Consider the following 171147-nt stretch of genomic DNA (forward strand, 5'->3'; position numbering starts at 1 on the left):
GGGAGAGGCCGGCGGCGCGTCGATACTGGCTGGGATACTGGCTGGAACGGCGGCGGCCAGGCTGGCCAGCCGCCAGGCGAGGCCCGGCAGCGTGACGCCGATGACCTCGCCCTCCGGCGGGAAAAAGGATTGCTGGCTGGAAAACCAGGGCCGCGCGCCGGTGCCCAGCCGCGTCCATTCAAAGGTGGGACCCAGGCGCCAGCAGGGCACCCCCAAAGCGCCCGCCAGTTCCGACACGGCGGTGCCGGCCGCCACCACCAGGTCCAGCCCGGACATGAGCGCGGCGACCGCGTCCAGGTCGTCACGCTGGTCGAGATCGGGCCAACGGTGGATGCGTATGCCCAGGCGCGCCTCCGCCGCCACGATCTCCGGCTCCGCCGCCGCCGAATCATATTGGAGGCTGATGAACTGGATGCCGGCCAGCCGCAGCAGGGGGTCCCATTCATCCAGCTGCGGATACAGCAGGCGTCCGCGTTCGGCGGTGCGCAGGCCGCTGCGCCAACATAGGCCCACCTTCAGCCCGGAGCCCAGCGCGGCAAGGCGCCCAGCCCAGACGCTCGCCAAGGCAGGGTCGGCGGTCAAGTAAGCGGGGCGCCCCTCGGCGAACCGCGACAGGGCGGGCCGCAGCAGGGCCGGCAGATCGCCCGCCGACAGGGCGGCATCCACCGGCGGCGCATCCTGGCCCCCCGGGGCGATGACGGCGCCGGGAAAGGCACGGCCGAACAACGCGGCCAGGCGCGGCTCGCAATCAATGACCAGGCGCCCCACCTGGCCCATGAGATCCGGATAGAGGCTGGCGAACAGCAGCTCATCCCCCAATCCCTGCTCGCGCCGCACCAGCAGGGTACGACCGTCCAGGGGCTGGCCGCGCCAGGGCGGGGCCGGCAGCGGGGCCGCCGCCTGCCCCCCCAGGGCACGGCGGGCATAGCCGGACCAGCCGGCGGTGAGGTCGCCTTGCGCCAGGCGGGCCAGGCCCAGGTTGAAGGCGATCAGGGCCTCCCCGGGATCCCGCGCCGCCGCGGCGGCCAGGCAGCGTGCGCCATCGGCCAGGCGGCCCTGGGCCACCAGCGCCGTGCCCAGGTTGCCCTGCGCGTGCGCCATGTCCGGCGCCAGCGTCAGCGCCTGCCGCGCCAGGGATTCCGCCTGCCACGGCGCGCCCAGGGCGGTCATGGTCCCCGCCAGGTTGACCAGCGCCTCCGCATTGTCCGGGGCCATGCGCAAGGCGTGCAGCAAGGCGGCCTCCGCCCCCGCCAAATCGTCGCGGTCGCGCAGCAGCGCCCCCAGGTTGGACGCGGCCGGCGCCAGGGCGGGGTCCGCCGCCAGGGCGCGACGGTAGGCGTCTTCCGCCTCCGCCGGGCGGCCCAGCTGGCGCAGGATGTTGCCCAGATTGTTCAAGGGCATGGCCGATTGGCCGGGTGGCAACAGGGTCAAGGCCTGCTCGATCGCCGGCACCGCCCCGGCGGCGTCGCCTGCCTGGAAACGGGCCAGGCCCAGCAGATGCAGGGCCTGGGCCCGGGCTGGCGGCGCCAGCGTGCCCCACTGGAGCAAGGTATCGAGTGCGGCCACCGCCTCGGCGGGGCGACCCGCCGAGAACAGGTCGTAGGCCTGGACGAGGGTGGGCAGCACCGGCGGGGGGGAGGCCGGCACCGACGCCATCGGTTTCATTTCGATATCGAAATCAGCCAGTGCCGCCAGGGTGATCCGCACCCTGTCCAGGGCGTCGGCCACGGTCTTGGCCGGAAAGATGCGCATGGACGGGTACCAGGGCCGCACACCCGTCCCCAGCATGGACCAATCGCCCTCAAGCTCCAGGCGCCAGATGGGCACGCCCAGGGCCCCGGCCAGTTCCCCGACGGAGGTGGGCGCGGTGATGATCAAATCCAGGGCGGAAACCAGGGCGGCCACGCCCTCGATGTCGTTGCGCTGGTCCAGGTCGGCGAAGCGGTGCGGCAGGGGCACGCCCTCCGCCGCGGCAGCCCGCCGCTCGGCCGTGACGTCGCTGTATTGCAGATCAACCCAGACGATGCCGGGCAGGGACAGCAAGGGTGCCCAGCGCGTGAGCCCCAGATAATTGGGATCCCGGTGCGGCGCCTTGACCCCGGAGGTCCAGGACATGCCGATCTTCAGGCCCGCCCCCAAGGCCGCCAGCCGCTGGCGCCACCGCGCCACGGCCGCGGCTTCGGCGGAGAGCCAGCCGCCGGCGCGTCCGGCGAACGCGCGCAGGCTGTCGCCGAACAGGGCCGGCAGGCTGCCGGCGGGCAGATGCACGTCGAAATCGTCGCCGGCCTGGGGTTCGGGTCGCAACTCCACCCGGTCGGCCAAATCAGGCAGGTCCCGCCGCAGATAGCGGCCCATCAGGCCCACCAGCCGGGGTTCGGTCAGGATGACGACACTGCCGCCGGATGCCAGGGCGGCGCGAATGGCCGGGACGTAAAAGGGGGAGAACATGAATTCATCCCCCAATCCCTGTTCGCGCCAGATCATGAGGCGCCGCCCCCGCAGAGCATCCCCCGCCCAGCGGGGCCGGTCAGGGTAGCGCCAAGGCTTGGTATTTCCGACAACGAAACGATAGGCGTAATCGTCCCAGCCGTCCCGCAGCCGGCCCAGGGCCAGCCGCACGGGGGCGCGATTGTGGTGGGCGACCGGATCTTCGGGATACAGCGCCAGCGCTTGCGTGAACGCCGCGTCCGCCCCCACCAGGTCACCCTGGACCTGAAGCGCGTTGGCCAGGGCGATCAGGGCCTGTTGGCTGGTCGGATCCTGCGCCAGCGCCCGGCGCGCCATGATCAGCGCGCCGTCGCCATCGTAAAGCTGGCGCATCAGGTCGCTGAGACTGGACAGCGCCCAGACGTCCGTGGGGGCGATGTCCAGCAGGCTGCCGTACGCCGCCTGGGCCGCCGGATAATCATTCAACGCGCGATGGGCCAGGGCCAGCGACCGCCAGGCGGAGAGGGATCGCGGATGCAGGCGCAGGGTGCGGGTCAGCAAGGCCACCGCCGCCGCCGCGTCCCCCTGCTCCAGCACCAAAAGACTCAGGTTTTCCAGGATCCCCTGGTCGTCCGGCCGCACGGCCAGCGCGCGTTCCACCAGGGCGCGCCCCTCCGCCGACCGCCCCTGCTGATGGCAGGCGACGCCGCCGAGGTTGAGCGCGTCGGGGTGCGCCGGGTCGATGGCCAGGATGCGACGGTACAGCGCCTCCGCCCCCGCCAGGTCGCCCGCGCGGTGCCGGTCCATGGCCTGGGCCAACAGGCCAGCGGTGTCGCCGCCACCCTTCGCACCGTTCCCGGCCCCGCCGTGGACCATTCTTCACCTGTCAGGGACATTGTTTGGAGATTGAACCGCCCACCGCCCGCCGGCCGTGGGGGTCATCCCCGTGTAACCACCCCTTCAGGATAGCAGTTGTGGGGTGACTACATAAACCACACAGATTGTTGATACTTGCAGCGGTGTTGGCGCTATACTCCCGCAATTCATCCGGCGACCGTCCTTTGCGGCGATCACCGCGACTTTCTGGCCGGGGGGACGGTCCCGTCGGCGGCGGGAGCAGACATGACGTCGAAATTCCTCAAATCCGCCATGGCCGATTTCAACGGCGCGTCCATCCTGATCACCGGCGGAACGGGGTCCTTTGGCCGCCAGTTCGTGCGCTATCTTCTGGAACACGCCAAGCCGCGCCGGATCATCATCTTCTCCCGCGATGAATTCAAACAGTACGAGATGCAGCAGCAGCTGGGTGCCGCGCATGAAGGCGTGCTGCGCTTTTTCATCGGCGATGTGCGGGACCGGTCGCGCCTGGAAATGGCGATGCGCGAGGTCGACTACTGCATCCACGCCGCCGCCCTGAAGCATGTGCCCACGGCGGAATACAACCCCATCGAATGCATCCGCACCAACGTCTATGGCGCGGAAAACGTGGTGCACGCGGCGCTCGCCGCCGGCGTGCGCAAGGTCATCGCCCTGTCCACCGACAAGGCGGCCAGCCCCATCAACCTGTATGGCGCCAGCAAGCTGGCGTCGGACAAGATTTTCGTGGCGTCCAACAACCTGTCGGGGTCGGTGGGCACCCGGTTCGCCGTCGTGCGCTATGGCAACGTGGTGGGGTCGCGCGGCAGCGTCATCCCCCTGTTCCGCCGCCTGATCGCCGAGGGCGCGGCGGAACTGCCCATCACCGACGACCGCATGACGCGCTTCTGGATCACCCTGCAGCATGGGGTGGAGTTCGTGGCCTCCTGCTTCGGCATGATGCAGGGGGGCGAGATCTACGTGCCCAAGATCCCCAGCATGCGGGTCAGCGACCTGGCCCGCTGCATGGCGCCGGATCTGCCGCACAAGGTGATTGGCATCCGCCCCGGCGAAAAGCTGCATGAGGTCATGATCACCGAGGATGACAGCCGCCAGACCTTCGAGATGGAGGACCGCTACGTCATCGAGCCGGCGTTCAACTGGTGGACGCGGCAGGCCTACGTCAAGCTGGGCGCCAAGCCCGTGGCCGACGGCTTCAGCTACCGCAGCGACAGCAACACCGACTGGCTGACGCCCGAACGCCTGGCCGTGCTGTTGCAGAGGCCGTGATGGCCACACCCCCGCCCTTCCTGCCCTATGGCCGGCAAAGCATAGACGAGGACGACATCGCCGCCGTCGCCGCCGTGCTGCGGGGCGACTGGCTGACCCAGGGGCCCACCGTCAGCCGCTTCGAACAGGCCTTCGCCGACGTGGTGGGCGCCCGGCACGCCATCGCCTGCGCCAACGGCACCGCCGCCCTGCACCTGGCGTGCATGGCCCTGGACCTGGGGCCGGGGGACGCGATGGTGGTGCCCAGCGTCACCTTCCTGGCCACGGCCAACGCCGCCCGCTATTGCGGGGCGGAGGTGGCGTTCGCCGACGTTGATCCCCTGACCGGCCTGATGGGCCGGGCGCAGGCGGAGGCGGCACTGGCGCGGGCGGAGGCCGCCGGCTGGCGGGTGCGGGCCCTGGCACCGGTCCACCTGGCCGGCCAGGCGGCGGACATGGACGCCCTGGCCGACCTGGCCGAAGCGCGCGGCCTGGCCCTGATCGAGGACGCCTGCCACGCCGTGGGCAGCCGGCGCGCCGGGCGCGGGGGGGACAGCATCGCCATCGGCGCCTGCGATCGGTCCGCCATGGCCTGCTTCTCCTTCCATCCCGTCAAGACCATCGCCGCCGGCGAAGGCGGCATGGTCACCACCAACGACGACGCCCTGGCGCGCGCCCTGCGCCGCGACGTCAGCCACGGCATGGTGCGCGACCCGGCAGCCTTCCAGGACCGCGAGGCGGCCTTCGCCGCCGATGGTGCCATCAACCCCTGGTATTACGAGATGCCGTCGCCGGGGTACAATTACCGCCTGACCGACATCCAGGCCGCGCTGGGCCTGAGCCAATTGGGCAAGCTGGACCGGTTCGTGGCCCGCCGGGCGGAGATGGCGGCCCGGTATGACGACCGGTTGGCGCCGTTGGCTCCCCTCATCCGGCCCGCCGGGCGCAGCGGCGGGACGCCCGCCTGGCACCTGTACGTGGCGTTGCTGGACTTCGCGGCGCTGGGCCGGGACCGCGCCGCCGTCATGGCGCAGTTGCGGGCGGCCGGTGTGGGCAGCCAGGTGCATTACATCCCGGTCCACCACCAGCCCTATTACCGGGCGCGCTATGGCCGCCTGGACCTGCCGGGCGCCGATGGCTGGTACGGCGCCTGCCTGTCCCTGCCGCTGTTCCCGGCCATGACGGACGGCGACGTTGACCGGGTGGCGGCGGCACTGGCACGGCTGGCCGGGGCGTGATCAGCCCGCCCGGGCGGCCAACCGGGCCAGTCGTTCCTGATAGCCGGCCGGATAGAGGGCCAACTGGCGCTGCATGAGCGGGCCGCCTTCCTGGTTGGCTTCTCGGTAGGTGGCGACGGCTTCCTGGGATTGGCCGGCGCCATCCAGGACCATGGCCAGCAGCAGCTTGGTCAGGGGCTGGTTGGGCGCCTGCGCGCTGGCCTGCCGCAGGCTGGCCACCGCCTGGGCCAGGGCCCCGGTTTCAAACTCCACCAGACCCCGGCACTGGTTGGCGAAATAGTTGCGCGGCTCCCGCTGGCAACCCGCCTGGGCATGGGCCATGGCCTGCGCGGCATCCCCCCGGCGCAGCGCTACCACGGCGCGATAGCTTTCCGGCACGGCCCAGCCGGTATCGATCGCGGCGCACCGCGCGAAATGTTCTTCCGCCGCCGCCAGGTCGCCGGCGCACAGGTCGCGCATGCCCCATTGGTGCAGCAGGTTCTTGTCTTCGCCGCCGGATCCTGAATCGGCGAGGTAGCGCTCAATCTCCGGCAGCGCCTCCTGCGGGCGCACCAGCCGGACCAGGCAGCGGATGACCTGAAAGCGCAGGTCCGGGCGGGTGGGCACCAGCCGGCTGGCGACCTGCGCAGCCGCCAGCGCCAGTTCCGTGCGCTGCACCTGGCCATCATCCCAATAGGCGAACAGCGTGTTGGATACATCGGCGAGGGCGGTCGCCACATCCTCGGCGGAGGCCGCCGGGATGTCCGTCCCCAAGGTCAGCGCGTGGGCCCAGGCGGCCAGCGCATCGCCGGCGCGGCCCTGGACCTGGGCGGCCAGGCCGGCCAGCGCCGGCACGCGGATATCGCTGGCGGGCGCCTGGTCCGCCACACGGCGGGCCCAGCCCCCCCCCTCCGCCTTGCCATCCTTCAGCAGCCGGGCGGCCAGGGCGGCGCAGCCGTCCAGCCAAAGGGCCGGCGCGCGGGCCTGCAGGTCAGCCTGGCGCTGGCGCGCCGCGTCGGCATGGCCCAGCCTTTCCTCGGCCAGCACCAGCAGGGGGTAGACGATGGCCAGATCGGGCTGGATCTCCATCGCGCGCTGCAGGGCGCCGAGGGCCGCCTGGGCGTCGCCGCCCATCAGCAGGGCGATGCCCATCTCGAAATGATAGTTGGCGAAGGTGGTCTGGCGTATGCGGTCCCGCCAGCGGCCGATCGCCGCCTCGTCCAGCGCGATTGCCGCCTGTGCCCCTGCCGTCACGCTCATCTCCTGCCTTGGTCGACGCCGAACCGTCGGCGCACTCTATCAGGGCGCCCGGTCCCCAATCCATCGCCTATCAACAGCTAGCTGTCCGCTGTCTCCATCGCCCTGCCAGCGAAGCGCCGGCCCAGCGCGGCCCAGGCGGCCGGACCGACGCGCGCCGCCCGGGCGGCCACCGCGCGCGCGCGAAGGGTGTCGCCGGCGGCGCAGGCGTCGATCAACTGGCGGCCCAGGGCTTGGAGGCCGCTGAGACCGGCGTTGCCGGTGGTGGCGACCAGATCTTGCGCCTCCGCCCGCAGGGAGGCCAGGTCGCCGGCCTGCGCCAGGGCCCCGACGCGGCGGACGCGGGCCTCGCCATGTTCCACGAAGTTACGTACCAGGATGGCGAAATCCGCCGGCGGCACCAGGGCCTGCAGCGCCGCCAGGGGGGCTGGATCCAGGCGGCAGAGACTGGCGTCGTCGTCCTCCATGGCCGTCGGTCGCGCGGCCGGGGCGGCCATGTCGCCCGGGGTGGTTTCGCCATGATCGGCACCGCTGGCCACCCAGCGGGCGACCGTATCCAGGAACTGCTGCTGGTCAAAGGGCTTGGAGACATAGTCGTCCATGCCGGCGGCCAGATAATCCTCGCGCATGCCCACCATGGCGTTGGCGGTCATGGCCAGGATGGGCAGGCGGCGCAGGCCCAAATCGCGGCGCAGCGCCCGGGTGGCGGTCACCCCGTCCATCACCGGCATCTGCACGTCCATCAGCACCAGGTCGTAGGCGGTGGCACGGCATGCGGCCACCGCCGCCTGCCCATCCTCCGCCATATCGACGGTATAGCCCTCACGTTCCAGCATGATGCGCGCGACGGAGCGGTTGACCATGTTGTCGTCGACCAGCAGCAGGTGCCGGCCCCGTCCCCGCGGCGGCGCCTGGCGACCGGCCCGTTGCTCCACGGGGGACGCGGCGTCGCCCCGACCACCGGCGGCGGCCCCGGCGACGGTATGGTCCCCGTGCGCGCCGGCGGACCTGAGCGGAACATCCACGATGAAGGTGGAGCCCGCGCCCGGCGCGCTATCCAGGGCGATGGTCCCGCCCATCAGCCGCACCAGCTCCCAGGAAATCGCCAAGCCCAGGCCCGTACCACCGAAGCGGCGGTTGATGGAGGTGTCGGCCTGGGTGAACTTCTGGAACAGACGGCCTTGCTGGTCCGCGTCCATGCCCACGCCGGTATCGGCGACGGTGAACCGAAGAGGGCGGCGCGCATCCGGCATCGCCTTCCCCGCGACCGCCTCCGCCGGAACCAGCGACACCGTCAGGCAGACGCGGCCCTCGGCCGTGAACTTGACGGCGTTGCCCATCAGGTTCAGCAGCACTTGCCGCAGGCGGGTGGGATCGCCGTTGTAGGCGCCGGCCGCCTCGGGCACCAGGGTGGCGGTCAGTTCCAGGCCCTTCTCCCGCGCCTGGGGCGAAACCAGGGCCATCACGCCGTCCACCACCTCTCCCAGGGCGAAGTCCACCGTCTCCAGCTCGACCTTGCCGGCCTCCAGCTTGGAGATGTCCAGGATGTTGTTGATGATGTTCAGCAGGCCCTGGGCGCTGTCGTGGATGGCCTCCGCATAGGCCCGTTGTTCCGCGACGAGGGGGGTGCCCAGCAGGATCTGGGTCATGCCCATGATGCCGTTCATGGGGGTGCGGATCTCGTGGCTCATGTTGGCCAGGAAATCCGATTTGGCGCGGCTGGCCGCCTCCGCCGCCTGCTTGGCGCCCGCCAGATCCTCGGCCAGGGCGGCCAGTTCGCCCTCGCGCTTCTTCTCCCGGGTCACTTCCGACAGCGTCACCACCAGGCCGCGTCCCCAGGGCACGGCGGTGACGCGGAACCAGCGATCGTCCAGATCGCGGTGGTATTCGAAACTGGCGGGGATGCCCGTGTCCACCACCTCTACCTGGCGGGTGAAAAGACCATCGCGGGCCAGTTCGGGGAACAGTTCCTTCAGGCCCTGGCCCACCAGGTCGGCGGCGGCGCGGCCCACCATTCTTTCTCCCGCGACGTTGACCAGGGCGAAACGAAAGTCGCTGACGGAGCCATCCTGGTCCCGCACGGTCTCATAGGCCAAGACGACGTCCAGGGAGGCGTTGAGCACGCTGTCCAGCAGGGTCCGCTGGGCCTGAAGGGTGGCACGCGCGGCCTCCAGTTCCGTCACCTGGGCGTTCAGCTGCAGCGTCGCCGCCACCTGGTCCGACACGTCGCGCAACAAGGCGACATAGTGGGTGATCCGCGTGTCCACCCGGGCGGGGAAGATCGCCAGGTCCGCCCAGAAGGCCTGCCCATCGCGCGTGTAGTTCTGCAGGCGTTGGCGCACCGGTTCCCCGGCTTTCAGCGCTTGGCCGATCCGCTCCAGCGCGGCCTTGTCGGTGAGCGGCCCTTGCAGGAAGCGGGGGGAACGTCCCACCGCTTCCTCACGCGGGTAGCCCGTCACGGCGGTGAAGGCCTCGTTCACGAAGATGATGCGGGGGCCCGGCTCCTCCAAGCTGCCCGCCTCGGTGATCATGATGCCGTCCGTGGCATGGACGGCGACGGACTGAAGCAGGCGCAACCGCTCCTCCGCCGCCACCTGGCTGGTGCGGTCGCGCCCCGATCCGCGATAGCCCAGGAAGGTGCCGGCCTCATCGAAGACGGGCTTGCCGCTGACGACCACATGCCGGGGGACCCCATCCTCGCCATGGAGGCTGTAGGCCAGGTTGCGGAAGGGGCGGCGCGCGGCCAGGCATTCCTCATAGGCCCGGAAGTCCCCGCTGTCGGGGTCGATGGCGAAATCGCGGCGGGTGCGTCCCAGGAAATGCGCCGCCGGCACGCCCAGGCTGGCCACCCCCTGGGACATCTGGATGAAACGGCCCTGGGGATCCGTTTCCCAGAACCAGTCGCTGGAAACCTCTGTCAGGTCGCGGAACTGGGCCTCGCGCTGGGCGATGTCGCGCTCGTGCCGGTCCAGCGCCACCGCCATGTCGTTGAAGGCGCGGGCCAGTTGCACAAACTCCGCGGCGCCAGGGGCGACATCGGCCCGCGCGCCACGGTCACCGGCCGCCAAGCGGGAAACGGCATGGCGCAGGGACACAACGCCCCGCAGCACCGTCGCCTCCACCCCCACCCAGCCCAGCAACAGGGCGCAGAGCGCGGCCACGCCGCCGAACGCCAGGGTGCGCCGCTGGTCCTCCAGGATAGGGGCGAGGACGGCGGCGCGGTCCACCGCCACCACGACATGAGCGCCGCTGCCAGGCAGCGTGGCCATGCCCACCAGCCGATCGACCCCGTCCAGCGTGACGAACTCACCCCGGTCGGTGGTTCCCGTCAACACCGCCTGGACGAAGGGATGGTCCTTGAAGTTCCGGCCCACCAGATCCCCCCGCTCCGGCAGGCGGGCCAGCACCGTGCCGGTGCGGTCCAGCACCAGGAACAGGGAATCCTCATGGGCGAAGCGGGCGCCGGTCTTTTCGATCCAGTCCATGCTGAGGCCCGCCATCACCACCAGCACGGGCTTGGCCGGCTCGGCGCCCGGATGGTCGTTGGTGCCCGTGGCCGCCGGGGTGGCCGCGAACACCGGCTGGGCGGTTCCCATGATCACCCGGTTGCTGGGCCGACCGAAAATATAGTCGCTGGTGCTGGGCCGGCCGGTGTCGAAGGCCTGGCGCACATAGTCCCGGTCGCTGTAGTTGGACCACGGCTGGTCGGCGGAAGAGCAGATGACCGAGCCGTCGGGCCGCACGACATGGATGTTGGAAACCCAGGGCTGGGACGCCTTCAGGATGCGGGCGTCGTCTACGCACTGTCCCAGGGGCAGTTGGGCCGAATGCTCGGCGAAGCCCCGGCTGAGACGGCGCACCTGATCCAACAGGCGCTCCTGATCGTCAGCCGCCATGCCGGCCAAATCCGCCGCCTGGGCCTGGGCGGCGGCAATCGCCTCGTCCCGCCGGGCCCGGCTTTCGCCCAGCAACAACAGGAAGAAGGGCACGGTCGTGCCGATCAGCAGCAGCAATAGACGCCGCCGCAAGCCCAAGGCCATCCGATTTTCCCCCTCAAGCCGGGACGTCCCGTCCCCGCCGATCATCACCGCCCCCTTTGTCGCATCCGCCGCCACCGGCGTCCACAACGCGGACGGGGAGGCGCCGCGACTTAGTCCGCGGCGCCCGCCACCACCTGGCCGCCGGCCGCGTGGTCCGTGCGTCGCCCCATGAGGCGGGAGGTGAAGTAGGCCAGCTCCAGGGCGGGACCCCGGGCACGGGCGGCATCGTCCAGGCCCCGGGTGCCGTGCCCGCCCTCGTCGCTCTCATAGAACAGCACCGGCTTGCCCAGCGCCTCCATGCGCGCGGCGAACTTGCGGGCGTGGCCGGGGCCCACGCGGTCGTCGTGGGTGGCCGTCATGATCAGCGTTTCCGGATAGGTCCGGGTCGGGTCCAGCCGCTGATAGGGGGAGATGCTGGCCAGGAAGGCGCGCTCCTCCGGCACGGAAACGCTGCCATACTCCGCCACCCAGGACGCGCCGGCGGCGATGGCCTCATACCGCAGCATGTCCAGCAGCGGCACCTTGATGGCGACGGCGCCCCACAGATCCGGGTGCTGGGTCAGGGCGACGCCCATGAGCAGCCCGCCATTGGACCCGCCGCTGATGCCCAGCCGGGCGGACCGGGTCACCTGGCGGCTGATGAGGTCGCGCGCCACGGCGGTGAAATCGTCGAAGGACTTTTGGCGGTGCGTCTTCAGCGCGGCCTCATGCCAGGCGGGCCCGAATTCCCCCCCGCCCCGGATGTTGGCGACGACATAGACGCCGCCCCGGTCCAGCCACAGCTTGCCGATGGTGGCGGAATAAGCGGGCAGGCGCGACAGGTTGAAGCCGCCATAGGCCGTCAGCAGGGTCGGGTTGTCACCGTAAAGAGCCATGTCCTTGCGGTGGACGATGAAGTAGGGGATGGCGGTGCCGTCGGTGGAAACGGCCTGCCACTGATCGACGGTATAAGGGCTGGCGTCGAAGCCGGGCGTGCCGGCCTTGACCAGCGTCGCGGCGGCGCTGTCCAGGTCCACGCTCCACAGCGCCTGCGGCGTCAGGAAGCCGGCCACGGACACGGTGAGCTTGTCCTTGTCCTCGCTGCTGGACTTGATGCTGATGGCCGACATGTCCGGCAGATCGACGCGCTGGGCCTTCCAGCCACCGTCGGCCCGGGTCAAAATGGTCAGGCGGCCGCGCACGTTCTCGTCACTGGTGACCACCAGGTGCGACCTGGCCTTCACCAGGTTGGTCACGGCCTCATGCGGGCCGGGCAGGTAGACGGGGGCCGCCCGCAGCTTGGCCGGCTCATGCCGGGCGGCGTCCAAATCCACCGAGACGTAAGAACCGCCGGGAAAGGTGCGGCCGGTGGCCGCCTGCCAGTCCTGGCCCAATTTCACCACCAGTTGCCCGTTGGCCAGGACCGCCAGTTCCGCCAGCGGCGGCAGGCCCAGCCGCAGGGTGCGGCGGCCCTCCACCAGATAATGCTCCGTCGTGAAATAGGTGGGCCGGCGCACCAGCACGATGGCGCGGTGGCCCTGGCGGTCGCGGAAGACGGCCGGACTGACGGAGGTGTCGGTGACCAAGCCCCGGAAGATCTCATGCGCCTCTTCCAGCCGCTGGCCGCGCTGCAGAACCTTGACCACATAGGGGTAACCGGCGCGGGTCATCGCCGTGCCGCTGGAATCCCAGCCCCGGGCCACCAGCAGGGTGTCGTGGTCCAGCCACACCACCGTCTGCTTCGCGTACGGCAGATGGAAGCCACCGGGCACATAGGCCTTGGCCGCCGGATCGTATTCCCGCACCTCCACCGCGTCCTCGCCGGTGCGCGACAGCGACACCAGGCAGGTCCGCCCCACCACCACCGGTTCGGCGCCCGGGGCCGGCGGGGGCGCGTCCGGATCGAGCGTGCCGAAGCAGTTGGAACCGGCGTACACGTGGCGCACGCCGTCGATGGTGGTGACGGCCGGGTCCTTGCCGTCCACCGCCCCGCCAGAGGGCAGGGCGCCGCTCCCCCCCTCTTCCGAGGCCTCCTGCGCCAGCAGGGTGGCGGTGGTCGTGAAATCGGCCAGCGGGGCGTCCCGCGTCAGTTCAGCTAGGGTGCGCGCGTTCTGCTGCGCGACCCAGGCCAGCGCGTCCGGCGCGTTGGCGTTCTCCAGCCAGGCGTAGGGATCGGTATAGGTGGACGACAGGCCCGACAGCGGCGGGGCAGCGTCCACAGGGGGATTGGTCGCGCACGCCGCCAGGGACAGCGCCAAGGCCAGGGCGGGAAGAACGCGCGCCAGGATGGGGAAACGGGTCGGGGACGGCATGGGGACGCGACAGCCTCGGCGGATCGGAACCCGCCCCCGGCGCACCGGCGCGGACGCCGGCGTCAGGGGAACGGTGAAACGGGGCCGGAAACATCCGGCCCCGTCCCATGGTTGATCCCTAATCCTTGAGTTTCCGTAAAAGGTAGGTGAATTCCAGCGCCTGCCGGCGGGCGGTCTCCTTCAGGTTGGCGCTGGCGGCGTGACCACCCTCGGTGTTCTCGTAATAGAGGAAGGGCAGACCCATCTCCTTCATCTTGGCCGCCATTTTGCGGGCATGGCCGGGATTCACGCGGTCATCCTTGGCCGAGGTGACGAACAAGGGTTCCGGATAGGTCACGCCTGCCTTGAGGTTATGGTAGGGCGAGATATGGGCCAGGAAGGCCCGCTCTTCCGGGATGGCCGGATCGCCGTACTCACCGATCCACGAGGCGCCGGCGCCGATGACGGGGAAGCGCAGCATGTCCAGCAGCGGCACCTGGATGACGACGGCGCGCCACAGTTCCGGATGCTGGGTGAACTGCACCCCCATCAGGAGGCCGCCGTTGGACCCGCCCTCGATGCCCAGCCGACGGGTGCTGGTCAGCTTGGTGGCGATCAGGTCACGGGCCACGGCCACGAAGTCATCATAGATGGTCTGGCGCTTGGTCTTCAGGCCGGCCTCATGCCAGGCGGGGCCGAACTCCCCACCGCCCCGGATGTTGGCCAGGACGTAGGCGCCGCCCCGTTCCAGCCACAGCTTGCCGGCGGTGCCCAGGTAGTGGGGCAGCATCGGCACCTCGAACCCGCCATAGGCGTACAGCAGGGTGGGGGTGGAGCCGTCGAAGGGCACGTCACGCGGCCGCACCACGAAGTAGGGAACGCGGGTACCATCGCTGGACACCGCCTCGCGCTGTTCCACCACCGCCTTGGACGCGTCGAAGCGCGGCGGGGAGGATTTCAGCTTTTCCACCTTGCCCGTGTTGGTATCCACCAGCGACAGGGTCAAGGGTTCCAGGAAGCTGGCGACGGTGACGAACGCGCGGTCATGGTCACGGTCGGCACCGGTGATGGTGACGTCGGCGTTGTCCGGCAGTTGCAGCAGGGCGCGGCGCCAGGTGCCGTCGGCGTTGCGGTCGGCCACGTAGAGCCGGCCCTTCACATTCTCGGTCAGGCTGAGCAGCAGATGGTGCTTGGTGAAGTCCACGCCGGTCAGGCCCTCCCGCGCGGTGGGGGCATAGACCACCACCGGGTGCAGATGGTCCGGATCGGCCGTGGCCGCCGCCAGATCCACCGCCACCACGGAGCCCTGGCTGACGGCGGTGCCGCCGGCGTCCCAATCCTGCTTGACCTCGACGATCAACTGGCCGTCATGCAGGCCCTGGACCTGGACCTTCAGCGGCAGGGCCAGGCGCTTGGGCTGGCCGTCCGCCAGCAGGTAGGTCTCCGCCTCGAAGAAGCTGAGGTTGCGGATGATGAGGGTGGCCTGGTGGCCCTGGGCATCGCGCAGGGTGGTCGCGCCGACCGACATGTCGGTCGGCTGGCCGTGGAACACCTCCTTCGCCTGCTCCAGCGGCTGGCCGCGCTTCAGCGACTTGATGACCAGGGGGTAGCCCGCGTTGCTCATGGTGCCGGGGCCCCACTCGCGGGCCACCAGCAGGGTTTCCGTGTCGGCCCAGGCCACCGTCTGCTTGCCGCGCGGCAGGCTGAAGCCGCCGGGCACGAAGGCCCGCGTCTTCATGTCGAATTCGCGCAGGGTGACCGCGTCCTCGCCGCCGTTCGACAGGTGGACGACGCAATGGCGGCGGGTTTCCTCGTCGCAGTCCGTGCCCTTGAACACCCACTTCACGCCCTCGGCCTTGGCCAGCGCATCCACGTCCAGCACAGTCTGCCAGTCGGGCTTTTCCTTGCGGAAGCTGTCCAGCGTGGTGGTGCGCCACAGCCCCTGCACGTGGTCGCCGTCCTGCCAGAAATTGTAGACGGCCTCACCCCGGAAGCTGACGACGGGCACCCGGTCCTTGCTCTCGGCGATGGCGGTCGCCTCGGCCAGCAGGGTCGGGTAGCGCGGATCGGCCTGCAGCACGGCGGTGGAACGATCCGTCTCCGCCTTGGCCCAGGCCAGGGCGTCGGCGTTGTTCATATCCTCCATCCAGGCGCGGCTGTCTTCCGGGATGCCATTCCCGGGGGCGCTTGTGGTCGGTGCGGAATCGGCGAAGGCGGCGGTCGCCCCCAGCAGCAAGCCGGGCGACAGCAGAAGTGCGCTGATCGTGTTTTTCATGAACCCCATCCGTGATGGCGGTCGTCCGCTGCCACGGACCGGCCGCCGCCCCACTGTCTATGCCCCTTGGTCGGGGACCGGATAGTAGTGGGTCAGGACGGGGACGGATGCAATATCCTGATTGGGGCAACTTGATTGGGGCAAATCCGCGCGGGCTCAGGCGTCCGCGTCACCGGCGTCGATCACCCCATCCGGCGCCTTGCGGAAGATGGAAGGCGTGCCGACATACAGCAGCACCGCGTCCCGGTCGGATGTGTTGCGGGCGCCATGCGGGTGCAGGGCGTCGAAATGCAGGCTGTCGCCGGGTCCCAGCCTGGCCTGGGTATTGCCCACCACGCCGGTCACGTCCCCCTCGATGACATAGAGGAAATCCTCCCCCTTGCGCTGGCCGGTGGGGAAGGCGTGCCCGGGCGGCACCCGCATCAGGACGATGTCCAGCTTGCGGTCCGCCAGGTCGCTGGCCAGGTCGATGTAGTCCACCGGACCATCGGCCTGGATATGCCGGGGCTTGGCCGCGCGGTGCACGATGGTGCCGCCGTCCGGCACTTCCATGAAATAACTGAGGTCCACGGTCAGCGCGTCGGCCAGCGCCAGCAGCGACACCAGCGACGGCACGCTCAAGTCGCGTTCCGCCTGGCTGATGAAGGGGGCGGACAGGCCGGACAGGTGGGCCAGCTGTTGCAAGGTCAGGCCCAGCGCCTTGCGCCGGGCGCGGATACGGTCGCCCATCGGCATCTGACGCCGCCGGTCGGCGGTGCTGGCGATCTGCATGGCAAAGCCCCCTCTTGCCCCGGGCCCCCCATGGCCGGGTCCGGCCGCGCTTCCCGGGTTTGCCCCAGGACGGCGATGCCGGCTGAACAGTTGTTCCCTCCTGTAAAGGGCGCGGCCCTTATGGTAAAGCCGGCAACCCCAGCCCCCGCCGCATAGCCGCGACGCCCCCGACGGGATGGTTCAAAATTATTCGTGAATCAAATATTTGACGATGACGCGTCTGAAGTGGCGCCTCAGGCGTCCTTGAACGCCACGCGGACATTGCCCCAGACGCGGCCGCGCACCCGGATGGGGGCGTCCACCTCCTTCAGGGTCACGATGACGCCGCCCCCCATGTCGCGGGAATACGACTGCACCAGGAAATCGCCGGTGTTGCGGCCGGCGGCCAGGCCGGCGCGGTCGTTGAACAGGCGGCGGTTGCGGCTGTTGGCCATGTTCCACACATACTCCCCCGGCCGCTGCGGCTGCGACACCCGTTTCATGTGGGTGGGCAGATAGCCGGAGGGGACGACGGCCGCGCAGAACTGGATGCGGGGATCGCCCGCCGCCACCGTTTCCTGGATGTCGGGGAACAGCCGGTCGGTCACGGCGGTGTAGGGCGCCATGTACTGCTGCGGGTCGGTCCCCGGTATGGGGTCCAGGTCGGGGGAGAACAGCGCGCCCTCGGCGAGGTCACCGGCCTGCAGGGCGCCTTCCAGCGCCTGTGCCATGCGGCCGGCGGCGGAGAGCGCCAGGTCGATGAAGCCGCGATGCCGTTCCATGGCGCGGTCCATCACCGACCTCAGCCGGTCGGTGGCGGCGGCGTCGACATGGACGAAGCACAGGTGCAGGCCCAGTTCGCTGGTTCCGGCCACGACGGCGGCGACGGTGCCCATGCCGTCGGCCGTCAGCGCCACCTCCTGCTGGTCGGCCAGGGCCGGCAAACCGTCCACCGCCACCAGGGCGCCCCGCACCGACAGATCGCGCAACTGGCCGGAATAGGCCCGCCCCTCCACCCGCACCGTGGCCGGCAGGTCGCAGGGCACCCGGTCGGCGGCGCGGCGATCCCCAGCCAGCGATTGGCGCAACGCGATGGTCATGCGGCGTTTCAGATCCACCATCGCCGTCTGCGTCTCGCCCACGCGCAGGTCCAGATCGGCGGCGATGGTGGCGATATCGTCGGACTGATCCCGAATGCTGCCCACACTTTGGGACACCTGGTGGGCGGCACCGGCGGAGTCGGAGGCGCTGCGGCCGATCTCGGCATTGGCGGCGGAGGTTTCATTGATCTCGCCGATCACGGCGATGACGGCCTGGATGGCGTCCACGCTGGCCGCCACGGCCGCGCGCAGGCCCGCCACCTGGCCTCCGATCTCATCGGTCGCCTTTTGCGTCTGGCCGGAGAGCGACTTCACCTCGTGCGCCACGACGGCGAAGCCCTTGCCGGCCTCCCCCGCCCGTGCCGCCTCGATGGTGGCGTTCAGGGCCAGCAGGTTGGTCTGCCCGGCGATGTCGGCGATCAGGGTGGTGACCGCGCCGATCTGGCGCGTCGCCTCCTCCATCCGGTCGATGGCGCCGGCGGCCAGCTCGGCACTGTCCACGGCGCGACGGGCCACGTCACTGGAGCGGGCGGCCTGACGGGCGATCTCCTCCCCGGCGGCGCTCAATTCCTCCGTCGCGGCGGCAACGTTGCCGGCGTTGCCGCTGGCCTGTTGCGCGGCGGCCGACACGGCCACCGTGTTTTCGCGCACCACGGCCACGGCCTGCTTCAGGTGGGCGACCCCGTCCACGGCCCGGTGGCTGCCCCGTTCCACCCCCATCCAGGTGGCGGTCAGGTCAGCCTCGATGGCCCGGCAGGTTTCCAGGAGGGCCTGGCGCGCCTCCTCCCGCGTGCGCTCCATCAGCTCGGCCTTTTCATCGGCGCTGAACGCCAGCCGCGCCCGCAGGGCGCGCAGACTGGCGGTCACGGTCTGGAACTCCGCCGCCGGGTCGGGCGGCATGGCCTGGTCGAAGCGCCCCGCCGCCAGGGCGGCGAAGTGCGCCTCCAGGCGACTCAGCGCCTGGCGCAGCGTGCGCAGGACCCAGGCGCCCCCCAGCAAGGCGATGGCCAGCGACAGCAGGGTCATGACGACGTTGGCGCCCAGCCACGAACCGCCGGCGGCCGCCCCGCCCGATCCGAGGAAGCGCACGCCCCCTGCCCCCAGGGTGCAGGCGATCATCGCCCCCATGGTCAAAACGATACGGCCCCGCACACCGCCCGCCAGGGACGCCAGGCGCGCGCCCGGACCGGCGGCCACGACGACGCCCTCCTTCAGGGCGCCCCGGCCGGCACGCAGCCCGGCATACAGCGCCTCGGCGGCGCGCACCTCATCCCGGGTGGGCTTGCTGCGGATGGAGATGAAGCCGGCGACCGTGCCGTCCTGCACGATGGGCGTGACGTTGGCGCGCACCCAGTAATGATCGCCGGTCTTGGTGCGGTTCTTGACCAGGCCATCCCAGGGACGGCCGGACCGGATGGTGGCCCACAAATCGGCGAAGGCCGCCTTGGGCATGTCGGGATGGCGCACCAAGTTGTGGGGGGCGCCGATCAGTTCCTCATGGCTGAAGCCGCTGACCCGGATGAAGGCGCGGTTCGCATAGGTGATGCGCCCCGACGGATCCGTGCGGGAAACCAGCAGCTCACCGTCGCGCAGCTCCACCTCGCGATTTGTCACGGGCCCCGTGTCGCGCATCGCCGTCGCCCTCCCCAGGCACCGCCAGGCTTTTCACCATGAAGCCCCCCCATGAAGTCGCATTGGCGGGGCCCCAGCCAGGCGTTGATCCTAACGTATAGGGTAAACTCCCTGAACGCCAAGGACTGACACCCTAAGAAGTGCGATGACACGCATGACGACAACGATGGGTGGGACACGCCGTCCGGGATTCTGGGCCGGGGATCTGGCCCCAGGGATCTGGCCTGGGATCTGCGGCCCGCCTCAGGCGATCTGGGCCGGATGCAGGTGCACGACCCGGCCCAGATCGCCCAGCAGGGTCAGCAGATCTTCCGTCAGCGTGACGCCGGCCGGGACCACCTCTTGCCCCTGCACGGTGGTCAGGGGCGCGCGCAGCACCATGCCCGGCCGCAGTTCGTCCAGGTGATAGCCGCTTTCCACCAGGCGGGGGGTCAGGGCCAGGGCGCCGGCGGCGGGGGCCATGATCTCGTTGGGCGGGCCGACGTCCACCCGTTCGTAACGCTCCGGCGGTTGCGGCGCTCGGCCGCGCCGGGACAACAGCCGCCCCAGCCGTTCCATCAGGGAGACGCGGTCGACAGGCTTGACCAGGAAGGCGTCGCAGTCGAGCGCGATGCTGAGCGACACGGTGGTCTCTTCATTGCTGCTGGTGAAAATGCCGACGGGAACGCCGGCCGGCAATTGCGTGGCCCCCATCCGGATCTGCTTCAGCACATAAAGCCCGTGCGCCCACGGCATCATGAAATCCAGCAGCACGATGTCGAAGTGGGGCGTGGCGGCGATGATGTCCAGCGCCTGGCGCCCGTCACCGCAGGCCGTCACCGCAGCCCCCATCTTGCGGAGCGTCGTTTCGACGACGGAGCGGGTGAAGGGTTCATCATCCGCGACAAGGATGCGTACGCCGGTCAATATCATGGGGATGCCGTGCCAGGCTGTGTCGTTCCGCAAATTCGTAACCGATCCCGGTTATGAAACCATGACAAGCACCGGCGCGCGAGACCGAATCCCGACTGGGGGCCAGAGAGAGGGGACGGCAGTGGCTTATGAAAACGACCTGATCGAGGTGCTGGAAGCCTCCCCCATCGGGGCCGCCATCCTGGATGACCAGGATCAGATCCTGTTCTGGAACAGCCCCTTGCTGGACATCCTGGGCGGGCTTCAGGAGGACGCGTTCGCCCACGCCGCCGCCCGCGCCTTCTTCGCCCACGACAGCGACTATCGCCAGGCGCGCCGCCTGCTGGCGGAGCGGGGCCATGTCTCGGGGCACGAGGTTCGCATCCTGAGGGCCGACGGGCTGGAGGCCTGGGCGTCGGTCACCATCCGGGCCATCCGGTTCGAGAACCGCCCGGCGACCCTGGTCTGGTACTACGACATCACCCAGACCCACCAGCGCAAGCAGGCGCTGGAGGCCTCGCAGCAAGCCTTGCTGGAGGTGCTGGACAACGCCCCGGTGGGGGCGGCCCTGTGCGACGGGCCCGGCCGGGTCAGCTATTGGAACAACGCCCTGCTCGACCTGCTGGGCTCCGACGACGGCGACCTGGACCAGCGCACCATGACCACCCTGATCGACCAGGCGGAGGCGGTGCTGGGTCTTTATGGGCCGGGCCACACCTTCCCGGTGCCGGTGGGGGAGGCCAACCGCTGGCTGGCCGCCTGGCGGGGGGCCATCACGTTTGAAGGCCGGCCCAGCACCATCATCTGGCTGCAGGACGTGACCGAGCTGCGCACCGCGCAGGAGGAGGCGGAGCGGGCCACCCGCATGAAATCCTCCTTCCTGGCCACGGTCAGCCATGAAATCCGCACGCCGATGAACGCCGTGCGCACGCTGGCCGAATTGCTCTCGGACACCAGCCTGTCGGCCGAGCAGGCCAAGATGGCCGCCACCATCCGGGACAGCGCCGACGGCCTGGTCGCCGTCATCAACGACATCCTGGACGTTTCCAAGATCGAGGCCGGGCGCCTGGAGGTGGCCCCCCGCCTGTTCAATCTCGACCGGCTGATCGATGGCGTCGTCTCCCTGCTGCGCCCCAAGGCGGAGGAGAAGGGCATCAAGTTCCGCGTCACCGTGCAGGCGGACTTGGCGCCCTGGCGGTACGGCGACGACATGCGCATCCGCCAGATCCTGGTCAACCTGCTGGGCAACGCCATCAAATTCACCGAGCAGGGCACCGTGCGCTTCCAGGTCCGCCAGGGCGAGGCGGCGGGCGCCCTGCTGTTCGAGGTGGCGGACACCGGCATCGGCATCCCGCCCGAAACCCTGCCCCTGCTGTTCCAGCCCTTTCGCCAGGCGGAATCCTCCACCGCCCGCCGGTTCGGCGGCACCGGGCTGGGGCTGTCGATCTGCAAGGGGCTGGTCGACCTCATGGGCGGCGCCATCGAGGCGCGGAGCGTCGTGGGGCGCGGCTCGCAATTCTTCCTCTCCCTGCCCCTGGCCGAGCGCGAAGCGCCGGCCGACGCGCAGGCGCGGACCCAGACCACCCGCGCCGGCCGCTGGTCCGGCCCCACCCTGGACCAGGCGGCGCAACGCGGGGCGGTGGTTCTCTGCGCGGAGGACAACGCCACCAACCGCGACGTGCTGGCCCATGTGCTGGACCGGCTGGGCGTCGCGCACGAGTTCGCGGAGGACGGCCTGGCCGCCCTCCGCCTGCTGGATCGCGGCCGGCACGGGCTGCTGCTGACCGATGGCCATATGCCGGGCCTGGATGGGTGGGAATTGGCCACGGCCATCCGCGACCAGGAACAGCGGGGGGGACTGCCGCGCCTGCCCATCATCGCGCTGACGGCCGATGCCGTGCGCGGCGTGGAGGAGCGGTGCCAGGCGGCCGGCATGGACGACCATCTGACCAAGCCCCTGTCGGTGGAGGCGCTGGAGGCAGCCCTGTTGCGGCTGCTGCCGACCCTGGCTGACCTGCGCAGCCCGACCGAGGCGCGGGCGAGCGACCTGGGCCCCGGCACCGTGTTCGATGTGGAGGCCCATGTGCTGGACCTGTCCGGCCTCATCGACATGGTGGGGTCGGAATTCGAGGTCATCGACGGCATGCTGGAATCGTTCCGGTCCAGCGCCGACAACCTGATCGCCGACCTGGTGGCCGCCGTCGACCTGGGCGATGCCAAAGCCATCCGCCTGGGCGCGCACGCGCTGAAGGGGGCGGCCCGCTATGTCGGCGCCCGCAAGCTGGCCGACGCGGCGGCGGCGGTGGAGGAGGCGGGGCAGCAGGAACGCCTGGGCGAGGCCCGCCGCTGGGCGCCGGCCTTCCGCCCCATCATGGACGAGCTGTCGCGCGCCATCGAGAAGATCCGGGTGGAGGAACAGCTGCGCCGCATCCGCCAGGAGATCGGCGAGCTGGCCACCTCGCGCCGGGGCGTCGGCGCGGGGTTGGAGTTGGAGGCGGTGGTGGACATCACCGAAGTGGCCGCCGACCGCATCCTGGCGGCGGCCGAAACCATCCTGCAACAGGTCGACCGCATCGCCAGCCCCAGCGACGCGGAGGCGGTGCAGGGCGCGGTGATGGCCATCTTCGAGGCCTGCAGCTTCCAGGACCTGACCTCCCAGCGGGTGCGCAAGGCCGTGGCCCGCCTGGCGGAAATCGAGGAGAAGCTGGACGCCGTCGTCCGCGGCGACGCCGGCATCGCCGCCCTGTCGGAGGAAGGGGAAGCGGAAACGGCGCAGGACGACATCGACAAGCTGTTCGCCTGATGGGCGGTGGGGCAGGGTGGGGAGGTGGGGCGCCAAACGGGCGACCCTTCGTGTCGTCACTCCTTAATCGACGGCCGCGCCCGAGCGGGATAGGGGGCCGACTGCGGATTTGATGATCGTCTAATAACAACAAGGCTGCTTGATGTAGGCAGAACGCTATTTCACGATCATCAAACGGTGTAACTTTCGGCAAACGAACGTCAAGGGCTGCCTGGGGCTCACGCCGTTCACCCATGATGGCCTGACGGAGACGCCATTGCCTGTCGCTTATCACGAAGGACAGTTTCCACCCGCGGAGCTTGATCTCCACACCCTATTCCCGCTGGTTGGACCCGCCAATGCCGCGATTGCGCGGTATGAGGGCGTGCTCTCCGGCATTCCCAATCCGGACGTCCTACTGTCCCCGCTAACGGCCCGCGAAGCTGTTCTCTCAAGCAAGATTGAGGGGACACAGGTGACACTGGGCGAAGTGCTGGAATTTGAGGCGCAGGGCCATCTGTTCGACGAGAGCACCCCTAAGAAGGCGGACGCGCGCGAAGTTCTGAACTATCGCGCCGCCTTGCGCGAAGCGGCGGCCCTGATGTCTCGGCTTCCACTGTCGCAGCGGCTCATCAAGGCCACGCATCGGGTATTGATGGATGGTGTCCGTGGTCGTCACAAGGATCCCGGCGAATACCGCCGCATTCCCAACTGGATCGGACCAGAGGGCTGCACCATCGAACAGGCGCGCTTCGTTCCGCCAAGTGCTGACAAGATCGAGGGGGCGATGTCGGCATGGGAGACCTATATTCATACCGACGCGCCAGATCGACTTGTACAATTGGCCATTGTCCATGCCGAGTTTGAGGCGATCCATCCATTTCTCGACGGCAACGGGCGCATCGGGCGACTCATCATCCCGCTGTTCCTCTATACTCATGGGCTGCTGTCACGGCCCAATTTCTATCTCTCAGAATATCTCGAAGCCAACCGCGATGAATATTACGGTCGAATGCTCGCCGTCTCGCGTGACGGCGACTGGAGTGGCTGGGTGGCTTTCTTCCTGCGGGGCATCATCGCCCAGGCCGAAGGCAACACCCGGAAAGCCCAAGCGATTCTGGCCCTGCATCAGGACAAACGCGATTGGGTGGTGGAGATTACCCACTCGCAATATGCGGTGCGGGCCCTCGACTGGATTTTCCAACGGCCCATATTCCAGACGCCGGATTTCATCGCCTCAGCCCAAATCCCACCGCCGACGGCCAGAAAGATCATTCGCGATCTGCGCGACAATGGCCTGTTGCGCGAACTGGTACCGGCGGCGGGCCGCGCGCCGGCCACGTTCGTGTTCTCCCAGCTGCTGAACATTGCCGAAGGGCGGGACGCCTTTTGACCCCTGACGCCTGAAGCCCCCCTTTTTACGCGGTAACTCACAGACACTGTGCGGTGCCCCATAAGATGAGAATGGCAAGCGACACGAACCGCCAAAGTTTGCGTGAACTTACCGCATATCCTGAACACAGCCTTACCCAACTGATGCGAAAGCCTGCCGACCGACGCTACCGCTTGAGAAACTGCCGTGCGTTACGTCGCACTCACGCGGCTGGCCGCTAAAAGATGTAGGAGAATGGGAATGGCCAAGCCCGGCCGCAGGACTTGCAGCGGAATGATTCCGCCAAGAGCAGCCTTGCCATATTGTGCTTGGTGAGCGTTAGCGGTTCATGGCACTTCGGGCAAGCGAGCACTGTCGATAAATCGCCCAAGATGGTCCTGACATTGCCTACACAGTCGGGATGATCGCTCAGAAGGTATAGCCCGAGCACCGATCGCGTTTGAAAGGCGGCCCTAGCTCCGGTGTCCTTGGCGTGCATGCGTTCGAACAGCCCCTCAATCACATGGCTCAGGAAAAGCATAACGGTAGGCAGCACTTCATAGAGGCCATGATAGGAATCGTTGTCGGTGTGATTCTTAAAAATAAAGTTGAAATTCTCTGGCTCGGTTCGGATTTCCTCCCGCTCGGCAGTGATTAAATGCACCGCATGCTGGAAGATTCTGTAGAGCCCCTGCGGGTAGGCCGGCTTGAACAACACTTCGTTGAGCCAGTCAGAATCAACGACGCCCTTCAGCATTGTCTTTCCGACTGCGGCATCGATGATGGATTGCCGCCGGTTCCCGACGATCTTGGGCCTTAGTCCGGCAGGCGACTGGTTGGCGAACGCGTCATAAAAGTCGTCCTCGTCGCTGAACATCCACGAGAGGTAGACGAGGCTGTCCGTCAAAGGCTTCCGTAGAAGATTAAAAGCAACCACGACCTTCCACCGCTCCATGCAGCGTAAAGCCTCATAAATGTGATGCAAACAGTCTGACACCATTCCGAGGGTGATGGTGTTAATAGCAACGCGCTTCGCCTCGTCGAGCCTGCCAACCATCTTAAGCGCGACTATCGAGTCGGTCTCGTTCGCGTATCGCTCGAACGCTTCCGCTTCATCCGCATCTCGGAACTCGAAGCGGACATAGTGCACGCGCTCTCGCTCATATTCGCCAAGCATATGGACGCAGGCGTCATGTAGGAAGAAGCAGTACTCGTGGGCAAGGCGTTCGGACTTCGGAATCCGTTGGAGCCGGTTCCTCGGAATTAGCGCACAGGACACGTGCCGCGATCCTCTGGGACCGTCAGGAGTGGCCATTATGCGTGCAATCGTTAAGGTTTCCGCAATAGGACGCGATAACAGGTCTGAGCTTCTTAAGCCGGTTATGGGTTTTGACCGTTAACCTTAGCCTTTCAGCAGTTCGAGCACAAACAGTTCGCACCTTACATATTTTGAGCCTGGCAATCACTTCACAGCCCATAGCGCTCACTCTCAAATTATTAGATCTAATATATACCCAATCAAAAACACGAGAAAGCATACCGATTCTCGCATTATGTGGAAGCGCGGACACTTATCCCCCCTCCCGTACCGCCCCCAACGCGCGCTTGATGTTAAGAGTGATTCTCATTATCGTGCCTGCCGACGGTCACAGCAGCAGGTTCGACATGCCCGACGATCTTATGATCAGCCCCCGCGACCATCGGCCCCCGCCCACCCCGCTGGAGGGGTTGAGCGCCGGGGAGCGGCTGCTGGTGTGGAGCCTGCGCCACATGGCCCAGCCCTATGCCGGGTCCAGCCCGGCCCGGCCCGGCTGTCCCTTGATCCGCCATGCCTTCCTGCAGGCCTGCGGCGAGGACGCGGATGAGGTGATGGCGACCTTTCGCGCCTTTCTGCTGCTGTATGGCCGGTCGGCGCGGGAACGGCCGCGGGTGGGGTGTCCTGGGTGCCCCGACCTGACCCCGGATGAACGCCAGTTGCTGCGCCTGCTGGCGCTGGCCCAGCCCTCGGCCGAACCCAACGCCCCGGCCCGGCTGTACGCGCTGGTGGAACATCTGATGCGGCCCGGCACCAGCGACGGCGTGCTGGTGGCGTCGCGGGCCATGGCCTGCGCGTTGGGCGCGCACGGCCTGTCGCTGCCGGTGCGCCCCCTGGCGCTGGAGCGCATGCCCCTACCCGGGCGTTACGACGCCTGAGACGGGGGCGAGCGCCCCCCGTCGGCATCGACCTGCACGCGGTCGCCGCCCGCCGCCTTGGCGGCGTCCAGGGCCTGGCCGGCGCGGCGCAGGGCGTCCGCCAGGTCCGCGCCGCCACCGCCGCCGCTACCCTCACCCGTGCCGTCCCCAGGAACCTCCGCGTCCGACGCCCCGGGGGCCGGCGCCCCGGGGGCCGGCGGCGCGGAGATCCGGGCGATGCCGATACTGACCGTCCAGGCCAGGGTGGCCTGACCGTTGATGGGGGCGGCGCCCACCGCGCGGCGCAGGCCCTCAGCGCGGGCGGTCGCGTCCATCAGGTCGGCATCCGGCAGCATCACGGCGAATGCGCGCCCGCCGATGCGGCCGGCCACCTCGCCCTGCCGCAGCCAGCCCTGCAACAGCCGGCCGAACTGGTCCAGGGCGCGGTCCCCGGCCTCAGGCCCCAGGGACTCGTTGAGGGCCCTGAAATGGTCGATGTCGATGAGCAGCAAGGCCGCCGGCTGGCCCGCGCCCTGCCGCCGCCGCACCTCGCGCCCCGCCACCTCCAGGAAGTGGCGGCGGTTGGGCAGGCCGGTCAAGGCGTCGCGGGTGGCCATGTCGTACAGCCGCGCGGCGGACAGCCTCAGCCCGCCGACCAGCGGCCGGAAAATGAACAGGGCCTCCGCCAGCAGGGTGGTCAACAGGATGGCCAGCACCCCCTGCTGCGCCCGGCGCAGCCCGTCGATGCGCTGCACCGCCTCCCCCTCGAACTGGCGCACCGCCTCATCCAGCAGGGGGATGATGACGTCGCGCGTCTGGGTGCGGATATCGGCGAAGGACCGGGCGCGCAGGTCCTCGGTGGAGTCCGACGGCCCCTCGCCCCGGGCCAGGATGCGCACGGAGAGTATGAGGTCACGGGTGCGCCGGTCCAGGTCGGTCGGCGGTGAGAAATAAAGGGCGCGGGCGGCATCGGACAGGCCATGGGTGATGCCCAGGTCGCCGTTGCCGGCCAGCAGGGCGCGGTGGGCCCGCTCCATGGCGGCGGCGGCCTGCAGCAGGGGTATCCGCGCCTGTTCGTCATGATCCTCGTAAAAGTCCCGCGCCAGCAGCCCGATGCGCTGCGACAGCATGCGCTGGCGGCCCGCGACGTTGATGATGGTGCCGCTGTCGCGCTGCTGGGCGATGACATGGTCCAGCAACAGGTGCACCGCCCCCGACAGCAGGGCGATCAGGGCCAGGGCGGCGACATAGGCCACCGTCAGGCGGCGCGTCGGAAGGCGGTGGTCGGCACGCGTCATGTCACCGGGGCGGTCCTGGGTGGAACGGACGGCCCAAACCGGGGCGCGGCCGCCGCCGGATCATCAACCGGACGCTGTCGCGTGACAAGGCCGGTGGGGCTGACCTGATGGCTAGTCCCGCTCTGGCGTTTCGGGCGCCGGGTCGCCGTGGCCGCCCCGCTGGGAGGCGGCCCGGCGGCCCAGTGCCTGGGACCGGGACAGCGCCACCAGGCGGCCCCGGATGTCGGCGGCGGTCAGGTCGCCATGGGCATCACCGGCCGCCACCGGGCCATTGGCCGGCGATCCATCGGGCCGACTGCCTGTGGACTGGATAGTCATGGCGATCCTCCCCGTTCAGTCAGGCCCGCTCGATCGCCTGGGCCGCCTGGTCCAGGGCCTGGGCGATGGCGCGCGCCTGCTCTTCCGTCAGGCTTTCGCCGCGCAGGCGGAGGCGCAGGGCCATTTTCAGGTTTTCCATGGCCCGGACGACGGTGGCGGGCGGCATCCAGCCGCGCTGGGCGCTGACCTTGTCCAGCCGTTCCTTGATGGCGGCCAGGACGGGACGGTTTTCCTCCAGGAAGGCGGCGCCGGCGGACGTCAGGGTGTACAGCTTCTTGCCGCCCTCCCCCACCGCCACCTCGGTATGGCCCATTTCCTCCAGCAGGGTCAGCGTCGGGTAGACGACGCCGGGGCTGGGGCTGTAGCCGCCGCCGACCTTTTCCTCGATGGCCTTGATGATCTCATAACCATAGCGGGGCTTTTCCCGGATCAGGTCCAGGAACAGGAAACGCAGGTCGCCGTTTTCGAAAACCCGCGCCGCGCCGCCGCGACCACCCCGGCCGCCGAAGCCCTCACGCTCCCCCCGGGCCCAGCGGTCGCCATGGCCGCCCCAGTGAGCGCCCCAGGCGCCCCAGAAACCGTCGCCGTCGCGGCCACGGGCATGGCGGCGGCCGCCGTCGCAGTGCCGGTCCTCATGATGTTTGAAAAAGCGCATGATGATATCTCGACCCTATCTAGTGTGTTATTCGATATATCGTGAGATAAGATATATCTCGACCCTTTCTTGAGTCAAGGGCGGCGGCGCGGATTTATCGCAGATCATTGACGGCCCGGGGCGGCACCCCGGATAGTCGGGGCGCAAAAGAAGGAAGCCCCGCCATGTCGCCCGACACCCTGCACAACCCCATGAGCCTGGTCGGCCGATCCATGCTGGTGACCGGGGCGTCGGCCGGAATCGGCCAGGCCACCGCCGTGCTGCTGTCCCGCCTGGGCGCGCGCGTCACCCTGAACGGCCGGGATGAGGGGCGGCTGGGCGATACCCTGTCGCGGCTGTCCCCTGTTTCAAATGGGCCGGACGGGGGGCATCGCGTGGCGCCCTTCGACATGGGGGAACTGGATGCCATCCCGGCGTGGATGAAGGAACAGGCGGCCCTGTCGGGCCCCTTCGACGGCGTGGCGCATTGCGCCGGCATCCAGACGCTGCGCCCCATCCGCATCTTCACCCAGGAGTTCTTCGACCAGGTGATGCGGGTCAACCTGGGGTCCTGCCTGGCGCTGGCCAAGGGGCTGCGGCAGAAGGGCGTGAAGGCGGAGCGCGCGGCCATGGTCTTCATCTCCTCCACCGCCGCCACCGCCGCCTCGCCGGCCAACATCGTCTATGCGGCGGCCAAGGGCGGCATCATCGCCGCGACCAAGGGCCTGTCGGCCGAACTGCTGCCGGACGGCATCCGCGTGAACTGCGTGGTGCCCAGCATCGTCATGACCGACCTGATCGAGCGCGGCTTCGAAAAGCTGAGTCAGGAGCAGATCGACCATCTGCAACGCCTGCAACCCCTGGGCTTCGGCCATGTCGACGACGTGGCGCACGCCATCGCCTATCTGCTGGCCGACACCGGCCGCTGGATCACCGGCACCGCCCTGACCGTCGACGGGGGGCGCACAGCGTGACCATCCCCTGGGTGACCACTCCCTGGGTCAAGCTGGGCGACACGGCGGCGCTCGCCAGCCACGGCGACTATCTGACGGGCCGGGCGCCGGATGCCGAGGGCGGCGCCGTTCCCGTGGTGGTGCAGAACTTCCAGGGGGTCCTGAAGGCCTTCCGCAACGTCTGCTCCCATCGCTTCGCCCTGATCCACGACCAGCCCTGCGGGCGCGGACTGCTGCGCTGTCCCTATCATGGCTGGGTGTATGACGCGGATGGCGTGCCCATCGGCATCCCCTTCGACGACAGCGATTTCCAGTTGGATACGGAGGCTCGCCGGCGCCTGGCGCTGACGCCCGTGGGCCTGGCCGTCAGCGGGGGGACTGTGTGGGTGAACGTGGATGCCGCCGCCGCCTTTGCGGGAGATGCCTGATGGGGGAGATGCTGCCCGCCCGCTGGTTCGATGACCCGCACTGCCATGCCCAGGAATTGGCGGCGCTGCGGCGCCAGTGGCTGTACCTCGGCACCCGGTTCGAGGCGCCCTTGACCCGGCCGGTGCTGGGCACGCCCGTGATCCTGGACGGTTCCCTCAAGGCGACCGACGACCAGGGCCGCCCCCTGGAAACGGACGCCTGCGGCGCCTTCGTGTTCGTGCGTCTGGAAGGGAATGGCCCCAGCCTGGCGGAACATCTGGCGCCGGTGGCGGAGCACCTGGCCCGGCTGTCGGGCCAGTGCGACCAGTCCATCGCCGACGACCATGTGGAATTCGCCGCCAACTGGAAGGCGCTGGTGGAAAACACTATGGACGACTTCCACGGTTCCACCGTCCATCCCACCACCATCCATCCCGCCGTGCATGCCGATTGGCAAACGCATCTGGAAACACGGCGCTTTGGCCGGCACAGCACGTCCAGCTGGCGGCTGAGCGAGGGGACCGAGGCGTGGTGGCGGCGCATCGACGGCAAGGCCGGCCTGCGCCGGGTGGTGGACCATGCGCGCTATGACCACTGCTTCGTCTTTCCCAACCTGTATGTCGCCAGCTTTTACGGGGCCATGGTCATCACCCACACGGTGACGCCCCTGGCCCCGGACCGCAGCCGCCTGGACTGGCGCCTGTTCCTGCCGGTGACGGCGCCGGACAAACCGGCCGTGGCGGCCTTTCGCCGGTCGCTGGCCACCCTGCTGGCGCAGTCCGCCCGCACCGTGATCCTGGAGGATCAGCCGCTGTGCGAACGGGTGCAGCAGGCGCGGGGGGCGGCAGAGGTCGCCGGCGTCCTGGGCCGGCGCGAACGGCGCATCGCCGATTTCCATCACGCCTGGGCCCGGACCTTGGGCCTGGACGCCCCACCCCGGCCGGCGGACGCGCCCTATGAGGAGGGGGACGCATGACCCTGAGTTATCGCATCCCGACAGAGGACGACGCCCGCCTGCTGCTGGACTGGCGGCTCCGCCCCGATATCGCCCGCCATCTGTTCACCCAGGTGGAGGACGACATGGACAAGCAGCGGGCTTGGCTGGCCCGCTGTGCCGCCCGCGACGATTACCATCATCGCATCATGATGGTGGACGGGGTGCCGGTGGGCTACGCCTCCATCACCGTCACCCATCCGGCCTGGGGGATCGCCACCCTGGGGGCCTACATGGCGGACCGGCGGGGGCGTACGGGGTCGGCGCCGCTGAACTTCACCCACGCCCTGAACCACGTCTTCTACGCCTTGGGCTTGCGCAAGGTGGTGAACCAGGTCATGGCCGACAACGACCGCGTCCTGCGCGGCCAGACCATGCTGGGCTATCGTCATGTCGGCGTGCTGAAGGACCATGCGGTGAAGGAAGGTCAGGCATACGACGTCCACCTGTTTGAGATGTCGGCGGCCGACTGGGCGGTGAAACGCCTGAAATTCCGGGAATATGCCGATTGGGATGGGGGCCTCTGGCCCCCCGCCTAAAGGCGGATTGGCGGCGCCAGCCCGGGGGGCTAATTGTCGTGCAAGGAACAGAAGGCAGCTCCGTTCCAGGGCAAAGGCCCCCACGATGACCATGACCGATCCCCTCCCCCAATCCACCCGTCGGGTGGTGCTGTTCGCCCATTTCGATCGCGACGGCCAGATCGACGACCATGTCCTCTACTACCTGCGCGGCCTGCGCGAGGTGGCCGAGCGTATCCTGTTCGTGTCCGACGGCGCCTTGATGGAAGGCCAGGCGGAGCGGCTGGGCACCTTGGCGGAACTGGTCCATGCCGGTCGCCACGGCGCCTATGATTTCGGCAGTTGGAAGCTGGGCTTCGAGGCGCTGGGCGGCGATGTCGCCCTCTATGACGAGGTCATCGTCGCCAACGACAGCTGCTATGGCCCCGTCTTCCCCTTCGCCCCGGTGTTCGAGGCCATGGCGGACCGGGAGTGCGATTTCTGGGGCCTGACCGATGGGCTGGTGGACGGCGACATCCGCTATCTCACCAGCAATTTCCTGGTCTTCCGCCCGGCCGTGACCCGCCATGCGGAGTTCACCCGCTTCTGGCAAGAGGTGACGCGGCAGCCCGACAAGACGGCCGTCTGCCGCGCCTACGAATTCGGCCTCAGCCAGCGGCTCATGGCCCTGGGCTTCCGGCCCGGCCGCTATCTTCCCCAGCCCTTCGTCGCCAAGGAACTCTATTCCGACGTCTATTTCGACGACTGCCTGGAGGAGCACCGCATGCCCCTGGTGAAGGTGGCGGTGTTCAGCCAAAACCAGCAGCGTGTCGCCCGCCTGCGCGAGCGTCTGGACCGCATGGCCCAGTTCTATCCCGTGGCCCTGATCGAGGCGCATGTGGCGCGCCTGTGCGGCACCGCCCACCCCCCGATCCACGACCTGCCCTGGCGCCAGGAACGTACGCGCCTGGCGTCCCTGCCCGGCACGTACAGGCGCAGCAAGTACAGCCGTGACCTGCGCTGGTGGTGGTGTTACATCCGCGTTCTGGGAGTGCCGGTCTTCGCCGCCGCCCGGCGGGTGCGGGCGGCGGCGTGACAGGTATCCTCAGGCCGCTCGTATTTCCGCCAGGAAACGCACCACCTCGGACCGCAGGGCGTTCGACTGGCTGCCCAGGGAGCGGGCGGCGGCCAGCACCTGCGAGGCGGCGGTGCCGGTCTCGCCCGCGGCCCCGGTCACCCGGGCGATGTTGGACGACACCTCCTCGGTGCCCTTGGCCGCTTGGGTGACATTGCGGGCGATTTCCAGCGTGGTGGCGTTCTGTTCCTCCACCGCCGCCGAAATGGTGGCCGAGATGCCGTTGACCTCCTCGATGGTGCCGCTGATGCCCTGGATGGCGGTCACGACGCCGCCGGTGGCCGCCTGCATCTCCTGAATCTGGCGGGCGATGTCCTCGGTGGCACGGGCGGTCTGGTTGGCCAGGCCCTTGACCTCGCTGGCCACGACGGCGAAGCCCTTGCCGGCGTCACCCGCGCGCGCCGCCTCAATGGTGGCGTTCAGGGCCAGCAGGTTGGTTTGGCCGGCGATGGCCTGGATCAACTCCACCACCGTGCCGATGCGCTGCGCCGCGTCCGCCAGCCCCTGGACCAGGGCGTCAGACTGGGCCGCCGCCTGCGCCGCCTCTGACGCCACGGTGCTGGACCGGGCCGCCTGGCGGCTGATCTCTTGAATGGAGCTGGTCATCTCCTCCGCCGCCGAGGCGACGGTCTGCACATTGGCGGAGGTCTGTTCGGCCGCCGCCGCGGTAGCGGTGGCCTGGGCCTTGGTGCGCTCGGCCACATCGGCCATACCCTGCGCCGTCGAGTCCAGCTGAGTGGCGGCGCCGCTGACCGCCTCCAGGATGCCGGCGACAGCGCCGTCGAAACCCTGGACCAGACGGTCCACCGCCTGGGCGCGGCGCAGCTTCGCCTCTTCCGCCTGCCGCTGTCCGGCCGCCAGCCGGTCGGCCTCGATGGCGTTCTGCTTGAACACCTCCAGGGCACGGGCCATGGCGCCAACCTCGTCCCGCCGCTCCAGTCCGTCAACCGTGATGCCCCGGTCGCCCTCCGCCAGGCGGCGCATGCGGTCGGTCAAGGCGGCGATGGGGGCTGCGATGGCCCCCGACAGCATCAGTGCCGCCAGGATGGCCACTACCACCGCAGCGATGCCGCCCAGGATGGTGGCCCAATAGGTGGTGTGGAACGCGGACTGCTGCTCATCGTGGCGCTGGTCCAACAGGCCCCGCTCGGCCGTGGCGATCTCGGCCACCTTGGCGCGGATGGCGTCCATCTGCGCCTTCCCGCCGTTCACCGATTCCACCGTACGCGCCTGATCCCGCTGATCCGTCTTCATCAGCGCCACGAGCTCTTCAGCGTACTGGTGGCGCCAGGCCCCAGCCAGACGGTCGATCTCATCCAGGCGCCGCTGCTGGGCCGGGTTATCCGCCGTCAGGGTGCGCGCTTCGGTCATCGCCCGACCGTAGGCGTCGGCCCCGGTCTTGTAGGGGGCCAGCACCGCCTCATCCGCCGACACAAGATACCCACGCAGGCCGGTTTCCTGGTCGACCAGGGCTGCAAGCGCCGCATCGACAGCGTCCAGCACCTTGTAACTGTGGGTCGTCCACCGGCTGCTGTCCTGGATGAAGGACACTCGGGCGTATGTCAGGCCGCTGACCGCGAAGGAAACGACCAGCACGAGGGAAAAGGCGACCGCCAGCTTCCCCAAGATGCGAAGATTGCTCAGGAATGTCATGACGCGCTCCACAGGGTGATTTGTACCCAAGGATTACGTCAATAAGTTACATTCGAAGCCACACGACCTTGGTTTTGTACGAATGTGGTATCCCCTCCGATAGATAGTGACGCTATGTCACTTCGGATTAGCCCGGCGGCCCTCGTTCCGCCGAACGGCTAATCCGGTTGATCGGTCACAGCGGGCTGAGGGCTCGTCACCAGCCGGCGCAGCCGCGCCAGGGTGCGGGTGAAGACGCCGTTGTCGTTCAATGCCCGCGACAGCACCAGGGCGCCCTGGATGCCGGCCACCACCTCCTCCGCGTCGGCTTGCGCCTGCATGGGTTCGCCGCCCGCCCGTACCAGGGCGCTCGCCAGGGCCTGGACCCAGGCGGCGAAATAGCCATGCACCTGCTCGGCGAACAGGTCGCGGGCATCGCCCAGGGCGAAGACGCCCACGACGCACACCCGCTGGCCCGACCGGAAATAGGCGTCCGTGGCCTGGAACATGGCCTCCACCGCCGCCAAGCCGCCGCCCTCCGTCTCCAGCGGATCGAAAACGTGGGTGCGGAACCAGCCGTCGATATGGGCCAGCACCGCCTCCGCCATCTCGGCCTTGCCGCCGGGGAAGAAGTTGTAAAGGCTGCCCTTCCCCAGGCCGGTGCGGGCCGTGATGGCGGAGAGGCTGGCGCCCTCGAAGCCATGGTCGCGGAAGACTTCCGCCAGGACGGGAATCACGTCCTGGCGGTCGGCAAGCGTACGCGCCATGCTGTCACAGCCCCAGGTCGCTGAGACCGGGATGGTCGTCGGGGCGACGGCCCAGCGGCCAATGGAACTTGCGTTCCGACTCCTTGATCGGATGCTCGTTGATGCAGGCGTGGCGCGCCCGCATCAGCCCGTCGGCGTCGAACTCCCAATTCTCGTTGCCATAGGCGCGGAACCAGTTGCCGCTGTCGTCACGGTACTCGTACGCGAAACGTACGGCGATGCGGTTTTCCGTGTACGCCCAAATTTCCTTGATCAGGCGATAGTCCAGTTCCTTGGCCCACTTGCGGGCCAGAAAGGCCTCGATGGCGGGGCGGCCGGTGACGAACTCCGCCCGGTTGCGCCAGCGGCTGTCCACCGTGTAGGCCTGCGCCACCTTGGCGGGGTCGCGGCTGTTCCAGCCATCCTCGGCGGCGCGGACCTTCTGAATGGCAGTATCCAATGTGTAGGGGGGGAAAGGCGGACGGGACATGGGAACCTCCAAAGATCAGGGTTTGCATCAACAACATTGTACCGATCGGTACGTTGTTGACCAATTGGTACAACGCCACCGATCCCGTGGCAAGAGGTCTTTTTCATCCCGTCCTATTTTGGCGGGCGCCGATCCTCAGGCGACGGCGCGCTGGGGAACCGCCACCGCGACCAGATCCTCGATGCTGACCAGGGGCATGCCGTGGGTTTCGGCATAGACCACCAGGTCCGGCAGGCGGGCCATGTCGCCGTTCGGCAACATCACTTCGCACAGCACGCCGGCAGGCGCGCGGCCGGCGCGGCGCATCAGGTCGATGGTGGCCTCGGTATGGCCCCGGCGGGCCGCCAGCCCACCCGGATGGGCGCGCAGGGGAAAGACGTGGCCGGGACGGGCCAGGTCATCGGGCTTGGCGCCGGCGGCGATGGCCGTGCGGATGGTGGTGACGCGGTCAGCGGCCGAAACGCCGGTGGTGACGCCGGTCTTGGCCTCGATGCTGACGGTGAAGGCGGTGCCGTAGCGCGAGGAGTTGGCCCCCACCATGGGCGGCAGGTCCAGCGCACGGGCGCGTTCGTCGGTCAGCACCAGGCAGACGATGCCGCTGCAGTCACGGATCAGCAGGGCCATCTGCTCCACCGTCAGGCTGTCAGCGGCGTAGATGACGTCGCCTTCGTTCTCACGGTCGGCGTCGTCGACGACAATGACGCCCTGGCCCGCCTGGATGGCGGCCACGGCGCGGGCCACCCGGGTTTCGGCATCGCCGAAGCGGGACAGCAGATCATCGTCATGGGCGGATATTTGGGAAATCTGACTCAAGGGTCTCACTCCGTTCAACAGTCGGGCGAGCCTGAATCAGGGCAAAAAGAGATCGTGGGCGGACGGCGTGTCCCCCCGGGGCAGGCCACCATGCGCGTGCGCCCGGCCGCCCCGGGCCCGGCAAGGCCCAAGGGGGTTTGCGCCCGCGTACCGCAGGCCGGCTCATCCTCTTCCATCCGGACTGTAACCGTCGGCCCCGGCGTTTCACCGGGTCTGCTGACCCCGTCGGCGTTACCGCCCCCGGGCGCTCGCGGGCTCCCCCTCCGTCAGGAGGGGATACCGCCGGTCGGGATTTTCACCCTGCCCTGAGAACAAGCGTATCGCCATCCGGCGGCGCCGGATGACAGGTTGATAGGACAACCATGCGCCCGCCCTGTCAACAGGGGGCATGGTTTGAATTTCCTCATGAGCCTTATGACGCGCCGGACGCCCACACCATGCGGTCCAGGAAACCAAGGGCGGGACCGGCGGTGCGCGGCAGGCCCTTATAGCGGGCCACCGGCTCCGGCACCGTGCGCAACACGTGGGCGAGCTGGGCCGCCTCTGCGCCGGTCAGGTCAGCCAAAGCGCGCTGATAGGTGCGGATGGTGAACAGGATGGCGCCGGTGGCGGGCAGGCGGCGCAGGGTCTGGCGCTCGATGCGCAGAAACAGACGGTGCCCCGCGTTGTCCGGCGTGAGGGCGGCATCGGCGGCGGTGTGCGCCACCTCTTCCGGCTGGAACAGGGCGGGGTCGTCGTTCAGGCCCCAGTTCATGCGCCATACCGGCCGCTCCGGCGCCAGGGTTTCCAGGAAGCGGTCCACCGGCCGCCCCAGTTTTTCGCCGTACAGGGCCACGGGCGCGTGGATGCCAGCCAGGGGGCGCCCCAGCTTCTCCCGCAGCCGCCAACGGTTGGGGAAGCACAGCACGGCGGCCGCCAGAATGGGCGCGCCGTCGTCACCGGGCAGCAGCAGGCACAGATCCTCCGCCACCAGCCGGCCGGCGACCTCCAATGGATTGGGGCCGGCCACGTCCAGGTCCCACACCTCTCCCGTCAGGTGGCAGGTGAGGCGGCGGCCGTCGCGGACATAGGCGCCGGGGATGTGCCGGGGCAGATGGTCCGCCATCAATGCCAGCACTTCCGCCTGGGCATCGTGGCTGCCCGGCAGGAAGCCGGTCACCGCCCCGTACCGCTGCGCCAGCAACGCCCGCCGCTCGGCCAGCAGCGCGGGACAGCTGTCATCCACCATCAGCCAACGGGCGGGGTCCAGGGCCATGAGGCCCATGGCCATGCGCCAGTCACCGCCGTCGAACGGCCAGCACGGTTGTTCCGGCGGCAGGGTCCAGGCGGCCACGCCTTACACTTCCAGGGGCGCGAAATCCTCGGGCAGTTCGGCCAGCGTCGGCTCGGCGATGGGGCCGACCTCCGCCACCAGGGTGCCCCAGGACCAGCCGACGCCGAAGCCGGCCATGAGCAGCTTTTTCGGACCTTCGGCCAGCATGGGCCCCAGCCGGTGGCAGATGGCCAGGGGCACCGAGGCGGAGCTGGTGTTGCCGAACTTTTCCATATCGATGAGAAAGCGTTCCGGCGACGCGCCGATCTTTTTGCGGATATGGTCCAGCATCATGCGGTTGGCCTGATGCGGGACAATCATGTCGATATCGTCCAGGGTCACGCCGGCATGCTCCATCGCCTCGCGCAGCAGCGGCGGCACGGCACGCAGGGTGAAGGTGAACACCTCCGCCCCGTTCAGGTGCAGGCGGGCGTCACGGTAGAGGCGCTTGTGCTCCTCCTCCGACCAGGGCTCCTCGCCGGGAATCAGGCAGTCGCGCTTGCCGCCGGCCTTCACGAAGATGTGCTTGGCCCCGCTGCCGTCCGTGCCCAGGATGGCGTGGATGGGCGGCGCGTCGGCATCCACCTCCAGCGCCGTGGCGCTGCCGGCGTCGCCGAACAGGGGCAGGGTGGCGCGGTCATCGGGCCGCAGCCAGCGGGCGGAGTTGTCGCCGGCCAACACCAGCGCGCGCCGCGCCGTGCTGCCGCCCAGCAACCGCGACGCCATCCAGGTGCCATAGGCGAAACCGGAACAGCCCAGCGGCACGTCGAAGGCGGCGGCGGTGGTCGGCAGGCCCAGGCGCCGCTGGATGACGGCGGCGGTGACGGGCAGGACGTAGTCCGCGTCCTGACTGACGAAGATCAGCAGGTCGACGGAGGCCGGGTCCCAGTCCAGCTGCCGCATCAGGCCCTCGGCCGCCGCCACGCACATGTCGGACGCCATGTAGGGCCGGGGCAGCAAGCGCCGTTCCGCCACGCCGATGGTGGCGTGCAGCTTGCGCGCCTCTTCCTCGGTGAACAGGGTGTGGTCTTCCAGATAGGAATGCCGTTCCTTCGGCACCATGGCCCGGAAGCCCTTGATCCGCACGCCTTCGACGATGGCCTTCACTGCAACCCGCCCTGAGAGAAGTGTCCTGAACTGCTATAGTATGGCCATTCCCGCCCCGATGCCAAAGGCCCTCTGTTGATCGCGCCTTCCCCACTCGCCGGCCCCACCGTCCTGATCCGCGCCGACGCCACCGCGTCGATGGGCACCGGCCATGTCATGCGCTGCCTGTCGGTGGCGGAGGCCCTGGCTGAGCGAGGGGCGACGCCCCTGTTCGCCGCCGTGGACCTGCCACCGGCCCTGGCGCGGCGGCTGGACACCGCCGGTTTCGCCGTGGCCCTGCTGCCGGGGCCGGCAAGCGGGCCCGGGGATCTCGCCGGCCTGGCGGCGGAAATGGTTCACCGGGGCGCCCGGGCCGTCATCCTGGATGGCTATCATTTCACCGACGCCTATCGGGCCGGGTTGGCGGCCCGCATGGCGACCCAGGGCGCGCCGGTCATGGCCTTCGATGACGGGCCAGGCACCCGGCCCCTGCACGCCGGCCTGATCGTCAATCCGGGGGCCGCGGTGGACCAGGCGGCCTATCGCGCCGCGAACCCGGATGCCGTGCTGGCGCTGGGCCCCGCCTACGCCCCCCTGCGGGCGGAGTTCCGCCGGGCGCGCGGCCAGGCCCTGCCGCTCTTGGAGCAGCGCCGCCGCCTGCTGCTGACCTTCGGCGGCACCGACCCGGCGGGGCTGACCTTGCCCTGCCTGAAGCGCCTGGCCCCGGCCCTGCCCGAGGGCGTAGGCATGGACGTGGTGGTGGGGGGCAGCAACCCCAACACCGATTGCATCCGCACGGCCGGGGAGAGCTTCCCCAACACGGTGGTGCATGTGGAAACGCCGCGCATGGCAGACTTGATGCGCGATGCCGGCCTGGCCCTGTCCGCCGCCGGCGGCACGCTGGGGGAGTTGGCCTGCCTGGCGGTGCCCATCCTGCTGGTGGTGGTGGCGGACAATCAGGCCAGCAGCGCCGGCGCGGTGGCGGCATCGGCCAAGGCCCGTGTCATCGACGCGCGCGGCATGGACAAGGCGGAGGCGGCTGAGCGCATCACGGCGGCCACCCTGGCGCTGTGGGCCGATAGCGACGCCCGTGCGGCCCTGAGCCACCGCATTGCCGATGGGCAAAGTGTGGATGGAATGGGCGCGGTGCGGATCGCCAGCGCCTTGCTGGACATGGCGCAGGCGTCAGCGGGACAGGCGTAGCGTCACCTCGACCGCCCGGCCGGGCAAGGCCCGGGCGGTGACCAGGCCGCCGTTGCGGCTGGCCACGATCTCGCCCGCGTTGGCATCGCCCTGCATGATGGCCAGGGCGTTGGTCAGATTGCTGCCGCGCACGATCACCTCGACACCCTCGCGGGGACGCAAGGTCAGCGTGGCGCCCAGCAGGTGGACGGCGGGCAGCGCCAGGGTGTTGGCGTCATCGCCATAGCGGCGGCCCAGGAAGCGCCAGTCCGCCTCAAGCGACACGGCGCCGTCGGCCAGGGTCAGCTGGGGCCGCAGGCTGGTCATCACCCGGGGGATGCGGCGGGGCAGGTTGCCATCGAAACTGCGGATGGCCTGCCCGCCATCGTCCAGGGTGTCATGGAAGACGTAATGGGCGAAGCGGGGGTCCTGCAAGGTCGCGGTGGCGGAGACGGAGAGCGGTTCCAGCGGCCGCCAGCTTCCCTCCAACTCCACGCCCACGGTGCGGGCCTGGGCGTTCAGCCTTCGGCGCACCAGGGCGCCGAAGGCGTCAGTGTACTGGTCACCGAAGGAGATGTTGTCGAAATCATTCCAGAACAGGGTGGCGTAGGCCGCCGTCGCCACCGTCTCATGGCTGACGCCCAGTTCGGCCTGGCTGACCCGTTGCACGACCAGGCCATCGGGCGTCACGGTGTTGCGGAAGCTGCCGATCCCGGGGTCGCGGAAGGTGCGGGTTCCGCGCAGGAACAGGCCGGTGTCCTCCGCCACCCGCCACGACAGGCCGGCGGAGGCGGCGGTGGCGTCATACCGCCGGCCGAATCCCTGATACTGTCCCGTGCCCTGGGCCACCGCGTTATCGGCCAGCGCCGCGGCACCGCCCACATCCACGGTCTGCACCCCCTCCACCACACCGGAAAAGGCCTGCCGCTCCTGGCGGACGCCCAGGTCCAGGCGCCAGTCCGGGGCCAGTTGCCATTCGTCGGCCAGGTACAGGGCCAGGGCCCCGGTGTCCCCGGCCGTATGCTCATAGGTGGCGTTCTCGTTCAGCACGCCGCCATCCGTGACCTGGCCCAGAACCCGCCCGGCGGCGTCCACCGCGATCACGTCCAGCAGGCGACCCTGGCTGCGCGCCTGGACCAGCGCGCTGGCGATGTGCCGGTGATAGTCCATCCGATCGCCGGCGGCATAAAGCCCGGCGGTCAGGTCATGCGCTTGGCCCCACAGCAGCCGGCGGCCGCTGAGCGACACGTCCAGGATGGCCTCGCTGATGCCAATGTCGGCCTCGGTCGGGGCCACCCGCGCCACCAGGCTGTCCAGCGCGATGGGGCCGTCGCCGGCCTGGGGCTTGGCATACCTGAGGGTGGTCCCGTCGGCCCCGGGGTAGGCGGCGGCCACCTGCGGCCACAGGGTGGCCAGCATGTCGCCGGCCGTCATGGCGGCACCGCTGGAGGCGATGGAATAGCGCCAGGTGTCGGACCGGCGCAGCCGCGCCTTCACCGCCAGGCGGGTGTCCTCATCCACATCCTGGTCCCACAGCATCGTGCCGGCCGTCAGCCGGTTGACGTTGTTATGGCCGAACGGCACCTGCCGGCTGCCGTTGCCATCCTTCAGGGTCAGGGTCCGCAGGTCGGACCCGAACCAGCTGCCGTAGAGCGGATCGAAACCGGGCACGCCGGTGACGCCGTCCGCCGTGGACAGCAGCGGCATGGAGGAGGTGTTGAAGGTGGCGTCGTCCTGGCGCCGGACGTTGAACCGCAGAGTGCCGGTGGGCAGGGCATGCGCCAGGCTGAGACGGACCTGCCCGCCGTCCAGGTCGCTGACATGGTCACGCACGCCGGCGTTGCGGGACCAATACCCGCCCAGGGCCGCGGACCAGCCGCCGCCCGCCGCACCGTCCCCCGCCCCGTCAGTCCCCAGCGGGCCGCCGACATACCCGTCGAACCGGCGCAGCCCCCGGTCCGACACGGTGAGGGCGGCCACCTGCGCCGGTTGGGCCGGCGCGCGGGTGATGAGGTTCAAGGTGCCGCCCACGGCGTTGCTGGCGAAGACGGAGGATGGGCCGCCACGCACATACTCCACACGGTCCACCGTCTCATCCAACCGGAAATACTGGTCCACGTCGGCCCAGGGCAGGCTGCTGTCCTGCTGCACCGGCAGCCCGTCCTCCAACACCGCGACACCGTTGTACCCATCCAGGGGCATGCCCCGGACCCGCATGGTGTTGGCGGCGACGCCGGCCGAGGTGTCGGCCCAAACCCCGGGTATGGCCGTCAGCAGGGCGGCGCCGCCGTCGGACAGGGGCACGCCCCGCAGGGTGGCGTTGGACTGGACACTGAGGGAATAGCTGAGGTCCAGCCGCGACAGCGGCAGAACCCCGCGCCGCCCCGTGACGATCACCTCCGGCGCATCCAGCGGCTCCACCGGCAGGACCGAGGGCGGCGGCGAAACGGCGGCGGGAGCGGCCAGGGCGACACGGCTGACCAGGATGCCGCCGCTGGCCACGCGGCAGTCCAGGGCCAGCGGCCCGCACAGACGGCGCAGCGCCTCTTCCAGCGTGACGGCGCCGGTGACCGCCGCCGCCGTGCGCCCGGCCACGTCATCCGGCCGCACCGCCAAGGGCAGGCCCGCCCCCTCGGCCAGGCGGCGCAGGGATGTTTCCACGGAACCGGCCGGGAGATCCCAGGCGGCACGGTCGGGCACGGACGCCCGCGCGGCGCCGGCCGGGACCAGCGGCACGAGGAAAAGGACGGCCCAGGCGGCGAGGGAGGGGTGACGAAATGCCATGGGGGGGGGGTGCGACGGGCCCGGCGCCCGTCGGGGCCAGGGGCGGAGGGCGGCCCACTATAGGGACCGCGCATGACAATGGCGTGGCATTGCCGCCCGGTGGCGGAAGGTCAGCCCAGCCGCAAACCGTCGCCGCTTTCGCCCAATCGCAAGCCGTAGAGCCCCGCGATCAGCCGCAAGCTGTCCGCCGGCTGATCCAGGCGGAAGCGGCCGCTGACCGCCAGCTTGCCCAGGTCCGGCCGCGCCAACGCCAGCGACCGGGGCGAATAGCGGGCCAGATGGGCCACCACCACATCCAGCCGCTGGTCGCGCACCACCAGCCAACCCTGGCGGAAGGCGTCGGCATCGCCCGGGTCCACCCGGTCGCGGACCACGCCGCCGCCGGCGGCCACCACCAGCCGGTCGCCCGCGGTCAGGTCATGGTGCCGGTCGTCGACGCGGGCCGACGCCCGGCCCGCCGTGACCGTCAGGTCGACCTGGCCAGCCGACCGATCCAGGATGAACGCGCCCTCGGCCGCCTCCACCGCCAAGGACCGGGCCTGGGCGCGCCAGGGCCGGCCCGCCGGCGCCACCCGCACCGCCACCTGGCCGGCGAGCAGATCCAGACGCCGGCCCGCCGTCCCCACCGTCACCCGACTGGCGGCATCCAGGACCAGGGCGCCGCCATCGGCCAGCGCCACCTCACGCCGCTGTCCGATGGCGGTCGCGTATTCATCATTCCGGTCCGGGGCCGCCCGATCCTGGGCCACTTGGCGCAGCCAGGCCCCGGCGCCGGCCAAGGCGGCCACGCCGGCGATGCCGGCGGCCAGCGCCCGGCGCCGGCTGGCGAGAAACGGCCGCGGGACGTCATCGTTGGCCGCGGCGGGCGCCACCTCCGCCAGCGCCTGGGCCAGGGCCGGATCCTTCCACAGGGCCCGGACCTGTTCCGTCGCCCGGGCGTGGGCCGGATCGGCGGCCAGCCAGGCCAGGAAGGCCGCCTGCCGCGCCGGCGTCCAGGGCTCATCGGCCAACACCCAGTCGGCCGCCGCCTCCAGCATGGCCTCGCTGGGAGGGGAGCCGCCGGGGGACAGAGGGGGGGAACCGCCGGTCATGCCGCGCCGTCCTCGCCCATCACGGCGGCCAGTTGGGCCAGGGCCCGGGTCAAATGCTTCTTCACCGTTTCCTCACTGATGCCCATGGCGCGGGCGATCTCCTGCCGGCTTTGCCCCTTGAGGCGGCGGCGCACCACCACCTCCCGACGCTGGGGCGGCAGGGCGCGCAGGGCCGATGTCAGGGCCGCCAACCGCTGGCGGCCCGACACCACCTGGTCCGGGGCCGGCGACGCGCACGGCAGGTCGTCCGCCAGCGGTTCCTGGACGGGGGTGTCGACCCGGTCCAGGATGACGCTGTGGGCGACGCGCAGGGCATAGGGGACGGGCTGGCGGACGTCGCCCTCCCGTACCCGTTCCAGCATGCGGAGCATGGTTTCCTGGTAAACATCGTCCGCCTCGGCCGGATTGCGGATCCGGTTGCGGATGAAGGCCAGCAGCCGGCGGTTGCCCGCCAGCAGGTCGGCCACGATATCGGGATACCCCAAACTCAGCATACGGGTCGGTCCCATTTCCGCCGCCATGATGGGCACCTCCGGCGCGCCCGCCGGATCAGTAGCTGTAGCGCGCGCCCAGCAGGTACTGCGCCCCGCTGCGCGTGTAGCTATAGACGCGGTCACCCTTGGAATCCACGTACTCGTTCTCAGCCTGGTTGGTCAGGTTCACCCCTTCCAGCGTCACCTTCAGCTTGTCGGTGACGTTGTAGAAAAAGCTGACATCCAGGTTGAGGGAGCCGTGATAGCCGGCCACGTCATTGCCATTGCCGCCCGGCACGGAGGCCAGGTAGCCGTCCCGGTAGTTCACCGAGACGCGGCCGCCGTACTTCTCGGTCTCGTAATACAGCGTGGCGTTGGCCGAATTGCGGGACAGGCCCGTCAGGTCGTACATGCCCGTGCCGCCCGACGCCAGCTTGTACTCCGCGCGCGAGTGGGCGTACGTGTAGTTCAGCAGGTATCCCAGGTTGTTGAAGGGCGCCGGCAGGAAGTCCAGCCCCTGCTGGTACATCAGCTCCACGCCATAAACGTTGGCGCCCTGGCCATTGACCGGCTGGTAGAAGGTGTAGCTGACATCGCCGTCACCGGCCGGGACCAGCGACGCGGGCAGACCGGACTGGCTGTACTTCATGGTGGTGACGCCATCGACGATGAAGCTGTCGATCTTCTTGTAGAAGGGCTGGGCGGCCACGATGCCCTGCTTGCCGAAGTACCATTCCGCCGACAGGTCGACCGACGTGGCGCGATACGGGTCCAGGTTGGGATTGCCGAAGGTGACGGTCTTGCCCGAGGTGTTGACGCTGGAGATGGCAGGGACCAGCGAGGACAGCGACGGCCGCGTGACGTTGCGGTTGGCGTCCAGACGCACGCGGGTGTCGGCGCTGGTTTCCAGCACCAGGTTCATGGCGGGCAGCACGTCGGTGTAGTCGCGATGGAAGGACACCGCCGGGAAGGATGGGTCGCGGTCATAGGAGTCGGTGTCGGTCCGCACGACGCGTACACCCACATTGCCGGTGAAGGGCAGGCCGAACAGCTGGCTGCGCCAGTCCGCCTGGACATAGCCGGCCTTGGTGGTTTCCTGCACCCCCTGGGGGAAGCCGGTCCCAACCGGAACGGCCACCGTGTCCAGGCCCAGGGCGCTAGAGACCTTGTTCAGGTCCGCCACGATCCAACGGCTGGGCAGGCCGGAGGTGCCGAGGCCGGTGCCGAAATTATAGGGCACCGTGGTAACGATGCCGGACAGGGCGCTGTCGGTCAGGGACACGCCGCGCAGGTTGCGGCCCAGCAGGTTGGTGATGCTGTCATAGGAGTTGCTGGTGCTGTCATAATTGAAGCGGCGCCAGTCCAGGCCGCTCTTCAGATCCACGTCGCCCAGGCTGTAGGTCGCGTCCACCTGGCCGGTGCCGAAGGTGTTCCCGACCATCTGCCGGCGCAAGCGGGCCTGGTAGAACTGCCAGTCGGCGGGGTTGGTCAGGCCCACGCCATAGGTTTGCTTGGCAACGCGGTCGTTGTCGCGCAGGTCAAAGCTGAAGCTGGTGTTGGGCGACCAGAAATAGGTGCCGGTCTGGCGATCATGGAAGTCGGCCTCCTGATAGCCGCCGAACAGATCCACCTTCAGGTCGTCCGTGGGGCGCAGGTGCGTCTTGAGGCTGGCGGCGTAGAAATCCGTGGTGTCCTGGTACAGTTGGTTGTCCGACCGGATGTCGACGTTGCGGAAGCTGCCCGCGACGATGTTGTTGCCGTCCACCGCCAGGCTGTCGACGATGGTTTGCGGCAGGCCGGTGCCGGCGCCATTGGTGTTGGACGTGGCGAAGGAGAAGGCGTCGAAGTTGTATTCCTCGCGGTCCGTCTTCAGCTTGCCGTACAGCAGGTCCAGGTCCATGTCGATCCAGTCCGCCGGCCGTGCCTGGAAGGCGGCGGTCAGGCCCAGGCGTTTCTGGTCCTGCACATATTCGTCGTAGCGGAAATAGCGCGGGTAATAGAGGGCGTTGGCTGCGGTGGAGTTCAGGCGCGCCTTGATGGCGGGGTCCACGCTGGACGAGACGTTGTTCAGGTTCCAGCCGCCACTGGCCCAGCGCACGGTGCTGTAGCCCTGTTCCACCACGCTGCGCCGGCTGAAAGCGGCGGAGAACAGGGCGCCGTACTTGCCATCGCCGAAGGTGTCGGAAATCAGCAGCGCCGCCCGGGGATCGACCTCGCCCGAGTTCTCGCCATAGGCCATCTTGGCGGCGGTGGAGAAGGTGAACTTGTTGTAATCGAAGGGCTTGGGCGTCCGCAGATCCACGGTGCCGGCGATGCCGCCCTCCTCATCCTGGGCGGAGGAGGATTTCAGCACATCCACGCGATTGAACAGTTCCGCGGCGAACAGGTTGAAATCGAAGGAGCGGGAACGGTTGGTGCCACCGCGGGCGTCGATGCTCTGGGTGGTGCCCAGGGCTTCCATGCCGTTGATCTTCACCAGGGTGAAGTCGGGCCCCAGCCCGCGCATGGAAACCTGCCGCCCCTCGCCGCCGTCGCGGGTGATGGTGATGCCCGGCACGCGCTGCAACGCCTCGGCCACGTTGAGGTCGGGGAAAGCGGCCACGTCGTCGGCCAGGATGCTTTCCCGGCTGCCAATGGCGTCGCGCTTCAGGTCCAGCGCGCGGGCGATGCTCTGCTTATAGCCCGTGACGACGATCTCATCCAGATCACCGCCGGCATCATCGGCCGCATATGCTGATCCCATGACGGCAAAGGCGCAGGACGCCAGTAATCCGCCGAGGAATTTGGTAATTTTCTTGGTATTATAGCGCATGATTTCCCCCAATCACGGTTAGATCGACTGAGGAAATTTTCCTTTGTGCCAGTTATTTATTACGTATATTTGGCACTGTTTATTATTTATTTGTTAAGGGACTTTCTGCCACCGCGCCTCCCGCCGCCCTCGTTAGGTAAGAGGGCGGCGGGAGGCAAAAGGGGACAGGGGGAATGAAAAAAAAATCCCGACGCGGGCGCGGCGCCGATACGCTGGTGATGCTGACGGCCTGACCGCTACCCGGGTCGACCCGATGCCGCTATGGTCAACCCCCTGCTCGCAACAGCGGACCATCCCAGCGTGACCCTCCCCGACCTCGACGCCCTGCCCCCGCTGGAACGCGCCGTTCTGCGGCTTGAGGCCCTGGCCGGCCCATCGACCGGCAAGAAGCGCCTGCTGGAATGCCTGAACCAGGCCCGAGTGGTGCGGCCGGCCTGCACCTGGGAGGCGTTCTCGACGGCGCGGCATGACCTGCACCGCCGGGGGCTGCTGGACGAAACACTGGCCTGCCCGCCGGCCCTGGCGCAGGCCGTGGCGGTCGCGGCGCTGGAGGAGGTGGAGGGCCGGGCCCTGGCGGCGGCCATCCGCGCCCGCATGCCGGCGGAATCCCAAGCCTATTGGGACTTCCGCCAGGTGGAGAACGACGTGTCCCGGGCGCTGCGCCTGGCCATCCTGATGAACGATGAGGCGGAGTTCGCACGCGTGGCGGGCCTGACCCGGCGGCCGATCGAGGATCTGGACCCGTTCAACGCCGCCTTCACCACCGTGCCTGTGGGCGCGGCCTGGCTGGCCACCCGGACGCCGGCCATCCAGCGCGTGCTGATGGTGCTGAAGGCCAACCACTGGGTGGCGACCGGCGAAATGTCCGCCGATTACCCCCACTTGGTCGATCAGTGCCGGCGCGACCCCACCCTGCGCGCCGCCTGCTTCGCCCAGATCGCCGATTTCACCCTGCTGAGCGGCAGGCTGGACGCGTTGGCTGAGTTGGTGGCGGGCCCCCTGGAACCGGCCGCGGGCATCCCCGCCGACGCCCCGGCCGCCTTCGCCGCCGCGCACGCCCTGCTGTCCGGGGATGCGCCCAAGGCGGTCACCCTGTTCACGGAGGCCCTGACCCTGCGCCGGCGGGCCACGCGGACACGCAAGGGCGGCCTGCCCGGCTATATGGGCCTGCTGCATCTATGCGCCCTGCTGGCCGCCGGCGGGGCCCAGAACCACGCCGCCATGGCGACGCTGCTGCAGGGCAAGGGCGTACCCGGCGGCGGCGCGCCGTTGGGCCAATTGGCGCTGGAGGCGCTGTACGACCTGGTGCGCAATAACGCGGAGGCGGCGGTGACGGGCCTGAAATGGGCGCTGGGCGCGGTGGAGCGCATGGCCACCCCCTCGCCTGTCAGCCTGGGCATGATGGCCGTGGCCGCGGCGATCATCGATCCGCCCGCCGCCCGCGCCCATGGCGACATCTGGGCGCTGCACTTCCACCGCCTGGTCCCCACCATGCCCCTGGCCGCCGACCTGGTGGCGGAGGCGTTGGAGCGTGTGGCCGACGACCCCGCCCCCTATCAGGCCCATCTGGCCCGCCCGGACCGGCAGGCGCGGCTGCGCTTCCTGTCCCTGGTGCCGGTCAAGGAGGCCTGGGAGCGGGCGCTGGAAAACCTGGAGGGACTGCTGGAGCCGCCGGCGGCGGCGGAGAAGAAGACCACGGGCAAGCGCCTGGCCTGGCTGGTCGATCCCGGCAGCGGCGCGGTGGAGCCGGTGGAACAGGTGCAGCAGCGGGGCACGACCAAAAGCCCCACCCAGGGCTGGAGCGTGGGACGCCCCGTCCAACTGAAGCGCCTTTACCAGGGCGATGCGCAGCTGCCCTATCTGGACGATTTCGACCGGCGGGTCATCGCCACCATCGCCCGGGATTACGACGGCTGGGGCCACGGCCGGTCCCGCTATGAGTACTACCTGCCCCCGCGCGACGCGCTGCCGGCCCTGGTGGGGCATCCGCGCGTGTTTTATCGGCGTGAGCCGGGCCCGCCGGTGGAGCTGGTGGCGGCGAAAGCGGAGCTGGTGCTGGCCAAGGCCCGGGGCGGCTATCGCCTGGCGTTGTCGCACCCGGCCACGGAGGCCGATGCCGTCATCGAGGTGGAAAGCGCCACGCGCTGGCGCGTGGTGGTGATTGATGAGAAGGCCGTGGCAGCGGCCCGCGTGCTGGGCAGCGAGGGCATCACCGTGCCGACGGCGGCCCGCGACCGCCTGTCCGCCATCGCGCGGCGGCAGTTACCCGACCTGCCGGTGCGGGTTGAAGCCACGGAGCTGGACGAAGGCCGGACGGAAGAAGGCGATCCGGCACCGGTGGTGCGGCTGCGCCTGCTGGATCCGGGGCTGAAGGTATCGCTGATCGTGCGGCCGCTGGGCCCCGATGGCCCGCATTTCGTGCCGGGGCGGGGTAGCCGCCGCGTGACGGGCCTGGGCCGTCGCGCCCTGCGCGACCTGGCCGCGGAGGAGCGGTTGGCCCAGGCCCTGGCCGATGCTTGCCCCAGCCTGGGCGGTGAGGGTTGGGAGTGGGAACTGGAAGGCCTGAGCGCGGCGCTGGAGTTCCTGAGCGAGTTGAAGACCCTGCCCCAGCCGCCAGCCCTGGAATGGCCGGAGGGGCAGAAGCTGACCCTGCGCGACGCGGAGGCCAGCGCCAGCCATTTCAGCACCACCGTCAAGAGCACCGAGAGCTGGTTCGCCGTGGCCGGGTCGCTGACCGTGGATGAGGGGCTGGTGCTGGACCTGAAGGACCTGCTGACCCGGCTGGAAGACGCGCCGGGGCGCTTCGTGCCCCTGGATGACGGCCAGTTCGTGGCCCTGGACCGCCATTTCCGCCAACAGCTGGACCGTCTGCTGCGCCTGGGCGGCAGCGGGTTGAAGGTGCCGCGCGCGGCGGGGGCCGCCCTGCGCGACCTGGTGGAGCAGGCGGCGTCGGCCAAGGTCGACACCGCCTGGCGCACCTTCATCCAAACCCTGGATGACGCGGCGGCCTGGCAGCCGCGCCTGCCCAACGGCCTGACCGCCGAACTGCGCGAGTACCAGGCGCAGGGCTATTTCTGGCTGAGCCGCCTGGCGCGCTGGGGGGCCGGCGCCCTGCTGGCCGACGACATGGGCCTGGGCAAGACGGTGCAGGCCATCGCCTTGATGGCGTCCAAGGCGGGCGACGGCCCCCTGCTGGTGGTGGCGCCCACCTCCGTCGCCGGCAACTGGCAAGGCGAACTGGGCCGCTTCGCCCCCGGTCTGACCGTCCACCGCCTGGCCGAGACGGGCGGACGGGGGGAGGTGCTCAAGACCCTGGGTCCCGGCGACGTGCTGGTCACCACCTACGGCCTGCTGGTGCGTGAGGAGGAAAAGCTGGCGGCCATTCCCTGGGCCGTGGCCGTGCTGGACGAGGCCCAGGCCATCAAGAACCCGGACACGCGCCGCGCCCAGGCCGCCCGCGCCCTGACCGCCCGCTTCCGCCTGGCGCTGACCGGCACGCCGGTGGAAAACGACCTGGATGAACTGTGGAGCCTGTTCCAGTTCACCAACCCCGGCCTGCTGGGCAGTCGCAAGGCCTTCGCCCAGCGCTTCGGCACGCCCATCCAGGCGGCGCGCAACCCGGGCGCCCGCGCCGCCCTGCGCGCCGTGGTGCAGCCCTTCCTGCTGCGCCGGACCAAGGCGTCGGTGCTGTCCGAACTGCCACCGCGCACGGAGCAGACGCTGCTGATCGAGCGCGGGGCCGAGGAGATCGCCTTTTACGAGGCCCTGCGCCGCCGGGCCCTGGAAAAGCTGGAGGAGATGTCGGGCGAGCGGTCCCGCATCCACATCCTGGCGGAGATCACCCGCCTGCGGCAGGCCTGCTGCCACCCCGACCTGGTGGCGGCCGACGCGGACCTGCCCTCGGCCAAGCTGGACGCCTTTCTGGAGCTGGTGGAGGAACTGCGGGAGGGCGGCCACCGCGCCTTGGTGTTCAGCCAGTTCGTCGGCCACCTGGCGCGGGTGCGCACCGCCCTGGACCGCGCCGGCGTCACCTATCAGCTGCTGGACGGCAGCCTGACGGACAAGGAGCGCCAGCGGCGGGTGGCCGCCTTCCAGGCGGGCGAGGGCGACCTGTTCCTCATCAGCCTGAAGGCGGGGGGCGTGGGTCTGAACCTGACGGCGGCCGATTACGTCATCCACCTGGACCCGTGGTGGAACCCCGCCGTGGAGGACCAGGCGTCGGACCGCGCCCACCGCATCGGCCAGCGCCGGCCCGTCACCATCTACCGCCTGATCCTGAAGGGCAGCATCGAGGAAGGCATCGTGGCCCTGCACGGCCGCAAGCGCGACCTGGCCGACGCCCTGCTGCAGGGCGCCGACGCCGCCGGCCATCTGTCGGACGAGGACCTGCTGGAACTGATCCGGGGTGTGGGCTGAGCTGAGCGGCGGGCCTGTGGTAGGCATGGCGTCATGCCCCAGCCCGCTTCCATCGTCGACATCGTGGACGAGGACGCCAAGCGCCGCGCCATTGAGGAGGCGCGGGCGTCAGTCGCCGCTGGCGATGTCGTGGATCACGATGTCGTCGTGCGATGGCTTGAGCAGTTGCTGGCGGGGGAAAAAGTCCCTCCAGTATCGGGGCTGATCCCGGCTACCAGTGCCGGTCCACCCAGATCCATCCGGCGATGAAGCCGCCCAGCACGGCCAGCAAGGCGATGGTCAGGCCCAGGCTGCGGACGAATTGGCCGAACTCACCCTGCTTGTGCGCGCTGCGGGCCGTCAGCAGCAGGTAGGCCGCCACCAGGGCGCCGATGATCGCCCACACGGAAACGCCCTGTATCCAGCCCCTGACGGCGTCGCTGAGGTCGTAATACCAATCGGGCATGACACAGGGTCCGGTCCAAAAAACACGGGGCGGGACGCCCGGTCAGGCGCCCCGCCCCCCTTAGACGATAAGGCTCAGTTGCGATAGGCCGGCGGCAGGGTTCCGTCCGGCGTCAGGTAGCGGCGGGCCAGATCCTGCGCCCGGCTGGTCAGCGGCGCCTCCACCCCGCGGACGAAGACATGCTCCGCCACCGACAGGATTTCCAGGGGATCGCCCGACCACACCACGAGGTCGGCATCGCGGCCCGGCTCGATGGAGCCCGCCCGGTCGTTGAAGCCGAAGACCTTGGCCGGGGTGGCGGTGATGGCTGCCAGAGCCGCCGGCCAGGGCATGCCGTGGGCCACCGCGTTGCCGGCGTTGTAGCGCACCTGGCGGGCATAATGGCCGACATAGGGCCCCTTGATCACCACGGTGGCGCCGGCGGCCTGCAGGATGGCCGCGTTCTCCAGCCGGGCATTCAGGCTTTCGAACTCGCGCGGCAGGTTGGCCAGGGGGTCGACCACCACCGGCACGCCGGAGGCGGCGATCTCCGGCGCCATCATCCAGCCTTCCTCCACCCCATCCAGGATGAGCTTCAGCTTCAGCCGCTTGCCCAGTTCCAGGGTGCGGCGGATATCGGCCACGCGATGCACGCCCACCAGCAGGGGCGTCTTGCCCTGGATGACGGGCAGCAGCGCCTCCAAATCCTCCTTGCTCTGGCGATAGGGGCGGTGCGCCCCATGCTCGTACCCGCCCTTGTTGGCGGCGTAGCTGGCCGCCTCCTCCAGGCTGGATTCCAACAGTTGCAGCACGCCGCCATGGCTGCCGCCCAGATGCTCCGTGGCGTCGGAGCCGACATCCACCACCAGCACGGCCCGGCGCTTGGTGATGCTGTCGGTGCCGCCGGACATGTCGACCACCGCCGCCTGGCCGGCGAACAACCGCTCGCCCTTCTTGTCGCCCCGTCCGGACAGTTCGGGCGTGACCAGCGCCCGGGTGACGCCGCCGACGCGGGCCACGGGCACCAGCATGGAGGCCGGGTTGATGCCCAGCGACACGTCGAAGGAGGCCGACATGTCGGCCGTCGCCCCGGCGAAGTCGTTGCTGGAGGCCTCGCCCTCCACCTCGCCGGCGCCCAGGCTGGTGTCGCTGGCCACCAGGCCGGGCGTCACGATGTGGCCCTTGGCGTCCACGCGGCGGGCGTCCGCCGGGATGGCGACCGAGGCGCCCACCGCCTGGATACGGCCGTCGCGGATGAGGATGGTGCCGGACGGAATCTCCCCCGCCGGGCCCATGGTTTCGATGCGGGCGTTGGTGATGGCCACCGTTTCGGCACGCGCGGCGCCGGCCAGCAGGCTGAGCGTGGAGGCCGCCGCCATCAGGATGTGACGGGCGCTCATCGCGGCTGCTCCGTGCTGGTGGTCAAGACGGGGCGGCCGGGACCGACACCCTGCGGCCCGGGATGGGCCGGGCCGGTCTGGCCCAGTTCGAAGTCGGACTTGGGCTGCACCGCCGGATCGTGGCGGTCATAGACCAGGGCGCCGTCGATGAAGACCTGGTCGGCCGTGGCATAGACGCTGAAGGGGTCGGCGCTCCACAGCACCACGTCGCCCATCTTGCCCGGCTCGAGCGTGCCGGTCTTGTCCAGCACGCCGATGGACTTCGCGGCGTTGGCCGTCACCCACTTGATGGCCTCGGCCTCATCGATCTGGATGCCCAGACGCCGGCCGGCGGAGAGGGCGATGGTGGCCTCCTGCACCAGATGCTGGGTCAGGATGTCGTCGTCGGAATGGATGACGGTGCAGACGCCGGCCTTTTGCAGCAGGGCGGCGTTCTCCTCGATGCCGTCATAGGCCTCCATCTTGAAGCCCCACCATTCGCCCCAGGTGGCGACGCAGATGTCCTCTTTCTTCAGGACGTCGGCGATCTTATAGGCCTCCGACCCATGGTGGAACATGGCGATGTGGAAGCCGAACTCGTGCGAGATGTCGATCATCTGCGCCATCTCATCGGCGCGGTAGCAGTGGTTCTGCACCAGGATGCTGCCGTCCAGCACGCCGGCCAGCGTGTCCATCTGCAGGTCGCGCTTGGGCGCGTCGGGGGCCTTGTCGCCCTTGCCGGCCTTGTAGTCAGCCAGCTTGCGGCGATAGTCGTCCCACTTGCGCCGGTATTCCTGGGCGTCGATCCAGGCCTTGCGATAGCCGAAGACGTTGCCCATGCGGGTGGCCGGGCTGCGGCCCTTGCTGCCGTAGACGCGCTTCGGGTTCTCACCGCAGGCCATCTTCAGGCCGTAGGGTGCGCCGGGAAACTTCTTGTCCTGTACGGTGCGGCCGGGAACGTTCTTCAGGATGACGGCGCGGCCGCCGAACAGGTTGGCGGAACCGGGCAGGATCTCCAGCGTGGTGATGCCGCCTTCCAGGGCGCGGATGAAGCCGGGGTCCTGCGGCCACACCGAATGCTCCGCCCACACCTGCGCGGTGTTGGGGTCCGTCATCTCGTTGCCGTCGGAATTGGCCCAGACGCCGGGTGAGGCATAGACGCCCAGATGGCTGTGGGCGTCTATGATGCCGGGGGTCACGTACTTGCCATGGGCGTCGATGACCTTGGCGCCGGCCGGCACGGCGATATCCTTGCCCACCGCCGCGATCTTCCCGTCCACCAGCACCACGGTGCCGCCGTCGATGCGGGCACCGGTGCCGGTGAAGATTGTGGCGCCCACCAGGGCCGTCGTCACCGATGGCAGGGGATGATAGGTGCTGGGGAAGGGGTTATTGTCCTCGACCGGGTCCAGGCCGGCATAGACCGGCTTGTCCTTGGCCTTGTCCCCGCCGGACGCGGCGGTGTCCTGGTGCGCGTTGGTGGCGCAGGCGCCAAGCAGCGCCAGCGCGGCCACCAGCGGGACCACGCGATGGTGTCGTTTCATGGAAGTGTCGTCTTCCTGTTCTGCCGGGTGCCCGAAAAGCGCCGCGCCCAGGAATGGGAACGGCCCCTGCGCCCCTGTTGATTGTTCTAATGCCCCAAGGGGTTAAGAGGGACCGCCTCAAAAAAGGACGGTGCCTCACCCTTGTTGACAAGGTTAACAGAGGGTGGGGCGCCTGCCTATGGCGCAGTGCTCGCCGGCATCATCCGGCCGCCGCCTCCAGATACAGGGTGGCCAGCTCACCCGCGGTGGTGAATTGGCGGAAGCCGGCCCGGAAGGGATCGGTGCCGGTCAGCTGCTCCAGCGCCACCAGCAGGGTGGCGAGATCCAGGCTGTCGAAGGGCAGGCCGCCGTCCAGGAAGCGCGTTTGCGGCCCGAAGGCACCAGCCCATGACTCGCCCTTGTCGGCCAGGATCTTCAGGACCTCGGTATGGATCAGCGCCAGCATGGCGCCGCTGTCCAGTCCGATCGCCGTGGGGCCATGGGTGCTCATTGGTGAAACTCCGTCAGCAGGGTGTTGACCTGGGTGGCCGCCTGGGCCTGGGGCATGTGGCCAACGCCCGGCAAGCGATGCAGGGGAACATGGGGGGGCAGGGCACCCGCGTCCGGCGGGGGAACGATGTCATCGGCCTCACCCCAGATCAGTTGCAGGGGCGGCAGCGGCTGGGTCCAGTCGAACTGGGGCGGGGCGGCGGCGATGTCGGCCACCAGCCGGTCCAGCAGGCGGATCAGGGGGGCTCGCGCCGCCGGGTTGGCCAGACGGGCCAGGAAGGCGCGCGCCAGCGCTTCGCGGTTGGGCGGCGCCCCCCCGAACAGCCGGTCGATGAGGCCACGCGCCTGGTCCAAGGTCTCCAGGGTACACAGCGCCTGCAGGAAGGCGGCGTCCACCCGGCTGCCCAGGCCGGCGCAGGCGATCAGGCTCATGCGCCGCACGCGATCGGGATGCCGCTCGGCCAGCAGCAGGCTGACCCGGCCGCCCATGGAATGGCCGACGATGTCGGCCCGTTCCACGCCCAGCGCATCCATCAGCCGCACCACCCAATCGGCAACCCCACCCAGGCCGGATGGGATGTCGAGGGTGGAGGCGCCATGGCCCGGCAGGTCCACCGCCAGCACGCGGCGCCCCGGCGACCCGGCCACCCCCTTCACCAGGGCCTGGACATTGAACTGCCAGGACAGGGCGTCACCGCCGAACCCATGGATCAGCAGCAGGGGGGCGGCGCCATCGTCCTTGGGACCTCGGTCAATGGCGCCGCCGGGGCCGCCGGCGAAGCGCAGCACCCGGCGGCCGGCCAGCAGCCGTTCAGGCTCGATCTCCACCGCCATCCTCAGGCCGTGACGTGATCCGACACCAGGGCCAGAAGGTCGTCCACGGTCTTGGCCTTGGCCAGATCCTCGCCCGCGACCACGGTGTTGAACTTCTCATCCACCAGGGCGATGAAGCTGATGACCGCCAGGCTGTCCCAGCTGTCGATGCCGTCCAGCTCCTCGCCCCCCTTCAGGGTGCCGGGGTCCAGCTCCAGCATCTCGTCCAGCGCGGCCAGGAATTCGTTCCGGTTCATGGGATCGTCCTCTTTCTTTTGGGTCGGGTCAGTCTTTTGGTCAGACCAGGGGCTTCTGCACCACATCGCGGTTCAGCAGCACCCAATCGGGATGCCGGCGCAGCACGTCCAGACAGTCGGTCCAGGTGAAGTGCGGATTCGCCGGCAGTAACTCTTCAAGCAAACGGCGGACCAGCTGGAAATCCTCCACCGTGTCCACGCACCAGCGTTGCATCCCCATCTCCACCGGCGCCGGTCCTTCGGGCGGCAGGGCGCCCAGGCGGAAGCGGTCGGGCCGGCGGTAGATGAAGGGCGTCACATGCTCGCGCTCAAAGGGTTCCCTTGCCTCTTGCCACGCCGCCTGCAAGGCCGTCATTGACATGGCTTCGGCATCCAGGCCGCGCGGATAATGGCCGATATCGACGGCGGCATGGTCCAGGGGCGGGTCGGCCGCCAGGAACAGGGCCAGCAGCCGGTCGATCAGGCCGGGGTCGATCAGGGGGCAGTCGCCCGTCACCCGCACCACCACGTCGGCCCGCTGGGCAAGGGCGGCCCGGCAAAAACGATCCAGGACGTCCTGCTCGCTGCCACGGAAGCAGGCCACGCCCAGGCCGCGGCACAATTCGGCGATGGGGTCGTCCGCCGCCCGGTCGCTGGTGGCCACCACCACCTCGTCCACCCGGGTGGCGCGGCGCAGGCGGTCGATCTGATGGGTCAACAGGGGCTTGCCCGCCACGGTCAGCAGCACCTTGCCCGGCAGGCGGGTCGATCCCATGCGCGCCTGGGTGATGCAAACGACGCGGGGCTTCTGGGCCGGGCCGGTCACGGCTGGACCATGCCCCAGTCGAGGGGTAGGCCGGCCTCCAGATCACGGGCGGCGCGGGCACCCAGCACCTGGTCCAGATGCTTGGGCGGCAGGCCGAGGCCCGGCCGGACGGAGCGGACGTTGGCGGGCGTGAACGCCTCCCCCGCCTTGACCGGGGCCGAGACGTAGAGGGAGCGGCGGAAGGACCGGCCACCAGCCTCCGACGGTTTCACCGCATAGCCGACCTGGCCCAGCGCCGCGTGGGCGACACGGCAAGCGTCGGCCATGGCCTTGAACTCCGCCGGTTCCAAAGAGAAGGAGGCGTCGACCCCCCCCTCGGCCCGCGACAGGGTCAGATGCTTTTCAATGACCACGGCGCCCAGCGCCACCGCCGCCACCGGCACGGCGATGCCATGGGTGTGGTCGGACAGGCCGGTGGGCACGCCGAAGGCCTGGGCCAGGTGGGGGATGGTGCGCAGGTCGCATTCCTCCGGCGGGGTGGGATAGCCGCTGGTGCAGTGAAGCAGCACGGGATCGGGCGTGCCCGCCGGCGCCGCGGCCCGCGCCGCCGACACCGCGTCGTCGATCTCACCCAGCGTGGCCATGCCGGTGGAGATGATCAGCGGCTTGCCCTTGGACGCGGCATAGCGGATCAGCGGCAAGTCCACGATCTCATAAGACGCGATCTTGAAGGCCGGCGCGCCCAAGCGGTCCAGAAGGTCCACCGCCGTGGGATCGAAGGGGGAGCTGAAGAGGGTGATGCCGATGTTGGCGGCATGGGCGAACAGCTGAGGGTGCCAGGCCCAGGGGGTGTGCGCCTCTTCATACAGCTCGTGCAGGCTGCGGCCATCCCACGGGCCGCCATGGATCTGGAATTCCGGCCGGTCGGACTTCAGGGTGATGGTGTCGGCGGTATAGGTCTGCAGCTTCACCGCGTCCGCCCCCGCCTCCTTGGCGGCGTCGATCAGGCGGAGCGCGCGCTCAATCTCCCCCTTATGATTGCCGGACATCTCGGCGATCAGGTAAGGCGCCTGGCCGGCGCGGAAGGTGAGACGGGCGGGATCGGACATGGCGGACCCTCGGGCAGAGGCGAATTGCTTACAAAGCTGTCACCCCTTGATAGCACCTTGCGGGGGGCGGCTGGAATGCGCTTCGATAAGGCCGCTTTCGCCCCGAGGGTCAGAAAGTGGCACTACGCACGGGCAATCCATGGACACCGACCTTCAGGGCTTCGAGAACGAGGGGATGATTGCCCGCAACCTCGTGCGCAACAAACCGCCGGCATGGAAATACCACCTGACGGTCGAGTTGCTCCGGGCCAGGACTCACACCCTGGGACGGACATGGATGGATGCCAAGCGCATGGTCCACATCGGCTCCCTCCACCCCATGCCCGCGGACGAAGCCACCCTGTTGCTCCGACAGGGGTGGACCGGGATCGGCCCAATAGCCACCGCCCTCGTCGACTTATTGAGGACGGCTCTCAATGACGCCATGGCGAGAGAGAGACCAGCCATAGACATCCTGCGGGCCTGCGACGCGCTGGCCGAAACCGCCGGCAGGATCGTCAGCCTGGGGATGGAAATCACCCGCGCAGCCCTGCCACGCCAGCACGAAGACCTGCGCTCGCTAATGATCGAGCTGGTCGATCACTTTCTGGACGAGTTCGAAGACATCTCCCGGCGCTTGTCAAAAGTGGTGATCAACGCGGAGCCGGGAAGTTCCGAAACGCTGACCTTCACCTTCACGGCGCCGCCCCACTGGCAAGAGCGTATCCAGGCCGCGGCTCGGCGTCTGGTCGATTGAGCGGGGCTCACCCCGCCGTGCGCGCCACGTCCAGGCCGGCCAGGTCATGCATGCGCAGCAGGCCCAGCACCTTGTTGTCCGCGTCCACCACCGGCAGGACATAGACCTGCGACGGGCTTTCCATCTGGGCCAGGGCGGCCATGGCCGTGGTGCCGGTGCGGCAGGTGCGGGGCTTGGGCGTCATCAGGGCGCGGGTGTCGCGGTCCAGCAGGTCCTTTCCCACGCGGGCCAGGCCGCGGCGGATGTCGCCGTCGGTGATGAGGCCCAGCAGCCGGTCGTCCGCGTCCACCACCAGGGCGGCGCCGGAGGGGTGGCGGGTCATTTCCAGCAAGGTTTCCAGGATGGGGCGGTCAGGCCCCACCAAGGCCACATGGTCCGGCGCCCTGGCCATCAGGTCATCGACATAGGCGCCCAGCACCACGCCCAGGGTACCGCCCGGATGGTTACGGCCAAAATCCTTGGCGGTAAAGCCCTTCTCCGTCGCCACCGCCACCACCAGGGCGTCGGCGAAGGCCAGCATGGCGGTGGTGCTGGCCGTCGGCAGCTTGGTGTCCGTCGCCTCGGACTCCACATGGACCTTCAGCGTCCAGTCGGCCATGCGCGACAGGGTGGACGGCACGCGCCCCACCATGGCCGCCACCTTCACGCCGCGCGGCTGCGCCGCCTTGGCCACGTCCACCAGTTCCTGGGTCTGGCCACTGTTGGACAGCAGGATCAGCAGGTCGCCCTCGCGCAGCAGGCCCAGTTCCCCGTGCAGGCTGTCGATGGCGCTGTAATAAAAGGCGCGGGCGCCGATGCTGGCCAGCTTGCTGGCGAACTGCCGGGCCACCAGGCCGGATTTGCCGATGCCGGCCACCAGGGTATTGCCATGTTCGCCGCAGATGTGGGCGACCACGTCCAGGAAGTCGCCGTCCAGCGCCTCCACCTGGTGCAGGACGGCGTTGGCCTCGATGCGCAACAGATCGGAAGCGGCGGCAAGGGCGGCGGCGCGGTCGATGGTCATGCGGGCGGTATCCATTACCTTGAGGTCGAGACGGGCCGGCGATGAGGCCCGGGAAATTTGCGCAACGGTGTAGCGCAAAGGGCAGGTGCCCACCACGCGCCAGATCACACCGGCAGCCGTGTGCCGCGCGTATGGTGGGGTTGCGGTCGCCCCTACACGTCCACGTCAAAGCCCGCCGGCGCCAGCCGAGCCCGGGCCCGGTGCGCCATGCGGGCGTACGCCCCTTCCAGCCGACGGCAGAAGGTGTCGGTGTCGAAGGGGCCGCCTGGCCGACCGCGCGCAACTTCCAACCGGGCACGTACGTCCCTGAGTCGCTCGGGATTCCTGGCCAAATCCAACGCCGTGGCCTCGTACGCCGCTAGGTCGTACGTCACCAGATCGGGCAGGTCCAAGGCCAGCAGAAGGCTGGCCGCGACCCGCGACGCGAAGGGACCGCCCGCGCGGGTCAGGACCGGCAGCCCGGCATAGAGCGCATCCGCCGCCGTGGTGTGGGCGTTGAACGGATGGGTGTCCAGGAACAGGTCGGCACAGGCGTGGCGGGCGAGATGATCGGCCATGCGCCCCTTGGGCAAGGTGGGCGCCACCACCAACCGGGCCGGATCGACGCCCTGCTTTGATAGCGTTGCCTGCAATGCAGGCAGCGCCGCCTTCGGATCCAGCAGCCAAAGAACGGACGCCGGCAGGGCGGCCAACAGACGCGCCCAGCAGGCGACCACCTCCGGCGTCAATTTCTGGGCGGCGTTGAAGCAGGCGAAGACGAAGGCGTCCGCCGGCAGGCCCCAGTCGGCGCGGGCGCTGGGCGGCCCGATGGGGCGCCCGGCATCGTTGGCTTGGTAGCAGCCGGGCAGGCGCACCACCGCCTCATCCCAATACACCGCGCGATCCGGGGGCAGCACGACGGCATCGGCCAGGACATAGTCGGCACCGGCGCCCCGGCCCAAGGTGCCGGGATAACCCAGATATTGCACCTGGACCGCCGCCGGCCGCAGCGCGACGATGCCGGGGCGCCCGCCCTCGGTATAGCCCTTGAGGTCCACCAGGATGTCCACCCCGGCGGCGCGGATGGCCTGGGCCGCCGCCCGGTCGTCCATCCCCCGCAGGTCGATGAAGCGGTCCGCCCCGGCCATGAGCCGGGCGCGCAAGGCGCTGCCGTCGTCGGGACCGTAGGAGAAGGCGGTGACGGTAACCGCCGCGCGGTCGTGCCGCTCCAGCACGCCGGCCATGAGATAGGCCGTGGGATGCTGGTGCCAATCGGCGGACAGGTAGCCGATGCGCAGCGGCTTTCCGGCCGGTCCCAGGCTGGCCGGCGGCAGGGGCGGCCCGGCGGCGCGGGCCACGGCGGCGGCGTGCAGGCGGGCCGCGCGCTGGTGCCAGGCCTCGTCCACATCCAGGCACAAAAGGCCGAACGGCGGTGCGCTGTCGTCGCCGGCCTTGATGGCCGCCAGCAGGTCCGGCGTCAGCGCCGCGACATCGTCCCACCGGCACAGGCGGGCGTCGAGGTGGACCAGATGGGCCAAGGCCCCCGCCCGCCGGCTGGTGCCGTGCCGCAATGCCGCCTGCAGGCAGGGCAACGCCGCCAGGTCCCGGTGCCGGCGTTGCAGCAGCGTCCCCAAATTCAGCCAGGCGTCGGCCATGTCGGGCCGCTGTGCCGTCAGGGTGCGGTACTCCGCCTCCGCCGCGTCCAGATCGCCCTGATCCTCCAGGACGGAGGCCAGGTTGAAGCGGGCGTTGGCCTGCGCCGGATCAGCGGCCAGCGCCCCGCGCAGGACGGATTCCGCCTCGGCCAAACGGCCCAGGCGGTGCAGCGCCACACCCAGGTTGGCGCGCGCGGGGCCATGGGCCGGGTCCAGCGCCACGGCCTGTTCCAAGGGCGCCAGCGCCTCCGCCGGGCGGTCCAGGGTCAGGAGCAAGGTACCCAGGGCGAAGGCGGCGTCGGCGTACGCGCGATCCCGGACCAAGGCGGCGCGGAACGCCGCCTCCGCCGCCGGCATGCGGCCCACCGCGGCGCGCAGGCGGCCCAGGTTGGTCAGGATTTCCGCATCGGGCCGCAGGGCGGCGGCACGGGCCACCAACCCTTCGCCCGCCGCCGGATCCCCCTGCTGGCCGCGCAACACCCCCAGCAGATGCAAGGCGTCCGGCTGGTGTGGCGCCGACGCCAGCACCTGGGCATAGAGGGCCGCCGCCTCATCCAGGGCGCCGGCCTGGTGCCGGGCCACGGCTCGGGCCAGGAGTTCACCCATCGCGTCCCCAGACGCGGCGCCTGCGCCGGTCATGGGGCCAGCCAGGCGCCCAGCCGGGCGGTGAGGCGCGACAGCGGCGCCCGCCAGTCGGCCATCTCCTCCTGCCGCAATTGCAGCAGGCTGGGATACCAGGGACTGTCCAGCCGGCCCTTTTGCCAGCGCCAGCACCCGTCATAGCGGTTCAGCAGCCAGACCGGCCGGCCCAGCGCACCGGCCAGATGGGCGACGGACGTGTCGACGGTGACCACCAGATCCAGGTTGGCCACCAGGGCCGCGGTGTCGGCGTAGTCCGACAGATCCGCCGTCCAATCGATCAGCCCCAGGCCGGCAGGGGCGGCGGACCCAGGCGCGGCTGGAGGGGCCTTCTGCAGGCTGATGAAGGCCGCCTGGCCGACGAAGCGCGCCAGCGGCGCCAGCAGCGCCGGATCCAGGCTGCGCCGGATGTCAACAGGATTGCCCGGCGCCCCCGCCCAGCACAGCCCCACTCGGCGCCGGCCGGCCGCGACCGCGTTCAGCCGGCTGCCGAAGGCGGCCACCTGGGCGGGATCCGGCGTGAGATAGGGCCGGTCCATGGCCAGGTCGGCGGCGGTGGCGAGGCCCAGCCGCGCCGGCAGGCTGAGCAGGGGGCAATAGGCGTCATAGGCCGGCAGGGGATCCGCCGTGGACACGACCTGCGCCATACCGGGCGCGGTCGCCAGCAGGCGCGCCAGTTCCGGCTGGCAGGCCAGGATGACCCGGGCGCCCTTGGCCGCCAGCGGGGCGATGAAGCGGGCGAACTGCAGGCTGTCGCCGCGCCCCTGTTCGCTGTGGACCAGGATGGTCCGGCCGGCCGGGTCGGCGCCATCCCATTCCACCCCCGGCGGACGGGCGAGAACGTGCCCCGGCCGATGGCGGCGCGCCTCGAACTGGGGCCAGCCGGCGGCATAATCGCCGGCCATCAGCAGGGCGACGGCCAGATCCCACCGCGCCTCCGCCCCCTGTTGATCCAAGGGCTGGCCCGGCGGGGGCGTGGTGATCTCCACCGCCCGGCGCAGAAGGGTCAGCGCGCGGGGCAACTGCCCCCGGTCGGTCAGGGCGACACCCAGGTTGATGAGGGTGGCGGCATGATCCGGCGCCAGGGGCACGGCCCGGTCCAGACAGGCGATGGCGGCAGCCAGGCGGCCGGTGGCGTGCAGCAGGCCGCCCAGGTTGGCCATGGCGTCCACATGACCAGGATCAATGGCAAGCGCCTGGCGATAGGCTTCTTCTGCCAGATCGAAACGGCCCTGGGCCTTCAGGGCCGTGCCCAGGTTGCTGCGATAACTGGGATTATCCGGGGCCACCGCCGCCGCCAGCGTCATGCTTTCGGTGGCGCCGTCCAGATCGCCCAGTTGCACGCGGGCCAAGCCCAGCAGGTGCAGGGCCGCGTGGTTGCGCGGCTCCGCGTCGAGGATGAGGCCATAGAGGGTCACCGCCGCGTCCAGCCGGCCGGCGACGTGATGCTCATAGGCAGCGGAGAGGGCTTCGGTCACACTGGCCATGGCGGCAGAATGAGGGTTCCGGGCCGGCGGGACAAGGCCGGGCTGATGAAGGGCCAGGCCAAAGGGGGGTCCGGCAATGAGGATGGACGCGGGAATGACGGACAGGTTGGCGACGATGCGGGCGGCGTTGGCACCGGGAAACTACGGCGCCGCCACGGCGGCGGGAGAGACGGCAAGGCTGTTCGCCCGTCTCTGGCACTTCGTGGGCTTCAGCGATGAGTTGGAGGCGCCCGATGGCTATCTGGTGCGGACCATCGCCGGCGTGCCGGTGGTGGTGCAGCGTTTCGACGAGGATATCCGGGCCTTCCGCGACATCTGTTCCCACCGCCATGCGCGGCTGCACCGCGGGGACTGCGGCCACGGCCCCCTGCGTTGCCCCTATCATGGCTGGACCTACAACCGCGACGGGGTGCCGGCGGGCATCCCGGGCAACGACCCGAGCTTCCAGTTGGACAAGGCGGACAAGGCGGCGTTGGCCCTGACGCGGTATGAGGTGGCATCGCGCGGCCGCTTCGTCTTTGTCCGCCTGGTTCCCGGCGGCCCGCCCCTGGACGACTGGCTGGGCCCGCTGGGCGCCTGGCTGGATGCCGTGTCCAACGGGTTCGCGCGCCCCTTCGACCAGGCGCCGCTGGACTGGCGGACCGACTGGAAAGTCGGGATGGAGAATGTGCTGGAGGTCTATCACGTCGATGCCGTGCATCCGGAAACCTTCCGCACGGTCACGGCCGGGACCTGGGTCTGCGCCGCGCATGGCCCCCACAGCACCGGCAGCATCGGCCTGACCGCCGAGACCCGCCGCTGGTGGGACGGGGTGGCCAAGCGGCTGAAACTGACGCCGCTGACCGAGTTCACCGATTACGACCACGCCATCATCTTTCCCAACCTGGCCATTGGCCTGACCGCCGGCCTGATGGCCAGCGTACAGACGTACGAGCCGGTGTATGCGCCGGATGGCGCGGTGCTGCCCGGCCGCTGCCATCTGCGCTATCGCCTGTCGCTGGCCAAGCCGCAGCCCGGAGCCAGCGCCGCTGCCCGCCAGGGTGTCGAAGGGCATCTGGCCGACTTCAACCGCCGCCTGCTGGCGGAGGACCAGTCCGTGGCCGAGGCCGCCTGGGCGGGCAGCCAGCAGGCCGACCAGCCAGCCCTGCTGGGTCATAACGAGGGACGCATCCGCGCCTTCCATACCGCCTGGCTGGGGGAGATGGGCCGGTAGGAGATGGCCGGTGGATGTGGGAGAGCGGGGCCCCTACCGGCGGCTGGATATCCAGGCGTCCACCTGCTCCGTCAACAGGTCGAGCGGCAGGGAGCCGGACAGCAGCACCGCATCGTGGAAGGCGCGCTCATCAAAGCGGTCGCCCAGCGTATCCTCCGCCCGGCGGCGCAGGTCCAGCAGCGTCAACTCGCCGATCTTGTAGGCCAGGGCCTGGCCTGGCCAACCGACGTAACGCCGGAGTTCCGTCTCGATGTTATGGGGCGCCAGGGCGGTGTTGTCGGTGAAACAGGCGCGGGCTTGGTCCAGGGTCCAATGCTTCCAGTGGATGCCCGTGTCGGCAACCAGGCGGCAGGCCCGCCACATATCGAAGGACAGACCACCGAACCGCTCATAATCATCGCGGTAGATGCCCATCTCATCCCCCAACTGCTCGGCATAGAGCCCCCAGCCCTCGCCATAGGCGTTGATGTAGGCGCGGCGGCGAAAGGCGGGCAGGTCGTCCAATTCGGCCGCCAGGGAGGTTTGCAGATGGTGCCCGGGCACCGCCTCATGCAGGGCCAGCGCCGGCAGCTCGTAAAGCGGGCGCTGATCCAGCTTGCTGGTGTTAACCATGAAGCCGCCGGCGATACCCCTGGCGGCATCGCCCGGGAAATAGCGGCCGGTGGTGTACGTGTCCTCGATGTCGCGCGGCACCTCGCGTACACCGTAGGTCAGGCGCGGCAGGCGGCCGAAATGGGCAGGCAGACGATCGTCGATACGCTTGGCGATCTCCGACGCCTTTTCCAGCAGGCCCTGACGGGTGGTGACATAGAAGCGCGGATCGCCGCGCAGGAACGCCTGGAAGTCCTTGAAGTCGCCGGCGAAGCCGGTACGGCGGATCAGCGCCTCCATCTCCGCCCGGATGCGCGCCACCTCCCTCAGGCTGATCTCATGCACGGCATCGGGCGTCAGCCGGGTGGTGGTGTGGTGGCGCACGGCCCAGGTGTAATAGGCATCGCATCCGGAAGATCCCGCGCCGCCAGGCTTTCCGGTGCCGCCGGCCGGTATTCCTGTTCCAGGAAGGCGACGAAGGCGCGCTGCGCCGGGCGTACCTTGTCGGCCAGGATGTGGCGCGCCCGCGCCCGCCAGGATGCAGCCTGATCGGCCGGAATGGACGACGGCAAGGCAGCCAGGGGCGACAGCAGACCATCCTCTTCCAGCGGCGTTTCCGCCTGCCGGCGCGCGGTTTCCAGCACCGCGTCCACGATCAGGCGCGGCTGCACGAACCGGGTGGCGATGCCGCGCCGGGCATTGGCGATATTGGCGGCGTAATAGTCCGGCACCGCCTCCAGGCAGGCCAGCCAGGACTCGGCCTCCGCCGTGTCATGCACCCGGGTGCGGTTGGCGGCATAGGTCAGGGTGACGTGAAAGCCGCTGTCGCTGTTGAAGGGCATGCGGTCGAGGTCGAACGCCATGCCGCCCAGGCGGTCCTCCGCATCCCAGCGCATGAAGCGATAGGTCAGGCGATCCGGGGGCGTCAGGCGCCGAGCATCGACCGTGTCCAGGCGCTGGACGAAGGCCGCCATCTCGCGCCGCCGTTCCGCCGCGGCCGCCGGACTGACGTCGGGCAGGCAGCGCCCCTCCTCCTTCCGGCCCTGCAACAGGGCGTCGTACTCCGCGACCAGGGGCCCGAGTCCGCTCGGCCGGGTCCAGCCCGCCGCCGGCGCCAGCGCCACCATCGTCACCAGGAGAATAGCTACCGTCCTGCCCATATGCCGTCCCATCCGCTTTCCTTCAGAAGACGGAATCGGCCGGCGTCGGGCAAGGGCGACGATGGATGATGCGCGGCGATGAACGGGATGGCGATCAGACGGCGACCGGCGCCTGGGCGCCCGCCAATTGCGCATAAAGCGCGCCCACCTTGGCCATCTGCACCTCGGGACGGAAGCGGGTGAGGTCCACGCGGGGGGCGCGGACACGCCCGTCAAGCGCGGCCAGCAGCGTTTCCGCCATCGCCGGCGCGTCCTCCGGCGGGCAGAGGAAGGGATAGCCGGCCCCCAGGATTTCCAGCGGTCCGCCCGTGCGGGTGGCCACCAGGGTCACGCCGGCATCGGCGTATTCCAGCAGGGTGAGGCCAAAGGGTTCATGGCGGGAGGAGACGACGCCAAGGTCCAGGGCGGAGAGATAGCGCCGCACGTCAGGACGGAAGCCCGCGAACACCACATGGTCGTCCAGGGCCAATTGCGCCACCTGATGGCGAAGGGCCTCCATTTCCGTACCCTGGCCGAACAGCACAAGGCGGGCATCGGGCCGGTGGGCCCGCAGCCGGGCATAGGCGGCCACCAGCACATCGAACCCCTTGCCCAGTTCAAGCCGTCCCATGCCGCCGATGACGGGCGCGTCCGCGGGCAAGCCCAGGACCGCGCGGGCCTCCGCCCGGGTCAACATCCCGGTTTGCGGCAGTACCCAGTTATGGACGGTGACGGACCGGTCCTGCGCCGCCGCCGGCATCATGCCCGCCTGGTAATCGGCGATGCGGATGATGCCGTCGAACCGGTCATGCAGCCCGGCGCGAAAGCCGTTGTGCAGGGTGACGACGCGCGGGCAGCCCGGCCGGCAGCGCAACACCCGCCGGGCGGCGGTGTTGAGGTGGGCGTGCACGATGTCAGGGCAGAGTGCCAGCAGCTTCCAGAACAGTGCGGCGGTGCGCATGCGCGATGGCAACCACACGACGGACACACGTGGATCCAGCGACTGCGCCAGATGGCGGGCGCCAGCCCCGCCATCCTCACCCGGCCCCAGGATGACCACCACCTGATGGTCATCGGCCTGGAACTCCGCCAGTTCCATCACATGCTTTTCCGCCCCGCCGAAGCCGTGGGGAATGATGACATGGGCAATGCTGGTCACCGCCCCCGAAGCGGGCGGGGACAGGCGTCGGATCCCGCCGCGGGCGGCGGGACTATCTGATAAGGCGATGGAGGACATGCCGACGCACTTCTCCCCTACGGATTGAATAGTTCCGCGGGCGACGGATACGGGTGCGCCGCGCGGCGGCGCCAGGCTGAACAGGCCGCCGCCACGGATGGCCAACTGCTTCGGCACGCCCCACCTGTCACCCACAGAATGGCAACTGTTCCGTTATACGCCGGGGATGGTGCTAACCTGTCGCAGGCTTGTAACATAGGGGTCCAAACGGACTATCCGATCAGGGCAGTTCTCCGATCAGAACACCAGACGGCATCTGCCCCCCGCCGATCAATCATTGTCCGCGACCACCCGCCAGGCGCCATCCGGCTGCTGGCAAGCGGTGCCGTAGGCCTGCTGCGTCTGACCACCGATGGTCACGTTCTGCTGGAACTCTCGACAATATTGCCCGTCGGTCGTGTGGCCATCGCGCAGCGCGATGACGCTGCCGCTGGCGTTGCCGTCGTTCCAGACGACCGGCTGGCCCACCGGCGCCATGGTGGCGCGGACCTGGGCGTCCTCAAGGGCGCGTTCTTGCTGCTCCGCCAGGCTGTCCAGCAAGGTAAGGGTGATGGCGGTCAGGCCCAGCCAGCGGTAGGCCTCCTCATCCCGATAATAATGACCGTAGCCGGTGTAATAGACACCGTAGGGCCGCAGCACCACCACGTCCCGATACAGGTGGCGGCGGTATTCCGGAACGAGGACCGGTCCCCGGCCATAGATGAAGACGTCACGCTCCCGGAAGTGGCCGTAATGCGGCGCCCAAGGGCCCGGGCCCCGGTGGTCGTCCCAGCCCCGATGCTCCTCCCAACGGCGGTCGTCACCCCGGTGGTGATCATCCCAGCGGTGGTCGTCTCCCCGATCCTGGGCCATGGCCGGCGCGATGGTGGTGGAGACGGCCACGATGGTGGCCAATGCCAGACTGGAAAGGGTGCGGAACGATAAGCGGCGCATACCGGAATTCCTGTTCATCAAAATCAGCATGGCCCGGTTCGGGACCATCACAGCCAACGGGTAGGTCGGCTTGATAAAAGCCAGCCATTGCGACCGATTTATGGCCGGTGGCGGGCAGGATCAAGGGCGACGCACCCGCCCAATGTTGTTCCAATTGTGGAACGCGGAATACCGATAAGCCCAACTACCGCCAGAATCGTCCCAGAAATATAGTTCAGACACCAACCAGATAGACCCGGCCCCCGAGCCCCCGCAGCCCCGCCGCTAGGACCCGACGCCAGGAAAGGAGACGACGATGACGACGCTTTGCCTCGCTTGCCCCAACCGCTCGGCTCCGGCCGACCGCGCCGCCATCCGCGCGGCGGTGATGAACACCATCGGCACCCGGGCTCGCACCCTGCTGCCCGCCCTGCTGGCCCTGACCGGGCTGTCCTTCGACCAGATGGTCGTCCTGCGCGCCGGCCTGGACATGGTGCTGCAGGGTACCCGCAGCGGCCGCTTCCACTGATCCATCGCGACCGGGCTCCCCCCGAGTCGCGCCCCGGCCGATCCAATGGCCGGCCCCCTTTTCCCTTTATCCAATATACTTCGCCCTCCCGAGGCGATCCGCGGGTTCCGGCCCGCCCCCAACCCCCCTCACCTGCCTAAAAATTCCTCTGACTGCCGTCCGCCTGGGCGCCAGGTGCCGGACGCACGGGTGAATTTGACCGTTTGGTCAGTTTTTTCTTTGGTCACCCCCCGCGCTGTCACACAGTGATCATCAACAATCCCTATGACTGCGGGAACGGTCGGTCGGCCTGATGGGGGCTGCGGGCGACGGTTGCGGATATGGGGACGGGACGGGTCGAAACCCGCCTGAATGGGGGAATCACGCGCCCAGGCCTCTGCCAACCGCATCGAAGGGGGACGGAGCGATGGCCGCTACAACGATAGGGTCCAGACAGGTATCAACCATAGACGGCACCGGACGGCGCGGACGGCGGCTGGGGCTGGCGGCACGCCTGGGACTGGCCTTTGGCGCCATCATCCTGGCCATGACGGTCATCATCGGCCAAAGCTGGCTGACCTACGCCCGCGTCGACAGCACGCTGAACGGCATCGTCGGCGTCACCCTGCCCCGGCTGGACACGCTGGATGCCCTGACCCGCGCGGCCGAGGGGCTGGCCGGCACCTCGATGGATGCCTCCATCGCCGCCACCCATGAGGAAGCGCAGGCCACGCGCAAGGCGCTGACCCAGGCGGAAAAGGCGTTCAACGACGCCCTGCGCCAGGCCAACGCCCAACTGGGCCAAACCGCGCAATTGGAAGAGTTGAGGGTACTGGGCGGCCGCTTCTCCGCCCTGCTGCAGGTATTGAATGGCGCGGAGGACGCCCGCTGGCGCCTGCGCCAGGCCGTGGCGACGCAGGAGCAAGCCGCGGCCGAGGCCGATGCACATGCCCAGGCGGCGGTGATGCGCGCGCTGGGCCACGCGCCCACCCCCGCCCTCCTGTCCACCCTAGCGGATCTGCGGGCCGTCGCGACCCTGATGGCCGCCCCCGCCGCCGCGGGGGAGGACCCGGCGGCGGCCAAGGCCGCGCTGGCGGACGCCCTGGCCCACCTGCGCGCCACTCAGGCCACATTGCCGGCCGAGACGCGGGCCGCCATCGGTAGCAGCCTGGATACCCTGACCCGCGTCGCATTGGGGAACGCGGCACCGGCGGCACCGGGCTTCGGCGATGTCACCGCCGGTGGTCTGGCCGTGATGAAGGGGCGCCTGGCCGACGCGCAGGACCAGAGCGCCCGGCTGTTGCATCAGAGCGCCGCCATCGCAGCCCGGGTGCAGAAGCTGGGCGCGGAACTGGGCGCCGAGACCCAGGCTGAGGTGCGAACCCAGGCAAGGGCGCTGGGGGATGTGGCGGCCTTCGCCCGGCGTCTCTTGGTGGCGTCCGGCCTGGCCGGCATCGCCATCGCCGTGAGCGTGGCCGTCTTCTATGTCGGTCGCAGCATCGCCGGGCGCGTCGCCAACCTGTCACGCGGCATGTTGAAGCTGGCGGGTGGCGACCTGGACGTGGAGATCGACACCCGGGGCAGCGATGAGATCGCGGAGATGGCGCGCACCGTCACCGTCTTCCGCGCCAACGCGGTGCAGGTGCGCCAGCATGAGGCCCAGTTGGCGGCCGAGCGTCGGGAAGCGGCGGAAAAACGCCAAGCCGCCATGGCGGCCATGGCCGATGGCTTCGAACAGTCGGTGGGCGGCATCATCGCGGCGCTGGTGGACGCGGCGGCGCAGATGACGGCCCTGTCGCAGAGCATGGGCCACTCGGCCGACGCGACCGCCGCGCAGGCCAACACCGTGGCCCAGTCCAGCCAGGCCGCCTCGCGCAACACCCAGACCGTGGCGGGTGCGACCGAGCAGCTGTCCCTGTCGGTGCGGGAAATCAGCGGGCAGTTGCAGCAGGCCATCAGCATTTCCCAGCGCGCCAATGAGGAGGCCGACGGCGCCGCCGGCATGGTGGAGCGGCTGACCGGCGCCGCCGAGCGCATCGGCAGCGTCACCCGGCTGATCGACGACATCGCCGGCCAGACCAACCTGCTGGCGCTGAACGCCACCATCGAGGCGGCCCGCGCCGCCGCCGCCGGCAAGGGCTTCGCCGTGGTGGCCAGCGAGGTGAAAAGCCTGGCGGGCCAGACCTCCAAGGCCACGGGCGACATCGCCGGCGAGGTCGCGGCCGTGCGTGGCGCCGTGGACGCGGTCGTCGATTCCATCCGCCAGATCGGCGGCACCATCGTGCAGCTGAGCCAGGTGTCCAGCACCATCGCCGCGGCCGTGGAGCAGCAGAACGCCGCCACCGCCGAAATCAGCCGCTCGATCAGCGAGGCGGCGTTGGGGGTGGAGGAGGTTAACAGCACCATCGGGCAGGTCCACACCGCCGCGCTGTCCACCGGGGAGGCAGCCAACCAGGTGCGCGAGGGTGCCCAGGGATTGGCCGACCAAGCGGCCCGCCTGAACGACGCGGTGCGCCGTTTCCTCGACCAGGTTCGTGCCACCGAAGCCGCCGCGTGAGGAGGGCCAAGTGAGGAAGAATGCCATGACCCGATTGGTTCTGATCGCCTTCGCGGGCGCTTTTTTCGCCAGCAGTGCTTGCGTTGCCAGCGCCGCGCCCTTCAAGCCCTGCGTCGTTTATACGGAGGCGGGCAAGTTCGATAAGAGCTTCAATGAAATGGCCTACGACGGCAGCCAAGCCTTCGCGCAAAAGACGGGCGTGGCCGTGGCGGAGTTCGAACCGTCTGGCGAGGATGCCTACCCAGGCGCCTTGCAGTCGGCGGTTTCCGCTGGATGCACCGACGTGGCGCTCATCGGTTTCCGATTCCAATCCGCGCTGGCCGCCTTCGCCCCCCAGCATGCGGACGTCCGCTTCACCCTGTTTGACGGTGTGGTCCCGGGAAACAACGTCGCCTCCGTCTTGTTCGCCGAGAACGAGGGCTCGTACCTGGTCGGGGTGGCGGCCGCACTGGCCAGCAAAAGCGGCACGGTGGGATTCATCGGCGGCATGCCGGCGGCGGTGATCGAGCGTTTCGAAAAGGGCTACGCCCAGGGCGTCAAGGACACCCGCGCCGACGCCACGGTGCTGACCGGCCTGGTGGCCGCTGACCCCAAGGGCTTCTCCGATCCTTTCGCGGCGTCGGAGATCGCGCGTGACATGATGCGGCATGGCGCCGACGTGCTGTTCCCGGCCGCCGGCGTATCCGGCCTCGGCGCCCTGGACATCGGCAACTCCACGGGCGCGCTGGGCGTGGGCGTGGATAGCAACCAGAACTATCTCTACCCAGGCCGCATGCTGACCTCGATGGTCAAGCGCTTGGACGTCGCCATAGACCGGGCCTTCGACGCGGGGCGCCAGCAGACCTTCAAGCCGGGCATCACCCGCCTGGGGTTGAAGGAGGGCGGGGTGGACGTCGTGGTGGACGCTGACAACCGCGCCGTCTGGACGCCCGCCATCGTCGCGGCCGTGGCCCGCGCCCGCCAGGCCATCATCAGCGGCCAGGTGAAGGTCGCCAGCCCCAGTTAGGACGCCCTAACCTGGGCGCCCTACAGGGCATCGTGGAAGATGATACCCAGCGTGTGGCGCTGACCGGAGCGGACGCGGCTGACCCCGTGGCGCGAGGTCACGCGATAGCTGCCCCGGCTGCCCGATACCGGACGGTGGTGAACCGCGAAGACGACGGCGTCACCTTGGCGCAAGGGCACCACTTCCGCCCGCGATTGCTGACGCGGGCGCTGTTCGGTGATCACGAACTCCCCACCCGTGAAGTCGCGTTCCGGTTCCGACAGCAGGACGGCGACCTGGAGGGGGAAAACGCGCTCCCCATACAGGTCCTGGTGCAGGCAGTTGTAATCGCCCGGACCATACCGCAGCAGCAGCGGGGTGGGCCGGGCCTGCCCCGCCTCGTGACACATCGCCAGGAAGTCCGCGTGTCTGTCTGGATAGCGCACCTCCTCCCCCAGCCGCCGGGCCCATTGGTTGGCCAGGGGCGCCAGCCGGGGGTAAAGCGCCGTGCGCAGGGCCTGTACCGCCGGCGGCAGGGGGTAGGCCCAATACTTGTACTCCCCCATGCCGAAGCCATGACGGGCCATAACGACACGGCTGCGGAAGCCCGCCTCCGCCGCGTACAGCGCGGCCAGGCTCCGGCATGTGTCCGCGCTCAACAACGCCGGGAGTACAGCGTTGCCGTACGTGTCCAAGGTCTTATGGATAGACGTCCAATCGTAAGTCACAGTGCTGGCAACGCCATCAATGATATCGGATTTTGCGCTCGATACGATCATTCCCCGCGCTCCCGCGCCAACAGGGCACGCTTGCGGTCCACGCCCCAGCGGTAGCCTGAAAGGGCGCCATCGGTGCGCACCACACGATGGCACGGGATGGCGATGGCGATGACGTTGTTGGCGCAGGCTTGCGCGACCGCCCTCACCGCCTTGGGGGCGCCGATGCCAGCCGCCACTTGGGCATAGCTCACGGTCTGCCCCGCCGGGATGGCCCGCAGGGCCTGCCACACCCGCTGTTGAAAGGCGGTGCCGCGCACGTCCAGCGGCAGATCGGTTCCCAGGCCCGGCGCCTCGACCAGACCGACCACCTGGGCGACCAGGGCATCGAAGGCGGGATCATCGCCGGTCAGCCGCGCCCTAGGGAAACGATCCTGGAGATCGCGCACCAGCGCCTCTGGATCGTCACCCAAGGCGATGGCGCAAATGCCGCGCCCGCTGCACGCCACCAGTACAGCCCCCAAGCTGCATTGCGCCACGGCAAAGCGGATGTCGGCATTGGCGCCGCCGGCGCGGTAATCGCCTGGCCGCATGCCCAGCAGCCCATCCGCCGCCTCATAGAAGCGGCTGCTGGCATTGAAGCCGGCGTCATAGAGCGCGGTGGTGACGGTGGCGCCGGGTCGGGCCAGTTCCTCCCGCACCCGGCGGGCGCGATGTGCGACAGCGTAGGCCTTGGGCGTCAGGCCGGTGATGGCCTTGAACACGCGGTGAAAGTGATAAGGGCTGAGCCCGGCCTGCGCCGCCAAGGCATCCAGGCCGGGGGCATCCTCCGCCGCCTCGATGGTACGGCAGGCCTGAGCCACCAGGTGGGCCTGACGCTGCGCCACGCCTTGCTGGTCCGGCCTGCAGCGCTTGCAGGGGCGAAAGCCCGCCTGCTCCGCCGACGCGGCGCTGTCATGAAAGGCGACGTTTTGCGGCTTGGCCAGGCGGGAGGGACAGGAGGGTCGGCAGTAGACGCCGGTGGTTTTCACCGAATAGACGAAGCACCCATCCTGGCTGGCATCGCGGACCAGAACGGCCTGCCAGCGGGGATCGGCCTCGGTGGTCCGGGCGGGGGATGGATGGGCAAGGGCGCGCGTGGGGGATACGGTCAGGCGGGGCATGGTCGTCATCCTGGGATGGTGTTGTCTCTGCCCCGATATGCCCACGGACGCCCCTGCCCGGCATCCCGGGTCTTGCGGTCAAATTCCGGGGAGCGCCGCCGCGCCAGTCACTGCATCCGGCTGTGCCCGGTCCACAGCGCCACGGCGGCTTCCGCGACCGGGGCGGCGTCTTCCGGATGGTTATACCGGTAGAGCACCAGGGCCGCCTCATAGGCATGCTGGTCGGGCGCACCCGACGCCCGCATCTGACGATAGGTCTTCTCAACGGCGGCGCGACAGCACATCGCTCGACAACTCCCCTTCAAGAATTTGACTTAACCCCCCAGGGGGGATAGGAGTCAAGGTATGACCCATACCACCACCCCCGACCTGCTGAACCGCCTCAAGCGCGCCCAGGGCCACTTCGGCAAAATCGTGCAGATGGTGGAGGAAGGGCGGGACGCCCTGACCATCGCCCAGCAGCTTCAGGCCGTGGCCCGCGCCATCGACAAGGCCAAGGTCGCCTTGGTGCTGCATCACATCGAACACCACCTGGAAGAGGCGACCGGCCCCCTGCCCAGCGATACCCGGGCCCGGCTATCCGAAATGGCGGAGATCACCAAATACCTCTGAGATGCCCCAGGGAGACGCCCGGGCGTGAGAGTGGCCACCCGATTGGACGGTATCGGCACACTGGTTTCGGATGAGATAAGCTAAACGTCGAATAACTTGCTTTCCACCCCGTACGTGTCCAATGTTTCCGGACGTTTTGGCGGGAGGATAAGATGAGTGACGACTGGTGGGATGTGCCGGGTAACCCGTACGCCCCCTCCCTAGCCGAACCGCCGGCGGGGCCGGAGGTTCCCGATTCCGCTTCCCCAAAGTCCGGGCCTCAGAGGCAGGACGAGGACGACCTCTGCACCCCTTACGCGACGGCGGAGGGGTTGGCGTTGGAAGCGGCCTCCGCGGCGCTTGTCCGGTTGGACTGCGGACTGGCCGCCAGCAGTCCCGCCGTTGCCGCAGGCTGGATCAACCGCATGGCGATTGAGGAGGCGGCCGCCTCCGCCCGGTTGAACGGCATCCTGGTCGATACCGCCGACCTGCGACTGTTGGCTTGGGACAGTCTTGACCGGGCGCCCGATCCAGACCTCGCCCAAGCCCTGCCCCTCTATGACTTGGTTCGGCGCATCACGGCCCGCCATCCCCGCCATCTGTACACCCCCCGTCGCCTGGCGGCACTGGACCGTATTCGGCACAGCCGGTCCCCTGGCTTCTCCCTATGGAGTGACGCTGAGGAGGATGTCGGCGCGGAGCAGCGGTGGGCCGTGCTGCAGGCGGCCTTGGCGCCGGACGCGCTGGCCCGTTTCCGCGCTGCCCCCGCCCTTGTCGGCGCCGCCGCCTTCCTGGCCCATTGGCATGAAGTGGGGGCGGACCGGAGCGCGGGCGCCGCCCTCGGGCGTTTGCTGGCGGCCTGGTGGCCGGCGCGGCAGGGCCTGGTACAGGGCCGTCGTGGTGGACAGGACATGGTCGAGGGTTCGGATACCTATGATGGCCCCACCCATCCCGCCTACGCGGGGGGGCCCGTGCTGATGCCCTCCATTGGTTTCCTCGGCCACGCGATGGACTACCGGCCTGACCGCCGCGACGGCTGGCTCAGTGCTTATCTTATGGCAGCGGGACGCAGCGTGGCGCGAGGCGAAGCCCTACTGCGTCGGCTGCGCGCGGCGGAGGGTGGACTGGCGGAAGCCTTGCGCCCCCGGCGCTCCACCTCTCGCGGGCCCCAGGTGGCCGCCTTTCTGCTGTCCCAACCCGTGGTGACGTCAGGCCGCCTGGCCCAAGCCTTGGACATGAGTGGTACCGCCGCGCGCAGCCTGTTGGACGCCCTGCATCGCGATCATCTGCTGATGGAGATTTCCGGTCGGGACGCCTATCGCGCCTATATTGTGGAATGATCCGCAGGGGCGCCGGGGTGGTTTTTCTGAAAAAACCTCGGTAACCGTTTCCTTGAGGAGACCCCAGCCGAGCCCGAAACCGGAAAAGAAAAACCCCGCCACCAGGGCGGGGTCGTTCAAAGTTTTTTCGGAAAAACCATGGTGCCGGCTGGGGAATGATCTCAGTCGGGGACATCCAGGCCACAGCGGCGCAAGGCGTCCGGCAACTGCGAGAAAAGGGCATCCAACGCCTGGGGGGGAAGGCCGGCGGCCAAGCGCAGGATCGGCCGCCCCTCATGCAGGGATAGACGCACCAGCACCTGGCCGGTACGGGATCGGATCACCCGCTCCCCCGCCAGTTCCGGCTCAGCCGCTGGCTCGCCCTGGGCTGCCGCCATCAACGCCCGCAGGCGTGCGCTGAAACTCAGGTTATCATCAGCGCCCTTGCCGCTCAGGTCGGCGGCCACCTGCTCAACCCGGGCCGCGGCCTCCTCACTCTCCGCCATAAGACGCGCCAGCTTGGCGCCATCGCTGATCTTCAGCGGCCGGGGATCATCCAAGGCCGCGATGACCGTGGGCGGCAACTCCGCGAACTTCAGCAGGTTGGACAGGTGGCCCTTGCTGAAATCCAACCGCTCCATCAACTCCGCCCGGCTCATGAGGCCCGTGTCCAACACAGTCTTCAGCTGCACCGCCCGCTCATAAGCGGAGATGTCGGCGCGGGCCTCATTCTCCTGCACCATCTTGATCAGCAGGTCGCGGTCGTCCGCCTGCATCACCCGGGCCACAACCTTGCGGCCAAGATGTCGGCAGGCCGCCGTCCGGCGATGCCCGGCGATGAGTTCGTACCCCTGCCCATCCGCCGCCGGCCGCACCAGCACGGGGGCCAGTTGGCCATGGCGCAGGATGTCTTGCACCAGCATGGCAAAGGCGGCGTCGGCGAAGGCGGCGACGTGCCGATCCTGATATTGGGTGCTGTGGATATCGGCCGGGTCCAGCTCCAACAACACGCGGCCACTATCGCGCAGCGTTTCCAGTTCCTTGGCGCTGTCCTGGAACACGCTCTCGATCTGGTTGACGATCGGAATGGCCGATCGGGGGGATGCTGGCCGCGCCGCCCGGGTGGCGGTCAGGTCACCAATGGCGTTGTCCAGTTCGGCCATTCTGTCCTTGCGGCTCATCGCGTTCCCTCCCGCGCCGGCGTGCGCTTCCAGATATCCCAGATCACGCGTTCGATCTCGGCGTTCACGTTGTTCAGATATTCCAGCCCCCGCTCGTAGGTACGGCGGTTCACGTCGCTGGCTTCCAGTTCGTAATAGCTCTGCTTCAGGTTGCCGGCACTATCCAACCCCGTGGTCAGGGCCATGCGGTTTTCCAGTAGCGTGTCGGCGAAGATGCTGCCCATCCACTTCACCAGTTGGCTCTGGTTGGTGTCGGCCGTCTGGTATTTGGAAACCAGCAGCCGCACGGCGTCGAAGGTCTTCACCCGTCCGCCCTCGGCCTGCGCCAGGGTGGACAGCGTCTCATAGACCATGCGGAAGAACCGGCCGGCGGAGCTGAAATCCAACATGCTGGGGGGAATGGGGATCAGCAGGAAGTTCGCCGCCATGACGGCGTTGATCGACAGATAGCTGAGCGACGGCGGGCAGTCGCAAACAATGATGTCGTAATCCTGGTCGATGGTCGGCAGGGCGTCAGCCAGGATACGCCAGAACCGCAGTTCCCGCTGGCGCATCTGCCGCACCGGCACCTCGAACTCCGTGGAATAAAGACCCAGATTGGCCGGGATGACGTCCAGCCCGTCCCAATAGGTCTTCTGGATCAGCGGCCGCAGATCGTTGATCCGCTGGCTGTCGTCCAAGGTGAACAGACGGTACAGCGTATCCAGCCGGTCGAACTGCTCATCCGGCACGAAGCCGAACAGGGAGGTCGCGCTGGCCTGGCTGTCGAGGTCGATCATCAACACCCGGTAGCCTTGCAAGGCCAGGTACTGTGCCAGGTGGACGGAGTGGGTGGTCTTCGCCGCACCGCCCTTGAAGTTGGCCACGGTGATGACCGACAGCTTCTCCCCCGCCTCCCGATCGCGGCCCACGCGATAGCGCACGTCGCCGGTCTGCTGGAACAGCTGGCGGCGAATCTGGTTCACCTCCGCCAGGGTGAAGCCACGGCGGTTGTTGCCGCCGATGACGGTGCCCTGCGGGAACTGCTCGTTCTTCAGCAGGGCGCGCAGATGGCTTTCGGAGATGCGGATCAGCCGCGCGGCTTCAGAAGTCGGGAACAGGCGCAAGCTCTTGGCGTGGCCAGGATAGGCCTGCACTTCGATGATCTTGCGCTGGATGGCGTCGCAGCCTTCCGAGTGGTCGAGGAAGATTTGCAGGGGATCGTCGCCGGCCGGAAAGTTGCTATCGGCGGGCGCGCTGACATCGGTGGTCATTGGTGTATCCGAGGGGCTGCCAGAGATGGGCGGATAATGCCCAACCACGATCCGGACGCCAACCGCGATCTTGAGGCAAATATGCGGATAACTGACGCATCATCGATTTTTTGCCCATTAGGCGGGAAAATTCGCTGATGGGATTTGAACAACAGTCTGAGCTGCTGTCTTCGGTAACTGTAACCTTGAAAGCCGGGCGATCGTGACTGGAAATCGACGCGATCTTCTATTTGGCGGCCCCCGATCTTCAAGGGAACGGATACCAATTTCCAGTGCGGCGGGTGTATCGCCAGAAATGGCGGATTTCCTGGGTTTTTGCTGAAATGCCGCTGACGAGCGCGCCTCGATCGGGGAACGAGCTGGACGTGAAAGCCCGCTCTGGGATCCGCCAAGCCTAATCCCCGAGCCGGTGTCTATGCCGCGGAAAGTCTGGCCTGTGGATAGTTTCCTTAAAAGGATTCAGGGTTAAACAGATATAGGGTTTAACTGTTACGACCTCTAAAATCGTCGATATTACAGAGGGTTGCGGTAGGTTTTGGTAACCGTTCCCACGACTCCCGGTATCCGAACCCTGGGGCCGCGGATTCCAAACCCTCGGGTTTTGGGTCACTGAACCCTTGGCGGAAGGTTGCTGAACCCTGGTGCCGGGAAAATCGGTATCCGAACCCTTGAGGGAAATTGGGACGAGTCGGCCGGAGTCGGTTGCCGTAGCCTTGATCTTGGTTGCCGTTCCCTCAAACTTGGTTGCGGTTCCCTTGAGCTTGGGGACTCCGGCGGGCCGGTTTCGGACTCTGATACCGCGATCCGACTCACCCTGACCCCGAGTCCGCCCGATCCACCCCCGCCACGATGAGTCGTCCGAGTCCCTTCGCGAGTCGATTCAAGGGTTCAGTTACCCGAACTCACGGGTTCAGATACCAGGGCCCCTATCGACTCGAGGATGACACCAGATTTGGGGGGTGGATGCGCCAAAATCTCAAGGGATCGGCAACCAAGTGCGCTTTTGCCGTTGGCGACGACGAACGGCCACGTTCATGATCCGGAGTCCGAACGCCCGATCCATGGTGGATGGGGCCTGCTGTGTGGGTAAAGGGTGGCGACAATGGCGGGGACGACGACAGGGACTGCGGACAGGATTTCCGCCCCGTCCATGGTGGAAGCCCCCATGGCTGGGGCCCAACTGGCCCTGGCGCTGGACAGCCCCCTGATCGGGAAGGTGAAGAACGACCGTCTGGTCATGGTTTTCAACTTCTTCGCCCTCAGCAAGGAGACGGTCACCGAGTTGCCGGTCTATGACGACGGGACTGTGCGCATCGAGGTCACCGGCACCAAGCACGGTGTCGCCAACATCTGGGACAAGGAGGTGCTGATCTACCTCGTCTCCCTGATCCAGGACAAACTGAACCGGGGCGAGCCCGTCAGCCCCCGCCTGACCTTCACCGGCCATGACTTCTTCCGTGTGGTGGGCATTCACGCCACCAACACCGCCTATCAACGGCTGGAGGACGCGCTCAAGCGCCTGCAGTCGACCCAGGTACTGACCAACCTGGAGACGGGCGGCGAAGGGGAGACGGGCGCCTTCTCCTGGGTGCTGGACTATCGCATCAACTACCGGCGGGACAAGGACGGCGGTAAGACCATGAAGTCGCTGACGGTGCAGCTGTGCGACTGGCTGTACCGCGCGGTGGTCAAGGACCGGAAGATCCTCACCTACCACCCCGACTATTTCAAGCTGTCGCCCACGGAAAAGCGGCTGTATGAGATCGCGCGCGCCCATTGCGGCAACCAGGGCGCCTTCAAGATGAACATCGAGAAGCTGCGCCTGCGCGTGGGGGCCGAAAGCGACCTGAAGGTGTTCAAGGCCCGCCTGGTGGCCTTGGCCAAGAAGCGCCAGGCCCTGCCGGAATATGGCCTGACGGTGGTGGACCCCCGCCGTTGGGGCCGGGACCGCAACGCGCCGCCGCCGCCCGGCCGCACACCGCTGAAAAGCCACATGGTGTACTTCTTCCGCACCGACAGCCTGTCGGCCATGGCGCCTTTCGATCAGGCGCCGGAATTCCCGGACGCGCTGCCCGACATGATGATCGGCGACATGGACGGCCTGGCGGCCTGACACAGCGGTCTTGATCGCGGCCGCCCGCCCGCGACCGTTACCAATCTTGCAATCTCACGACAGACATGGTGCAAGTCCCCCAATCCTGGCTGCGGGGCCTGGGACAGACCTGTCGTGAGGAATTTCTCTAATGCGTGATTTCCTGAAGGGCGCGCCCTTGAGCGCGCTGGCGGCGGCGGCTTTGGCCGGCCTGCTGTTGGCGCCCACGGTCGCGGGCGCCGATGAAGGCATGTGGACCTTCAACAACTTCCCCAGCGCCAAGGTGAAGCAAGCCTATGGTTTCAGCCCCGACCCCAAATGGCTGGAACGGGTGCAACTGGCCTCCGTCCGCCTGGCGCGCGGCTGCTCCGGCGCGTTCGTGTCGGCCAGCGGCCTGGTGCAGACCAACCACCACTGCGCCCGCGCCTGCATCCAGCAGGTGTCCACCGCCGAGCACAACCACATCAAGGACGGCTTCACCGCGGCCGAGCTGAAGGATGAGGCCAAGTGCCCGGACATGGAGGTCAACCAGCTGGTCCAGATCACCGACGTGACCCAGCGGGTGAACGCCGCCACCGCCGGCAAGGAAGGCGACGCCTTCTCCGCCGCGCTGAAGGAGGTGCAGGCCGCCATTCAGAAGGAATGCACCGGCGGCGCCGACGACACGCGCTGCGACGTGGTCGAGCTGTACCATGGCGGTGCCTACAATCTGTATAAGTACCACCGCTATCAGGATGTCCGCCTGGTGTTTGCGCCGGAGGAGGACATCGCCTTCTTCGGGGGCGATCCCGACAATTTCGAGTTCCCGCGCTATGACCTGGACGTCTCCTACGTCCGCGTCTACGACAAGGACGGGAAGCCGCTGAACACCAAGGCCAACTATTTCCCCTATGCGTCCCATGACGCGAACGAGGGCGACTTGGTCTTTACCTCCGGCAATCCCGGCCGGACGGAGCGCCTGGACACCGTGGCCGAGCTGGAATACGAGCGCGACCACGCCCTGCCCGACCGCCTGCTGTACCTGGCCGAACTGCGCGGCATCCTGCTGCAGTTCACCTCGCAGGGGGAAGAGAACGGCCGCATCGCCCGTACCAAGCTGTTCACGCTGGAGAACAGCTACAAGGCGCTGTACGGCGGCCTGCAGACCTTGGTCGACCCGGCGCTGATCGCCACCAAGCGCAAGGACGAGGCGGAGCTGAAGGCCATCATCGATGCCGACCCCGCGCTGAAGCAGCAGTATGGTGACCCCTGGGCGGCCATCGCCAAGTCGGTGGAACATTTCGCTGTCGTGGCCACCCGCTATGACGTGCTGGAGGGGGGCCGCAGCTTCACCCAGTCCGACATGTTCACCTTCGCCCGCAACCTGGTGCGCGCCGCCAGCGAACGGGCCCTGCCGGACGGCAAGCGCCTGCGCGAATACACCGATGCCAACTTCCCCTTCATCCGCCAGCGCCTGCTGTCCAACAGCCCGGTCTATCCGGAGCTGGAGCGGGTGCTGATGCGCATGCAGCTGGTCTACATGCAGCGTCAGCTGGGCCCGGATGATCCGCTGGTGAAGAAGGTCTTCGGCAACCGCTCGGCCGAGCAGATCGCCGATGATCTGGTCAAGGGTTCCACACTGGGTGACCCGGCGGAGCGCAAGCGCCTGCTGGAGGGGGGCCAGGCCGCCCTGGACGCCTCGACCGACCCCATGATCAGGTTCGCCAAGCTGGTCGACGCCGACGCCCTGGCGGCCCGCCGGGATGTGGAGGCCAACGTGGCCGCCGTGCAGCAGAAGAACGCCGGCTATATCGCCCAGGCCATGTTCAAGGTCCACGGCACGTCCATCTACCCGGACGCCACCTTCAGCCCCCGCGTCTCCTACGGCGCGGTGAAGGGGTATGAGCAGAACGGCCAGCATGTCGCCCCCTTCACCACCATGGGGGGCACCTTCGACCGTGCTACCGGCGCCTTCCCCTTCGCCCTGCCGGAAAGCTGGCTGAAGGCCAAGGACGCCATCAACCCGTCGCAGAAGTTCGACGCCGTCAGCACCAATGACATCATCGGCGGCAACTCCGGCTCCCCCGTCATCAACAAGGACGCGGAAGTCGTGGGCCTGATCTTCGACGGCAACATCCAGTCGCTGGGCGGCGACTATGGCTATGACGGTTCGGTCAACCGCGCCGTCTGGGTCACGGTCGGTGCCTTGAAGGAGGCCTTGGCCAAGGTCTACCACGCCAACCGTCTGGCCAAGGAATTGGCCGGGCACTGAGTGAGCCCTGACAGAAAGGCCCGCGGAATGCATTTCGCGGGCCTTTTCCTATGCGCGGCGCTCGTGGTGGGTAAACCAAATGCCGCACCTGTGGGGGCGTCAGGAAGAGGTCAGAGTCCCGTATTATAGAGTGAGGACTGGCCCCGAGCGCCCCGGGGCCTTCTTCCTGAAAGGATCAAGGGCGGCTTCGGCGAAGACCGATGCCATCGGCTCCGCCGCCTGAAAGAGGATGATCATGCAGCGCGTGTTCAAGGCACCGTTCCTGGTGATGATGTCGCTGGTGGTGGCCTTGCTGGCGCTGGCCGGTGGCAGCGCCCCGGCTGGGGCCCGCACCTTCGTCAGCGTGGGCATCGGCGTCGGCCCCTATTGGCGGCCCGCGGGCTATTACGGCCCTTATTGGCATGACCCCTATTGGCGCTGGCGCAATCCCTACTGGGCCCCCTACCCGGCGGTCTACGCCCCCTATTACGCCCCGCCGCCCGTTTATGTGGAGCCGCCGCCGGTCTACACGGCTCCGGTCGTGGTCCAGGCGCCTCCCCCGCCGCCGGCGGTGGTCGTCGCTCCCCCGCCTGTCCAGACGGTGGCGGCCAAGCCGGCTTATGACCAGTCCAATTGCCGCGAATACACCTCCACCATCACGGTGGCGGGACAGCCGACGCAGCAGGTGGGTACAGCCTGCCGGCAGCCGGATGGTTCCTGGCGCATCATGAACTGACCCTCGGCGCTGGCCGCCGTCCTGGCCCGCCGCTGACTGAGGCGACGACGCGAGCCCCAGGCCCACGCCTGGGGCTTTTGCATAATCGTCTCCGGACTGTTTGCGTTTCCGTTACAAAATCCCGTCCCGTGCCGGGGCGCATTGGCGGTATGCTGACGCTTGTTCCACCCGGATCGGGAGGTCGGGGCGCAAGAACTGGGAACGGCATTCGAGGGACGGGATGATGCGTTTGGGGCTTCTGGCGACCGCGCTGGGCGGTGGCCTGTTCATGGCGTTCGCCGCAGCCCGCGCCGACGAAGGCATGTGGACCTTCAACCACTTCCCCGCCGCCAAAATCCAGGAAACCTACGGTTTCGAACCCAGCCCGCAATGGCTGGACCATCTGCGCATGGCGTCGCTGCGCCTTCCCCGGGGATGTTCCGCCGCCTTCGTTTCCCCCACCGGGCTGGTGCAGACCAACCACCACTGCGCCCGCGATTGTCTGCAGCAATTGTCCTCCCCCGCCCGCGACCTGGTCCAGGAGGGCTTTTACGCCGCCCGGCAGGAGGACGAGGTGAAATGCCCGGATGTCGAGGCCAATCAGCTGGTGGGCATCACCGACGTCACCCCGCAGGTGCGGGAGGCGGTGGCGGGCCGCGAGGGCACGGACTACGGCCGCGCCCTGCGGGAGGTACTGGCCAAGCTGCAGCGCGACTGCGCCGGCGGGGATGAGGCCATCCGCTGCGACGTGGTGGAGCTGTACCGGGGCGGCGTCTATGACGTGTACAAGTACCGCCGCTACCAGGACGTGCGCCTGGTGTTCGCGCCGGAGGAGGATATCGCCTTCTTTGGCGGCGACCCGGACAATTTCGAATTTCCCCGCTACGACCTGGATATCGCCTTCCTGCGCGTCTACGACGGCACCGGCGCGCCGCTGAACACCCAGGCCACTTATTTCGCCTATGCTCCCCGGGAGGCGCGGGAGGGCGAGCTGGTCTTCACCTCCGGCAATCCCGGCACGACGGAGCGCCTGGATACGGTGGCGGAACTGGAATACGACCGCGATGTCGTGCTGCCGGAATCCCTGGTCTACCTGGCGGAGCTGCGCGGCCTGCTGCTGCAGTTCTCGGCCGAGGGGGCGGAGCATGCCCGTGTGGCCTTCGCCAAGCTGTTCGCGGTGGAAAACGCCTACAAGGCGCGCCTGGGCCAGTTCCGCGCCCTGGTCAATCCCGGCCTGATCGACGGCCACCGGCGCGCGGAGAATGAGCTGCGGGCCAAGGTGGCAGCCGATCCCCAGGTCCAGCAGCGCTTCGGTGACCCCTGGGCCGCCATCGCCCAGGCCGTGGCCCATTATCGCGCCGTCGCCGACCGCATGGAGGTGGTGGAGGAGGGGCGGGGGCCCCAATCCGACCTGTTCGCCTACGCCCGCCTGTTGGTCCGCGCCGCGGAACAGCGCCAGCTGCCCGACATCAAGCGCTTCCAGGAATTCACCGAGGCCGGCTTCCCGTTCACCCGCCAGCGCCTGCTGGCCAACACCCCCATCTCCGCCGACCTGGAAAAGGTGCTGCTGCGCGCCTGGCTGGTGCAATTGCGCCGGGTGCTGGGTCCAGACGATCCGCTGGTGCGCGACGTGTTGGGCGCGCAGACGGCCGACCGGATGGCCAGCGACCTGGTGGACCGCACCCGCCTGGCCGACCCCGCCGAGCGCAAGCGCCTGCTGGCCGGGGGCATCGAGGCCATCAAGAACAGCCACGACCCCCTGATCCGCTTCGCCCAGGAGGTGGACAAGCAGGCGCTGGCCATCCGCCGGGATGTCGAGGTGAATGTCGAGGCGGTGGAGCGGCGCAACGCCGGCGCCATCGCCCAGGTCCTCTTCGCGGCCAAGGGAACCGACGCCTACCCGGACGCCACCTTCTCCCCCCGCGTCTCCTATGGCATCGTCAAAGGCTATGAGGAGAACGGGCGGCCGGTGCGCTACTACACCACCATGGGCGAGGCCTACGGCCGGGCCACGGGGGCGAAGCCGTTGGCGCTGCCCCCTTCCTGGCTGCGCGCCCGCAGCGCGGTTGATCCCTTGCGCAAGCTGAACATGGTCAGCACCAACGACATCGTGCGCGGCAATTCCGGGTCCCCCGTCATCAACACCGACGGGCAACTGGTGGGGATCATCTTCGACGGCAACAGCCAGTCGCTGGGCGGCGATTTCGGCTTCGACGAGGCCACCAACCGCGCCGTCTGGGTTTCGGTGGGGGCGGTGAAGGAGGCGCTGGCCAACATCTACGGCACCACGCGCCTGAGCCGTGAGCTGGGTCTGTGATGGCGGCCATCGTACGCAACGATAAATGACGTAAGGGTGCGGTGATCTGCGCGGTGGGCGCCAAAGGGGCGCATTTGCCGCTTGCCGCATCCCAGATCTGCGCCATCCTCATTAGGCGCCGTTTGGCGTGATAAGCAATAACTTGCTTGCAAAAGATTTCCATGCCGCAGCACTCCCGCGGCACCTTCCATGCATCCGCAATTCCTTGACCGGCCCCGCCGGCCCAAGCCGCTCGCCCCTTGGAAAAGCCCGGTCGGGGATAGCCCGATCCGGCCTCAACGATCAGGGACCAAAGGACCATCATGACCAGCACGCCCTCCGCCCTTCCGCCCAAGCGTTCCGTCCTGCCCCGTGTCATCGGCCTTGGTGTGCTGGCCGTCATCGTGGTCGGCGGCGTGGTTCTCTGGCTTGGCGGGCGCGGCAAGGAATCGACGGACGACGCCTTCACCGAGGGCCGGGTGGTGACGGTCGCGCCCAAGGTCTCCGGCCTGGTCGTCGAACTGGCGGTCCAGGATAATCAGAAGGTCAAGGCGGGTGACCTGCTGTTCCGCATCGACCCCCGCGACTATCAGAACACCCGCGACCGCGACGCCGCGCAGCTGAAGCTGGCGCAGGCGCAACTGGCGCAGGCCCAGACCAACCTGGAGATCGCCCAGGTCACCTATCCCGCGCAGCTGGACCAGGCCCGCGCCGCCCGCGCCCAGGCCGAGGCCACGCTGGTCCGGGCGAAGTCCGACCTGGCGCGCCAGACGGAAATCGACGTCCGCGCCACCACCAAGTCGCAGATCGACGCCGCCCAGGCGGCCTTCCGCACCGCCCAGGCCCAGCTGGCCGACGCTGATGCCAAGCTGCGCGCGGCCGAACAGGCCCCGCGCAACATCGAGGTCGCCGCCAGCCAGGTGAAGCAGCTGGAGGCTCAGGTGGCCGCGGCGGAGGCGGAACTGGCCCAGGCCGAACTGAACCTGTCCTATACTACCATCGTGGCGCCCCAGGATGGCTGGGTGACCAAGCGCGCGGTGGAGAAGGGCAACTACCTGCAGGTGTCGCAGTCGGCCCTGACCCTGGTGACGCCGGAAGTCTGGGTGGTGGCCAACTTCAAGGAAAACCAGCTGAAGCGCATGCGGGTGGGCCAGTCCGTGGATATCGAGCTGGACGCCTTTCCCGACCTGAAGCTGACGGGCGCCATCGACAGCTTCCAGATGGGCACCGGCTCGCGCTTCACCGCCTTCCCCACCGAGAACGCCACCGGCAACTTCGTGAAGATCGTCCAGCGCCTGCCGGTCAAGATCAAGGTGACCGGCGGCCTGCCGGCCGACCATCCGCTGCCGCTGGGGCTGTCGGCTGAACCCACCGTCCACCTGAACTGAGGGGCCGGGCGGTGAGCGAAGGACTTCCCCCTCCCGAGGCTGATCATGGGGCGTCGACCTGGCGCCCGCGGCACAACCCCTATCTCGTCGCCATGGTGGTGACCGTCGCCACCTTCATGGAGGTGCTGGACACCACCATCATCAACGTGGCCCTGCCGCACATCGCCGGCAGCCTGTCGGTGGGCACGGATGAAAGCACCTGGACGCTGACCTCCTACCTGGTGGCCAACGGTATCGTGCTGCCCGTGTCCGGTTGGCTGGGCCGCATGATGGGGCGCAAGAACTACTTCCTGCTGTCCATCGTCATGTTCACGGTGTCGTCGCTGCTGTGCGGCCTGTCGACTTCACTGCCGGAACTGATCGTCTTCCGCCTGTTCCAGGGCTTCTTCGGCGGCGGCCTGCAGCCGAACCAGCAGTCCATCCTGCTGGACACGTTCGAGCCGTCGAAACGCGCCACCGCCTTTGGCGTCACCGCCGTCGCCATCATCGCCGCCCCCATCATGGGGCCGACGCTGGGTGGCTGGATCACGGACAATTTCAGCTGGCGCTGGGTGTTCCTGATCAACGTGCCGGTGGGCATCCTTGCCACCTTCGCCATCTCCACGGTGGTGGAGGATCCGCCCTGGGCCAAGGCCGGCGCCGCCAAGGGCCGGCGCAACATCGACGTGATCGGCCTGTCGCTGATCGCCGCCGGCTTCGCCTGCCTGCAGATCGTGCTGGACCGGGGCGAGCAGGAGGATTGGTTCTCCAGCGGCTTCATCCAGGCCTTTGGCGTGGGCGCCGTGCTGGGCCTGGTGGGCGCCGTCGTCTGGCTGCTGGACCGGCCGGATCCCATCGTCAACCTGCGGGTCTGGAAGAACAAGGACTTCGCCATCGGCACCCTGTTCATCAGCATCATGGCCGCCACGCTGTACGGCAGCGCTGTGCTGATCCCGCAGTTGGCGCAATCGCAGCTGGGCTATACCGCCACCTGGGCCGGCATGATCCTGTCGCCTGGCGGCTTCATGATCCTGATCATGATCCCCATCATCACCCGGGTGCTGCTGAAGAAGTTCCAGGCCCGTTTCATCGTGGCCACCGGCTTCTTCCTGTTGGGCGTCGCCATGTTCTACACGGCGACCATCACGCCGCAGGTGGACTTCCTGACCCTGATGAGCATGCGCATGGCCCAGACCTTCGGCACGGCGCTGCTGATGATCCCCATCAGCACGGTGGCGTTCGCCAGCGTGCCGCGGGAAATGAACGGCGACGCGGCCGCCCTCTATTCCATGGCCCGCAACCTGGGCGGCAGCATCGGCATTGCCCTGGTCACGGCCTACCTGACCCAGCGGTCGCAGGTGCACCAAGCCTATCTGGCGGAACATCTGACCGACCTCAGCGTGGGCTATCAGATGACCAAGCAGGCGTGGATGGATGGCTTGGCCAGCCAGGGGTTGACCCCGTCGCAACTGCAATCCTCCGCGCTGGGCGGCATTTACCGCACCCTGCTGCGCCAGTCGGCCATCCTGGGCTACGTCGATGTCTTCCGCATCTCCGGCGTCGTGGCCCTCTGCGTCGTGCCCCTGGCCTTTTTCATGAAATCCACCAAGGCGGCGCCCAAGGCCGCCGCCGCGGAGTGACCCCGATGTCCGTTACCACTCCCTTTGCCGCTTTCCCCCGCCGGGCCCGGCTGCTGGCCGCCACGGCCGCCTTGGCGCTGACCGCCGCCTGCACCCTGGGGCCCGATTATCAACCGCCCAAGGCCGATGCGCCCGCGACCTGGAGCGCCACGACCACCCAGTCGGCGATGAAGATTCAGGCCAGCGCCGACCCCACGGTTCTGGCCCATTGGTGGACGGAATTCCACGATCCCACCCTGGACAAGCTGGTCGCCGACGTGGTTGCCGGCAACCTGGACCTGAAGGTGGCGGAACAGCGCATCCTGTCCGCGCGCGCCCAGCGCCAGCAGGCCGCCGCGGCGCAGTATCCCAGCGTGAAGGGCGAGACGGCGGCCATGCGCAACCGTCTGCCGCCGGGCACGTTTGGGCAGTTGGGCGGCACCAACAACATTTTCCTGGCCGGCTTCGACGCCTCGTGGGAGCTGGACCTGTTCGGCGGCACCCGGCGCAGCATCGAGGCGGCCGACGCCAACGTCGAGGCCGGCATCGAGAACCGCCGCTCCATGGTCATGTCCATGCTGGCGGAACTGGGCACCGATTACGCCGCGCTGCGCTCGCTTCAGGCGCGTACGGCCATCGCCAATGAGAATGTGCGCCTGTCGCAGGAAACCCGCGACCTGACCGCCGCCAAGTACAAGGTGGGCCTGGCGACGGAACTGCAGCTGGCGGAGGCCGACGGCCAGCTGGAACAGCAGAAGGCGGTGCTGCCGACGCTGGCGACGCAGGCGGCGCAGCGGGCCCACGCCATCGCCACCCTCACGGGCCGCACCCCGGCCGACGTGGATGGCTTGCTGACCACGGCAGGGCCGGAGGTGCCGTTGCCGCCGGCACTGCCGGCCAGCCTGCCGTCCGAGGTGGTGCGCGCGCGCCCCGACATCCGCGCGGCGGAGCGCACCATGGCCGCCACCAACGCCGAGATCGGCGTGAGGGAGGCGGCGCGCTTCCCCAAGGTGTCGCTGGGCCTTATCGGCGGCTTCCTGAACCCGGACCTGGGCAAGCTGCTCCAGGGGGATAGCTTCGGCTGGAGCGTCGGTCCCACCGTCAGCGGCAACATCTTCGACGGCGGGCGTCTGAAGGCCGGCGTCAAGGATGCCGAAGCCCAGGCGGAGCAGGCCCGCCTGACCTATCGCAAGACGGTGCTGACCGCCTTTCAGGAGGTTGAGGACGCGCTGGTCGCCTACACCAACGAGCGCCAGCGGAACGAAACCCTGCACCGCGCCCTGGACGCGGCGCAGCGGGCGCAGGATCGCGCCCGGTCGCAGTACCGTGCCGGCCTGGCGGACTTCCTGAGCGTGCTGGACGCGGACCGCACCCTGGCCACGTCCAAGGACGCGGTGGCGCAAAGCGACTATGCCCTGGTGCAGCAGACCATCGCCCTTTACAAGGCGCTCGGCGGCGGTTGGCAGGCGGGTGAGACGGGAGCGGGTGAAACCGCCGCCGCCGACACCGTCCCGGCCGGTTCCCATGGGGGTGCCGGCAACCCGCCGGCGTGAGGCGGGCGCGGCGATGAAGCAGGGTGGCAAGGTGATGGTGACGGACGGGGAAGCCCCTGGTGAGGAACGCCCCGCCGGGCGCCAGCGCAAGGCCGGGGATACCCGCCGGGCGGAGATCATCGAAGCCGCCCTGGAACTGCTGCATGAGGTGGGACCCGCCGGCACCACGACCACGGCCATCGCCCGCCGCATCGGCATGGCCCAAGGCTCCCTGTTCCGGCATTTCCCCACCAAGCACGCGATGTGGGATGCGCTGCTGGATAACCTGTCCCAGCGCATCGCACCCCCGGTTCAAGAGGCGCTGAAAGGCAGCGGCAGCCCCATGACCCGCCTGCGCGAGGTCATGCACACCTGGCTGCGCCTGACGGAGAGCATCCCCGCCCTATCGTCTCTGATATTCATGCGCGGGGTGCTGGCCGACAGCCCGGACATGCGCCGCCTGCTGGTGGAACGCCTGCAACGGCCCCACCGCATCTATTGCACCCTGATACGCGAAGGCATCGCGGCGGGCGAGGTGTCGCCCGAAACGGATGTGGAGCGGGTGGGCTGGATCCTATCGGGTTTGAAGCATGGCCTGGTGATGCGCTGGACCCTGCTGGATGGGACGCTGGACATGCACGCCGACCTGGATGTGATGCTGGACACGATTATCGCCGGCATAAGCAAGAGGTAGGGTTGTCGCCAGGTGCGAGGGACGGGTCCCGCGTCATTTTTCCCGACAGGTTGACGCCTGTCGGGCCGTACCAACGGGCGGCCGGGTACGGGTGGGGGGCCACTTCCGCCATTCGCTGCCCGCCAATCGGGCACGGGCCCAGTTCGTCCGTGACAGGGGGCTTCCGGTATGAAAAGAAGGGCGCCGGGTTCCCGTCCCATTCCGCGTTTCCGTCTGGCCTCCCTTCCTGGATAACGTCCCGCGATGCTGCGTCCCCGGTCGTTTCGCCTCATGCTCCCGTCCGTCCTGCTTTCATCCGCGGCCAGGCCGGCCCTGTTGGCCTGCGCGATGGCGGGCGCGCTGACGGCCTGCACGGTGGGGCCTGACTATGAACGGCCCGAAACGCCGCAACCCACGGCTTACCGCGAGACGGTGACGGGTGACGCGGCCAAGGACGCGGCCCTGCGCACGGAAATCGCCGCCGATTGGTGGAAGCGGTTCAATTCGCCGGAGCTGGACAGCCTCATCGCCCGCGTGGCGTCCAATAATTTTGACGTGCGCGCCGCCATGGCCCGCATCCGCCAGGCCGAGGGCACGGTGGTCGAACAGCGCTCCGCCCTGTTCCCCACGGTGTCGGCCAGCGCCGGCCGCACCCGCAGCGAGACGGGCGGCGGCACCACCACGGTCAGCAACGGCAACTTCATCTCCCGCAACAACATCAGCAGCAATTATTCCGCCAAGCTGTCGGCCAGTTACGAACTGGATTTCTGGGGCAAGAACCGCTCCGCCTTCGAATCGGCCAAGGCCAGCCTGAACTACAGCCGCTACGACAAGCAGACCGTGCTGATGACGGCCATCGCCTCGGTGGCCACGGATTATTTCCAGGCCCTGGCTTACAAGGACCGGCTGACCCTTGCCCGGCAGTCCCTGAAGGATGCGGAGGATGTGCTGCGCGGCATCCAGGCCCGTGCCCGCGCCGGCACCGCCACCGCCGTGGACGTCGCCAACCAGGTCAACGTGGTGGAGGCGGAGCGTGCCGCCATTCCGCAATATGAACAAAGCCTGGCGCAGCAGATCGATGCCCTGGCCATCCTGGTCGGCCTGCTGCCGGAACAGCTGAAGATCGAGGGCACCACCCTCAACGGCCTGGCGGAGCCGGAGGTGGCGCCCAATCTGCCCTCCACCCTGCTGGTCCGCCGTCCCGACGTCGCCTCGGCCGAGGCGCAGCTGATCGCGGCCAACGCCACCCTGCGCAACGTCATCGCGCAGCAATACCCCAGCCTCAGCCTGACCGGCAGCTACGGCTATCAAAACGAATCGCTGGGCGACCTGTTCAACCCGGCCAGCAAGCTGTGGTCCCTGGGCACGTCGCTGACCCAAACGGTGTTCGACGCCGGTAACCTCCAGGCCCAATCCGACGTGCAGCGCGCCAAGGTAGAGGAATTGGCGGCCGACTATCAGAAAGCCGTCGTCACCGCCTTCGCCGATGTCGAGGATGCGCTGGCGGGGGTGAAGTACACCCGCGACATCCGCGCCGCCCAGGAAAAGGCCACCGCTTCCGCCGATGAGGCGTTGCGTGGCACCACCGGGCAATTCCAGCGGGGCACCGCCGACATGGTCAGCGTCCTGACGGCTCAGCGCACCCTGTTCAGCGCCCAGGACACCCTGGTGCAGAGCCGCCTGAATTACCTGACCTCCATCGTCACCCTGTACCGGGTGCTGGGCGGCGGCTGGTCGGTGGAACAGACGGAAGCCCAGGCCGAAACCGCCCCGGTCAAGGCCGGTGGCTGAGGCCCGGGCGGCCTTCCCGGCCGTCGCCCAGCCCGAGCGCCTCCTGTCCCTGGACATCTTCCGCGGGCTGACCGTAGCCCTGATGCTGCTAGTCAACGATCCCGGGACTTGGTCCGACATCTATTGGCCGTTGCGCCATGCCAGATGGCACGGCTGGACGCCCACCGACCTGGTCTTCCCCTTCTTCCTGTTCATGGTGGGCATCACCACCCACCTGTCGCTGACCCGGCGGCGGGCGCAGGGTCAGGGGGATGCTGTCCTGGCGCGCCAGATCCTGCGGCGCGGCCTCATCCTGTTCGGCCTCGGCCTGTTCATCGCCTGGTTTCCCGGTTACGCCGTGTCCGGCCACGGCACGCTGGCCGACCGCGCGCTGGCGCAATTGCTGTCCTGGCGGATACCGGGTGTCTTGCAGCGCATCGCCCTTTGCCATGTCGCGGCCGGCCTGCTGTCGCTGCGGCTCGGCGCGCGGGGCCAAGGGGCGCTGGTCGTCGCGCTGCTGCTGGGCTATTGGGCAGTGATGACCGGCGTGCCGGTGCCGGGCACCGGCGCCACCGGCTTGGCGGCGCTGGCCCATCCTGGCGCCACCGTGTCGGCGGCGGTGGACCGCGCCTTGTTCGATTGGGGCCCCCTGGGCAACCATCTGTGGGCCGCTGCCCACACCTGGGATCCCGAAGGCGCCCTTTCCACCCTGCCGGCCATCGCCACCGCGCTGTTGGGCGTCCAGGCGGGCCGCTGGCTGGCCCGGCCCCTGCCGCTGCCGACGCGCATCCGGGGGCTCATCATCGCCGGGGTGGCGGGCGTCCTGCTGGGGGAAATCTGGGATCTGGTCTTTCCCATCAACAAGAGCCTGTGGACCAGTTCCTTCGTCGCGCTTACCGCCGGCATGGCCTGCCTGTGCCTGGGGGCTTTGCTGTGGGGGGTGGAGGTGCGGGGCTGGCGCCGCTGGACCCGTCCCGCTCTGGTTTTCGGCGTGAACCCCGTCCTGGCCTATGTCGGGTCGGAACTGATGGCCATAATCATCGGCGGCGTCATCACCCTGCCATGGGACCACCGCATCGCCCCGCTGCAGGACGTGATTTACGAGGCGGTGTTCTATCCCTTGCTGCCGGAAAAGGCGGCCTCCCTGGCCTACGCCCTCCTGTTCGTCGCCCTGTGGTGGGCCATCCTGGAGGTGCTGTACCGCCGCCGGATCTTCCTGAAGGTGTGAGATATTGTCATCGCAGATCGGCCCAGGCAGGCTCTGCCGCAAGCCGTCATCTCTAGGCGGCTGTCTCAAAGCATAGACTGAACAAGGCACCGCCGCCGTGGCGGTCGCGGGCGGCCAGGCGGCCACCGTGCTGGCGCATGATTTCCATGGCGATGGCCAGGCCCAGGCCCGAGCCGGTGATGCCGGCGCCGGCGGCGCCGCGCACGAAGGGCTCCGCCAGGGTCAGGGGATCCTCGCCCTGCAATCCCGGCCCCCGGTCGGCGACGGACAGGATGGGGCCGGGGCCCACCCGCACCTCCACCATTCCGCCGGCCGGGCCATAGGCGACGGCGTTTTCCACTAGGTTGCGCAGGGCTTCCGCCACGGCGCCGGTGTTGCAAACCAGGGGGAAGTCCTCCACCACCTCCAGCTCGATGGATTTGCCCAGGGACCGGATGAAGGGCGCCAGGGTCACCAGCTCGCCCGCCGTCAGCTCTCCCGCCATGACGCGGTCGGTGCGGGGCAGGGGGGTACCGGACAGGCGCGACAGCGACAGCAACTGCGCCACCAGGCGCGACAGGCGGCGCACATCCGCGCGCACGGCGGCCATGTCGGCCTCCCCGCTTTCCAGACGGGCCTGCACCACGGCCAGGGGCGTGCGCAACTGGTGGGCGGCGTCGGCGATGAAGCGGCGGTGGTGGCGGAAGCTGCCCTCCAGCCGGGCCAGCGCCGTGTTGAACGCGTCTACCAGGGGCAGGACCTCGCTGGGCAGGTTCTTGCCGTCCAGCCGGTGGTCCAGGCGGTCCAGGCCGATAGCCGCCGCCTCCTCCGACACCTCCTGGATGGGGGTCAGGCTGCTGCGGATGGTCCAGACGCCGATGGCGGCGGCGATCAGGGCCACCGGAATGCCGAACAGCAGGATATCGCGGACGAATTCATCCAGCAGGCCGTTGATGATTTTCTGGTCGGCGGTGGGCGATTGCGCCACCGCCAGCGTCACGGTCCGGTCGCCCAGTTTGATGGGCGTGCCCAGGCCATAACGCTCCGGTTCCCCCGGCGGCCGGAAGAAATACTCGGCGTCCGTCTGATTCAGCGCCTCGCGCAGGGTGCTGGCGGCGCGGGGCAGCGACTGGGTCAGCAGCCGTCCATGCTGGTCCCATACGGCGTAAATGACGCCATCCTCTTCCAGGGCGTAACGGTTGGCCAGATCCGGCGGCAGGCGATCCAGGGTCAGGCCGCCATGGTTGAAGGCGGTCATCAGCTCATTGGCCTGGCCGCGCAGCACCTTGCGCTGCACGACACCGCCCGCCTCCTCCAGCCGCACCACCAGGGGCAGGATCGCCACGGCGACCGAGGCCAGGAACAGCAGGCCCAGCCGCCAGGCCAGGCGGCCTTGCAGGGACCGATGCCGCCAAATCTGCGCCAGGGTGGCGAGCATCAGGAAGGGGTCCGGGGCAGTGGAGGAGGAAATGTGGAAAGGGACGGGCTCACGATGCGCTCATCATATAGCCCAGTCCCCGCATGGTGATAATGGCGGCCGTGGCCTCCGCCGCGACCAGCTTGCGGCGCAGGCGGGACACCAGCGCCTCAACGGCGTTGTCGGTCGCCTCGTTGCCGAAGCCGTACAGGGCGCTGTCGATATGGGCCTTGGTCACCACCTGGTCCACCTTGCGCAGCAGCACCTCCAGCAGGGCCAGTTCGCGGGCGGTCAGGGCCAGGGGCGACTCCGCTACGGCCGCGCAGCGGGCGGCGCTGTCGAAAGAGAGGTTGCCGCATTCCAGCACCACCCCGATCACGCCGCCTGGCCGCCGCAGCAGGGCCCGCAGCCGGGCCCCCAGTTCCCCCATGTCAAAGGGCTTCACCAGGTAATCGTCGGCCCCGGCGTCCAGCCCTTCGATTCGGTCGTCCAGGGTGGAGCGCGCCGTGAGCATCAGGATGGGAACCTTGCGCCGGCCGCCGCGCAGTCGTCGCACCAGGCTTATCCCGTCGCCATCCGGCAGGCGGCGGTCCAGCACCAGGGCATCGTAATCGGCGGTGGAGATATGGTCCTCGGCCTCGGCCAAGCTGCCACAGGCGTCGACGGTGAAGCCGATTCGCGACAGATGCTCGGCAGTCAGCGTCCGCAGGTCCCGTTCGTCCTCAACCAACAAAAGCCGCATCGGCCAAGTCCCAGCCCAAGTCCTCGGCGCACCCACCACGGGCGGCAGATGTACCTATACGCGCCAGCGGCCGCCGCCTGTCGTTCCCTGGGGGATTTTCCCCGGCAAGGCGGGGTTGAGGGCGCCGACGTCCCGTCAGCACGGCGTCAGCTTGACTGTGCCATCGTTGCCACGCGCTGATCAACCTGGGTGCCGACCATCATGACCGTCCTCACCGCCGCCCTGCTGCCCGAATCTTCCGCCAGTCCATGGGCGGCCTTGCCCGCTTGCGGCGTGACGTCCGGGGCCATTGCCGGACCATCGGTGATGGAGCACCGTACTCAGCCCGCACAGGCGGATCACGGCTTCGGCCACCACCGTCCCGTCGGCCTGCCGGCCCTGCTGCTGGCGCTCAGCGCCGCCCTGCCGGCCAACGGCTTGGGGCGGGTCGCTGGCCGACTGCTGGGACCGGTGGTGCGCACGATGGTGCCCTTGCTCTATGGCTCCATCATCGATGTGACGGTGGACGGGACGCGGCGGCGCCTGCATGTCCGCGACCATGCCGACGACCGCCGTGTCTTGGCGCTGCCCCGTCATACGGCTGCCCAGGCCCGTGCCCGGATGGCTGCGGCCCTTCCGTTGGACGGTGTCTTTGTGGATGTCGGCGCCGGCACGGGCCTGCACACCTTGGCCGCCGCGCGCCATCTGGGACCGCGCGGCCGGGTGCTGGCGGTGGAGCCCAACGCCGCCACCCGCGACCGGTTGGCCGTCAACCTGTCCCTGAACACGCTGGCGGCCAGCGTCACACTGGTGGAGGACGCGGTGGGCCCGGCCTGTGATGGGCTGGTCCTGGCGGCGGGAAAGCGTAAGCCCGTGGCGGCGTCCTCAGGCTGGGATGCGCCGCCGCCCGCCCTGGTGCGGGCCCGCCCCTTGCTGGATCTGGTGCGGGCGGCCGGCCTGGGACGGCTGGATGTGCTGCGCCTGGGCATGAAGGCCGGTGCCGACCTGGCGGTGATCTCTTTCCTGCAGGCCGCCCCCCCGGCGCTGCGGCCCCGGCTGATCCTGGCCGACCGTTGCGGCGCCCGGGGCTGGGGTACGGATTTGGCCGCGACCCTGGCGCTCCACGGCTACCGCGCCTGTGGCGATACGCCGGATACCCTGCTGTTCCAGGGGGATGCCGAGAGCGACAGCGGCGCCCTGTGGGAACCGGATGACTGGTCCCTGGTCGCCTCCTGATTTGCCCCCCCAAAGGAAAGGGCCCGCCGAAGCGATTCGGCAGGCCCTTTCCTTTGGTCCTGGACGGCCTTTGGTCCTGGACGGTGTGTCTTCCAGGGGGCTCAGCTTCGCTTGACCCCCGCCATGGCGGCGTGCAGGCGGGACATCATGGACTGGCGGGGCCGCAGGTTCCGCAGGGCCAGGTAGATCACCGGCGTGGTGTACAGGGTGATGAACTGCGACACCAGGAGGCCGCCCACGAGGGCGACGCCCAGCGGCTGGCGCATCTCCGCCCCTGTGCCGCCGCCAACGGCCAGGGGCACGGCGCCCAGCAGGGCGGTCAGCGTGGTCATGGTGATGGGGCGGAACCGTTCGCGGCACGCTTCCGTGATGGCGTCCACCGGGGACATGCCCCGGATGCGCTCCGCAGCCAGGGCGAAGTCCACCAACATGATGGCGTTCTTCTTTACGATGCCCATCAGCAGGATGATGCCGATGAAGGAGATCATCGACAGCTCATACCCCGTCACCATCAGCGCCAGGATGGCGCCGATGCCGGCGGACGGCAGGGTGGACAGGATGGTGAGGGGCTGGGCCCAGCTTTCATACAGCATGCCCAGCACGATGTAGATGGTCACCAGTGCCGCCACCAGCAGCAGGGGCTGGCCCTGGTTCTGCTGTTGGAAGATGCGGGCGATGCCGCCCACCTCCACCCGCATGGAGGCGGGCATGGCCAGTTCCGTCACCGCCTGCTGCGCCCGTGACAACGCGTCCACCTGGGCCACGCCATCGGCCAGGTTGAAGCTGAGGGTGGAGGAGGGATACTGCCCCTCGTGGTTCACCGACAGGGGTGATTCCTGCACCTTGACCTTGGCGAAGGTCGACAGCGGCACCATGCCCGCCACCGACTTCACGTAGATCCGCACCAGGTCTTCCGGCCCGGTCTGTTCGTTGGGCGTGGCTTCCAGCACGACGTGGTACTGGTTGCGCGCGCCGTACAGGGTGCTGACCTGCTTTTGGCTGAAGGCGTTGCCCAGGGCCGCGTCCACATCTGACGGCGTCAGGGCCATGCGTGAGGCCAGGTCGCGGTCGATGACCACCTTGGCGTCCAGGCCGGCCTTGTCCTGGTCGGAACTGACGTCCTGGAAGTAGTCCGGCAGTTCCTTCAGCCGGGCCACCAGCTTGGGCACCCATTCATAGAGGTCGTCGAGGTTGTCGCTCAGCAGCGACACCTGGAACTGCGAATCGCTGCTGCGGCCGCCGAACCGCAGATCCTGCTCCGCCTGCAGGAAGACCTGCAAGGCTTCCAGCTTGGCGAACTTGGGCCGCAGGCGGGCGATGACCTGGTCGGCGGTGGCGTCCCGCTGATTGCGGGGCTTCAGCGAGATGGTCATGCTGCCGGTGTTGGCGCTGCTGCTGCCAGGGCCGCCGCCGCCGCCGCCGGTGGTGCCGCCGATGGCCGCCACCGCCGGATCGTCGGCGATGATCTTCACCACCTCCTGCATGCGGCGTTGCATGGTCTGGAACGAGGTGTCGGCGGAGGCGCGGACGCTGCCGCGCAACAGGCCGGTGTCCTGCTGCGGGAAGCCGCCCTTGGGCACCACGCCGTAAAGGTAGATGGTGCCGAAGATGGTGCCCAGCGCCACGAACAGCATGATGACCCGGTGGCGCAAGACCCAGCCCAGGCCCTTCATGTACAGGTTGGTGGCGGCGTCCAACGGCCGGCCCACCCAGCGGTCGGCCCAGTTGGCCTTGCGCTCCCGGGCATGGTCGATGAAGCGGGCGCACATCATGGGCGTCAGGGTCACCGACACGATGCCCGAGACCAGGATGGCCGCCGTCAGGGTCATGGCGAATTCGTGGAACAGCCGCCCCGCCAGCCCGCCCATGAAGATGATGGGCACGAACACGGCCACCAGCGACAGGGTCATGGACACGATGGTGAAGCCGATCTCGCGCGCGCCGTCCAGGGCCGCCTGCAAGGGCGGCTTGCCCATCTCGCGATGGCGGACGGCGTTCTCGATCATGACGATGGCGTCGTCGACCACGAAGCCCACGCTGATGGTCAGGGCCATCAGCGACAGGTTGTCCATGCTGTAGTCCAGCAGCCACATGACGGCGAAGGTGCCGGCCAGCGACAGGGGAACGGCGGTGGCGGCGGCCAGGGTTGGCGCCAGGCGGCGCAGGAACAGGCCCACCACCAGGATGACCAGGCCGATGGAAATCAGCATGGTGATCTGCACGTCGTCCACGCTGGCGCGGATGGTGGCGGTCTGGTCGTTGACGACGTTGATCTCGATGCCGGGCGGCAGCCATTTCTGGATCTGGCCCAGGTTGGCCTTGATCAGGTCCACCGTCTTGATGACGTTGGCGCCCGGCTGCTTCAGGACCGACACCAGCACGGCCGGCTGGGTGCCGAACCACCCCGCCTGGCGGATGTTTTCCGAGCTGTTCAGCACCGTGGCCACGTCGCCCAGGCGGAAGACGGTGCCGGTGGCGGTGCGCACCACCAGGTCGCGGTAATCCTGCGCCTTCAGCATGGTGTCGTTGGTGGTCACCGTCATCAGCGTGTCTTCGCCGTCCATGGTGCCCACGGGCTGGCTGACATTGGCGTTGGTGATGGCGGTGCTGATGTCGGCCAGGCTGATCTTGCGCGCGGCCAGGGCGTTCACGTCCACCTGCACGCGGATGGCGGATTTCTCGCCACCGGCGGCCGAAGCCTGGGCCACGCCTTCGATCTGGGACAGCCGCTGGGCCAGGATGCCGTCGGCGGCGTCGAAGATGGCCTGGTTGGTCAGGGTCTTGGACGTCAGCGCCAGCGTCATGATCGGCCGGCCGTTGGGGTTGGCCTTGCGGAAGATGGGCTGGCTGGTGAGGCCGGAGGGCAGGTCCGTGGCCGCCGCGCTGATGGCGGCCTGCACGTCGCGGGCGGCATCCGAGACCGGGCGGTTGACGTCGAACTGCAGGATGATGGTGCTGACGCCCAGCGACGTGGACGAGGTCATCTCGTTCACGCCGGCGATCTCGCCCAGGTGCCGCTCCAACGGGGCGGTCACCGTGGCGGCCATGGTCACGGGGTCGGCCCCCGATTCCCGGGCCTGGACGAAGATGATGGGCAGGTCGGTGTTGGGCAGCGACGCCACGGGCAGGAAGGCGTAGGCCACCGCCCCCACCAGCGCCAGGCCCAGGGCCAGCAGGGCCGTGCCGATGGGCCGGCGGATGAAGGGTTCGGAAATGCTCATGGGATGGCCGCCCTCACTCCGCCAGGCCCGTCAGGGACGGGGGGGCGTTGGGGGGCGGCACGTCCTCCGTCCGGTCGCCGCCGGTGCGGCGGGCCACCCAGGCGCGCAGCCGCTCCATGTACAGATAGATCACCGGGGTGGTGTACAGGGTCAGCAACTGCGACAGGATCAGGCCGCCGACGATGGTGATGCCCAGGGGGCGCCGCAGCTCCGACCCCGTGCCATGCTCCAGCGCCAGGGGAAGCGCGCCCAGCAGCGCCGCCATGGTGGTCATCATGATGGGCCGGAAGCGCAGCAGGCAGGCCTCGACGATCGAATCGTGGGGGGACTTGCCCTCCACCCGCTCCGCCTCGATGGCGAAGTCGATCATCATGATCGCGTTCTTCTTGACGATGCCCATCAGCAGCACGATGCCGATCAGGGCCACCAGCGACAGGTCGTTGCCGGTCAGCCACAGGGCCAGCAGGGCACCGATGCCGGCCGACGGCAGGGTCGACAGGATGGTCACCGGGTGGATGATGCTTTCATACAGGACGCCCAGCACGATGTAGATGGTGACCACGGCGGCGGCGATCAGCCACGGCTCGCTGGCGATGGACGTCTGGAACTCAGCCGCCTCGCCGGCGAAGGACCCGGTCACCGTGTCCGGCATGCCGATGTCCCGCTCCGCCTTGGTCACGGCATCCACCGCGTCGCCCAGCGACTGGCCCTCGGCCAGGTTGAAGGTGACGGTCAGGGCCGGGAACTGCGCCTGGTGGTTCACGGTCAGGGGCGCGCTGGTGGTTTCGATCCGGACCAGCGAGCTCAAGGGCACCTGGGTGTTGGTGGTGACCTGGGTGCTCTGCGCCACGGCGTTTACCGACACGGGGCCGCCGGTGCTGGGCACGTACAGCCGACCCAGCGCCTCGGGATTGGTTTGCAGCTTGTCCGGCACCTCCAGCACCACGCGGTACTGGTTCATCTGGGCATAGATGGTGGAGATCTGGCGCTGGCCGAAGGCGTCGTACAGCACGTCGTCGATGCTCTGGATGCTGACGCCCAGGCGGGCGGCCAGATCCCGGTCGATGGTCAGCATCACCTGGCGGCCGTTGGTCTGCTGGTCACTGGCCACGTCGCGGAACTGCGGCAGGCTGCGCAGCTTGGCCACCAGCTTGGGTGCCCATTCCGCCAGTTCCACGCCGTCGGCGTCGGCCAGGGTGTACTGGTATTGGGTGCGGCTGGCGCGGGCGCCGATCTGGATGTCCTGCACCGATTGGACGTAGACCTCGCCCTGCACGCCCGACAGCTTGTGGCTGAGGCGCACGGCGATGGCGTCGGCGTTGTCCGAGCGCTCGTCCCGCGGCTTCAGGCCCACGGACAGGTGGGCGGTGTTGGGCGTGGGGTTCACGGTGCTGGCGCCGGCGAAGCTGGTCACCGACACCACGTCGGGGTCTTTCGCCACGATGTCGGCCACCTGCTGCTGCAGGCGGCGCATGGACGCGAAGGAACTGTCCTGGTCGCCGTCCACCGTGATGGCCAGGATGCCGGTGTCCTGGCTGGGCAGGAAGCCCTTGGGCATCCACATGTACAGCACGACGGTCAGCACCAGGGTGCCGATGGCCACCAGCAGCGTCAGGAACTGGAAGCGCATGACGACGGCCAGGGTGCGTCCGTACAGCTTCAGCATCCAGTTGAAGCCGGCCTCCGTCCATTCCAGGGGCGAATAGCGCGCCCAGCGCGAGCGGCGCTGATGGGCGGCCTGCTCCGCGGCGTGGCTGCGCAGCAGGCGGCCGCACATCATGGGCGTGACGGTCAGCGACACGACGGCGGACGCGACGACGGCTATGGTCAGGGTCAGCGAGAATTCGCGGAACAGGCGCCCGATGATGCCACTCATGAACAGCAGGGGGATGAACACCGCGACCAGCGACACCGTCAGCGAAATGACGGTGAAGCCGATCTGCTTGGCGCCCTTGTAGGCGGCGGGCAGGGGGGCCTCCCCCGCCTCGATGTAGCGGATGACGTTCTCGATCATGACGATGGCGTCGTCGACGACGAAGCCGGTGCCGATGGTCAACGCCATCAGGGACAGGTTGTCCAGGCTGAAGCCGCACAGCGCCATGACGCCGAAGGTGACGATCAGGGACAGCGGCAGGGCCACGGCCGGGATGATGGTGGCGCGGCCGGACCGCAGGAAGGCCAGGATGACCAGCACGACCAGCACGGTGGTCAGCACCAGGGTCTGCTGCACGTCGCGGACGGAGGCGCGGATGGTTTCCGTGCGGTCGGCGACGATGGTCAGCTTGATGCCGGCGGGCAGGGCGGCCTGAAGCTCCTTCAGCTTGTACTTCAGCCGATCGGCCGTCTCCACGATGTTGGCGCCGGGCTGACGCTGGATGTCCAGCAGCACGCCCTGCTTGCCGTTGAACCAGGCGCCCACGCGGGCGTTTTCCAGGCCCCGGGTCACCACGCCCACGTCCTTCAGGTGGACGGGGGCGCCGTTCTTGTAGGTGACGATGACGTCGGCATACGCCTCCGCCTTTTCGATCTGGTCGTTGGCGGTGATGGTGTAGGCCTGGGCGGCACCGTCGAAGCTGCCCTTGGCCTGGTTGACGTTGGCCTTGCCCAGCGCGGTGCGGATATCCTCCATGCTCAGGCTGTACGCGGCCAGCCGTTCCGGCTGGATCTGGATGCGTACGGCAGGGCGCTGGTTGCCCTGCACCGTCACGCGGCCCACACCCGACACCTGGCTCAGCTTCTGCGCCAGCAGGCTGTCGGCCGTGTCGGACAGGGTGGCGATGGGCAGGGTTTCCGACGTCAGCGCCAGCGACAGGATGGGCGGATCGGCCGGGTTCACCTTGGCGTAGGTGGGCGGGTAGGGCAGCGTCTTGGGCAGGGTGCTGCCCGCAGCGTTGATGGCCGCCTGCACGTCCTGCGCCGCGTCGTCGATGTTATGGCCGAGGCCGAACTGCAACGTGATGTTGGATACGCCGAAGCTGGAGATCGACGTCATGACGTCCAGCCCGGGAATCTGGCCCAACTGGCGTTCCAGCGAGGCGGTGATCAGCGTGGCCGTGGTGTCGGCGCTGGCGCCCGGCAACTGGGTCGTGACCTGGATGACGGGGAAGTCCACTTCCGGCAGCGATGACACCGGCAGGGCCTGATAGCCCAGGACGCCCACCAGCACGATGCCGATCGCCAGCAACGTGGTGGCGATCGGCCGGGCGATGAAGGGGGCGGAAACGTTCATCGCGGCTGACCGCCCTGGCTGTTTCCTGGCGCGGGCTGGCCACTCGCCGGCTGGCCACTGGGCGTTTGATTGGCGTTGGGCGCGCCCTGCGCCGGATCGGCGCTTGGCTGGCCGCCCTGGTTGCGGCGGCGGTGATGCTCGCCCTCGGGCCCGGCTTGGCCGTTGCCGCCCAGGCCGCGGCGATGTTCACCGGCCGCCGGGGGGACGCCATCGCCGCCCGAGGCGGACGGAGCCGCGCCGGCGATGTTGATCTTGGCGCCGTCCTGCAGTCGGTCCTGGCCGTTCACCACCACGCGCTCGCCCACCTTCACGCCGTCAGACAGGGCGGACTTGTCGCCTTCGTTCAAGGTGACGGTGACCAGGCGCGGGGTGACGGTGTTGTCGTCGTTGACGATGTAGACGAAGGTGCCGTTGGGGCCGTGCTGGATGGCGGACGCCGGCACCACCGCCAGCTTGGGCTTCACTTCCAGCAGCAGGCGCATGTTGACGAAGCCGCCGGGCCACAGGCGGTTGTCCTTGTTGGGGAAGGTGGCCTTCAGCTTGATGGTGCCGGTGGTGGTGTCCACCTGGTTGTCCAGGGTGGTCAGCGTGCCCTTGTCCAGTTGGCGGCCATCGGAATTGACGGCCAGAACGCTCAGGGTTTCGCCCTTGGCCAGGTGGCTGTTGATAACGTCCAGCTGCTGCTGCGGCAGGGTGAAGGTGCCGGCGATGGGCTGCATCTGGGTGATGATCACCAGGCCGGTGCTGTCGCTGGAACTGACGATGTTGCCCACGTCGACCAGGCGCAGGCCGGTGCGGCCGTCGATGGGGGCCTTGGTAACGGTCCAGTCCAGGTTGGTGCGGGCGGTTTCCACGGCCGCCTGATCGTACTTCAGATTCGCCTCATACTGGGCGACGGTGGCCTTCTGGGTGTCGTAGGTCTGCTGCGTGCCGTACTTCTCCGCCGCCAGGGCGCGATAGCGCTCCAGGTCCAGGCGGGCGTTGGCCAACTGCGCCTGGTCCTGCGCCACCTTGGCCACGGCTTGATCGTATGCCGCCTGATACAGGCGCGGATCGACCACGGCCAGCACGTCGCCGGTCTTCACCGTCTGTCCTTCGGTGAAGGCGACCTTGGTCAGCTGGCCGCCGATGCGGGTTCTGACCGTGACGGTGTTCAGCGCCTGCACCGTGCCCAGGCCGTCCAGGTAGACCGGCATGTCGGCCAGGACCACCGGCGTCACCGCCACCGTGGGAATGGAAAAGCCGCCGCGACGTCCGCCAGGACCACCCGGCGGTCCGCCCATGGGGCCTCCCGGGGGCGGGCCACCCATGGCCCCCCGCGCATCCTGGCTGCCCGGCTTCTTGTGCATCACCCACCACGCGCCACCCCCCAGCAGCACCACGACCAGGGCAGACACCCAAACACTGCGTCGCATCGAAATCCCAACCTTCCCGATGATCTCTAGAACCGGGGTTTATACGCCGGCCAGCCTGAGATCCTGTTGTCCCGTCTATTATCGTCTATTGTGTGGATGGCTATGGCCGGTGAGATAGGGAATGGCCCGTACCCGACTGCCCCGCCTGGTGTTTCGCGCTTCCTCTTACCCTGAAAAGCCACGGGCGTCAGCACCGCTTGCGCCCGTCGGCACCGGTCCGCTTTCGCTGATCCGCCAGGTGGTTGCCCCGCCGGGCCGTCCCTGCCCGGGCATGACCGTTTTATGGCATCCGCCGTCCTTCGTCCCCCGCGCCAATCGGCGCATGGCGCCAAAGCGGGGCCGTTGGCGTCCTGCCGGGGCAAATGTTTTTGCATTGCGGCAAATTGCGCTTTTGTTTGGGGTTGACGCAGGTCCCCCTGCCGGTTTATTGGCGGGCCGTCGGTTGTCCTTCGCTGTTTGGAACTTCTGGTTCCGGATGACGGGCGGCACACCGTCAACCCCACAGATAGCCACCCTGAGAATGAACCCTCGACCTAGTGAGAGCGGCGCGGACCCGTTTGGCCGGACCCATCCGGCGCGACTGGGCGCTTCAGACCGCCAGCCGGGACAGGGGTGTGGGTGGGCGCGTCGGACCCCTTGCTGAGACGGGGGCGCCGCCGCCCCCATCCTTCACCTCGTCCCCGCCGGGCACCGGCCGCGTGACGGAGGCAGCAATGGCCCTCAACAAGACCCGTTTTTCCGCCGGGACCGATTCCGTGGCCGCCGTCATGGCGGCGGGGCCCCGGGCCGCGCAGGCCCAGCGCGCGGCGCACTCTGGCCATGGCCTCACGCTGGTATGGCGGCAGGATGCCGTCGGCCGCCCCGTCATGGGCTGGATGCTGATGCGCCGCCCGGTGGCCGCCAATGACGTTGCCGCCAACGACGCACCGTCGGAGGGCCGAACGCGGCACGCCTTCTGACCGGCGTTCGATTCCCGCGGCCTTTTCCGATACCACCGGCGAAGGGGGGAATGGCTGATGACCATGCACGTCCTCCACGGCGGCCGTGACGGGCTGGGATCTCCCAGCCCGCTGGCCCGCCTGGCGCCGTCCCGCTGGGACATGGTGGCCCTGCCCCTGGTCCTGGGCCTGCTGGCCCTCATGGTTTTCGGCGGGCACGAGGTGGCGCAGCCGCTGTCGCAGCTGGAACGCACCCCCATCACCCTGGATCCCTGGACCCTGCCCTACTACGCCCTGCGCACCACGCTGCGCATGATGGCGGCGCTGGGCGCGTCCCTGCTGTTCACCCTGGTCTACGCACCGCTGGCGGTGAAAAGCCAGCGGGCCGGGCAGATCCTCATCCCGGCGCTGGACATCCTGCAGTCCGTGCCGGTGCTGACCTATCTGTCCTTCACGGTCACCTTTTTCCTGGGCTTGTTCCCCGGCCAGGTGGTGGGGGCGGAGATGGCGTCCATCTTCGCCATCTTCACCAGCCAGGCCTGGAACATGACGTTCAGCTTCTACCAGTCGCTGCGGACGGTGCCATCCGACCTGGAAGAGGTGTGCACGGGCTATCACTTCTCCACCTGGCAGCGCTTCTGGCGGCTGGAGGTGCCCTTCGCCATCCCCGGCCTGGTCTGGAACATGATGATGAGCATGTCCGGCGGCTGGTTCTTCGTGGTGGCGGCCGAGGCCGTGACCGTGGGCAGCACCACGATCACCCTGCCGGGGGTCGGCGCCTATCTGGCGCTGGCCATCGAACAGCGTGACCTGAGCGCCATCGGCTGGGTCATTCTGACCATGCTGGGCGTCATCATCCTCTATGACCAGCTGCTGTTCCGGCCGCTGGTGGCCTGGGCGGACCGGTTCCGTGCCGACACCGTCCAGGCGGAACAGCGCCCGACCTCCTGGGTGCTGACCATGGTGGAGCGCTCCGCCCTGTTCCGCGCGCTGGGCCGGCCGGCCGGCGGGGCCGCGCGCGCCACCCTGCGCTGGCGTTTCCCGTCCCTGCCCAAGCTCAAGCTGTCGGCGCCGCGGCTCAGCCCCCGCGCCATCAAGATCGGCGATTACGTGTGGCAGGGGGCGCTGGCCGCCATGGCGATCTACGTCGCCGTGGACGGCATCCGCTTCATGGCCACCGGCGTCACCTGGGGCGATGTCGGCCATGTCGTGCTGCTGGGTCTCGCCACCATGGTCCGCGTGATCGTGCTGATCGTCCTGGCCGCCATCTTCTGGGTGCCGGTCGGCGTGATGGTCGGCATGCGGCCGCGCCTGGCGGCCATCGTGCAGCCGCTGGCCCAGTTCCTGGCCGCCTTCCCGTCGAACCTGTTCTTCCCCGTGGCGGTCGCCGTCATCGTGCACTGGACCCTGAACCCGGACATCTGGCTGTCGCCGCTGATGATCCTGGGGACGCAGTGGTACATCCTGTTCAATGTCGTGGCCGGGGCCCAGGCCTACCCCGTGGACCTGCGCGACGTCATCGCCAACCTGCGCCTGCGCGGCTGGCGCAAGTGGCGTGACGCCTTGCTGCCCGGTGTCTTCCCCCACCTGGTCACGGGCGCAATCACCGCCAGCGGCGGCGCCTGGAACGCCAGCATCGTGGCGGAAGCCGTGTCCTGGGGTGACACCCATGTGCAGGCCCGCGGCCTGGGCGCCTACATCGCCCAGATGACGACCGACGCCGATTTCCCCCGCCTGGTCCTGGGCAACGTCGTCATGGTCTGCTTCGTCGTGCTGTTCAACCGCTTGGTCTGGCGCCCGCTCTACGGGTACGCCGAACGCCGCCTGCGTGTGTCCTGAGGACACGGGAAGGAGACCGAAATCATGAACCTGACCCCGAAGTCCCTGCGGGCCGCGATGGGCACCCCCCTGGGCGTGACCGCGCCGGCCGACCTCGCCACCGCCGGCGTGGCCCCGCGCACGCCGTCCAGCAACGCCCCCATCCTCACCGTGCGCGGCGTCAGCAAGCGCTATGACGCCGACCCGGACAGCCCCCTGGTGCTGGACAAGGTGGACATGACGGTGGACCGGCGCGAGATCGTGGCCCTGCTGGGCCGGTCAGGCTCCGGCAAGTCCACGCTGCTGCGCATCATCGCCGGCCTTTTGTCCTCCACCTCCGGCCAGGTGTCAGTGGCGGGCAAGCCGGTTTCGGGCCCGGCCAACGACGTGGCCATGGTCTTCCAGTCCTTCGCCCTGTTCCCCTGGCTGACCGTGCTGGAGAACGTGCAGGTGGGGCTGGAGGCGCGCGGCGTCCCGCCGGCGGAAATGCGCCGCCGGGCGCTGGCGGCCATCGACCTCATCGGCCTGGACGGGTTTGAGAACGCCTACCCGCGCGAGCTGTCGGGCGGCATGCGCCAGCGCGTGGGCTTCGCCCGCGCCCTGGTGCTGGACCCCGGCATCCTGCTGCTGGACGAGCCGTTCTCGGCCCTGGACGTGCTGACGGCCGAAACCGTCCGCACCGACTTCCTGGACCTGTGGGCGGACGGGCACCTGGCCATCGGCGCCGTGCTGCTGGTCACGCACAATATCGAGGAAGCGGTGCAGATGTGCGACCGCATCCTGGTGATGTCCTCCAACCCGGGCCGCGTGGCGGCGGAGATCGAGGTGACGCTGCCCCATCCGCGCGTCCGCACCGATCCCGCCTTCCGCCAGATGGTGGACCACATCTACGGCCTGATGACCCGCCGCCCCAAGGCGGCCCCCGGCCCCGCCGAGACGCTGGCCGCGGGCCTCAGCCTGCAATTGCCGCACGTGTCGACCAACGTGCTGGCCGGCCTGATGGAACTGGTGGACGGCGCGCCGCATAACGGCGTGGCCGACCTGCCGGTCATCTCCTCCGCCCTGCAGATGTCCACGGACGACCTGCTGAAGGTGGCGGAAACCCTGCAGATGCTGGGCTTCGCCGAGGTGGTGGAGGGTGACATCCGCCTGTCGGCGCCGGCGCGGCAGTTCGCCCAGGCCGAGCTGGACGTGCGCAAGCGGCTGTTCGCCGATCATCTGCTGCAACGCATTCCCCTGGCGGGCCACATCCGGCGCGTCCTGCAGGAACGTCCCAACCACCGCGCGCCCCGCGCCCGTTTCGAGACGGAGCTGGAGGACTACATGTCCGAGACGGCGGCGGATGAGACGCTAAAGGCCATGATCAGCTGGGCGCGGTATGCCGAGGTCTTCGCCTACGACGGCGATACCGAGCAGTTCCACCTGGATGCGGAAGAAGAGGCCTGATGGGGGACTGCCGGGCGCCGCGCCATCGGCCAGGATGCTGATTTCAGCGGCGCGCGACGGAAGGACTTGGCAGAACGGGCCGCCGGTGATGCACTGCGCGGCCCGTTCCCTTTTCCGGAAGATGCCCATGGTCCGTCCCGTTTCCCGCCGCCTGTTCGCGCTCGCCCTGATCGGGGCGGGATTGTGGGGGAACGCCGCCGGGGCGGTGGGGCTGCCATCCACGCCGGCCAAGCCGGTGACGGACACCTATTTCGGGCAGGTGGTGACCGACCCTTATCGTTGGCTGGAGGATTGGTCCGATCCCGTCGTGAAGCGGTGGTCCGCCGACCAGAACGCCTACAGCCGCGTCTACCTGGACGCCGTGCCCCAGCATGCCGCCATCAAGGCGCGGCTGACAGCCCTGATCGCGGCCACCCCGACTCGCTATTCCGGCGTACGCGCCGCCGGCGGCCATCTCTTCGCCCGCCTGACCGATCCCCGCCTGCAACAGCCGCAAATCGTCATGATCGACGACTCGATGGCCACGGCGCCGTCGCGGGACCTGCCCGTCCGCGTGGTGATCGACCCCAACAAGATCGACCCGCGCGGCTTGACCGCGGTCGATTGGTTCGTGCCCTCGCCCGACGGCCGGCTGGTGGCGGCCAGCCTGTCCACTGGCGGCAGCGAGAACGGCAGTGTCCATGTCTTCGACGCCGCCACCGGCGCGGAGGTGGGTGACGTCATTCCCCGCGTGCAATACCCCACCGGCGGCGGCGACCTGGCCTGGTCCGCCGATGGCAAGGGCTTCTGGTACACCCGTTATCCGGGTGAGGAGCGCCCGGAGGCCGACCGCCATTTCTTCATGCAGGTCTACTGGCACCCGCTGGGCGGGGACCCGCGCAACGACAGTTATGTGCTGGGCCATGACTTCCCCCGCATCGCGGAGGTGGAGCTGGACAACCGCGAGGGCACCGGCCCGCTGGTCATCTCCGTCGCCAATGGCGATGGCGGCGAGTTCGAGCATTTCCTGCTGCCGGCATCCGCCGGTCCCACCGGCACACCGGCGCGGGTCACCCGCTTCGCCGACAAGGTGGTGGCGGTGACGCCCGGGCCGGATGGCGCGCTATACCTGATTTCCCGTCTGAACGCGCCTGCGGGCCGCCTGCTGCGTCTGGCGCCGGGGGACACGGATCTGGCCCATGCCAAGCTGCTGGTGCCGGAGGGCAAGGCGGCGCTGCTGTCCGACCGGGGCTCCCGCTCCCTGGCGGTGACGGACAACCGCCTCTATTTGCGCCGCATCGAGGGCGGGCCGATCAGCGTCGCCATGGTGGCACCAGCCACGGGCCAGCCCCTGGGCCCCTTGCCGCTGCCACCGGTGTCCGCCAACCATGAACTGGTGCCCTTGGCCGGCGGGCGCGTGCTGTATGACGTCACCACCTATCTCAGGGCGCCGCTGTACGCCGTTTATGACGAGCGGCGGCAGAGCATGGATGAGACCAAGCTCACCGCCTCCGGCGGGCTGGACTTCGGCGATGCCGAAGTGGTGCGCGATGCCGCCATCTCGGCGGACGGGACCCAGGTGCCGGTCACCCTCATCATCCCCAAGGGCGCCCGCAAGGGCGGGAAGGCGCCGGCGCTGCTGACGGGATATGGCGGTTTCGGCATCAGCCTGACGCCGGGGCAGCTGGCGGCGGAACAGCGGCTGTGGCTGGATGCCGGCGGCATCTACGCCATCGCCAACCTGCGCGGCGGGGCGGAATTTGGCGAGGCCTGGCACGATGCCGGCCGCCTGACCAACAAGCAGCACGTCTTCGATGATTTCGCCGCCGTGGCCCGCCTGCTGGTTCAGCGCGGTTACACCGATGCCGACCATCTGGCCCTGATCGGCGGCAGCAACGGGGGGTTGCTGATGGGCGCCACCTTGACCCAGCATCCGGAACTGGCCCGCGCCGTGGTGGGCAACGTGGGCCTCTACGACATGGTCCGCACCGAACTGGACCCCAACGGGGCCTTCAACATCACCGAATACGGCACGGTGACGGACCCGGCGCAGTTCCGCGCCATCTACGCCTATTCCCCTTATCACCATGTCACGGACGGCACCCGCTATCCGGCCGTGCTGCTGACCACGGGGGAGAATGACGGGCGGGTGAACCCCATGCATTCGCGCAAGATGGTGGCGCGGCTGCAGGCGGCCGACCCCGCCGGCCTGCCCATCCTGCTGCGCACCACCGCCAATGCCGGGCATGGGCATGGCAGTTCCCTGGCGGAGCGGGTGGCCTTGTCGACCGACATCTATGGTTTCCTGTTCGACCAGTTGGCCATGACCCTGCCGCCGGCGGCCAAGTGACGGCTGTGCGGATGCTTTAAGGCTGTCGCGGGCGGGACGGGTGGCCCATAGTAGGGGCCTGTTTTTCCTCACGCTGTTCCGCCCCTATGGGTCCGCCTGGTGCCATGACGTCCTTGCCCGCCATTCCGCCATCCCTTTCCCCGCTGGGGTCTGGGATGGACTGGCTGGACCCCGCTTGCCGGCTGGTCCAGGACGGGCAGGCGCATGGCCAGGCGGACCTGATTGGCTGTGCCCGGGACTTAAGGGCGCGCTGGGGCGCCGTGGGGCCGGTGGCGGCGGTGGCGGCCACACCGCTGGCCGTGGCCACGGCCCTGATTGCCGCGCGCATGTCGAACGTCCCGCTCTTCCTGCTGCGCGGTGCCGATGTGCCGCCGGGGGTGGACGCCTTGGTTCATGCGGACGGTACGGTGACGCGCCTCAACAATGGCGCCGGGGCTTCCGCACCAGGCTTTTCCCTGGTGCTGGAAACGTCCGGCACCACGGGCGCCCCCAAGCGCCTGCGCCACGATTTCGGGCGCCTGATGGCGCGCATCCAGCCGGGGCGCGGGCAGGGCTGCACGTGGTTGGCCACCTTCGATCCAGGCGGCTACGCTGGCCTGCAGGTGCTGCTGACCGTGCTGCGGGGTGGCGGCACCCTGGTCGACGGCGCGGCCCATGACGTACCGGCCCAGGCCGAGCGCGCGGCGCGACACGCGGTCACCCACATCAGTGCCACGCCCAGTTTCTGGCGGGCCTTTCTGCTGACCGGAAAGAAACCCCCACTGAAGGCGCTGACCCTGGGGGGCGAGGCGGTGGATCAGGCCCTGCTGGACCGCTTGGCGGCGGCCTTCCCCGACGCCACGCTACGTCATATCTATGCCAGCACCGAGGCGGGCGCCTTGTTCGCCGTGTCCGATGGCCGCGCCGGCTTCCCCGCCGCCTGGCTGGAGACGGGCGTGGAAGGGACCGACCTTGCCATCCGCGACGGCGTGCTGCATGTCAGAGGGCCCCGGCTGGCCGTCGCCCTGGCCGATGAGCGCCTGCTGACGGACGCCGACGGCTGGTACGCCACCGGCGACCGGGTCGAGGTGGTGGGCGACCGGGTGCTGTTCCGGGGGCGTGAGGACGGCGTGGTCAATGTCGGCGGGGTGAAGGTCGTGCCGGACGCGGTGGAGGCGCTGATCCAGGCGGTACCCGGCATCGCCGACGCCGCCGTCCGGGTGCAGGCCAGTCCCATCACCGGGCATCTGCTGACGGCGCAGTTGGTGGCGACCCCAGGTCAGGACCCGGCCGTCCTTCGGCCCTTGGTGGTGGCGGCCTTGGCCGGCTTGTCGCCAGCCGCGCGGCCCCGCCGACTGGAATTCGTTACTGAATTGGAACTATCCCCGTCTGGAAAGAAGAAGCGGGTGCAGGCATGAGTGATCACATCATCGTCACCGGCGGCAGCCGGGGGCTGGGTCTGGCCCTGGTGCGCGCTCTGCTGGCGGACGGCTGGCGCGTCTCCACCTGCGCCCGCAGCGCCACGGCGGAGGTGGAGGAACTGGCGGGCCAGCACGGCGACCGCTTCCTGTTCCAGGTGGCGCAGGTGGGGGACGCGGCCCAGGTGACGGCCTTCGTCGACGCCGCTGCGGCCTGGGCCGGCGGCCTCTACGGCCTGGTCAACAACGCCGGCATCGCACGCGAGGGCATCCTGGCCACCCTGCCGCAGGTGGAAATCGACTCGCTGATCCAGACCAATCTCAACGGCGCCATCCAGGCGGCGCGCGCGGCCCTGCGCCACCTGCTGCGCCGGCCCGCCGGCGCCAGCCCGGCGGGCGGACGCATCGTCAACATCTCCTCCATCATCGGGCAGCGCGGCTATACCGGCCTTGCCGCCTATGCCGCCACCAAGGCGGGGATGGACGGCATGACCCGGGCCCTGGCGCGTGAGGTGGGGCGGCGTGGCATCACCGTCAACTCGGTGGCGCCAGGCTATCTGGAGACGGAAATGTCGTCGACGCTCAGCGCCGGCCAGCGCGACCAGATCATCCGGCGGACCCCGTTGGGACGTTTGGGGACGGCCGATGATGTCGTGCCGGTCGTGCGCTTCCTCCTGGGACCGGCCGCCGCCTATATTACCGGGCAGACCCTGGTGGTCGACGGCGGCATCAGTTGCTGAGGGGAGGATATTAATGGCCTTGGCCCGGTTGAACGGCGTGGCGGTACGGGGCATCGTCTCGGCACTGCCGGCCCGGGTGGAAGACACCACGGACCTGGCCGTCCGCTTCGGGGAAGACGCGGCGCGGCGCCTGGCCACGGCCACCGGCATCCATGCCCGCCATCGGGTGGCACCGGACCAGTGCACCTCCGACCTCGCTGTGCCCGCCGCGCAGGCGCTGCTGCGGGGGCTGGGCTGGCCGGCTGACAGTGTCGACCTGCTGGTCTTCGTCAGCCAGACCCATGACCAGGTGCTGCCGGCCACCGCCTGCCTGGTGCAGCGGCGGCTGGGCCTGCCCAAGACAGTTGCGGCCTTCGACCTGTCGCTGGGCTGCTCCGGCTATGTGTATGGCTTGTGGGCCGCGGGCTCGGCCCTGGCCACCCTGCTGCCACGGGCGGATGGCCGTCCGGCGCGGGCCCTGCTGCTGGTCGGGGACACCACCACCCGTCTCCTGGACCCGGATGACCGGGCTGTCGCCCCGCTGTTCGGCGACGCCGCCGCCGCCACGGCGCTGGAAATCGACCCCGCCGCCGTCCCCATCACCGTTGATCTGGGGACGGACGGCGCCGGTGCCCCCTACCTCATGGCGGCGGGCGGGGCCATGCGGGCGCCGGACCAGCCGGCCCGGCTGTTCATGGATGGCACCCAGGTCTTCGCCTTCACCCTGCGTGAGGTGCCAGCCGCCATCGCCGCCACACTGGCCGCGGCGGGCTGGTCGCCGGCGGATGTCGACCGCTTCGTCCTGCACCAGGCCAATGAGATGATGATACGCCGCCTGGGGCAAAAGATCGGCGCCACGGAGGATAAGCTGGTGCTGGCGCTGGCCCGCCATGGCAACACCAGTTCCGCCTCCGTACCCCTGGCCCTGACCGACGCGATGGCCGGCATGCTCAAGGCGGGGCCGGCCCGGGTCCTGCTGTCGGGGTTCGGGGTCGGCTGGTCCTGGGCCACGGCGGCGGCCACCCTGGGGCCGCTGGCCGTATGCGAAACCCTGGTGCTGCCCCCCTGAGGGCGGCCCCGCTTGGGCCGGGCGGCCGGCCTTATACGCGCGGCATTTGATCGTGACCTCTCAAATGCGCCCTCAAGCGCCGGGCGGCGCCTAGGCTTGTCCTCGCTGCGCCCTGCGGTGCCCGCTCCGGCGGCCCCCGTCGGGGGGCCTACAGCGACACGAGTCACTATCTCGTGCCGCTGGTATTATTCGTCGATGGACGGGGCGGCCACTTTGCGGCGGCGGCGCACCACCTCCACCGTCGGCTTGGGCGCCGGGGGCGCGTCCATGGTTTCCTTGATGTCGAACAGCTTACGGCACAATTTCAGGGCACGGTAATTGTTGCCCTCCCGCACCAGGGTCTGCACCTCATCGAACAAGGCCTCCTTGTCCGGATGCTGGGCGCGCGCCTCTTCCAGAATCGCGGCGAAGTGAACCATGTTGGTCGCCGCGTCTTCGGGGAAGATGTAAATCAGCTGAATGACGAAGTAGAGCCGCTTTTCGATGGTGTCGCAGTTCTCCTCCTTCAGGATTTCCCGGCCGCGCAGGAAATTCACTTTGTTATAGAAGAACAGCGAGACGGGGTGATCGCCGATGCCGATGACGGCGCCGTTGACGATCAGCTTTTCTCCCGGGCGTAGCACCAGTTTCAACGGCACGGGGCAATCCTTCCTTAGAACGCGGTCCCAGGCCCGGGGCCCGGGTTGGGACTCCGGCCTCAAGGCCGGGGCGGGCAGACCATTAAACGAATGGGGGCGGTCCTCGCATGCGGGGGCCCCTGTAGCCGGCCGCGTTTTATGGGACGCACAGCCGGTGATGGATTGGGTCCCTCCGCGAGCGGATGCACGCCCAAAGGCGAGTCCGCCCTCGGGCGACCCGCTCTAGGAATTACGGCAGCGGACCCCGTCCGGTCATCAAAAAACCGCTGCCCCCCGAACCCCGCGACAAAAAAAGAAGGTGGCGGACGTCGCCGTCCGCCACCTTCCGTACTTCCACGCTGTCGCTGATCTATTAGAACAGCTTGAGGATGGACTGCTGAGCCTGGTTGGCCAAGGAGAGGGTGGTGACACCCAGCGACTGCTTGGTCTGCAGGGCCAGCAACTGGGCGCCGGCTTCGTTCTGGTCCACCTGCGTCAGGTTGTCGGCGCCATCCTGCAACACGTTGTTGAACGCGCTCGTGAAGTCGGAGCGGGTCTGGACGATGTTCAGGTTGGTGCTGAGCGTCTGGGAGGCGGCGCGCAGGACGTTGGTGGCGTTGGTCAGCTGCGCCGAGGCCTTGTCGATGTCCGCCCGGTCCAGGAAGTTGTTCTGGGCGTAGTCGATGGCCAGGCCTTGGCCCGAGGTGGTGATGTTGGTCGCCGCAACGGTGATGCTGCTGCTGTTGTCCGCGTTGAACTGGACGCTCAGGTCGTTCGACGTACCCGCCGCCGTGGTCTGCGCGGTGGTGACGTTCGCCGCACCAGCGGCACTCGCCGCCAGGATGACGTTGCTCGCGGCCACGTTCAGTCGGACGGTGCCGGTGCTGAACGAGAAGGCGTTTTCACCATCCGCCAGCTTGGAGTCACCCCGCTGGTTGGCGCCGGAACGGGTCACGGAGACACCGTTCAGGTCGGTGGCGGTGACGGCGACGTCCACGTTCTTTTCGATGGTGGAGGTGCCGTTACCATTCGTGCCCAGGGCTTCCAGCGACGCGCGGTCGACGGTGAAAGACACCACGGTACCCGACGAGAAGGAAATGGAAACATCCTTCGTCAGGGCGTTGGATGCCGAGGTACCCAGGGTGAAGGTGTTGGCGGTGCCAGTGGTACCGGGCGCCGACAGCGTGAAGCTGTTGGAAGTACCACCGGGATTCGAAGCCGTGAAGGTGGACAGCGAACCGCCGGCGGCCGTAGCCGCATTGATCTTGTTGTACAAGCCAACGGCGATGTTCTTCTCACGGGTGGCAGCGTCAGACGCCGTCACGTCACCGGCCGACGCGGTGTAGGTGAAGGAGGTGCCGTTGACCGTGGCGGTGAAGGTGTCGCCCTTATCGACGTTGCCGGTGATGGTGATCGTCGACGTCTGCTTCGTGCCGGACACGCCGGGGGTGGACAGCGTGTTCGAGACCGCCTGGGTGTTGTCGAAGAAGTTGATGGTCCGCGACTCGTCGCCTTCCGTCACCACCACGCTGCGGGTCTGGCCGACCGCGCCGCGCGTCTGGATCGAGATGTCGGAGAAGTTGCCGGTGGTGCTGCTCAGCTTGCCGGAAACCTTCAGGCCGAACACGCCACGCGCCGTCTCGGCATTGGCGATGTCGCCGGCGTCGCCGGTGATCGCACCGGTGCCGGAGACGCGCACCGAATAGGTGTCGGCCGAGGTGATGTTGGTGACGCGGGTGTTGGAAATCGCCGTGATGGAGTTGGCCGTGGCGACCGAGGTCGAGGTGGCGGCGAAGGACTGGCCATTACCGGCGACCAGGTTCTTGCCCGAGTAGCCGCTGTCGCCAGCCAGCTTGTCGATCTGGTCCTTGATGCCGTTGAACTGGTCGGCCAGCGACTTACGGGTCGCGATGGAGCTGGCGTCCGTACCCAGGTTGGAATACGCGGTCGTCAACAGGCCCTGGGCCTGGGTGACCAGCGACTGGATGGAGGTGATGCCCTGGCTGCCCGCCTTGATGGTGTTGACGGCTTGCGTCATGCCATCCTTCAGGGTGGACAGATCGCTCGCGCGCTGATTCAGGCTCTGCGCGGCGAAGAAAGCAGTGGGACCGTCAAGGGCGGAATTGACCTTGTTGCCGGTCGCCAGCTGGTTTTCCAGCTTGCTGGTAGCGGTATTGGTCTGCTGCAGCAGCAGCAGGTTGGTCCGCATGCTGGACGAAAGCTGAACGGCGTCAGACATAAGAAATCTCCTTTGGAGAGGGTATGTGTCGCCCGAATTTTTCGGGCACGGTAAGTGATGACCTGTTTCTGCGACGGAGTCAAGGCGCGATTGATAAAATTTTAGACATTCTGTCCACGCCCCTGGGGGCTATCGTCGCGCCAGTCTCTGCCGTCAGCGTTTAATACAGTATCAATCGTTGAGGGAACATTAACATGGATCAAGCTGGGAAGGTGGATTAACCCGGATCGCTAGATCGGTGGCGACCTGCCGCATGACCGGGCCCCAATCATCGCGCGTTTCCTGCCGATACAGCCGCGCGCTGGGATACCAGTCGCTATCGGTCCGCCCCAGGCCCCAGCGCCAGTCGGGCGACCGGGGCAGGACCACCCAGACGGGACGGCCCAGGGCGCCCGCCAGGTGCACCGGCGCCGTGCAGGAACTGATCAACAGATCGACTTCCATCAGGATGGCCGCGGTATCGGCGAAATCCTGGATATCCGGGGCCAGGTCGGTGAAGGCGTCGGGAAGGGGGGTGGTGGTCAGGTCGCGCCGCCCGTCCCCCATCTGCAGACTGAAGAAATGGGCGCCCGGCACCTGAAGCACCGGCGCGAACGCCGGCAGGCGGGGGGAACGCCAGCGGTCGCCGGTGAAGTTGGGATTGCCGGCCCATACCAGCGCCACCTTCAAGGCCCCCCGCAGGGGGGAGGACCTTGCTGTGGCCTGTGCCAGCCGATCACGCCACCGCACCCGCAGCGAGTCGTCGGCGTGAAGGTAGGGCACTTTGCTGGGAATGGGGGTGACGCCGGCTTGGAACAGACCGGGCAGGCTCATGATCGGACATTGCAGATCGAAGGGGGGCAGCGGCTGGTCGGTGGGTGCCAGCTCCAACCGGCCGGGCTCGACCAGATCCTGCATCAGGCCGACCAGCTCCGGCGGCGTCTCCAGCAGTACCCGTCCCCCCATCGCCGCCACCGCCGGCAGATACCGCGCGACCATCAGCACATCACCCAGGCCCTGTTCGACATGCACCAGCAGCGTGCGGCCAGGGAAGGGCGTGCCCTCCCAGGCGGGGCGGTCGAAGGTGCGCAGGGGATTGGTGCGGCTGTGGCGGCGCCATTCGTAGAGCGGCCAGCCCTGGGCGAAGCGTCCCAGCAGCAGCGACACCAGCGCCAGGTTCCAGTTTGCCTCGACCCCGCTGGGATGGATCGCCAGCGCCCTTTCCGCCGCCGCCGCCGCGTCCTCGAACCGTCCCAACTCATAGAGGACGGCGCCCAGCGCGGTCCAGGCGCGATGAAAAGAGGGATCCAGGGCCAACGCCCGGTGATAGGCGTCGGCCGCCCCGTGCAGGTCATCCACGGCATGCCGGCCCATGCCGACGTTCAGCCATCCGCCCACGAACGCGGGGTTCAGCCTTACGGCCTCTTGATAGGCGGCCAGGGCCTCGACCGGCTGGTTCAACTCCGCCAGGACCGTCCCCAGGTTGGTGTGCAATTCCGGCACCTTGGGGAACAACGCCAGCGCCTGGCGATAGCGGGCGGCCGCTTCGTCGAGCCGCTTCGCCGCCTTCAGCGCACCGCCCAGATTGGATAGGGCCTCGCCATAGCGTGGGTCGGCCGCGACAGCGGACTCGAAGGCGGAGATCGCCTCCTCTCGCCGCCCGGCCGCCAGCAAACCGGCGCCCAGGCTGTTCCACAGCGTCGGCTTGGGCGACAGGCCGGCGGTCCGCAATACGGCCACGGCCTGCTCATCATGCGACAGTGCCGCGGCCATGTCCCCGCGCGCCCGAAGGGCTTTGGCCCCCTCCTCCAGCATTTCCGCGAGGGCGGCCGCGGCCTCGCCATGCCTGGGCTCCGCCGCCAGCACCTCGCGATACAAGGTTTCGGCGGTGGCCCGTCCGCCCATGGTCCGGTGCACGGCGGCGAGGAGGGCGGTGATGACCGTCGCCTTTGGCGCCAGGTAACGCGCCCGTTCCAGGCGGGGCAGGGCCGCGCCAGGGTCGCCACGCAGGTGGGCCGCCGCCCCCCACAGGAACAACGCCTGCACATGGTCAGGCGCCATCGCCACGACCCTGCCGTACAGCGCCTCCGCTTCCGCCAGGCGGCCGGCATCATGATGGCTCAGCGCCAGCGTCAGCGTGTCTTCAACGGTAGCCATGGTGATCGTGCCATCCCGGCGCTGCGCATGCGGTTGTGGGGGCAGCATGGCCGGCCCGGCCCCGGCGTTTCAAAACAAATCGCGCGGAAAGGGCCCAAGAAGGCTCAGGAGGAGGGGTATGAAGAAACCTGCGGAGGGATGCGCTCAGGCCATCACATTCACGGCGGCCGCGCCCAAGGTGACGGCGGCAACGGTGGCGCTGATCAGGGCACTGCCGGAGCCGCCTGTAGAAGCGCCCCCTAGGGAACCGCCTCCTATGGAACCGCCGCCCGTGGAACCTCTGGACGTCGCCGTTCCGCCGCTTGACGAACCGGCGCTGGCACCGGCTGACGCGGCCGTCGTGTCCGTGGCCCCGGTTTCCGAGGGGACGTTGGACGGCGCCGCGACGTCGGCCACAAGCGGATTCCCGCCCTGATACCGCGCCGCCCCCGTGGCCCGCAGGCGGTACTGTTCCACCACATGGCGGGAGGGAATCTGATACTCCACAGCGCCCGTGACACTATCGCGGAACTGGGTGATGGCGATGGCCGCCTGGCTGTCATAAGACACGACGGGGCTGATGTAGGCGGGGGCCGAAAGGCGCGGGGCCGTCTCCCCGCCCGAGGCCGTTCCGGCCGCCGTATCGGTGCCCGCCTTGGTCCCGCCCGGCTCAGCCGTGGCGTCGTTGGCGGCATAACCCAGGGTTCCCACAGTCCCGTTGGGGACCTGGGCATAAGCAGAGCCGGTGCTCAACACGCCATCCAGTGCCATGGACTCGGGTCCTTGGTTAGGAGACAAAGGAAATATTCACCATCCCCCGATAAAGGGGACATGGGCAGGCCAGGAAGACATCGGTTCAATCCCCTTGTTCCACCCTTGGTGCCGAGGGCCTTACCGGAAATGAATTCCTGCGAAAGAGCCGATGGCGAGGGGGCCGGGGTGGCGGATTCACGCCACGATAAATTTTTCAACAACAACTTTAACAAAATTGACGCCGCTGCACAAATTTTTTCCGCAACTCTACCGTTAGTGTAAGGCCATGCCCCGCACGCGGGCGCCCGTGATTGCGGTGACGCCTGGCCCTCGAGCTGGATATGTGGGGAAATTATATATAATTCAATGACTTGCCCTAAGGGCCAAATCTTCGGCGACTTGCTGGATCGTGGGGGCCCAATCACCCCAAACCCTTTGGCGGTATAAGCGCAGGGTCGGATACCAGGGGCTGTCGGTCCGGTCGCGCAGCCAGCGCCAGCAGCCGTCGATGCGGGATAGCACCCATACGGGCCGCCCCAGCGCCCCCGCCAGGTGGGTCACCGCCGTGTCCACCGTGATCACCAGGTCCAGGCAGGACAGCAGGGCGGCGGTGTCGGCGAAGTCGCCCAATGCCGCCGTCCAGTCCAGCAGGGGGAAGGGGGCGCCACCGGCCTGCGCCGCCGCCTGGCCTTTCTGCAAGCTGACGAAGCGGACATCGGGGACGGCGGCGAGGGGGGCCAAAGCCGCCAGCGGCAGGCTGCGCCGCCGGTCGATCAGGGCCGACACCGGATCGTCCGGCCGGGGATCGCCGGACCAAACCAGGCCAACGGCCCGCATGCCGCTGGGTACCGCCTGCGCCAATCGGTCGCGCCACGCGGCCGGCGACGGTGGCGCCAGGTAGGGGCAGAAAGCGGGGATGCTCTCCAGCGTGGTGCCCAGGCGATACGGCAGGCTCATGAGCGAGACGCGGGCGTCCCAGTCGGTGGCGTGGATCGCTGCGCCGGGCGGCAGCACCGTCACGCCGGGCAGGCTGATCGCCATCAGCCGCGCCAGCGCCGGCTGCACGTTCAGGCCGACCTGGACCAAACCCAGGCGTTGCGCCGCCGCCTGAAGCAGGGGCGCGTACCGGACGAATTGCAGCGTGTCGCCATGACCCTGTTCCGCATGCAGCAAAAGGCGGATGGGCCCCGTCGTCGCGCCGGGGCCCTGCCACTCCGGGATGGCGGCCAGGGCGGGCTCCAGCGGCGGCATGTGGCCGGTGTGATGACGCCACTCGTAGTCCTGCCAGCCGGTGACGAAGTCCCCTGCCATCAGGCGGGCCAGAGATCGCTGCCAGCGCACCGCGGCATCATCCGGCGCCAGGGTCAGCGCCTGGGCATAGCGCGCTTCCGCGCCGGCATCGTCGCCTTGGTCCTTCAGCACCGTGGCCAGATTGGTCAGCGGCCGGTGGTCACCCGCGGCGGCGGCGGCGGCACGGGTCAACGTCTCCGCCGCATCGGCCAACCGGCCCTGGGCATGAAGCAGCACCCCCCGATGGTTCAAGGTCTCCGCCCGGCCGGGCTCCAGGGCCTCGGCCTGATCCAACATCGTCGCCGCTTCGCTGAAACGGCCCAGGCGGGTTTCCAGGAAGCCGAGGTTGATCAGGATCTCGACCGTCTCCTCCACCGCGCCGGGAAGGGACAGGGCCCGGCGCAGGGCATCAGCGGCTGGTTCCATCTGGTTCATCGCCATCAGCGCCACGCCCAGCCGGGCCCAGCCGTCGCGCCGGCCGGGGGCCTGTTCCACCGCGCGGCGGGCCAGGTCGGCGGCTGCCGCCGGCCGGTCGCCGTCGAGATGGCGGACAGCCTGGTTCAGCCACACGCTCACCAGGTTGCGGGCCGCTCCGGCATGGTCGGGCCGCCGGCGCAGAACCTCGGTGAACGCCGCCTCCGCCTCGTCCGGCAGGCCGGCCTTGACCAGCATCACCGCCAGATCGTCCAGGGTGTCCACATCCTGGGGCGCCAGGGCCACCGCCGCCCGCAGGGCCGACAGCGCCGCCGGCATGTCCCCCGTGGCGGCCAGGGCGCGGCCGCGTCGCCGTTGCCAGCCGGCGGCCTGGGCGGCCGCTGGCGCCAAGGCCAGGGCCCGGCCCAGGCATTCCGCCTCCAGCGCCGGGCGTCCCAGCGTGGCGGCGGCATCGGCCTGGGTGGCGTGAAAGGTGGGGGCGCCGGGATTGACCCGTGTGGCCTGGCTGGCCAAGTCCATCGCCTCGTCCCCCCGGTCCGTCTGCAGGCAGAGCAGCGCCAGCAGGTTCAGGGCGTCCCCCTCCGCTGGGGCCACCTCCAGGATGCGGCGGTAGATCACCTCGGCGTGGCCCAGGGCGCCTTCGCGGTGGTGGCGCAAGGCCTCGTTCAGGGCTTCGGCGACGGTGGCCATGGGTGGCTTTCTTTAAGGGACTGGGGGCTTTAACGGGCGTCCAGGGGGCGGTGGTGCCGGATCAGCCCCGGGCCACGGCGCGGTCGGAGACGAAGGGATTGGTGCGCCGTTCCTGTCCGAAGGTCGACGGCTCGCCATGCCCGGGCAGGAAGGTGATGTCGTCGCCCAGGGGGAATAGCTTTTCCCGGATTGAGCGGATCAGTGCCGCATGGTCGCCCCGGGGAAAGTCGGTGCGGCCGATGGAACCCTGGAAGATGACGTCGCCCACGATGGCCAGGCGCGACGGCTGATGGATGAAGACGACGTGCCCGGGGGTATGGCCAGGGCAATGCAGCACATCCAGGACCAGGTCGCCCACGGCCACGGTGTCTCCGTCGCCCAGCCATCGGGTGGGCGTGAAAGGCTTGGCATGCAGCATGCCGTACTTGGCCCCGTCCTCCGGCAGGCGGTCGATCCAGAACTTGTCCTCTTGCTGCGGTCCATCGACCGGCACGCCGGTCCTGGCCGTCAGGTCGGCGACGGCGGCGGCGTGGTCGACATGGCCATGCGTCACCAGGATGCGTTCCAGCGTCAGTCCCTGGCGCGCCAGGAATTCCTCGATCTGGGTGACGCCGTCGCCGGGGTCGACCACCGCGGCCCGCTTGGTGGCGGTGCACCACAGGATGGAGCAGTTCTGCTGGAAGGGCGTCACCGGCAGGATGGCGACCTTCAGCGGCGGCATGCCTGGCGCTGACGGCCCCGGTGCGGTCGACGCGGGGGGAACGGTCTGGTCCGGCATGACTGGCCTCGACTGTGGCGTGGTGATGTCCGTCATACCCCGACGGCCGGCGTCTGGTCCAGGTCTAGGCAACGCGCGCACCCAGGCACCCGCGGCGCGGGCGGGCCGTGGGCATGGCGAAAGCGATGAGAAGATTGAGAAATGCAAGACTGGACACTGTTTACCTATATTACCGCGGGTGCCGTCCAATGATGTCGCGGGGCAGCGGAAAAAGAGGTCGCGTCCTGCCCTAATCATGGCCGGTCCCCGTGGCGTTCAAAACGCCGTTGTGCCCGCCATGAAGTTCAACCCAGCAGCCGATTACAGCGTTGGGGTTAGCCCTTTTTGCCGTCGGCCATCTGGCCTATGACTGCGCCGCTGGTAGCGAATCCTTAAGCTCTTCCGCCCAAACTTCGACCCAAGGGCACGGGGGAGTGGGGTTTATGGATATTGGCACAATGCGCGCCGGGGTCGCCTTGGGCGGCGACGCCATCCGGATTATCGGGTCCTGGCCCGCGCTTTTGACCATAACGCTGGCCATCGCCGCAGCCCTGCGCGGCCTGGCGCGCCGTCGTGCCGTTATCCGTGCCCGCCGTTCCGTCCCGCCCTGTTCGACGGGCGACGGGGAGGGGATGCCGGACAGCCAGCGTTTGGACGGCCAGTGTTTGGGGGGCCAGCGTCCGGAAACCCTGCATCCGCAAGGCCTGCCCGCCGACGCCCTTGCCTTGCTGGACAAGGCCCAGTCCCAAATGATCCATCGCCTGCGCGCGGCCAGTGCCTTGCGTGACAATGAAACGGCCGCGCATACCGACAGGGTGGGCCAGATGGCCCGCCACCTGGCGCTGCTGGCAGGGTGCGAGGCGGACTTCGCTGCTCAGTTGGCGCTGGCGGCGCCCCTGCACGACGTGGGCAAGATCGGCATCCCCGACGCCATCCTGTTGAAGCCCGGCCCGCTGGAGGCGGCGGAATGGGATGTGATGAAGACCCACACCACCATCGGGGCCGGCATCTTGATGGGCAGCGGCCTGCCGCTGCTCGACCTGGCGGCGGAGGTGGCGCTGTGCCATCACGAGCGCTGGAACGGCCAGGGATATCCCCGGGCGTTGAAGGAAACGGCCATCCCCTTGTCCGGTCGCATCGTGGCCCTGGTGGACGTGTTCGACGCCCTGATGTCGGCCCGCCCCTACAAGGCGCCTTGGCCCTTGTCACGCTCCCTCGCCTATATCGCGGCCGAGGCCGGTGTTCATTTCGATCCCAGCCTGGTGCGGTTGTTCATGAACCATATCCAGGACTTCATCGCCATCCGGGAACGCGACCGTGACGAAGGGGCCAGGGTGGAGGCGGCCTTGGCACAGGATCGCGACGAAGCGTCAGCCGCCCAGGTTATCCCGTTGCCCCGCCGCTGAAGGGCGGTGTAATCCCCTGGGCTTCCGCCTCACTTTCCCGTCCCCACTTCCCCGCATGGCTGATCTGCTCCTCGGCGTCCACGGCTCGCCGGCACCAGGGCCGCCTGCGACCAATTGTCTGAAACGGCTGATGCAAGCGGTTTCACGCAGCCCGGCGCGCCCGCTGTGCCAGATGGATGAAGTTCGACGACGGACAGACCCCCGTGCGGGCTGAAATCCGCGCAATTCCAGGCCCGCCGGGTCATCGTCCGCATGCGGCCCGCCTGGTGGCGGAGTGGCCGCTGGCCCCAATGACGCCCCGACCGCCCCATCGGCGTCCAACCGCGCCGGCCACCGTTCCGCCGGGAAACGACAAAACCGGCATATTAATCGTCCCTGCAAGCGACAGCTTTCCGCGGGTCGTCCGTATAACGACAAAAGCGCACTTAATTCCTGTCGCCCCGAGGAAGAGTTGGCTGAAGTGCCAAGGGGAGGCGCCCCTGTCCGGGCAGATTTGGACGGGACGCTGGGATTGGTTGCGAGATTGCATCGGTGTGTTGGGCCCGAGCGATAGTGAGTGCCATTTCTGCAATGGCCTAAGTTGATTTCGCAACTGTCGGCGGTTCCCTTCCCGCCGACAGCGCGCGGAACCAGCCGGCGGGTATGGAATGGCGGTGTCGGGCGGTTTCGCCCCCAAGCCTGTGGGCGCCTCCTGTCCAGGACGCGCGACCCAGGGCTACGGGGGCCGACCAAACAAGTGGGTTTGCAGACATGAAGATCAAAAGCGTCATCGTCATTGAAGTGGAAGCCGAGGACTTCGTGGCGGCCGGTGATCACCAGGCGAACATCCGTCGTCTCTTTGAGCCGATCATGACCACGTATCCTCAGGCCAACCTCACGTTTTCGCAGGTGAAGCAGCGCGCGGCGTCCCAGGTGCGGCCGTCCCTGCGCCTGGCGTCCAACACGGGGAACATGCATCACTATGACAGCTGATCAGAACGACGGCCGCCACCGGCAGCGCAGTGCGCCCCTGGCGACCTTGGAAGCCATGCGGGCGGTGGATGAGCAGTTCTCGCTGCAGGAGGCCTGCGGCTTCCTCTACATTTGCGAGAACGAGGGCATCAGCCTGCGGGAACTGGGCCTGCTGCTGCGGGCGCAGCCGCACACCGTCTCCCGCATCGTGGCCCGCCTCTCCACGGGGTTCGGCAACCGCGCCTCGGACCTGGTGGAGGCGCGCACCCTGCACCATGACAACCGTGTCCGCACCTTGCACCTGACCGAACGCGGCCGGTCTTTGTGCCGGACGCTGAACAGCATCGTCCTCCAGGCCGTTCCCATCATCGATGATGGCGACGACGCCCCGTCCACCAGCCGTTCGCCGGCCAGCACCTCCTGGGCGTCCGCCACGGCCTGATCCTGAGCCGCGGTCCCCGGCGGCGCTTGGTCGCCGGGGCGCGTTCCTTATCGGTTGGCTGCATCGGTTGGCCGCGCGGCCAATGGTGTGGAAGGGTCTTGCCCGTCCACACCATGGGTCAGTCAGCGACCTTCAACACCAGCTTGCCGAAGTTCTCCCCGCTGAAAAGCTTCAGCAGGGTGGCGGGGAAGGCGTCCACGCCCCCCGTCGCGATATCCTCGCGGCTGACCAGCCGGCCTTCCTTGATCCAGGCGCCGATATCGGCCACCGCCAGCGGATAGCGATCGGCGTAATCGAACACCACCATGCCCTCCATGCGGGCGCGGTTGACCAGCAGCGACAGATAGTTCGCCGGTCCCTTCACCGCCGTGGTGTTGTTGTATTGCGAGATGGCGCCGCACACGACGATGCGGGCCTTGCGCGCCAGCTGCGCCAGCACCGCCTCCAGGATGTCGCCGCCGACATTGTCGAAATAGACGTCCACGCCGCTGGGGCAGTGGGTGCGCAATTCCTGACGGATGTCGCCGGCCTTATAGTCGATGGCGGCGTCGTAGCCCAACGTCTCCACGGCGTAGCGGCACTTCTCCGGGCCCCCGGCGATGGCGACGGTGCGGCATCCCTTGATCTTGGCGATCTGCCCCACCACCGCGCCCACGGCGCCCGTGGCGGCGGACACCACCACCGTGTCGCCCGGCTTGGGCTGGCCCACGTCCAGCAGGCCGAAATAGGCGGTCATGCCCGGCATGCCCAGGACACTCAGGTGGACGGGCAAGGGGGCCAGGGTGGGATCCACCTTGGTCAAGGCCTTCGCCGCCAGGGTCGCGTACTCCTGCACGCCCAGGGCGCCGCTGACATGGTCCCCGACGGCCAGGCCGGGGGCGGCGCTGGCCACCACGCGGCCGATGCCGCCGGCGCGCATGACCTCGCCCAGGCCCACGGGCGGGATGTAGGACTTGCCCTCGTTCATCCAGCCGCGCATGGCCGGGTCCAGCGACAGGTACAGGGTCTGCACCAGCACCTCGCCCTCGGCCGGCGGGCGCGCCGGTTCTTCCGTGCGCTGCCAGTCGCCGTCCTTGGGCAGGCCGACGGGGCGGGCCGCCAGGCGGATCTGGTGATTGGTGGGCGTGCTCATGGGCGGATTTCTCCCGGTATCGAAGGGCCGGCGTGCCCCGGCCTTGGCTGACGCGGGACGCAGCCTACCGCCAAGCGGGCGGAACCGGTATATCGAAAATCATCGATACAATTTTATTTTGCACAACATATTGCCAACAAAGGAAAACGGCGGGCCCGGGGACCCGCCGCTCCAACGCTTTCGCTCGTAGATGCCGCCGATCAGAAGTCGGCGGTGACGCCCAGGAAGAAGGTCCGGCCCAAGGTGTCGTAGATGCCGGGGAAGGTGTTGCCGTTGCCGTAGTTCGACGTGCCCGAGATGCCGTAGACGTTGCTGTCCAGGATGGGCGGGTCCTTGTCGAACAGGTTGTTCACGCCGAAGCGCACCGTGTAGTGGTCATATAGGGTGGCCGACATGGCGATGTCGAAGTAGCTGTAGGAATTGATACGGCCGTCGGCCTTGTCGTAGTCGCCGGACAGCAGGGCGTTGCTGGTGTTCTGGTCCAGCTTCACGCCACCGATGTACCGCCAGTTGCCCGACAGGTCGAAGTTCCACGGCGTCTGCCAGGTGACGCGCATGGTGTGGCGCCACATGGGGGTGGGCTGGCCGCAGGTCACGCCGAACAGGCCCTTGCAGTTGAAGGCGCTTTCACCAGGCTGCTGCTGCACCAGGTAGTTGGCCATCCAGGTGCCGTTGAAGTTGAACAGCACGGAACCGCGGTCCTTCACGTTCAGGTCTTCCAGGTCCAGCAGGTAGTTCAGGCCGATGTCCACGCCCTGCTCGTTCAGGTAACCGGTGTTCAGCTCGGTATCGATGATGTAGCCGCCGGTCAGCGCCAGGCTGCCGTTGCTGGCGCGGTGCACCAGACCGCAGTAGTAGCTGTCGCCGGTGTTCAGGCATTGGTTCAGGATGGACGACACCGACAGGGTGCTGATCAGGTCGGTCACGCGGATATCGAAATAATCGATGGTGGCCGAGAAGTTGTGCATGAAGGTCGGCGTGATCACCGTGCCGATGGTCCAGGTGTCGGCCGTTTCGGGCTTCAGCGCGGTATTGCCGCCGCTCAGCACGTTGCACTGTGAGGAGGTGCATTCCGCGATGGTGCCGTACTGGGCGGCGGTGACGCCGGTACGGGCGCACTGGGCCAGCGAGGCCGACGGGCTGGAGCCCGCGCAGGGGTCGGAGGCGGAGGTCAGGCCGACGGTCTGGGTGGAATAGAGTTCCAGGATGCTGGGCGCGCGGACGGCGCGGTTGAAGCCGCCGCGGAAGCTGACATCGGACACCGGGGCATAGGTCAGGCTGGTCTTCCAGCTGTCCACGGTGCCGGACGAGCTGTAGTCCGACCAGCGGTAGCCGGCGTCCAGGACCAGGGACTTGGCCCATTCGCGGCCCTCGATCAGCGGCACGCGCAGTTCGCCGTACAGTTCCTTCACATCATAGGAACCGCTGGAGTTCTGGGTGGCGCCGCCGGAGCCGGCCAGGTCGCCCGAGGAGTTCTCCTCGTCCACCTTCAGGTTCAGGCCTTCCTTGCGGTATTCGGTGCCGAAGGCGATGGCGACGGGGTTTTTGGCCAGCGGGCTCTGCGCGCCGAATTGGCCGAAGTCGCCGGTGACGGAGCCGCTGACCACGTCCTGGGTGACGTTACCCTCCTTGAAGGAGGTGGTCTTGATGTAGTTCCAGGCGTCGCTGCTGATGCCGTTCAGCGAGAAGATGTTCAGCGGCACGCAGTTCAGGTCGGTGCCGTCGACGACCGACTGGCAGGTGGCGACCCCGTTCACGTTCACGACGTTCAGGGCCTTCTGGACCTTGGAGATGGAAACGTCGTTCTCGTAATGCTCGGTGTAGATCACCTCGGAATGCTGGGCGGAAACGTCGTAGCTCCAGCCGCCGCCCAGGTCGCCCTTGGTGCCGATGACATAGCGGTAATCGGTGTGGCGGATGTCGTCGTAGCGCTCCATGCCCGACCCGCTGAAGCGCAGGCCGATGGTGCCCGACCAGTTGGCGCTGGTGCCGGCGTTGCTGCCGCACAGCGCCGTCGCTTCCGACGCCGACATCAGCGGATTGTCGCAGTTGATGTTGTACAGCGCCGAATTGAAGATGGCCGACGGGGCGATCTGGGCCCGGGTGTGGTCGGTCATGAACATGAAGTCGGTGTAGACGTCGAACGCCGGGCTGATCTCATAGTGCGCGAAGGCGCCGCCCGTGTACCGCTCATCCTGACGCTGCAGGTAGTTGTAAGGCCCGTAGTTGTAGGACAGGGCGTTGGTGTAGGGCACAAAGGTGGACGACCCGTCCGGGTTCAGCGACAGGCCGGTGCCCGACCCGTTGGTGCGGAAGCGGCCGTAAGTGTTGTTGCTGGAACCCTGGCAGACATGGCTGTCGTTGTCGTCGCCCGATACGGAAAGGGAGCAGGCGGACCAGTCGCGGCTGGACTGCTTCACCGGCTCCGTCCAGCGGTAGGTGGCATAGGCCGTGACGTTGCCGCGGTTGTTGGGCGCGTTGGCGCCGATGATGAAGGAACTGTCGCGGACGAAGCCGTCGAACTGGCTGCCCGGCACGCTCACGCCGAAGCCCTTCAGCGCCGTCTGCGCTTCCTTGTTGTTGTTGTCGTGCTGGGCGGCCGACAGCTGGTAATCGACCTTAACGCCCTCGAAATCGCGCTTCATCTTGAAGTTCACGACGCCGGCCACGGCGTCGGAGCCATAGACCGCCGAGGCGCCGCCCGTCACCACATCCACGCTGTCCACCAGCGCGGCCGGGATGAAGTTGACGTCGGCGTAGGGATAGCTGGGGTCGCCGCCCACCATGCGCCGGCCGTCGATCAGCACCAGGGTGCGTGAGGCGCCCAGGTTGCGCAGGTTGATGGTGGCCGTGCCGCTGGCGCCGTTGGACACACCCTGCGTCTGGTCGGCTGTGACGCCGGGCAGGCGGTTCAGCAGGGTTTCGATGTTGGTCGTGCCCTGCAGCTTCATTTCCGTGTCGGTGACCGTCGTCAGCGGGCTGTCGCTGGTCAGGTTCGCGGCCTGCTTGATGCGCGAGCCCGTGACCACGATCTCCTGCAAATCGTCATCCGCGGCGGCGGCGGATCCCGCCGTCAGCGCCATCACCGCCATGGCCATGGAGCCGACCAGCATGGTCGACGTGAGCAACCGTCCCCGGTTCGTAATTTTCTTCACTTGTCTCATCTCCACCGAACTGCCTGAAACAGCGTCTTGACGGTCACGCCGGTAATGCCGCGCCGAATAAGGACACGGACCCGTCGGATCGCTTGGAGCAGAGTTTTTGAGGAGTGAAAAACGAGCGTCAACTAAAGGCGATAATATCGCCGCATATGACGAGCCAATGTCACGTTTCAGTGACACTTAATATTAATAACGCACCAGGATTTTGGTAACTGCTTCGTAACTCGTTACAGATATATTTGGGCGCCGTGACCATTATTAAATGCAGTATCGCGCGCCTTCGTTGGGTAATTGCACAAACATGGTGCATTTGAGTGTGCTTCCAAATGGTTAGTATTCAGATCCCTAGCAATGTGGCCGGAGTTGTGCTGCCATGGCGCGGGAAAGCACGCTGATAACGGGGAGTAACGATGCAGCCTGATGTCCAAGCCCAGCGGTCGAATGCGGCCGCCATGGCGGCCATGAAATCAGGCAATTACGCGGAGGCGCACGCCATCCTGGAGGAGGCGCTGCGCCAACACCCCCGGGAACTGCCGCTGTGGCTAAACCTGGCGGCGGCCCGCCGCGCCATGGGCCGGCATGGGGACGCGCTGGCGGCGGTGGATCATGTGCTGACGCTGGAACCGCGCCAGTTCATGGCCCTGCTGATGCGGGCGTCGTTGTTGCAGGCGCTGGGCCGCAAGCGCGCGGCGGGTGAGGCCTATGGCGTGGCGGTCGCCATGGGTGAGGCGCAACAGAACCTGGACCCGCCGACTCAGCGGGCCTTGGACCAGGCGCGCAAGGCCCACGCCGCCCATGTCCAGGACATGGCCGATTTCCTGCAGCCGGTGGTGGACCAGGGGGCCGCGCGGGGCGGCAGCGCCGACGCCCGCCGCATGGCCTTCTTCGTTGACCAGGTGCTGGGCCGGCGCAAGGTCTATACCCAGCAGCCGACGCACTATCACTATCCCGACCTGCCCGCGATCGAGTTCTACGATCGCGAGGAATGCCCCTGGCTACCCACGCTGGAGGCCGCGACCGCCGACATCCAGGCGGAGTTGGCGGCGGTGCTGGCGGAAGAGGCGCTGGCCGACGCTTTCGTGCCCTATATCGACTACCGCGACGGCCTGCCGCTGGACCAATGGGCGGAATTGAACCGCTCACCCCGGTGGAGCGCCTTTCACCTGCTGCAGCATGGCCTGCCGGTGCCGGGCAACGCCGACCGCTGTCCCAAGACCATGGCGGTGCTGGAGCAGATGCCGCAACCGCGCATGATTCGCCGGTCCCCGGCGGCCATGTTCTCGGTGCTGAAGCCCCGCACCCGCATCCCGCCGCACACGGGCGTGGCCAACACCCGGCTGGTGGTGCATCTGCCGCTGGTGGTGCCGCCCGGCTGCGGCTTCCGCGTGGGCAACCAGACCCGCGAATGGAAGGTGGGCGTGGGCTGGGCTTTCGACGACACCATTGAGCATGAAGCCTGGAACGATAGCGATCAGGTGCGCGTGGTCATGATCTTCGATATCTGGAGCCCGCGCCTTTCCGCAGCGGAGCGTGACTTCATCGCCCATGTCATGGCGGCGATGGACGACTTCCAGACTCAGCAGCCGGCGTCCGCCGGGGGCTTCGGCGCCGCGCCACTGACGCCATCCGTCCAGTCGGCGGGCGGGTTCTCCAGCCTGTAGGGCGGTAACTCCTAGCGGGCCCCCGCCTCGGGGGCGTAGGCCCGCAGGAACACGTCCACGGCCGCGTCGGCCGCCGCGTCGATGGCCGCGTCCTCCGGCGCCTCCTTGGCGCCCAGCAGGAACGGCTCCACATGCTCGGCCTCCAGCAGGCCGCGGAAATGGGCCGCGGCCAGGCTGGCATCGGTAGGGCGCAACCGTCCCCGTTCCATCAGGGCGGTCAGGTAGGTGGCGAACTGTGACCAGCCCACCTTGGGGCCATTCTCGTACAGCAAGCGTCCCACGTTGGACCGTGCCGCCTCCGCCACCGCGATGCGGCGGGTGGATATCGCCCAGGGTGACAGGATGAAGCGCAAATAGATGCGGCCGAATCGGCCCAGCACGTCTCGGGGGTCGCGGTCGGGATTCAGCGCCCCGAACGAGCCTTGCTTCATCTCGCCGGCGGCGTGGGCCATGACCGCGACGAACAGTTCCTCCTTTGAGGGGAAGTAACTGTACAGCGTAGCCTTCGATCCCCCCACGCGCGCCGCCAAGCCCGACATGGAGGCGGCGGCGAAGCCCACCTCCTGAAACAGGGCGCTGGCCGCATCCAGGATGGCCTGGCGGCGGGCTTCGGTCTTCACCTTCATAATGCGCGTTTCCTCAAGGCTCTGCCGGTTCTTGCGGCCCGTGGCTCCGGTCATTGGCGGCGACCATGCCTGGGCGACGCGTGGGCGGCAAGACGCAATCGTCCATAACTAAACCGTACGGTACATTTATGACTTGACGGGCTGCGGGTGCAAGTATAAACCGTACCGTACGGTTCATTTATGCCGATAAGGTTGTCCATGTCCGCCCCTGCCTTTTCTTCCTTCCGTCCGCTGCGGCGGCTGGGCGCCCGGCTGTTGGTGTCCACCGCCCTGCTGGTGCCGGCCGCCTGCGCCTGGGTGCCCGATGTCGGGCCCGCGCCGGTGCCGCGCGATGCCGCCAGCTTCGCCACCCAGGCCAGCTTCGCCACCCCCGCGTCCGAAGCCACCGTCCAGTGGCCGCAGGACCGGTGGTGGACGGCCTATGGCGATCCCCAACTGAATGCCTTGATCGACGAAGGTTTGGCCGGGGCGCCGGACTTGGCGGCCGCGGCGGCGCGGCTGCGCAAGGCGGAGTCATTGGCCGACCAGGCCGACTCGGCCCTGCTGCCGCACCTCACGGCCAACGCCCAGGTGACGGAAGACAAGCAAAGCTATCGCTACCTGTTCCCGCCCGCCTTCGTGCCCAAGGGCTATCATGAGGTGCCGCGCGGCACCCTGGACCTCAGCTACGATTTCGACTTCTGGGGGAAGAACCGGGCCAGCCTGGCCGCCGCCACGTCCGAGGCCGAGGAGGCGCGGGCGGAACTGGCGCAGGCCCGCCTGACCCTGTCGGCCAGCATCGCCGCGGCCTACGCCGACCTGGCGCAGCAGGTGGCCGACCGTGACGCCGCCGCGGAGGCGGTGGACGTGCGGGCGCGCAGCGCCAACCTGACCCGCCAGCGCCGGGACAACGGCCTGGAAACCCTGGGTGCCGTGCGTCAGGCCGAGGCGCGCGAGGCCGCCGCCCGGGGGGATCTGGCGGCGGAGGATGAGGCCATCGCCCTGACCCGCAACCGGCTGGCCGCGCTGATCGGGGCGGGGCCCGACCGGGGCCTTGCCATCCAGCCGCCCTCCCAGGCCCGTCTCAAGGCGTTCGGCCTGCCGGCGACGCTGGCCGCCGACCTCCTGGGCCGCCGCCCCGACGTGGTCGCCGCCCGGCTCAAGGTGGAGGCGGAGGCCAAGCGGATCGACGTGGCCAAGGCATCTTTCTATCCCAACGTGAATCTGTCCGCGTATTTCGGGTTCCAGACCCTGGGCCTGAACGCCTTGACCAAGTCCGGCGCCACCATCGGCAGCGTCGGCCCCGCCATCAGCCTTCCCCTGTTCGATGGCGGCTCACTGGCCGCCCAGTACCGGGGCGCGCGGGCGGATTATGACGCCGCCGTCGCCGACTATGACAACACCGTCGCCAAGGCGCTGCAGGACGTGGCCGATGCCGCCGCCAGCACCCGCGCGCTGGAGGAACGCCTGAGCCATGCCCGCGACGCGCTGACCGCCGCGGCCGACGCGTACCGCATCGCCACCGCCCGGTACGAAGGCAAGCTGTCCACCTACCTCGATGTGCTGACGGCCGAGGACACGCTGATCACCGACCGACGCGCCCTGGCGGATTTGCAGGCCCGCGCCTTCACGCTGGACGTGTCCCTCGTCCGCGCGCTGGGCGGCGGCTACCAGTCCGCCACCCCGGCTGCCCAAACCCCGGCTGCCCAAACCCCGGCTGCCCAAACCATCGCCGCCCGCTGACCTGCCCGCCCGTTCCCAAGGATCGTTTCCATGTCCACACCCTCCCGCTCCCCCGTCGCCGGGGCGACCGAACCCTCCTCCGTCCATGTCCTGGCGCCGGCGCCGAAAGGCCCGTCGACGCGAACCCGGCTGTTCGCCGGCTTGGGTGCCGTTGTCCTGCTGGCGGGACTGGGGTATGGCGGTTACCGCCTGGTGATGGGCGGCCGCTATGTCTCCACCGACAACGCCTATGTCAACGCCGACGCGGCCGAGGTCACGTCGTCCGTCGACGGCACCGTCCGGGCCGTGCCGGTGGTGGATACCCAGGCGGTGAAGAAGGGCGACGTGCTGGTGGTCATCGACGACACCGACACCCGCATCGCCCTGGCCCAGGCGCAGGCGCAACTGGGCCAGGCGGAACGCCGGGTCCGGGGGTATTTCGCCAACGAGGGCGCGTTGGCGGCCCAGGTGGCGGCGCGCGACGCCGACAGCGTCCGGGCCGAGGCGCAACTGACCTCCGCCCAGGCCGATTTCGACAAGGCCCGGATTGACCTGGAACGGCGCAAGGCGCTGGCCGCCTCCGGCGCGGTGTCGGGTGATGAGCTGACCAGCGCTCAGAACGCCTTCGCCACCGCCACGGCCAACCTGGCCGTGGCCAAGGCCACCCGGGCGCAGGCCGCGGCCAACCGCGCCGCCGCCCAGGGCTCGCAAAAGGTCAACACGGTGCTGATCGCCGACAGCGACGTGGCCACCAATCCCGAGGTCATGGCCGCCCGCGCCAAGGTGGACCAGGCCCAGGTGGACCTGGGCCGCACCGTGGTGCGTGCGCCCTTCGACGGCGTCGTCGCCCGCCGCCAGGTGCAGGTGGGCCAGCGCATCAAGGCCGACAGCGTGCTGATGAGCGTGGTGCCCGTGGGGCAGGCTTATGTCGACGCCAATTTCAAGGAAGTGCAGTTGGCCCATGTGCGCCCCGGCCAGCCGGTGGAACTGACGGCCGACCTCTACGGCGGCGATGTCACTTTCCATGGCCAGGTGGCCGGTTTGGCCGGCGGCACCGGCTCCGCCTTCGCCGTCATCCCGGCGCAGAACGCCACCGGCAACTGGATCAAAGTGGTGCAGCGCGTGCCGGTGCGTATCACGCTGGATCCCAATGAACTGGCCGTGCACCCCCTGCGCGTCGGCCTGTCCATGAACGTGACCATCGATACGGCCGGCGCCGACACCCCGTCGGCCGCCGTCCCCAAGACGCACTGAGGGGCATTGCCATGAGCAGCGCTGTTCCCGGGGCCGATGCGCCCAAGACCCTGGTCGGCGGGCAGCTGGCGGTGGCGGCGCTGCTGTTGGCCGCCGCCAACTTCCTGGTGGTGCTGGACACCACCATCGCCAACGTGTCGGTGCCCAACATCGCCGGCGGCCTGGCCGTGTCCTCCAGCCAGGGCACCTTCGTCATCACCTCCTATTCCGTGGCGGAGGCGGTGACCGTGCCGCTGACCGGCTGGCTGGCGGGGCGCTTCGGCACCGTGCGCACCTTCGTCACCGCCATGCTGGGCTTCGGCATCTGCTCCGCCCTCTGCGGTTTCGCCCAGTCGCTGGGCATGCTGGTGCTATTCCGGGTGTTGCAGGGCTTGGCCGGCGGGCCGCTGATGCCCCTGTCGCAGACCCTGCTGCTGCGGGTGTTCCCCAAGGAGAAGGCGCCCGCCGCCATGGGCATCTGGGCCATGACCACCCTGGTGGCGCCCATCCTGGGGCCCATCCTGGGCGGCACCCTGTGCGATAACTGGGGCTGGCCCTTCATCTTCTACATCAACGTGCCCATCGCCCTCATCTGCGCGGTTGCCTGCTGGGGCTTGCTGAAAAGTTTCGAGACGGCGACGGTCCGTCCCCGCTTCGACCTCATGGGCCTGATCCTGCTGATCGTCTGGGTGGGCGCCTTGCAGATCATGCTGGACGAGGGCAAGGACCTGGACTGGTTCTCCTCTTCCACCATCGTGGCTTTGGCCATCGTCGCCGTCATTGGCCTGGCCGCCTTCCTCATCTGGGAACTGACGGAGGCGCATCCGGTGGTGGAGCTGAAGGTCTTCCGCCATCGCGGCTTCGCCATGGCGGTGCTGACCATCAGCTTGGGCTTCGGCGCCTTTTTCGGGGCCACCGTCCTGACGCCGCTGTGGCTGCAAAGCAATATGGGCTACACCGCCACCTGGGCGGGCTATGCCACGGCGGCCACCGGGGTGCTGGCGGTCATGGCGGCCCCCATGGTGGCCAACATGTCGGCCAAGGTCGATCCCCGGCCCCTGGTTTTCTTCGGGCTCATGTGGCTGGCGGGCGTCACCCTGTACCGCAGCGGCTCGACCCCCGACATGACCTATGGGCAGATTTCCCTGCCGCTGCTGATGCAGGGGCTGGGCATGCCCTTCTTCTTCGTGCCCTTGACCGGCCTGGCGCTGGCCAGCGTGAATGTGGAGGAGACCGCGTCGGCGGCGGGCCTCATGAACTTCCTGCGCACCCTGTCCGGCGCCTTCGCTACCTCCCTCGTCAATACGCTGTGGGAGGATGGCGCCACCCGCAACCGGGCCGAACTGGTGGACCTGCTGCGGCCCGGCCTGATCGGCGACGGCCTGTCCATCCACCAGTTGGACAGCCTGGTCCAGGGCCAGGGGGTCATGCTGGCGACGAACCAGATTTTCCTGGGGGTGGCCGTCGCCTTCGCCCTCTCGGCCCTGGTGATCTGGTTGGCGCCCAAGCCGACACGGGTGGCCGACACCACGGGGGTACATTGACGCGGGGGACAGGCGGGGCCCCCCCGGCTGAGCGCCAGGGGGGCCCTTTGGTATCGCCCTGCCGATTTGGCGGATGGGTCAGAAAGTATAAGACGCCTTCACGCCGAACTCGCTGCGATCATTGTTGCGGATGATTTCGGTGAAGCCGGCGAAGGCGTCGTCCAGCCGGCCCACGTCATAGCGCTTGTTGAAGATGTTCTCGCCATACACGGCGGCCGTCCAGCTTCCCTGGGCCGGCGTATAGGCGATGTTGAAGCCAACCAGGCTGCGGGACTTGATTAGATTATAGGCGTCATTGGCCGCCTGCCCGTATTCCTTGCCGCGGTAGGAATAGTCGATGCGGGCGTCGATGGTGCCGCTGTCCAGGAACAGGTGGTATTGTGGCGCCACCGACAGGGTCCATTGCGGCGTCAAGGCCGGGGTGAAGCCCACCTTGATGGCGGTGGCGTCTCCCGGTACCGCTGTAATGCGGGCATCGATGAAGCCGACGGAGGTCTGGATATCGAAAGCCTTGCTCAGCTTCAGGGTCCCCTCCACCTCGACGCCCTTGGCCTCCGACTGGCCGGCGCTTTCGATGCGGGTGTTGAAGCCCGTGGCCGATGGTTGCGACACCTCCAGGGGCAGGTCGGTATATTCGGTATAGAAGCCCGAGACGTTCATCTGCAGCAGGTCGAAGAAGACGCCCTTGATGCCCGTCTCGTAATTGGTGGCGAAGGTGGGGTTGAAGGCGGTGAAGTAGCTGGGCCCGTTGAACGGCCGGGGCGGAAACCCGCCGCTTTGGTAGCCGCGCGAAATGGTGGCGTAGGCGCTTAAGGATTTACGGATGTCGTAGGTCGCCGACACGTCCCAGGTGGTGGCGCTCCATGACTGGCTGCGGTAAACCCGCGAGGGGTCGGTCCAGCTGTCGAACTGGGCGCTGGCGTTCTTGTGGTCGTCGGAATAGCGGGCCCCGGCCGACAGCTTCAGGTCGTCCAGGATCATATAGCCGGCATGGGCGTACACCGCGTAACTGCTGGTCGTCTGCTTGATGTCGAAATAGCCGCTGGGGCTGATGTAGACGGTGGGGCCGGAATTGGTGTTGCCCTGTTCGTCGCTGGCGTAGGCGCCGACCACGAAGTCCAGCTTGCCGTACTCGCCGTTCAACTGCGGCTCCACCGAATATTGCCGGGCGAAGCCGCGTTCCGGGTACGATTCCAGATCAAGGTAGGTCTGGTCGTCATCCAGGCCGCCCGTGTAATGGGTATAACGGAAGCCGCCCAGCACCTTGGCCGTCAGGTTGTCGTTCAGCTCCCAGTTGGCGGTCAGTGAGGCGCCCCGGTTGCGGATGGTCTGCTTGAACAGTTCCGGGTGGTTGGAATTGCTGTCGTCCGGGTTGGCGGGCAGCAGGCGTTCGCTGAGGCCCAGCGTGCCTGTGAAGAAAGCGTTGGGGTTGTTCACCTCCATGGTGGTGGGCGTCTTGCCATAGATGCCGTTCATGGCATCCAGCGTCAGCAGCAGGGAGAAGGTCTCCGACGCCTGCAGCTTCGCGGCGGCACGGCCCGACACCTCGTTGATCTCACCCACATCCTCTGGCGCGTTCACCTTCAGGGCCCGGCCGATGCCGTCGCGGCGGTTCACGGCGGCGGTGAAGGAGACCGCCAGCTTGTCGGTGATCCTGGTGTTGGTGTAGACGTCGGCCGCCACCCGGGCGCGGCTTCCCACCTTCAGATCCGCCTTCGTCACCTGTTCATCGCCGGGCTGTGCGGTGATGACGTTGACGGCGCCGCCGATGGTGTTCTTGCCGTAGAGTGTGCCTTGGGGGCCGCGCAGCACCTCCACCCGCTCGATATTGGCGAGGGTGAGGTTTGCCCCCATCTGCCGGCCCAGATAAACACCGTCGACATAGACGCCCACGCCCGGGTCGGTGGTGATGATATGGTCCTGCAGGCCGATGCCGCGGATGAAAATGGCGGCATGGGCCGGGTTGCCGACGCCGAAGCGGTTGATTTCCAGGTTGGGGACGTATTTGCCGACGTCCGCCAGGTTTTCCATGTTCCGCTGCTGCAAATCCTCGGCGGTGAAGGCGGAAATGGCGGCCGGCGTCTCGATGAGGCTTTCCGTTCGCTTGCGCGCCGTGACCACGATTTCCTGAAAGGTCGTCTCGTCCGCGTTTGTCGCGGTCTGTGCCTGGGCGCTGGCGGCCATGGCCAGCGCGGCGCCGCCCGTCAGCAGGCATTTCAGCTTTCGGCCGGTCTTTGTTCCAGAAGTGCCCTTTGAATGAACTGCCCTGTTCGACATTGTTGTCCCCGTCTTTCGTGATTGGATTTGACGAAAGCAGGCCCGATGGATTCCGCCCTTTTTTTATGGGAACCGCTCCGCCTGTACGGCGTGACCGGCCGCTGACAGCATCGGCGCAGCCAGGGGTTGCGGCAATGGTTTTCTGACCATACGGTCAGGTTTTGGCGTTATGGGTAAGCTGGGGTGCCATCTTGCGCATATCGGGGGCCCCGCCCCCTGCGCGGGTGGTATGCCGGTCGGTGGCTGTCCGCCATCGGAGAACAGAGGACGTGTCGCCGCTGGTGCGGCGTTCGGTCCGAGTCGAACTGGGGGCGCGCCATGAAAAAGGGCGGTCCCCATGGCCGGGGCCGCCCTCGCTGGTCTGTTCCTGTCGGGACGCCGGCGTGTCAGTTGATCCGCGTGGCCTTCACCACCCGGCTGCGGCCCACCACCATGGAGTAGCTGCCCAGCAGGCCGTGCATCACCCGCACCTCGTCACCCGGCTTGGGGTCGAAGGTCAGGGCTTCCTTGCTGACCCAGGTTTGTCCGTTCTCCAGCGTCACGGCGAACAGGCGATAGGACAGGGCGACGGACTTCGCCACGGTGGAATGCATCTCCTCCTGCTGTTCGGCGTCGTCCTGGGCCCGCTGCTCCTCCGTCCGGGGCAGCTTCTCCTTGCCGAACCGGGCCACCGGATCTTCCGGAACGGGCGGGGCGGCCGCCGGGGCATTCGCTGGGGCGGCGGAGGCGACCGGTGTCGCCGGCGCGGTGGCCGCGGCGGCCGCCAGGGCGTCGTAACAGGCCAGGCGCTGGGTGGCGTCGCCGATGGCCCGGCAGGTGGCCAGCGTGTCGGCGGCCATGGCCATCCGGGGGGCGGCGGGCGCCACGGCCACGGCCAGCGACAGCGCGGCGGCGGCCTTCATGAGCGGCATGTTCTTGAACGGCATGATCCGGGATTCCAGGGGTGGGGCCCAAGGGTCAGGGCGCGGGGGGCGTGATCCGTGGCGTCAGTGTGCCATGGCTTTATACCGGGCGGAATAGGGGTGGCTGTCGGTCCCCGTTGTGCCAAACGCTTGAGGTGAAAAGAAAACGGCGGGCCCCGAGGGACCCGCCGTCTCTGTACTGAACGCTACGCCTGGGTTCGATTAGAACTTGGCGGAAGCGCGGAAGAAGAAGTAGCGGCCCAGAGCGTCATACACCTGAGAGTAGGTGTTGCCGTTGATGTACGCGCTGCTCGACACCTGCGTGGTGGCCAGGGGCGGGTCCTTGTCGAAGACGTTGTTCACGCCGCCGCTCAGCGTCAGCCAATCGCTGACCTGATAGGAACCGGAGAAGTCGAAGTAATCGTAGCTGTCGATGTGCGACAGGTTGGGGATGGTGGTGCCGTGCAGCGTGGCGTTGCTGCTGACGCGTTCCCAATCAACACTGGACAGGTGACGCCAGGCCACCGACACCTGGGCATCCCACGGGGTATCCCAGGTCGCACGGACCTTGTGACGCCACACCGGGGCCGGCACGCCGCAGTTGGCGCCGTACAGGCCGGCGCAATCGTAGCCGTCCGAGCCCGGCAGGGCCTGGGTGACGAAGTCGATCAGGTAGGTGCCGGACAGGTTGAAGTTCAGCGCGCCCACCTTGTCCAGGCCCACATCGGCCAGATCCACACGGTAGTTGGCGTTGAAGTCGATGCCCGACTGCTCCAGGCGACCGGTGTTCTGGTTGGTGTTCACAACATAGCCGTTCGTGCCCAGCCACAGCGAACCGGTGGTCGGGTCGCGGTGAACCAGCGGACAGAAGTAGCTGGTGTTGATGCCCTTGGCGCAGTTGTTCAGGATCAGGTCGGCGCCGATGCCGTTGATCGTGCCGTCGATGTTGATGTTGTAGTAATCGGCCGAGAAGGTCAGGTCCGGCAGGAAAGTCGGGGTGATGACCGTACCCACGGTCAGCGTGTCCGCCGCCTCGGGCTGCAGGGCGGTGTTGCCGCCTTCCAGGTCGTTGTACTGGCCGGCGCCGTTGACCGTGATGCGGCCGTACTGCGCGGCGCTCACGCCGGTGCGGGCGCACTGGGCGGCGCTGTAGGTCGGCGAAGCGCCGGCGCACGGATCGTCGGACAGGCCCAGCGCGACGCCCGACGGGGTGAACAGTTCAACCACGTTCGGGGCGCGAACGGCATGGTTGAAGCCGGCACGGAAGCGGATGTCCGAGGTCGGCGCCCAATCACCGCCCACCTTGTAGGTGTCGGTCTTGCCCGAGGTGCTGTAGTCGGAGTAGCGGTAGCCACCCTCGATGTTGAATTCCTTGATGAACGGCTTGTCCTGGATGACCGGGATCTTCACTTCCATGAAGGCTTCGCGGACATCATAGGCGCCGGCCACACCGTGCGTCGGGCCACCCTGACCGGCCAAGTCGCCGGTGTCGAATTCCTGGTCGACCTTCAGCGTCAGTTCTTCGCGGCGGTATTCGGTACCGAACGCGATGGCGACGCCGCGGTTGGCCAGCGGGCTCTGCAGGCCATAGCGGCCCAGGTCACCGTTGATGGACAGGTTCACGACGTCCTGGACGGTGGAACCTTCCTTGAAGCCGGGGGTCTGCAGGTAGTTCAGCGCCGCCTGGGAGATGGGCGTGCTGGCGTTGAAGATGGTGTAGGGGGCGCAACCGGCGGCCACGGCGGTGGCGTTGGCGCACACCATCTGGCCGGAGCTGTTGGTGGTGACGTTCAGCGCCTCGGCCGTGCGGGCCAGCGAGAAGTCGTTCTTGTAGGTTTCCGACAGGATGACGGTGCTGCGCTGGGCGGACGCGTCATAGCTCCAGCCGTCCCACAGGTCGCCCTTCAGGCCGACCAGCTCGCGGTAGGAGGTGTGGCGCAGGTCGTCCATACGGCCGCCGCCTTCGACGTTGCGGCGCAGGATGCTGACGTTGGCACTGTCGGTCGCGGCCAGGCCGTTGTCGGTGCAGAGCGTCTGGACCTGGCTGGCCGACAGCAGGGGGCTGTTACAGCCGATGCTGAACTGCTGACCGAAAACACCCGACGGGGCGATCTGGGCCAGCGTGTGGTCATCGTGGAACATGAACTGGGTGTAAACCTGGACATGTTCGTTGAAGTCGTAATGACCGAAGAAGCCAGCGGAGTAACGCTGATCCGGACGCTGGTAGTAGTTGTACGGCGCGTAGTTGAACGCCGAGGCGGAGGTGTAGTCCTTCAGCCCGTTGCCGCTGACGACGTAATCGCCGCTGTCGTTCGGGTTGGTGTTGATGTTGTCGATGATCTGGGCCGGGGCCGTGGTGCCCGAACCGCCGCAGCTGTAGGCGCCCTTGGCACTGACGGAGATGGCGCAGGCGCTGTAGTCGCGCTGGCCCTGCAGCAGGGGCTGGGTCTTCAGGTATTCGGCATAGACGGTGATGTTGCCCTTGCCGTCCGTGCTGTTCACGCCCAGCACACCGGAATAGGTGCGGGTGAAGCCATCGGTGACGTCGTTGTCCGGCAACGCGAAGTTACGCGCCTTAACGGCGTTCTGGTACTTCGTGGCGTCGTTGTTGTGCTGGTAGAAGCTGTAGCCGACCTCGGCCTTAGCACCCTCGAAATTGTCGTCCATGATGAAGTTGACGACGCCGGACACGGCGTCGGCACCGTACACGGCCGAGGCACCGCCGCTCAGCACGTCAACGCGCTTCACCAGGGCGGCGGGAATTTCGTTCAAGTCGGCGGCGGAGTTCAGGGGCGAACCGGCCGGCATGCGGTGACCGTCGATCAGCACCAGGGTACGGGACGCGCCCAGGCCGCGCAGGTTGGCCGTCGCGGTGCCGGTCGACCCGTTGGAGATCGTGCCACCCTGGCTGGCGAACACCTGCGGCAGGTTGTTCAGCACGTCTTCGATGCGGGTGGCGCCCTGCAGCTTGATTTCCTGGTTGTCGACAGTGGTCACCGGGCTGATGCCAACGGACGAGTCCGTCTTAATACGCGAACCGGTGATGACGATTTCCTGCAGATCGTCCGCCGCGGCGAACGCCGTCGTCGACATCGTGAGGGCGCAAACGCCAATGGCGGCGCCCGTCAGCAGCGACTGACGGATCCTGCTCTCAAATCCCTTCATGTAGTCCATCTCCACTTCGGATTGGTTGTTCCCCGTTCGGCGCCGCCCGGGCGTGTTGTCCGGCCTCAGGCGGCAGCTCCCCAGTTCGCCTCTGCCCAGCGTTCTGTTTGGCTTGGGGGAAGTTTTCCGATCACGTTAGCAGTGCGTCAACGATCCAAGGGGACGATTGCCCGATTCCGTGCATGTCTGTAGCTTTTTGGTTACACTTAAGCGATAAACTTGCGCCAAAAATGTTGAAATTGGACAAAAATAACCGCCGGGCAGAATGAGTTGTCCGACACACATCTGTTGCAAATGCAAAATCAAACCGTAACAGCGGAAAAATGCACTCCTGCGCCGACCCCGTCGGCGCCCGGCGGCCCGTCTGCCGAATCAGTGGGCAGCGAACCGAGTTGCACAAAGAGAGGGCGCCCGGACGCGCGCATGAGGCCCGGCATGGCCATTCGGTCGCGGCCGTAGGCACAAAAAAAGGGCGGCCCGAAGACCGCCCCCCGTCTGGGACCGGCGGCCCGAAGACCGCCGGCTTATCAGAACCCGGTTTATTGGAACCCGGTTTATTAGAACGACGTGTGGATGGTGCCCATGAACGTGCGCGGGGCGCCAACCTGGTAGAAGGGCAGGCTGGTCTTGCCCGCCACCGTGGCGACCGTCGTGGAGGACGAGATCGTGTTCAGGTAGCGGCGGTCGAACAGGTTGTTCACGTTGAACTGCAGGTAGGTGCCCTTGAAGCCGGCGGTGTCCGGCAGGTCCAGGCGGGCCTCGAAGTTGGCGACGAAGAACGGGGTGGTCCATTCGTCGTTCACGTCGGTGGCGGCGCGGGTGCCGGTGTACTTGCCTTCGATCGAGGCCGACAGGATGTCCAGCGGCTTGTACTCGACGCGGCCGGCGGCCATCCATTCCGGCGTGTCCACCAGCTGCTTGCCGGAGGTCAGGAAGGTGGTGCCGTTCGGGCCGGCCAGGTTGTTCTTGACCTCGGAGTGCGTGTAGCTGCCGGAGGTGTAGAACGTGACCTGGTCGGTGACGGTGAAGCCCGCTTCGATCGAGGCGCCGTACAGATCGACGCGGCCCAGGCTGCGGTCGATGGTGTTGTTGGCGTCGTTCGGGTCCAGGGCGGACACGATGCGGTTGATGTAGCGGGTGTACCAGCCGCTGACCGAGGTCATCAGCCAGTTGGTCTGGAAGCGCTCGCCCAGTTCGAAGTTATAAGTCTTCTCCGGATCGACGATGCCCGGCTGGTCGGTCTTCACGCCATACAGGTTGTCCGTACGCGGGGCGGAGAAGCCTTCCGAGAACTGGAAGTAGACCTGATGTTCCGGCGTGACCTGGTACACGACGCCCAGGCTGGGCAGCGGGTCGCTGAAGTCCTTCGTGCCGGTGAACGGCGCCCGATACAGGTTGGTCTGGCTGATGGTCGGGTTGGTGGTGCAGTACTGGTTGCTGCTCAGCGACGCCACGTTGGTGGAGGTGCCGGTGTAGGTGTAGCAGTACTGGTTCAGCTCACGATGGAAGTAGGGCAGGCGCAGGGCCGGCACCACGGTCAGCTTCTGGTCGAAGGCCTTGTACACATATTCCAGCGAAGCCTGGTTCAGCTCGGCGATGGAGTAGCGGTTGCGGGCTTCCAGCTGCGAGCCGTCGGCGGCGTAGACTTGGCCGGAATACTTGCCGCCGAACACGTCCAGCGGGGTGCCGTCGGCGCCGATGTAGCTGAAGTCGCCGGTCTGGCGGTGACGGCCGTAGTCCAGGGTGTAGCCGACGCGCAGGCGGTTGTTGTCATCGATGTCCCAGATCAGGGACGAGGTGACGCCGGTGCGGAAGGTGTTGGTGTTGCTGGGGGCGTACAGCAGCACGGTGTCGTTCAGGTCGCCGTCGCCGTTCAGGTCCACGCCTTTGGCGGTCTTGCTGGCGCCGATCAGACGGGGATCGGTTTCCTTGATCGAGGTGGTGCCGCCGCCGTTGGCCAGCGTGTACTGGAAGTACGGGTCGACCGTCAGCATGACGTCGTCGGCCAGGTGGAAGCGCGACTGGCCGCGGACGTTGCCCGTGTTGGACGGGTTGACGCGCACACCGTAGTAGTTGCTGTCCAGGCTGGACGGGGTGTCGGCCTTGCCGGCGACGGCCGTCTGCGGCACCCAGGTGTTGTTGTAGTCGGCGAAGTAGTTCGAGGCGAACGTCGCGCGGCTGTTCGTCTGGTACGAGTTGTTGCGGTTCTCGTTGTAGTGCGCCGCGACGGAGATGAAGTCGCCACCACCCAGGTCTTCGTAGATGCGGGTGTTGAACTGCTTCTTCTGCAGCTCGCCGGGGCCCTTGAACTTGTTGTAGTCCTGGTAGGACGCGGCCAGGAAGGCAGAGGTGCGGTTGCCGGGGCCGAAGTCGCCGGTGTCCAGGACGGTGAAGATGCGCTTGTAGTCGTTGCTGCCGAAGCTCAGCTTGCCTTCGACGCCCAGCTCATCCAGCGGCTTGCGGGTCTGGACGTTGATGGTGCCGCCGGTGGCCGAGGCGGTGGGGCTGTCGACGTCGGTGGTGCCGATGTTGACCGTGGCGCGGTTCACCAGCTCTTCATCGATGACCTGGTTGGAATAGATGGCGTAGTTGCCGGTGTCGTTCAGCGGGATGCCGTCGAAGGTCAGCGAGACGCGGTTGCCGTCGAAGCCGCGGATGCGGATGTTGCCGCCGGAGGAGCCATAGGCGTCGTTGTTGGTGAAGTTGACGCCCGGCAGCAGGTTCAGGCTGGCCAGCACGCTCTGGCCGGCGGTCTGCGTGGCCAGGTATTCCTGGGTCACGGTCGACTTGGACTTGGGCGCGGTCTCGGCTTGAATCAGGCCACCGATGTTGGGCTGCTTGCGCGCGCCGGTGATGACGACCTCATCCATTTCAGAGGCGGTGGACTGCGCCAGAGCCGGGGCGGTCCAGGCGGCGGCGGTAGCCAGCGCGACCAGGCCGGTGCCCAGCTTCAGGAAAGAAGTATAACGGCGCGCCGGCGCCATCCCGCGAGTAAGCTTCTTCATCGATTGCCCCCAGAATTTGGATCGTTCGTCGTTCGGTCAGCCATGCACCCGTCCGCACCCGCTCGTTCAGCCAGGGTGTGGCCGTGTCGGGCGCTTTATTCACTCCTTCGTATTACAACACCATTACAGAGGCCCGGCCTTCTTGTCCGCGGCGTGCCAAAACGCGCTGATTTGCCCCCTGGTGTGGCCGTCAAAGCACATATCGAAGGTCATCCGCGACAAAGTGCAGCGCAGCTTTTTCCCGCAGAAACGGAAATATTTTCCATGTAATTCAATTGGTTAATATATGGCGCACCCGCGCTGTGTCGCTGTGGCGGGGGAAGTGTTGCAGAATGATGAAATCTTGACCCGTTGATCAGGAAATTGGACGAATCAGGGCGTCTCCGGAGCAGCGTTCCCACCGCGTCGCATTCCTACCACCCAATCGTTGGCCTTTCCGAACCACCTGCCCTTGGCGCCTCGGGCGGCCGGCCCTAATATGATCACAGGGCCGGTTTCCTTCCGGGGCTGGCCGGGGTGCAGTCGGGGGCACGGCGCATGCGACGCGCGGACGGTGAAGGGTGATGCGTCTACCGGGATTGCGCAGCAGGCTGCTGTTGCTTCTGGTGGCCGTCATCGGTGCCATGGCGGCGCTGATGGTGGTCGAGGGGCAATCCCGCCGCCACGCCGCCGTCACCGCCGCCCGCGCCCATCTCCGCATCTTGACCCAGGTGGCCGAGGAAGAGCATCGCGTCCTGGTGGAACAGCTGGGCCATCTGGTGGAAACCGTGGCCCTGCAGGAACTGGATGTGTCCGCGGGCGACTGCGCCGACGATCTGGCGCGGTTGAAGGCGGCCGAGCCCTGGATCGCCAACGTTTTTCTCTCCCGGCCGGACGGCACCACCATCTGCGCGTCCACCAATGCCCCGGCGGCCCTGCTGAACGTTGGGGACCGGCCCTATTTCCAAGAGGCGGTACGTACCGGCCGCGCCACCCTCAGCGACTATATGATAGGGCGCTCCTCCCGGGCGCCTATCCTGGCCATGGCGCGTCCCATCCTGGGACCGGACGGCCACGTCACGGCCGTCGCGCGGGCCAGCATGCGGCTGAACTGGGCCGGCCGCCTGGCCGCCATGGCGGCGGACATGCCCAACGGCGTATTCGCCATCGTCGATGCCCGGGGCGAGATTCTGGTGCGCTTTCCCGCGCCGGCCCGTGTGCCGGGGTCCCCTCCGGTGGAGGGCTCGACCGTTCTGGATGACAAGACAGGCGCGGACCTGCCGGGGGAGACCTTGGAGGCGGGCCTGGTGTCCCAGTTGTTCGCCCAGCCCTCGGGCACGCTGTTGTCCGCCGGGCTGGATGGGGTGCCCCGCATCATCGGCTTCGGCGCCCTGCAAGGCCTCAACGCCCGCGTCCTTGTCAGCCTGCCCCGGGACGAGGCGGTGGGCGAGGCGGATGATGATTTCTGGCGCAGCATGATGGGGTTGGCGGCGGTGGCCGCCATCGCCCTGCTGTTCGGCATCGTCGGCGTCGAAACGTCGGTCATGAGCAGGCTCGGCACGCTGACGCGGGTGGTTGACCGCATCGGCCGGGGCGAACGCGGCGTCCGCGCGCCCGTGCGGCCGGCCGATGCGGAGTTCGCCGTGCTGGCCCGCGCCATCAACACCATGGCCCACAATCTGGAACAAGGCGCCGCCGACCTGGCGGAGCGTGAAGTGCGCTTCCGCGACCTGATCGATGTTTCCACCGATTGGTATTGGGAGGCGGACCCCGCCCGGCGTCTCACCTACGTCTCTCCCGGGGTGCGGGCCATCGGACTGGACCCGCAGCGCATGGTGGGCGAAACGCCGGTCGCGGGGCTGACCCCTACGCCGGAGACGGCCGCCGCCCTGGCCAGTGGTGCCGACGGCCGCGAGTTTCGCGACCTGCGCTACATCGTCGACCACCCCAGCGGCCGGCGCTATCACATCGTTCTGTCGGGGCGCCCCCTGTACGACGTGGACGGTACCATCCGTGGCTGGCGCGGCGTAGGCCGGGACATCACCGCCCTGGTGGAGGCGCGTGTCGCGCGGGAGGAGAGCGAGGCCCGGTTCCGCCTGCTGGCCGATCGCGCCAGCGACATCATCCTGCTGACCCGTCCCGATGGCACGCGCCTGTACGTTTCCCCGTCGGTGGAGCGTATCCTGGGCTACAGCGTGGCCGAATTCACGCGCCTGCCCCTTTCGGACCTCCGCCACCCGGACGACGATGCCGTCGACGCCACACTGGAGGCGCTGTCGGCGGCGGCCCAGCAGCCGGATCGCATGGTCGGGGGCGCGGGCGGCGAGCTGGTGGGGAATGCGGCCGATGGCGTTTCCGCCCGTTTCCGCCTGCGCCACAAGGACGGCCGGTGGATATGGCTTGAGGCCCTGATCTCCCACACTCGGGGTGATGACGGCGCGCCCTTGCTGATCTCCGCGGCTCGGGACATCACCCGCCGCGTACGGCAGGAGGAGGAGTTGCGCGCCGCCCGGGATACCCTCACGGCGGCGGCGGCGGAATTGGAACAGGCCCGCCGCGTGGCGGAGGATGCCAATGTCGCCAAATCCGCCTTCCTCACCGCCACGAGCCATGAGATCCGCACGCCGTTGAATGGCATCATCGGGGCCATCCAGTTGCTGGCGGCGGAGCCGTTGGCGCCCTTGCAGCGCGACCTGGCCGCCATCATTCGTGACAGTGCGCAAACACTTCTGCTACTGGTGGATGATCTCCTGGATTTGTCGAAACTGGAGGCCGGCCGCGTGGAATTGGTGGAGACAGAGTTCCAGCTCGCCGCCGTGGTGACGGAGGCGGCCCGCCTGATGGAAGGCCAGGCGCGGGCCAAGGGCCTGGCGCTCACCACCCGCATCGCGCCCGAGGCGGCCGCCCCCTTCCGGGGGGATGCGCGTCGCCTGCGGCAGGTGCTGCTGAACCTGCTGGGCAATGCCGTCAAGTTCACCGACCGGGGTGAGGTCCAAGTGATGGCCGAGGTGGTGGAGGACGTGTCCAGGGCGGGCGTCGCCGCACCCCCGCCAGATGCCCGCGCGCGGGATGCCTCGGCGCGAGACGCTCATGTGGTGCTGACCGTGCGCGACACCGGCATCGGCATGACCGCCGACCAGCAGGCGCGGCTGTTCAACCGTTTCGTCCAGGGCGACGACGGCATTGCCCAACGCTATGGCGGCAGCGGCCTGGGCCTGTCCATTTGCCGGGAACTGGTCACCCTCATGGGCGGCACGATCACCCTGCACAGCGCGCCCGGGCAGGGCAGCACCTTCGTCATCGACCTGACCATGCCCCGCTTGCCCGTCCAGGCGGCGGACCCGGCCCCCGACTCCGGCTCCCCCGCCGCCCCCAAGCGGGGCGCCGGCCGCCGCGTGCTGGTGGTGGAGGACAACAGCATCAACGCCCGTATCACCGAAATGATGCTGCGGACGGAAGGGTACACCGTCCTGCTGGCCAGCGATGGCGCCGCCGGGGCCACCATCGCGCTGGGCGATCCGCCGGTCGATCTGGTGCTGATGGACATCCAGATGGCGGGCCTGGATGGGCTGGAGGCCACGCGCCGCATCCGCGCGGGCGAACCCCCCGGCCGCCGTGTTCCGGTCATCGCCATGACGGCCAACGCCATGGTGGGCATGCGCGAGGAATACCTGGCCGCGGGCATGGATGACTATGTCTCCAAGCCTTTCGATCAAAACCGCTTCCTGGACCTGGTCGCGCGGTGGACCGGGGGCGGTCAGGCGGCGGCCCAGCCAGCCGACAGTGGCCCGGCGGGGGCGTCCCCGCCGTCTTCCCTTCCCGGCGACGGCTATCCCATGGGCGACCAGCCGTTGTTCGACGGCGAGCCCTTGGCCAAGCTGGTGGACTTGGCGGGCCGCGAGGGCACCGTAGACATGGTGCGCGAGTTCGTGAGCTTCGGTCAGGCCCGGATCGCCCGTACCGCCAGCCTGGTCGCCGTCGGCAACATGGCCGAGGCGCGGCGCGAGGCGCACAGCCTGATCTCCACGGTCGGCAATCTGGGCTTGCGCCGCCTGCAGCGCCTGGCGGAATCGCTGGAACAAGCCTGCGTCGACGGCGATGCGGAGCAGGCGCGCCAGCTCATGGCCGCCATCGTCGGCCTGGCCCCGGCCTCCTGGGCCGCCCTGGCCCGGGATTATCCCGTACCCATCGCGGCGGCTTAGGGTTTTCTGACGTTCGGGGAAATGACCTAAGCGCTGCCGATGAGGATCCCGGTGGCGAACACCAACAGGCCCCCGATGATCACTTGGAAGGCGGCCGCCAGGAAGGTCGTGTCCATGTAGCGGTTGCGGATCCAGGCGATGACGCCCAGCTCCGCCGCCACCACCGCGGCGGCGATGGCCGTGGCCGTCCAGAAATGGGGAACGAGATAGGGCAGGGCGTGGCCCAGGCCGCCCACGGTGGTCATCAAGCCGCAGACCAGGCCGCGCAGCCAGGGGCTGCCCCGGCCGGTCAGGCTGCCATCGTCGGACAGGGCCTCGGCAAAGCCCATGCTGATGCCCGCCCCTACGGCGGATGCGATGCCCACCAGGAAGGTCTGCCAGGTGTCATGGGTGGCGAAGGCGGCGGCGAACAGGGGGGCGAGGGTGGATACGGAACCGTCCATCAACCCGGCCAGCCCGGGTTGCACCACCTGCAACACGAACAGGCGCCGTTCCGACGCGTGCTCCTCCTCCCGCACTTCCGGCGTGACCAGCCGCGATTCCAGCTGTTCCGCCCGCGCTTCGTGGCGCCGCTCCTCATCCGCCAGGTCGCCCAGCAACTGGCGGATGGCCGCATCGGTCGAGCGGCGGGCGGCCCGGGTATAGAAACGCTTGGTCTCCGCCTCCATCAGTTCGGCCTGCTGGCGCACCGTCTCCAGCGACAGGGGGCGGGTCAGCCACACCGGCTTGCGCTGCACGAACCCGCGCACGTCCTGGCGCCGGATCAACGGGATATGCTCGCCGAAGCGCTTGCGGTACAGCTCGATCAGGCGGTGCCGGTGGCCGTTCTCCTCCGCCGCCATGGCGTTGAAGACCTTGGCGCTTTCCGGGAAATTCTCCCGCAGGCCGGTGGCGAATTCGTCATAGATGCGGGCGTCCTCCTCCTCCAGCGAGACGGCCAACGCCAGCACCTCCTGTTCGGTGAGGTCGGAGAAATCTTTCATGGCGGGCCTCGGGCGCGGACGGCGGGAAGGATGATCCCGAGACTAGCCATGTTCACGCGCCCGTCAACCCGCCGCGTGGGGTGGGCTGCTGAAATTTCCAAGTAATAATAATGAGTTGCGCTTGCTTCCCGATCCCGCCATGGCCCCGTGGCATGGGCTCCCTGCGTGAGGCCCCCCTCATCAACGGACGGCTTCCGGGGTACACTCCCGGCCCAAACCTTATCAGCGAGGATGCGCGGGCAATGTTGAGCTGGCAGACCCTTTCGGCCTTCACCGTCACCTGCTTCTTCCTCTCGGCCACGCCGGGCCCGAACATGCTGTTCGCCATGGGGGTGGGGCTGCGTCACGGGGTGCGCGCCGCGGCCTGGGCGGGGGCCGGCATGTGCCTGGCGTTGGGCGCCATGGCGGGCCTGTCCGCCATTGGCATGGCGGCGCTGCTCCAGGCGTCCTCCACCGCCTTCATGGTGGTGAAGGTGCTGGGGGTGGCCTATCTGCTGTACCTCGGCGTCCAGGCGTGGCGGGCCAAGCCGGAGGACACGCTGCGGGCCGAAGCCGGCGCCGAGCGGGAGGGGGAGGCGGTGCGCCCCGCCGACGCCAGCGCCCACCGGCTGTTGCTGCGCGGCCTGCTGGTCTGCGGCTCCAACCCCAAGGCGCTGATCTTCATGGCCGCCTTCTTTCCGCAATTCATTGATGCCGCTCTGCCGCTGACGGCCCAGCTGGTGCTGCTGACCGTGTTGATGGTGGTGATCGAGTTCGGCTGGATCCTGACCTACGCCATCGGTGGGCAGGCCCTGGCCGGACGTCTGCAGACGCCCAAGGCGGCACGCCAGCTGAACCGTCTGACCGGCGGCCTGCTGATCGGGGCCGGCGGCATCCTGGCGCTGATGCGCTGACCCGCGCGCCTGCATTCGGGGCCACCCGCCGTGTAAGCTCAGGTCGTTTGCAGATGCGCGCCCATGGCCTACAGTGGTGACGGGTGGCCTTCCGCCGCCGATCCCGTCCCGTCCGGCCGTTCCTGGGGTGCCATGCCTGTGCGTCGTCTTTCCGCTCCCGTCATCGCCGCCGGCTTGGCCGCGTCCCTGCTGTCCGGCTGCGCCTTCTTCCAGGGGGACGACGAGCCCGCGCCCTCCAAGCCGGTCGCCCCGGTTCCGACGGCGCAGCAGCCTGCGACCCCGGCGCCGGACACCATCATGCCCGGTGCCCAGGGGCAGGCCGCCGGTCGCGGGCCGGTGTACGAGCTGCCGCTCGACGGCCACATCACCCCGCCTGTCGACCCGCCGGACGCCCAGCGCCTGGTGGCCCAGGCTGACGCCCAGATGGAGGACAAGGACGGCAAGGGTCCGAACTCCCAGGCCATGGCGCAGGCCCTGGCCCTGTTTGACCAGGCCATGGCGCGGGGCAGCCTGAAGGCGCGCGAGGCGCTGGCGGTCTATTATTATTACGGCCGCGGTACCGGCCGCGATCCGCAGAAGGCGGCGGAGGTGGTGAAGCCCGCCGCCCAGGCGGGGTTGCCCATGGCGGCCCTCATCTACGGCCAGCTTTACAACAATGGCAGCATCCCCGGCGGCGGGGCGGGCGAGGCGCAGTATTGGTACAATGTCGCCCGCCGTGCCGGCTGCGCGCCCTGCATGTCCAGCCACCAGGAGTTCCTGAACAGCATTGAGGCCAAGCTGAACCTGCCGTCCAGCAAGGGACAAGGCGACTTGGCCAGCGATCCCATCGTGCTGCCCGGAATCACTGACGACGCGGCCGGCAGCAAACGCGAATACGCCGTTCTGGGCATCCTCTACCCCGGCTGGAAGCAGGTGGAGCAGCACCGCGTGGTGGAGAATGGCCGCCAACTGGACCAGTTCACCCTGGAAAATGCCCAGAAGCGGCGGGTGCGCGTCTATTTCGATGCCACCGATTGGGGCAAGCCGGCGGGGAAGGGCGGCCCCGGCGCGAAGTAGGCGGCGGTTTCCGCCCTCTGAAAGGGGGTCATCCCGCCGATGACCAGGCGCGGCGCAGGGCCTGTCCGCAGGCCATGCTGGCCAGATAGGCCCGGGGCGCAACCACCTCGCGGGCGACCAGGCCATAGGTGCCGCGGTCGGCGCTGATCCAGGGATAAAAGCCCATCATCCCTGGACTGCTGAAGGCGCCGTCGCCGCCGGGGCCGTCCTCCACCCAATGGTTCAGGCTGTAATGCCAGGGCTGGGGCAACTCGGGCGCCTGCACGGCGGTGCAGTTTGGCCCCCCGGTGCAGACGGGATGGCTGCCCAGCAGATCGCGGATACGCAGCCGGCCGGCCACCACCTTGCGCAGGAAGGCGGCATAGGCGGCGGGGCTGGCCTTCAGGCCGCCGCCCACCCGCGGCGCGGCGTAATCCAGGGCCAGTTCGGGGCCCAGCACGCGGCGCATCTCCGCCGCCAGGCCATAGCGGTCAAGATCGCCCAGGCCCAGGGTCGCGGCCAGATGCTGATCGTGGCCGCCGTTGTAGCTGAACCGTCCCTGATGGTCCGCGTTCACCAGCCCGTTGTCGCGCCGGTCCAGACAGGCCGCGACGGTGCGCGCGCCGAAGCAGGCCAACGGGTTGAAGTTGTCGTATCCGGACCGCATCTCCAACGCGTCCAGTTGCGCCGGCGTCAGCCGGCCGTCGACCCGTTCCACCACATAGGCGGCGAAGATCAGCTTGCTGGCCGACGCCACCTGCAAGGGCTTGTTGGCACTGTAGCGGGTGCCCCGGCTGCCGCTGGCGAGGGCACCGGTGCCGTCGCCGATCTCCCAGTAGAAATCGCCGATCCCGCGGCAGGCGGCATCGCCATTGGCCGCCGCGGCCACGGCGGCCCGGCGCCGGCTCAGTCCATGATGGGGGTCGGATTTCTGGAACGGCTGTACCAGCGCCGTGTCCACCCGGACGCCGTTGACGTCGGTTTCCATGGGGGCGTCGGTTTCCCGGGGGGCCGCTGGCGGTGCCGCCGACTGGGCCCGGGCCGGCCGATGCCATGCCCCGGCGGCGGCCAGCAGCGCGCCCGCAAGGCCGATGGCCCGGACGGATGTCCGCCATCCCGCCACCGCTCCTGGTACCTGCCGCTTGCCCTGCACGTCCGCTGACCACACCGTTGACCAAAGACACTCATGATATCAGCCACCCCGGACCGGGGGTATGGGCGGGGCTGGTACTGTCGTCTTTGTCGCAGGCGGCTCGGCCAAGCGATATGCGTCTCATGCGCGCATTGAGCAAAAAATACATACGTATTAATTGTGATCACGCCTTAAATTGGGACTCTGTCGAAAGCGTCTTGCAATCAGCGGGAGTGAACGGGATGGCGACGACCTATGATGCGTGGCAAACCACCTTTTTCTTCAACAACATCGCCAATGACGCCAGCGGCCAGGATGTGCCGGTGGACTTGGATAAGTCCCTGCCGAAAAGCGCCGCCCTGCAGGCGGGCGCCACGGCGGCGGCGGCGCAGCTGACGGCCATCCTGACGGCCGGCGTCGACAAGGCGATCAAGGCCGCCGGGTCGCAGCTGGGGGCTGACGACTGGACCGTGGTGTGGGGCCCCCAGGCCCTCTGCATCGATCCGGTCTACGGCAGCGTGCGCTGGGAAGCGCCGACCCCCACCGCCCGCTTCAACGCCGCCAACGCCCTGTTCGTGGTCTACAGCCCCACGCTGGCCCGCTACGTCGTGGCCATCGCCGCCACCAACTTCAAATCCTTCTACGACTGGCTGAAGGAGGATTTCGCCGTGGCCACCGTGGTGGCATGGGAAGGGGCCCTGCAGGTGTGGAACGGCGGCACCAACGACGCCCAGCCCAGCGACCAGGTCCCTTGCATCTCGACGGCGACCTACACCGGCATCACCAACCTGCTCGGCATCGTCGATACCCAGATCACCAAGCAGACCTTGGTGACCTTCCTCAGGGGGTTGACCCCGCCGTCCGGCACCACGCTGACCTTCACCGGCCATTCGCTGGCGGGCGCCCTGTCGCCGACGCTGGCCATGGCCTGCTTCGATCCCACCGCCGGCCTGCTGCGGGGCGGTTCGTGGGCGGCGGGCGACGCCATGATCTACGCCACCGCCGGCGCCACCCCCGGCAACGCCCCCTTCGCGGCACTGGTCAATGGTACCGCCTGGGCGGGCAGCGACCAGACGGGCAGCCAGCCCTGGCAGATCTGGAACCACGACATGTACAACAACGTGGACGTGGTGCCCCACGCTTGGGGCTCCGCCATGCTGGACGCCATTCCCGGCTATTACGGCACCTATTATGGCGCGCTGACCACCGATCTCATCACCCACCTCATCTCGCACGCCCGCGCCTATGCCAAGAAGGGTGAGGCCGTGGCCGGCCCCTACACCCCCATCAACAACCAGGCGCTGAATCCCGAGGGCCAGTCCGCCGCCTTCGACGAATTCGTCTCCAGCTACAAGGTGGCCGAGGGGGGCGGGGAGGTGATCGAGTACCTGACCCCGGCCCAGGCCACGGCGGTATCGCCCCCGCCCACGGACAAGACGCAGGTATCCTGGACCGAGCAGGTGCTGTTCCAGCACACCACGGCCTATGGCCAGTTGATCCTGCAGAACCCGCCCCAGCCGGTGAAGTCGGCATCTTAGGATTGAAGGCGACCCAATAAGGAAGGCCGGCGTCCATCCGGGCGCCGGCCTTTCCCTGCGGTCTTCGCCCTTTTCGCCTGGGCGTTTCCTCCCTCTCCCCGGGAACTCAGGAACCCGTCTCCATCAGCCGATCATAGGCCGGCAGGGTCAGGAACTCGGCGAAGCGGTGCTGGAACACCAACTCGGAGAACAGGCGCGCCGCCTCCTCATGCCGGCTGTGGGCCAGCGCCACCTCACCCACCCGGCCAATCCAGGCGGCCAGTTCCTCCTCGATGATGCGCTCCACCAGGGCATGGTCGACGACGCGGCCGTCATCCAGCCGGGCGCCATGGCGCAGCCACTGCCATACCTGGGCGCGGCTGATTTCGGCGGTGGCCGCATCCTCCATCAGGTTGAACAGGGGCACGCAGCCCTGGCCGCGCAGCCACGCCTCGATATAGCCGATGCCCACCGCCACGTTCTGGCGCAGGCCGGCCTCCGTGCGCGGGCCCTGGGGAATGGCCAGCAGATCCTCCGCCGTCACCCGCACGTCGTGGCAGGTGGCGTGAATCTGGTTGGGGGTGCGCATCAGGTCGTCGAACACCTCCCGTGCCACGGGCACCAGCGCCGGATGGGCCACCCAGGTGCCGTCATGGCCGTTGCGGGCCTCTCGTTCCTTGTCCGCCCGCACTTGGGCGAAGGCGCGGTCGTTGGCCACCGGGTCATCCTTCACCGGGATGTAGGCCGCCATGCCGCCGATGGCCGGGGCGCCGCGGCGGTGGCAGGTCTTCACCGCCAAGCGCGAATAGGCGTTCAGGAAGGCCTTGTCCATGGTGATGGCCGCGCGGTCGGGCAACACGGCGTTCGGGTCGTTACGGAACTTCTTGATGAAGCTGAAGATGTAATCCCAGCGGCCGCAATTCAGGCCGGCGGAATGGCACCGCAGCTCATACAGGATCTCGTCCATCTCGAAGGCCGCCAGGATGCTTTCGATCAGCACTGTGGCCTTGATGGTGCCGGCGGGCATGCCCAGGCAATCCTGGGCATGCAGGAAGATGTCGTTCCACAGCCGCGCCTCGGCCCGGCCCTCGATCTTGGGCAGGTAGAAATAGGGGCCGCTGCCCCGGGTCAGCAGCTCGTGGGCGTTGTGGAAGAAATACAGGCCGAAGTCGAACAGGGCGGCGGACACGGGCCGGCCGTCGATCAGCACGTGCTTTTCCTCCAGATGCCAGCCGCGCGGGCGGACCATCAGCACGGCGACCTTATCGTTCAGGGCGTAATGCTTGCCCGAGATGGGATCGATGTGGGTGATCGTGCGGCGGATGGCGTCGCGCAGGTTGACCTGGCCGTCCATGACGTTGGCCCAGGTCGGGGCGTTGCTGTCCTCGAAATCGGCCATGAACACCTGCGCGCCGGAATTCAGCGCGTTGATGATCATCTTGCGCTCGACGGGGCCGGTGATCTCCACCCGGCGGTCGCGCAGCGCGGCCGGTTGCGGTTCGACCGTCCATTCCTCATGCCGGGCATAGCCGCAGGCGGGATTGAAGGCCGGCTTCTCGCCGGCGTCCAGGCGCGCCTGACGCTCCACCCGCTTTTCCAGCAGGTAGCGACGGCGCCAGCCGAAGCGGCGTTCCAGGTCGGCGACGAAAGCCAGGGCGGCGGGGGTGAGAAGGACATCATAGCCGGGCTTGGACGCGGCGCGGATCTCGATACGCCCGACCGGGGCATCCGGCGACAGGCGGGGGGCCGAGGGGGCGAACAAAGCGTCAGGCATGATACCTCTCCCTTCAGATCAGGGGGCCCGGCCGCGGTGGGGGCTCGGGCCCGTGAGGCGGTGTTGTAGGGGGCAGGGGTGCGGCGGCGGGACGCTCCAGCGTCGTTTAAACCCCGTCGCCGCACCCTTGCCAGGGCAGGGAATGGAATGGGCCATTCCTGCCGATCTTGGGGACGCGTTTGGACTTGAGACAGGAACCGGAGGGGAAAACCGGGCGGCGGCGGGACGCTCCAGCGTCGTTTATTCCCGCCACCGCCCGAAGGGTGCTACCAGGCGAACGGTGCGTCGGCCTTCCCTGGAAGCCACCCCGTTCCGGGGACGGAGACGATCAGTGGAACTGGTCGGTCTCGGTCGAGTCCTTCATGGCGGTGGTGCTGCTGGTGCCGCCGGAAATCGCCAGGGACACGGCGTCGAAGTAGCCGGTACCCACCTCGCGCTGGTGCTTCACGGCGGTGAAACCGTGCTCCACGGCGGCGAATTCCTTCTGCTGCAACTCGGAGAAGGCGGCCATGCCGCGTTCCTTGTAGCCGCGCGCCAGCTCGAAGGTGGCGTAGTTCAGCGAGTGGAAGCCCGCCAGGGTGATGAACTGGAACTTGTAGCCCATGGCGCCCAGTTCCTGCTGGAAGCGGGCGATGGTCGCCTCGTCCAGGTTGGCGCGCCAGTTGAAGCTGGGCGAGCAGTTGTAGGCCAGCAGCTTGCCCGGGAACTGCTTGTGCACGGCTTCGGCGAAGCGGCGGGCGTCGTCCAGGTTGGGCTTGGACGTTTCCCACCACAGCAGGTCGGCATAGGGGGCGTAGGCCAGGCCGCGGGCGATGCAGTAGTCGACGCCCATGCCCTTGCGGATGCGGAAGAAGCCTTCCGGCGTGCGGTCGTTGCGGTCGATGAAGGGATGGTCGCGCTCATCCACATCGGACGTGATCAGCTGCGCGCTTTCCGCATCGGTGCGGGCCACCACCAGGGTGCTGGTGCCGCTGACATCGGCGCCCAGGCGGGCGGCGTTCAGGATGCGGATGAACTGCTGGATGGGGATCAGAACCTTGCCGCCCAGATGGCCGCACTTCTTCTCCGACGCCAGCTGGTCCTCGAAATGGACGGCGGCGGCGCCGGCCTCGATCATGGACTTCATCAGCTCATGGGCGTTCAGCGGACCGCCGAAGCCGGCCTCGGCATCGGCAACGATGGGCACCATCCAGTTGATGCTGTCCTTGCCTTCGGCATGGTTGATCTGGTCGGCGCGCAGCAGGGCGTTGTTGATGCGCTTCACAACGCTGGGGACCGAGTTGGCCGGGTACAGGCTCTGGTCCGGGTACATCTGCCCCGCCAGGTTGGCGTCGGCCGCGACCTGCCAGCCGGACAGGTAGATCGCCTCCAGCCCGGCCTTGGCCATCTGCACCGCCTGATTGCCGGTGAAGGCGCCCAGGCTGTGGACATAGGGGCGGGTATGCAGCAGTTCCCACAGGCGGCGGGCGCCCAGCTCGGCCAGGGTGTATTCGATCTTCACCGTGCCGGACAGACGCTTCACGTCCTCCGCGGTGTAGTCGCGCTTCACGCCGTCGAAACGGCGGGCATGCAGCGCCTTCAGGTCGGTGGGGGTGGAGCCATGATCCAGCGGAGCCATGATCGCCTAATTCCTTTCTAGAAGACTTCGGATGCCGGCAGGCGGAGTATCCCGCCCGATCTGTCCGGCCATCCCGCCGATGATGTCGTGAACGTCGGTGGCCGCCTGTTTCGCGGTGCGTCCGTCGCGTTCACTGCACTGCATTAGACTTGGCGATTTGGTAAAGCGGATCAATAAGTCTTTGATTGAAAAGTGGTAACGTTGTAATCTCTTGTAATGTAGGTAAGTGAAAACTTGTAAAGTTTGTAAATCGACTTGTCCCTTCCGGCGCACCGCGGAAGAGTCGGGAACCGGGTGGCGGCGCCTGGAAACGCAAGGGGCGGGAACGGAAGGGGGAGGACCATGGCGGCGGAAAAGAAGGCGATGCTGGGCCACAAGGTGCGCCGCCTGCGCCGCGAGCTGCGGCTGACCCAGGCGCAGATGGCGGAAATGCTGGCCATCTCCCCCTCCTACCTCAACCTGATCGAGGGCAACCAGCGGCCGCTGACCGTGGCGCTGCTGCTGAAGATCGGGCAGACCTTCGACGTGGACCTGGCCACCTTCGCCGAGGATGACGAGGTGCGGCTGGTCGCCGGGCTGCGCGAGGTGTTTTCCGACCCGCTGTTCGACCACAACGACATCAAGAACCAGGACATGAAGGAACTGGCGGCCGTGGCCCCCACCCTGGGCCAGGCCGTCGTCACCCTCTATCGCGCCTATCTGGAGGCGCGCGAGGATGTGCAGGCGCTGGCGGAAAAGGTGGACGACCGCGACCGCCAGCAACCCCAGGCCGCCGGCCAGCATTTCGCCCAGGATGAGGTCGGGGAGTTTTTCCAGAACCAGAACAATCACTTCCCGGAGCTGGAGCTGGCGGCGGAGACGCTGTGGTTCGATGGCGACCTGGAGTCGGGGGACCTGTACGGGTCCCTCGCCCGCTTCGTGCAGAAGGCGCATGGCCTGACGGTGAAGCTGATGCCGGTGGAGGTGATGGGCGAGACGGTGCGCCGTTACGACCGCCATTCCCGGCGGGTGCTGATCTCGGAAATGCTGTCGCCGGCGGGCCGCACCTTCCAACTGGCGGTGCAGGTGGCCCTGATGCGCCACCGCGACCTGCTGAACGCCACGGTGGAAAAGGCCGGCATGGCGGCTGAGGAATCGCGGCAACTGGCGCGCATGGTCCTGGCCGGGTATTTCGCCGCCGCCGTGATGATGCCCTATGGCCGCTTCCTGGAGGCGGCGAAGGCCGCGCGCTATGACATCGAGGTGCTGATGCACCGCTTCGTCGCCAGCTTCGAACAGGTCTGCCACCGGCTGACGACGTTGCAGCGGCCGGGTGCCAAGGGCGTGCCCTTCTTCCTGGTGCGGGTCGATCCGGCGGGCAACATCTCCAAGCGGTTCAGCGCGGTGCCGGGCTTCCACATGGCGCGCTTTGGCGGCGGCTGTCCGCGCTGGACGGTGCACCAGGCCTTCCGCAACCCCGGGCAGATCCTGACCCAGCTGATGCGGATGCCGGACGGCACCAGCTATTTCGCCATCGCCCGCACCCTCAGCAAGGCGGGTGGCTGGAAAAGCGTCCCCCGGCAGTTCGCCCTCAGCCTGGGCTGCGAGGCGGCCCAGGCCCATCAGTTGATCTACGCCGACGGCATGGACCTGGCGGGCGCCGCCGATGCCGGGGGCCGGGCGACGCCGGTGGGCACCAACTGCCGCCTCTGCCCGCGCCTGGACTGCACCCAGCGGGCCTTCCCGCCCTTGAACCACCGCCTGGTGGTGGATGAGAACATTCGCGGCCTGTCCAGCTATATCGGTCCGCCCACCGGCTGACACCAGAGTGATGGCCCGCGCACCCCATCCCCTTGCGCTCTTGTGGTCCGGCGTTTGGGACGGGCAGGGTGCGGCCTGGTTGTGGGGACGGGGACTTCAGCGATGCGCAGGTTGGTGATGGGAATGGCCCTGGGTGCCGTCGTGGGTGTGTCCCTGGCCGTGTTCGCCGACCCGGTGCCGGGGTTGAAGCCCATGGCCTTCCTGGCCGGCCATTGCTGGACGGGTGAATTTCCCGGCAGCCAGCGCACCGACACCCACTGCTTCGCCTGGCTGTACGAAGGCAAGGCCCTGCGGGATACCCACACCGTGCGTGCCCCTGGCCAGCCGGACCATGTGGGCGAAACCACCTACTACTGGGAGCCGGCAGCCAAGCGGGTGGAATACCTGTACATCGAGAACCAGGGCGGCGTCAGTCATGGCACCGTGACGCCAGAGGCAGGCGCCCTGGTCTTTCCCGCCACCCAGTATGTGACGGACGGTGAGACCCTGACCTACCGCGTGCGCTGGACCCCCCAGAGGCCCCCCCAGGCCGGGGAGGGGGGCGAGCCCGACGCCTATGAGGCATGGAGCGAGGTCCAGACCAAGGATGGCTGGACCACCATGTTCAAGCTGGTGCTGAAGCGGCAGCCCTGATCACAGGGGCCGGCCTTCCCAGCCCTCACCTCCGTGGCATTGATCGTTGCCGGGCGGCGGCCGGGCGGATACCGTTCGCTCAACGGTTCCCGGGATGCATCCCGGCGGGCCCCACAAAAAGATGGACGATGGGCAGAAAGGGCGAAAGATGAGGGGCTTGATGGGGAAGCGCCGGCGGCTGTGGCTGGCGGTGATGATGGCGTCCACCGCGCTGACGCTGGCGGTATCCGGGGTGGCGGTTGCGGCGGAACCAGCCGTCCCCGACACCGTGGTCTATGCCGGCGCGCTGATCGACGGCGTGACCTTCGCCCCTCGCCGCCAGGTCACCATCCTGGTGCATGAGGGCAAGGTGGCGGCGGTGGAGGCCGGCTATGTCGCCCACCCCGGCGCCACGATCATCGACCTGAAGGATCAGACGGTGCTGCCGGGCCTGATCGACTGCCATGTCCACATCGCGTCCAAACTGCCCAGCCAGGCCAACGCCGTGGAGGACATGGTGACCCACAGCGCGGTGGACGCGGTGCTGGACGGCGCCGTCTTCGCCCGCGCCATGCTGCTGCAAGGCTTCACCAGCGCGCGCGACGTGGGCGGTGGGGACGATACGGTGTCGCTGCGCAACGCCATCGACGCCGGCAAGGTGCCCGGCCCGCGCCTGTGGGTGTCGCTGGAGCCCCTGGGCCCCACTGGGGGCCACGGCGATCCTTCCAACGGCTTTGATTCCCGGCTGCACCATCCCGATTGGCAGAACGGCATCGTCGACACGCCGGACATGGCCCGCCTGCGGGTGCGCGAACACCACAAGCGCGGCGCCAACCTCATCAAGATCATGCCCTCCGGCGGCATCGCCAGCACCGGCGACGATCCCCGCGCCCAGCTCATGACCAATGAGGAGATCAAGGCCGCCATCGATACCGCCCATGCGCTGGGCATGAAGGTGGCGGCCCACACCTATCCCGCCCAGGCCATCATCAACACCGTGAACGCCGGCGTCGATTCCATCGAGCACGGCTCTTTCGCGGACGCCGACGCGGTGAAGGCCATGAAGGCCCACGGCACCTATCTGGTGCCGACGCTGACCGTGTACGACGTGTTCATGAAGGCGGCGCAGGAGCATCCCGAACTGCTGCCCCCGGGCACGGCGGAAAAGGAACTGGCCAACGATGCCATACCCAAGCGCAACCTGCCCCTGGCCTACAAGGCGGGGGTGAAGATCGCCTATGGCACCGACATCGGCGAGGGCGACCACGCCCGCGAATTCGCCCTGCTGGCCGAGGCCGGTGTGACACCGGCCGATGCCCTGTCGTTCGCCACCCGCAACGCCGCCGACCTGATCGGCGCCGCCGACCGCATCGGCACGGTGCAGCCCGGCCGCTACGCCGACCTGATCGCCGTCGCCGGCGACCCGCTCAGCCATCTTGAATTGATGGAACAGGTGCGGTTTGTCATGAAGGGGGGCGTGGTCTACAAGGCCGATGGCCACCCGGTCGCACTGCCGTGACCGGGGACGGGGTCCAACCGCGGGGGCCCGAAGGCGAGGGCCCAGGGGAATGGGGAGGGCGGATGTGAGGGGAAACGAGGGCGATATCAGCCTGGTGGAGCGGTGGCGCACCCGCATCCCGTCTTGGCACACCTTCCTGGAACGCGCGCAGGTGGACCGGCGGCTGGCCGTTTATGACCTGCTGCCCATGATCTGGACGCCCCGGGCGCGCGATGTCGCCGCCGCCATCGTGGCGTTTTTCCAGCCCAAGTCGCCCTGGCCCCGGCCCACCAACCAGGCGCGGTCGTGGGCGCGGGATCTGGCCTGGCAGGGGCTGGTACCCCTGCCCGCGCTGGACGGCGAGGTGGCGGCCGAGATCCGCGCCTATTTCCAGGGTGTGCCGTGCAACGACCCCTTCCGGCCCCATCTCGGCACCTTCCCCTGGGATCATCCCGCCAGCGATGAAACCAACATGGGCTACTACGCCGTGCAGGACATCCTGGCGGCCCCCCATGTGCTGTCGCTGCTGAACGACCCCACCATCCTGGACGTGGCGGAGCTGTACCTGGGCTGCAAGCCGGTGCTGGACAATATCGGCTGCTGGTGGTCCTACGGCGATCGCCCCATGGCCAAGGGCACCCAGCGCTATCACCGCGACTGGGACTCGCTGAAGGGCTTCAAGCTGTTCTTCTACCTGACGGACGTGGGGGAGGAGGACGGCCCCCATGTCTTCGTGCGCGGCAGCCACCGCGACCCCCGCCTGGCGGTGGGCAAGGCCCTGTCGGATGAGGCGGTGCACCGCGTCTTCGGCGCGGACAAGGTGGCGGCCATCACTGGGCCGGCCGGCACCCGCTTCCTGGCCGACACCTTCGGCGTTCACAAGGGCCAACTGCCCCGCACCGGCCGCCGCCTGATCCTGACGGCCCAGTACAACGTCCACTCCTCCCCCCATACCCCGCGCCAGCCCTGGTTGGCGCGCGACAGCCATTTCGACCCGGATGTGAACCGACGGGTGATGAAGCGGCGGTGAGGTGCGGCGACATGCCGGGCGCCAGGCACGGCCCAGGGTGGTATAAGGGTGTGCCATGGCAACTGGGGGGCATCTTGGGCTTCACGCGGAATTGGGTGGTGGGGGCGCTGATCCTGCTGGCGGCCCCGCTGACGGGAACCCGCGCCGGGCAGTCGGCGCCCGTATGGCCACCGTCACCGGATACGGGGATGGTGATTGCCGGTCGCTGGATGGACCAGGCGGAGCAGGCGCTGGATCACCCGCCCTGCGACCTGGCGGACCGCATTTGCGCCACCGGCGTCCACGGTTTCGCCCATGCGGCGGTGGATATGGTGGCCGCTCTGTCCGATTGCGTCCAGACGGGAGGTTGCCAGGCCGACATGGCGGCGCTGGAGGCCAGGACCGACGCCCTGGAGAAGCGGGCGAAAGCCGTGGATGCACGGCTGGAGGTCATCAGCCCCGATTTCGCCACCCAGGACTTGGTGGACCGCTGGCACATGCTGCCCACGGCTGAAACGGCGGAGCGCCTGTGGCGGCGGGTGCGGGGCGATGTGGAGCGCGACGCCTGTCCGCCGACGCAACCCCTCTGCGTGGAGGGCGAGTTGCTGGCCCTATGGGCGGCGGACCAGATATCCCGCAGCACGCCCAACTGTTTCGCGCTGGACGGCCAGGCGCGTCAGGCGTGCATGATCGATATGGTCCGGCGCGTGGGCCGGGTCGATGCTTTCGACCAGGGCCGCCTGCGCCATATCATGGCCGCCATCGGCGGTTGGCCGGATGCCCTGACCTGGGGCTCCCGCGCCAGCCAGATGGCCTGGCTGATCGTGCAGCACGCCGATCCAACGCCGGCATTCCAGCGCCACTTGCTGCCGGTGATCAAGTCGGCGGTGGATGCCGGCCGTACGCCGCCAGCCCATTATGCCTATCTCTATGACCGGGTGGCGGTGAAGAAGGCGGGCGGCCGTCAACTCTATGGCACCCAGGGGAGATGCGACGATAAAAGCCACACCTGGGGGCCGGATCCCGTGGCGGACCCGGCTCACCTGGACCAGCGCCGCGTCGCCATCGGCCTGACGCCGGAGGCTGACTATCAGGCGCAACTCAACCGCGTGTGCCGGGGTGAACTGCATTGAGACGCCTGGGGCGCCATTCCACAGCCATGTCGGTCCGGACGTGAACCGGCGCGTCCTGAAGCGGCATCAGGACGCGCCGGGTTACACAGGCTGCGATGGTATAAGGCCAAGCGGAAGCCATTTTTGGGGTGTGGCGATGCGGTGTAGATGGGGTGGTGTTGTCCTGGCCTTGGCGATGATGGCGGCGGCCGGTCCGGCCGGGGCCATTTTCATCCAACCGCCGACCACGGGGCCGCTGGCCGAGGCGGCGCCCCAGGCCGCGGCCTATATGGCGCGGGCCCAATCGACCCTGGACGAGCATGCGTGCGACGCTGCCGAACCCGTCTGCGCCCTGGGCATCGCCGCTTTTGCCAACACCGCCGTCTTCACGGTCGGCCACGCGGCCTGCGATGACCAAGCCTGTGAGGCGCAGCGGGCGACTCTGGAGGCCGACTACCGCGCCAAGGCGGACGCCATCCGTGCCCGGGTCGCCCGCGACGACACGTTCGTCAGCCAGGAGGTCGTGGGCATGGTCGAGGACCTGCGGGCCCGGGGCGACATGCCTAGCAAGGCGCAGGTGGATGCCCTGTTGAACCGGGCGCAGACCGCCCTGAACATGGATGCCTGCCCCATCACCACGCCCGCCTGTGTGGAGGGGGAATTGGCGCTGATCTGGGACATGGACCAGATGGTCCGCGCTTTCCCCAACTGCAACGCCCTGGCCGGGGCTGAGGTGGATGCCTGCTGGCAGGCCCTGGGCCCGCGCATGCGCGCGGCCGACGCGTTCGACCGCCGGCGGCTGCGGCGGCTGATGGAGGCCATCGGCTGGCCGAGTGAGCGCGACTGGGGGCGCCGCGCGGCCACGGGGGCATGGCTGGTGGTTCAACATTCGGGCCGCGCCGATCCCGACCTTCAGTCCACGGTGCTTGTGGCGGTCAAGGCGGCGGTTGACGCGGGCAAAAGCCCGGCGGCCCAATACGCCTATCTTTTCGACCGCCAGGCCGTCAACACGGGGAAGGAGCAGGTGTACGGCACCCAAGGGGTCTGCGATCCCACCAGCAAGACCTGGGTCATGAGCAAGGTTGCCGATCCCGATGGCCTGGCGGAGCGGCGGGCCGCCATGGGTCTGGAGCCGATGGCGCTCTATCAGCAACATTCGGATCGCTTCTGCCGGGGCGGCAAAAGCCGCGAGGATTGACGCCGCGAAAAGGAAAGCCCCGCCGGGGCGGACCCGGCGGGGCTTTCCTACATCAAACCGAACGCCTCAGGCGCCGTGGCACTTCTTGTACTTCTTGCCGCTGCCGCAGGGGCAGGGGTCGTTGCGGCCGACCTTGTCCGCGGTGCGCGGGCGCGGGCCCATGGCGCCGTCGACATAGTACCACCGGCCATCGCGCTTCTCGAACCGGCTGGTCTCGTGGTGCAGGTAGTCCTTGCCCTCGAAATTGAAGCGGGCCACGAACTCCACCTTGCCGGTGTCGTCCTCCGGGCCGCCGGCTTCGGTCCAGCGCACTTCCAGGCCCTGCCACTGGCTGTCGCGGGCCCACTGCTCGGTCTCTTCGCGGTTGAAGTCCTCCGCCGTCTCCGGCAGCAGCGTGCTTTGCAGATAGTCGATGTTGTGGACGATGAAGGCGGAGTAGCGCGAGCGCATCAGCGCTTCCGCCGTGGGCGGCAGGGCGGTGCCCGCATGATAGGGGCCGCAGCAATCTTCATAGGCGCGGGCGCTGCCGCAATGGCACTGGCTCATCGTCGTGACGTCTCAAGGGCTGATAGAAGGAATGATTGGGCAAGGCAGATACCGCAAACCGCCGCCGGGCGCCAGTGCGCAGGCGCCGGGGCTTACCCGCGATGATGCGACCGAGCGCCGAAACCCTGCGCGCAACGGTGACGCTCCAGCTCTGCGCCGTGGGGGACTTGCGCGGGGCGGCCCCCGCGCTCATGTCCTAACCATAGCAGGATGCGTGCCCAGGGCGGATGCCGGGGCCGACCATCGCCCTTGATCAGGCCGACCCCATCCTTGCCCGTGGCGCCATCCCTTCAGGGAGTGCACGAACCATGTCCTTGCCTGGCAACATCGCTTCCACGGCGGGCGCGGCTACCGCGACCCAGCCGAAACATGCCTGGTCCGTACCAGCCAAAGGCGTTCTCAGGGGCCTTGTGGCCGGCGCCGCGCTGCTCGGCCTGTCCGGCTGCGTGGCCGACGGCTACTACAGCGCGCCTGTCTATTCAGGCTCCTACGCTTATTCCAGCTACCCCTACTACGATTATTATGGGGGCTATCCCTATTACGTCGGCGTCGGCGGCTATTACCCCTATTACGGCTGGGGCCATGGCTATTGGCATGGCGGGGGCTATTGGCGCGGCCATTATTGGGGGGGTGGCCATTGGGGTGGCGGTCATTACTGGGGTGGCCATGGGGGGTGGGTCCACCATTAGGGCCATCCGGCCGCGCGGGGTTGCCAAGGCGCCCGGTCCAGCGATGGGCCGGGCGTTTTCCGTCCGGGCCCCGTCGCGCCTTCCTCCCCATCCGCTGCGTCAGCCTGCCGCGCCCACAGGCCCGATCATGCCCCGCCGCCGCCGTCTTGTCGTCGCAATTGGCCGCCACAGTCATCCCATGCCGCAAACCTGTTCCAGGATCCTGTTCCAGGCCGCGGCCCGATAGTCCGGAGAACAATCATGTCTGATCGAACCCGTTCCATCGTGACCCGGCTGGTGCTGGCTGGGATGGTGCTGGCCGGGCTGTCCGGCTGCGTGATCGAAGAGCGCCCCTATTACCACCATCACTACTGGTACCATTACTAAGACCCTGTCTGTCGGGTCCCGGGTAATACCCTCAGCCCTGGGCCCTGGGCTCTGGGGCAGGTCACCAAGGCCGGAGGTGCGGGGAAACCGCGCCTCCGGTTTTGTTTTTGTCGGCGACGACATGTCCATCGCCGCACGCGGGGCTGATCCGCACAAAGGCCGGATTGGTTGGCGGGCCAGCTGTCGCCATCATTAGCACCCGCCCGGCCGCGATTTCCGGGGGGCGTGTTTGGGGGCGGTGAATGCGCCTCAGGGGGTTTACGTGGCGGTGGAACAGGTGGTCCGGGGCACGGCGCTGGCCGGCGGGACGTCTGCGGTTTCTGAAGCGGATACGGGCACACGCCGGGGCACCGGGTTGCTGACCCAGCGCGGCGTGGGGTTCGTCGCCATGCTGGCCATGCTGATGTCCTTCGGGTCCATGTCGGTCGACATGTACCTGCCGGCCATGCCGCAGATCGCCCATGATCTGGGCATCACCCAGGCCGGCGTGGAATCCTCGCTCACCGCCTTCTTCCTGGCTTTCGGTCTCTGCCAGCTTTTCTGGGGTCCCCTGGGCGACCGCTTCGGTCGCCGCGGCCCCATCCTGGTGGGCATCCTGCTCTATCTGGTGGGCAGCGCCGGCTGCGCCGCCGCCCAGAACATCACGACCCTCAGCCTGTGCCGCGCGGTGCAGGCGGCCGGCGCCTGCGCCGCGCCCGTCCTGGCCCGCGCCATGGTGCGCGACGTGTTCGAGCGCGACCGTGCCGCCAGCGTGTTCTCCATGATGATGCTGGTCATGGGCATCGCGCCCATGGCGGCGCCGCTGTTGGGTGGCCAGGTCCTGGCCTATCTGGATTGGCGGGCCATCTTCTGGGTGCAGGCGGGCTTCGGCCTCGTGGCCATGGTCGGCCTGATATCGCAGCCGGAAACCCTGAATCCGGCGACGCGGGCGCAGTCGCACTGGCTGACGCAGTTGCGCAACTATGGCCAGCTGTTGGTCAGTGGGCGCTTCCTGGGCTACGCGCTGACCTCCAGCATGATCTACGGCGGCATGTTCGCCTACATCGCCGGCACGCCCTTCGTGTACATCAATTATTTCAAGGTACCGGCCGACCTGTACGGCCTGCTGTTCGGCCTTAACATCGTCGGCATGATCATCGTCAACATGATCAACAGCCGCCTGGTGCTGCGCCTGGGCACGGACCGGCTGCTGGCCCTTGGGTCCGCCTGCATCGCCCTGTTCGGCATCGGGCTCGCCATCGCGGGCTGGACCGGCGCGGGGGGCCTCTGGGGCATCGTCGCCGGCCTGTTCCTGTTCATGGCTTTCACCGGGCTGATCGGCGCCAACGCCACGGCCGGCGCCCTGGCCTCCTACCCCCACATGGCGGGCACGGCGTCGGCCCTGATGGGGTCCAGCCAGTTCGTCACCGGCGCGGTGGTGGGCACCTTGGTGGGCTGGCTGGCCGACGGCACGCCTTGGCCCATGGCCGCCATCATCGGTGCCCTGGGTATCCTGGGCCTGGTCTTCAATCGCCTTCTGATCCGCTAGCAGGGTGCGGAAGAATGGAGCGTTAAGGCCCCTTTCCCCATGAACCAAGCCGATTGAAGGCTTGATCGAGGGGCTACGGGCCGCTTTTGCG

General features: G+C 68.3%; 122 protein-coding genes and 1 riboswitch (1 of these 123 cut by a window edge). Of the genes, 57 read left to right on the plus strand and 65 right to left on the minus strand.

Annotation, left to right across the window (positions count from 1 at the left end):
• Positions 1-3303, minus strand: the 5' portion of a protein-coding gene (locus tag FBZ90_RS28685) for a tetratricopeptide repeat protein (protein ID WP_145734648.1). The gene continues 5184 nt to the left of window position 1, outside the view; only the first 3303 of its 8487 coding nucleotides appear in the window; its start codon is at positions 3301-3303; its stop codon lies off the left edge, out of view.
• Between the two features lie 246 nt (positions 3304-3549).
• Between FBZ90_RS28685 and pseB the strand changes: the two genes are divergently transcribed.
• Complete coding sequence (pseB, locus tag FBZ90_RS19435; protein ID WP_145734649.1) at positions 3550-4572, plus strand: UDP-N-acetylglucosamine 4,6-dehydratase (inverting); 1023 nt, start codon at positions 3550-3552, stop codon at positions 4570-4572.
• A complete protein-coding gene (gene pseC / locus FBZ90_RS19440; RefSeq protein WP_145734650.1) occupies positions 4572-5789 on the plus strand; it encodes a UDP-4-amino-4,6-dideoxy-N-acetyl-beta-L-altrosamine transaminase in 1218 nt (405 codons plus the stop codon). Before pseB ends, pseC begins: the two co-directional genes overlap by 1 nt.
• Here the strand turns inward: pseC and FBZ90_RS19445 are convergent, their stop codons facing one another.
• The 7 genes from FBZ90_RS19445 to FBZ90_RS19475 form a co-directional block, all read right to left on the minus strand.
• Positions 5790-7028 (minus strand): tetratricopeptide repeat protein, encoded by a 1239-nt coding sequence (locus tag FBZ90_RS19445; RefSeq protein WP_145734651.1) that lies wholly within the window; start codon positions 7026-7028, stop codon positions 5790-5792. It lies immediately after the preceding gene.
• Positions 7029-7105: 77 nt separating this feature from the next.
• Entirely contained in the window at positions 7106-11065 is a 3960-nt protein-coding gene (locus tag FBZ90_RS19450; protein WP_186455928.1) for a PAS domain S-box protein, read from the minus strand.
• Positions 11066-11175: 110 nt separating this feature from the next.
• Entirely contained in the window at positions 11176-13356 is a 2181-nt protein-coding gene (locus tag FBZ90_RS19455; protein WP_145734653.1) for a prolyl oligopeptidase family serine peptidase, read from the minus strand.
• A 118-nt stretch (positions 13357-13474) separates the two neighbouring features.
• Positions 13475-15610, minus strand: a complete 2136-nt coding sequence (locus FBZ90_RS19460) for a prolyl oligopeptidase family serine peptidase (protein ID WP_145734654.1) — start codon at positions 15608-15610, stop codon at positions 13475-13477.
• Positions 15611-15766: 156 nt separating this feature from the next.
• Positions 15767-16381 carry a helix-turn-helix domain-containing protein gene (locus FBZ90_RS19465; protein ID WP_145734655.1) on the minus strand — a complete coding sequence of 205 codons (615 nt, stop codon included), beginning with the start codon at positions 16379-16381 and terminating at the stop codon, positions 15767-15769.
• 233 nt (positions 16382-16614) lie between these two features.
• On the minus strand, positions 16615-19092 hold the full coding sequence (locus tag FBZ90_RS19470) for a methyl-accepting chemotaxis protein (protein ID WP_145734656.1): 2478 nt from the start codon (positions 19090-19092) through the stop codon (positions 16615-16617).
• A gap of 243 nt (positions 19093-19335) precedes the next feature.
• Complete coding sequence (locus FBZ90_RS19475; protein ID WP_186455929.1) at positions 19336-20037, minus strand: response regulator transcription factor; 702 nt, start codon at positions 20035-20037, stop codon at positions 19336-19338.
• Positions 20038-20125: 88 nt separating this feature from the next.
• Here FBZ90_RS19475 and FBZ90_RS19480 point away from each other — a divergent pair, with 88 nt between their 5' ends.
• Entirely contained in the window at positions 20126-22786 is a 2661-nt protein-coding gene (locus FBZ90_RS19480; RefSeq protein ID WP_186455930.1) for a PAS domain-containing hybrid sensor histidine kinase/response regulator, read from the plus strand.
• Between the two features lie 256 nt (positions 22787-23042).
• A complete protein-coding gene (locus FBZ90_RS19485; protein WP_145734659.1) occupies positions 23043-24158 on the plus strand; it encodes a Fic family protein in 1116 nt (371 codons plus the stop codon).
• A gap of 217 nt (positions 24159-24375) precedes the next feature.
• On the opposite strand, the gene FBZ90_RS19490 is transcribed toward FBZ90_RS19485, so the two are convergent.
• Positions 24376-25314: a hypothetical protein gene (locus FBZ90_RS19490; RefSeq protein ID WP_145734660.1), complete on the minus strand. Its 939-nt coding sequence runs from the start codon at positions 25312-25314 to the stop codon at positions 24376-24378.
• Between the two features lie 488 nt (positions 25315-25802).
• Here FBZ90_RS19490 and FBZ90_RS19495 point away from each other — a divergent pair, with 488 nt between their 5' ends.
• Complete coding sequence (locus FBZ90_RS19495; RefSeq protein WP_145734661.1) at positions 25803-26330, plus strand: hypothetical protein; 528 nt, start codon at positions 25803-25805, stop codon at positions 26328-26330.
• Here the strand turns inward: FBZ90_RS19495 and FBZ90_RS19500 are convergent.
• The 3 genes from FBZ90_RS19500 to FBZ90_RS19510 form a co-directional block, all read right to left on the minus strand.
• Positions 26318-27607 carry a diguanylate cyclase gene (locus tag FBZ90_RS19500; protein WP_145734662.1) on the minus strand — a complete coding sequence of 430 codons (1290 nt, stop codon included), beginning with the start codon at positions 27605-27607 and terminating at the stop codon, positions 26318-26320. The two genes, FBZ90_RS19495 and FBZ90_RS19500, sit on opposite strands and share 13 nt — an antisense overlap.
• Before the next feature lie 111 nt (positions 27608-27718).
• Complete coding sequence (locus FBZ90_RS19505; RefSeq protein WP_145734663.1) at positions 27719-27925, minus strand: hypothetical protein; 207 nt, start codon at positions 27923-27925, stop codon at positions 27719-27721.
• A gap of 19 nt (positions 27926-27944) precedes the next feature.
• The gene (locus FBZ90_RS19510) at positions 27945-28580 is read right to left on the minus strand and encodes a PadR family transcriptional regulator (RefSeq protein ID WP_145734664.1); all 636 of its coding nucleotides are present in this window, start codon (positions 28578-28580) and stop codon (positions 27945-27947) included.
• A 164-nt stretch (positions 28581-28744) separates the two neighbouring features.
• Between FBZ90_RS19510 and FBZ90_RS19515 the strand changes: the two genes are divergently transcribed.
• The 5 genes from FBZ90_RS19515 (at position 28745) to FBZ90_RS19535 (ending at position 32507) form a co-directional block, all read left to right on the plus strand.
• Complete coding sequence (locus tag FBZ90_RS19515; protein ID WP_145734665.1) at positions 28745-29533, plus strand: SDR family NAD(P)-dependent oxidoreductase; 789 nt, start codon at positions 28745-28747, stop codon at positions 29531-29533.
• On the plus strand, positions 29530-29940 hold the full coding sequence (locus FBZ90_RS19520; protein ID WP_211102195.1) for a Rieske 2Fe-2S domain-containing protein: 411 nt from the start codon (positions 29530-29532) through the stop codon (positions 29938-29940). The genes FBZ90_RS19515 and FBZ90_RS19520 overlap by 4 nt, the downstream gene beginning before the upstream one ends.
• A complete protein-coding gene (locus tag FBZ90_RS28690; RefSeq protein ID WP_145734666.1) occupies positions 29940-30896 on the plus strand; it encodes an RHO alpha subunit C-terminal catalytic domain-containing protein in 957 nt (318 codons plus the stop codon). The genes FBZ90_RS19520 and FBZ90_RS28690 overlap by 1 nt, the downstream gene beginning before the upstream one ends.
• A complete protein-coding gene (locus FBZ90_RS19530) occupies positions 30893-31453 on the plus strand; it encodes a GNAT family N-acetyltransferase (protein WP_145734667.1) in 561 nt (186 codons plus the stop codon). The genes FBZ90_RS28690 and FBZ90_RS19530 overlap by 4 nt, the downstream gene beginning before the upstream one ends.
• A 91-nt stretch (positions 31454-31544) precedes the next feature.
• Positions 31545-32507, plus strand: a complete 963-nt coding sequence (locus FBZ90_RS19535; RefSeq protein ID WP_186455931.1) for a rhamnan synthesis F family protein — start codon at positions 31545-31547, stop codon at positions 32505-32507.
• A gap of 9 nt (positions 32508-32516) precedes the next feature.
• Here FBZ90_RS19535 and FBZ90_RS19540 read toward each other — a convergent pair whose 3' ends face one another.
• The 6 genes from FBZ90_RS19540 to FBZ90_RS19565 all read right to left on the minus strand — a co-directional run bounded on the left by FBZ90_RS19540 (position 32517) and on the right by FBZ90_RS19565 (position 38646).
• Complete coding sequence (locus FBZ90_RS19540; protein ID WP_145734669.1) at positions 32517-34199, minus strand: methyl-accepting chemotaxis protein; 1683 nt, start codon at positions 34197-34199, stop codon at positions 32517-32519.
• Between the two features lie 158 nt (positions 34200-34357).
• Positions 34358-34945, minus strand: a complete 588-nt coding sequence (locus FBZ90_RS19545; protein WP_145734670.1) for a TetR/AcrR family transcriptional regulator — start codon at positions 34943-34945, stop codon at positions 34358-34360.
• Positions 34946-34949: 4 nt separating this feature from the next.
• Entirely contained in the window at positions 34950-35414 is a 465-nt protein-coding gene (locus tag FBZ90_RS19550) for a nuclear transport factor 2 family protein (protein ID WP_145734671.1), read from the minus strand.
• A gap of 135 nt (positions 35415-35549) precedes the next feature.
• Positions 35550-36218 carry a 3,4-dihydroxy-2-butanone-4-phosphate synthase gene (gene ribB, locus FBZ90_RS19555; protein WP_211102209.1) on the minus strand — a complete coding sequence of 223 codons (669 nt, stop codon included), beginning with the start codon at positions 36216-36218 and terminating at the stop codon, positions 35550-35552.
• Positions 36219-36387: 169 nt separating this feature from the next.
• Positions 36388-36544, minus strand: a riboswitch (FMN riboswitch).
• Positions 36545-36639: 95 nt separating this feature from the next.
• Positions 36640-37560: a heme-dependent oxidative N-demethylase family protein gene (locus FBZ90_RS19560; protein WP_246130532.1), complete on the minus strand. Its 921-nt coding sequence runs from the start codon at positions 37558-37560 to the stop codon at positions 36640-36642.
• A 3-nt stretch (positions 37561-37563) separates the two neighbouring features.
• Positions 37564-38646, minus strand: coding sequence for a 3-oxoacyl-ACP synthase III family protein (locus tag FBZ90_RS19565; protein WP_145734672.1), 1083 nt, complete (start codon positions 38644-38646; stop codon positions 37564-37566).
• Between the two features lie 75 nt (positions 38647-38721).
• On the opposite strand from FBZ90_RS19565, the gene pseG reads away from it, so the two are divergent.
• Positions 38722-39828, plus strand: a complete 1107-nt coding sequence (pseG, locus tag FBZ90_RS19570; RefSeq protein ID WP_145734673.1) for a UDP-2,4-diacetamido-2,4,6-trideoxy-beta-L-altropyranose hydrolase — start codon at positions 38722-38724, stop codon at positions 39826-39828.
• On the opposite strand, the gene FBZ90_RS19575 is transcribed toward pseG, so the two are convergent.
• The 4 genes from FBZ90_RS19575 to FBZ90_RS19590 all read right to left on the minus strand — a co-directional run bounded on the left by FBZ90_RS19575 (position 39811) and on the right by FBZ90_RS19590 (position 46898).
• Positions 39811-42591, minus strand: a complete 2781-nt coding sequence (locus tag FBZ90_RS19575; RefSeq protein ID WP_145734674.1) for a TonB-dependent receptor — start codon at positions 42589-42591, stop codon at positions 39811-39813. The two genes, pseG and FBZ90_RS19575, sit on opposite strands and share 18 nt — an antisense overlap.
• A gap of 110 nt (positions 42592-42701) precedes the next feature.
• Complete coding sequence (locus FBZ90_RS19580) at positions 42702-43682, minus strand: FecR family protein (RefSeq protein WP_145734675.1); 981 nt, start codon at positions 43680-43682, stop codon at positions 42702-42704.
• Complete coding sequence (locus FBZ90_RS19585; protein WP_211102196.1) at positions 43679-44191, minus strand: RNA polymerase sigma factor; 513 nt, start codon at positions 44189-44191, stop codon at positions 43679-43681. Before FBZ90_RS19585 ends, FBZ90_RS19580 begins: the two co-directional genes overlap by 4 nt.
• A gap of 40 nt (positions 44192-44231) precedes the next feature.
• Positions 44232-46898, minus strand: a complete 2667-nt coding sequence (locus FBZ90_RS19590) for a TonB-dependent receptor (RefSeq protein ID WP_186455932.1) — start codon at positions 46896-46898, stop codon at positions 44232-44234.
• A 369-nt stretch (positions 46899-47267) separates the two neighbouring features.
• Here FBZ90_RS19590 and FBZ90_RS19595 point away from each other — a divergent pair, with 369 nt between their 5' ends.
• A complete protein-coding gene (locus FBZ90_RS19595; protein ID WP_145734677.1) occupies positions 47268-51383 on the plus strand; it encodes a DEAD/DEAH box helicase in 4116 nt (1371 codons plus the stop codon).
• 211 nt (positions 51384-51594) lie between these two features.
• Here FBZ90_RS19595 and FBZ90_RS19600 read toward each other — a convergent pair whose 3' ends face one another.
• From FBZ90_RS19600 to pseI, 8 genes are all read right to left on the minus strand, one after another.
• Complete coding sequence (locus tag FBZ90_RS19600; protein WP_145734678.1) at positions 51595-51828, minus strand: hypothetical protein; 234 nt, start codon at positions 51826-51828, stop codon at positions 51595-51597.
• A gap of 74 nt (positions 51829-51902) precedes the next feature.
• Positions 51903-53207, minus strand: coding sequence for an amidohydrolase family protein (locus FBZ90_RS19605; RefSeq protein WP_145734679.1), 1305 nt, complete (start codon positions 53205-53207; stop codon positions 51903-51905).
• Entirely contained in the window at positions 53204-54730 is a 1527-nt protein-coding gene (locus FBZ90_RS19610) for an amidohydrolase (RefSeq protein WP_186455933.1), read from the minus strand. The genes FBZ90_RS19605 and FBZ90_RS19610 overlap by 4 nt, the downstream gene beginning before the upstream one ends.
• 199 nt (positions 54731-54929) lie before the next feature.
• Positions 54930-55220: an acyl carrier protein gene (locus FBZ90_RS19615; RefSeq protein WP_145734680.1), complete on the minus strand. Its 291-nt coding sequence runs from the start codon at positions 55218-55220 to the stop codon at positions 54930-54932.
• On the minus strand, positions 55217-56047 hold the full coding sequence (locus FBZ90_RS19620; RefSeq protein ID WP_186455934.1) for an alpha/beta fold hydrolase: 831 nt from the start codon (positions 56045-56047) through the stop codon (positions 55217-55219). The genes FBZ90_RS19615 and FBZ90_RS19620 overlap by 4 nt, the downstream gene beginning before the upstream one ends.
• Before the next feature lie 8 nt (positions 56048-56055).
• Positions 56056-56289, minus strand: a complete 234-nt coding sequence (locus FBZ90_RS19625) for a phosphopantetheine-binding protein (RefSeq protein WP_145734682.1) — start codon at positions 56287-56289, stop codon at positions 56056-56058.
• Positions 56290-56329: 40 nt separating this feature from the next.
• Positions 56330-57094 (minus strand): cytidylyltransferase domain-containing protein, encoded by a 765-nt coding sequence (locus tag FBZ90_RS19630; RefSeq protein ID WP_246130533.1) that lies wholly within the window; start codon positions 57092-57094, stop codon positions 56330-56332.
• Positions 57091-58143 carry a pseudaminic acid synthase gene (pseI, locus tag FBZ90_RS19635; RefSeq protein ID WP_145734683.1) on the minus strand — a complete coding sequence of 351 codons (1053 nt, stop codon included), beginning with the start codon at positions 58141-58143 and terminating at the stop codon, positions 57091-57093. The genes FBZ90_RS19630 and pseI overlap by 4 nt, the downstream gene beginning before the upstream one ends.
• A 139-nt stretch (positions 58144-58282) precedes the next feature.
• Between pseI and FBZ90_RS19640 the strand changes: the two genes are divergently transcribed.
• Positions 58283-58879 carry a hypothetical protein gene (locus FBZ90_RS19640; protein ID WP_145734684.1) on the plus strand — a complete coding sequence of 199 codons (597 nt, stop codon included), beginning with the start codon at positions 58283-58285 and terminating at the stop codon, positions 58877-58879.
• A 7-nt stretch (positions 58880-58886) separates the two neighbouring features.
• On the opposite strand, the gene FBZ90_RS19645 is transcribed toward FBZ90_RS19640, so the two are convergent.
• From FBZ90_RS19645 to FBZ90_RS19655, 3 genes are all read right to left on the minus strand, one after another.
• Positions 58887-59882 (minus strand): KpsF/GutQ family sugar-phosphate isomerase, encoded by a 996-nt coding sequence (locus tag FBZ90_RS19645; protein ID WP_246130534.1) that lies wholly within the window; start codon positions 59880-59882, stop codon positions 58887-58889.
• Positions 59883-60034: 152 nt separating this feature from the next.
• Complete coding sequence (locus FBZ90_RS19650; RefSeq protein WP_186455935.1) at positions 60035-62122, minus strand: O-linked N-acetylglucosamine transferase, SPINDLY family protein; 2088 nt, start codon at positions 62120-62122, stop codon at positions 60035-60037.
• 29 nt (positions 62123-62151) lie between these two features.
• Entirely contained in the window at positions 62152-63642 is a 1491-nt protein-coding gene (locus tag FBZ90_RS19655) for a tetratricopeptide repeat protein (protein ID WP_145734687.1), read from the minus strand.
• A 94-nt stretch (positions 63643-63736) separates the two neighbouring features.
• Between FBZ90_RS19655 and FBZ90_RS19660 the strand changes: the two genes are divergently transcribed.
• A complete protein-coding gene (locus tag FBZ90_RS19660; protein WP_186455936.1) occupies positions 63737-64855 on the plus strand; it encodes an aromatic ring-hydroxylating oxygenase subunit alpha in 1119 nt (372 codons plus the stop codon).
• Between the two features lie 33 nt (positions 64856-64888).
• Here the strand turns inward: FBZ90_RS19660 and FBZ90_RS28910 are convergent, their stop codons facing one another.
• The 4 genes from FBZ90_RS28910 to FBZ90_RS19675 all read right to left on the minus strand — a co-directional run bounded on the left by FBZ90_RS28910 (position 64889) and on the right by FBZ90_RS19675 (position 68755).
• Complete coding sequence (locus tag FBZ90_RS28910) at positions 64889-65830, minus strand: DUF885 domain-containing protein (protein ID WP_211102197.1); 942 nt, start codon at positions 65828-65830, stop codon at positions 64889-64891.
• The gene (locus tag FBZ90_RS28915) at positions 65803-66606 is read right to left on the minus strand and encodes a DUF885 family protein (protein WP_211102199.1); all 804 of its coding nucleotides are present in this window, start codon (positions 66604-66606) and stop codon (positions 65803-65805) included. The genes FBZ90_RS28910 and FBZ90_RS28915 overlap by 28 nt, the downstream gene beginning before the upstream one ends.
• 94 nt (positions 66607-66700) lie before the next feature.
• Positions 66701-67939 (minus strand): glycosyltransferase, encoded by a 1239-nt coding sequence (locus tag FBZ90_RS19670; RefSeq protein ID WP_145734689.1) that lies wholly within the window; start codon positions 67937-67939, stop codon positions 66701-66703.
• 153 nt (positions 67940-68092) lie between these two features.
• The gene (locus FBZ90_RS19675) at positions 68093-68755 is read right to left on the minus strand and encodes a hypothetical protein (protein ID WP_145734690.1); all 663 of its coding nucleotides are present in this window, start codon (positions 68753-68755) and stop codon (positions 68093-68095) included.
• 295 nt (positions 68756-69050) lie between these two features.
• On the opposite strand from FBZ90_RS19675, the gene FBZ90_RS19680 reads away from it, so the two are divergent.
• From FBZ90_RS19680 to FBZ90_RS19690, 3 genes are all read left to right on the plus strand, one after another.
• Complete coding sequence (locus FBZ90_RS19680) at positions 69051-69263, plus strand: hypothetical protein (protein WP_145734691.1); 213 nt, start codon at positions 69051-69053, stop codon at positions 69261-69263.
• Positions 69264-69669: 406 nt separating this feature from the next.
• Positions 69670-71799 carry a methyl-accepting chemotaxis protein gene (locus FBZ90_RS19685; protein WP_186455937.1) on the plus strand — a complete coding sequence of 710 codons (2130 nt, stop codon included), beginning with the start codon at positions 69670-69672 and terminating at the stop codon, positions 71797-71799.
• Between the two features lie 25 nt (positions 71800-71824).
• Entirely contained in the window at positions 71825-72805 is a 981-nt protein-coding gene (locus FBZ90_RS19690) for a BMP family ABC transporter substrate-binding protein (protein ID WP_145734693.1), read from the plus strand.
• A gap of 20 nt (positions 72806-72825) precedes the next feature.
• Here the strand turns inward: FBZ90_RS19690 and FBZ90_RS19695 are convergent, their stop codons facing one another.
• The 3 genes from FBZ90_RS19695 to FBZ90_RS27940 all read right to left on the minus strand — a co-directional run bounded on the left by FBZ90_RS19695 (position 72826) and on the right by FBZ90_RS27940 (position 74947).
• Positions 72826-73443 (minus strand): 2OG-Fe(II) oxygenase, encoded by a 618-nt coding sequence (locus tag FBZ90_RS19695; RefSeq protein ID WP_246130536.1) that lies wholly within the window; start codon positions 73441-73443, stop codon positions 72826-72828.
• A 116-nt stretch (positions 73444-73559) separates the two neighbouring features.
• Positions 73560-74663 carry a bifunctional DNA-binding transcriptional regulator/O6-methylguanine-DNA methyltransferase Ada gene (gene ada, locus FBZ90_RS19700; RefSeq protein ID WP_145734695.1) on the minus strand — a complete coding sequence of 368 codons (1104 nt, stop codon included), beginning with the start codon at positions 74661-74663 and terminating at the stop codon, positions 73560-73562.
• A 107-nt stretch (positions 74664-74770) separates the two neighbouring features.
• Complete coding sequence (locus FBZ90_RS27940) at positions 74771-74947, minus strand: hypothetical protein (RefSeq protein WP_186455939.1); 177 nt, start codon at positions 74945-74947, stop codon at positions 74771-74773.
• Between the two features lie 61 nt (positions 74948-75008).
• On the opposite strand from FBZ90_RS27940, the gene FBZ90_RS19705 reads away from it, so the two are divergent.
• A complete protein-coding gene (locus tag FBZ90_RS19705) occupies positions 75009-75275 on the plus strand; it encodes a metal-sensing transcriptional repressor (protein WP_145734696.1) in 267 nt (88 codons plus the stop codon).
• Between the two features lie 152 nt (positions 75276-75427).
• The gene (locus FBZ90_RS19710) at positions 75428-76594 is read left to right on the plus strand and encodes a hypothetical protein (protein WP_145734697.1); all 1167 of its coding nucleotides are present in this window, start codon (positions 75428-75430) and stop codon (positions 76592-76594) included.
• A 161-nt stretch (positions 76595-76755) separates the two neighbouring features.
• On the opposite strand, the gene FBZ90_RS19715 is transcribed toward FBZ90_RS19710, so the two are convergent.
• Positions 76756-77754, minus strand: a complete 999-nt coding sequence (locus FBZ90_RS19715; protein WP_145734698.1) for a ParB/RepB/Spo0J family partition protein — start codon at positions 77752-77754, stop codon at positions 76756-76758.
• A complete protein-coding gene (repA, locus tag FBZ90_RS19720) occupies positions 77751-79007 on the minus strand; it encodes a plasmid partitioning protein RepA (RefSeq protein WP_145734699.1) in 1257 nt (418 codons plus the stop codon). The genes FBZ90_RS19715 and repA overlap by 4 nt, the downstream gene beginning before the upstream one ends.
• Positions 79008-80172: 1165 nt before the next feature.
• On the opposite strand from repA, the gene FBZ90_RS19725 reads away from it, so the two are divergent.
• The 10 genes from FBZ90_RS19725 to FBZ90_RS19770 all read left to right on the plus strand — a co-directional run bounded on the left by FBZ90_RS19725 (position 80173) and on the right by FBZ90_RS19770 (position 94529).
• Positions 80173-81120 (plus strand): replication initiator protein A, encoded by a 948-nt coding sequence (locus FBZ90_RS19725; protein WP_145734700.1) that lies wholly within the window; start codon positions 80173-80175, stop codon positions 81118-81120.
• Between the two features lie 130 nt (positions 81121-81250).
• Complete coding sequence (locus tag FBZ90_RS19730; RefSeq protein ID WP_145734701.1) at positions 81251-83350, plus strand: S46 family peptidase; 2100 nt, start codon at positions 81251-81253, stop codon at positions 83348-83350.
• A gap of 235 nt (positions 83351-83585) precedes the next feature.
• Positions 83586-84065, plus strand: coding sequence for a hypothetical protein (locus FBZ90_RS19735; protein ID WP_246130539.1), 480 nt, complete (start codon positions 83586-83588; stop codon positions 84063-84065).
• Positions 84066-84285: 220 nt separating this feature from the next.
• The gene (locus FBZ90_RS19740; protein WP_246130541.1) at positions 84286-86361 is read left to right on the plus strand and encodes a S46 family peptidase; all 2076 of its coding nucleotides are present in this window, start codon (positions 84286-84288) and stop codon (positions 86359-86361) included.
• Positions 86362-86663: 302 nt separating this feature from the next.
• Positions 86664-87728 (plus strand): HlyD family secretion protein, encoded by a 1065-nt coding sequence (locus FBZ90_RS19745; RefSeq protein ID WP_145734702.1) that lies wholly within the window; start codon positions 86664-86666, stop codon positions 87726-87728.
• Positions 87729-87739: 11 nt separating this feature from the next.
• Positions 87740-89347: a DHA2 family efflux MFS transporter permease subunit gene (locus FBZ90_RS19750; protein ID WP_145734703.1), complete on the plus strand. Its 1608-nt coding sequence runs from the start codon at positions 87740-87742 to the stop codon at positions 89345-89347.
• 5 nt (positions 89348-89352) lie between these two features.
• Entirely contained in the window at positions 89353-90879 is a 1527-nt protein-coding gene (locus FBZ90_RS19755) for an efflux transporter outer membrane subunit (RefSeq protein WP_145734704.1), read from the plus strand.
• Entirely contained in the window at positions 90851-91552 is a 702-nt protein-coding gene (locus FBZ90_RS19760; protein WP_186455940.1) for a TetR/AcrR family transcriptional regulator, read from the plus strand. Before FBZ90_RS19755 ends, FBZ90_RS19760 begins: the two co-directional genes overlap by 29 nt.
• A 270-nt stretch (positions 91553-91822) precedes the next feature.
• Positions 91823-93322, plus strand: a complete 1500-nt coding sequence (locus tag FBZ90_RS19765) for an efflux transporter outer membrane subunit (RefSeq protein ID WP_186455941.1) — start codon at positions 91823-91825, stop codon at positions 93320-93322.
• On the plus strand, positions 93315-94529 hold the full coding sequence (locus tag FBZ90_RS19770; RefSeq protein WP_145734707.1) for an acyltransferase family protein: 1215 nt from the start codon (positions 93315-93317) through the stop codon (positions 94527-94529). The genes FBZ90_RS19765 and FBZ90_RS19770 overlap by 8 nt, the downstream gene beginning before the upstream one ends.
• Positions 94530-94581: 52 nt before the next feature.
• Here the strand turns inward: FBZ90_RS19770 and FBZ90_RS19775 are convergent, their stop codons facing one another.
• Complete coding sequence (locus FBZ90_RS19775; protein WP_145734708.1) at positions 94582-95946, minus strand: sensor histidine kinase; 1365 nt, start codon at positions 95944-95946, stop codon at positions 94582-94584.
• Positions 95947-95995: 49 nt separating this feature from the next.
• Positions 95996-96667 carry a response regulator transcription factor gene (locus tag FBZ90_RS19780; RefSeq protein ID WP_145734709.1) on the minus strand — a complete coding sequence of 224 codons (672 nt, stop codon included), beginning with the start codon at positions 96665-96667 and terminating at the stop codon, positions 95996-95998.
• A gap of 201 nt (positions 96668-96868) precedes the next feature.
• On the opposite strand from FBZ90_RS19780, the gene FBZ90_RS19785 reads away from it, so the two are divergent.
• On the plus strand, positions 96869-97882 hold the full coding sequence (locus FBZ90_RS19785; RefSeq protein WP_145734710.1) for an FkbM family methyltransferase: 1014 nt from the start codon (positions 96869-96871) through the stop codon (positions 97880-97882).
• Between the two features lie 101 nt (positions 97883-97983).
• On the opposite strand, the gene FBZ90_RS19790 is transcribed toward FBZ90_RS19785, so the two are convergent.
• From FBZ90_RS19790 to FBZ90_RS19800, 3 genes are read right to left on the minus strand one after another with little or no spacing between them, the layout of a single operon-like run.
• Positions 97984-101103, minus strand: a complete 3120-nt coding sequence (locus FBZ90_RS19790; protein ID WP_145734711.1) for an efflux RND transporter permease subunit — start codon at positions 101101-101103, stop codon at positions 97984-97986.
• A 13-nt stretch (positions 101104-101116) separates the two neighbouring features.
• The gene (locus FBZ90_RS19795) at positions 101117-104332 is read right to left on the minus strand and encodes an efflux RND transporter permease subunit (RefSeq protein ID WP_145734712.1); all 3216 of its coding nucleotides are present in this window, start codon (positions 104330-104332) and stop codon (positions 101117-101119) included.
• On the minus strand, positions 104329-105747 hold the full coding sequence (locus tag FBZ90_RS19800; RefSeq protein ID WP_145734713.1) for an efflux RND transporter periplasmic adaptor subunit: 1419 nt from the start codon (positions 105745-105747) through the stop codon (positions 104329-104331). The genes FBZ90_RS19795 and FBZ90_RS19800 overlap by 4 nt, the downstream gene beginning before the upstream one ends.
• A gap of 713 nt (positions 105748-106460) precedes the next feature.
• On the opposite strand from FBZ90_RS19800, the gene FBZ90_RS19805 reads away from it, so the two are divergent.
• From FBZ90_RS19805 to FBZ90_RS19835, 7 genes are all read left to right on the plus strand, one after another.
• Positions 106461-106706 (plus strand): hypothetical protein, encoded by a 246-nt coding sequence (locus FBZ90_RS19805; protein ID WP_145734714.1) that lies wholly within the window; start codon positions 106461-106463, stop codon positions 106704-106706.
• Positions 106707-106763: 57 nt separating this feature from the next.
• Entirely contained in the window at positions 106764-108524 is a 1761-nt protein-coding gene (locus FBZ90_RS19810; protein ID WP_338121740.1) for an ABC transporter permease, read from the plus strand.
• A gap of 24 nt (positions 108525-108548) precedes the next feature.
• The gene (locus tag FBZ90_RS19815) at positions 108549-109949 is read left to right on the plus strand and encodes an ABC transporter ATP-binding protein (RefSeq protein WP_246130543.1); all 1401 of its coding nucleotides are present in this window, start codon (positions 108549-108551) and stop codon (positions 109947-109949) included.
• Between the two features lie 127 nt (positions 109950-110076).
• Positions 110077-112278, plus strand: a complete 2202-nt coding sequence (locus FBZ90_RS19820) for a prolyl oligopeptidase family serine peptidase (protein WP_246130545.1) — start codon at positions 110077-110079, stop codon at positions 112276-112278.
• A 104-nt stretch (positions 112279-112382) separates the two neighbouring features.
• Positions 112383-113675: an AMP-binding protein gene (locus FBZ90_RS19825; protein WP_246130547.1), complete on the plus strand. Its 1293-nt coding sequence runs from the start codon at positions 112383-112385 to the stop codon at positions 113673-113675.
• Positions 113672-114415 carry an SDR family NAD(P)-dependent oxidoreductase gene (locus FBZ90_RS19830; protein ID WP_145734715.1) on the plus strand — a complete coding sequence of 248 codons (744 nt, stop codon included), beginning with the start codon at positions 113672-113674 and terminating at the stop codon, positions 114413-114415. Before FBZ90_RS19825 ends, FBZ90_RS19830 begins: the two co-directional genes overlap by 4 nt.
• A gap of 13 nt (positions 114416-114428) precedes the next feature.
• Positions 114429-115463, plus strand: a complete 1035-nt coding sequence (locus FBZ90_RS19835) for a ketoacyl-ACP synthase III (protein WP_145734716.1) — start codon at positions 114429-114431, stop codon at positions 115461-115463.
• A 185-nt stretch (positions 115464-115648) separates the two neighbouring features.
• Here FBZ90_RS19835 and FBZ90_RS19840 read toward each other — a convergent pair whose 3' ends face one another.
• The 6 genes from FBZ90_RS19840 to FBZ90_RS19865 all read right to left on the minus strand — a co-directional run bounded on the left by FBZ90_RS19840 (position 115649) and on the right by FBZ90_RS19865 (position 124380).
• Entirely contained in the window at positions 115649-116101 is a 453-nt protein-coding gene (locus FBZ90_RS19840) for a flagellar biosynthesis repressor FlbT (protein ID WP_145734717.1), read from the minus strand.
• 352 nt (positions 116102-116453) lie between these two features.
• The gene (locus FBZ90_RS19845; protein ID WP_145734718.1) at positions 116454-118319 is read right to left on the minus strand and encodes a flagellin N-terminal helical domain-containing protein; all 1866 of its coding nucleotides are present in this window, start codon (positions 118317-118319) and stop codon (positions 116454-116456) included.
• 189 nt (positions 118320-118508) lie between these two features.
• Entirely contained in the window at positions 118509-120455 is a 1947-nt protein-coding gene (locus FBZ90_RS19850; protein ID WP_186455942.1) for a tetratricopeptide repeat protein, read from the minus strand.
• A 144-nt stretch (positions 120456-120599) separates the two neighbouring features.
• Positions 120600-121205, minus strand: coding sequence for a hypothetical protein (locus FBZ90_RS19855; protein ID WP_145734720.1), 606 nt, complete (start codon positions 121203-121205; stop codon positions 120600-120602).
• A 345-nt stretch (positions 121206-121550) separates the two neighbouring features.
• Positions 121551-123602 (minus strand): tetratricopeptide repeat protein, encoded by a 2052-nt coding sequence (locus FBZ90_RS19860; RefSeq protein WP_145734721.1) that lies wholly within the window; start codon positions 123600-123602, stop codon positions 121551-121553.
• A gap of 61 nt (positions 123603-123663) precedes the next feature.
• Positions 123664-124380, minus strand: a complete 717-nt coding sequence (locus tag FBZ90_RS19865; protein WP_276509108.1) for an MBL fold metallo-hydrolase — start codon at positions 124378-124380, stop codon at positions 123664-123666.
• 437 nt (positions 124381-124817) lie between these two features.
• Between FBZ90_RS19865 and FBZ90_RS19870 the strand changes: the two genes are divergently transcribed.
• The 3 genes from FBZ90_RS19870 to FBZ90_RS19880 all read left to right on the plus strand — a co-directional run bounded on the left by FBZ90_RS19870 (position 124818) and on the right by FBZ90_RS19880 (position 127158).
• Positions 124818-125765: an HD-GYP domain-containing protein gene (locus FBZ90_RS19870; RefSeq protein ID WP_186455943.1), complete on the plus strand. Its 948-nt coding sequence runs from the start codon at positions 124818-124820 to the stop codon at positions 125763-125765.
• A gap of 750 nt (positions 125766-126515) precedes the next feature.
• Complete coding sequence (locus tag FBZ90_RS19875; RefSeq protein WP_145734723.1) at positions 126516-126737, plus strand: hypothetical protein; 222 nt, start codon at positions 126516-126518, stop codon at positions 126735-126737.
• A complete protein-coding gene (locus tag FBZ90_RS19880; protein WP_145734724.1) occupies positions 126727-127158 on the plus strand; it encodes a helix-turn-helix domain-containing protein in 432 nt (143 codons plus the stop codon). Before FBZ90_RS19875 ends, FBZ90_RS19880 begins: the two co-directional genes overlap by 11 nt.
• A 118-nt stretch (positions 127159-127276) precedes the next feature.
• On the opposite strand, the gene FBZ90_RS19885 is transcribed toward FBZ90_RS19880, so the two are convergent.
• Both FBZ90_RS19885 and FBZ90_RS19890 read right to left on the minus strand, forming a co-directional pair.
• On the minus strand, positions 127277-128290 hold the full coding sequence (locus FBZ90_RS19885) for an NADP-dependent oxidoreductase (RefSeq protein WP_145734725.1): 1014 nt from the start codon (positions 128288-128290) through the stop codon (positions 127277-127279).
• A 200-nt stretch (positions 128291-128490) separates the two neighbouring features.
• Entirely contained in the window at positions 128491-131454 is a 2964-nt protein-coding gene (locus FBZ90_RS19890; protein WP_246130549.1) for a TonB-dependent receptor domain-containing protein, read from the minus strand.
• 407 nt (positions 131455-131861) lie between these two features.
• On the opposite strand from FBZ90_RS19890, the gene FBZ90_RS19895 reads away from it, so the two are divergent.
• Positions 131862-133112 (plus strand): aspartyl/asparaginyl beta-hydroxylase domain-containing protein, encoded by a 1251-nt coding sequence (locus FBZ90_RS19895; RefSeq protein WP_145734727.1) that lies wholly within the window; start codon positions 131862-131864, stop codon positions 133110-133112.
• A gap of 11 nt (positions 133113-133123) precedes the next feature.
• On the opposite strand, the gene FBZ90_RS19900 is transcribed toward FBZ90_RS19895, so the two are convergent.
• Positions 133124-133738, minus strand: coding sequence for a TetR/AcrR family transcriptional regulator (locus FBZ90_RS19900; protein ID WP_186455944.1), 615 nt, complete (start codon positions 133736-133738; stop codon positions 133124-133126).
• A 198-nt stretch (positions 133739-133936) separates the two neighbouring features.
• Here FBZ90_RS19900 and FBZ90_RS19905 point away from each other — a divergent pair, with 198 nt between their 5' ends.
• The 3 genes from FBZ90_RS19905 to FBZ90_RS19915 are packed head-to-tail and all read left to right on the plus strand — an operon-like array spanning position 133937 to position 138216.
• The gene (locus FBZ90_RS19905) at positions 133937-135460 is read left to right on the plus strand and encodes an efflux transporter outer membrane subunit (protein ID WP_145734729.1); all 1524 of its coding nucleotides are present in this window, start codon (positions 133937-133939) and stop codon (positions 135458-135460) included.
• Between the two features lie 30 nt (positions 135461-135490).
• Positions 135491-136693: an HlyD family secretion protein gene (locus FBZ90_RS19910; RefSeq protein WP_145734730.1), complete on the plus strand. Its 1203-nt coding sequence runs from the start codon at positions 135491-135493 to the stop codon at positions 136691-136693.
• A gap of 11 nt (positions 136694-136704) precedes the next feature.
• On the plus strand, positions 136705-138216 hold the full coding sequence (locus tag FBZ90_RS19915) for a DHA2 family efflux MFS transporter permease subunit (RefSeq protein ID WP_145734731.1): 1512 nt from the start codon (positions 136705-136707) through the stop codon (positions 138214-138216).
• 78 nt (positions 138217-138294) lie between these two features.
• Here the strand turns inward: FBZ90_RS19915 and FBZ90_RS19920 are convergent, their stop codons facing one another.
• The 4 genes from FBZ90_RS19920 to FBZ90_RS19935 all read right to left on the minus strand — a co-directional run bounded on the left by FBZ90_RS19920 (position 138295) and on the right by FBZ90_RS19935 (position 147565).
• Complete coding sequence (locus FBZ90_RS19920; protein ID WP_145734732.1) at positions 138295-140493, minus strand: TonB-dependent receptor; 2199 nt, start codon at positions 140491-140493, stop codon at positions 138295-138297.
• A gap of 386 nt (positions 140494-140879) precedes the next feature.
• Positions 140880-141419, minus strand: coding sequence for a hypothetical protein (locus FBZ90_RS19925; RefSeq protein WP_145734733.1), 540 nt, complete (start codon positions 141417-141419; stop codon positions 140880-140882).
• A gap of 198 nt (positions 141420-141617) precedes the next feature.
• A complete protein-coding gene (locus FBZ90_RS19930; RefSeq protein ID WP_246130563.1) occupies positions 141618-144560 on the minus strand; it encodes a TonB-dependent receptor domain-containing protein in 2943 nt (980 codons plus the stop codon).
• 557 nt (positions 144561-145117) lie between these two features.
• The gene (locus FBZ90_RS19935) at positions 145118-147565 is read right to left on the minus strand and encodes a TonB-dependent receptor (RefSeq protein ID WP_211102201.1); all 2448 of its coding nucleotides are present in this window, start codon (positions 147563-147565) and stop codon (positions 145118-145120) included.
• Positions 147566-148128: 563 nt separating this feature from the next.
• Between FBZ90_RS19935 and FBZ90_RS19940 the strand changes: the two genes are divergently transcribed.
• On the plus strand, positions 148129-151746 hold the full coding sequence (locus tag FBZ90_RS19940; RefSeq protein ID WP_145734735.1) for a PAS domain S-box protein: 3618 nt from the start codon (positions 148129-148131) through the stop codon (positions 151744-151746).
• Positions 151747-151772: 26 nt separating this feature from the next.
• On the opposite strand, the gene mbfA is transcribed toward FBZ90_RS19940, so the two are convergent.
• Positions 151773-152729, minus strand: coding sequence for an iron exporter MbfA (mbfA, locus tag FBZ90_RS19945; protein ID WP_145734736.1), 957 nt, complete (start codon positions 152727-152729; stop codon positions 151773-151775).
• A 242-nt stretch (positions 152730-152971) separates the two neighbouring features.
• Between mbfA and FBZ90_RS19950 the strand changes: the two genes are divergently transcribed.
• Positions 152972-153622, plus strand: a complete 651-nt coding sequence (locus tag FBZ90_RS19950) for a LysE family translocator (protein WP_246130565.1) — start codon at positions 152972-152974, stop codon at positions 153620-153622.
• Between the two features lie 132 nt (positions 153623-153754).
• Entirely contained in the window at positions 153755-154678 is a 924-nt protein-coding gene (locus FBZ90_RS19955) for a tetratricopeptide repeat protein (RefSeq protein WP_145734737.1), read from the plus strand.
• A gap of 28 nt (positions 154679-154706) precedes the next feature.
• On the opposite strand, the gene FBZ90_RS19960 is transcribed toward FBZ90_RS19955, so the two are convergent.
• Entirely contained in the window at positions 154707-155810 is a 1104-nt protein-coding gene (locus tag FBZ90_RS19960; RefSeq protein WP_186455945.1) for a hypothetical protein, read from the minus strand.
• Between the two features lie 221 nt (positions 155811-156031).
• Between FBZ90_RS19960 and FBZ90_RS19965 the strand changes: the two genes are divergently transcribed.
• Positions 156032-157327 carry a hypothetical protein gene (locus FBZ90_RS19965; RefSeq protein WP_145734739.1) on the plus strand — a complete coding sequence of 432 codons (1296 nt, stop codon included), beginning with the start codon at positions 156032-156034 and terminating at the stop codon, positions 157325-157327.
• A gap of 106 nt (positions 157328-157433) precedes the next feature.
• Here FBZ90_RS19965 and aceB read toward each other — a convergent pair whose 3' ends face one another.
• Complete coding sequence (gene aceB / locus FBZ90_RS19970) at positions 157434-159080, minus strand: malate synthase A (protein WP_145734740.1); 1647 nt, start codon at positions 159078-159080, stop codon at positions 157434-157436.
• Between the two features lie 328 nt (positions 159081-159408).
• On the minus strand, positions 159409-160698 hold the full coding sequence (gene aceA / locus FBZ90_RS19975; protein WP_145734741.1) for an isocitrate lyase: 1290 nt from the start codon (positions 160696-160698) through the stop codon (positions 159409-159411).
• Positions 160699-161040: 342 nt separating this feature from the next.
• On the opposite strand from aceA, the gene FBZ90_RS19980 reads away from it, so the two are divergent.
• The 6 genes from FBZ90_RS19980 (at position 161041) to FBZ90_RS20005 (ending at position 167927) form a co-directional block, all read left to right on the plus strand.
• Positions 161041-162498 carry a helix-turn-helix domain-containing protein gene (locus FBZ90_RS19980; RefSeq protein WP_145734742.1) on the plus strand — a complete coding sequence of 486 codons (1458 nt, stop codon included), beginning with the start codon at positions 161041-161043 and terminating at the stop codon, positions 162496-162498.
• A 102-nt stretch (positions 162499-162600) separates the two neighbouring features.
• On the plus strand, positions 162601-163131 hold the full coding sequence (locus FBZ90_RS19985; protein WP_145734743.1) for a hypothetical protein: 531 nt from the start codon (positions 162601-162603) through the stop codon (positions 163129-163131).
• A 160-nt stretch (positions 163132-163291) separates the two neighbouring features.
• Positions 163292-164629 (plus strand): metal-dependent hydrolase family protein, encoded by a 1338-nt coding sequence (locus FBZ90_RS19990; protein ID WP_211102203.1) that lies wholly within the window; start codon positions 163292-163294, stop codon positions 164627-164629.
• A gap of 64 nt (positions 164630-164693) precedes the next feature.
• A complete protein-coding gene (locus FBZ90_RS19995; protein ID WP_145734744.1) occupies positions 164694-165638 on the plus strand; it encodes a phytanoyl-CoA dioxygenase family protein in 945 nt (314 codons plus the stop codon).
• Between the two features lie 74 nt (positions 165639-165712).
• A complete protein-coding gene (locus tag FBZ90_RS20000; RefSeq protein ID WP_145734745.1) occupies positions 165713-166750 on the plus strand; it encodes a DUF6624 domain-containing protein in 1038 nt (345 codons plus the stop codon).
• A gap of 136 nt (positions 166751-166886) precedes the next feature.
• Complete coding sequence (locus FBZ90_RS20005; protein ID WP_145734746.1) at positions 166887-167927, plus strand: DUF6624 domain-containing protein; 1041 nt, start codon at positions 166887-166889, stop codon at positions 167925-167927.
• Positions 167928-167993: 66 nt separating this feature from the next.
• Here FBZ90_RS20005 and FBZ90_RS20010 read toward each other — a convergent pair whose 3' ends face one another.
• The gene (locus tag FBZ90_RS20010) at positions 167994-168473 is read right to left on the minus strand and encodes a YchJ family protein (protein ID WP_145734747.1); all 480 of its coding nucleotides are present in this window, start codon (positions 168471-168473) and stop codon (positions 167994-167996) included.
• 308 nt (positions 168474-168781) lie between these two features.
• Between FBZ90_RS20010 and FBZ90_RS20015 the strand changes: the two genes are divergently transcribed.
• The 3 genes from FBZ90_RS20015 to FBZ90_RS20020 all read left to right on the plus strand — a co-directional run bounded on the left by FBZ90_RS20015 (position 168782) and on the right by FBZ90_RS20020 (position 171056).
• Entirely contained in the window at positions 168782-169162 is a 381-nt protein-coding gene (locus FBZ90_RS20015) for a hypothetical protein (protein WP_186455946.1), read from the plus strand.
• Positions 169163-169402: 240 nt separating this feature from the next.
• A complete protein-coding gene (locus FBZ90_RS28705; protein ID WP_276509109.1) occupies positions 169403-169528 on the plus strand; it encodes a hypothetical protein in 126 nt (41 codons plus the stop codon).
• Between the two features lie 262 nt (positions 169529-169790).
• Positions 169791-171056: a Bcr/CflA family multidrug efflux MFS transporter gene (locus tag FBZ90_RS20020; protein ID WP_145734748.1), complete on the plus strand. Its 1266-nt coding sequence runs from the start codon at positions 169791-169793 to the stop codon at positions 171054-171056.
• The last annotated feature ends 91 nt before the right edge of the window (positions 171057-171147 follow it).

This window comes from Nitrospirillum pindoramense (assembly GCF_007827955.1).
In the GTDB taxonomy this organism is placed as follows: domain Bacteria; phylum Pseudomonadota; class Alphaproteobacteria; order Azospirillales; family Azospirillaceae; genus Nitrospirillum; species Nitrospirillum amazonense_B.

What these genes read in the sequence shown, in the direction of transcription:
- FBZ90_RS19940 (WP_145734735.1), top strand. Translation starts at nt 148,129, where the DNA reads ATGCGTCTACCGGGATTGCGCAGCAGGCTGCTGTTGCTTCTGGTGGCC.
- FBZ90_RS19835 (WP_145734716.1), top strand. Translation starts at nt 114,429, where the DNA reads ATGGCCTTGGCCCGGTTGAACGGCGTGGCGGTACGGGGCATCGTCTCG.
- FBZ90_RS20005 (WP_145734746.1), top strand. Translation starts at nt 166,887, where the DNA reads ATGCGGTGTAGATGGGGTGGTGTTGTCCTGGCCTTGGCGATGATGGCG.
- FBZ90_RS19885 (WP_145734725.1), bottom strand. Translation starts at nt 128,290, where the DNA reads ATGAGCACGCCCACCAATCACCAGATCCGCCTGGCGGCCCGCCCCGTC.
- FBZ90_RS19455 (WP_145734653.1), bottom strand. Translation starts at nt 13,356, where the DNA reads ATGCCGTCCCCGACCCGTTTCCCCATCCTGGCGCGCGTTCTTCCCGCC.
- FBZ90_RS19765 (WP_186455941.1), top strand. Translation starts at nt 91,823, where the DNA reads ATGCTCCCGTCCGTCCTGCTTTCATCCGCGGCCAGGCCGGCCCTGTTG.
- FBZ90_RS19985 (WP_145734743.1), top strand. Translation starts at nt 162,601, where the DNA reads ATGCGCAGGTTGGTGATGGGAATGGCCCTGGGTGCCGTCGTGGGTGTG.
- FBZ90_RS19935 (WP_211102201.1), bottom strand. Translation starts at nt 147,565, where the DNA reads ATGAAGAAGCTTACTCGCGGGATGGCGCCGGCGCGCCGTTATACTTCT.
- FBZ90_RS19775 (WP_145734708.1), bottom strand. Translation starts at nt 95,946, where the DNA reads ATGCTCGCCACCCTGGCGCAGATTTGGCGGCATCGGTCCCTGCAAGGC.
- FBZ90_RS19510 (WP_145734664.1), bottom strand. Translation starts at nt 28,580, where the DNA reads ATGCGCTTTTTCAAACATCATGAGGACCGGCACTGCGACGGCGGCCGC.
- pseI (WP_145734683.1), bottom strand. Translation starts at nt 58,143, where the DNA reads ATGTCCGATCCCGCCCGTCTCACCTTCCGCGCCGGCCAGGCGCCTTAC.
- FBZ90_RS19450 (WP_186455928.1), bottom strand. Translation starts at nt 11,065, where the DNA reads ATGGCCTTGGGCTTGCGGCGGCGTCTATTGCTGCTGCTGATCGGCACG.
- FBZ90_RS19650 (WP_186455935.1), bottom strand. Translation starts at nt 62,122, where the DNA reads ATGGGTGAACTCCTGGCCCGAGCCGTGGCCCGGCACCAGGCCGGCGCC.
- FBZ90_RS19795 (WP_145734712.1), bottom strand. Translation starts at nt 104,332, where the DNA reads ATGAACGTTTCCGCCCCCTTCATCGCCCGGCCGATCGCCACCACGTTG.
- FBZ90_RS19705 (WP_145734696.1), top strand. Translation starts at nt 75,009, where the DNA reads ATGACCCATACCACCACCCCCGACCTGCTGAACCGCCTCAAGCGCGCC.
- mbfA (WP_145734736.1), bottom strand. Translation starts at nt 152,729, where the DNA reads ATGAAAGATTTCTCCGACCTCACCGAACAGGAGGTGCTGGCGTTGGCC.
- FBZ90_RS19895 (WP_145734727.1), top strand. Translation starts at nt 131,862, where the DNA reads ATGCAGCCTGATGTCCAAGCCCAGCGGTCGAATGCGGCCGCCATGGCG.
- aceA (WP_145734741.1), bottom strand. Translation starts at nt 160,698, where the DNA reads ATGGCTCCGCTGGATCATGGCTCCACCCCCACCGACCTGAAGGCGCTG.
- FBZ90_RS19830 (WP_145734715.1), top strand. Translation starts at nt 113,672, where the DNA reads ATGAGTGATCACATCATCGTCACCGGCGGCAGCCGGGGGCTGGGTCTG.
- FBZ90_RS19680 (WP_145734691.1), top strand. Translation starts at nt 69,051, where the DNA reads ATGACGACGCTTTGCCTCGCTTGCCCCAACCGCTCGGCTCCGGCCGAC.
- FBZ90_RS19575 (WP_145734674.1), bottom strand. Translation starts at nt 42,591, where the DNA reads ATGGCATTTCGTCACCCCTCCCTCGCCGCCTGGGCCGTCCTTTTCCTC.
- FBZ90_RS19790 (WP_145734711.1), bottom strand. Translation starts at nt 101,103, where the DNA reads ATGAGCATTTCCGAACCCTTCATCCGCCGGCCCATCGGCACGGCCCTG.
- FBZ90_RS19490 (WP_145734660.1), bottom strand. Translation starts at nt 25,314, where the DNA reads ATGCTTGGCGAATATGAGCGAGAGCGCGTGCACTATGTCCGCTTCGAG.
- FBZ90_RS19915 (WP_145734731.1), top strand. Translation starts at nt 136,705, where the DNA reads ATGAGCAGCGCTGTTCCCGGGGCCGATGCGCCCAAGACCCTGGTCGGC.
- FBZ90_RS19660 (WP_186455936.1), top strand. Translation starts at nt 63,737, where the DNA reads ATGACGGACAGGTTGGCGACGATGCGGGCGGCGTTGGCACCGGGAAAC.
- FBZ90_RS19855 (WP_145734720.1), bottom strand. Translation starts at nt 121,205, where the DNA reads ATGGCACTGGATGGCGTGTTGAGCACCGGCTCTGCTTATGCCCAGGTC.
- FBZ90_RS19470 (WP_145734656.1), bottom strand. Translation starts at nt 19,092, where the DNA reads ATGCGCGACACGGGGCCCGTGACAAATCGCGAGGTGGAGCTGCGCGAC.
- FBZ90_RS19955 (WP_145734737.1), top strand. Translation starts at nt 153,755, where the DNA reads ATGCCTGTGCGTCGTCTTTCCGCTCCCGTCATCGCCGCCGGCTTGGCC.
- FBZ90_RS19715 (WP_145734698.1), bottom strand. Translation starts at nt 77,754, where the DNA reads ATGAGCCGCAAGGACAGAATGGCCGAACTGGACAACGCCATTGGTGAC.
- FBZ90_RS19605 (WP_145734679.1), bottom strand. Translation starts at nt 53,207, where the DNA reads ATGAGCGCCCGTCACATCCTGATGGCGGCGGCCTCCACGCTCAGCCTG.
- FBZ90_RS19900 (WP_186455944.1), bottom strand. Translation starts at nt 133,738, where the DNA reads ATGAAGGTGAAGACCGAAGCCCGCCGCCAGGCCATCCTGGATGCGGCC.
- FBZ90_RS19785 (WP_145734710.1), top strand. Translation starts at nt 96,869, where the DNA reads ATGACCGTCCTCACCGCCGCCCTGCTGCCCGAATCTTCCGCCAGTCCA.
- FBZ90_RS19990 (WP_211102203.1), top strand. Translation starts at nt 163,292, where the DNA reads ATGGGGAAGCGCCGGCGGCTGTGGCTGGCGGTGATGATGGCGTCCACC.
- FBZ90_RS20015 (WP_186455946.1), top strand. Translation starts at nt 168,782, where the DNA reads ATGTCCTTGCCTGGCAACATCGCTTCCACGGCGGGCGCGGCTACCGCG.
- FBZ90_RS19710 (WP_145734697.1), top strand. Translation starts at nt 75,428, where the DNA reads ATGAGTGACGACTGGTGGGATGTGCCGGGTAACCCGTACGCCCCCTCC.
- FBZ90_RS20010 (WP_145734747.1), bottom strand. Translation starts at nt 168,473, where the DNA reads ATGAGCCAGTGCCATTGCGGCAGCGCCCGCGCCTATGAAGATTGCTGC.
- FBZ90_RS28915 (WP_211102199.1), bottom strand. Translation starts at nt 66,606, where the DNA reads ATGGGCAGGACGGTAGCTATTCTCCTGGTGACGATGGTGGCGCTGGCG.
- FBZ90_RS19530 (WP_145734667.1), top strand. Translation starts at nt 30,893, where the DNA reads ATGACCCTGAGTTATCGCATCCCGACAGAGGACGACGCCCGCCTGCTG.
- FBZ90_RS19735 (WP_246130539.1), top strand. Translation starts at nt 83,586, where the DNA reads ATGCAGCGCGTGTTCAAGGCACCGTTCCTGGTGATGATGTCGCTGGTG.
- pseB (WP_145734649.1), top strand. Translation starts at nt 3,550, where the DNA reads ATGACGTCGAAATTCCTCAAATCCGCCATGGCCGATTTCAACGGCGCG.
- FBZ90_RS19760 (WP_186455940.1), top strand. Translation starts at nt 90,851, where the DNA reads ATGGGGGTGCCGGCAACCCGCCGGCGTGAGGCGGGCGCGGCGATGAAG.
- FBZ90_RS19870 (WP_186455943.1), top strand. Translation starts at nt 124,818, where the DNA reads ATGCGCGCCGGGGTCGCCTTGGGCGGCGACGCCATCCGGATTATCGGG.
- FBZ90_RS19925 (WP_145734733.1), bottom strand. Translation starts at nt 141,419, where the DNA reads ATGCCGTTCAAGAACATGCCGCTCATGAAGGCCGCCGCCGCGCTGTCG.
- FBZ90_RS19820 (WP_246130545.1), top strand. Translation starts at nt 110,077, where the DNA reads ATGGTCCGTCCCGTTTCCCGCCGCCTGTTCGCGCTCGCCCTGATCGGG.
- FBZ90_RS19965 (WP_145734739.1), top strand. Translation starts at nt 156,032, where the DNA reads ATGGCGACGACCTATGATGCGTGGCAAACCACCTTTTTCTTCAACAAC.
- FBZ90_RS28690 (WP_145734666.1), top strand. Translation starts at nt 29,940, where the DNA reads ATGGGGGAGATGCTGCCCGCCCGCTGGTTCGATGACCCGCACTGCCAT.
- FBZ90_RS19745 (WP_145734702.1), top strand. Translation starts at nt 86,664, where the DNA reads ATGACCAGCACGCCCTCCGCCCTTCCGCCCAAGCGTTCCGTCCTGCCC.
- repA (WP_145734699.1), bottom strand. Translation starts at nt 79,007, where the DNA reads ATGACCACCGATGTCAGCGCGCCCGCCGATAGCAACTTTCCGGCCGGC.
- FBZ90_RS19880 (WP_145734724.1), top strand. Translation starts at nt 126,727, where the DNA reads ATGACAGCTGATCAGAACGACGGCCGCCACCGGCAGCGCAGTGCGCCC.
- FBZ90_RS19465 (WP_145734655.1), bottom strand. Translation starts at nt 16,381, where the DNA reads ATGCAGATCGCCAGCACCGCCGACCGGCGGCGTCAGATGCCGATGGGC.
- FBZ90_RS19860 (WP_145734721.1), bottom strand. Translation starts at nt 123,602, where the DNA reads ATGGCCACCGTCGCCGAAGCCCTGAACGAGGCCTTGCGCCACCACCGC.
- FBZ90_RS19615 (WP_145734680.1), bottom strand. Translation starts at nt 55,220, where the DNA reads ATGAGCACCCATGGCCCCACGGCGATCGGACTGGACAGCGGCGCCATG.
- FBZ90_RS19640 (WP_145734684.1), top strand. Translation starts at nt 58,283, where the DNA reads ATGGACACCGACCTTCAGGGCTTCGAGAACGAGGGGATGATTGCCCGC.
- aceB (WP_145734740.1), bottom strand. Translation starts at nt 159,080, where the DNA reads ATGCCTGACGCTTTGTTCGCCCCCTCGGCCCCCCGCCTGTCGCCGGAT.
- FBZ90_RS19505 (WP_145734663.1), bottom strand. Translation starts at nt 27,925, where the DNA reads ATGACTATCCAGTCCACAGGCAGTCGGCCCGATGGATCGCCGGCCAAT.
- FBZ90_RS19930 (WP_246130563.1), bottom strand. Translation starts at nt 144,560, where the DNA reads ATGAAGGGATTTGAGAGCAGGATCCGTCAGTCGCTGCTGACGGGCGCC.
- FBZ90_RS19580 (WP_145734675.1), bottom strand. Translation starts at nt 43,682, where the DNA reads ATGACCGGCGGTTCCCCCCCTCTGTCCCCCGGCGGCTCCCCTCCCAGC.
- pseC (WP_145734650.1), top strand. Translation starts at nt 4,572, where the DNA reads ATGGCCACACCCCCGCCCTTCCTGCCCTATGGCCGGCAAAGCATAGAC.
- FBZ90_RS28705 (WP_276509109.1), top strand. Translation starts at nt 169,403, where the DNA reads ATGTCTGATCGAACCCGTTCCATCGTGACCCGGCTGGTGCTGGCTGGG.
- FBZ90_RS19585 (WP_211102196.1), bottom strand. Translation starts at nt 44,191, where the DNA reads ATGGGACCGACCCGTATGCTGAGTTTGGGGTATCCCGATATCGTGGCC.
- FBZ90_RS19950 (WP_246130565.1), top strand. Translation starts at nt 152,972, where the DNA reads ATGTTGAGCTGGCAGACCCTTTCGGCCTTCACCGTCACCTGCTTCTTC.
- FBZ90_RS19550 (WP_145734671.1), bottom strand. Translation starts at nt 35,414, where the DNA reads ATGTCCCGTCCGCCTTTCCCCCCCTACACATTGGATACTGCCATTCAG.
- FBZ90_RS19755 (WP_145734704.1), top strand. Translation starts at nt 89,353, where the DNA reads ATGTCCGTTACCACTCCCTTTGCCGCTTTCCCCCGCCGGGCCCGGCTG.
- FBZ90_RS19690 (WP_145734693.1), top strand. Translation starts at nt 71,825, where the DNA reads ATGACCCGATTGGTTCTGATCGCCTTCGCGGGCGCTTTTTTCGCCAGC.
- FBZ90_RS19655 (WP_145734687.1), bottom strand. Translation starts at nt 63,642, where the DNA reads ATGGCCAGTGTGACCGAAGCCCTCTCCGCTGCCTATGAGCATCACGTC.
- ada (WP_145734695.1), bottom strand. Translation starts at nt 74,663, where the DNA reads ATGCCCCGCCTGACCGTATCCCCCACGCGCGCCCTTGCCCATCCATCC.
- FBZ90_RS19905 (WP_145734729.1), top strand. Translation starts at nt 133,937, where the DNA reads ATGTCCGCCCCTGCCTTTTCTTCCTTCCGTCCGCTGCGGCGGCTGGGC.
- FBZ90_RS19515 (WP_145734665.1), top strand. Translation starts at nt 28,745, where the DNA reads ATGTCGCCCGACACCCTGCACAACCCCATGAGCCTGGTCGGCCGATCC.
- FBZ90_RS19610 (WP_186455933.1), bottom strand. Translation starts at nt 54,730, where the DNA reads ATGAAACGACACCATCGCGTGGTCCCGCTGGTGGCCGCGCTGGCGCTG.
- FBZ90_RS19910 (WP_145734730.1), top strand. Translation starts at nt 135,491, where the DNA reads ATGTCCACACCCTCCCGCTCCCCCGTCGCCGGGGCGACCGAACCCTCC.
- FBZ90_RS19805 (WP_145734714.1), top strand. Translation starts at nt 106,461, where the DNA reads ATGGCCCTCAACAAGACCCGTTTTTCCGCCGGGACCGATTCCGTGGCC.
- FBZ90_RS19850 (WP_186455942.1), bottom strand. Translation starts at nt 120,455, where the DNA reads ATGGCTACCGTTGAAGACACGCTGACGCTGGCGCTGAGCCATCATGAT.
- FBZ90_RS19865 (WP_276509108.1), bottom strand. Translation starts at nt 124,380, where the DNA reads ATGCCGGACCAGACCGTTCCCCCCGCGTCGACCGCACCGGGGCCGTCA.
- FBZ90_RS19545 (WP_145734670.1), bottom strand. Translation starts at nt 34,945, where the DNA reads ATGGCGCGTACGCTTGCCGACCGCCAGGACGTGATTCCCGTCCTGGCG.
- FBZ90_RS19810 (WP_338121740.1), top strand. Translation starts at nt 106,764, where the DNA reads ATGACCATGCACGTCCTCCACGGCGGCCGTGACGGGCTGGGATCTCCC.
- FBZ90_RS19920 (WP_145734732.1), bottom strand. Translation starts at nt 140,493, where the DNA reads ATGTCGAACAGGGCAGTTCATTCAAAGGGCACTTCTGGAACAAAGACC.
- FBZ90_RS19685 (WP_186455937.1), top strand. Translation starts at nt 69,670, where the DNA reads ATGGCCGCTACAACGATAGGGTCCAGACAGGTATCAACCATAGACGGC.
- FBZ90_RS19590 (WP_186455932.1), bottom strand. Translation starts at nt 46,898, where the DNA reads ATGGGATCAGCATATGCGGCCGATGATGCCGGCGGTGATCTGGATGAG.
- FBZ90_RS19815 (WP_246130543.1), top strand. Translation starts at nt 108,549, where the DNA reads ATGAACCTGACCCCGAAGTCCCTGCGGGCCGCGATGGGCACCCCCCTG.
- FBZ90_RS19980 (WP_145734742.1), top strand. Translation starts at nt 161,041, where the DNA reads ATGGCGGCGGAAAAGAAGGCGATGCTGGGCCACAAGGTGCGCCGCCTG.
- FBZ90_RS19540 (WP_145734669.1), bottom strand. Translation starts at nt 34,199, where the DNA reads ATGACATTCCTGAGCAATCTTCGCATCTTGGGGAAGCTGGCGGTCGCC.
- FBZ90_RS27940 (WP_186455939.1), bottom strand. Translation starts at nt 74,947, where the DNA reads ATGTGCTGTCGCGCCGCCGTTGAGAAGACCTATCGTCAGATGCGGGCG.
- FBZ90_RS19495 (WP_145734661.1), top strand. Translation starts at nt 25,803, where the DNA reads ATGCCCGACGATCTTATGATCAGCCCCCGCGACCATCGGCCCCCGCCC.
- FBZ90_RS19780 (WP_145734709.1), bottom strand. Translation starts at nt 96,667, where the DNA reads ATGCGGCTTTTGTTGGTTGAGGACGAACGGGACCTGCGGACGCTGACT.
- FBZ90_RS19645 (WP_246130534.1), bottom strand. Translation starts at nt 59,882, where the DNA reads ATGACCATCGACCGCGCCGCCGCCCTTGCCGCCGCTTCCGATCTGTTG.
- FBZ90_RS19675 (WP_145734690.1), bottom strand. Translation starts at nt 68,755, where the DNA reads ATGCGCCGCTTATCGTTCCGCACCCTTTCCAGTCTGGCATTGGCCACC.
- FBZ90_RS19600 (WP_145734678.1), bottom strand. Translation starts at nt 51,828, where the DNA reads ATGCCCGATTGGTATTACGACCTCAGCGACGCCGTCAGGGGCTGGATA.
- FBZ90_RS19825 (WP_246130547.1), top strand. Translation starts at nt 112,383, where the DNA reads ATGACGTCCTTGCCCGCCATTCCGCCATCCCTTTCCCCGCTGGGGTCT.
- FBZ90_RS19800 (WP_145734713.1), bottom strand. Translation starts at nt 105,747, where the DNA reads ATGCGACGCAGTGTTTGGGTGTCTGCCCTGGTCGTGGTGCTGCTGGGG.
- FBZ90_RS19460 (WP_145734654.1), bottom strand. Translation starts at nt 15,610, where the DNA reads ATGAAAAACACGATCAGCGCACTTCTGCTGTCGCCCGGCTTGCTGCTG.
- FBZ90_RS19725 (WP_145734700.1), top strand. Translation starts at nt 80,173, where the DNA reads ATGGCTGGGGCCCAACTGGCCCTGGCGCTGGACAGCCCCCTGATCGGG.
- FBZ90_RS19535 (WP_186455931.1), top strand. Translation starts at nt 31,545, where the DNA reads ATGACCGATCCCCTCCCCCAATCCACCCGTCGGGTGGTGCTGTTCGCC.
- FBZ90_RS19730 (WP_145734701.1), top strand. Translation starts at nt 81,251, where the DNA reads ATGCGTGATTTCCTGAAGGGCGCGCCCTTGAGCGCGCTGGCGGCGGCG.
- FBZ90_RS19500 (WP_145734662.1), bottom strand. Translation starts at nt 27,607, where the DNA reads ATGACGCGTGCCGACCACCGCCTTCCGACGCGCCGCCTGACGGTGGCC.
- FBZ90_RS19445 (WP_145734651.1), bottom strand. Translation starts at nt 7,028, where the DNA reads ATGAGCGTGACGGCAGGGGCACAGGCGGCAATCGCGCTGGACGAGGCG.
- FBZ90_RS19875 (WP_145734723.1), top strand. Translation starts at nt 126,516, where the DNA reads ATGAAGATCAAAAGCGTCATCGTCATTGAAGTGGAAGCCGAGGACTTC.
- FBZ90_RS19625 (WP_145734682.1), bottom strand. Translation starts at nt 56,289, where the DNA reads ATGAACCGGAACGAATTCCTGGCCGCGCTGGACGAGATGCTGGAGCTG.
- FBZ90_RS19845 (WP_145734718.1), bottom strand. Translation starts at nt 118,319, where the DNA reads ATGTCTGACGCCGTTCAGCTTTCGTCCAGCATGCGGACCAACCTGCTG.
- FBZ90_RS19740 (WP_246130541.1), top strand. Translation starts at nt 84,286, where the DNA reads ATGATGCGTTTGGGGCTTCTGGCGACCGCGCTGGGCGGTGGCCTGTTC.
- FBZ90_RS19890 (WP_246130549.1), bottom strand. Translation starts at nt 131,454, where the DNA reads ATGAGACAAGTGAAGAAAATTACGAACCGGGGACGGTTGCTCACGTCG.